Here is a 228311-nt window from a genome sequence, read left to right as displayed (position 1 = left end):
ACCTCGCAGATCAGGTCGGGGACCTGGCCCCGGGGGCGCTGGCCCTTCAACCAGCGGGCGACCGCGGTGTGTTCGTAGCGCAGGCTGAGCCCGCGGGCCCGCCCGGCCAGGTTCACATGGGCGGCGAGGCCCGAGTGCGAGATGCCCGCCTCGTCGAGTATCGCGTCGAGCAGTGTGTTGGGCTGCATGGTGCCCTCCGGTGGCTCAGAGCGGAAAGCGTAGACCAGCGGGCGGGAAGTTTCGCCGGTGCGGGGGGAGTTGGCCGGGGTCGGTCCGCCCGCTCCCGGGCCGGTCCCGGCGGGGAGTCGGGGGCCCGGTCCGCGAAGGCCCGCCGCGCCGCGCACACGGGGTGTGAACGCAGTGCCCGCTCCTGCTCGGAACGTGCCCTGTCGCAGACTGTTTCACGCCGCTTGACTGAAATCCCTCGTAAGAGGCCGGAAAGGCCACCGGCTCTCCCGCATCCGAACGGTGGCCACCGCCGCGCCGTCCGCCCCGCCGAGGCCCGCCCGAACATCCCGGCCGGGCGGGCGGCGCCCTTCCGCCTTTGCGAGCACGGACCCCCGAGAGCACGAAGGGGCGCGCCTTCCCGGCGCGCCCCTTCGTGTGCTGCCTCGCTGCGTGTGCCGCCTCGCCGCGTGTGCCGCCCGGTGGCTCAGGCGCCGCGCAGCACCGCCCCGGTGCGCTCGCCCGCCAGCGCGACGGCCGCCTCGCGTGCGGTCGAGGCCTCCTCCACGGTCAGCGTGCGGTCCGGGGCCCGGAAGCGCAGCGCGTACGCCAGGGACTTCTTGCCCGCGCCGATCTGCTCCCCGGTGAAGACGTCGAACAGCCGGATGGACTCCAGGAGTTCGCCCGCGCCCTCGCGCAGCACCCGCTCCACGTCCCCGGCCGGTACCGAGTCGTCCACCACGAGCGCCACGTCCTGGGTCGCCACCGGGAAGGTGGAGATCCGCGGACCGGGCACCACGGGCTCACCCGCGGCCTCCACCCGGTCCAGGTCGATCTCCATGGCGCTGGTACGGGCGGGCAGGCCGAGGGCCTTGACCACCCGGGGGTGCAGCTCGCCCGCGTGCCCGACGAGGTGCTCGGTGCCGTCGACGACGACCGCGAGCTCCGCGCAGCGACCGGGGTGCCAGGGCCCGTAGGCGCCCTGGCGGACCAGGAGTTCGGCACCCGCCTCGCGGGCCACGGTACGGGCGGCCTCGACGGCGTCGGCCCAGTCGGCCGGGCGGCCCCTGCCCCACCAGCCGGACTGCTCGCGGGCGCCCGCGAGGACCACGGCGGCGCGGCGGGGCTGCTCGGGCAGCGCGGCACCGAGCGCGGCGATCTCCTCCTCGGTGGGGCGCCGGTCCACCGGCAGCCGGGCGGCGAGCCGCCGCTCCTCGCGCGCCAGGAAGACCAGGCCGGTCTCGAAGAGCGCGAGGTCGTGGCTGCCGCGGCCGTCGTTGCGGCGGAGCGCGCCGAGCAGCCCGGGCAGCAGGGTGGTGCGCAGCGCCGGTTCCTCGTCGGAGAGCGGGTTGACCAGCTTGACCAGCCGCCGGTGCGGATCGTCGGCGGCCAGGCCGAGCTGGTCCAGCGCGTGCTCGGACAGGAAGGGGTAGTTGAGCACCTCGACATAGCCCGCCCCGGCGAGGGCCCGGCCGATGCGGCGGTGCAGCCGCTGCCGCCCGGTGAGCCCGCGGCCCGCGGGGGGCTTGGGCAGCGTGGAGGGCAGGTTCTCGTACCCCTCCAGGCGGATGACCTCTTCGGCGAGGTCGTTCGGGTCGGTCAGATCGGGGCGCCAGGACGGCACGGTGACGGTCAGCTCGTCCCCTCCCGCGACGTCGCAGCCGATCTCCTGGAGCCGCCGTACGACGGTCTCGCGGCCGTAGGCCACGCCCGCGACCCGGTCCGGGTGGTCGGCCGGGATGGTGACGGTGCGGGGCTCGCCGGGGGCGACGACCTCGGTGACGCCCGCCTCGGCGGTGCCGCCCGCGAGCAGCACCAGCAGGTCGACGGTGCGCTGCGCGGCGGCGGCCGCGGCGAGCGGGTCCACGCCCCGCTCGAAGCGGCGGGAGGCCTCCGAGCCGAGCTTGTGGCGGCGGGCGGTGCGGGCGATGGAGAGCGCGTCGAAGTGCGCGGCCTCGATCACCACGTCCGTGGTGCCGCCGATCCGGCCCGTCTCCGGGTCGGGTACGGCGTCGGCGATCTCGGTGTTGGCGCCGCCCATCACCCCGGCGAGGCCGATCGGACCGCGGTCGTCGGTGATGACCAGGTCCTGGGCGTCGAGCACCCGGGCCGCCCCGTCCAGGGTGGTGAACTTCTCGCCCTGCTCGGCCCGGCGCACCCCGATGGTGCCCTCGATGCGCGCGCGGTCGTAGGCGTGCAGGGGCTGGCCCAGCTCCAGCATCACGTAGTTGGTGACGTCGACGGCGAGCGAGATCGGCCGCATCCCGGCCTTCTGCAGCCTGCGCTGGAGCCAGATCGGAGAGCGGGCCTCGGGGTCGAGTCCGGTGACGGTGCGCGCGGTGAAGCGGTCGCAGCCCTGCGGGTCGTCGATCCGGACCGGGTAGCCGTGGGTGTTGGGCGCCGGTACGTCGAGCAGCGCCGGGTCGCGCAGCGGCAGCCCGTAGGCGGTGGCGGTCTCGCGGGCGACGCCGCGCAGCGAGAGGCAGTAGCCGCGGTCGGGGGTGACCGCGATGTCCAGCACCTCGTCGACGAGTTCGAGCAGCTCGACCGCGTCGGTGCCCGGCTCGTACTCGGGCGGCAGCACGACGATGCCGCCCGAGTTGTCCTCGCCCATGCCCAGCTCGCCGCTGGAGCAGATCATGCCGCGGGAGACCTTGCCGTAGGTCTTGCGCTCGGAGATCGCGAAGCCGCCGGGCAGCACCGCGCCGGGGAGGACCACGACAACCTTGTCGCCGACGGCGAAGTTGCGGGCGCCGCAGACGATCTCCTGCGGCTCGCCGGTGCCGTTGGCCTCGCCGACGTCGACGGTGCAGAAGCGGATGGGCTTCTTGAACTCGGTCAGCTCCTCGATGGTCAGCACCGTGCCGACCACCAGCGGACCCGCCAGACCGGCGCCGAGCCGCTCCACGGTCTCCACTTCGAGACCGGCCGAAATGAGCTTGGCCTGTACGTCGCGCCCGGTGGCCGTCTCCGGCAGGTCGACGTACTCCCGCAGCCAAGAAAGCGGGACCCGCATCAGATCTCCATCCCGAACGGCCGGGTGAACCGGACGTCGCCCTCGAACATGTCACGCATGTCTTCGACGTTGTGGCGGAACATCAGCATCCGCTCGATGCCGAAGCCGAACGCGAAGCCGCTGTACTTCTCCGGGTCCACCCCGCAGGCCACCAGCACCCGCGGGTTGACCATCCCGCAGCCGCCCAGCTCGATCCAGCCCTCGCTGGAGCAGGTGCGGCAGGGGCGGTCCGGATCGCCCACCGAGGCGCCCTTGCAGACGTAGCAGAGCATGTCCATCTCGGCGGACGGCTCGGTGAAGGGGAAGTAGTTGGGGCGCAGCCGGGTCTTCATGTCCGGGCCGAAGAGCGACTGGACCATGTGGTCCAGGGTGCCCTTGAGGTCGGCCATGGTCAGGCCCTCGTCCACGGCGAGCAGTTCGATCTGGTGGAAGACCGGGGAGTGCGTCGCGTCCAGCTCGTCGGTGCGGTAGACCCGGCCGGGGCAGACGATGTAGACCGGCGCCTCGCGCTCCAGGAGGGCGCGCGCCTGCACCGGGGAGGTGTGGGTGCGCAGGACGACCCCGGACTCGTCGCCCTCGGTGGGCTTGCCCTCGGGGGTGGTGCCCTCGACGAAGAAGGTGTCCTGCATCTGCCGGGCCGGGTGGTCGGGCAGGAAGTTCAGGGCGTCGAAGTTGAACCACTCGGCCTCGGCCTCGGGCCCCTCCGCGACCTCGTAGCCCATCGCGACGAAGACGTCCGCGACGCGCTCCATGAAGGTCGTCAGCGGATGGCGGGCGCCCGCGGGCTCGCGGTCGTAGGGCAGCGTGACGTCCACCGCCTCCTCCACGAGGACGCGGGCGTCGCGCTCCTCCTCCAGGGCGCTCTGGCGGGCGGCGAGCGCCTTGTTGACGGCGCCGCGGGCCTGGCCCACGCGCTTGCCCGCCTCGGCCTTGGCCTGCGGCGGCAGGGCGCCGATCTCGCGGTTGGCCAGCGCGAGGGGGGAGCCGCCGCCGGTGTGGGCGACCTTCGCCTCCTGGAGGGCGTCGAGGTCGCCGGCGGCCTCGAAGGCGGCGAGCGCCTCGTCCCGCATGCGCTCGATCTGTTCCGGTTTCAGTGCCTCGACCTCGACAGGGTCGTACGACTTGTTCGGTGCCGACATCTCTTCCCGTGCTTCCGGTTGGGTGGCGGTGGTCCCCGTCGCGGACTCGTCTGCGGATACGTGCGATGAGCGGCCGATACCGCGCTCACAAGGACGCAAAGGTGCCAAAGGCCGAGTCTAGCGGGGTGGAGCGGGGCGAAGGCGCCCGTGGTGGCTAGGCGAGATACGCCGGGGCCGCCACGGGCAGGGTAAATCGGAACTGGGCACCGCCCCCGGGGCCCCGCTCGACGGTGATGGTCCCGCCGTGCGCCTCGACGATGCCCTTGACGATGTAGAGCCCGAGACCGGTGCCGCCCCGTTTGCTGCCCCGCCAGAAGCGGGTGAAGACGCGGCCCATCGACTCCTCGGGGATGCCGGGGCCTTCGTCGCTCACGGTGACGGCCGTTCCTTCCTCGGCGCCGTCCGCGGACGGGGACGGCTGGGCGGGGTTGTCCAGGCGCGCGGGCGCCACCTCGATGGTGACGGTTCCCTCGCCGTGGCGCACCGCGTTTTCCAGCAGGTTGCTCAGCACCTGGTCGATCTTGTCGGGGTCGGCCCACAGGGCGGGCAGCGGCTGCTCCACCCGTACCAGGAAGCGGTCCGGGAGCCGGCCCGCGGCGACATGCGCCTGGATGTGCCGGCCGACGGCGGCCCCGATGTCGACGGGCTGGCGGCGCACCTCCAGGCGCCCGGAGTCGATCCGGGAGATGTCGAGCAGCTCGGTGATCAGCCGGGTGACGCGGTTGGCGTCGGCGTCCACGGTCTCCAGCATGAGCCGCTTCTGGTCGTCGGTGAACCGCTCCCACTTGGCGAGCAGGGTGGCCGTGAACCCCTTCACGGAGGTGAGCGGGGAGCGCAGTTCGTGGGCGACGGTGGCGATGAGCTCGGCGTGGCTGCGTTCGGTGCGGCGGCGGGCCTCGGTGTCCCGCAGGGCCACCACCACCTTGCGCACCGGCCCGGTCGGGCGGCTGCGGACATAGCGTGCCGAGACCAGGACCTCCCGCCCGCCGGGCAGCAGCAGATTGCGCTCCGGCTGCGCTACGCGCGTGGAGAGGCCGCCGTACGGATCGGTCAGCTGCCACCAGCGGCGGCCCTTCAGGTCCTCCAGGGGCAGCACGGTCTCCAGCGGGGCGCCGAGCGCCTGCGCGGGGGAGGTGGCGGTGATCCGGGCGGCGGCGGCGTTGAAGCAGACCACCCGGCCGTCCGCGTCGGCGACGACGAGTCCGTCCGGGAGTTCGTCGGGGTCGAGCCCCGGTGCCTCCGGTGCCGCGGGCGCCCGGTCCGCGGGGCAGGCCGCCGGTGGGGCCTCGTCCGCCGCGGGGACGGCGGCCCGGCGCGGCCCGGGTGTCCTCGGTCCGCCAGCGGCGAGACTCATGCGCCTACCCCGCCCTTCGCCCTCGTTCGGTCCTCGGGCGGGTCACCTTACCCAATGGAGGTCGCTCAGCGGCATCCGCCGGGTGCGCGCTGTGCACGGGCGGAGGCGTACAGGCAGACCGCGGCGGCCGTCGCGAGGTTCAGGCTCTCGGCGCGGCCGTGGATCGGGACGCGCACCACGGCGTCCGCGAGGGCCCGGGTCTCCTCGGGCAGGCCCCAGGCCTCGTTGCCGAAGACCCAGGCGGTCGGCCCGCCCATGGCGCCCTGGTCCAGCTCGGCGTCCAGGTCCTCCTCCCCCGCCCCGTCCGCGGCCAGGATCCGCACCCCGGCCTCCCGCAGCCCCGCCACGGCCCGCTCCACCGGGACCCCGACGGCGACCGGCAGATGGAAGAGCGAACCGACCGAGGCCCGTACGCACTTGGGGTTGTACAGGTCCACCGAGGCGTCGGTCAGCACCACCGCCTCGGCCCCGGCGGCGTCCGCGCAGCGCAGCACGGTGCCGGCGTTCCCGGGGTCGCGTACGTGGGCGAGGACGGCGACCAGGCGCGGCCGGGCGGCGAGCACCTCCTCGAAGCGGGTGTCGAGGAAGCGGCAGAGGCCGACGACGCCCTGCGGGGTGACCGTGTCGGACATCTCCGCGACCACCTCGCCGGAGGCGGTCAGGACCGGGATCCCGGCCGCCCGGCAGGCGTCGAGGATGTCCGCGTGCCGCTCGGCGGCCTCAGGCGTGACGTAGACCTCGACGAGGTGCGCGAGGGCTTCCCGTACGGCCTGCGGGCCCTCGGCGAGGAAGCGCCGCTCCTTGCCGCGGAAGCTGCGCTTGGCGAGGCGGCGGGCGGCGACCACGCGCGGGGAGCGCAGGGACGTCAGCTCGGGGAGTGCGGCCATCAGGTGGGGGCTGCCTTCGTGTCGGTCGCGTCAGGGGTGGTGCGCCTCCCGGGGCCGGGACGCGCGCGGACCCGCAGGCCAGGGGGCCTGCGGGTCCGGCGTGGGCGGTGGTGTGCGCCCGGGTGTCAGGCGGCCTTCGGCGCGTTGACGTCGCTCGGCAGCGCCTTCTGCGCGACCTCGACGAGCGCCGCGAAGGCGTTCTGGTCGTTGACCGCGAGCTCGGCGAGGATCTTGCGGTCGACCTCGACGTTGGCGGCCTTCAGACCCTGGATGAAGCGGTTGTAGGTCATGCCGTTGGCGCGGGCCGCGGCGTTGATCCGCTGGATCCACAGCTGGCGGAAGTCGCCCTTGCGCTTCTTGCGGTCGTTGTAGTTGTAGACGAGGGAGTGGGTGACCTGCTCCTTCGCCTTGCGGTACAGGCGCGAACGCTGACCGCGGTAGCCGCTGGCCTGCTCGAGGATTGCCCGGCGCTTCTTGTGGGCGTTCACTGCCCGCTTGACGCGTGCCACTTGTTGACTCCTTGTAGCGGGGCCGCGGTCATGGTCACGCGGCCCGGTTTCGAATAGGTCCCGGTCCAGTCGTCAGGCCCCCGAGCGGGGGCCTGAGGTCACTTGCCGAGAAGCTTCTTGATCTTCGCGGCGTCGCCCGGGGCCATTTCGGCGTTGCCGGTGAGGCGACGCGTCACGCGGGACGACTTGTGCTCAAGCAGGTGGCGCTTGCCGGCGCGCTCGCGGAGCACCTTGCCGGAGCCGGTGATCTTGAAGCGCTTCTTGGAACCGCTGTGCGTCTTGTTCTTCGGCATAGCGCCGTTCTCTCCTCGTCATTGGCGCCCCCTGCCGGTCCGGCGTTCAGCGGACCGGCGCGACGGGAGCGTCAGCTGTTTCGGTGTCGTCCGGGACCGCGCCCCGGATCAGGCCTCGACGTGCTCTTCGGCAGGTTCCTCGGCGGACTGCTCCGCGGGCTGCTCGGCCGTACGGGCCTGGCCCTGGCGCTCGGCCTTGCGGGCGGCCTGGGCCTCCCGGGCCTCGGCCATGGCCTCGGTCTTCTTCTTGTGCGGGCCGAGAACCATGATCATGTTGCGGCCGTCCTGCTTCGGATTCGACTCCACGAAGCCGAGGTCCTGGACGTCGTCCGCGAGGCGCTGCAGCAGCCGGTAGCCGAGCTCCGGCCGGGACTGCTCGCGACCACGGAACATGATCGTGATCTTGACCTTGTCACCCTGCTTGAGGAACCGGACGACGTGACCCTTTTTGGTGTCGTAATCGTGCGGGTCGATCTTCGGCCGGAGCTTCATCTCCTTGATGACCGTGTGCGCCTGGTTCTTGCGCGCCTCACGGGCCTTCATGGCCGACTCGTACTTGAACTTGCCGTAGTCCATGAGCTTGCAGACGGGCGGACGGGCGTTCGCCGCCACCTCGACCAGGTCGAGGTCGTACTCCTGGGCAAGCTCCAGGGCCTTGGCAAGCGGAACGATCCCGACCTGCTCGCCGCTGGGACCGACAAGACGCACTTCGGGAACGCGAATCCGGTCGTTGATGCGGGGCTCGGCGCTGATGGATCCTCCTCGGTAGCACCACGCGACGGTCTGGCGGACAGCCGCGCAAGTCTGTAGTTCGTGAGACCTAACCGCGCCGGTGCATGAAAAATGCCCCGGACGATCACAGACGGGGCTCCTGTACTACCGGAACACCGCCGCGGATCGCGGGGCTATCGGACGGAGAACACCCCAGGGGCGCTTTCCGTCTGACCGGTGACCCGCCGCCCGGAGGGCGAGAGGGTGGGAGTGCGGAGCCTCCACTTGTGGGCCGGACACGTGGGTGTCCAGCCGGTCGTCACACAAGGTTAGCAGCTTTCGGGAGTACCGCCAAAGCGGCGGAGGCCCGCCTCCTTCCGCGGCAGCCGCCCTCCCCCGGGTCGACGGCGGCGCTCCCGCGCGGGCCCTGCGACCGGGCTGCCTCGCGGGTCCCGCCGCCGGGCTCCGCCGCGGGCCGGCCGCGCCCCGGACCCGAACTATCGTGTCCGGCATGAGCGACGCCAGCCAGGACCATCCGGCCGCCGAGGGCAGCGCCCCGGGCGCCCCCGACTTCGACACCATGACCCGCGACATCGCGGACGTCCCCGCGGTCGAGGTGATCACCACCGTCGCGGTGCATCTGCTGAGCGCCGCCGCGGTCAACCTGGGCCTCGCCGAGGGCGGCGAGGCCCACAAGGACCTGGACGAGGCCCGCAAGCTGATCCACTCCCTGGCCGGTCTCCTGGACGCGAGCGCCACCGAGATCAGCTCCTTCCACGCCGCCCCGCTGCGCGACGGGCTCAAATCCCTCCAACTCGCCTTCCGCGAGGCCTCCGCGGTCCCGGACGAGCCCGGCCGAGGCCCCGGCGAGAAGTACACCGGCGCCGTCTTCGGCTGAACCGCGGATCCACGCGGGTAGGCGGGCGTCCGTGCGCGGACCAGTTGCGTCTCTCCGTACGCGGACTGTGCGTACGGATCTATGCACGCTTCTCTGTGCACGCGTCCGTACGCGGACGCGCAGGTACGCACGCATCACGCGCAGCAGGTATGCACGTATCAGGTACGCACGCGTCAGGGGCGTACGTACAGGGGCTCGCCCGGAGGTGTCGCCTCGGGCGGCAGCAGGGCGAGGTCGAGGCCGCGGACCAGCCGGGCGCGCAGCGTCTCCTCGGCGGCCAGGCGGGCGGCGACCGAGCGGAGGGCCGCCGCCGGGTCCGCGCCGCCGTCCAGGACCAGGGCGAGGGTGCCGTCCGCCTGGCCCGCGCCGAGGTGGGCCCGCAGCACCGCGGGCTCCGCGGCGACCGCGCCCCGTACCGCCTCGGCCACCGCGGGGTCGGCCAGCGGATCGGTGCTGGTGCGGCCCTCGGCCAGGGCGAGCAGTGCCGCCCCGGTGAGCGGGTAGGCCACCGGGCCCGCCACATCGAGCAGGACGGTGTCGGCCTTCTCGTGGGCGGCGGCCTGGAGCGCCTGGTGCAGCGGTACGGCGACGGGGCGTGCCGCCGGGTCCCAGCGGGCGAGGGTCTCGGTGGAGGTGAAGGCGGGCAGGGCGGTGCGCGCCCCCGCCTTCAGGGTGGGCACCGCCATGTCGCTGGTCTTCTCGTGGCGCAGCCCCCGCTCGTCGGTCTCCACCTCGCCGAGCACCGCGACGACGGGCACGAGCAGGCGGGCCCCCGCGAGGGCGCTCAGCACCTGCCCCTCGGCCGCGGGGTCGGCCGACCAGGCCGCGAGGGCGGCGGCCAGCCGGGGGTCGGCGGTGCCGTCGTCGTCGCCGAAGGCGGAGTCGGGGATGTTCTTGTTCGCCACAGCCGAGGAGCCTACCGAGCGCGGCGGCCCGGCCGGGGCGGCGGGGGCCCGCGGGGCTCCGGGAGGCCGGGGCTCCGGAGGGAGCCGGGACTTCGGAGGGGGCCGGGGGCTCAGCGCGGACCGAAGGCCGAGCCCGGACCGGAGACCCAGCCCGGACCGGAGACCCAGCCCGGACCGGAGACCGAGCCCGAGCCGGAAGCTCAGCACTCGCTTCGGGCACTCGCTCCGGGCACTCGCTCCGGGGGCCGGTGCTCAGCGTGGGCCGGGGCGCCGTCCGCGCCACAGGTACACGGCGGCACCGACCAGGAGCACCCCGGAGCCCGCGGCCAGCGGGCCCGCCCACCGGGCGATGGGATGGGTGGCGGGGCCGCCGTCGGGGCCGGGGCCGAAGTGCGACTTCGCGTACCCCTTGGCGGACATGGCCGCCGGCTCCGCCTTGCCGCCCTCGCGCAGCGCGGCCACCGGGTCGAGGAAGCCGAAGCCGCGGGAGTCGTCGTGGCCGCCCTCGGGGGCCGGGTCGGCGGTGCGTTCCAGGAGGCGCTTGACCTGGGCGGGGTTCAGGTCCGGGTGGGCGGCGCGGACCAGCGCGACCGCGGCGGAGACGAAGGCCGAGGCGGCGCTGGTGCCCCAGCCCCGGTAGTACTTGTGGTCCGGGTCGGCCATCACGATCTCGTCGCCGGGCGCGCTGACGGTGGCGTACCAGCGGCGGGTGGAGAACTTCGAGCGGTTGCCGTAGCGGTCGACGGCGGTGGCCACGATCACCCCGGGATAGGCCGCCGGGTACGAGATGTGGTCGCCCTTCTCGCCGCCGTTGCCCGCGGAGGCGACCAGGACGGCGCCCTTCTTCAGCGCGTACTGCACCGCCGCGTCCTCGCCCGCGTCCGGGTGGGCGGAGGCCGAGTCGTCGCCGAGCGAGAGGTTGATGACGTCGGCGCCCTGGTCGGCGGCCCAGCGGATGCCCTGGGCGAGGGCGCTGCCCCGGCTCTGGCGGGCCTTGCGGCGGGCCGGGTCGCCTTCCTCCAGGATCACCCGTACCGGCAGGATCTTGGCCGCGGGGGCGAGCCCGAGGACGCCGTCGCCGCGGTCGGTGCCGTGGCCGTGCCCGGCGATGATGCTCGCCATGGCGGTGCCGTGCCGGGCCCAGGCGCGGTCGCCGCGGCCCGCGCCGAAGCCGACGATGTCCTTGCCGGGCAGGACGTTGCCCTTGAGGTCGGGGTGTTCGGCGTCGACTCCGGTGTCGAGGACGGCGACGGTGATCCCGGCGCCCTTGCCGCTGCGCCAGGCCTCCTCGGCGTCCAGGGCCTCCAGGCCCCACTGGCGGGCGCGTACGGAGTCGGCGTGGGCGGCGGCCGGTGGCAGCAGGGCGAGCAGGGCGGCCGTCAACAGGGCTGCCCCGGCGCGGTACTTGGCGGTGCTCATCAGTCCTTCTCCGGTCCGGAACCGGCCTCGGTCCGCAGGCTGCGCTCCAGGCGGTCGGCGAGCCCCTTCGCGTCGTGGCCGAGACCGGCCTGGGCGGGTGTCGTCTCGGCGCCCTCGGCGACCGCCTCGGCCGCGGACTGCGGGGCGAAGACCTTGCGCCCGTCGGCGAATCCGGAGACCGCGTACACCACCACCGGCGCGTCGGTCAGCACCGACACCGTCCACGAGGCGCGCTGCGCGCTGCCGAACTCCCCCGCCACGGTGCCCTCGACCGGGTAGGTGCGGGGCATCAGATCGGCCCGCCGCCCGAGCCCCTCCTCGGTGAACCGGCCGCGCAGCGCCCGCATCGCCTCGGCGTCGCCCTTGGTGAACAGCAGCCCCACGGTGGTGACTTGGCTGCGGGTGGCATCGGTGTACGTGGCGCGCAGCAGCCGCAGGCAGCCGACCGGGGCCAGCGCCTTGGCGAGCAGCGGGTCGAAGGCCTCCGCGCAGCCGGAGTCCGGGGCCACCCCGATCCGGGTCCAGGTCCGGTCGGCGCCGCCCGGCCCGGCGCCGCCGCCCTTGACCGTGGTGGGGAACAGCTCGTCCACCGGCAGGTTGTGCCACAGCCCGGCGGCGTCCTCGTACCGCTGCGCCGCCGTGACCGCGCCGTCCTCCCCGCTGAGCGCGATGCCCGCGGCGCCGCCGCCGATCAGCCCGATGCCGAGCACCAGGCAGCCGAGGGCGGCCGCGAGGCGCGGCACCCGGCCCTCCCGGACCAGCCGCAGCCGCGCGGTCGGCTCGTCCGCCGGGGGGAAGGGGTACGTCTCCGCAGGCGCGAAGCTCACGAAGGGCCGCCCGGCACCGGGGCCCGGCGTCAGATCGACGGCACCGGTGGAGCGCAGGGCCGCCTTGCCCCGGGGGGAGACGGCAGGCGGGACGGGCGGAGGCGGGGGGATCGAAGCCGCCGGAGGGGTCGAGGGCGCGGGCCGGGCGGGAGGCGTCGAAGCCGCCGGGGGCGTCGCGGGGGCGGGCGGGGCGGCAGGCGTCGAAGCCGCCGGGGGCGTGGGCGGGGCCGGGGGGGGCACAGGCGGGAAGGTCCCTGTCTCCGTACGGGGTGAGCGGGGTGAGGGGATCGCGGCAGGAGGCGGGCTCTGCCGGGGCGGGGCCGGGACCGGGGCGGTCGGGTACGGGGCGGTCGGGTACGGGGGCGTGGCGAGCGGGGCGCCGGTGCCCACGGTGGGCGGGGTCTCCGGCGGGGCCGGGAGGGGCGGGCGCGGGGGCGGGCCCGGGAGTGCGTCCGACGAGGCCGATGATGTCGGCGGGGCCGGAGGGTCCGGTGAGACCGGCGGAGCCGATGAGGTCGGCGGGACCGGCGGGGCCGGCGGGGCCGGAGGCCGCGACAGCTGTGACAGCTGCGGCTGCGGCTGCGGCTGCGGCTGCGGCTGCGGCTGCGGCTGGTCAACGTCCGTGCCAGGGGCGGGAGTTGAGCCGGACCCCTCCGAAGTGGCAGGAGCGGGCGGAGTGTCGGGGAAGCGCGCGGAGGCCACCGGAGGCGGCGGGGCCGGTATCGCGCCCGTGTCGGAGGGGGTGAGCCGGGGGAAGACCCGCGACCCACCGCGGGCGCCCGACTCGTCAGCGGGACCGGAGGACGCGGAGGAACCGGCAGCGGAACCGGAAGGCGCGGAGGCACCGGCAGCATCCGCCGCCTCAGCCGCGCCCGAGCCCCGCCGCTCCGCCGCACCCGGAGGCTCGGTCGACTCCGGCTGCCGCGTACCCGAAGACCTCTCCGCCCCCGGCGAGATGCCCGTCCGCGACAAGGCGCCCGTACCGGACGCACTCTCCCTACGCGGCGAGGTCCCCGTACCCGAGGACGTGCCCGCACCCGAGGACGTCCCCGTACCCGAAGATGCCTCCGTACCCGACGAGGCATCCGCACCCGACGAACTCTCCGCGGCCACCGCGTCCCCGCCCGGCGAAGGCGTCGGTGGGCCGGGATCCGGAGGGGGTGCGGCCTGGGGTGGCGACGCGGGGGCCTGTCGTGCGTCGGTGTTCATGCGTCCGCACCCCCTCCACGACTGCACCGCCCGGCGCTTCGCCTGCCGCTCACTGTCACCACGCGGAGACGGCCGAGACGCACCGGCCGGTTCCGTCACGCCCTTGTGCGGAGGCCGTCACTCCACGCGTGCGCGTCACTCTACGGGCTGAACGCGGCGTACCGTCAGTCAGTCCCCGGCTACCGGGGGATTGGCCCGTATCATCCCCCTACCCTGCGATAATCCGATCTGACAGGCTGCCAGCATGACTGCCCGCTCCACCGACCGAGCCCGCTACGACCGTGCCACCGCCCACCTCGACGCCCCGCTCGCCCTGGTGGATCTGGAGGCCTTCGACGCCAACGCGGCGGACCTCGTCCGCCGGGCGGCCGGGAAACCGATCCGGGTCGCGAGCAAGTCCGTCCGCTGCCGGGCGCTGCTCGAACGGGCCCTGGCGCAGGAGGGCTTCGCGGGGGTCATGTCGTTCACCCTGGCCGAGTCGCTGTGGCTGGCCCGCTCCGGTGTCGAGGACGTACTGCTCGCCTACCCGACCGCCGACCGCGCGGGCCTGGCCGAACTCGCCGCCGACCCGAAGCTCGCCGCCGCGGTGACCCTCATGGTCGACGATCCCGCCCAGCTGGACTTCCTCGACGGGGCCCGGGCCGGTGGCCGCGAGGAGATCCGGATCTGCCTCGAACTCGACACCTCCTACCGCCTGTTGGGCGGCCGGGTCCGGATAGGCGCCCGCCGCTCCCCGCTCCACTCCCCCGCCGCACTCGCCGAACTGGCCCGCGCCGTGGACCGGCGCCCCGGCTTCCGGCTGGCCGGGGTGATGGGCTACGAGGGCCACGTGGCCGGTGTCGGCGACACGGTGCGCGGGAAGCCGCTGCGCTCACGCGCCGTACGGGCCATGCAGGCGGCGGCCCGGCGGGAACTGGCGGTGCGGCGGGCGGCCGCCGTGCGGGCGGTGCGCGCGGTGGTGCCGGAGCTGGAATTCGTCAACGGCGGCGGCACCGGCAGCGTGCAGCACACCGCCGCCGAGGAGGCGGTGACCGAGGTGACCGCCGGTTCCGGACTGTACGTACCGCGGCTCTTCGACGACTACTCCTCCTTCCGCGGCAGGCCGGCCGCCCTGTTCGCGCAGCCCGTGGTGCGCAGGCCGGGGCCCGGTGTGATCACGGTGCTCGGCGGCGGCTACCCGGCCTCGGGCGCGGCGGGCACCGACCGGCTGCCGGAGCCCTGGCTGCCGGAGGGGCTGCGCTACGACCCGATGGAGGGCGCGGGCGAGGTGCAGACCCCGCTGCTCGGCACCGCCGCCGACGACCTCCTCCTCGGCGACAAGGTGTGGTTCCGGCACGCGAAGGCCGGGGAGCTGTGCGAGCGCTTCGAGAGCCTGCACCTGGTGGAGGGCGAGCGGATCACCGCCACCGTCCCGACCTACCGCGGCGAGGGCCGCACCTTCCTCTGACCCCGGGGAGGCCGTCTCCTTCTGAGCCTGGGGAGCCGCCGTCTCCTTCGTCGAGTCGGCGACAGCGTGGAGGCGCTCTGTCGCCGGCGGGCTTCCCGTCTTGGCCACCGCCTCGCATGCCTCGGCCGGTGACGCCGAGGCTCGCGCTCTCGGGCCCCCGTCGCAGGACTCCACCAGCCGCACAGGGATTCAGCGCCCGAGCAGTCGGACGCCCAACTCCCAGAAGCGCCGGGCGGAGTGCGGATCGACGGAGTGCGACGCGGCGTCGGCCGATGGCAGCGTCTCGTCCGGTGGGATCGGGAAGGGGGGGAAGAGCCGTGCCGTCAGGGCGCGTCGGCCGCGGAGACGGCGTCCGCCCGGTCCCCCTTGGATGCGATCCGGCCGAAGGCGTCGGAGCCCGTGGTCAGCGCGTGCTGCGCCTTCCGCCAGGCGTCGTCGCCGGGGTCGAAGGCGGTACGCAGGTAGGCGGCGGTCAGCTCGGCGACCGCGGCGACCCGGTCGGGGCTCTCGTCCGTCGTCTCGGCGCCGTCGTGCCCGGCGATCCCGCCGAGCAGGTGCTCGCCGCCGAAGACGGTGAGCAGGGTCTTGGGACCGGGGCCAGGCGGTAGGGATCGGCGTGCCAGTCCGGGCCGGTGGTCGTCCAGTGCGGGGAGTCGTCCTTGTCACAGGCGACAACCAGCGCCGAGGTGGTCATCGTGGTGAGGTCGAGGGTGCGGAAGAGCGGCACCCGCGCGGACATGAAGCCGTCGAAGGCGTCACCGCCCCGGCCGATCGCGGCGAGCAGCACGCCCTGGGTGATCCGTGGTTCGAGGCAGGTCACCGCCTCCCCGGTGTCGGGATCGGTGACCGTGGCCCCCAGCAGGAGTTCGGCGGTGAACCCGCCCAGCGAGTGCCCGGCCACGGCGACCTTGCCGCGGTCCAGGCGGCCGGCCAGCTGCGGCACGGCACCTTCGATCTCGTCGAGCCGGTCGAGGACGAGACTCATGTCCTCGGCTCGGGAGCGCCAGAACAGCGGGGCGTCGGGATGGCCGGCGACCTGGCGGCTCAGCCTCGGGGCGCTGAGGTGGTGGGGCTGGATGACGACGAAGCCGCGGGCCGCCCAGACCTTGGCAAGCGGCAGATAGCCGTCGAGCGAAGCCAGGCCGTACGCATTGCCGTGACCGTGCGAGAACAAGACGATCGGCAGGTCGGTGCCGCTCATCGGCGCGGAGACGCGGACCTCGAGGTCCATGGGGCGCCCGGGTGCGGACAGCGCCACCGGGCTGACCGACAGCACCGGCGGGACTCTCGGATGCAGGTAGGTGTCGGCGGTGGAAGTCCACTCGGTCATGGCACACGTTCCCTTCGGAGATCGCCGCGCACGGACCGGCTCGGGGCACGACAGCAGCGGGGGCGTCCGCATCGGCTAGGCTGGGACCGAAACGGAACCTTGCTCCATTTACAATACGGAGCATTGTTCCGGATATCAAGCGGAGCATTGTTCCGCCTCGGCGGCGAACGGAAGGACGGTGCGGTGTCTGCTGCGGACAAGCCCCTCCCGGAGGCGGCTCGGAGCACCCGGGCCGATGCGGTACGCAGTCGGCAGAAGCTGCTCGCGGCCGCCGGGGAGGTGTTCGTGGACTCCGGCGTCGACGCGCCCGTCCGGGAGATCGCGGCCCGAGCGGGCGTCGGCATGGGGACCCTCTACCGCCACTTCCCCACCCGGGCGGATCTCGTGGTCGCCGTCTTCCGCCACCAGGTCGAGGAGTGCGCCGACGCGGGCCCGCGGCTGCTCGCGGACACCGACTCGCCGTCGGCGGCACTGCGCCAGTGGATCGACCTCTTCGTCGACTTCCTGGTCACCAAGCACGGGCTGGCTCATTCGATGCAGCCCGACAGCAGCGGCTTCGGCGCGCTGCACGGGTTCTTTCTGGAGCGTCTGCTGCCCGTGGCCGAGGAGCTGCTCGACGCCGCGGTGCGGGCAGGAGAGATCCGTACCGGGATCGAGCCCTACGAGCTCATGCGCGGCATCGGCAACCTCTGCATCGCGCCCGACCACGACCCCCGCTACGACCCGCGCCGCCTGATCGATCTGCTCCTGCTCGGCCTCCAGCAACCGAAGACACCCTGAGCCGCCCCGAGTTCGCCGACTTCTCCTCCCGATCAGCCACCGGCGGGACGTCCTCCACACACGGTCGACCGGGCCGCGGCGACCGTGCTCCCGCCGTCAGCCCAGGTCGGACATGTCGAGTACGAAGCGGTAGCGGACATCGTTGCGCCGGAGACGGTCGAGGGCCTCGTTCACCTGCGCCGAAGGGAGCAGTTCGATGTCGGCGGTGATGCCGTGCTCGGCGCAGAATTCCAGCATGGCGGCGGTCGCCGGTCTGCCGCCGCTGCCTGCGGAACTGAGCTTCTTGCGTCCCAGGAGCAGGTCGGTGGCCTCCACGGCGACAGGGCCGAGGTACCCGAGGAGGCTGAGCGTTCCGTCCAGGGCGACCAGACGCAGGTACGGGGCGAGATCGTGCGGGGAGGAAATGGTGTCGACGACGATGTCGAACCGGTCTCGGGCGTCGGCCATCCGCTCCGGGTCCGTGGAGACGATGAGGCCCTGAGCGCCGAGTCGGCGAGCGTCGTCGGCCTTGTCCGGTGAGCGGCTGATCACCGAGGTCTCGGCACCGAGCGCCGCGGCGATCTTGACCGCGAGGTGGCCCAGACCGCCGAGTCCCGCTACGGCGACGCGCGTTCCCGGCCCCGCGCCGAGCGCTCGCAGCGGCTCCCAGACGGTGATCCCCGCACAGAGCAGCGGAGCCGCGGCGGCCGGATCCAGCCGCGCGGGAAGGGGGTAGGCGAAACGGTCGCGGACGACGTACTCGCGGGAGTAGCCCCCCAGGGTGGCCGAGCCGTCGTGCCGGTCGGTACCGGCGTAGGTCAGGGTCGGGAAGGCATGGCAGAAGTTCTCCTGACCGGCCCCGCACATGGCGCACTCGCCGCAGGAATCGACGATGTTGCCCACCGCGACCGGGTCACCGGCGGCGAACCCGGTGACCGCGGATCCGGTCTCGGTCACCACTCCGGTGAACTCGTGCCCGGGCACCAGGGGCTGGGCTCCTTCGACGTCCCGGGCGCTGACGGCGTGCAGATCGGAGTGGCAGACGCCGCAGTAGTCCACCCGGACCGCGAGGTCATCGGGCCGCAGGTCGCGCCGTTTCAACGGTGTCCGTCGCAGCGTCTTCGACGGACCCTCCACCTGCCAGCCGACCGTGTTCCTCATGCCGTCTCCTTTCAGACAGAACGGTCTGTCTGTTTCAGCGTACGGCCCTCCGGGCCACCAAACAAACCAACTGTTCTGTTCAGTATCGTGAGGGCATGGCCGATCAACCCCTGACCTCGCGCGGAGCCGCCACGTACCAGCGCATCCTCGGTGCGGCGACCCAGGAGTTCGCCGAGTACGGGATCGCCGGAGCGCGTGTCGAGCGGATCGTGGCCGCGGCACGTACCAACAAGGCGCAGCTCTACGCCTACTTCGGCAGCAAGGAAGGGCTCTTCGACGCCATCTTCTTCAGCTCGCTGGAGCGGATCGTGAATGTCGTCCCGATCGACGCCACCGACCTCGCGGACTGGGCCGTACGCCTCTACGACGAGTATCTCCGCCGCCCCGACCTCATCCGGCTGGCCACCTGGGCCCGCCTGGAGCGCCGCCCGGCCGGCCACCTGGTGGACCGGCCCGACCGCCCCGACGATCACAAACTGCGCGCCATCGCGGAGGCCCAGGCCGCAGGACTGGTACGGCAGGGAGACCCGTTCGACGTCATGGCCATGGTGATCGCCATGTCGATGGCCTGGTCACCGGTCAGCAACGTGTACGCGGCGACCGCGCAGGAACCCCCCGAAGCACACGAGCAGCGTCGCGCACTGCTCCGCGAGAGCGTCCGCCGCGCCATGACCGCCGATCAGCAGAGCATCTGATCGAGCGGCACGCCGCACATCATCGGCCCCCAGCCACGGCACGGAGCTCGGCCTTCCTGACACCGACACCGACGCCGCAACCGACGCCGACACCAGCACCAGCACCAGCACCAGCACCAGCACCGAGAGGGCAGGGGCACCGTCGGTGAGCGACGTCGTCATGACCGGCGGAGCCCGGTCGACGACAGCCGTAGCGGCATCGGTCAGCCCAGCGATGCAGTCGCCGTACGCAGCTCCTCCAGGGCCGTCAGCGCATAGGGCGCGAGCCCCCCGGCGTCGTCCTCGTGGCTCTCGGACCACCGGGCATAGCCTCGCTTGAAGGCGAGGACTCCCAGCTCGGCCGCGAGATGTGCGGTCGGGTCGGGGACGCCGCGGGCGGCGAGCGCGGCCGTCATGGCAGCCGCGAGACCCACGCTCTTGAGGGCGTCGCGCTCCTGAAGTTCGGTGCTGGCCGCCACCGCCGCCCTCAGGCGGGGGGCGAGTTCGCGGTTCGTCGGCCCCATGGCGCTCGACGCGTGCTCGAGGCCGACCGCCACCGCCTGGAGTGGGGTGGCGTCCGCCGGAGCCTCGGTGATGCCCTCGGCGAGCAGCCTGCTGAGCGTCTCCTGACCGGCGGCCAGGAGCTCGCGCTTGTCGGAGAAGTGCCGGAAGAAGGTGCTCTTGGTGACTCCCGCGCGCTCGGCGATCTGCGCCACCGTGGTGGCGTCGTATCCCTGCTCGGTGAACAGGTCGACGGCCGCGACGACGAGTCGCTGGGTCGCTCCTGGTTGCCATCTGGCCATGGGGCCCAGGATAGGTGACGGGACTGTTGTCCCGTCACCCTGTAGTGTCAGTGATGGGACAACAGTCCCATCACTGACAGGGAGCGCTCATGCATGTCTTCCTCACGGGCGGTACCGGCACCATCGGCTCCGCCGTCGTCGCCGAACTGCTCGGCCACGGCCACACCGTTCTCGCGCTGGCGCGCTCGGACGACTCCGCGCGGGCCCTTGAGGGGGCTGGCGCCGAGGTGCTGCGCGGGAATCTGGCGGACCTCGGCGTCCTGCGGGCCGGAGCCGGGCGGTCCGACGGCGTGATCAGTCTGGCGTTCGGACGGGACTACAGCAGTCCGGAGTCGCTCGCGCGGTCCGTCGCCGAGGAGAGCGCCGCCGTCGCCGCGCTGGGGCAGGAACTCATCGGAAGCGACCGCCCGATCGTCGCGGTCTCCGGAACACCCTGGGTGCCGGGGCGCGCTTCCACCGAGGCCGATCCGCTGCCGACCGACGGGCCGGTGGGCGGTCGGAGCCGTGCGGTCACGGCGCTGCTGGATCTCGCCTCCCGCGGTCTGCGCAGCTCGGCTGTCCGCATGCCGCGCACCGTCCACGACCAGGGCCGGGGCGGATTCGCGGGCCTGCTGACCGATCAGGCGCGGCGCACCGGTGTGGCGGGCTACCCCGCCGACGGCACCCAGCGCTGGCCGGCCGTGCACGCACGCGACGCGGCAGCCCTGTTCCGCCTGGCCCTGGAGTCGGCCCCCGCCGGGACGGCCTGGCACGCGGTCGCCGACGAGGGCACCGCGGTGCGGGACATCGCGACGGTGATCGGCCGGCGGCTGGGCCTGCCGGTCGAGGAGGTTCCGCAGGAGAACTTCGGCCCGTTCGGCCCGATCTTCGCCATGGACCAGCCCTCCTCCAGCGAGCACACCCGCGAGGCCCTGGGGTGGCGGCCGACCCACGCCGGCCTCCTGGAGGACCTGGAGAACCTTCAGCCCTGACGCACCGGTTCGCGGGCTGCTCCGGCCGGTGCGGCCGCGGTTCCGGCGGGAAGTCAGGCGTCGTCGAGGGAGGCGGACCGGTCCCGCAGGGCTGTCACCATCGCCTGTGCCCGGGCAGAAGGGCGCGGCCCGGTCACGACGACCGTCGCGCGGCCCGGCCAGTGGCTGTCGGCGACGGCCACGGCCCGTACGCCCGTCGGCAGGACCGGCAGAGCCAGGTCGGGGATCACGGTGAGGCCCAGACCGGCGGCGACCAGGCCGAGGCGGGTCGACCAGCCGCGCGCCGTGTGGGCGATGTGCGGGTCCGGCAGGGTCGGCCAGGCCCCGAACTGCGGCTCGCCCGCGGCGCCGTCTCCGGCGATCCAGTGTTCGTGGGCCAGTTCCGCGACGGTGACGTGGTCCTGGCCGGTGAACCGGTGGCTCTCCGGGACCGCCACCAGAAGATCGCCCTGGAGGGCCGCGGCCTGCCGTAGTCCGCTCAGGTCGTAGTCCGGCAGCCCGTGGCCGACCCCGATGACCGCCACGTCCAGCCGGCCCGCCCGGAGCCGCCGCAGCAGGGCGGGCGTCGAGGCCTCCTCCAGGACGACCGCGAGACCCGGATGGCCGGAGACCAGCTGTGCCATCGCTCTCGGGACCAAGGCCATGGCCGCGGTGGGGTAGGCGCCGATCGCCAGGCGCCCCGCGAGCCGGTCGCGCAGGCTGGCGAGTTCCCCCTCGGTCGCCGCCAGGTCGGCGAGGACCGCCGTCGCGCGCCGGACGAGTACCTGGCCCGCCGGGGTGAGCTCCACGCCTCGGGGCCTGCGGTCGAAGAGCGGCCCTCCGGCCGCCGCTTCCATGGCGGCGACCTGACGGGAGACGGCCGACTGCGTGTAGCCGAGCGTCTCGGCGGCCCGCGTGAACGATCCCATGGCGGCGACCTGCTGGACGACGCGGAGGCCGGCGAGGGTGAACTCAGCCATGGTCGGGGAAACTACCATGCGTTCTGCGCATGCGGATCATGCGGAACCATCGTTGGACCGCATGGCTGCGGCGGGGGCAGGCTGGCGGTATGACACAGCGATTCACGCGCGGCGAACTCGTGGCGCGACTGGTCCGGGCCGGTGAGCTGGAGGTGTCGGGCGAGGATCCGGCCGAGGCCGCGGCGTATTTCGACAGGGAGAGGTTCCGCTTTCACGGGCCGGACGGATTCGAGGCCGACTTCGCCGGACTCACCGCCTACTTCGCGTCGGTGCGCGAGGCCTTCGACGACCGGTCGATCCGGCGCGGCATCGTGGTGGCCGAAGGCGACCACATGGCCTGCCAGACGTGGATCGAGGGCACCTTCGTCCGCGAGTTCGTCCGGTCTCCGGTCGGCCCGCTGCCGCCCAACGGCCGACGCGTCGTATTCGATCTGCTCAACATCTTCCGCTTCGACGGGCAGGGGCGCCTCGTCGAAGAGTGGGTACGCACCGACAACCGCGCTCTCCTGCGGCAGTTGGAGACCGTCTCCTAGGAGGTCAGGAAGAGCGGTCGCCGACTCGCCGCCCGGGACGGCCTCTTGGAGCAGGCGAGCCCCAGCACGGCGAGGCCGGGCGACCCGTGGTGCCGCCGCCCGGACCGCCGCGGGCGCCTACTCCCCGGGGTCGACGGAGCTGCCGACGCCGCCGTCCCCGGACTCCTCGCCGAGCCCGCGGATCCCCTCGACGAACTTGTCGATGTCGCCGACCGGGGGCGCGTCCTTGCCCGCGTCCACCACGATCCGTACCAGGACCATCGACTGGGAGCCGGTGCTGGAGGGGAAGGCCACCGACTGCACGTAACCGCCGGGCCCGGCACCGGTCTTCACCTTCCAGCGGACCAGATAGCCCTCGCGCCCGGCCACGGTGACCCGCTCCGACTTGACCTGCTTGTGCGAGGTGATGCCGTCGAAGGGCTCGCGATCGAGGGCGTCGGTGCCGTAGGCCTTCTCGGCGGCGTCGGAGATGTCCTTGGTGGCGAGGGCCTTCGCGGAGGTCTCGCTGCTGCCGGTCGCGGTACGGCTGCTGACCGTGCCGTGGTGGCAGAATCCGGCGTCGCCCGGGCAGTCGTAGGTGTGCGGGGTGGTGACCAGGACGGTGACATCGCTGGCGTAGTCGTCGGGCTTCTCCCAGCCGTCGAGTACGGGCACGCTGATGCCGTTGAGCTGGTCGCTCGCCCGGGAGGGGTCGGGGTCCTCGGACTCCTGCGACCCGCTCGGCGAGGGGGACGGCGTGGGCGTCGGCGAGGCGGAGGCGGTGGCCGTCGGGCCCGGGTCCGGCTCGGGGTCCCCGTCGTCCTCGCCGAGCAGCAGGGCACCGGCGGCGATCGCGGCGACCAGGACCACTCCGGCCACGGTCAGGGCGATGACCTTGCTGCGGCTGCCGTTGGTGTCGGTGCGCTGGGCCATCGCGGCCGTGGGGTAGTCGCCCTGCGCGGGGCCGAAGCCGCCCTGGGCCGGGCCGAAGCCGCCGGGTGCGGTCTCCGGCGCGGGGGTGCGCCGGTGCTCGGTCCATGTGGTGCCGTCCCACCAGCGCTCTGCGCCCGGTGCGTCGGGATCCGGATACCAGCCGGGCGGGGTCGACATGCTCATGGCGGCACTGTAGAACGCCCGGTCAGCGGTCGTACACGCGCCCCCGGCGGGTTCCGGCCGGGGGCGCCCCTCGCGGGCGCGGGACCTCAGGCCGGGCGGAGCGGCGCCCCCAGCCGGGCGGCGAGGACCGCGGGCGCCTCGGCGAGCGAGGGCCCGTACCAGGTGAGGTGGCGCCCGCTGACCAGGGCCGCGGGCACCGGGAAGGACTCGGGCCCGTCCTCGGCGGTGAAGCGGTACGGCTCGTCCGGCAGCACCACCAGATCGGCCCCGCCGGAGGTCAACTCCCCCAGCGGCACCCGGGGGTAGCGCTCCTCGTGCCCGGCGTAGAGGTTGCGCACGCCGAGGCGGGCAAGCAGGTCCCCGGCGAAGGTGTCGCGGCCGAGCACCATCCAGGGCCGCCGCCAGACGGGGACCACGGCCGTACGCCCGGGCTCCTGGACGGGCGGCGCGGCCCAGGCCTCCTCGGCCTCGTCGAGCCAGCGGGGGCGGGCCGGGACGCCGCAGGCGGTGAGCACCCGGGCCAGCTCGCGGAAGGCCTGGGGCAGGGTGCGGATCTCGGTGAGGAGGACCTCGATGCCCGCGGCCCGCAGCTCCGCCAGGTCCGGGGCGCGGTTCTCCTCCTCGTTGGCGAGCACCAGCTCGGGGGCGAGCGCGAGGATCTCCCCGACGCGCGGATTCTTGGTGCCGCCGATCCGCGGGACGTCGAGCCCGGCCGGATGCGTGCACCAGTCGGTCGCGGCGGCCAGGGCACCCGGGGCGCTCACCGCGAGCGTCTCGGTCAGCGAGGGCACGAGCGAGACGACTCGGGGACGCGGCATCGGTGCGCTCCTTCGGACGGCGGCCGGGATGCCGAGCCTAGGGGGTGCCCGAGGCTCAGGCGGGCGGGGCCGGGGCCTCCGCGGGACCGCGGGCCGGGACGGGTGCGTCGGTGGCCGGATCCGGACGGTCCCGTACGGGGATCCGGGCGGCCGCGGAGGGAAATCCGGGGGCTGCGGAGGGGGAGCCGGGCGGCCCGGTGGGCGGAGCCGGGCGGGGCGGGCGCGTCGGAGCCGGGTCCGGGGGCCGCCGCGTTGCAGGCTGTCGCCATGCAGCCGGGGATCTTCAACCGCATGCTCGGGCTCTTCCTGGGCGGCGAGCACCGCTCCTTGCACCTCAAGGCCGCCGGGACCGCGACGCTCTTGCTGCTGGTCACGGTCTTCGTCTCCTCCTGGGCGGTGGTCGCCGCCGAGGAGGGCGCGTCCGGCGCCAACATCACCGACTATCCCAAGGCGCTGTGGTGGGCGGTGGAGACGGCGACCACCGTGGGCTACGGCGACCTCTACCCGGTCACCCTGTGGGGCCGGATCGTCGCCCTGGTGGTGATGGGCGTCGGCATCACCACCTTCGGGATGGTGACCGCGGCGCTGGCGACCTGGTTCGTCGGACACGAGCAGCGCCGAGGCCGCATGCTGCACAAGGCGGAGCACGAGGCGCGGCAACTCGCCCAGGACGCCGCCGAGGACGCACAGGACACGGTGCGCTCCCTGCACCGGCGCTTCGACCGGCTGGAGGAGGCGCTCGCCGGGGGTCAGGGCGGTCAGGGCGGCGGGGGTCCGCAGGACGGGTGAGCGGTACTTCGCGGGGGCGAGCCGTACTACGGGGGCGTAGAGGCGGACCCGCACGGCGGCGGGATACGGAGGCCGCACAGCGGCGGGAGGCGAAGGCCGGACGGCGGCGTGCGGAGCCGAGCGGGGCGGGACACGGATGCGGGCGGGCGCGGCCCGGACCTCACGCACCCCGGCGGGCGGAGACCGCCTCAGCCCCGCCCGCGCTCCTCGATCGCGTCGATGTGCCCGGCCACCGCGACCACCAGGACCCGGGTGTCCGGCACGGTGGCCCGCCAGCGGTGGCGGACGCCGCCGGTCAGGTAGAGGGTGTCGCCGCGCACCAGGCGGTAGGCGCGGCCCTCGGCCTCCACCTCGACGGCGCCGTCCGCGACATAGAGCAACTCGTCGTTGCGGTGCTGGAATTCGCGGCGGCCGTCGTGGTCGCCGGTGAACTCCAGGGCGTGCAGCTGGTGGCGGCCGCGGACCAGGGCGCGGACCCGGGATCCGGTCGCCGGTTCCGGTTCGGCCTCGGCGCGCAGCAGATCGACCTCGCGGGCCGGGTCGGCGGCGTCGAGGAGTTCCACGGCGGTGGTGCCCAGCGCGTCGGCGACCTTCTGCAAGGACTGGGCGCTCGGGCGGGCCCGGTCGTTCTCGACCTGGCTGAGGAAGGGCACGGACAGCCCGCTGCGCTCGGCGACGGTGGCCAGGGTGAGGTGCAGCGAACGGCGGCGCCTGCGGACGGCCGCTCCCACCCGGCGGTTCTCCTTGTCGTCCATCGCCCCCACTCCCTCCCGTGCCTCGCCCCGCGGCCGTGCTGCGAACGGGCCGCGATCCGGTGTGTCTCTCTGCACCTTACGCACCCTCCGCAAGCGGAACCCGGGCTCCGTCCTCTTGGCGTGCACACAGTCTCGTGAAATCCGGGCCGGGGCGATGGTTTTCCCCGATTTCCGCCCGACCGGTACCGATCGGCCGCCAAGCTGTGTCCCTACGGCACCCTGACGGGCCGCCCGGCGACGGCCGGTACGCGCCCGCTCACGCCGGAGGGCGGGCCCCGCCACGCAGCGGTGCCCGCCCTTCACCCGGGGTGTTCCGGTCCCCGCCTCGCGGCGGGACCGGCCCCGCACTACATCGGCGCCATCCTGTCGACGATGCCCGGGTGCTCCTTCATCCAGGCGGCGACGGCCTCCTCTTCCTTGCCCTTGCCGCGGTCCTTGATCTCGTTCTCCAGACCGGCGAGTTCCTTCTCGCTCATCTTGAAGTTCTTGATCCACTTGGTGAGCCGCGGGTACTGCTCGGGGAACTTCTTGCTGGAGATGGTCCGGATCGTATTGCCCGTACCGAAGTGCCCCTCGGGGTCGGCCAGCTTGGTCAGCTTGTACTCGTTGTAGGCCCAGTGCGGGGTCCACAGCACGACCGCGACCGGCTCCTTCTTGGCGTAGGCGCGCTTCAGCTCGGTGAGCATGCCGGGCGTGGAGCCGTCCACGACCTCGTACTCCTTGTCCAGGCCGTAGCCGGGCAGCACCTTCTGCTTGAGCAGGTTCATCTCGCCGGTGCCCGGCTCGATGCCGATGATCTTGCCCTTGAAGGTGTCGCCCTTGCCCTTGAGGTCGGCGAGCGACTTCACGTCCTTGACGTACGAGGGCACCGCCACCTCCAGCGAGGTGGGCGAGTACCAGCTGCCGAGATCCTTGAGGTTCTCCTTGTTCTTGTCCCAGTACGACTTCTGCGCGTACGGCAGCCAGCCGTCGAACTGGAGGTCCAGATCACCCCGCGCCAGCGCCGTGTAGACCGGGCCGACGGCGAACTGCTTGAGGTTCATCCGGTAGCCGCGCTCCGCGAGGACGGCCTTCCACAGGTAGGTGACGGCGATGTCCTCCTCCCACGGGAACCAGCCGACGTTCAGGGCGCGGGCGGCCTCGCCCTTGCCCTTCTGGGCGACGGGGGCCCACTTGTCGACGAGCGAGGGGTTCTTCTTCAGCCAGCCGCGGACGGCCTCCTGCTCCTTGCCCTTGCCCGCCTTCTGGATCTCGGCCTCCAGGCCGGTGAGCTGCTTCTCGCTCATCCTGAAGTCCTTGAGCCACTTGGCCACCTGCGGGTTCTCCGAGCCGAAGCCCTTGCGGGAGAGCGAGTGGATGCCGTCGCCCTTGCCCCAGGCGCCCTTGGTGTCCTTCAGCTTCTTCAGCTTGTAGTCGCTGTAGGCCCAGTGCGGGGACCAGAGGGTGACCGCGACCGGCTCCTTCTTGGCGTAGGCGCGCTTCAGCTCGGTGAGCATGGCGGGCGTGGAGCCGTCGACGACCTCGTACTCCTTGTCCAGGCCGTACTCCTTGAGGACCTTCTTCTTCAGCAGGCCCATCTCGCCCGCGCTGGGCTCGATGCCGATGATCTTGCCCTTGAAGGTGCTGCCCTTGCCCTTGAGGTCGTCGAGGGTGTCGACGCCCTTGACGTAGGAGGGCACCGAGAGCTCCAGCGAGGTCGGGCTGTACCAGCTGCCCATGTCCTCCAGCTGCTTGCCGTACTTCTTCCAGAACTCGGCGTGGGTGACCGGCAGCCAGGAGTCGGTCTGGAAGTCGACCTGGCCCTGGGCCAGGCCGGTGTACAGCGGACCGGCGGCGAATTCGGTGGTCTTCACCTTGTAGCCGCGCTGTTCGAGCAGCTCCTTCCACAGGTACGTGGAGGCGATGCCCTCGTCCCAGGGGATGTAGCCGATGTTCAGCTCCTTGCCCTGGCCGACGTTGGTCGAGGCCTCGACGCTGTCGGAGTCGCTCTTGCCGAAGACGCCCATGCCGCCCGCGACGAGCGCGAGGACGACGACGCCGACGACCGCGACCGCGGGGCGCGGGCGGTAGTCCCAGAACTTCAGGCCGCCGGTGGTGCGGGCCTTCTGGGCGGCGCGGCGGCCGAGCGGGGAGAGCTGGGTGCCGAGGGCGCTGGTGAGGCGGTCCAGGTAGATGGCGATGATGACGATGCCGAGACCGGCCTCGAAGCCGAGTCCGACGTCGAGGTTGCCGATCGCCTCGTTGACCGCGCCGCCGAGCCCGCCGGTGCCGACCATGCCCGCGATGACCACCATCGACAGGCCCAGCATGATCACCTGGTTGACGCCCGCCATGATCGTGGGCAGCGCCAGCGGCAGCTGCACCCGCAGCAGGGTGTTGCGCGGCGAGGTGCCGAAGGCCTCGGCGGCCTCGACGAGTTCCTTGTCGACCTGGCGGATGCCGAGTTCGGTCATCCGCACCCCGGGCGGCAGGGCGAAGATCAGGGTGGCGACGATGCCCGCCGGGACGCCGAGGCCCACGAAGAGCATGGCCGGGATCAGGTAGACCATGGCCGGCATGGTCTGCATCAGGTCCAGGACGGGCCGTACGACCGCGCTGACCGTGTTCGAGCGGGCGGCCCAGATCCCGAGCGGTACCGAGATCAGCAGCGCGATGATCGTCGCGACCAGGACGAGTGAGAGGGTGCCCATCGCGTCCTCCCACAGTTCGAGGGAGTCGATGAGCAGGAAGCCCGCGAAGGCGAGCACGCCGCCGGTCAGTCCGCGCAGCCAGAAGGCGAGGACCGCGAGGATGCCCGCGAGCAGCATCGGCTCGGGCGCGGTGAGCACCCCGTCGATGGCGTCGTACATCCCGCTGGAGACCGACTTCACGAAGTCGAAGAGCCAGGCCATGTGGTCGACGAGCCAGTCGACCCCGCTGTCGACCCAGTCGCCGAGAGGAATCCTAGGCACCCGCGCTCACCTTGCCCGTCTCGCTGCCGTCCTTGCCGATCGCCACCGGGGGCGCCGCGCCGGCGGGCTCCTCCGCGGGCGGCATCGGGTCCCCGAGCACGGCGAGCAGCCGCTGCCGGGTGACCACACCCGTCAGCCGGCCCTCGGCGTCGGTGACGGCGACCGGGGTCTCACTGCCCGCACAGGGGGTGAACAGCTCCAGTACGGGGGTGTGCTCGCGCACCGTGGCGGGGGCCGCGGCGAGGACGTCCTCGGCGGTCCGCAGCTCCTTGCCGCCCGCGGTCCTGGTCCCGAAGGCCTCCTCGGGGTCGGCCATCACCGCGCCCGCGGTGAGCACCCGGGAGCGGTCGACGTCCTGGGTGAAGGCGGCGACATAGTCGTTGGCGGGGGTGACAAGGATGTCTTCCGCGGTGCCGGTCTGCACGATGCGGCCGTCGCGCATGACCGCGATCTGGTCGCCGAGGCGCATCGCCTCGTTGAGGTCGTGGGTGATGAAGACGATGGTCTTCTTCAGCCGCCGCTGGAGTTCCAGGAGCTGGTCCTGCATGTCCCGCCGGATCAGCGGGTCGAGCGCGCTGAAGGACTCGTCCATGAGCAGCAGGTCGGCGTCGGTGGCCAGCGCCCGGGCCAGGCCCACGCGCTGCTGCATGCCGCCGGACAGCTCGTCGGGCCAGGACTTCTCCCAGCCCTTGAGCCCGGCCAGCTCCAGGGCCTCGGTGGCCCGCCGCTCGCGCTCGGAGCGCGCCACGCCCTGGACCTCCAGGCCGTAGGCGGCGTTCTCCAGGACGCTGCGGTGCGGGAAGAGCGCGAAGTGCTGGAAGACCATGCTGATCCGGGTGGCCCGTACGCGGCGCAGCTCCCGGGCGCCGAGCGCGGTCAGGTTCTGCCCGTCGAAGAGGACCTGGCCCGAGGTCGGTTCGAGCAGCCCGTTCAGCATCCGCAGCAGCGTGGACTTGCCGGAGCCGGAGAGGCCCATGACCACGAATATCTGCCCGGGTTCGACGGTGAAGGACGCGTCGATGACGGCGGCGGTGGTCCCCTCGGCCCGCAGTTCCCCGCGGTCCGCACCGCCCTTCAGTTTCTCCACCGCGTCAGCGGCTCGTCTGCCGAACACCTTGTACAGATGCTCTGCTTGCAGTCTGGACACATGCACCTCTCGGGTCGAGCGAAGCGGGCCCGCGCCTCCCCCGTCGCAGGCCGGGGCGTGGAACGGGGTCTGCCCGCATCAGCCGGCCGCAACTGGGCGGGGCCGGTCCACACCGCGTGCGCGCCTGCCCCGGTTTACACGCGTCAAACCAGCCAGTGCCGCAGGTCACAGCTTCCCCTTCTGGCTTGATTCGCACCAATCGCGAGGTACGGACGCGGAGCGTGACGGCGCTGTCGGTGGGGTGCGGCATGATGCCCGGGTGACTCAGCGACGGCTCATGCTCCTCGACACCGCCTCCCTCTACTTCCGCGCGTACTTCGGCATGCCCGAGTCGGTGCGGGCGCCCGACGGCACCCCGGTGAACGCCGTGCGCGGGCTGCTCGACTTCATCGACCGCCTGGTGCGCGACCACCGCCCCGACGCGCTGGTGGCCTGCATGGACGCCGACTGGCGACCCGAGTGGCGGGTCGAGCTGATCCCCTCGTACAAGGCGCACCGGGTCGCCGAGGAGCACGCCGCGGGACCGGACGAGGAGGAGGTGCCGGACACCCTCGCCCCCCAGGTCCCGGTGATCGAGGCGGTGCTCGACGCTCTCGGCATCGCGCGGATCGGCGTCGCGGGGTACGAGGCGGACGATGTGATCGGCACCCTGGCCACCCGGGCGAAGGGCCCGGTGGACATCGTCACCGGCGACCGCGACCTCTACCAGCTGGTCGACGACGCCCGGGGCGTGCGGGTGCTCTACCCGCTCAAGGGCGTCGGCTCGCTCCAGCTCACCGACGAGTCCTGGCTGCGCGAGAAGTACGGCGTGGACGGCGGCGGGTACGCGGATCTGGCGCTGCTGCGCGGCGACCCGAGCGACGGCCTGCCGGGCGTGCCGGGCATCGGCGAGAAGACCGCCGCCAAGCTGCTCGCCGAGTTCGGCGACCTGGCCGGGATCCTCGCGGCCGTCGGCGACCGCACCGCCAAGCTCACCCCGACCCAGCGCAGGCGCCTCGACGAGTCGCGGCCCTATCTCGCGGTCGCCCCGAAGGTCGTCCGGGTGGCCACCGACGTCCCGGTGCCGGACCACGACCCGGCCCTGCCCGCGGGACCGCGCGACGCCGCCGCCCTGGGCGAGCTGGCCGCGCGCTGGAATCTCGGCGGCTCCCTGGAGCGCCTGCTCACCACGCTCGGGGGCGCCTGAGTACCCGAAGCGCCCCGGGCCGGAGCGGCGAGGAACCGACCCAGGAGCCGACCAGGAGACCGTTCACCGGAAGCTGCTAACTTAGGACACCCTAAGTACGAATGCCGAGCAGTTGACGGGGAGTCCTCCATGGCCAAGCGTTCCGCACCCCAGGTCCATCTCGCCGAGGTGGTCCGCACCGAACGGCTCACCCCGCACATGCAGCGCGTGGTGCTCGGCGGCGAGGGCCTCGCGCAGTTCGAGGCCGGGGACTGCACGGACCACTACGTCAAGATCCTCTTCCCGGCCGCCGGGGTCAGCTACCCCGAGCCCTTCGACATCCAGCGGATCCGCGCCGAGCTGCCCCGGGACCAGTGGCCGGTGACCCGTACCTACACGGTGCGCGCCTGGGAGCCGGAGAGCCGCGAGCTGACCGTCGACTTCGTGGTGCACGGCGCGGAGGGCCTGGCCGGTCCCTGGGCCGCCGCGGCCCGGCCCGGCGACCGCGTCCGGCTGCTCGGCCCCGGCGGCGGCTACGCCCCGGACCCGGCGGCCGACTGGCATCTGCTCGCCGGTGACGAGAGCGCCCTGCCCGCCGTCGCGGCCGCCCTGGAGGCGCTGCCCGCGGGCGCCGACGCCCGGGTGTTCGTCGAGGTCGCCGGGCCCGAGGAGGAGCAGAAGATCACCACCGACGCGGAGATCGTCTGGCTGCACCGGGGCGGGCGGCCGGTCGGCGCCGCGCTGGTGGAGGCGGTCCGCGCCCTGGAGTTCCCCGCCGGGAAGGTGCACGCCTTCGTCCACGGCGAGGCGGGCTTCGTCAAGGAGCTGCGCCGCCTGCTCCGCGTCGAGCGGGCGATCCCCCGCGAGCAGCTCTCGATCTCCGGTTACTGGCGCCTCGGCCACAACGAGGACGGCTGGCAGGCCTCCAAGCGCGACTGGAACGCGGAGGTCGAGGCCGAGCAGGAGAGCGGCAGCGGGGCGGCCTGAGCGGAGGGGCGGCCTGAGCGGACCGGACCTAGGGGCGGGCGGGGCGGACGCGGATCCCGGGACCGGGAGCCGGGCTGTCGGAGGCCGGGCCCAGGCGCCCGGAGGGTGGCGGCCGGACCCGGGCGTCCAGGGACCGCCCCCGCCTGCTCCCGCCCCCGTACGCTGGACCGTGATGAGACGCAGACCGCATGTCCCCGGCTGCCCGCTCCCCCAGCGTGAGGGAGTGGATCCGGTACGGCTCCGGCTGCCGGGCGAGGGCCCCTGGGCCACCGTCCGGGACCACCTGGCCGAGCGCCTCGCCCCGGGGGCCGCGGTCGTCGACGCCATGCTGGACCGGGGTGAATTCGTCCTCGCGGACGGCGCCGCCGTGACCCCGGCGACCCCGTACGAACCGGGGCTGTTCGTCTGGTTCCACCGGGAGCTGGCGCCCGAGGAGCCGGTGCCCTTCGGGATCGAGGTGGTCTACCGGGACGCGCACATCCTGGTCGCCGACAAGCCGCACTTCCTCGCCACCACCCCGCGCGGCTCGCACATCACCGACACCGCGCTGGCCCGGCTGCGCCGCGAACTGGACCTGCCGCAGCTCGGCGCCGCCCACCGGCTGGACCGGCTCACCGCCGGTCTGGTCCTGTTCACCCTGCGTCCCGAGGAGCGCGGCCGGTACCAGACCCTCTTCCGGGACCGCCGGATCCACAAGGAGTACGAGGGGGTGGCGCCGTACCGGCCCGAGCTGGCGCTGCCGCGCACCGTGCAGAGCCGGATCGAGAAGGAGCCCGGGCGGCTCACCGCCGAGGAGGTGCCCGGCGAGCCCAACGCCGTGAGCCACATCGAACTCCTCGCGCACCGCGCCGGGCTAGGCCGCTACCGCCTGCTCCCCACCACCGGCCGCACCCACCAGCTCCGGGTGCACATGAACGCCCTCGGCATCCCCCTCCTCGGCGACCCCCTCTACCCCGAGGTGGCCCCGGCCGACGCCCCGGAGGACCTGGACAGCCCCCTCCAACTCCTCGCCCGCACCCTGGAGTTCACCGACCCGGTGACCGGCCGCCGGCACCGTTTCGACAGCCGCCGCCGGCTCTCGGCCTGGCCCGCCGCGGAGTAAGGGACGGCCGACGGTGGGACGGCGGACGGTACGGAGCAGCCGTACTGAGCGGCGCCCCCGCGCCGAGCCGCCCCGCCCGACGGAACCGCCCGGGCCCGCCCCGCGCCGTGAACCGCTCCCCCGCCCCGGTCGTACGGCGGATACTGGACGTATGAGCATCCCGGACACCGGAATCGCGGAGCTGCGGCAGCGGCTCGGCCGGAGCCTGTTCGCGCGGGTGGCCGGGCCCGAGGGCGAGCAGCACCGCGCCCGTATCCACGACACCCCGGGGCCGCGCTGGTTCGCCCCGGAGCGGCCCATCCGCACCGTGCACGCCGACGCCGCGATGTACACCGGCGGCCTGAGCGCACTGCTGCTGCAGTCCCTGCATCCGCGGGCCATGGCCGCCGTCGCGGCGCACTCCGGCTACCGCGGGGACCCCTGGGGCCGCCTCCAGCGGACCAGCTACTTCCTCGCGGTCACCACCTACGGCACCGCCGAGGACGCCAAGGACGCGGTGGACCGGGTGCGTTCCGTCCACGAGCGGGTGCGCGGGGTGACCGCGGGCGGCCTCGACTACCACGCCGGGGACCCGCACCTCCTGGAGTGGGTGCACACCGCCGAGGCCTACTGCTTCCTCCGCGCCCACCGGCTCTTCGGGGCCACGCCGCTCTCGGACGCCGACTACGACGCGTACGTGGCCGACACCGCCGAGGTGGCCGCCGCCCTCGGCGCGCTCGACCCGCCCCGGGACGTGGCCGCGCTGCGCGCCCGGCTGAAGGCCTACCGCCCCGAGCTGCGCGCGACCCCCGAGGCCCGGGAGGCCGCCCGCTTCCTGCTGCTGCGGCCCCCGCTCCCCTTCGCGGTACGCGGCCCGTACGCGATCCTCGCCGCGAACGCGGTGGCGCTCCTGCCGTCCTGGGCCCGGGCCATGCTCTGGCTGCCGCGGCTGCCCCTGGTCGAGACGGCGGGCGTACGTCCCGCGGGCCGGATCCTGACCCGCGCCATCCGCTGGGCCAGCAGCCCGCCGTCCGAGGACTGAACGGCCGGGCGGATCAGCGCACTTGACCCGCCCGGCCGCGCTCATGTCCTGCCTGAGCGCCCCGCCTCGACATCCAACTCCTCAGCCGCGCAAGCCTCTTGACCCGACCGGCAGGCAACTCTCCGCCCGCTCACCGCCCTTGGCCCCGCCACCACCGCAGCAGGCGCCGGCCGAGGCCGCCGCGCCGCTCGCTCTGGGCGTGGCGGGCGGCGCCGGGGGCGGTCGCCGGTGCGGGGGCGGCCGGTTCTGACGCGGGCGCCGAGGCAGGCGCGGGCCCCGAGGCGGGCGCGGGCGCCGAAGTCGCGGCCGTCGCGGGCGAGTTCGCCGTCAGGGAGGAGACCTCCCAGTTCCCGCGCGGCGCCGGTACGGTGACGGCCTGCCCGGCGGGTTCCTGCGGAGGCCGGGGCGCGAACTGCACCGGCAGCTCCACCAGATGCCGCGAGAGCACCGAGGAGCGCCAGCGCAACTCGCTCTCGGGCACGGCGAGTTCGACATCCGGCAGCCGCATGAACAGGGCGTCCACCCCGGTGTCGGCGATGGCGCGGCCGAGATCCTGGCCGGGGCACTCGTGCGGCCCGCCGCTGAAGGCCAGGTGCGCCCGGTTGCCCTGCATGGGGGCCTCGGGGTCGGGGCGCACCGCCGGGTCGACATTGCCCGGGGCGATGCCGAGGATGAGTCCGTCGCCCGCCCGGATGTGCTTGCCGCCCAACTCGGTGTCCTGGGTGGCGAAGTAGCCGATCATGGCGCTGAACGGAGGCTCGTCCCAGAGCGACTGCTCGACCGCCTCCGGCACCGTCATCTGGCCGCCGTTGAGCTGGGCGCGGAAGCGCGGGTCGGTGAGCACCATGCGCAGCACGTTGGCGATGAGGTTGGCGGTGGCCTCGTAGGAGGCGATGAGGACCAGGCGCAGGTGCTGGGCCACCTCCTCGTCGGAGAGCCGGGACTCGTGGGTGATCAGGGCGCTGGTGAAGTCCTCGACCGGCCGCTCCCGGCGGCGGCGCACCAGCCGGGTGAGCGCGGCCATCACGTAGGCGTTGCTGGCGATGGCGGTCTCGGTGCCCTGGATCATGTCGCGGGCGGCCTGCACCATCCGCTCGTCGTACTCCTCGGGCATGCCGATGACCTGGCACATCACCATCATCGGCAGGTGCTCGGCGAAGCGGGAGACGAGGTCGGCGCGGCCGTCCTCGCAGAACTCGTTGACCAGGCGCTGGCTGAAGCGGTTGATGTGGCGGCGCACCCCGCGGTGGTCGATGGTGGCCATCGCGCCGGTCACCGCGCCGCGGAGCCTGCGGTGCTCGGCGCCCTCGACGAAGCTGCACATCGGCTGCCAGGTGAAGACCGGGGCGAGCGGGTGGTCGGGGCCCGCGGAGCCGTCCTGGACGGCGCGCCAGTGGCGTGAATCGCGGGTGAAGTGCGAGGAGTTGCGCACCATCTGGAGGTTCTCGCCGTGTCCGAGGACCGCCCAGATCGGCAGGTCGTCGTGGAGCAGGGCGGGGGCGACCGCGCCGTGCTCGGCGCGCATCCGCTCGTAGACGGCGGCCAGGTCCTCCGCCTCGGGTCCGTACAGGCGGTGCGCGCCGCCGGGTCCGCGGCCGTGCGCGGGGCAGCCCGGCGGGGGCGCGAGGGCGGTGTCGTCGGTGCCGGGTCGGTAGGGCGAAGGGGTCGTCACGGTGTCGCTCCGAGGTTCCGGTTCCGGGTGAGGGCGTACGTACGGTGGGGTGGTCTGATCGGTCAAGTGGCGTGCGCGGTGGGCGAGTTCGGAGGCGGCCGGGTCCGCGGGCGACCGTGTTCAGGACGGCGCGGTGCTCAGGGAGTGCAGGAAGCGCATCAGGCTGAGCAGGACGTCCCGGCTGGAGGCGCGGCGGCGGGCGTCGCAGTGCAGGATCGGGATCTCCTCGGGCAGGTCGAGGGCGGCGCGGAGTTCGGCCACCGGGTAACGGGGCGCGTCCGGGAAGGAGTTGACGGCCACCACGAAGGGCACCCCGCGTTCCTCCAGGCGCCCGATGACGTCGAAGCTCACCTCCAGGCGCCGGGTGTCCACCAGGACGACGGCCCCGAGTGCGCCCTCGAAGAGGCCGTTCCACAGGAACCAGAAGCGCTCCTGCCCGGGGGTGCCGAAGAGGTAGAGGACCAGCTGCTCGGTGATGCTGATCCGCCCGAAGTCCATGGCGACGGTGGTGGCGGTCTTCGTCGGGGAGCCGTAGTCGTCGTCGATGCCGATCCCGGCCTGGGTCATCGTCTCCTCGGTGGTCAGCGGTCTGATCTCACTGACCGAGCCGACCATCGTGGTCTTGCCGACCCCGAAGCCGCCGACGATCACGACCTTCACCGCGGAGGTGGCCGTCGCCGGGAGCACGTCCTCGCGGCGGGGACCGGCGAGGGTGTCAGAGCTGTTGAAGTCCATGCATCACCGCTTCGAGAAGGGTCCGGTCCGGGAGCGCCGAGCGGACGACCGGGGCACGCGCCTCGACGAGCCGGGCCGCGAGCAGCTCGGTCAGCAGTACGGTCACCACGCTGAACGGCAGGTTCAGATAGGCGGAGAGTTCGGCCACCGACAGCGGGGTGGCGCACATCCGCAGCAGGGCGGCCTGTTCGGGCGGCGCGGTGGGCGGCGCCTCGCCCCGCGCCACGATCAGGGTGACCAGGTCGAGGGCGGCCCGCTCGGCCGCCTCGGCACCCCCGGTCAGGACGTACAGGCGCTCCGGGTTGGCGGCCGACCCGGTCAGCGGGGCCCGCCGTTCGCGCCGCGCACCGGTCATACGGGCTGCCCGTCGCGGCGGGGCGGGCTGGTCAGATGGGCGCCGATGCGGACCACCAGGTCGCGCATCCGGTTGCCGATCAGCCCGGCGTCGACGGTCTCCTCGGCGAGTACGGCGAGGTAGGCGCCGGCGCCCGCGGCCATCAGGTAGAAGAAGCCGCCGCTGACCTCGATGATGACCATCCGCATCCGGCCGTCGCTCTCGGGGATCTCGGTGGCCACGGCCGCGGCCAGGCTCTGGAGTCCCGCGCAGGCGGCCGCGATCCGGTCGGCGGCGTCCGGATCGCCCCCGTACTGGGCGATCCGCAGCCCGTCGGCGGAGAGCACCACGATCTGGCGGGTCTGGGGGACGCCGTCGGCGAGTTCCTTGAGCATCCAGTCGAAGTTGGCGCGCTGATGGATCACTGGTGGTTTCCCTCCTCCTCGGACGCCGGGTGGCGGCGTCCCTCGGCGCTGGTCTCGTCCGAGCCGCTCGCGCCGGTCATGAACGCCTCGATCCACAGGCCCGGTTCGGGTTCGCCGCCGCCTCGCACCTCGCGGGCGGGCGCGGCCTGGGCGCGTTCCGCGAGGCGCCGGGTGTAGGAGGAGCGGACCCGGCTGCGGCGCTGCGGGAGGCCGTTCGGGGTCCACTCCTCGATCGGGGGCGGGTCGAAGGACTCGGCGACCACGGCGGGGACCAGCGGCGGCGAGGCGACCGGCCCGGTCGGCTGCCGGTGCCGCTTGGCCGGGCGGGCGGGCTCCTCGATGAGCCGCCCCTCCTCGTTGACCCGGGGCACCGCGGCGGCGCCGATGCCGTGCGCGAGCGCGGGTGCCGGGGCGGTGGTGAGCATCTCGCGGGGCACGACCAGCACGGCGCGTACGCCGCCGTAGGCGGACTGCCGCAGCGAGACCTGCATCCCGTACATCTGCGCGAGCCGCCCGACCACGGCCATGCCGAGGCGAGGGGTCTCGCCGAGGTCGTTGAGGTCGATGCCCACCTGGGCCTGGGCCAGCATCCGCTCGGCGCGGGCCCGGGCCTCCTCGCTGAGGCTGACGCCGCCGTCCTCGATCTCGATGGCGATACCGGTCTGCACCTCGACGGCGGTGACATGCACCCGGGTCTGCGGCGGCGAGTAGCGGGTGGCGTTGTCGAGGAGTTCCGCGCAGGCGTGGATGAGCGGCTCGACGGAGGTGCCGAGGACGGCGACGTCCACGAGGGAGTGCAGATCGACGCGCTGGTAGTCGAGGATCCGGGACATCGCCCCGCGCAGCACGCTGAACAGCGGTACGGGGCCGGGCCATTGGCGGCCGGGCCGGGCGCCGCCGAGCACCGTGACGGAGTCGGCGAGGCGGCCGATCAGGGCGGTGCCGTGGTCGATGCGCAGCAGGTCGTCGAAGACCTCGGGGTTGCGGCCGTGGTCCTCCTCCATCTCGCGCAGTTCGGCGGCCTGGCGGTGGACGATCGCCTGCACCCGGCGGGCGATGTTGACGAAGGCGAGCTGCGCGGACTCGCGCATCGCCCGCTCGTTGTCCACGATCTCCAGGACATCGCGCAGCAGCGCCCGGCCGGCCATCGGCAGATCGCGGTGGACCGGGTCGGCGTCCACCAGCGCCTGCACCACCTCGGCGGGCGACTCGCCCCGGCCGAGCCGCAGCAGCGCCTCGGGCAGCAGATCGCGCCCGAGGCGGACGCTCTGCTCCTCGTGGGCGTCGGTGCGGCGCTTGAGGAAGGCGATCTGGTGGGCGTGCCGGGCGCGCAGCCTCCGTGCCGTACGGAAGCCGCGTACCGCCTGTGCCGCGACGGCGAGGACGAGGAGCAGGCACACCGCCCCGCACACCGCGACGGCCGGCCGCGCTCCTTCGTCCACCAGGGCCGCCGCGGCTCCGGCCACCGCGGCCATCAGCACGGCGGGCAGCAGCAGTACGCGCGCATAGGGGACTTCGCGGCCGGTGGGGGGCGGTTCAACACTCACCATGTCTGCCCTCTGAAGACTTCTGGACGGGGGACCTAGGTCGTCGCGCGCCGCCGGGAGCAGCCGGATCCGGGCACACAGAAGGTGCATAGGGAACCAAGGCCCGAATACGTCTCAACTCGGTGCGCTGCGGGCGAGCTTAGCCCCGCCGCAGCCACCGCATGTCATCTTCCGCAAGGCCCTGAAATCGCCCGCCAGGAGTCCTAGACTCGGCTCCATTTGCACGCAGCGAAGTCGCCCGCTCGCAGAAGGTGATCACGTACGGGCGCGTGGATGGCGCGTGGACACGGAGGCCGGAAGGCGCATCCGGAATGCCGCGGCCCGGTGCGCGCCCGGTCACCGGGAGCGGGGCACCCGGCCCCTGACCAGTCAGTTCGACACCGCTTCGAACGGGTAGCGTTTCACAGAGGCACAAAGGGCAAGGCGCTGTACATGACAACACTTTCGCGCAACGCCTCGACCGCCAGCAGAGTCATCGCGCTCGCCGCGGACGTCCTCGCCTTCATCATCGGGCTGTGGATCGTGCTCTACCTGCTGGACGCCAACCCGGGCAACGACCTGGTGCAGGTCACCCATGACGCGGCCCGCTGGCTCGCCACCTGGTCCCACGACCTGTTCACCTTCGACAAGGAATGGGCCCGCGTGGTCTGCGGCTACGGTCTGGCCGCCGTCGTCTACCTCTTCGTCGGCCACGCGATCGCGGGCCGCCTGCGCAAGCACTGAGCCCCGGCCGGTCCGGCGCCGCCCTCGGGCGGCGCCCCGCGCCGACGGCACCGGCTCCGAGGGGCTAGCCCACCGAGGAGTACGCCACCACTCCGCGCAGCACCGCCTCGACCGCGCGCCGGGCGTTCTTGGCGACCGTCGACTGCTCGGCGGGCGCGGCGGCGGCGATCTGGCCGAGCACGTCGATGACCTGCTTGCACCAGCGCACGAAGTCGCCCGCGGGCATCTCCGCCTCGCGCAGCACCTCGTCGAGCCCCTTGCCGGAGGCCCACATGTACACCGCCCAGGCGAAGCCGAGGTCGGGCTCGCGCTGCCCGACGCCCTCGGTCTGGCTGATCCGGAACTCCTCCTCGACCGCGTCGAGCCGGCCCCAGATCCGCACCATCTCCCCGAGCGCGGCCTTCGCCTTCCCGGACGGCACCTTCGGCGCGACCGCGTCGTCCCCGATCCGCGACTCGTACACCAAGGCCGAGACGCAGGCGGCGAGTTCGGCGGGGCCGAGGCCCTCCCAGACCCCGTCCCGCAGGCATTCGCTGGCGAGCAGGTCGAGTTCGCCGTAGAGGCGGGCGAGGCGCCTGCCGTGCTCGGTGACCTCGTTCCCCCGGAGGTAGTCGAGCTCGGTCAGCAGGGCGACGATCCGGTCGAAGGTGCGGGCGATGGTGTTGGTGCGGCCCTCGATACGGCGCTCCAGCTGGCCGGTGTCGCGCAGCAGCCGGTGGTAGCGCTCGGCCCAGCGGGCGTGGTCCTCGCGCTCGCCGCAGCCGTGGCAGGGGTGCGCCCTCAGCTCCGCCCGCAGCCGGGCGATCTCCTGGTCGTCGGCGGCCGCCGCGCGCTGCTTGCGGTGCCGCTCCGGGGCGATGTGCCCGGCCTTGGTCCGCAGCGCCGAGGCGAGATCGCGCCGGGACTGCGGGCTGCGCGGGTTGAAGGACTTGGGGATGCGCATCCGCTCCAGCGGCTCCACCGGCACCGGGAAGTCCATCGAGGCCAGCCGCTTGACCTGGCGCTCGGCGGTCAGCACCAGCGGGCGCGGCCCGTCGTGCTGCTCGAAGCCCCGGTGGCCGTTGGAGCGGCCGGCGGCGAGGCCCGGGTCGAGCACCAGGGCGAGCCCGGCGAACTTGCCGGTGGGCACGTGGATCACATCGCCCGGCTTCAGCTTCTCCAGCGCCGAGGCGGCCGCGGCGCGGCGCTGCAGGGCGCCCTGCCTGGCCAGTTCGTTCTCCCGGTCCTTGAGCCGGCGGCGCAGCGCCGCGTACTCCTCGAAGTCGCCGAGGTGGCAGGTCATCGAGGCCTTGTAGCCCTCCAACCCCTCCTCGTTGCGCTGCACTTGGCGGGAGATGCCGACCACCGCGCGGTCCGCCTGGAACTGCGCGAAGGAGGTCTCCAGGAGCTCCCGCGAGCGGTGCCGCCCGAACTGCTGGACCAGATTGACGGCCATGTTGTACGAGGGCCGGAAGCTGGACCGCAGGGGATACGTACGGGTACCGGCGAGTCCGGCGAGGTGCTCGGGGCTCATCCCGCGGTGCCAGAGCACGACGGCATGGCCCTCGATGTCGATGCCGCGGCGGCCCGCGCGCCCGGTCAACTGGGTGTACTCGCCGGGGGTGATGTCGGCGTGCTGCTCGCCGTTCCACTTGACGAGCTTCTCCAGGACCACGGACCTGGCGGGCATGTTGATGCCGAGCGCGAGGGTCTCGGTGGCGAAGACCGCCTTGACGAGACCGCGGACGAACAGCTCCTCCACGACCTCCTTGAAGGTGGGCAGCATGCCCGCGTGGTGGGCGGCGATCCCGCGCTCCAGGCCCTCCAGCCACTCGTAGTAGCCGAGGACGTGCAGGTCCTCGCGGGGGATGGACTCGGTGCGCTTCTCCACGATCTCGCGGACGGTGGCGCGCCCCTCCTCGTCGTTGAGCCGCAGCCCCGCGTACAGGCACTGCTGCACCGCGGACTCGCAGCCGGCCCGGCTGAAGATGAAGGTGATGGCGGGCAACAGGCCCTCGGCGTCGAGGCGTTCGATGACCTCGGGGCGGCCCGGTGTCCAGATCCGGGTGCGCTGGCGGCGCTCGCGCTCCCGGTCGGCCTCGCGCATCGCCCGGCCGCGGCGGCGGTCCTTGCCGAAGGCGGGGCGGCTGGCGTCCATCCTCGCCATCCGCGTCAGATCCGGGTTGACCGCTCTCTTGCGGCCCTCGCCCTCCTCGAAGAGGTCGTACATCCGCCTCCCGGCCAGGACGTGCTGGAAGAGCGGGACCGGGCGGTGCTCGGAGACGATCACCTCGGTACGGCCGCGGACGGTGTCCAGCCAGTCACCGAACTCCTCGGCGTTGGAGACCGTCGCCGAGAGGGAGACCAGGGTGACCGACTCCGGCAGGTGGATGATCACTTCCTCCCAGACGGCGCCGCGGAAGCGGTCCGAGAGGTAGTGCACCTCGTCCATGACCACATAGCCGAGGCCGAGCAGGGCCTGGGAGCCCGCGTAGAGCATGTTCCGCAGCACCTCGGTGGTCATCACGACCACCGGCGCATCGGAGTTGACGCTGTTGTCGCCGGTGAGCAGGCCGACCTTGTCGGCGCCGTAGCGCGCGGCGAGGTCGCTGTACTTCTGGTTGGAGAGCGCCTTGATCGGCGTGGTGTAGAAGCACTTCTTGCCCTGGCCGAGTGCCAGGTGGACGGCGAACTCGCCGACGATCGTCTTGCCGGAGCCGGTGGGCGCGGCGACCAGCACCCCCATGCCCTCTTCGAGCGCCTGGCAGGCCTCGGTCTGGAAGGGGTCGAGCCCGAAGTCGTACATCTCGCGGAAGGAGGCGAGTGCGGTCGCCTGCTCTGCGGCACGCCTGCGCGCTGCCGCATATCGCTCGGCCGGTGAGAGATCCTCTGTCATCGTGCTTTCGAGACTACCGGCCACCTCTGACAGTGCACGATCTTTATGAGGATCGTCCTACCGGCCCCGCTCAGAGCCCGAGGAACCGCACCGCCCCCGGCACGCACTCGGCGGTGAGCGGCAGCGCCCCCACCGGGTCGCCGTCCGCGTACGCGGTGACCCCCGGCGCCGCCAGTTCGACCCGGGCGGCCCGGTGCACGGTGACCGAGGGGTGGTCGAGGTGGGTGCCCTTGTAGACCCGGGGGAAGACCCGCAGCAGATCGGTGCGGCTCGCCTCGCCGACGACGGTGACCTGGAAGAGCCCGTCCCGCATGTCGGCCCCGGCGCAGATCCGCATCCCGCCGCCGTAGGAGGGCCCGTTGCCCACCGCGACGAGGGTCGCCTCGATCTCCCGCACCTCTCCCCCGTCGAGCCGTATCCGGTACGGGATCGGCCGGAAGGCGGCCAGCTCGGCCAGGATGGCGAGGTCGTACTTGAACCGGCCGAGCGGCAGCCGGATCCGGTTGCCGCGGTCGTTCACCCGGGAGTCGAAGCCGGAGGCGAGCACGGTCCCGAACCAGGTGCCGGGGCCTGCGGCCGCACTGCCGGGGCCCGCGCCCGCGGTGCCGGGGGCCGCGCTGCCGGGGTCCGCGGCGTCGGGGCCTTCGGCGCCGGGGCCGGTGCCGCCCGTCCCCGGGGTCCCGGTGCCGCCCATCCCCGGGGTCCCGGTGGCGACCCGGCCGAGGTCCACCGGGGTCGCCCGCAGCGGCTCCGAGGCGGGCACCGCGAGGACCCGGGTGAGCTCCAGGGCGGCGGCCCGGGGATCCCGCAGCGGAAGTCCGAGCGAGCGGGCCAGGTCGTTGCCGGTGCCGACGGCGACCAGGCCGAGCGGCACCTCGGTACCGCCCACCACCTGGAGGGCGAGCCCCGCCATGCCGTCACCGCCCACGGCGATCAGCGCGTCGGTGCCCTCGGCGACGGCCGCCCGCGCCTTCCCCACGGCCTCGGCCGCGTCTCTGCCGACGACCGTGCGGACCCGGTGGCCCGCCGTCCGCAGCAGATCGGCCACCGGTCGGGCGGCCCGGGCGCCGCGGCCGCGGCCGGCGGTGGGATTGACGAAGAGGATGATCTCGCGGGTCACGGCTGGACGATATAAACCGCCGCCCGCCAGGGCAACAGCTCCGGCAGAGCCCGCGGACTCCGTTGCCGCGGGCCGCCGCTGACGCTCCGTCGACTCAGCGGTGGCGGACGGCCCGGGACCCGCTCAGGTCACGTCCCGGGGACAACCTGGAGTCCAGTCCCCGGGGCCGCTCAAGGCCCTGTCCCCCTGTCCCCCAGGACGGCTCAGGTCACGTCGTCGTAGCCGTTGACCCGGTGCGGGTCCGAACCGGCCTGCTCCGGCAGGGCGGGCGCGGAGGCCACCGCCTCCACCTCCTCGATCTCCTCCGGGGAGTCGAGTTCCGAGGCCTCGTCCTCGGAGGGGCCGAGCGCGGCGATACGGGCCTTGCGGCGGTCGTTGACCAGGGAGAACCCGGCGGCGACGAAGTACAGGAAGCAGATCGGCCCGGCCAGCGCCAGCATGGTCAGCGGGTCGGTGCTGGGCGTGACGAGCGCGGAGAACACGGTGATGCCCATGATCATGCCGCGCCACCAGCCGATCATCCGGCGGCCGGTGATCATGCCGGTGAGGTTGAGCATCACGAGCAGCAGCGGCAGCTCGAAGGAGAGCCCGAAGACGATCACCATGCGGGTGATCAGGTCGAGCAGTTCGTCCAGGGGCAGCTGGTTGTCGAGGTTCTCCGGCGAGAGGTCGAGGAGCACCGTCGCCATGGTGGGCAGCGTGAGGTAGGCGAAGAGGGCGCCGCCGAGGAAGAGCGGGAAGCCCGCGGCGACGAAGGCCAGGGCGTACTTCTTCTCGTGGCGGTGCAGCCCGGGGGCGATGAAGGCCCACAGCTGGTAGAGCCAGATCGGCGAGGCGAGCACCACACCGGCCGTCAGGGAGACCTTGAGCGCCAGGGTGAAGGGCGTCAGGAGTCCGTTGAGGACGATCCGGGCACAGGTGCCGCTGTCCTGCTTCGCGAGCTCGGAGAAGCTGGCCTCGCAGCCGACGGCGTCGAGGATCGGTTCGGTGAAGAACTCGATCATGTCCTTGTAGAAGAAGGCAGCGACCACCGTGACCACGACGATCGCCAGGACGGCCTTCGCGAGCCGGTTGCGGAGCTCACGAAGATGATCGCCGAGAGACATCCGTCCCTCGGGATCCTTCTCCTTCTTGCGGGCAGACTTGAGCAACCCACGTCCTCATCTCGTACCGCGAGCCGGTCGGTTCCGGCCCTGAGTCAGCGCTTGGTGGTGTCCGTCGGCTCACTGACGGGACGCGAGCTGTTGACGTCGCCGGGAGCGGCCTGGATGGTGCGCTGCTGCTCCGAGACGGGCGGGTCGGCCGGGGCCTGGTCCTGGTCCTTCCCACCGTCGTTCTTCATCGCCTTGGCCTCGCTCTTGAGGATCCGGGCGGACTTGCCCAGCGAGCGCGCCATGTCCGGGAGCTTCTTCGCGCCGAACAGCAGGATGATGACGACAAGAATGAGAATGATCTCGGGAGCGCCGAGCTTTCCAGAAAACATGTCTACCTTCTCACCGAGGCGGCGTGGGCGATGCTGCCCGTCGACCGGATGCGTCCCGGCCACCGTGCTGTCCGAGATCGTAACGCTCAGGGGTGAACGTGCGGCAATACCTGCGCGTACTCCCGGTCACGGCCCGCGCCCCATTCCTCGGGCCGTGCGCAAAAGCGTACCTGGCGGGTGGCCGGGCCCGACAGACACGATCTGTTCAAGCCGGTCGCCGGTGCCGGACCGGGGGCTCAGCGCAGATCCGTGGGCAGGCTCTCGCCGTGCGCGCGGGCCGCGGTCATCGCGGCCCGCTCCAGTTCCTCGGATGCCCGGCCGATCTCCTCGGTGGCCCGCGCCACCTGCTGCCCGAGCCGCTGCGCCTCCGTGAAGACCCGGACCGCCAGTACACCGAGGACCGCGATCCCGGCGAAGCCGAGTCCGATCGCGAGCATTGCCCAGAACATGCTGCGAGCCTAGAGGAGGGTGCCCGAAGTCCCGGCATCCGCCCGGCGGAAGCGGGCTCCGGGCCCGGGCACCCGTCAGGTCTTCGGCTGGAGCCGCAGGGTGCTGACCCCGCCGCCGCTGAGCAGTTCGACGATGCGCTCCCCGGCGGGCTTGCGGACGGCCGAGCCGCACTCGGGGCAGGTGAAGGAGTAGAAGGTGGTCCGGCTGGACCCGCCGACGGCCAGCCGCAGCGCACCCGCCGGAAGCTCGAAGCGCGCCCGGCAGTCGGGGCAGCCGGCCCGGAACTGCACGGGCTCGCCCGCTCCGGGGGCGGCGGTGACGGACTCCTCGGCGGGCCCGGTGCTCTCCCGGGCGGCGGAGGGTGCCGGCTCGCGGGCGACGGAGAGCGCCGGGGCGCCGCCGTCCGGCCCGCCGGTGGGGCCCGGTCCGCCCGGCTCCCGGCCGCTCACAGCCGCTCCCGGTCCGCGTCGAGCCCGTCGTAGGCGGCGAGGGCCCGGCGGGCGGCGTCCCGGGCGCTGTCGGCCAGTTCCCGGGGCGCGACGATCCGGCCGTCCTGGCCGAGGCGCAGGGCGAGGCGGCGCAGCGAGCCCGGGTCGGGGGCGCGCAGGCTGATCCGCAGCCCGCCGTCGGGCAGTTCCTCGGCGCTGTCGTGCGGGTAGTACTCGGCGACCCAGCGGCCGCCGGGGCCCACCTCGACCACCACCTCCGGGTCCTCGGCGGCGGGCTGCACCAGGCCCTCGGAGAGGTCGCGCAGCTCCACCTCGGGCGGCTCGGAGGGCTCGTCGAGGACCTTGATCTCGGCCACCCGGTCGAGGCGGAAGGTCCGCCGCGCCTCGGAGCGGCGGCACCAGGCCTCCACGTAGGTGTGCCCGATGCTGACCAGGCGGATCGGGTCGATCTCGCGGTCGGAGAGCTCGTCGCGGGCGGGCGAGTAGTAGCGGATCCACAGCCGCCGCCGCTCGGAGATGGCCCGGTCCACATCGGCGAAGACGCCGCCCTCGGACTCGAAGGTCACCGAGAGCCGGGCGCTGGCCCCGGCCGCCTCCCCGGCCGCGGCCTCCAGCTTCGCGGTGGCCCGCAGCAGGGCGCCGCGGTCGCTCTCGCGCAGCCCGGGCAGGGTGGCCACGGCGCGCGCGGCGACCAGGAGCGCGGTCGCCTCGTCGGCGGCCAGGCGCAGCGGCTCGGCCACGTCGTCGACGTTGTGCCACCAGATGTGCTCGCCGTCGGTGTCGATGTCGAGCAGATCGCCGCCGCGGAAGCTGGTCCCGCACATGGGCAGTACGTCGAGGTCGCTGATCAGCTCGTCCTCGCTGACGCCGAAGGCGCGGGCCACGTCGGCCACCCGGGCCCCCGGGCGCTCCTTGAGGTAGGTCACCAGGGAGAGCATCCGGCGGGTCTGGTCGATGGCGTTCGCGTGGTGGGCGATACGCGCGGGTCCGGCAGTCACTTCGCTCCCCCTCAGCCCTTGGCCACGGCGCGCAGCCGGTCCACCACATCGGCCCGCAGCTCCGCGGGACCGAGCACCACCACGTCCGGCCCGAACTCCACCAGCCAGGCGTCCAGACCGCGGCCGTACGGGATCTCCAACTCGTCCCAGCCGTCGCCGAGTTCGCGCACCGACAGGGCCCTGGCCCGCAGCGGGTAGCCGGAGCCGGTGCGCAGCCGGATCCTGGCGGTGCCCTCGCCGCCCTCCCCGGCCCAGCTCGCGACGGTCTCGCGCACCGTGACCACATCGGGCACCTGCGCGGTGAACCGGCCCGCCCTGCTGCGCACCTTGCCGGTGATCCGGGAGAGCCGGAAGACCCGCTCGGCGCCGCGGTCCCGGTCGAATCCGGCCAGATACCAGTGGCCGCGCCAGCACTCCAGGGCCCAGGGCTCGACCTGGCGGGGCTCGGGGCGCACCGCGTTGGACTTGCGGTAGTCGAAGGCGACCGGCCTGCGGTCGCGGCAGGCCAGCATCAGCGGTTCGAAGGCGCTCTCGTGCACGGGGATCCGGGGTTCGAGGGCGCCGTGGGTGGACTCGGGTCCGGTCTCCTCGGGGAGGCCCGCGGCGCGCAGCTTCTGCAGGGCGCCGCTCGCGGCACCGGCGAGGCGCGCCTGCTGCCAGACCTTGGCGGCGAGGCCGAGGGCCGCCGCCTCCTCGGGGTCGAAGGCGACGGGCGGCAGGCGGTTGCTGTCCCGGCGGGCCAGATAGCCGACGTCGCCGTCGAGGTTCTCCACCGTCTCGATGACCAGGCCGAGTTCGCGCAGATCGTCCTTGTCCCGCTCGAACATCCGGTTGAAGGACTCCTCGGAACTGGCGGAACCCCGCTGGAAGGCCTCGACGTAGGCCTCGATGGAGTCACGCAGCTCGCGCTTGCTCAGCGCCCGGCGTGTGCCGAGGAGGCACAGCGCGAGGTTCATGAGCCGCTCGGCCTTGGCAATGGCCATCTACGCCCTTCCTCACGGTCCTTCGGCTCCGACCGTATCGCTCCGGTGTTGATCGGCAAAAGCCGAGGGCCCCTGCCCTCGGGCACGGGTCCTCGGCTCTGCGGCTGCCCGGGTCCGCCGGTCAGGCGGGCCCCGGGGCCGGGATCTCTCAGACGGCGACCAGGTCGCAGACGAAGATCAGGGTCTCGCCCGGCTTGATGCGGCCGCCACCGGCGCCGCGGTCACCGTAGGCGAGGTGGGCCGGGATGGTCAGCTGGCGGCGGCCGCCGACCTTCATGCCCTGCACTCCCTGGTCCCAGCCGCTGATGACCTGGCCCGCGCCCAGCTGGAACTGGAGCGGGGTACCGCGGTTCCAGCTGGCGTCGAACTCCTCGCCGCTGGAGAAGGCCACGCCCACGTAGTGGACGGAGACGGTGTCCCCCGCCTTGGCCTCGGGGCCGTCGCCGACCGTGATGTCCTTGATCTCGAGGTCGGCCGGGGGCTCGCCGCCCGGGAAGTCGACCTCGGGCTTGTCGATGCTCACGTCACTTGCTCCTGTTGGTGCGGATGACAACCGGGACAGTCTCGCATCCCGGGACTCACATCTTGGCCAGGATGTCCACGCAGAAGACCATCGTGGAGTCCTTCTTGATGGGGCTGCCCTGCGGCGGCTTGTCCCCGTAACCCAGCTTCGGCGGGACGACGACCAGGACCCGGCTGCCGACCTTCTTGCCGGTGAGCCCCTGCGCCCAGCCCTTGACGACCTGGTTGAGGCCGAACTGGGTGAGCTGCTTGCGGCCGTACGAGGAGTCGAACTCCTTGCCGTTGTCCCAGAGGACGCCCTTGTACTGGACGAGGACGGTGTCGGTGGCCTTCAGCTCCTCGCCGTCGCCCTCGATGACGTACTGGTCGATCAGCTTGGTCGGCGCCTTGGCCTTCGGCACCTCGATGGTGGGGGCCTTGCCGTCGGTGTTGGTGGAGACCTTGGGCACGTCGATGTTGTCCTGCGCGACCTTCTTGCCCTTGGCGGAGCTCTTGGCGTTGAAGGTGTCCACGACGTCCACGACGAAGACGAGGGTGCTGTCGCCCTTGATACCGGCCTTCGGGTTGCCCTGCTTGCCGTATCCCAGCTCCGGCGGGATGGCCAGCTCGACCCGGCTGCCGACCTTCTTGCCGACCAGGCTCTGGTCCCAGCCGGGGATGACCTGGCCGACGCCGATCTGGAAGATGGCGGGCGCGCCGCGGTCGAAGGAGTTGTCGAAGACCTTCGCGCTGTCCCAGATCTGGCCCAGGTAGTCGGCCTGGAGGTAGTCGCCCTTGGCCACCTCGGTGCCCTTGCCGGGGATGAGGGTCTTGACCGCGAGGTCGGAGCTGGGCTTGCCGGGGCCCTTGGCCACGGTCGGCTTGTCGCGGAACTTCTTGCCGCCGGTGACCGCGGGCAGCGGGCCGTCCACGATCTTCGCCTTCGGCGGCGAGGAGGGCGAGGGGGACGAACTGCTGCTGGGCTTCTTGCTCTTGTCGGACTTGTCGTCGCCGCACCCGGCGACTGTCAGCAGTCCGGCCGGGACGGCGAGGAGTAGGGAGCGTCGGCGCACGGTGGGGGCCTCGTATCGATCGATCTTGTGGTGGGCGTGCGCGCCACCTTACTGACGAAAGCAGCGTCTTGGGCCCGGGAGAGCCCGGATGTCCCGGCCCGCTCCCGTACGGGGGCCCGCCGTGCTGCACGGCAGAGGCGACGCGAGGCGTCGTACGCACACAACGTACGACGCCTCGCGTGACGTTCCCGGCCCGCCCTCACCGGATGGGGTGAACTCACATGCCCGCGATGAGCTTTTCCACCCTGTCGTCGACCGAACGGAAGGGGTCCTTGCACAGCACGGTGCGCTGCGCCTGGTCGTTGAGCTTCAGGTGGACCCAGTCGACCGTGAAGTCCCGGCGCTGCTCCTGCGCCCGGCGGATGAAGTCGCCGCGCAGCCGGGCCCGAGTGGTCTGCGGGGGCACCGACTTGCCCTCGAAGATCTTCAAGTCGCTGCAGATACGAGTGGCCTGGCCCTTCTTCTCCAGGAGGTAGTAGAGGCCGCGGCGGCGGTGGATGTCGTGGTAGGCGAGGTCTATCTGCGCGACCCGCGGGTGCGACATGGTCATGTTGTGCTTCTCGCGGTACCGCTCGATGAGCTTGTACTTCATGACCCAGTCGATCTCGGTGCCGATGCGGTCGAGGTCCTCCTGCTCGATCGCGTCGAGGGTGCGCTCCCAGAGTTCGAGGACCTGCGCCACGGTGCCGGTGCGGATGCCGCGCCGGTCGACGAAGTCGGCGGCCTTCTCGAAGTACTCGCGCTGTATCTCCAGGGCGGAGGCCTCGCGGCCGCTCGCCAGGCGCACCTTGCGGCGCCCGGTGGTGTCGTGGCTGACCTCGCGGATGGCCCGGATCGGGTTCTCCAGGGTGAGGTCGCGCATGACGGTGCCCGCCTCGATCATGCGCAGCACGAGGTCGGTGGCGCCGACCTTCAGGAGCATGGTCGTCTCGGACATGTTGGAGTCGCCCACGATGACGTGGAGCCTGCGGTAGCGCTCGGCGTCCGCGTGCGGCTCGTCGCGGGTGTTGATGATCGGACGGGAGCGGGTCGTCGCGGAGCTGACGCCCTCCCAGATGTGCTCGGCCCGCTGGCTCACGCAGTACACCGCACCGCGCGGCGTCTGCAGCACCTTGCCCGCGCCGCAGATGAGCTGACGCGTCACCAGGAACGGAATGAGGATGTCCGCGAGCCGCGAGAACTCACCGTGCCGCGCGACGAGATAGTTCTCGTGGCAGCCGTAGGAGTTTCCCGCCGAGTCTGTGTTGTTCTTGAAGAGATAGACGTCGCCCGCGATTCCCTCCTCGTGCAGGCGGCGTTCGGCATCGACCAGCAGGCCTTCCAGAATGCGCTCGCCGGCCTTGTCGTGGGTGACGAGTTCCGTCACGTTGTCGCATTCGGGAGTTGCGTATTCCGGGTGCGATCCCACGTCGAGGTAGAGGCGGGCGCCGTTGCGCAGAAAGACATTGCTGCTGCGGCCCCATGACACGACACGGCGGAAGAGGTACCGCGCCACCTCGTCAGGAGACAGGCGGCGCTGTCCCCTAAACGTGCATGTGACGCCGTACTCGTTCTCCAGCCCGAAAATGCGGCGGTCCATGACTGAACATTACGCCTGATGGCGTGTACTGAAACCGGGTTCGGCGGCACCGTTTCGATCATTTTCCGAACCGCGGGCCACCAGGGCACTCTTCGAGGGCGCCGCGAGCACCCGCGCGGTGGCCGCCACGACCAGCAGGGCCAGGGCGCCGACGATCGCCGGGACCGCGAATCCCGGGCGGATCCCGCCCCATTCGACCACCGGCCCGGCGGCGGCGGTGCCCACCGCGGTGCCCACCGTGAAGGTGGTCACCAGCCAGGAGAAGGCCTCGGTGACGGTGCCGCGCGGGGCGTGCCGGTCGACCAGGACGAAGGCGCAGGCGATGCACGGCGCGAGGAAGACGCCCGCGAGCACCGAGAGCAGGGTCATCGCCACCGGGCCCGGGGTCAGCACCAGGGGGAGGTAGCAGACTGTGAGAAGGGCGACCAGGACGGCCAGTCGCCGGTGCGGCTCCCCGCTCCACTGCCGCGCGCCGTAGACCGATCCGCCGATCAGGGCGCCGAAGCCGATGCCCGCCATGATCCAGCCGTAGACGGAGTCGCCGCCGTTCTCGTCGGCGTAGGCGACCCCGGCGACCGCGATGGAGCCGAGCGCCATGCCCACGAAGAGCAGGGCGCCGAGCAGCGCGAGCAGCCCCGGTGAGCGCAGCGCGCCCAGCCAGTGGGCCTCGCGGGGCGCGCTGCGCCAGCGCCGGGAGGGCTCGGAGACGACCACCGAGAGCGCCCCGAGCACCCCGATGAGGCTGAGCAGCAGCAGGGCGCCCTGGGCCGACCAGAGCGAGACGAAGAGGGTGATGAGCAAGGGGCCCACGGTGAACATGACTTCCTGCGCCACGGCGTCCATCGCGTAGGCGGTGTGCACCTGTTCCTCGCGGTCCAGGACGTCGGACCACAGGGCGCGCAGTCCGCCTTCGAGGGGCGGGGTGAGCAGTCCGGCCAGGGCCACCGTCGGATAGGCGGCGCCGAGGGCCGAGGGCCCGGTGAAGGCGAAGGCGGACATGGCGAGCGCCGAGGCGAGCGCGGCGGGCAGTTGCACCCGGGGCTGCCCGTACAGGTCGACGAGGCGGCCGAGGAGGGGCTGCCCGACCGCGTTGGCCACCCCGTACACCGCGGCCAGCGCCCCGGCGAGGCTGTAGCTGCCGCCCTCCGCGCGGAGGAAGAGCACGATCGCGATCGCGGCCGTGGCATTGGGCAGCCGTCCGACCAGGGTGCCCGTGAGCAGCCTGGCCGCATGCCGTGCCCTGAGGATCTCCAGATACCCCGCCGCCATCCCCGGCCCTCTCCCCCACCCTCACGGCGGATGATCAGTAATACGTATAACGTCGCCACCCATACGTACCATGAGGCCCACCCGGAGTCCACTCGGCCGACCGCCCCGCGCACCGCCGGGCGGGCGTGCCGGGCCCGTCCGGGAGCACCGGCCCGACACCCGACGCACGACGGAGGCACCCGTGAGGCACGCCGCACCGGAGGGGGGAGCCGGCCGTCCCGCCGCCGCCCGACCCACCAGCCGGGACGTCGCCCGCGCCGCCGGGGTCTCGCAGGCCGCCGTCTCGCTGGTGCTCGGCGAGAAGTGGCGCGGGCGGGTGTCCGAGGCCACCGCCGACCGGGTCCGGGAGAGCGCCCGGACGCTCGGCTACCGGCCCAACCTCGCCGCCCGCAACCTCCGCCTCGGCCGCACCCGCACCGCGCTGCTCGTCGTCCCCGCGCTCACCAACGAGTTCTTCGCCCGGGTCTACACCGGCGCCGCGGAGGTCGCCGCCGACCACGGCTTCGGCGTCGTCCTGTACCCCTCCCCCGGCGGCGTCGGCCCGGCCCGGGACCCCTTCGACTCCGCCCGCGCCCTCCTGGACGGCGTGATCGCCTCCTCGATGGCCGCCGAGGCGCTGGCCGCCATCCGCGGCGACGAGCTGCCGCTGGTGATGCTCGACAGCGACCCCGCCGACAGCCGGGGCGCCGCCCTGGTCAACCTCGGCATCGCGGAGGGCATGCGCCAGGTCGCGGACCATCTGCTCGCGCTCGGGCACCGCCGCTTCCTGCATCTGGCCGCGGACATCGACAGCTGGACCTTCCGGGTACGCGCCCGGATGCTCGCCGAGCGGCTCGCCGAGGCGGGCGCCGAGCTGCGCACCGCGCCCACCCCGCTCTCCGTCGCGGGCGCCCGGGAGGCCACCGGGTCCGCGCTGGGCGCCCCGGGCTCCCCGCCCACGGCGCTGGTCTGCGACGACGACCTGCTCGCGGCCGGGGCGCTGAAGGCCGCCCGGCGGCTCGGGCTGCGGGTCCCCGAGGACCTGTCGGTGACGGGCTTCGACGACGTCATGCTCGCGGGCGCGGTGGACCCCGAGCTGACCACCGTGCATCTGCCCGCCGAGGAGTTCGGCCGCCAGGGCATGCGCACCCTGCTCACCGTCCTCGACGGCGAACGCCCCGCGCCGCTCACCCTCCCGGCCCGCCTGGTGGTACGGGGCTCCACCGCACCGCCCGGAGCGCGCGGGGACTGACCGGACGGCGCGCTCCGGGTCGTACGAGCCGGCTGACGGGCGCGGGGACGCCGCATGCCCCGGCCTGCGCGGCCGGGGCATGCGGATGCGTACTGCTGCGGGGCGGCGGGCTACTTCCCGGAGTCCCCGTCCTTGCCCTCGCCCTTGCCGCCGTCCTCGTCCTCCTCCTCGGAGGCGGCCGAGGAGTCGCCGCCGAGCAGCCGGACCAGCTGGCCGCCGACGATCCGCTTGAACTTCCGCTGCTGGGGCCGGGTCCGGTCCAGCACCGCGACCTCCAGGCGCTCGGCGGGGATCTCCCGCTCGCCGCCGTTGGTATCCCGGGAGAGCGCCTGCACGGCGAGCCGCAGCGCCTCGGCGAGCGTCATGCCGTCCCGGTGCTGCTGGTCCAGATAGGTGCTGATCTGCTCGGAGTTCCCGCCGACCGCGACCGAGCCGTGCTCGTCCACGATCGAGCCGTCGTGCGGCAGCCGGTAGATCTGGTCGCCCTCGGGGCTCTCCCCCACCTCGGCGACCACCAGCTCCACCTCGTACGGCTTCTCGGCCGCGCTGGAGAAGATGGTGCCCAGCGTCTGGGCGTAGACGTTGGCGAGGCCGCGGGCGGTCACGTCGTCGCGGTCGTAGGTGTACCCGCGCAGGTCGGCGTAGCGGACACCGCCGATGCGGAGGTTCTCGTACTCGTTGTACTTGCCGGCGGCCGCGAAGCCGATCCGGTCGTAGATCTCGCTGAACTTGTGCAGCGCACGGGACGGGTTCTCACCGACGAAGACAATGCCGTCGGCGTACTGCAGCACGACCAGGCTGCGACCGCGTGCGATGCCCTTGCGGGCGTACTCCGCCCGGTCGGCCATGGCCTGCTGGGGTGAGACATAGAACGGCGTCGACACCGGCTGTCCGTCCCTTTCTGTCAGTGGAGCTGGGGAGTCGGGGGATCAGTGACCGCGGCGCGTCACAGCAGTTCCGCGCGCGGGCCGTCCGGCTGCTCCTGGCGCCGCTCCACGATCGAGCGGGCGACCGCGGAGGACTCCTCCTCGGTGAGCTTTCGGAAACCGTCCTCGGTGATCACGGTGACGATCGGGAAGATCCGCCGGGGCAGATCGGGGCCGCCGGTCGCCGAGTCGTCGTCGGCAGCGTCGTAGAGCGCCTGGACGACCAGGGTGACGGCCTGGTCCTCGGTGAGGTCCTCGCGGAAGAGCTTCTTCATGGCGCCGCGGGCGAAGACCGATCCGGAGCCGGTGGCCGCGAAGCCCCGCTCCTCGGAACGGCCACCGGTCACGTCGTAGGAGAAGATCCGGCCCTTGCCGCGGTCGACGTCGAAGCCCGCGAAGAGCGGCACCACGGCGAGGCCCTGCATGGCCATGCCGAGGTTGGAGCGGATCATGGTGGAGAGCCGGTTGGCCTTGCCCTCCAGGGAGAGCTGGGCGCCCTCGACCTTCTCGAAGTGCTCCAGCTCCAGCTGGAAGAGCTTCACCATCTCCACGGCCAGGCCCGCGGTGCCGGCGATGCCGACCGCGGAGTACTCGTCCGCCGGGAAGACCTTCTCGATGTCGCGCTGGGCGATCACATTGCCCATGGTGGCCCTGCGGTCACCGGCGAGGACGACCCCGCCGGGGAAGCTCGCGGCCACGATGGTGGTGCCGTGCGGGGCCTCGAGGGCGCCCTGTACGGGCGGCAGCTGCCGGTTGCCCGGCAGGACCTCCGGCTGGTGCTCGGTCAGGAAGTCCATGAAGGAGGAGGACCCAGGCGTCAGGAAGGCAGCCGGCAGACGCCCGGTGCTTCGGGGATTGGCTTCCACACGATTCCTTCCAAGTAGGCGACAGCCCGGCTCACATGCTGGGACGCGGTTCCCAACTCGCCGATGGCCGAATTGCAGTTGAGTACGCCCCGACCCTACCCGCGTTGAGGCGGTGATCCACATGTTCGGCCGAAGGACTCTTCTCGCGCTGCGGGACTCTTCCCGCGGCGGGCGGGCCGTCCCGCGGACCGCGGGCACGCTGCTCAGGGGGCGGGCCCGCCGCGGCACCGGTCGCGGCGGCCGCCTCGGCCCCGCGCCGGTGCCGCGAGGGCACCGTCCTGCCGGGTGGGTGTCACGGCGTACCGGACACCGGTCCGCTCCGGTCGGCGGTCCGCGCCGTCCGGAGCCGGGCGGGCCCTACTGGCCGCCCTTCTGCACGAACGACCGCACGAAGTCCTCGGCGTTCTCCTCCAGGACGTCGTCGATCTCGTCCAGGACCGAGTCCACATCGTCGCTCAGCTTCTCCTGGCGCTCCTTGAGGTCCTCGGAGCCCTGTGCGTCCTGAGTCTGCTCCTCGACGTCCTCGGTGGGACGCGTGGCCTTCTGCTGTCCGCCGCCGGTGTCCTTGGTCGCCATAAACCTCACCCCGCTCGGTTCGACGTACTGCGCGCTGCGCAGTCGTACAAGATCAGACCCTACAAGCAGGGACTGACATCGGCCCCGCTGTTCCTACAACGTCCGGGGGCCATCCCGATGATTCCCGGGAGCCGCACCTTTCAGACCGGATCCGGGCCACCGGATCACCTGCCGGACAGCACCCGGACCAGCTCCTCCGCCGTGCGGCAGCGGTCCAGGAGCTCCTTGACGTGGTCCCGGGTGCCGCGCAGCGGTTCCAGGGTGGGCACGCGCTGCAAGGAGTCGTGACCCGGCAGGTCGAAGATGACCGAGTCCCAGGAGGCCGCGGCCACGTCGTCCGCGTACTGCTCCAGGCAGCGGCCGCGGAAGTAGGCCCTGGTGTCCTCCGGCGGCTGGCTCTCGGCGCGCTCGACCCGGCCCTCGTCCAGCAGCCGCTTGATCTTGCCGCGCTCCACCAGGCGGTTGTAGAGGCCCTTGTCGGGGCGCACGTCGGCGTACTGGAGGTCGATCAGATGCAGCCGGGCCGCGTCCCAGTCGAGGCCGTCGCGGCGCCGGTAGCCCTCCATCAGCTCGCGCTTGGCGACCCAGTCGAGCTCCCCGGACAGGCTCATCGGGTCGCTCTCCAGGCGGCCGAGCACGTCCTCCCAGCGGGCCAGGACGTCCTTGGTCTGCTCGTCCGCGTCCGCGCCCCAGCGCTCCTCCACGTACTTCCTGGCCAGCTCGTAGTACTCCATCTGGAGCTGGACCGCGGTGAGTGTCCGGCCGCTGCGGAGCGTGACCAGATGGCTCAGGGAGGGGTCGTGGGAGACCTGGTGCAGGGTGCGTACGGGCTGGTCCACGGCGAGGTCCACGGCGATGAAGCCGTCCTCGATCATGGACAGGACCAGCGCGGTGGTGCCGAGCTTGAGGTAGGTCGAGATCTCGGAGAGGTTGGCGTCCCCGATGATCACGTGCAGCCTGCGGTACTTCTCCGCGTCGGCGTGCGGCTCGTCGCGGGTGTTGATGATGGGCCGCTTCAGCGTGGTCTCCAGGCCGACCTCGACCTCGAAGTAGTCGGCGCGCTGGCTGAGCTGGAAGCCGTGCTCGTGGCCGTCCTGGCCGAGGCCCACGCGTCCGGCGCCGGTGACGACCTGGCGGGAGACGAAGAAGGGCGTCAGATGGCGCACGATGTCCGAGAAGGCGGTCTCCCGCTTCATCAGGTAGTTCTCGTGGGTGCCGTAGGAGGCGCCCTTGTTGTCGGTGTTGTTCTTGTACAGATGGATGGGCTGGGCGCCCGGGAGCGCCCCGGCCCGCTCCGCGGCCTCGGCCATGATGCGCTCGCCCGCCTTGTCCCAGAGGACGGCGTCGAGCGGGTTGGTGACCTCGGGCGCGCTGTACTCGGGGTGGGCGTGGTCGACGTAGAGCCGGGCACCGTTGGTCAGGATCACATTGGCGAGGCCGATGTCCTCGTCGGTGAGCTGACTGGAGTCCGCCGCCTCCCTGGCGAGGTCGAAGCCTCGCGCGTCGCGCAGCGGGTTCTCCTCCTCGAAGTCCCAGCGGGCCCGCCTGGCCCGGTGCATCGCCGCCGCGTAGGCGTTGACGATCTGGGACGAGGTGAGCATGGCATTGGCGTTGGGGTGACCGGGGACGGAGATCCCGTACTCCGTCTCGATGCCCATTACTCGCCGTACGGTCATGCGGCCCTCCTTGCCCGGCGGCGCTCCCGTGCGGGAACGACGCTCATGTACCGCTCCTGCTGTGCGGTGCCCGACCCCGCACCGCGCGGCTCAGCGGTACCGTCGAGCCTAGAACGCCATTGCCCCGGTGGGGAGATCATTTGCGTCATTGCTTCTCCTCGGCCAGCCGGAATTCGCCGTACCCGGATCCGGGGAGAAAAACAGGCGGCTGCGGATGCCCCACCGCGGGGCATCCGCAGCCGACCCGTCTTTTACAGGTACTGACCGGTGTTCGCCACCGTGTCGATGGAACGTCCCGTGTCCGCGCCCTGCTTTCCGGTGACGAGCGTACGGATGTAGACGATCCGCTCGCCCTTCTTTCCGGAGATCCGGGCCCAGTCGTCGGGGTTGGTGGTGTTCGGCAGGTCCTCGTTCTCCTTGAACTCGTCCACGCAGGCCTGCAGGAGATGGGCGACCCGCAGACCCTTCTGGTTCTGTTCCAGGAAGGCCTTGATCGCCATCTTCTTGGCCCGGCCGACGATGTTCTCGATCATGGCGCCGGAATTGAAGTCCTTGAAGTACAGGACTTCCTTGTCGCCATTGGCGTACGTGACTTCGAGGAAGCGGTTCTCCTCGGACTCGGCGTACATCGCCTCGACCGTGGACTGGATCATCGCGTCCACCGTGGCGGCCTTGTCGGTGCCGTGCTCCGCGAGGTCGTCCGCGTGCAGCGGGAGCCGCTCGGTGAGGTACTTGCCGAAGATGTCCTTGGCCGCCTCGGCGTCGGGCCGCTCGATCTTGATCTTCACGTCGAGGCGCCCGGGGCGCAGGATCGCCGGGTCGATCATGTCCTCGCGGTTGGAGGCGCCGATGACGATGACGTTCTCCAGGCCCTCGACACCGTCGATCTCCGCGAGCAGCTGCGGGACGATGGTGTTCTCGACGTCGGAGCTGACGCCGGAGCCGCGGGTGCGGAAGAGGGATTCCATCTCGTCGAAGAAGACGATGACGGGGGTGCCCTCGCTGGCCTTCTCACGGGCCCGCTGGAAGACCAGGCGGATGTGCCGCTCGGTCTCGCCGACGTACTTGTTGAGCAGCTCCGGGCCCTTGATATTGAGGAAGTAGCTCTTCCCGGCGGGCTGCCCGGTGACCTCGGCGACCTTCTTGGCAAGGGAGTTGGCGACCGCCTTGGCGATCAGCGTCTTTCCGCAGCCGGGAGGGCCGTAGAGCAGGACGCCCTTGGGCGGGCGCAGCTCGTGCTCCTTGAAGAGGTCCGGGTACAGGTACGGGAGCTCCACGGCGTCGCGGATGCTCTCGATCTGGCCGCCGAGGCCGCCGATCTTGTCGTAGCTGATGTCGGGGACCTCTTCGAGGACGAGCTCCTCGACCTCGCTCTTGGGCACGACCTCGTAGACATAGCCCGAGCGGGGTTCGAGGAGGAGCGCGTCACCGGGGCGGATGGTGACGTCCTCGGCGAGCAGCGGCTCGGCGAGCCGGACCACCCGCTCCTCGTCGGTGTGCCCGAGGACGAGGGCGCGCTCGCCGTCCTCCAGGATCTCCTTGAGCGTGACGATGTCGCCGACCCGCTCGAACTCCATGGCCTCGACCACGTTGAGCGCTTCGTTGAGCATCAGCTCCTGGCCGCGCCGCAGCTCGTCCAGGGGCACGCTCGGGCTGACGTTCACCCGGAGCTTGCGGCCCCCGGTGAAGATGTCGGCGGTACCGTCCTCGTTCGCCAAGAGGAAGACACCGAAACCGGCGGGCGGCTGTGCGAGCCGGTCGACCTCTTCCTTGAGGGCCACGATCTGGTCGCGGGCCTCACGGAGCGTATTGGCGAGCCGTTCGTTCTGGGTGGAAACACCGGCCAGATTGTTCTGCAGCTCGACGATCCGCTCTTCGAGAATCCTCGTGTGCCGCGGAGAGTCGGCGAGCTTGCGTCGCAGGACGGCGATTTCCTGCTCGAGATAGGCAATCTGACCGGAAGGGTCCTCGGACCCTCGTCCCGGGCGGATGCCGCGGTTGATGTCGTCGTCGTGGGCTGCCACGGTCCTCACCTCCTCCAAGGGGAGCTGGACGCTTCCAGACCCTACCTGGGTGGGTGCCGATTGAAACCCCTAGATCACAAAGACCGACGGGGTGTGTCCGATCTTCACCCTTGCGCTCTCCCTCACGCCAGGGGAATACCCACCTGAGGGCCGCGGAAAGCGGGCGGTTGTATCGTCGAAGCGTTCAACACCCGTCGGAGCCGGCCCGACTTGCCCCTTTTTCCGGGCCGCCCGGCACCGCGAACGGCAGGGAGACAGACCGTGCAGGACCAAGGCGGTGCGCCCGCACCAGGCGGCGCCGACCTCGAAGTGTGGATCGACCAGGACCTGTGCACGGGCGACGGGATCTGCGCGGAGTACGCGCCCGAGGTCTTCGAGCTGGACATCGACGGTCTCGCCTACGTCAAGGGCGCGGACGAGGAGCTGCTGCAGGCCCCGGGGGCCGCAACACCCGTACCGCTGACCCTCCTCAGGGATGTCAGCGACTCCGCCAAGGAGTGTCCGGGCGACTGCATCCACGTACGCCGGGTTTCGGACAAGGTGGAGGTCTACGGGCCCGACGCGGAGTGATTCCGCGACCGCTCCGGGTGAGGAAAAGGCCGGGCCCGGGATGCCGTCGACGGCGTCCCGGGCCCCTTTTCTCGTGCTCGTCTTCTCGCCAGATTCTCGCCACGGACGGTGACCGGCCGTGGCGTGCCTCACACGGTGCGGGCCTGGTCCCCGGTGCTGCGCGCGAAGGCGCCGTCCTGCCAGTGCCAGCTCGCCTTCTGCTTCTGGTCGGGGCAGCAACTGGGCACCTCGGGCGAGGAGTAGCCGAGGAGGGTGGCCGCGACGCGTCCGTCACGGACGGTCAAGTCGGTGGCGTTCTTGCGGTCCTTGGGGTCGAGCAGGGTCGCCACCACGCGCGGCTTCCCGCCCTCCCCGGAGGGCTGCGTCAGCACGTAGACCCCGTCCGGCGGGCTGCCCGAACCGGCGTCGCAGCGCACCGCGGCCACCGTCTCCGGTCTGCCGTCGCCGTCCAGGTCCCCACTGGCCCGCTGCTGCACCTTCGCCGCCACCGGACCGCAGTCCAGCGGGAAGCGCACTCCGTCCGGATCCGGTGCGGCGACCGGCGCGCTGCGCGCGGTGCCGCCCTTGTCCGGCTGGGCGGCCGTGGCGTGATCGGGCTGGAGGAAGGAGGACCCGGCGAGCACGGCGGCCACGGCCGCGGCGGTGGCCACCCAGTGGATGGGCCGGGTGGTGGCGTGCGCGAGTTCCGGGACGGCGGATTGCTGCACTAGGAGCGTCTCCTGTGGGCTGTACCGGCTGGGGGATGGCCAGCATCGTGCCATACGTCACACTCGGCCGGAACGCCGGGGGCGCATTCTTCGGCGCGCACCGCGCGCGAAGGGGCGCGCACGCCAATGCGCGGGCCCCGTGCCCGAGTTCACCGGAGCGGCGGGAACTCGGGCACGGGGCCCGGGAGTTGCAGGGGCAGGGCGGTCAGCGCGGGGTGCCGCCGTCGGCGTTGGGACCGGCGTAGTCCTCGCCGTAGGCGCCCTTGGCCGGCCGCCTGCGGCGCATCGGCGGCTCCACGCCGTCGGCGAGCCGCCGGGCGGTGAGCAGGAAGCCGGTGTGGCCGATCATCCGGTGATCGGGGCGCACGGCGAGTCCTTCGATGTGCCAGTTGCGGATCATGGACTCCCAGGCGGTCGGCTCGTTGAAGCAGCCGATCTCGCGCAGGGATTCGACGGTACGGGCGAGCTGGGTGGTGGTGGCGACGTAGCAGCAGACGATCCCGCCGGGGACGAGCGCCTTGGAGACGACGTCCAGGCACTCCCAGGGGGCGAGCATGTCCAGGATGACCCGGTCGACCTCGCTGTCGGAGAGGTTGTCCTGGAGGTCGCCGACGGTGAGCTGCCAGGCCGGGTGCGGACCGCCGAAGTAGCGCTCGACGTTCTGCTGGGCGATCTCCGCGAAGTCCGCGCGCCGCTCGTAGCTGTGCAGCATCCCGTGGTCGCCGATGGCGCGCAGCAGGAAGCTGCTCAGCGAGCCGGAGCCGACCCCCGCCTCCACGACGCGGGCGCCGGGGAAGATGTCCGCGAAGGCCAGGATCTGCCCCGCGTCCTTGGGGTAGACCACGGCGGCACCGCGGGGCATGGACAGGACGTAGTCGGGGAGCAGGGGGCGCAGCGCCAGATAGGCGACGTTCCCCGTGGTGCGGACGACGCTGCCCTCGGGAGCACCGATCAACTCGTCGTGCGGGAAGGAACCCTTGTGGGTGTGGAAATTCTTCCCGGCTTCGAGCGTGAAGGTGTAGTGGCGTCCCTTGGGATCGGTCAGCTGTACCTGGTCCCCGACCTTGAAGGGCCCGCGACGGCGGGCGGCACCGGTCGGTTCGGACATGGGGACCAGCCTACCTTTCGGCCGGCGGGCCCCCGACCAGGTGTACGGGCGGTGACCCGCGCGGACCCCGGGCGGGCGCCCTGGGCGGGACCCGGCGGCGGGGCTCGCTGGGCGCCGGTGCTCAGTTCGGGCGGGCCATCGCCTTGACGAAGGCGCGCTCCACATCGGCGGCGGAGAGCACCCCGTAGATCTCACCGGACTCCTCGACCACCAGGTACTCCGAGGCCGGAGTGGCGCGCAGCACGTCGAGCAGCTCCTCGCCGGACAGCTCGGCGGAGACCAGCATGCCCGGGCTCAGCTCCTGGGAGAGGCTGCCCGCGGCGACCCAGGGGCGCCGGTGCTGCGGCACCCCGACGATGGCGGCCTCCCTCACCAGGGCGCGGGGTTCGCCGTCCGGGTCGACCACCACCAGGGCGCGTGCCCCGGCCTCGTTGGCGCGGCGCAGCGACTCCGAGAGCGGGGTGTCGTACGCGACCGGGACGGCGCGCCGGGTCAGGGTGCGGGCGCGGAGTTCGGGCAGGTGCTCGCGCAGCCGGGCCATGCGCAGGCTGTTCCCGGCGCCGGTCCAGATGATCCCGGCGAGGATCGCGGCGAGCAGGGCGTCGGTGAGGGTGTCCCAGCCGCCGAACTCCTGGGCGTCGTCGCCGAGCGCGCCGGACTGGGTGAGCAGCGGCAGCCCGACCAGTACGGACAGGGCGAGGCCGCGGCCGACCCAGGCCGCGGCGACGGTACCGCTCATCGGCTTGCCGGTGATCTTCCAGACCACGGCGCGCAGCATCCGGCCGCCGTCCAGCGGCAGTCCGGGCAGCAGGTTGAAGGCGGCGACGAGGAGGTTGGAGATCATCAGCCCGGCGAGCAGGACCCCGGGGACCGTGCCCGGCTCGACGGCGAGCATGCCGAGGTAGAAGACCCCGGCGAGCACCAGGGAGAGCAGCGGTCCGACGAAGGCGAGGATGAACTCCCGGCCGGGGGTCTCCGACTCCTTCTCGATCTCCGAGACGCCGCCGAAGAACTGGAGCTGGATCCGGCGCACCGGCAGCTCGAAGCGGAGCGCGGCGACGGTGTGGGCCAGCTCGTGGACGAGCACCGAGGCGTAGAAGGCGACGGCGAAGAAGAGCGAGACCAGGTAGCGGGCGCCGCCGAGTTCGGGCAGCACGCGTTCGAGCTGCTCGCCGAAGACCCAGGTGATGAGCACGGCGACCAGGAACCAGCTGGGGGCCACATAGACCGGGACGCCGAAGGGACGGCCCATCAGGATGCCGCCGCCGGGCTCGGGTCGGCGGGACGGCGGCTTGGCCCCCCGCGGATTGCCCCGGGCGCGGCCGCGGTCGTGGTCGTCCTGCGGGGCGGACCCGAAGGGCGCGGGGGCCGAGGAGGACGGCGGCGCGGGCTCGGGGGGCGGGGCCGATGCGGGCGGCGGGGGTGCGCCGCCGTCGCCGCTTCGGGGGGTGTCACGGTCGCCTTGGCGGGTGCCGCCGTCGCCCTTCTCCGCCGGGTCCTCGGCAGGCGGGGGTGCCGGGGCCTCCGCGGGCCGTGGTGCGCGGTCCTCCGCGGGCGGGGTCGCCGGGCCCTCGGCAGGCGGCGGTTCCGGGCCCTTGGCGGGCGGGGTGACCGGACCCTCCGCACGCGGCGGTTCCGGGCCCTCGGCGGGTGGTGGTCTGTCCTGTCCGTCCGCTTCGGGAGACGCGGAGCCGGTGTCGGCGCCGTCCGAACCCGTCGGCCGGTCGCGGTGGTCGTCCGCGCCGTGGCCGCCGGGGTGCGGCTGCCCGCTCTCGTCCACGCTGTCCCCTCGTCGAAGCAACTCTTCGTACTCTTCGTCCGGAAGCCACCCTCGCTCCCGATCATGCAGGGCGAGAGGGGCTGCCGTCGATGGTATGCGTCCGCTGTCGGTGCGGGGCCTTAGGGTCTGGCGCATGGAAACCAGTGCCGAGGGGACGGCCGCACGGGTGGCGACCGCTGTGCCCGCCGCGCCCGCCTCCCTTTCGCCCTCCCGCGCGAGCGACTTCATGCAGTGCCCGCTGCTGTACCGCTTCCGGGTGATCGACCGGCTTCCGGAGAAGCCGAGCGAGGCGGCGACCCGGGGCACGCTCGTGCACGCCGTCCTGGAGCGGCTGTTCGACGCCCCGGCCGTGGACCGCACCGCGCCGCGCGCCAGATCGCTGGTGCCCGGCCAGTGGGACCGGCTGCGGGAGTCCAAGCCGGAGCTGGTGGAGCTCTTCGCGGGGGACGAGGACGGCGCCCGGCTCACCCGCTGGCTCGGCGAGGCGGAGCAGCTGGTGGAGCGCTGGTTCACCCTGGAGGACCCGACGCGTCTGGAGCCCGCCGAGCGGGAGCTGTTCGTGGAGGCGGAGCTGGAGTCGGGGCTGCGGCTGCGCGGCATCATCGACCGGGTCGACGTCGCGCCCACCGGCGAGGTGCGCATCGTCGACTACAAGACCGGCAAGGCGCCCCGCCCCCAGTACGCGGAGGGCGCGCTCTTCCAGATGAAGTTCTACGCGCTGGTGGTCTGGCGGCTGAAGAAGGTGGTGCCCCGGCGGCTCCAGCTGGTCTACCTCGGCAGCGGGGACGTCCTCACCTACGACCCGGTCCCCGCCGACCTCGAACGCGTGGAGCGCAAGCTGCACGCGCTGTGGGAGGCGATCCGCGAGGCCACCGAGACGGGCGACTGGCGGCCGCGGCCCACCAAGCTGTGCGGCTGGTGCGACCACCAGGCGCACTGCCCGGAGTTCGGGGGCACTCCCCCGCCGTATCCGCTGCCGGTGAGGGCGGCCGCGGCGGACGGCACCGTACAGGGCAGAATGGCCCAGGGCCTTCCGTCGGATCCCGCCTGATCCGAGTGGACGGCCCCTGGGCTAGCAAGAGGGAGACTCACGTGGCCATCCGTGTCCTACTGGTCGACGACCAGCCGCTGCTGCGCACCGGTTTCCGGATGATCCTGGAGGCCGAACAGGACATCGCGGTCGTCGGCGAGGCGGGCGACGGACTCCAGGCGCTCGACCAGGTCCGCGCCCTGCAGCCCGATGTCGTCCTGATGGACATCCGGATGCCCCGTATGGACGGCGTGGAGGCCACCCGCCAGATCACCGGGCCCGGCCGCGACGGACCGGCGAAGGTCCTGGTGCTCACCACCTTCGACCTCGACGAGTACGTGGTGGAGGCGCTGCGCGCCGGGGCCAGCGGCTTCCTGCTCAAGGACGCCCCGGCGGGCGAACTCGTCCAGGCCATCCGGGTGGTGGCGGACGGCGAGGCGATGCTCGCGCCCAGCATCACGCGCCGCCTCCTGGACAAGTACGCGGGCCACCTCCCCTCCGGCGACGAGCCGGTGCCGGACGCCCTCAACACGCTCACCGAGCGCGAGGTCGAGGTGCTGAAGCTGGTGGCGCGCGGGCTGTCCAACGCGGAGATCGCCGCGGACCTCTTCGTCAGCGAGACCACCGTGAAGACCCATGTGGGCCATGTGCTCACCAAGCTGGGCCTGCGCGACCGGGTGCAGGCCGCGGTGTACGCGTACGAGAGCGGGCTGGTGCGCCCCGGGGCCCAGTAGGCGTCCCGCCCGCGGGCGGGACGAGGCGGAGAACGAGGCGGAGAACGAGGCGGCGGGCCCGCGGCACCGGAGTGCCGCGGGCCCGCCGTCGTTCACGGATGCCGCCGGGGCCTCAGTCGCTGACGCCCCGGCTCAGCTCCCACAGCTGGAGCACGGAGGAGGAGTTCAGCGCCCACTCCACGCCCTGGATGTCGTCGCGGGCGGCCACGTACTGCTTGCCCTGCCACAGCGGGAGCACCGGGACGTCCTCGGCGACGATGTCCTGGATCTCCTCCAGGCTCTCGGCGGCGCCGAGCCGGTCGGCCTCGCGGCGGGAGGCGGGGATCAGCTCCTCGCGGATCCGGCTGTCGGCGTAGGAGGAGCCGAGGAAGTTGTCCTTGTCGAGGAAGGGCGCGAGGAAGTTGTCGGCGTCGGGGAAGTCGGGGAACCAGCCGAGTCCGTAGACCGCGTACTCGCCCCCCAGCTGCTCGGGGCGGTACTTGCTCCACTCGGTGCCCTCGATGCGCGCGCGGAAGAGGCCGCTGTCGTTGAGCTGGTCGCGCAGCAGCGCGAACTCCTTCTTCATCGCCGGGCCGTAGTGGTCGGTGGTGTAGTGCAGGGTGAGCTTGACCGGGGTGGAGATGCCCGCCTTCTTCAGTGTGGCGCGGGCCTGGGAGTCGCTCGGCCTGCCGTAGGTGTTGAAGAAGGAGTTGGCGTGCCCGGTGATGTTGGTGGGCACCAGGGAGTACAGCGGCTCCGCGGTGGCGCCGTAGACCTTGGCGGCCAGCGCGCCGCGGTCGACGAGCTGGGCCATCGCCTTGCGGACGGCCTTCTCGCGGACCGAGGGCGCCTCGGTGTTGAAGCCGAGGTAGCGGATCTCCAGGCCGGGCAGCTCCACCAGGTTGATGTGCCGCCCGGTGGCGGTGGACAGCTCGCGGATCTGCTCCGGTGACATGGTGCGCGTCATCAGGTCGATGTCGCCCTTGTCGAGGGCCCTGCCCATGGCGTCGGCACCGGCGAAGGAGCGCAGCTCCACCTTGTCGTTCTTCGGCTTCAACTGGCCCTGGTAGTGCGGATTGCGGGTGAAGACGGCCTTGACGAGCGCGCCGCCCTCGGTCTCCGCCTTCATCCGGTACGGGCCCGATCCGCTGATCTCGAAGCCGTCGCGCAGCCGCCCGGCCCGGTAGTCCGCCGGGTTGACGATGCCCGCGGCGGGGGTGGCGAGCTTGTACGGGAAGGTGGCGTCGGCGGTGTTGAGGTGGAAGACCACCGTGTCCGCGCCGCGGGTCTCGATGGTGTCGATGCTCGACAGGAGGGCGACCGGGCCGCTCTCGCTCTTGATGGCGCGGACCCGGTCGAGCGAGAACTTCACGTCCTTCGCGGTGACGGGGGTGCCGTCGGAGAACTTCAGGTCCTCGCGCAGGGTGCACTCGTAGCGCTCGTTGCCGGTGTCGGTGAAGCGGCACCGGCGGGCGGCCTCGGGCTCCGGCTCCCCGTCGCCGCGGGGCACCGCGGTGAGGGTCTGCACGGTCTGCCGCAGGACGTTCCAGGTGCCGGCGTCGTAGGCGAAGGCCGGGTCGAACGGGGCGGGGGCGTCCTTCGAGGTGGTGAACCGGTCGGTGGTGCCCACGACGATGGCCCCGCCGTCCCCGCCGCCGCCACCGGAGCCCCCGCAGGCTGCGAGCGCGAAGGCCAGCAGGCCGACGACGGCCGGCAGCACCAAGGTCTTACGGTTCATGCGCGAAGTTCTCCCGGACTGGGTTCCCGGACTCCGGGCGCGGCGGGGGTGGGCCGCGTGGTGTACGGGGGTTGAGGCGTGGTTCTCACGGCCTGACACTAACCCCCGTATCCGAGCGCCTCGGGCGTCAGCGGGCGAGAGCGCGGTTACGCAGCGAAACCGTACGCGGACTGTGCGAAACCCCGACACGGGCCGCTTTCGAACACGGGCTGACGAATCGGGGCACAAGAGGCGCGGCGGTGCCCGGATCCGCCCGCTCGGAGCGGGACGGGGCCCGCCGCGGTCAGTCCGCTGGTGGCGGATTTCACACGATCCGTCCGGGCGGAAAACAGCCGCTTCCGGCCATTTCCCACCCGGCGCCGCGGGGCCGCGCGCACCGGTCCGGCGGCGGCACCGCCCCGGGTCTGATCAGCCCTTCACCAGGCTGCGCAGGAAGCGCAGGTCGACCTTCTCCAGGGAGGGGACCACGGTGCGCCCGGGCGCCGGGGAGATCGGCGCGACGGAGGGCACGGCGACGACGGTGCAGCCCGCGGCCTCGGCGGCGGCGACTCCGGTGGCGGTGTCCTCGATCACCGCGCATCTGACCGGATCCGCGCCGAGGCCCGCCGCGGCGAGCAGATACGGGTCGGGGTGCGGCTTGGTCCGCTCGACCTCGTCGCCCGCCACGGTGAGGGCGAAGTGCCCGGCGCCGAGCGAGGTCAGCACCCGGTCGATGATCCGCCGGTGGGAGGCGGAGACCAGGGCGGTGGGCACCCCGTTCGCGGTCAGCTCGGCGAGCAGCCGCTCGGCGCCCGGCATCAGCGGCAGGGTCCGGCCGATGCGCTCCTCGAAGCCGTCGTTGAGCAGGACGACCAGCTCGTCCAGGGAGACCTCGGCGCCGGTGGCCTCGATCAGGAAGCCCGCGCTGCGGCTCATCGGGCCGCCGACCACGACATCGCGCCATGCCTCGTCGAGGCGGTGGCCGAGCCGGGCGAAGACCTCCACCTCGGCCTCCCACCAGAAGCCCTCGGTGTCCACCAGGGTGCCGTCCATGTCGAGCAGGACGGCTTCGAGCACGGAGCTCTCCGCCTGCTGGGTACCGAGCGCCGGGACCGTACTGGTCATCTGGCCGCTCACCGCCTTCCGTGGGGGACGGGCAGGCCGGTCGCCCCCAACCGCGGGCGACCGGCCTGTACTGGACCGACCAGTGTACGGCGGACCGGGCCCGCCCGCCCTGTGCGGCGGCGCACACCTCGGGTCTTTCGCGTACGGCGGGCCGGACCCGGTGGTCAGCGGGCGTTGAAGTACTTGGCCTCGGGGTGGTGGATGACCAGGGCGTCGGTGGACTGCTCGGGGTGGAGCTGGAACTCCTCGGACAGCTCGACGCCGATCCGCTCCGGCTCCAGGAGCTCGGCGATCTTCGCGCGGTCCTCCAGGTCGGGGCAGGCGCCGTAGCCGAGCGAGAAGCGGGCCCCGCGGTACTTCAGCGCGAACATGTCCTCCATGGCCTCCGGGTCCTCCCCCGCGAAGCCGAGCTCGGAGCGGACCCGGGCGTGCCAGTACTCGGCCAGCGCCTCCGCCAACTGCACGGAGAGGCCGTGGAGTTCGAGGTAGTCCCGGTAGGCGTTGGCGGCGAACAGCTCGGCGGTGGACTCGCCGATCCGGGAGCCGACGGTGACCACCTGGAGCCCGATGACATCCGTCTCGCCGCTCTCCTCCGGGCGGAAGAAGTCGGCGAGGCAGAGCCGGCGGCCGCGGCGCTGGCGCGGGAAGGTGAAGCGGGTCCGCTCGGCGCCGTCCTCACCGAGGATGATCAGGTCGTCGCCCTTGGACACACAGGGGAAGTAGCCGTAGACGACGGCGGCCTCCAGGAGGTTCTCCCGCTGGAGCTTGTCCAGCCAGCCGCGCAGCCGGGGGCGGCCCTCGCTCTCCACCAGTTCCTCGTAGCTCGGCCCCTCGCCGGTGCGGGCCTGCTTCAGCCCCCACTGCCCCTTGAAGAGGGCGCCCTCGTCCAGCCAGGAGGCGTAGTCGGCGAGCTGGATGCCCTTGACCACGCGGGTGCCCCGGAAGGGCGGGGCGGGCACCGGGTTGTCGGTGGCCACGTCGGAGCGGACGGTGCCCTCCTCGGGGCGCTCCTCGACCACGGTGGCCGCGGCGGCCCGGACGCGGCGCTGCTTCAGCTCGGGCAGCTGGGCGCCCGGCACTCCCCGCTTGACCGCGATCAGGGCGTCCATCAGGCGCAGGCCCTCGAAGGCGTCCCGGGCGTAGCGGACCTCGCCCTGGTAGATCTCGTGCAGGTCCTGCTCGACGTAGGCGCGGGTGAGGGCGGCGCCGCCGAGGATCACCGGGAAGTCGGCGGCCATGCCGCGCTGGTTCAGCTCCTCCAGGTTCTCCTTCATGATCACCGTGGACTTCACCAGGAGCCCGGACATGCCGATGACATCGGCGCTGTGCTCCTCGGCGGCGTCCAGGATGGCGGCGACCGGCTGCTTGATGCCGAGGTTGACGACGTTGTAGCCGTTGTTGGACAGGATGATGTCCACCAGGTTCTTGCCGATGTCGTGGACGTCGCCGCGCACCGTGGCGAGCACGATGGTGCCCTTGCCCTGGGAGTCGGACTTCTCCATGTGCGGCTCCAGGTGGGCCACCGCGCTCTTCATGACCTCGGCGGACTGGAGCACGAAGGGCAGCTGCATCTGCCCGGAGCCGAAGAGCTCGCCGACGACCTTCATGCCGTTCAGGAGGGTCTCGTTGACGATGTCCAGGGCGGGCCGGGTCTCCAGCGCCTCGTCGAGGTCGGCCTCCAGGCCGTTGCGCTCGCCGTCGATGATCCGCCGCTCCAGGCGCTCGCCGAGCGGGAGCGCCGCGAGTTCCTCGGCCTTGCCCGCCTTCATCGACTTGGTGTCGACGCCCTCGAAGAGTTCGAGCAGCCGCTGCAGCGGGTCGTAGCCCTCCGCGCGGCGGTCGTAGATCAGGTCCCGGGCGACCTGGACCTGCTCCTCCTCCAGGCGGGCGATCGGCAGGATCTTGCTGGCGTGCACGATCGCCGAGTCGAGCCCGGCCTTCACGCACTCGTCCAGGAAGACCGAGTTGAGGACGATACGGGCGGCCGGGTTCAGGCCGAAGGAGATGTTGGACAGGCCCAGCGTGGTCTGCACGTCCGGATGGCGGCGCTTGAGCTCGCGGATGGCCTCGATGGTGTGGACGCCGTCCTTGCGGGACTCCTCCTGGCCGGTGCAGATGGTGAAGGTCAGGGTGTCGATGAGGATGTCCGACTCGTGGATGCCCCAGTTGCCGGTCAGGTCCTCGATGATCCGCTCGGCGATGGCGACCTTGTGCTCGACCGTACGGGCCTGGCCCTCCTCGTCGATGGTCAGCGCCATCAGCGCGGCGCCGTGCTCCCGGGCAAGCGCGGTGACCTTGGCGAACCGGGACTCGGGGCCGTCCCCGTCCTCGTAGTTGACCGAGTTGATCACCGCGCGGCCGCCGAGCTTCTCCAGTCCGGCCCTGATCACCTCGATCTCGGTGGAGTCGAGCACGATCGGCAGGGTGGAGGCGGTGGCGAAGCGCCCGGCGAGTTCGGCCATGTCCGCGGCGCCGTCCCGGCCCACGTAGTCGACGCACAGATCGAGCATGTGCGCCCCCTCGCGGATCTGGTCGCGCGCCATCTCCACGCAGTCGTCCCAGCGGCCCTCCAGCATGGCCGTACGGAACTTCTTGGAGCCGTTGGCGTTGGTCCGCTCGCCGATGGCGAGGTAGGCGGTGTCCTGGCGGAAGGGCACCGTCTGGTAGAGCGAGGCGGCGCCGGGCTCCGGGCGGGGCGTCCGCTCGGCGGGCACCTCGCCGCGCACCCGCTCGACCACCTGGCGCAGATGCTCGGGCGTGGTGCCGCAGCAGCCGCCGACCAGGGAGAGCCCGTACTCCTGGACGAAGGTCTCCTGGGCGTCCGCCAGCTCCGGCGCGGTCAGCGGGTAGTGCGCGCCGTCCTTGCCGAGCACGGGCAGGCCGGCGTTGGGCATGCAGGCCAGCGGGATCCGGGAGTGGCGGGCGAGGTAGCGCAGGTGCTCGCTCATCTCGGCCGGTCCGGTGGCGCAGTTCAGGCCGATCATGTCGATGCCGAGCGGTTCCAGGGCGGTCAGCGCGGCGCCGATCTCCGAGCCGAGCAGCATGGTGCCGGTGGTCTCGACGGTGACCGAGCAGATCAGCGGCAGGTCGGTGCCGGTGGCCTCCAGGGCGCGCCGGGCGCCGAGGATGGCGGCCTTGGTCTGCAAAAGGTCCTGGGTGGTCTCCACCAGGAGCGCGTCCGCGCCGCCCGCGATCATGCCCTCGGCGTTCTGCTGGTAGGCGTCGCGCAGCGTGGTGTACGGGGCGTGGCCGAGGGTCGGCAGCTTGGTGCCCGGGCCCATCGAGCCGAGGACCCAGCGCTGCTGCCCGGTGGAGAGGGTGAACTCGTCGGCGACCTCGCGGGCGATGCGCACCCCCGCCTCGGAGAGCTCGTAGACCCGCTCCGGGATGTCGTACTCGCCGAGCGCCGCGTGGTTGGCGCCGAAGGTGTTGGTCTCCACGCAGTCGACGCCCACCGCGAAGTACTCCTCGTGCACCGTGCGCACGATGTCGGGGCGGGTGATGTTCAGGATCTCGTTGCAGCCCTCGAGGTTCTGGAAGTCGTCCAGGCTGGGGTCCTGCGCCTGCAGCATGGTGCCCATCGCGCCGTCGGCGACCACCACCCGGGTGGCGAGGGCCTCGCGGAAGGCGGCGATACGGGTACGGCTGTCGGCGAGGTCGGGGGTCGGCAACGAGGCCATGAGAATGCTCCCTGGGATGCGACGGCTGTCGGCTTTGCGGCTTCCCTGCGGAAGGCGCACCGGGCCAGCCTAACCGTGCCCGGGCCCGGCCGTCAGGGCGTCCAGCACGCGGACGCCCGTGCCACAGTCCGGACCCCGGTGCCGAAGGGGCCCGTCAGGGGCGTGTTCCGCCTCCCGCGGCGGGGCGCGGCGGTCCGGCCGTGCCGCGGATCGCGGGGCGGCGGACCCGCGGCACGCGGTGTGGCGTGTATTGGCGGCAGGTCGGTAAAGACCGATAGTGTTCAGCATTGCCGAACACCACGGCCTTGCACCCTACTTGCCGACCTCCTTCGCTGCCGCCCCCGGGCGCAGCGCCCCGGGTGGCTCGCCGAGCCGCCGCCCCCTGCCCGTCCTCACCGGCCCCGCCGCTCTCGCCCAGGCCGTTCGAAGGGAGCCCCGCGCATGGCACGCAACATCCAGTCCCTGGAACGCGCGGCCGCGGTACTGCGCCTGCTCGCGGGCGGCGAGCGCAGGCTGGGCCTCTCCGACATCGCCACCGCCCTGGGCCTGGCGAAGGGCACCGCCCACGGCATCCTGCGCACCCTCCAGCAGGAGGGCTTCGTCGAGCAGGACCCCGCCTCCGGGCGCTACCAGCTCGGGGCGGAGCTGCTGCGCCTCGGCAACAGCTACCTCGACGTGCACGAGCTGCGCGCCCGCGCCCTGGTGTGGACCGACGACCTGGCCCGGGCCAGCGGCGAGAGCGCCTACCTCGGGGTACTGCACCAGCAGGGCGTACTGATCGTGCACCACGTCTTCCGGCCCGACGACAGCCGCCAGGTCCTGGAGGTCGGCGCGATGCAGCCGCTGCACTCCACCGCCCTCGGCAAGGTGCTCGCCGCCTACGACCCGGTGGCCCACAGCGAGCTGGTCGAGTCCGAGCGGGGCAGCTTCACCGTGCACACGGTGACCGGCCTCGGCCGCATCGAGACCACCCTCGACCTGATCCGGGCCCGCGGCTACGCCACCGACATCGAGGAGACCTGGGAGGGCGTCGCCTCGGTCGCCGCCCCCATCCACGACCGCCGCCGGATGCCGGTGGGCGCCGTCGGGGTGACCGGGGCCGTCGAGCGGGTCTGCAAGGAGTCCGAGCCGCTGCCCGGCCTGATCGCCTCGGTGCGCGACTGCGCCCGCGCCGTCTCCCGGGATCTGGGCGCCAGCCGCTTCTGAGCCGGTGCGCGCGCCTCCGGGCGGGGCGCCTGCCCAGCGGGGCGCACCGGCGCCGCCCAGGGCCTTCCCGTACCCCCTCCCGGCGGGCCCGAGCGGCCTCCTCTCCCCGGCCCCGAGCGGCCTGCCGAGCCCGGCTCGCGGGCACTCCGAGGGCCCCTCCCGGTCCGCCCGACATGCGGATGGCGGCCGGAGCGCGGACGATCGATAACGATCGGAAATCCAAGTCAATCCGATAGCCGCACCGTCTTGACGAGTTGGTGACCCCGCCGCGAGACTCGCGCCCACCGGTCGGCATTGTCGAACACCTTGCGGCAATACGCGCTAGGGTGTGACAAGGCCACGGGCCGGTACGCCCTCACCCGAGGGCACGAACCACCGGTGGGACCCGGGGTTCGCCTTCCCCTGGACGAAGGACAAAGGAGTCGCGGGTGTCCAGCTCCGACATCTTCACCGGCGAGGTCATCGGGACCGCCGTACTCATCCTGCTCGGCGCCGGCGTCTGCGCCGCCGTCACGCTCAAGCGCTCGAAGGCACAGAACGCGGGCTGGCTCGCCATCACCTTCGGGTGGGGCTTCGCGGTGCTCACCGGCGCCTACATATCGGCCGGTGTCTCCGGCGCCCACCTCAACCCCGCGGTCACCCTCGGTCTCGCCATCCAGGGCGGCACCGAGTGGTCCGACGTACCGCTCTACCTGGCCTCGCAGCTGCTCGGCGCGATGATCGGCGCCGCCCTGGTCTGGGTCGCCTACTACGGGCAGTTCCGCGCCCACCTCTCGGACCCCGAGATCGTCAACACCCCGGGCCCCGAGGGCATGGTCGACGAGCGCCTCGAACCCCAGGCCGGCCCCGTGCTCGGCATCTTCTCCACCGGTCCGGAGATCCGGCACGCGGTGCAGAACCTCCTCACCGAGATCATCGCGACCGTGGTCCTGGTCCTGGCCATCCTCACCCAGGGCCTCAACGACGAGGGCAAGGGCCTCGGCGTCCTCGGCGTCCTCATCACCGCCCTCGTGGTGGTCGGCATCGGCCTCTCGCTCGGCGGCCCGACCGGGTACGCCATCAACCCGGTCCGCGACCTCGGCCCGCGCATCGTGCACGCCCTGGTCCCCATGGCCAACAAGGGCGGCTCGGACTGGGGCTACGCCTGGATCCCGGTCGTCGGCCCGCTCATCGGCGGCGCCCTGGCGGGCGGACTCTACGAGCTCGCCTTCGCCTGATCCCGCCCCGCGACCGCACCACGACCCGAGGAGCACACCGTGACCGACCAGACCGCCAGCAACTCGCACGGCACCGGCCCCTTCATCGCGGCCATCGACCAGGGCACGACGTCGAGCCGCTGCATCGTCTTCGACCGCGACGGGCGCATCGTCTCCGTCGACCAGAAAGAACACGAGCAGATCCTCCCCAAGCCGGGCTGGGTCGAACACAACGCGGCCGAGATCTGGACCAATGTCCAGGAAGTCGTGGCCGGAGCGATCCAGAAGGCCGGGATCGGCCGGGACGACATCAAGGCGATCGGCATCACCAACCAGCGCGAGACGACGCTGCTCTGGGACAAGAACACCGGTGAGCCGGTGCACAACGCCCTCGTCTGGCAGGACACCCGCACCGACGCCCTGTGCAAGGAACTCGGCCGCAACGTCGGCCAGGACCGCTTCCGCCGCGAGACCGGGCTGCCGCTCGCGAGCTACTTCGCGGGACCGAAGATCCGCTGGCTGCTCGACAACGTCGAGGGGCTGCGCGAGCGCGCCGAGGCCGGGGACATCCTCTTCGGCACCATGGACTCCTGGGTCATCTGGAACCTCACCGGCGGCGCCCAGGGCGGCGTGCACGTCACCGACGTCACCAACGCCTCGCGCACCATGCTGATGAACCTCCACACCATGAAGTGGGACGACAAGATCCTCACCTCGATGGAGGTCCCGGCCGCGGTCCTGCCCGAGATCCGCTCCTCCGCCGAGGTCTACGGCGAGGTCACCGGCGGCCCGCTCGGCGAGCTGCTCGGCGGGGTGCCGGTCGCCTCCGCGCTCGGCGACCAGCAGGCGGCCCTCTTCGGCCAGACCTGTTTCGCCGAGGGCGAGGCCAAGTCCACGTACGGCACCGGCACCTTCATGCTGATCAACACCGGCGGGAAGGCGATCAACTCCTACTCGGGGCTGCTGACCACGGTCGGCTACCAGATCGGCGACAAGAAGCCGGTGTACGCCCTGGAGGGCTCCATCGCGGTCACCGGCTCCCTGGTGCAGTGGATGCGCGACCAGATGGGCCTGATCAACTCGGCCGCCGAGATCGAGACGCTCGCCTCCTCCGTCGAGGACAACGGCGGCGCCTACTTCGTCCCGGCCTTCTCCGGCCTCTTCGCCCCGTACTGGCGCTCGGACGCCCGCGGGGTGATCGCCGGACTGACCCGGTACGTCACCAAGGCGCACATCGCGCGCGCCGTGCTCGAGGCCACCGCCTGGCAGACCCGCGAGATCTCCGACGCCATGACCAAGGACTCCGGCGTCGAGCTGACCACGCTCAAGGTCGACGGCGGCATGACCTCCAACAACCTGCTGATGCAGACCCTCTCGGACGTCCTGGACGCGCCCGTGGTGCGCCCGATGGTCGCCGAGACCACCTGCCTCGGAGCGGCCTACGCCGCCGGCCTCGCCGTCGGCTTCTGGCCGGACACCGAGGCGCTGCGCGCCAACTGGCGCCGCGCCGCCGAGTGGACCCCCCGCATGGACGCGGAGACCCGCGAGCGCGAGTACAAGAGCTGGCTCAAGGCCGTGGAGCGGACCATGGGCTGGCTCGACGACGAGAGCTGACCGCAGGTCGGCAACTCTCAGTAGCACTAGAGGAGTTGGACACATGACCACCCTGCAGAGCGTTCCCGCACCCGGAACGCGCCCGACTGCGGGTTCCCGGCCGGAACGGGCCGAGACCCGGGAGCGCCTGTCCGCGGCGACCTTCGACCTCCTGGTGATCGGCGGCGGCATCCTGGGCATCTCCACCGCCTGGCACGCCGCACAGTCGGGTCTGCGGGTGGCCCTGGTGGACGCCGGCGACTTCGCCGGCGCCACCTCGTCCGCCTCCTCCAAACTGCTCCACGGCGGTCTGCGCTACCTGCAGACCGGCGCGGTCCGGCTGGTCGCCGAGAACCACTTCGAGCGGCGGGCCGTCTCCCGCCAGGTCGCCCCGCACCTGGCCAACCCGCTCACCTTCTACCTGCCCGTCTACAAGGGCGGCCCGCACGGCGCCGCCAAGCTCGGCGCCGGCGTCTTCGCCTACTCCGCGCTCTCCGCCTTCGGCGACGGCGTCGGCCACCTGCTGAGCCCCGCCAAGGCCCAGCAGGACGTCCCCGAGCTGCGCACCGAGGGCCTCAAAGCCGTGGCGGTCTACGGCGACGACCAGATGAACGACGCGCGGATGGCCCTGATGACGGTGCGCGCCGCGGCCGAGGCAGGCACCGTCGTCCTCAACCACGCCGAGGTCACCGGGCTGCGCTTCACCCGCGGCCGGGTCAGCGGCGCCGAGCTGCGGGACCGCGTGGACGGCGCCGAGTTCGGGGTGCAGGCGCGCCTGGTGCTCAACGCCACCGGCCCCTGGGTGGACCACCTGCGCCGGATGGAGAACCCGGACGCGGCCCCCTCGATCCGGCTCTCCAAGGGCGCGCACCTGGTCCTCAAGCGGACCGCCCCCTGGCGCGCCGCGCTCGCCACCCCGATCGACAAGTACCGCATCACCTTCGCCCTGCCCTGGGAGGACATGCTCCTGCTCGGCACCACCGACGAGGAGTTCGAGGGCGACCCCGGCGAGGTGGCGGTGACCGAGAGCGACATCGACCAGATACTCGACGAGGCCGCCTTCTCGGTCCGCGACAACCAGCTCAAGCGCGAGCTGATGACGTACGCCTTCGCCGGACTGCGGGTGCTGCCCGGCGGGCCCGGCGACACCTCCAAGGCCAAGCGGGAGACGGTGGTCACCGAGGGTCCCGGCGGCATGCTCTCGGTGGCGGGCGGCAAGTGGACCACCTTCCGGCACATCGGCCGCACCGTGATGAACAAGCTCGCCACGCTGCCGGGGCGGCCGCTCGGCGAGGACATGGAACCGCAGTCCCAGCTGCCCAAGCGGCTGCCGCTGCCGGGCATCGCCAACCCGCGCGCCGTCACCCACCGGCTGCTCGTGGACGGCCCCGCCCCGGGCCCGCGGATGGCCGCCGACACCGCCAAGCACCTGGCCACCCACTACGGTTCGCTGGCCCTGGACATCGCGCGCCTGGCCGAGGAGCGCCCCGAACTGGCCGAGCGCATCCACCCGGACGCCCCGGAGATCTGGGCCCAGGTCGCCTACGCCCGCGACCACGAGTGGGCCGAGACCGCGGAGGACGTCCTGCGCCGCCGCACCACCCTGACCATCCGCGGCCTCGACACCGAGGACATCCGCGGCAAGGTGGAGAACCTGCTGCGCCGCTGAGCGGCAGGCTCTCGGCAACAGGGCCCGAGGGGCGGTCACTTCGGTGGCCGCCCCTCGGGCCTTTCCTCCGGCTCGGCTCCTTCTTCCGGCTCGGGCCCTTCCTCCGGATCGGGTCTCTCTCCCGGGTCGGGCCTTCCTGCCGGGCCGGGCTCGCGATCCGGGGGAAGTCCCTGGCGGTGTGTCCGGCAGCCGGACCCCGCCATACGCCGTACATCCGCCCGCAACGGACCGGAGTGAGGGTGGAGGCGTCCCGTCCGCCGCCCCGGGCGGGGGCCGCCCGGCGGAAGGAAACCCGGTGAAGTTCCAGCTGCTCTCGCTCGTCAGCCACGCCCCGCACCCCCTGACCGGCGAACTCCCCTCCCCCGCCGACCGCCTGGCCGAGGTGGTGGCGCTCGGCGAGGAGGCCGAGCGGCTCGGCTTCGAGGCCTTCGCGGTCGGCGAGCGGCACGCCGGGCCCTTCCTCTCCTCCAGCCCCACCGTCGTACTCGGCGCGCTCGCCGCGCGCACCACCCGCATCCGCCTGCTGACCGGCGTCACGGTGCTCGCCGTCCTCGACCCGGTCCGGGTCGCCGAGGACTACGCCACCCTGGACCAGCTCTCCCGCGGCCGGATAGAACTCGTCGTCGGCAAGGGCGCGGAGGCGGGCCACTTCGCGCTCTTCGGGCTCGACGAGGAGCGCCAGTGGGACCTCCAGCGCGAGAAGTACGAACTCCTGCGCAGGCTCTGGCGCGAGGAAGGCGTCGACTGGACCGGCGAGTTCCGGCCACCGCTGAAGGGGGCGACCACCTTGCCGCGGCCCTTCGGGGATCCGCCGCGGATCTGGCACGGCTCGGCGACCAGCCTGCACTCCACCGAACTGGCCGCCCGGTACGGCGACCCGCTCTTCACCGCCAACGCGATCCAGCCCCGGGCGGCCTACGCCAAGCTCATCGCCCACTACCGGGAGCGCTTCGCGGAGTACGGCCACGACCCGGCGCGGGCCCGGGTCGCCGCGGGCTCCGGCGGACTGCTGATCGCGGACAGCTCGCAGCAGGCCGTCTCCCGCTACAAGGAGCTGTACGAGGCGAGCGTGCGGCGGACCTTCAAGCCCGAACTCGCCGGGAAGGCGGGCTACAACACCCCGTACCGCACCATCGAGGAGGCCGTCGAAGAAGGACCGCAGCTCATCGGCTCGCCGCAGCAGATCATCGACAAGATCCTCGGCTACCACGCCCTCTACGGGCACGACCTCCAGTCGGTCACCGTGGACGGCTTCGGCCTCGGCGGGCCGGAGCAGCGGGAGACCCTGCGGCGCTTCGCCGAGGAGATCGCGCCGGTGGTGCGGCGGGAGGCCCCGAGCACCCTGTGGGAGTGAGCGCCGGGCGCCCGGCGCGCGTGCCCGGGTGCCCGCCCCCTGTCCACCCGGAGCTGCGGAGCGAGTGCCGCGGAGCCCGTAAGGTTGGGGCGTACACGAGGGCACGTCGGAAGGAGGCGCTGGGTGATCGAGCTCGAGGGGGTTCCCGAGCTGGTCGACCCGGTCATGGTGGCCGCGTTCGAGGGCTGGAACGATGCCGGTGACGCTGCCTCCACCGCGGTCGCGCATCTGGAGAAGGAGTTCAAGGGCGAGGTCTTCGCGGCGCTGGACGCCGAGGACTACTACGACTTCCAGGTCAACCGCCCCACGGTCTTCCTGGAGAACGGCGCCCGCAAGATCACCTGGCCGACGACCCGTCTGTCCGTGGTCCGCGTCGGCGGCGACAAGCCCCGTGACCTGGTCCTGGTGCGCGGCATCGAACCGTCCATGCGCTGGCGTTCGTTCTGCAACGAACTCCTCGGCTTCGCCCATGAGTTGGGCGTGGAGCTGGTGGTCGTCCTCGGCGCGCTGCTCGGCGACACCCCGCACACCCGGCCGGTGCCGGTCAGCGGGGTCACCTCCGACACCGACCTGGCCCGCACCATGAACCTGGAGGAGACCCGCTACGAGGGCCCCACCGGGATCGTCGGCATCCTCCAGGAGGCCTGCACGCACGCCGGGGTCCCGGCCGTGAGCCTGTGGGCGGCGGTCCCGCACTACGTCTCCCAGCCGCCGAACCCGAAGGCGACCCTGGCGCTCCTGAACCGCCTGGAGGACCTGATCGACCTGCGGATCCCGCTGGGCGAACTGGCCGAGGACGCCCGCGCCTGGCAGCTCGGCGTCGACCAGCTGGCGGCCGAGGACAGCGAGGTCGCCGAGTACGTGCAGTCGCTGGAGGAGGCCCGGGACACCGCGGAGCTGCCGGAGGCCTCCGGGGAGGCCATCGCCCGCGAGTTCGAGCGCTATCTGCGCCGCAGGGACGGCGGCCCCGCGGCGGGCGGCCACGCCACCGAGAGCGGCGAGACCTCCCCGTATCTGCGGGACACCGGCCCGAGCGGTCGGGCCAAGCCGCCGCGCTCGCCGAAGCCGTCCGCGGAGGACGAGGGCGGGTCCGGGCCGGGTTCCGGGTCCGGCGGGTCCGGTTCGGGCTCGGGCTCGGAGGAGCCGCCGGAGGACTGAGCCCCCGAGAGGGCCGAGTCGAGACGAGGACACGGCGGCGGGCCGGTGGATGCCACCGGCCCGCCGCCGCTCCGTGCGCGCAATCCCTTATGCGCAGTGGAACTTGGCCGCCGCCCAGTCGCCGTGGTCGCCGGTCTTCTTCTTGTCGGTGTCGGTGACCTTCAGGTGGACGTGCCGGGCGCCGGTCACGTCCAGGTCGACCGGGACGGTGTCCGAGGTCCCGGTGAGCTTCGGCGAGGTCCACAGCACCTTGCCGTCGGCCTCCACGGAGAAGGCCACCTCGCCGTAGTCCTTGATCTCGTCGTCGATGCCCACGTCCGCGGTGAAGCGGGAGCACCGGCCGCCGAGGTGGACCTCGATGTCGGAGTTCGCGTGGGTGCCGATCCCCTTCTCGTAGCTCTTGCCCGCGAGGCTGAGGGGCCTGCCGTCACCGGCCGCGGACTCGCCGTTGCTCTGGTCGCGCTCGGCGGGCCCGTAACCGTTGGTGTCGTTCAGCCAGTCCAGGTCGCCGGCCCAGGTGTCGCCCTTCGGCGGCTTCGGCACCGCGGCGACCCCGAAGGCGCCCAAGACCGCGCGGTCCTCGCCGGCGGCCGTGTAGCGGGCGCGGACCTTGAGGGTGCGCTCGCCGGACTCGGCGTCGGCGGGCGGGGTGACCTTCACGTCCACCTTGGCGGTGGTGCCCGCGGGGATCCGCCGGAGGTCCTTCAGGGGCTCGGCCCGCCAGCCCTCCGGGAGGTCGAGGGCGAGCCGCACCCCGGTGGCGTCCCGGGTACCCGCCGTCACGCCGAAGCGGACGGTGGAGGCGGTGCCCACCGGGATCTCCTGGCCGGAGGGGGCGCTGACCCCCGCACCGGCGCCCGGCACCTTGCCGCCGACCGCGCTGGTGTCCTCGGCGTGCAGGGTGAAGGGGCGGCCGGTGGAGCGCGGCGCGGTCTTGACGTGGATCACCCCGGCCCGGTCGTCCCGGTCGTAGTACCAGCCCTCCTCGGCCTTCTCGTACGCCGCCGCGGAACCGAGGTCGCGCAGCCGGTGCCCGCCGATCCGCACCGCGCTCGGCGCGTCACCGGTGTGCAGGCTGAAGGAGTACGGCCGCTGCTCCGCCTTGCCGTCGAAGGAGCCCTCGGCGGCGCCCACGTCGAGGCGGATGTCGCCGCCGCCCTGCCGCGGGGCGCGCACCTCGACCCGCTGGGTGGAGGACTTGCCGTCCCGGTGCTCGCGGGTGACGCCGTCGTCCTCGTAGAGCGTGAAGGAGGACCTGCCCTGCGGGTAGACGTCCCAGGCGACCTGGTCCTCCGGGTCGCGGTCCTTGTAGGACCTGATGCCGGGCCACATCGGCACCGTCGCACCGGCCTTGACGAACATCGGCAGGGTGTCGAGCGGGGCGTTGTAGCCGTTCAGCGTGGTCGGGCCCTCATAGGTCCGGCCGGTCCAGTAGTCGGTCCAGGTGCCCTTCGGCAGATAGATCCCGTCGCGTACGTCGGTGTCCTCGTAGACCGGGGCGACGAGCAGGTCCTCACCGGTCAGGAACTCGTACTTGGCGGCGTCGGTCGCGGCCTTCGGGTCCTCGGGGTATTCGAGGGCGAGCGGGCGGACCGCGCCCACGCCGGTCTCGGTGGCCTCATGGGCGTAGGAGTACAGATACGGCAGCAGCGACTCGTGCAGCTTCTGGTACTTGCGGTTGATGGCGGTGTAGGGCTCCCCGTGGACATAGGGCTGCTTGTCGCTGGGCGCCCAGCCGTCCATGGTCATCGTCATCGGCAGCAGCGACTTCCACTGCAGATCGCGGACGTACGTCTTGGGGCTGCCGCCGAAGATCCCGTCCACGTCGCCGGTGGTGTAGGCGAGCCCGGACATGGTGGCGCCCGCGTAGGTCGGGATCTGGAAGCGGATGTTCTCCCAGCTGCCGGACTGGTCGCCGGACCACTGCACCCCGCAGCGCTGGGCACCGGCCCAGGCCTCGGGTGCCCAGGTGAAGCCGCGGGCGTCGCTGTTGTCCTCGATGCCCCGGTAGGCGTCCTTGCAGCCGTCGAGGGCGAACTTGTAGCCGTCGCCGACCCAGGCCACGTCCAGCTTGGCGACCCGCTGGCCCGCCTTGACCTGGTCGGCGAGCTTGTCGAGGCCGTCCTCGGTCCACATGCCGAGTTCCGCCTTGCGCTCCTTCATGCCCGTGCCGGTCTCGGCGAGGTTCTCGTAGCCGCAGCCGTAGCCGTCGTTGACCAGCATCCAGCCGAGCGGGAGGTCGTTCTCCAGGTACTTGTCGGCGACCTTCAGCGAGTCCAGGGTGTGCCGCTCGCCCCGGTTGGCGTTGTGCAGGTAGCAGTCCGAGTCGCCGATCTCCAGGCCGTAGAGGGGCGGCAGGAAGGGCTTCCCGGTGAGCTGGGTGTAGTCGCCGATGACGTCCTTGGCGGTGTCGCCCGCGAAGTAGTAGGCGTCGAAGCGCTTCTCCTTCGCGGCGGCGGTGACCGGCTCGTCGAAGGTGTACGTGTTCGGCGCGTAGGTGTTGCGGAAGACGCCGTACCCGGCCGAGGAGAGGTAGAAGGGCACCGAGTTGGGGTGCCCGCCGTCGTCCCAGTTGTAGTCGACACCGACCTCGACCCGCTGCCCCCGGTGCGAGGTGTTGCCGCGGCCGTTCTGCATCCCGGCGCCGTAGAACTGCTCCTCCGCCCCGCGGTCGAGGGTCTGGGTGGTGCTGTCCTTGGTCCAGGTGAGGCCCTTGGTCTCCTCCCAGACCTTGCTGCCGTCGGCGCGGTACAGCGCGAAGCGCAGCGGGGACTTGTAGGCCCGCAAGGTGACCGCGCCGGTGCTCAGCTCGTAGCGGTCGCCCTTCTCCTTCCACCGGGTCGCCGGGGGCTTGCCCTGCGGCTGCACGATGTCCTTGCCGGTCGGGTCGGTGAAGGTGCCGTCCGGGGCGAGTTCGATCCGGAAGGTCTCCTTGTCGACGAAGCTGACGCGGGCCTTCGCCGCGCCCGCCGACAGCTGGTAGACGGAGCCCTTCGCCGCGAAGCCCGTCACCTTGCCGACGGTCGTGCCCTCCTCGGCCGCGGGGTCCTCGGCCTGGGCCGAACCCGCCGTTCCCACAAATGTCGCGAGAAGTCCCGCGAGGGCTCCCGCAAGGGCCACTCTCTTGCGTATTCGTGATTGCATGTTGAGCTTTTAGCGCAGATTCGAGCAGCGAGGCAAGGGTTCCGGGTAAAGGAAGGCCCCCGAACTTCGCGGGGAAGTCCGGGGGCCTGTGCGGAATATGAGGTTTTGTCCGGCACTGGGCCGACTCCGGGAGCGCCGCTTCCCGAGCCCCGGGGTCGACGCTCCCCGTGCCCGGGAGGCGTGCCCGGGAGGCGTCGTGCCCTAGAGGGCCACTCCGAGGAGCGCGTCCACGGCGCGGGAGACCACTCCGGGCGCCCCTTCGTCGGTGCCGCCGCTCTCCGCCTGGCGGGCGGCCCAGCGGTCCACCGCGGCGAGCGCGGCCGGGGCGTCGAGGTCCTCGGCGAGGGCCGCGCGCACCTCCTCGACCAAGGGCTCCGCCTCGGGTCCGTCGGGCCGGGAGACGGCGGCGCGCCAGCGGGCGAGCCGGTCCACCGCCTCGTCGAGCACGGCGTCCGTCCACTCCCAGTCGGCGCGGTAGTGGTGGGCGAGGAGCGCGAGCCGGATGGCGGCCGGGTCGACGCCCGCGCGGCGCAGCGCGGAGACGAAGACCAGGTTGCCCTTCGACTTGGACATCTTCTGCCCGTCGAGGGCGACCATGCCCGCGTGCACATAGGCCTTGGCGAAGGGGAACTCCCCGGTCAGCGCCTGGGCGTGGGAGGCGCCCATCTCGTGGTGCGGGAAGGCGAGGTCGCTGCCGCCGCCCTGGATGTCGAAGCCCATGCCGAGGTGGTCGAGCGCGATGGCCACGCACTCGATGTGCCAGCCGGGTCTGCCCGCGCCGAGGGAGCCGCCGTCCCAGCGGGGCTCGCCCTCCCGGGCCGCCATCCACAGCATCGGGTCGAGCGGGTTCTTCTTGCCCGGGCGGTCCGGGTCCCCGCCGCGCTCCGCGGAGAGCAGCCGCATCGCCGCGGCGTCCAGGCCGGAGACCTGCCCGAAGTGCGGGTCGGCCTCGACGGAGAAGTAGACGTCGCCCTCCAGCTCGTAGGCGGCGCCCAGGTCCCGCAGGCGCTCCACCTGGGGCACGATGCCCGGGATGGCCTCGACGGCGCCGATGTACTGCCGCGGGGGCAGCATCCTCAGGGCCGTCATGTCCTCGCGGAAGAGGGCGGTCTCCTTCTCGGCGAGCCCGGCCCAGTCGATCCCGTCCCGCTCGGCGCGCTCCAGGAGGGGATCGTCGATGTCCGTGACGTTCTGCACGTAGTGGACCTGCCGCTTGGTGTCGAGCCACACGCGCTGCACGAGGTCGAACGCGTTGTAGGTCGCCGCGTGACCCAGGTGGGTCGCGTCGTACGGGGTGATGCCGCAGACGTAGATACGGGCGACGGGACCGGGGTCGAGGGTGACGAGGCCGCCGGTCGCGGTGTCGTGGATCCGGAGGTCGCGGCCCGTGCCGGGCAGGGCGGGGACCTCAGAAGCGGGCCAGGCATACATGCCTTGAGCCTAACCGGACACATGTTCCGGGTACGAACCGGACGCCCGCGGATGGCCTGTTGGGCACCCTTGCCCGGAACGCCCCGATGTGCTGGGACACTCGACCGGACCGCGCGCGGCGGGTACCGGCGCGCGCCCGGCCAGGTGCCGGGACCACCCCGATCCGCCCCGGTCAGCGCGGAGCCGCCCGGCGTGCAGCTCAGATCGGCGGCCAGGGGATCGCGGGCCACTCCCCGCTCGGCTCCGGATGGCGCCCGGTGGTGAGCAGCACGGAGATCCGGCCACGCAGCGCCGCCACCTCGGCGCCGGTCAGCAGCTCGGAGAGCCGCGCGGCCAGCGGCTGCCCCTCGGCGAGCCGCTTCTCCAGGGCGCCGAGGGCGGTGCGCGCCTCCTCGGTGAGCGGCTCGCCGGCCCAGCCCCAGAGCAGGGTGCGCAGCTTGTCGTCCACATGGAAGGTGACGCCGTGGTCGATCCCGTAGAGCCGCTCACCGGCGCCGGGCAGCAGATGGCCGCCCTTGCGGTCGGAGTTGTTGATCACCGCGTCGAAGACGGCGAGGCGGCGCAGGCGCGCGTCGTCGGCGTGCACGAGCAGGGCCGTGCGCCCCGCGCCGACCTCGGCGAAGCCGATCGCCTTCCAGCCCTCGGCGGGCTCCTCGGCGTCCACGAGGGCGAGCAGCTCGGCCTCCGGCACCGCCTCCACCCACAGCTGGCACATCCCCCGCCCGTGCGGCCCCTCGCGCAGCACCGTCGGCGGCACAAGGCCCCAGCCGAGCGCCTCGGAGATCTCGTAGGCGGCGACCTCGCGCTCGGCGAGGGTGCCGTCGGGGAAGTCCCACAGCGGCCGCTCCCCCGCCACCGGCTTGTAGACGCAGGCGAGGCTCTCGCCCTCGTACGTCACCTCGCACCGGAGGACGGCGTTGGAGGCCTCGGGGATCCGGCCGCGCACCACCAGCTCGCCCCGGCGGAGCAGCTCGGCGGCGCTCACTCCCCGCGCCGGTATCCGTTCTGGCGCGGACATACGTGTCCCTCCGGGTCGAGCGGCAGGCTGCACAGCGGGCAGGGCGGGCGTCCGGCGTTCACCACGTCGAGGGCGCGCTTGGCGAAGGCGCGGGCCTGGGTGCCGGTGAGGCGGACCCGGAGCATCGGCGGGCCGTTCTCGTCGTCCTGGAGGAGCGCCTCCTCGGCCTCGGCGAGGTCGTCCTCGCTCTCGGCCTCCAGCTCGACCAGGGCCTGCGCCTCGACGACCATGCGCTGCTCGTCGCCGTCCCAGGCGAGCGCCATGGTGCCGACCCGGAACTCCTCCTCGACCGGGGCGTCCAGCGGCGCGGTGTCGGAGATCTCGGCGGGGGCGACGGCGGGCACCGAGGCGCTGCCGCCACTGCGCCGCACCACCTCGTCGAGCAGCTCGTCCATCCGCTCGGCGAGCGCGGCGACCTGCGTCTTCTCCAGGGCGACGCTGGTCACCCGGCCCCCGGCCGAGGCTTGCAGGAAGAAGGAGCGGCGCCCGGGCAGCCCGACCGTACCGGCGACAAATCGCTCCGGCGGGTCGTACAGGAACACCTGACGGGACACGAACTGTCTCCCAGCGAATCGGCGGCAAGGTTTACGGCGACCGGATCACCCTACTGCGGCGGACGATCACGGTGCGCCCGCACCGCCCCCGACGGTGGCGTCACCGCCCGCTTCCCGGTCCGCGGACTCCTCGCGCGGGACGAGGGAGGCGAAGTCGCCGGTGTCGCCGAGGCGGAGCAGGAAGGGCCGGGTGCGGGTGTAGCGGATCACGGTCACCGAGCAGGGCTCGACGGAGATCCGCTGGAAGAGGTCGAGGTGCAGCCCGAGCGCGTCCGCCACGAGGGACTTGATGATGTCGCCGTGCGAGCACATCAGATACGTGGCCTCGGCGCCGTGCTCCGCCTCGATCCGCGCGTTCCACTCCCGTACCGCCTCGCCCGCGCGGCTCGCCATGGCGCGCATCGACTCGCCGCCGGGGAAGGCCGCGGCCGAGGGGTGCTGCTGGACGATCTCCATCAGGGGCTCGCCGACCAGCTCGGAGAGCTTGCGTCCGGACCAGTCGCCGTAGTGGCACTCGCCGATGCGCTCCTCCTCGTGCAGGGCGAGGCCCGGGCGCTCGGCGAGCAGCGGCGCGAGGGTCTCCTGGCAGCGCTGGAGCGGGCTCGCCACGGCGGCGGCGAGCGGGATCCCGGCCAGCCGGGCGGGCAGCGAGGCGGCCTGGGCGGCGCCGCGTTCGTCGAGGGCCACACCCGGGGTCCAGCCGGCCAGCAAGCCCGCGGTGTTGGCGGTGGATCGTCCATGGCGGACAAGCAGCAGCGTCGGCATGCGGGCCAGGGTAGGCGAGGAAGTACGGGGGGTGGGGTGCGGGCCCCATCCGGCCCGGGGAGAATGCGGCTGATGATTGTCGACTGCGCCATCTACCGCGACGGGCGGCGGACCGAGGAGCCCTCGGACCTGCCCCGGGCTCTGCGTACCGCACGCGCCGGTGACCAGGCCTTTGTGTGGATCGGTCTGCTGGAGCCGACCGAGGAGGAGTTCGCGCAGGTCACCCGCGAGTTCGGGCTGCATCCACTGGCCGTCGAGGACTCCCTGAAGGCGCACCAGCGCCCGAAGCTGGAGGTCTACGACGACTCGCTGTTCGTGGTCCTCAAGCCGGTGACCTACGAGCCGGACAGCGACACCGTCTCCTCCGGCGAGCTGATGATCTTCATCGGCGACTCCTTCGTGGTCACGGTGCGGCACGGCAGGGACACCACCCTCGCCGACGTACGCAAGCGGCTTGAGGCCGAGCGCGAGACCCTGCGGCACGGACCGACGGCGGTGCTCTACGCGGTCTCCGACGCGGTGGTCGACCACTATCTGGAGGTCGCCACCGAGCTGCAGAACGACCTGGAGGAGCTGGAGACGGAGGTCTTCTCGCCCACCGGCGGCGGGCGCGAGACGGCCTCGCGGATCTATCTCTTCAAGCGCCAGATCCAGGAGTTCCGGCGGGCGACGGGACCGCTGCTGCCCCCGCTGACCCGGCTCGCCGGACTCGGCCCCGCCGGCTCCGCGCTGCCCTTCCTCGACGAATCCGCGCAGCCCTTCTTCCGCGACGTCAACGACCACCTGACCCGCGTCAACGACTCCACGGAGACCCTGGACCGGCTCGTCTCCGACGTCCTGTCGGCGCACCTGGCGCAGATGAGCGTCCGGCAGAACGACGACATGCGCAAGATCTCCGCCTGGGCCGCGATGGCGGCCGTCCCGACGATGATCGCCGGGATCTACGGAATGAACTTCGACCACATGCCCGAACTGCGCTGGACCTGGTCGTACCCGGCCGTCGTCCTGGTGATGGCGGTCCTGGAGGTCGGCCTGTACCGCCTGTTCAAGCGCCGCGGCTGGATGTGAGCCGGGGCGCCGCGGTCCAGGCGGTCAGATCCGCCGCCCGGTCCGCTTCAGGCGAACTCGGGTGCGGGGGCGGGCGGTCCGCCGAGGGCGTCGCGGCGCTCGGGCATGGCCAGCGAGACCATCCGCCGCCAGCCCGCGAGGCGCTCCCAGGCGTAGACCGCGTGGACGCCCGCGGCGAGCAGGGCCGCCTTGGGCCGCGACCAGCCGAGCACGCGGCCCATGTGCGCCATCACCGCGAGGCCGACCTCCCGGTAGACGCGGATCTCGGCGAGCGCGCACTCGCGCAGCGCCGCCTGGATGGCGCGGCCGTGCCCGGCCGCCGCGAACCGCAGCAACTCCTCGTGGCAGTACGCGAGATGGCTGTCCTCGTCCGCGGAGATCATCCGCACCGCGCGGCCGACCTCGGGATGGTCGCCGAAGTGGGTGAGCAGCAGCTGCATCTGCTCCGAGGCCCGCTGCTCGGTGACCCTGCTGTGCGCGAGGTAGGTGACGAGGTCCTCCACCGTCAGCGGCTCCTCGCGCCGCAGCTGCGCGTGCGGCAGCCCGATGCCCTGCTTCTCCAGGAGCATCGTGTAGTCGGTCTCGGGCGGCACCTCCACGGGCGCCACCCCGCGCTTCTTCATCAACGCCCGGAAGATACGGCCGTGCTTGTCCTCGTCGGCCCCGTGCCGGGCGATCTTCGGCGCGAGCGCCCGCTGCTCCTCGGGGACCAGTGCGGCGATCCGGCCGTTCTCCCAGCCGCCCTGCTCCTCACCGCTGGCCGCGACGGAGCAGAACAGCCGGAAGGACTCGTCGTTGTCGAAGATCTCCTCGAACAGGCTCTTGACCGAAAGCATCTGCCTTGCCACCTCCGTGCGACGTCCCGCAGGAGACGAGTACACGGCCGCGCCGACGGCCCGGCAACGCGACAGTCGCACAACTGGGCCGAACGGATGAGAAGCAGGGCGTAACCGGGTGGGATCCGAGCCGTTGAGCAACGCGACGGCCGTGGCGGGGAGACCCCCGAGCCCCCACCACGGCCGCGGCGCCTCCGCGAGGCCGACTCTCAGGCGAGACCGGCGAGTTCGAGCGCCTCGACACCGGCCCGCAGCGAGGCGAGCCGCTCCTCGCGCGAGAAGCCCGCGGGGGCGAGCGTCAGCGTGGTGACCCCGGCCTCGGCGTAGGCCGCCATCCCCTCCGCGATCCGCGGCACGGAGCCGAGCAGCGTGGTCGAGTCGATCAGCTCGTGCGGGATCGCGGCGGCGGCGCCCTCCTTGTCCCCGGCGAGGTACTTGTCCTGGATCTCCGCCGCGGCCTGCTCGTATCCCATGCGCTGGGCGAGCTGGTTGTAGAAGTTCTGCTTGCGGCTGCCCATCCCGCCGACGTACAGCGCGGTGTAGGGCCGGAAGGCGTCGGCGAGGGTGGGCACGTCCTTGTCCTCGCCGAGCGAGAGCGGCACGGTCGGCACCACGTCGAAGCCCTCCAGGGTCTTGCCCGCCTTCTCGCGGCCGGCCCGCAGATGCCGCAGCGCGGTCTCCTCCAGGTGCGCGGCCGCCGGGAAGATGAGCAGCGCGCCGTCCGCGATCTCGCCGGTCTGCTCCAGGTTCTTCGGGCCGATCGCGGCGATGTAGAGCGGGATGCGCTCGCGCTCGGGGTGGACGGTGAGCTTGAGCGGCTTGCCGGGGCCGCCGGGCAGCGGCAGGGTCCAGTGCTCGCCCTCGTAGGACAGCCGCTCGCGGCTCATCGCCTTGCGGACGATCTCCACGTACTCCCGGGTCCGGGCCAGCGGCCGGTCGAACTTCACGCCGTACCAGCCCTCCGAGACCTGCGGCCCGGAGACGCCGAGGCCGAGGCGGAAGCGGCCGCCGGAGAGGGAGTCGAGGGTGGCGGCGGTCATCGCCGTCATGGCGGGCTGCCGGGCGGGGATCTGGAAGATCGCGGAGCCGACGTCGATCCGCTCGGTCTGCGCCGCCACCCAGGACAGCACGGTCGCGCCGTCCGAGCCGTAGGCCTCGGCGGCCCAGCAGACGTCGTAGCCGAGCCGGTCGGCCTCCTTGGCGACGGCGAGGTTGTCCGCGTCCATTCCGGCGCCCCAGTAGCCGAGGTTGATGCCGAGCTTCATAGCCATCCGCCGTCCCCTTACTGATCAGTAATGTCCCTGTGCCGCCGACCCTAGCGCCCGGCGCGCGCTTGCGTCAGGCCCCGCCGGGCGCGCGTTGTCCACAGGCGCCCCACGAGCCCGCGCGCGGCCAGTAATCTCAGCGCCCATGGAACAGAGGCATCTCGGCCGCACAGGCCTGCGCGTCTCGCGCATCGGACTCGGCACCCTGACCTGGGGCCGGGACACCGACGAGAACGACGCGGCGGACCTGCTCAAGGTCTTCTGGGAGGCGGGCGGCACCCTCGTCGACACCGCCGATGTGTACGGCGACGGCGAGTCGGAGTACCTGCTCGGCAGACTGGTGGACAGCCTCGTCCCCAGACGCGACCTCGTCCTCGCCACCAAGGCGGGCAGCGTGCCCGACCCGGAGCGCCGCTTCGACGGCTCCCGCGGCCATCTGCTCGACGCCCTCGACGCCTCCCTCACCCGCCTCGGCACGGACTACGTGGACCTCTGGCAGATCCACGCCTTCGACCCCTGGACCCCGCTGGAGGAGACCCTCGGGGCGCTCGACCTGGCGGTGAGCAGCGGCCGCGCCCGGTACGCGGGGGTGTCCAACTTCTGCGGCTGGCAGCTCGCCAAGGCCGCCACCTGGCAGCTCGCCGCCCCCGGGACCCGCACCCGGCTCGCCAGTACGCAGATGGAGTACTCCCTGCTCCAGCGCGGCGTCGAACGCGAGGTGCTGCCCGCCGCCCTGGACCTCGGCGTGGGCCTGCTGCCCTCCTCGCCCCTGGGCCGCGGGGTGCTCACGGGCAAGTACCGGCACTCCACCCCGGCCGACTCGCGCGGCGGTTCGGAGCACCTGGCGCCCTTCGTCGCGCCGTACCTGGACGAGACCGCGAACCGGATCGTGGAAGCGGTCGCGACCGCCGCCGACGGCCTCGCCGCCACCCCGCTGCAGGTCGCCCTCGCCTGGGTGCGCGACCGCCCCGGCGTCAGCGCGCCGATCGTCGGGGCACGCAACGCGCAGCAGCTCAGCGCCGCGCTGTCAGTGGAGGCGCTTAGTCTTCCCGGAGAGATCTGCCAGGCGCTGGACGACGTCTCCGCGCCCGTGCACCGCTATCCCGACCAGGACTGGAGCACGCTGTGAACGCCGAACCCGCACTCGCCCGGGACACCGAGCCGGGACCGCCGGAGGATCCCGCGACCGACGCGGCGGATACGGAGGCGGTGGCGGCGGACGCGGGGGGCTCAGAGGACCCGGCGGACTCGGGCGGCTCGGGTGACTCGGCGGCTGGCCGGGATTCCGAAGCGGCGGGGGACGGAGAGACCGCCGCGGACGAGACGGCAGGAACGGGCGCAGGAGCCGCCGAGGACGGGGCGACCGAGGCCGAGGAACCGGCCGCCCGGACCGAGGGATCCACCCCCGCCCCGGAGGAACCGGCCTCAGGCACGGAGGAACCGGCCTCAGGCACGGAGGAACCGGCCTCGGGCACGGAGGAATCCGCCTCCGGCACGGAGGCATCCACCCCCGGTGCCGAACTGTCCGAAGCCGAGGCCGAGTTGCAGGCACAGCGGGAGCTGCGGGCGAGGATCGAACGGCGCAAGGCGGAGAAGCAGAGCGCCCCGGAGGCGGGCACCAAGCTCAGCGGCAAGGCGGCGGACCTGCTGGCCGCGGTGCGGGCGGTGGAGAGCGGGGAGCGGCCCGCGGAATCGGTCTTCGCCGAGCCCGCGGCGCCCCGGCGCGCGGCCGCCCCGCCGTCCCCCGGCCCCCGCACCCGCCCGGCGCCCCGGACCCCCGAGGGCCCCGCGCCGGAGGCCGTCGAGGCCGTGGCCGCCGTACTGGGCGAGGGCGGCGCCCCCGCCACACTGGCCGCGCCCACCGCGGTGACCCTCGGCCCCGAGGCCCCGGAGCTGCTGCGCGCCGACCCCTGGCAGCTGCTGCAAGTACCGGGTGTCCGCCCGGACCACGCCGACGGATTCGCCCGCGCCCTGCTCGGCGGGGATGCGTCGCCCGCCGACGAGCGCCGCGGCCGGGCGCTCACCACCTGGCTGCTCGCCCAGGCCGCCGCGGCGGGGCATACGGCCCTGGAGGCGCCCCAGCTGACCGAGGCGCTGGCCCGGCAGTCCGTCCCCGACCCGGAGGCGGCGGTGCAGAGCGCGATCGCCGAGGGCGACATCCTGGTCTTCCAGGACGCCCTCGACGAGGGGCCGTCCGGCTCCCCCGGGCCCGCCGGGGGTTCCGCTTCGACCGCCGGGGGTGCCGCCTCGCCCGCCGAGGCGCCCGAAGGCGAACAGGGGCCTCCCGTACGGGTGTTGCTGGGCCTGGAACGCCACGCCCTCGCGGAGGAGAGCCTCGCCGACGGGGTGGCACGGCTCGCCGCCTCCCCCGCCGAAGGGCCCGCGGCCGGGTCCTGGGAGGACGCCGCCGCCCGGCTGGGCGGTTCGGCCGCCGAGCTGGTGCGGGCGGTGGCCGGTCACTGCCTGGTCCTGCACACCGGCGGCGAGACGGCCCGCCGGGAGCCCGCGGCCCTCCTCGCCCTGGCCCGCGCGAGCGGCCTGCGCGTCTGCGCGGCGGCCCACACCCCGTACGGGGCACGCCAGTTCGCCGCCCTGCTGGACCGGGCCGAGTCAGGCGGCGCGGCGGCGGAGAGCGGTACGGGGAGCGGTTCCGCCGACTCCGCCGAGGTGGTCACCACCGTCTCCGCGCTGCTGCGGGGCGCCGCGGGCCCCGCACGGGACGCCGAGGGCGCGCTCGCCGTGGACCTCCTGGTGGTCCTGGACGCTCCCCAACTCGACGTGGAGACCGCCGCCTCGCTGGTCGAGGCGCTGCCCGACGGTGCCCGGCTGGTGCTCTCGGGCGACCCGGCCGTGCTCTGGTCCGCGGGCCCGGGGCGGGTCTTCGCGGATCTGCTCGCGGCGCGCCGCTGCCCGCACATCGCGTCCCGCACCCCCGACCCCGGGCCGCTGGGCGAGCTGACCTCGGGCATCGGTGCCGGGGAGCTGCTCCAGGTCGAGGCGCCGGACAAGGAGGTCGTGATCGTGCCGGTGCGCGAACCGGCCGAGGCCGTGCACCGCACCGTGCAGCTGGTCGCCGACTCGGTACCGCGCGCCTTCGCGGTCCCGGCCGGGGAGACCCAGGTGATCACCGTGGGACACGGCGGCCCCGCGGGCACCCAGGCCCTCAACGCGGCGCTCAAGGAACGCCTCAACCCGGGTCCTGGCCGGTTCGGCGGCTTCGACCCGGGCGACCGCGTGGTGCACACCCCCGCGCCGGGCCTCGCCGTACCGGGAGTCGTCGCCGGGGCCGAGGCCGAGGGGCTGCGCCTGGACTGCGAGGGCGGCACGGTCGTGGTGCCGAAGGACCGGGTGGGTCCCGAAGTGGTGCGCCACGGCTGGGCGATCACCGCGCACCAGGCGGTCGGCAGGCGCTGGCCGACGGTGGTCGTGGTGCTGCCGGGCGACGCGGGGGGCGCCCTCACCCGCTCCTGGGTCTACACCGCCTTCGGGCGCGGGGAACGCCACCTCTCCGTGGTGCACGGAGTGGAGGCGGCGCTGCCCCGCGCGGTGGCGGAACGCCCCGTGAAACCGCGGACCAGCCGCCTGGAGACCCTGCTGCGCGCCCCCCAGGAGGCACCGGCCCCGCCAAGCTCCCCGGGCGAACCGGCCTCCTAGCCGCGCACGCCCCCTTCGTCCTCCCCGTCATCCTCGTCCTCTCCGTCGTCCTCCTCGTCCTCGTCGAAGACGGCGCTGACGTCGAAGCGGAAGGCCACATCCGCGGGGTCGACCTCGTCGAAGGGGGCCGCGAGCCACTCCCCCGGGTCGGCGGGCCGGGCGGAGGTCGTGACCCAGAGGGTGGAGTCGCCCTCCTCCAGGCCGAACTCCTTGTGGCGGGAGGCGATTTCGTCCGGGTCGAACTCCCCGAACACGATGCCGAGCGAGCCCTGCAGCGTCTCGGCACCGGCGTCCGAGGGCTCGCCCCGGCCGCGCTCGACGGCCTCGATCCGCTGTGCCTGTGCCTTCAGCCGCTGGGGTTCCGTCACGGTGTAGTCGCGTCGGATCAGCACGCTGAGCGCGTTCGGCGCCTCGGGCCCGGCATAGGGCGGCAGTCCGTCCGGGCCGCCGGGGATCTCGAAGGGGGTGACCTCGTCGTAGCGGTCGTAGAGGAGTTCGTCGTACTCCTCCGCCGCCGCGGCCAGCTCGTTGAACGCTTCGTAGACGGCCGGGTCGTCCTCACCCGACCGGCGCTCGACGGCCGCCAGGTGGCGGTCGAGCGCGGCCTTGACCGCCTCGGCGGCGGCGCGTACCTCGGCAGCGGTGGGCTGCGCAGCATCAGACATAGGGCAGACGCTATCCGTACCGGGGGCTTGCCCGCACAATAGATGGCGATGCCGGAATACGAATTTGTCGATGTGTACGTGCCGCGCGGGGTCTCCCGCAAAGAGGCGACACGTCTGCTCACCGACCACGCCGAGTACGGGCACTGGGAGTTGGACCGTCTGAGTCTGCGCACCGACGGCAGCCGCCGGGTGCGCCTGAAGCGACGGATCATCCGTCAGGTGCGCGCCACCTGGTGACACTCCGCGGGCCCCACAACCGCACAGTGACGCCGGAACGGGCCCCGTGAGCACACGGGGCCCGTTCCGGTTCCGCCCTGCCGTCAGGTGAGATGCCTCACCCTCGCGGGGTTCAGGCGGCCACGCGCGAGCGGCGGTAGAGCACGGCACCGCCGAGGACGGCACCGGCGGCCAGCGCGGCGGCCGCACCCACCGGCACCGAGCTGCCGGTGTGGGCCAGCTGCGGCTGCTGGGGCTCCGCCTGCGGGGCGGGCGCGTTCGGCTCGTCCGGCTGCTCGGCGGGCGGCTGCTCGTGCTTGACCGGCGGCTTCTCCGGCTTGACCGGGGGCTTGACCGGCTCGGTGTTGTTGGCGCAGTCGTTGCCCACGGCCGGGTTCAGCAGGCCGGCGACATTGATGCTGTTGCCGCAGGCGTTGACCGGGATGTCGATCGGGGCCTGGATCTGGTTGCCCGAGAGGACGCCCGGCGAGCCGGTGGCCTCGCCGTCCGCATGCGCACCGCCGCTGTGGCTCCCGGAGGTGCTCTCCTCGCCGTGCGAGGCGCCCTTCCCGGAGGTCCCCGAGGTCTTCGCCGACCCGGCGTCCCGCGCCGAGGACTTCCCGTGGTCGCCGCCCCCGTTGACGCAGGTGTTGCCCGCGGCCGGGTTGAGCAGACCGACGACGTCGATGGTGTTGCCGCAGACGTTCACGGGTACGTTCACCGGCACCTGGACGGTGTTCCCGGACGCCACTCCGGGCGAGTCCGAAGCACCGCCGCTCGCGTGGGAGTCGGCGTGTGCGTAGCCGCCGGCCACGGCGATGACGCCGGTTGCCGCGGCCACGGTGAGCAGGCCTTTGCGCGTGACCTGTCGCATAGGTTTTCCCTCTTGTACTTTCCGGCAGACGCACACGCACCGATTGCGTGGCGTGGAATTCCCGGCGGTCCCGGAGCGCATGGCACGCACTCCGGGACCGCGGGTCAGACCCTCAAGGGGTGAGGCACAACGTCACTTGTTGACGCAGACGTTGCCGACCGCGGGGTTCAGCAGACCGATCACGTCGATCGTGTTGCCGCAGAGGTTCACCGGGATGTGGACGGGCACCTGTACGACGTTGCCCGAGATGACGCCCGGCGAGTGCACGGCAGCGCCCTGAGCGCCGGAACTGGCAGAGGCGACACCCGCACCGGCAAGCGCGAGTCCACCGGTGGCAGCCGCGACAGCGACGACCTTCTTGATCATTATTCCTCCTCGTTGGCAATGCGATCCCAGACCGCGGATCACACCACCAGTAACGAGAACGGAGTAACGCGGGTACGAGCCGACACCCCCATTCACTCTTTCCGGTAAACGGGACCGGTCAACTGGCCGCCGGAATACGCCAGTCGGAGTGTCGTTTCAACTGCCTTTTCCCGCGGCGGATCGGCCGTGGCGGAGTGAGAGGACAACTCCGCGTCGACGGCGGCGCGTTGACGCCGCCGTCCCGTCGGGGGCCGCGGAGATAGTCAGCTGGCGTCGAGAAAACGGTCGAGGACCCGTACGCCGAACTTCAGGGACTCGGTGGGCACCCGCTCGTCCACGCCGTGGAACATGCCCGCGAAGTCCAGCTCCGGCGGCAGCTTCAGCGGCGCGAAGCCGAAGCCGCGGATGCCGAGGTCGTCGAAGGACTTGGCGTCCGTACCGGCGGAGAGCATGTACGGCACCGCCCGGGCGATCGGGTCCTCGGCCACCAGCGCGGTCTGCATGGCGTCGACCAGGGCGCCGTCGAAGGTGGTCTCCAGGGCCTTGTCGGCGTGCACGTCCTCGCGCTTGACCCGCGGGCCGAGGATCCGGTCCAGGTCGGCCAGGAACTCCTCCTCGTACCCCGGCAGGAAGCGCCCGTCGACGTGGGCGGTCGCCTGGCCGGGGATGACGTTCACCTTGTAACCGGCGCCCAGCTGCGTCGGGTTGGCGGTGTTCTGCAGGGAGGCGCCGATCAGCTTGGCGATGCCGCCGAGCTTCGCGAGCGTGTCGTCCATGTCCTCCGGGTCGAGCTCGGTGCCGAGCGCGTCGGAGAGTTCGTCCAGGAAGTGCCGCAGCGTCTTGGTGACCCGTACCGGGAACTTGTGCCGCCCCAGTCGGCCCACGGCCTCGGACAGCTCGGTGATCGCGTTGTCCTTGTGGATCATCGAACCGTGACCGGCGGTGCCGTCCACGGTCAGCTTCATCCAGTGCATGCCCTTCTGCGCCGTCTCGACCAGGTAGAGCCGCAGCTGCTCGTTCACGGTGAAGGAGAAGCCGCCGACCTCGCTGATGGCCTCGGTGACGCCCTCGAAGAGATGCGGGTGGTTGTCGACCAGGAAGCGCGCGCCGTACGTACCGCCCGCCTCCTCATCGGCGAGGAAGGCGAGCACCACGTCGCGCGGGGGCTTGCGGCCGGTGCGCAGCCGCTCGCGGACCACCGCGAGGGTCATCGCGTCCATGTCCTTCATGTCCACGGCACCCCGGCCCCAGACGCAGCCGTCCGCGATCTCGCCCGCGAAGGGGTCGTGCGTCCAGTCCGCGGCGTTCGCCGGTACGACGTCGGTGTGCCCGTGGATCAGCAGACCCGGCCGCGAGCGGTCCTCGCCCTCGATACGCGCGACAACGGAGGTGCGGCCCGGATGCGACTCGAAGATCTGCGGCTCGACGCCCACTTCGGCGAGCTTCTCCGCCACGTACTCGGCGGCCTTGCGCTCCCCCGGGCCCGAGTGGTCGCCGTAGTTGCTGGTGTCGATCCGGATGAGGTCGCGACAGAGGTCGACGACCTCGTCCTGTGCGGTCACGCCGGCTCCTGCCGTCCTTGACTCGCTCACGCTGCTTCCTCCCGATGTGGCGTCACTGGTGGTCTCCCCTCATCCTCCCCCGTCGCCGCCCCGCACCCAAGACGGGGCACCGCCCGTCATCCGGCGTTCACACCCGGCACACGGGTGATCAGGCACCCCTCGATGTTTGCTATGGTTTTCCACGTCGCCGCGGGAGACCGCGGAGGCCACCGAGTCCGGGTGGCGGAATGGCAGACGCGCTAGCTTGAGGTGCTAGTGCCCTTTATCGGGCGTGGGGGTTCAAGTCCCCCCTCGGACACCAGCAAGAACAGCCCCTGAAATGGGGCTTTCTTCATTTCCGGGGCACGCCCCGACGGGGCGACGCGCCCCGACTCCCCCCGTCCCCCGCCCCCTTCACCCCACCCCGCGCCCCTTGCTCACCGCCCCGCCCCCACCCGATCCGGGTCCGCCTCCCTGCGTCCCAGCATCAGGGCCGTGTACAGGAGCAGTGCCGATCCCAGGCCGATCGCCCAGCCGTAGTCGGCGAGGGGGCGCAGGAAGGGGATCAGGCCGTCTTCGGGGAAGGGGCCCTTGCCGGGGGCGGAGTGGGAGCCGCCGACGGCGAGGAGGCTGCCGGTGAGGAAGGCGGCGACCGCGCGCCAGTTCCAGCCGGAGCGGTACCAGTAGCGGCCCTCGGCGCGGTAGAGGTCGGCGACGTCCAGGCGGGTGCGGCGGATGATCCAGTAGTCGGCGATGAGGATTCCGGCGACCGTGCCGAGCAGGCCGCCGACGACGCCGAGCCAGGTGAAGATGTACAGCTCGGGGGTGGAGGTCAGCTTCCAGGGCATGATCAGGACGCCGACCAGGCCGGTGAGCAGGGCGCCGGTGCGGAAGGAGATGCGCCGGGGTGCGAGGTTGGCCAGGTCGTACGCCGGGGAGACCACGTTGGCGGCGATGTTGACCGAGATCGTCGCGATGAAGACGGTGACCACCGCGAAGAGCAGGCCGAAGACGTTGTCGGTCTTGCCGGCCAGTTCCACCGGGTCCCAGACGGCGGCCCCGTAGACCTGCTGGGAACCGGCCGTCACCAGGACCGACATCAGCGCGAAGGCGGTCATCGTGGTGGGCAGGCCGAGGGTCTGGCCCCAGACCTGGGCGCGCTGGCCCTTGCCGAAGCGGGTGAAGTCGGGGATGTTCAGCGAGAGCGTCGACCAGAAGCCGATCATGCCCATCAGGCCCGGGAAGAAGACCGGCCAGAAGTCCGCTCCCCAGCCGAGCTCGGAGGGCTCGTGCAGCAGCGGTCCGAAGCCGCCCGCCTTGTTCGCGATCCAGACCAGCAGGACCACCGCGCCGACCAGGACGAAGGGCGCGGCCCAGTTCTCGAAGCGGCGCAGGGTCTCCATCCCCCGGTAGATGATGGCCATTTCGAGCACCCAGAAGACCAGGAAGCAGACCCACAGCGTCCAGGGGTAGCCGCCGATCTGCGCGGCGCCGGTCCAGCCGCCGAAGATGTTGCCGACCAGGATGAAGATGCCCTGCCCGCCGATCCAGGTCTGGATGCCGAACCAGCAGCAGGCCACCGCGGCCCGTACCAGGGCGGGCAGGTTGGCGCCGCGCATGCCGAAGCTGGCGCGGGCCAGTACGGGGAAGGGGATGCCGTGCTTCGGCCCGGCGTGGCCGGTGAGCAGCATCGGCAGCAGCACGATGACATTGGCGAGGGCGATGGTGAAGACGGCCTGCTTCCAGTCCATGCCGAGGGCGACGAGTCCGGAGGCGAGCGTCCAGGAGGGGATGTTGTGCGCCATCCCGATCCACAGGGCGGCGAAGTTGTACGTGGTCCAGTGCCGGTCCGCCTGCGGGACCGGCAGCAGGTCCTCGTTGCTGAAGCGGGAGTCCCCGGCCGGGGCGGGACCGGTGGAGCGGGGCGGGACGGTGGAGGTCATGGCGGCCTTTCGCTGGGGACTGCGGGGGAGGCCTCTGCTCCCCGCACCTCCGGACCGGGTCCCGGGGCCGCGCTGCCCCGGGGCCGGGGGTCAGAGCCCGGAGAGGGCGGGGATGACGGACTTCCCGTAGGCGTCGACGGTGCTCTCCTTGGCGTCGTGCATCGCGTAGACGGCGAACTGGTCGACGCCCGCGGACCGCAGTGTCCGCAGCTTCTCGATATGGGCCTCGACCGGGCCGAGCAGGCAGAACCGGTCGACGATCTCGTCGGGGACGAAGGCGGTGTCCGGGTTCCCGCTGCGGCCGTGGTGGCTGTAGTCGTAGCCCTGGCGCTCCTTGATGTACGCGGTCAGGGCCTCGGGCACCAGTCCGGAGTGCTCCCCGTAGCGGCTGACCAGGTCGGCCACGTGGTTGCCGACCATGCCGCCGAACCAGCGGCACTGCTCGCGGGCGTGGTCGAGGTCCTCGCCCACGTAGGCGGGGGCGGCGACGCAGATGGTCAGGGCGTCGGGGTCGCGGCCCGCGTCCGCGGCGGCCTGGCGGACCGCCTTGACCATCCACTCGGTGAGGAAGGGGTCCGCGAGCTGGAGGATGAAGCCGTCGGCCCGCTGCCCGGCGAGCGCGAGCGCCTTCGGACCGTACGCGGCCATCCAGACCGGGAGTCGGCCGCCGTCCACCCAGGGGATCCGGACCGGGTTGCCGTCGACGACCGCCTCGCGGCCCTCGGCGAGGTCGCGGATGGCGTCGATGGACTCGCCGAGGCGGGCCAGGGTGTTCGGGCGGCGTCCGGCGACCCGCATCGCGGAGTCGCCGCGGCCGATTCCGCAGACGGTGCGGTTGCCGTACATGTCGTTGAGGGTGGCGAAGGTGGAGGCGGTCACCTCCCAGGTGCGGGTCCCGGGGTTGGTGACCATCGGGCCGACGGTCAGGTGCTCGGTCTCGGCGAGGATGCGGCTGTAGATGACGAAGGGCTCCTGCCAGAGCACCGCCGAGTCGAAGGTCCAGCCGTAGCGGAAACCGGCGTCCTCCGCGCGGCGCATCAGCTCCACGACCGCGGAGGCGGGCGGGTCGGTCTGCAGGACGAGTCCGAAGTCCATGGGCACTGCTCCTTGCTGACGGTCGGGGGCGGGGTCAGCCCAGGTACTGGCAGGTGGCCCGGGGTACGTAGGTGCCGTGACCGGCGCGGCCGGTGAACTCCCGCTGGTCCAGGACGACTTCGCCGCGGGACAGGACGGTCTCCACCCGCCCCCGGATGCGGCGGCCCTCGTAGGCCGAGTAGTCGACGTCCATGTGGTGGGTCTCGGCGGAGAGGGTCTGCTCGGCGGCCGGGTCGTAGACGACCACGTCGGCGTCGGCGCCCGGGGCGATGGTGCCCTTCTTCGGGTAGAGGCCGAACATCCGGGCCGGGGCGGCGCAGGCGATGTCGATCCAGCGGCGGCGGGAGATGTGCCCGTCCACCACGGCCTGGTGGAGGAGGTCCATGCGGTTCTCCACCCCGGGCATGCCGTTGGGGATCTTGGAGAAGTCGCCGCGGCCCAGCTCCTTCTGGCCGGTGAAGCAGAAGGGGCAGTGGTCGGTGGAGACGACCTGGAGCTCGTCGGTGCGCAGGCCCTTCCAGAGCGCGGCCTGGTGCTCGCGGGGGCGCAGCGGGGTGGAGCAGACGTACTTGGCGCCCTCGAAGTCGGGCCGGTCGAGGTCGTCGGTGGACAGGAAGAGGTACTGCGGACAGGTCTCGCCGAAGACGGGCAGGCCCTTGTGCCGGGCGGCGGCCAGCTCCGCGACCGCCTCCTCGGCGGAGACGTGCACCACGTACAGCGGGGCCCCGGCGACCCGGGCCAGCTGGATGGCGCGGTGGGTGGCCTCGGCTTCGAGGAGGGTCTTGCGGACCTCGCCGTGGACGCGGGGGTCGGTGCGGCCCTCGGCGAGTGCCTGCTCGACGAGGACGTCGATGGCGATGCCGTTCTCCGCGTGCATCATGATCAGCCCGCCGTTGGCCGCGGCACGCTGCATGGCCCGCAGGATCTGCCCGTCGTCGCTGTAGAAGACGCCCGGGTAGGCCATGAACTGCTTGAAGGAGGTGACGCCCTCGTCGACGAGCAGGTCCATCTCCTTGAGCGAGGACTCGTTGACGTCGGAGAGGATCATGTGGAAGGCGTAGTCGATCGCGCAGTTGCCCTCGGCCTTGGCGTGCCAGGCGTCGAGTCCCTCGCGCAGGGCCTTGCCGCGCGACTGGATGGCGAAGTCGACGATGGTGGTGGTGCCGCCCCAGGCGGCGGCCCGGGTGCCGGTCTCGAAGGTGTCGGCGGCGTAGGTGCCGCCGAAGGGCATCTCCATATGGGTGTGCGCGTCGACCCCGCCCGGCAGGACGTACTTCCCGCGCGCGTCGATCGTCCGCTCGACCGCCCAACTCCCGGACGCCGAGGGCGCGTCGGAGGCGGCGAGGGCGACGATACGGCCGTCCTCGATCAGGACGTCGGCGTAGGTCTCCTCGGCTGCGGTGACGACGAGACCGCCGCGGATCGCGGTGCGGGTCATGCTCCCCACTCCTTACCTGGGCTTACCCGGGCCGTTGGCCTGCGGGTGCGGTGCGGGCCGCGGGGCGGCGGACGTACCGGTGGACGGGTGACGGGTGACGCGACTACAGGGTGGAAGTTCCGGTGGGCCGGCGGACCGGCGGCCGGGGGCGGGAACGGCGGACCGGCGCGCGGGAGGCCGAGGCCGCCGCGCGCTGGTCCACCGGTGGATCCGCCGCTGGAGGGGCCGGGGTCAGCCGCCCCCGGTGGCGGTGCGCAGGGCCTCGCCGAGGATCCGGCCGCCCTCCTCGGCCTCGGCGACGGTGAGGCTGAGCGGGGGTGCGACCCGCAGCACGCTGCTGTGGTGGCCGCCGCCCTTGCCGACGAGCAGTCCGCCCTCGCGGGCCGCTTCGAGCACCGCGGCGGCGAGCGCGGGCGCGGGCCCGCCGGTCGCCGGGTCGGTCAGCTCGATGCCGATCATCAGGCCCCGGCCGCGTACCTCCCGTACCTCGGCGATCCCGGCCGCCGCCGCCCGCAGCCGCTCGATGAGCAGTCCGCCGACGCGGCGGGCGTTGCCCTGGAGGTCGTGTTCCAGGAGGTAGGAGAGGTTGGCGAGGCCCGCGGCCATGGTGACCGGGCTGCCGCCGAAGGTGGAGAGGGAGTTGGCGCCGAGGCTGTTCATCACCTCGGCGCGGGCGACCACGCCGCCGATGGACATGCCGTTGCCGATGCCCTTGGCGAAGGTGAGGATGTCCGGCGGGCCGTTCTCCTGGTGCGCCTGCCAGCCCCAGAAGTGCTCGCCGGTACGGCCCCAGCCGGTCTGCACCTCGTCGCTGATCCACAGGATGCCGTGCCGGTCGAGGACCTCGCGGAAGGCGGCGAAGAGCCCGTCGGGGCCGGAGGTGAAGCCGCCGACGCCCTGCACCGGCTCCGCGATGAGGGCGGCGACCCCGCTCTGCGCCTGGCCGAGCAGGTCCTCCAGGTCGGCGACGCAGGCGGCGGTGAACTCCGCGTCGCTCAGCTCGGCGAACGGCCCGGTGGAGCGGACCCCGCCGTGCACCCAGAGGGTCTGCAGCGGGGACAGGCTCGTCGGCGACCAGGCGGTGTTGCCGGTGATGCCGACGGCGGAGAAGGACCGGCCGTGGTAGCTGTTGCGCATCGCCAGGATCTGGTTGGAGCGCCGGTGGGTGGTGGCGAGCATCAGCGCGGTGTCGTTGGCCTCGGTGCCGGAGGCGGTGAAGAAGACCCGCGCGTCCGGGATGCCGGACAACCGGGCGACGCGCTCGGCGAGTTCGATCATCGGCCGGTTGAGGTAGAGGGTGGAGCTGTGCAGGATCCGGCCGGCCTGCTCGCTCACCGCCTTGGTGACCTCGGGCAGCGCGTGCGCGGTCATGGTGGTGAGGATGCCGCCGAAGAAGTCGAGGTAGCGGTTGCCCTCGGCGTCCCAGACGTGGCGGCCCTCGCCGTGGGTGATCTCGATCGGCCGGTCGTAGTAGAGCGCCAGCCAGTCGGGCAGGACCGCGCGGTGGCGCGCGTGCAGCTCCTCCGGGCGCCCGCTCACGGCTTGACCAGCCCCTGGTAGGCGTCGGGCCGTCGGTCCCGGTAGAAGGCCCACTGCTGGCGGACCTCGTCGATCAGGCCGAAGTCCAGGTCGCGTACGAGGAGTTCCTCCTGCTTGTCGTCGGCGACCTCGCCGACGAACTGGCCCCGGGGGTCGACGAAGTAGCTGGTGCCGTAGAAGTCGTTGTCGCCGTACTCCTCGACGCCGACCCGGTTGATGGCGGCGACGAAGTACTCGTTGGCGACGGCGGCGGCGGGCTGCTCCAGCTGCCACAGGTAGGCGGAGAGGCCGCGCGAGGTGGCCGAGGGGTTGTAGACCAACTGGGCCCCGGCGAGGCCGAGTTCGCGCCAGCCCTCGGGGAAGTGGCGGTCGTAGCAGATGTAGACGCCGATCCTGCCGACGGCGGTGTCGAACACCGGCCAGCCGAGGTTGCCCGGCTTGAAGTAGTACTTCTCCCAGAAGCCCTTGACCTGGGGGATGTGGTGCTTGCGGTACTTGCCGAGGTAGCTGCCGTCGGCGTCGATCACCGCGGCGGTGTTGTAGTAGAAGCCGGACTGCTCGACCTCGTAGACCGGGACCACCAGGACCATGCCGGTCTCCCGGGCCAGCTCCTGCATCCGGGTCACCGTCGGACCGTCCGGTACGGCCTCGGCCCACCGGTAGTGCTCGGCCTCCTGCACCTGGCAGAAGTAGGGGGCGTTGAACACCTCCTGGAAGCCGAGCACTTGCGCGCCCTGCTCCGCCGCCTGCCTCGCGTACGCCTCGTGCTTCGCGATCATCGATTCGGTGTCGCCGGTCCAAGTGGACTGGACGAGCGCCGCCCTGACGACCTTTCCCATGAACAGCTCCTTCAGGAGTCCGCTGCTGCTGTCTACGCACGTAGATCCGGGCCGTGGGGAAAGAACGTAGAAGCCCTCGCACCACTTAGGCAATACCGCCACCGTTACCCGACGAAGACGATCACATTTCCGGGGCGCCCGGCAGGAGGCGCGCACGCCGGGGTGCACACTCCCGGCACCCCTCCCGACCGGGCAGAATGGCCCCATGCCCCGCCGTTCCGCACGCCCGCAGTCCGCCCCCGTCTGCCCCTGCGGCACCGGCGCCGCGTACGCCGCCTGCTGCGGCCGCTACCACGCGGGGAAGGAGTCCGCGCCCACCGCCGAGGCCCTGATGCGCTCGCGCTACGCCGCCTTCGCGCGCCGCGAGGAGGCCTATCTGCTGCGCACCTGGCATCCGCGCACCCGCCCCGGGCAGCTCGGGCTCGATGCCCGCACCCGCTGGCTGGGCCTGGAGATCCTGGCGACCGAGGGCGGCTCCGCCTTCCACCGCACCGGCACCGTCGCCTTCCGCGCCGCCTATGAGGACGCGGCGGGCAGGCAGTCGCTCACCGAGCACAGCCGCTTCGAGCGGTACGAGGGCGCCTGGGTGTACGTGGACGGGGACCACGACTGAACTCCCCGCATACGCAAGGGAGTTGACGGAAAGGCTCAGGGGGCCAGGACGTCCAGTTCGTGCAGGGCGCCGACGGTGATCTCCCGGGTCAGCTCCTCGGCGCGGCGGGCGTCGCCCTCGCGCACCGCCTCGGCGACCCGCACATGCAGGGTGACGGCCTCCGGATCGGGATCCTCGAACATGACCTGGTGCTGGGTACGGCCGGTGAGCACCTCCGCCACCACATCCCCGAGGCGGGCGAACATCTCGTTGCCGGAGGCGGTGAGGATCACCCGGTGGAAGGCGACGTCGTGGACGAGGTACCCCTCCAGCTGGTGGCCGCGGGAGGTGGCGACCATGCCGAGCGCGCACTCGGTCAGCTCGGCGCACTGCTCGGGGCTGGCGTTGCGCGCGGCGAGCCCGGCGGCCACCGGCTCGACCGCCGAGCGCAGCACGGTCAGCGAGCGCAGCTGCCGCGCGCGGTCCCGGCCGGCCAGCCGCCAGCGGATGACCTGGGGGTCGTAGACGTTCCACTCGGCGGTGGGCCGTACGGTCACGCCGACCCGGCGCCGGGACTCCACCAGGTGCATGGACTCCAGGACGCGGACGGCCTCGCGCATGACCGAGCGGGAGACCTCGAAGGACTGGGCCAGCTCGTCGGTGCGCAGCACACTTCCGGGTGGGTAGTCGCCGGCCGTGATGGCGGGCCCGAGCGCCTGGAGTACCCGCGCGTGCAGCCCTCTGGCCGGTGTTGTCATGGCGTCAGCCTACGAGGCGCCCACCCGGAATAAAAAGTCAGATGTTTGTGTCACAGACTCTTGAATTCGTCATACCTAATGGGTTTCAGTGTCGTGTCACATGGATGTCGAAGAGGACGGCGAGGCCCGATGAGCACCCCCCAGGTAGTCGTCGTGATGGGCGTGTCAGGTACCGGCAAGACCACCATCGGCCCGCTGCTCGCCGCCCGGCTCGGTGTCCCCTACGCCGAGGGCGACGACTTCCATCCGCCCGCCAACATCGCCAAGATGTCCGCGGGCACCCCGCTCACCGACGAGGACCGCTGGCCCTGGCTCGACGCCATCGGCGCCTGGGCGCACCGGCGGGCCGGACTCGGCGGGGTGGTCAGCAGTTCGGCGCTCAAGCGCAGCTACCGCGACCGCCTGCGCGCCGCCGCCCCCGGCGTCGTCTTCGTCCACCTCACCGGCGCCCGGGAACTCATCGAGTCCCGGATGTCGCACCGTACCGGGCACTTCATGCCCACCGCGCTGCTCGACTCCCAGTTCGCCACGCTCCAGCCGCTCCAGCCGGACGAGCCGGGCGTGGCCGTGGAGGTCTCCGGCAGCCCCGCCCAGATCACCGAGCGGGCCGTGACCGCGCTGCACGGTTACGCGGGCAGCCGCCCGGCCCCCTCGGCCTAGGCCCGTATCCCTCAACTCCCGCTCCCCGAACGGCCGGACCGGTGTTCCGGCCGGCCCCCTCTCCCCCCGTCCCCCATCCTCCAAGGAAGATCGCCGTGACCCGTCTCAGCGTCGAGATGCTGGCAGCGGACGCCCCCGAGCCCATCACTTCGGCGGGCCATGCCCAGCTGGGGATAGCCGTGCTCGCCGGCATCGCCGTCATCGTCCTGCTCATCACCAAGTTCAAGCTGCACGCCTTCCTGGCGCTGACCATCGGCTCGCTGGCCCTCGGGGCCTTCGCCGGGGCCCCGCTCGACAAGGCGATCACCAGCTTCACCAACGGCCTCGGCTCGACCGTGGCGGGTGTCGGGGTGCTCATCGCCCTCGGCGCGATCCTCGGCAAGCTGCTCGCCGACTCCGGGGGCGCCGACCAGATCGTGGACACCATCCTCGCCAAGGCGAGCGGGCGCGCCATGCCCTGGGCGATGGTGCTCATCGCCTCGGTGATCGGGCTGCCGCTCTTCTTCGAGGTCGGCATCGTGCTGCTGATCCCGGTCGTGCTCATGGTGGCCCGGCGCGGCAACTACTCCCTGATGCGGATCGGCATCCCCGCGCTCGCCGGGCTCTCCGTGATGCACGGCCTGGTGCCCCCGCACCCCGGGCCGCTGGTCGCCATCGACGCGGTGCACGCCAACCTCGGGGTGACCCTGGCCCTCGGCGTCCTCGTCGCGATCCCGACGGTGATCATCGCGGGGCCGGTCTTCTCCCGCTTCGCCGCGCGCTGGGTGGACGTGCCGCCGCCGGAGAAGATGATCCCGCAGCGCGCCTCGGACGACCTGGAGCGGCGCCCCGGCTTCGGCGCCACGCTGGCCACCGTGCTGCTGCCCGTGGTCCTGATGCTCTCCAAGGCCGTGGTGGACATCGTGGTCGACGACCCCGAGGCCACCGTGCAGCGGGTCTTCGACGTGGTCGGCTCGCCGCTGATCGCGCTGCTCGCCGCGGTGCTGGTGGGCATGTTCACGCTGGGGCGGGCGGCCGGGTTCACCCGGGACCGGCTCTCCACGACGGTGGAGAAGTCGCTCGTACCGATCGCCGGGATCCTGCTGATCGTGGGCGCGGGCGGCGGCTTCAAGCAGACGCTGATCGACTCGGGCGTCGGCGAGATGATCCTGGAGATCTCGAAGGACTGGTCGATCCCGGCGCTGCTGCTCGCCTGGCTGATCGCCGTGGCGATCAGGCTCGCGACCGGTTCGGCGACGGTGGCGACCATCTCGGCCGCCGGTCTCGTCGCCCCGCTCGCGGCCGACATGTCGACCGCGCACACCGCGCTGCTCGTGCTGGCGATCGGCGCCGGATCCCTGTTCTTCTCGCATGTGAACGACGCGGGATTCTGGCTGGTGAAGGAGTACTTCGGGCTCAGTGTCGGGCAGACGATCAAGACCTGGTCGGTGATGGAGACCATCATCTCGGTGGTCGCCGGAGGCCTGGTGCTGCTGCTCTCGCTGATCCTGTAGCGCCTCGCCGCTCCTCCGGCGCACCGGCGCCGCGCCGCGGAGCGCCCCGAGGGCACCGCTCTGGTCGTCCACACCCGTGCGCCCGTGGACGCCGTGGCCGCCGGACTCAGCGGCCGACCACGCGAGGCGCCCGGCCGGGACATCCCAGCCGGGCGCCTCGCCGGGCTCCTGGAGACAGCGGTCGGTCACCGTGCCGCGACGACCGCCGGAGTGCGCCTCTCGGCGGTGCGAGGTGCCACGCGGGTGGGCGTCACCCCCAACAAGCTGACGCGGTATAGCCCGCGTAGTTGTCGTTGTAGACGTAGAACCAACCGTTGCCGTTCGATGTCCCGCAAGCGGTGTACCGGCCGCCCAGGATGACGCTGTTCACACCGCAGGCCCATGTCTGCCCCTTCAGGGCAGTGGTCACCAGGGCGGCACCGGTGCTGGTACTGGTGCGGATGGCCACGTTCTCCGATGCCGTCGCCTTGCCGTCGTCACAGGCGGTGTTGGACCTGAGCTGGGGCGGGCCGTCCGCCGCACCGGCGACTCCCGGCAGGGCAAGGCCGATGACGGCGGCGACCGCCAGCGTGACGGTCAGCCTCGATCGCATGATCTTTCCCATGGCGCCCCCTTTGATCCGCACTTATGCAGTGGACACCGATAAGTAGCGCCCGGGCTCCGTACCCCGTCAAGCGTCCGGTAGGAGGTTGACCTGTTTCCACCGGGAGCCTCAGCGCGGCGAGGCCGCCGCCTTCTCCAGCTGGAAGGCCTCGTTGCCCAGCCCGATACGGGCGTGTGCCTCGGGGCGCCGGGCCTTGAGGACGAGTCCGTGGACGACGCCGGTCAGCGCGGCGAGCAGGATCACCCCGGGCAGCACCCAGCTGAGCGGCGAACCGGGGCCCGCGCCGACCAGGACGTCGAAGTCCTTGACCGTGTAGACCGCGATGACGAGCAGGGCGACGACGGCGAGGCCGGAGGCGAGCAGCCGCCAGGCCTGGGCGGCGGCCGCCCCGCGCCGCGCGAAGAAGACGATCACCGCGAGGCTGGCGGCGGCCATCAGCACGATGACGCCGAGGGCGCCGACATTGCCCATCCAGGTGAACAGGTGCAGCACGGGCGCCGTCGGGTCCCCGGTCGGCTTGTCGTCGGTGAGGGCGAAGACGCCGACCACGACGAGCGAGACAGCGCTCTGCAGCAGGGCGCCGGTGCCGGGGGCCCCGCTGGCGCTGCTGGTCCGGCTGAAGACGGCGGGCAGCAGCCCCTCGCGGCCCATCGCGAAGGCGTAGCGGGCGACGACGTTGTGGAAGCTCAGCATCGCGGCGAACATGCCGGTGACGAAGAGGACATGGACCACGTCGGTGAAGGTGCCGCCGAGGCGCTCCTCGGTGAGGAAGAAGAGCAGTCCCGCGCTCTGCTCCCGGGAGGCGGAGACGATCCCCGCGGGCCCGGCCGCGACGGTCAGCGCCCAGCAGGTCAGCGCGAAGAAGACGGCCACGAAGCCGACCGCGAGGAACATCACCCGGGCCACCACCACCTGGGGGCGGCTGGTCTCCTCCGCGTAGACCGGCGCCTGCTCGAAGCCGAGGAAGGCCGCGACGCAGAAGCACAGGGCGGTGCCGACCCCGGCGCCGGTGAGGGTGTCCGGGTTGAAGGCGTGCAGGGACAGTCCCTCCTTGCCCGGGTCGGCGACCGCCGCGATGTCGAAGACGACGACCAGGACGACCTCGATGAGCAGCAGGACGCCGAGCACCTTGGCGTTGACGTCGATCTTCAGCAGGGCGAGCGCGCCGACCACCAGGACGGCGAGCAGCGAGGGGATCCACCAGGCGACCTCGGCGTCGAGGTAGGTGTGGCAGAGGCTGGAGACCTCGTAGCCGAAGATGCCGTAGATGCCGACCTGCAGGGCGCTGTAGGCGACCAGGGCGACCACCGCGGCCCCGGCGCCGACGGTGCCGCCGAGTCCGCGGGAGATGTACGCGTAGAAGGCGCCCGCGTTGTGCACATGGCGGCTCATCTCGGCGTAGCCGAAGGAGAACAGGGCGAGGACCAGGCCGAGGAGGACGAAGAGCAGCGGCTGCCCGACGATCCCCATCACCCCGAAGGTCGTGGGCATGACACCCGCGACCACCATGAGCGGGGCGGTGGCGGCGAGCACCGAGAGCAGCAGCCCCACCGTGCCCAGGCGGCCCGCGCGCAGCGCGCGTTCCTCGCCCCGGAAGGTGCTGATGGATCCGGCGGCGCCTGACGCGGCTCTCGCCTGGCTCGACTGCGAACTGCCCGTCGTCATGGCGGGGTCGTCCTTTCCGGGGGAGGGGGTGTGCGGTGCCTGGGAACCGTGCGGTGGCGGCTCAGGCCGAGCCGAGCGCGGCGTCGCGCGCGGCCCGGAAGGCGTCGAAGGGGTCGCGGTCCGGATACGACCACGGGTGCGGGGTCGCGTGCGGGCCGATCCGGTGGAAGAGCGCGGCGGCCTCGGCCGCGCGGCCCTCGCAGAACTTCGCGTGGGCGAGGAAGTTGAGGTCGACGCGGTTGCGCGGGTGCTGGTCGCGGCCGTACTGCAGCCACCAGTCGAAGGCGGACTTCATCACCTGGCGGGCGCGGCGCCCCACCCAGTGGCCCGCGGCGACCGGGTCGGCCGGTTCGCTGCCCGCGGCGGCGAGCACCCGGTAGCGCTCGGCGTGCGCGACCACCGGGAGCAGCGCCAACGGCGAGTCCACCGGCGCCTGTTCGGCGGCCCAGGCGGCGAAGTCGTAGACCTCGTGCAGCGGGTCCTGACCGGCGTCGGGCCGCCGCTCGGCGAGCCGGGCGACCATCAGATGGTGCGCGTGGTGGTGTTCGGGATGGCGGTGGCGGACCTCGTCGAAGAGCCGGACCACGTCCTCCTCGCGCCCCAGGCTGCGCTCCAGGATCAGCAGGCCGAGCCAGGGCGTCGGGTCCTCGGGCACGAGCAGCGCGACCCGGCGGCAGGCCTCCCGGGCGGCGTCCGGCTTCGCCTTGCGGTGCAGCGCGCGGAAGACGGTGGCGACGGACTCCAGGACCCGGGCGTCGGTGGACTCCGGCTCGACCAGCTGCCAGTCGCGGGCCCAGGCGACCGTGCTCGGCTCCTGCGCGAGCGCGGTGAGCCGGTGGCCCCTGCGGTCCCAGTCCTCACCGGTCTCGGCGAGCAGGGCGCGTACGGCGCTCCAGCGGCCCTGCGCCAAGGAGACGCGGGCGGCGGCGAGTTCGGTGTCGTCCAGTGCGGCGTCGAAGACGTGCGCGGCCTTCTTGCGGCCACGTCCGAGGGGAGGCGGGGGTGGGGACACCGCGGGACTTCCTCCACGACGCGGCTCGGCTGGCGAATGATCTCGGACAGCAAAGCGGCCCCCGCCGCTCCGCGTCAAGGGCGGAGGGGGAGAGTGCGCACCCCCCGGCGAGGGGCGCGGGCGCCGCTCCCGGGCGCCCCCGGACGCCGCCCCGCAGGCCCGCCGGAGCACCCCGGGCGGTGCCCGCTCCGCCCCCGGCACACCCCCTCACCTGCAACTCACCGAGGGTGGCGGCCCGTTCACTCATCCCGTTCACCGGGGGCCCGACCGCACCCGCCCACCGCACCTTTCGGCCACCACTCCCCCGATCCGGCCAAGCCCACAGTGGCGTGAATCATGGCGGCCGATTCTCCGCGATACCGGTACGGAGGGGAGGTCCCGGGCGGCGGCCCACACCTCACGGAGCGGCACCGCCCCCACACGGGAGGGAGAAGTTGCGCACGAATTGGACGCGTTTCGGCCGCGGCGGGCTATCGTCGGCCCTGCCCGCCCGCTTCCGCGGAACCGTGTCGAGTAGGTGCGTCAGGTGTCGGTTCTGGTCCTCGTCCTCGCCGTCGGCGCGGCCTGCTGCCTGGGCACCGGATTCGTCCTCCAGCAGCAGGCCGCCCAGCAGGCGCCGCTGAAGGACTTCATGTCCTGGCGGCTGCTGCTCGACCTGGTGCGCGTGCCGCGCTGGATCGGCGGCATCGCCTTCATGGTCTGCGGGATGGTGATGGGCGCGGTGGCGCTCGGCCGGGGCCAGGTCACCCTCGTCGAACCGCTCCTCGCCACCAACCTCCTCTTCGCCCTCCTCCTCTCCCGGCACATGACCGGGCAGCCGCTCGGCCGCCAGGGCTGGGCCGGGCTCGCCCTGCTCGCGGGCGGCGTCACCGCCTTCATCCTCGCCGGGGAACCGGAGGGCTCCGACCAGGTGGCGGGCCCGCTGCGGCACTGGCTGATCTTCGGCATCGTCACCGGCATCGCCCTGCTCCTCGCCGCCGCGGCCCGCCACCGCCAACTGGCCGCGGGCCCGGTGCTGCTCGGCATCGCGGCGGGCCTGCTCTACGGGGTGCAGGACGCCCTGACCCGGGTGAGCGGGCTGCGCCTGAGCGAGGGCGGCTGGCCGCAGCTGCTCGCCAGCTGGCAGCCGTACGCGGTGGTCGTGATCGGGGTGACCGGGCTGCTGCTTGTGCAGAGCGCCTTCGAGACCGCGCCGCTGCGCCGGTCGCTGCCCGCGCTGACCGCCGCCCAGCCGCTGGCCGGGATCGTCTGCGGGGTGGGCTTCCTCGGCGACCGGGTGCGCACCGACACCGGCGCGCTCGCCTGGGAGGCGGCCGGGCTCGCCGCGGTGGTCACCGGGATCGTGCTGCTCGGTCTGCACCCGGCGATGCCGCCCGGCTCGGGCGGCAGCTCCGACGAGCGGCTGCGGGACCTCCAGCCGCACTGAGGGCCCGCGCCCGCGGAGCGGGGGCGCGGGCCCCGGGGCCGGACGGCGCGCCCCCTGCTTGGATGGAGGCATGAACCCCGCTGAGGAGATCCTCGACATCGTCGACGCCCGGGACCGGGTCCTCGGGCAGGCGCCCCGCGGCGAGGTCTACGCCCGCCGCCTGCGCCACCGCTGCGTCTTCGTCCTCGCCACCGCCCCGGACGGCCGGGTCTTCGTCCACCGCAGGGCCGCGACCAAGATGACCTTCGCCGGGTACTACGACATGTTCGTGGGCGGGGTCGTCGGCACCGGCGAGTCCTACGAGCAGGCCGCCCTGCGCGAGGCCGAGGAGGAACTCGGCGTCAGCGGACTGCCGCAGCCCGCGCCGGCCCTGAAGTTCCTCTACGAGGCCCCGGAGGACACCGCGGACACCGCGCGGGGCGGCGGGGAAACGGGCGAGGCGGGGCCCTTCGGCTGGTGGTCCTGGGTGTACCAGGTGCCGCTCACGCTGCCGGTGCGCCCGCAGGCCGAGGAGATCGACTGGCACGGCTTCCTCACCGAGGAGGAGATCGACGCCCGGCTCGGCGACCGCGACTGGACCCCGGACAGCCTCGCCGCCTACGCCCTGCTGAAGTCCTGGCGGGCGAAGGAGCGCGGCTAGGGTGCGCGCGGTGCGGCGGACGGTACGGCTGTGGCTGGCGCCCGGGCGCCTCGCCGAGGAGGGCGACACCCCGGACTACCGCTTCTCGCTGGCCAATGAGCGCACCTTCCTCGCCTGGCTGCGCACCGCGCTCGCGCTGATCGGCGGCGGCTTCGCGGTGGACCAGTTCCTGCCCGATCTGCGCTGGGGCCTCCGGGTCGGCCTCGCCCTCGCCCTGCTGCTCGCGGGGGCGCTGAGCGCGCTGCGCTCGGTCAGCCACTTCGTACGCTGCGAGCGGGCGATGCGGCGCGGCGAGGATCTGCCGCTGTCCCGCTTCCCCGCGCTGCTGAGCCTCGCGATCGCGGTGGTCGCGCTGGCCATGGTGGTGGTCGTCCTCACCGGACGGCAGTCGTGAGCGGCCCGGCGGCGAACGGCCGGGACCCGGGGCTCCAGCCCGAGCGCACCCGGCTGGCCTGGCGGCGCACCACGCTGGCCGCCACCGTCGCCGTGGTCCTCGCCCTCAAGTCCGCGCTGACGGACGGCGCCGGACCGCCGGCCCTGCTCGGCTGCGCCCTGTGCCTGGGCGCCTGGCTGGGCTTCCTCGGCGTCGCCCACCGCCGGATCACCGCCCTCGCCTCGCGGACGGGGAGCCCGGTACCGCTGGCCCCGCGCCTCGCCGCCGCGGCCGCCGGGTGGACGGTGGCCCTCGCCCTGTGCGGGGCGGCGGTACTGCGCTGACGCCCGCCGGGGCCCCGGCGGCTCACCCCTCGGGTCACCTCGCCCAGGGTGTGTCCGAGCCCAGGGCCTCTCCGGCAGGGCGCATCCGCAGGGCGTCGGAGGGTCCCTAGTCCGCCCCGCCCAGATCGGCCTCGCCCCAGTCCACGGTGACCACGAGCTTGCCGCGGGTGTGGCCCTCCTGGCTGCGGCGGTGTGCCTCGGCCGTCCGCGCCAGCGGGAAGGTCTCGGCCACCCGCACCGAGAGCACCCCGTCCTCCACGAACTCGCCGAGCCGCCGCAGGTCCTCGGCGTCCGGCCGGACGAAGACGTACCGCCCGCCGAGGTCGACCACCTCCGGGTCCGCGATGGAGACCAGCCGTCCCTCGGCGGGCAGCAGGGCCTCGGAGCGGCGCAGGGTGGCGCCGCCCACCGTGTCGAAGACCGCGTCCACGCCGTCGCCGGTCAGCTCGCGCACCTGCTCGCCGAGGTCCTCGGCGTAGTCCACCGGCTCGGCGCCCAACTCGCGCAGCCAGTCGTGGTTGGCCGGGGAGGCGGTGCCGATGACCCGGGCGCCGAGGTGCAGGGCGAGCTGGACCGCGGCCGAGCCGACGCCGCCCGCCGCCGCGTGCACGAGCAGCACCTCGCCCTCGCGGATGCGCAGCGCCCTGGTGAGGACCTGGTAGGCGGTGAGCCCGGTCAGCGGCAGACCCGCGGCCTGTGTGAAGCTCATGTTGCGGGGCTTGCGGGCCAGGGTGCGGACCGGGGCGGCCACGTACTCGGCGCAGGTGCCGCGGGAGAGCATGTCCTCGCGTACGTAGCCGACGACCTCGTCGCCGACCGCGAACTCGGTGACGGAGACGCCGGGCTGGACCACCACGCCGGAGACGTCCCAGCCGGGGATCACCGGGAAGACGGCGTCCAGGAGGCGGTCGAGCCCGCCCTCGCGGCACTTCCAGTCCACCGGGTTGACGCCCGCCGCGCACACCCGCACGAGCACCGAGTCCGGGCCCACCTTCGGGTCCTCGCACTCGCCGTACTCCAGGACCTCGGGTCCGCCGAAACTGCGGTAGCTGATCGCCCTCATGGTGCCCCCTGTTGGTGCGGGCCGGTGGGGTGGACCTCTGCCGAGGCTGCCACAGATGCTGCCGCCCGGCATCACGGGCGGGGCGGCACCGGGCGGGGCGGCACCGGGCGGGCGCCGGTCAGGGCCGCAGGGCGCGCAGCAGCAGGTCCGCGAGGTGGCCGGCGACCTGCTCGGCGGTGAGCGGGCCGCCGGGCCGGTACCAGGTGGAGAGGTGGTGCACCGAGCCGAAGTGGTAGTCGACCACCAGGTCGGCGGGGGTGGCCGAGGAGAAGACCCCGGTGCGCTGGCCCTCCTCGACCAGGGCCCGGAAGCGCTCGTGGTAGCGGCGGCGCTCGGCGCGTACCTGCTTGTGCTTCTCGGGGCTGAGGTGGTGCATGGAGCGGAAGAAGATGGCCGCGTCGTCGAGGTTCTCGATGGTGGTGACCACGACATCGGCCGCCGCCTCGCGCAGCCGCCGCTCGATCGGGGCGTCGGCCCCGGCGTAGGCGTTCAGCCGCTCCTGCTGGAGCCGGAGCACCCGGGCGTAGACCTCGTGCAGCAGGTCCTCCTTGGAGCCGAAGTAGTGGTAGAGCGCGCCCTTGGTGACGCCCGCCGCCTCGACGATCTCCTGTACGGAGGTGCGGTCGTAGCCCTGTTCGGCGAAGAGGCGGGTGGCGGCGGCAAGGAGTCGCTGGGGTACGGGGGCCGCCGCCCCCTCCGTCGCTCTGTCCACTGCCGCCACCCCGTCCTTCTGCTCTGCCTGCTCAGCCGTCCTGCGCGCGCGAACGCAGTTCCCGTCGGAGGATCTTCCCACTAGTCGTCTTGGGCAGATCCCGGAGGATCTCCACTTGCCGCGGGTATTTGAAGGCGGCGAGCCGCTCGGCGCAGTACGCGGACAGCTCCTCGGGCCCGGCCTCGGCTCCCGGGCGCAGGCTGACGTAGGCGCGCACGGTCTCGCCCCGGTAGCCGTCGGGCGCCCCGACCACCGCGGCCTCCCGGACGGCGGGGTGGGTGTAGAGGACGTCCTCGACCTCGCGCGGCCAGACCTTGAAGCCGGAGGTGTTGATCATGTCCTTCTTGCGGTCCACGACGTAGAGCCAGCCCTCGGCGTCCATGAAGCCGATGTCCCCGGTGCGCAGTTCGCCGTCCGGGAAGGTCTCGGCGGTCGCCTCGGGGCGGCCCCAGTAGCCGGGCACCACCTGCGGTCCGCGCACCGCGATCTCGCCCTGCTCCCCGAGCGGCACCTCCCGGCCCTCCGGGTCCAGCACGCGCACCACGGTGTCCGGCCCCGGCACCCCGACCGCGAGGGTCCCCGAGACCGGGTCGACGGGTGCGCGCAGTCCGGGCGGTACGTGGGCGCAGGGCGCGCTGCACTCGGTGAGCCCGTAGCCGTTGTGGAGGTAGGGGCCGAAGGCGGCCTCGAAGCGTTCGACCAGGGCGGGCGGCAGCGGGGCGCCGCCGCTGGAGACGGAGGCGAAGGAGGCGAAGTGCTCCCGGCTCGCCGCGGGGTGCGCGGCGAGGGCCATGAAGGCGGTGGCCGGGCCGACCGTGTAGGCGGGCCGGTGCTCGGCGAAGGCGTCCAGGACCACCCCGGCCTCGAAGCGGTAGGCGAGGGCGAGGGTGCCGCCGCTGTTCAGGCAGGCGCAGAGCTGGGCGACCATGCCGGTGATGTGGAAGAGCGGGGCGAGCGCGAAGTAGCGGGGGCCCTCCGGCAGGGCGAGGCCGACCCGCTGCCGCTCGGCGTTGTAGAGCAGGTTGCCGTGGGTGTTGGCGGCGCCCTTGGGGGTGCCGCTGGTGCCGGAGGTGTAGCTGATCAGCGCGGTGTCCGCGGGCCGGGGCGGGGCGGTGCCCGGGGCGGGCAGCCCGGCGCGGGCGGTCTCGGTGAGGTCCTCGGCGTCCTCCGGCACCGGCAGCCGGTCGAAGCCGAGGACGCGCGGGTCGTCGCGGCTCTGCAGGTCGCGCTCGCAGGCGGTGAGGACGATCCGTACCGGGGAGTCGGCCGCGGTCGCGCGCAGGAAGGACTCCCAGGCGCGGTCGGAGCAGACCAGGGCGGTGGCGCCGGAGTCCCGCAGGGCGTGGCCGACCTCGGCGGACTTGTACATCGGGTTGAGCGGGACCACCGCGGCGCCCGCCTTCCAGGCGCCGAGCACGGCGAGCACGTACTGCGGGGAGTTCTGCAGATGTACGGCCAGGCGCTCGCCGGGGGCCAGTCCGCGGGCGGCGAGCCGGGCGGCCACCGAGTCGGTGAAGGCGTCCAGTTCGCGGTAGCTCAGGCGGCCGTCGAAGTAGGCGAGGGCGGTGCGCTCCGGGTGGGCCGCGGCGCCCTCGCGCAGGGCGTGCACCAGGGAGTCGCGGGGGTGGACGGGGGCGCGCTGGGCCGGGTTCAGGACCCCGAGCCAGGGCATGGCCGCGTACGGGGAAGAGGTCATCAGCGCTTCGCCTCCCACTGCCGCTGGAGCTTGTTCATGCCGCCGAGCCAGCGGTCCGGCTCGGCGGCCCTGGCCCGGTAGAACTCCGCGACCTCGGGGTGCGGCAGGATCAGGAACCGCTCCTCGGCCATGCCCGCGAACAGGGCCTCGGCGACGTCCTCCGGCTCGATCGCGGTGGGCGCGAGGACCAGCTCCCCGGCCCCGCCCGCCGCGGTGAGCATGTCGGTGCGCACCCCCTGCGGGCAGATGGCGTGCACCTTGACGCCGCGGTGCCGGTAGGTCAGCGAGAGCCATTCGGCGAAGGCGTAGGCGCCGTGCTTGGAGACGCTGTACGGGGCGGCGCCGATCATGGTGAGCAGTCCGGCCGCGGAGACGGTGGAGACGAAGCGGCCGCCGCCGCGGGCGAGCCAGCCGGGCAGCAGCTGCCGGGCGGCCCGTACATGCGCCATCACATTGACGTCCCAGGCCGCCGCCCAGATCTCCTCCTCGGCGTCCTCTGCGCCCGGTGAGGGGAGCCCGGCGTTGGCGCAGTAGACGTCGATCCCGCCGCCGAGCGCCCGGGCGGCCTCCGGGACGACGGCCGAGGCGTCGCCCGGCACGGCGAGCCCGCCGATCTCCCGGGCCACGGCGGCGGCCCGTTCCGCGTCCAGGTCGTTGACGGCGACCCGCGCCCCGGCGGCGGCGAACCGGCGGGCGAGCGCGGCCCCGATCCCTCCTCCGGCGCCGGTCACCACCACCTTGGCGTCCTCGAATGCGTCCACGGGATCGCGCGCGGAATCGGTCACGGGATGGTCTCCTTCGACTCGGCTCTGGGCGCATACTAAGCAGTCGGTCAGGTCGGGTGGAAGGGTTGTGGAAGCACGGACTCCGCTCCTGGTGGCGCCTGGTTCGTTCCGCGCAGGGGCGGGCCGCGCTAGCGTGCGTGGCCGCACATCCCAGCGAGCGAGAGCGCACGGAGGTCACCCATGAACGTGTCCAGAAGGGGCCTGCTGGCCGCGAGCACCACGGCGGCCGGCGCCCTGGCCCTCGGCGGCCCGGCCGCGGCGGCCGGTGCGGCCGGGACCGGACCGGCGGGCGGCCGGCTGCGCACCGGCTTCGAACGGCTGGCCGCCGACGGCTACGCGCTGCTCGACGGCGACCGGGTCGGCGTGGTCACCAACCCGACCGGGGTCACCGGCGGCCGGGCCCACTCCCACGGCGAGCGGGTCCCGGTCCGGCACATCGTGGACGTGATGCACGCCGACGAACGCGTGGACCTGCGCGCGGTCTTCGGGCCCGAGCACGGCTTCCGGGGCACCGCGCAGGCGGGCGGTTCGGAGGGGCGCTACGACGACCCGGCCACCGGGCTGCCGGTCTACGACACGTACCAGAAGAGCGGGCAGGCACTCGCCGAGATCTTCACCGCCTCCGGGGTCGACACCGTCGTCTTCGACATCCAGGACGCGGGCGCCCGCTTCTACACCTACATCTGGACCCTCTACGACTGCATGGAGGCCGCCCAGCTGGCAGGCAAGCGCTTCGTCGTCCTGGACCGGCCCAACCCGGTGACCGGCCGGGCCGCCCTCGGGCCGGTGCTGCACGAGGAGTTCGCGAGCTTCGTCGGGCGCAAGCCGATCGCGCAGGCGCACGGGATGACGGTGACCGAGCTGGCACGGCTCTACAACGGCGAGTTCCTGAAGACGCCGGTGCCGCTGGAGACCGTCACCATGACCGGCTGGCGCCGCGGCGACTTCTACGAGGCCTCCGGTCTGCCCTGGGTGCCGCCGAGCCCCAATATGCCGACGCCCGACACCGCCCTGGTGTACTCCGGCACCTGCCTCTTCGAGGGCACCAACCTCTCCGAGGGCCGGGGCACCACGCGGCCCTTCGAACTCCTCGGCGCGGAGGGCGTCGACCGCCGCTGGGCCGAGGCCGTCAACGCCCTGGAGCTGCCCGGCGTCGGCTTCCGGGAGGCCTACTTCGCGCCGGTCTTCTCGAAGTTCGAGGGCAAGACGGTGGGCGGCGTCCAGCTGCACGTCCACGATCGCGAACGCTTCGACCCGGTGCGCACCGGCATCGCGCTGCTGGTCACCGCGAAGCAGAGCTGGAGCGGTTTCGCCTGGCGCGAGGACAACTGGATCGACAAGCTCACCGGCAGCACCCAGGTCCGTACGATGATCGACGCGGGGGCGGACACCGACGCGGTTGTGGACGCCTGGCAGCGGGAGCTCTCCACCTTCCGACGCATCCGTGCACAGTACCTCCACTACCGCTGAAACCGGCCGCCGCGAGGCCCGAGCGTTGGGGCGTCCGCGCAGGTCAGCAGGGGTGAACGGGCCGCCGCCCGGTCGTCTTCGGACGGCCGGGCGGCGGCCTTCTCATCGGATTCTCATCGCCGGCGGCCGATTGCCGGGATCCGGGAGGCCTGCTCGCACGTCTACGGGTAGACGTCCGTACGACGACGCCTGGTACGTGTGACGGAGGTACAGCGAGATGGCAGGATTCAGAAGCCTCGCAAGACAGGTACGCGACTCCCGCAACGACCTTGCCCTGCGCAGGTATTCACTGCGCAAATGCCTGGAGCGCTTCGCCCCCTACGGGCACCGCGCCACCTGGGACCACCTGTGCTCCCGGGCCGGTTTCGCCCCCGAGGACCGCTCCCCCGACCCCCGCCAGCTCCTCTTCGCCCTCGACGAGCTGGAGGCCGCCCGTGCGGTCTGGCTCGCCTACGAGGACGACTTCGCCGAGCGCCGCAGGCGCGAGAAGCACGAGGGACTGCGCAGCCCCGGCAGCATCGACGACTGGCACCGGTTGACCTGGGGCGGCTTCGGCGTCGCCTGGTGCGACGACCCCGAGCTGCACCCCGGCGAACCGCTCGCGGTGGTGCTCGGCCGCCTCATCGACGCCCTGGAGCGCAGCCCCGGCACCGCCTGCCCGGTCTGCGCGGGCCGCGAACTGGGCTGGAAGAACGACCTGGCCCACGAGCCCTCCTCGGCCCCGGTGTGCACCGACTGCGGAATCGTCGTCCCGCGCCCGGTCCTCACCGAGGCGGCCCTCGACCGGGCCTGGCGGGCCAGGGAACTCGTCACGGCCTGAGACCTCCGGGCCCGGGCCGCCACCCGGGCCCCCGGCCGCTCCCGGTCCAGGTCTCGGCAACGACCCAGGGCTCGACAAGGGCCCAGGGCTCGACAAGGGCCCAGGGCTCGACAAGGGCCCAGGGCTCGACAAGGGCCCAGGGCTCAGCAGCAGCCCCCGAGTGGCTGCCCGCCACCGGCGGGACCCGGCTCCTGTGCGCGGGTCCCCCGGGCCAGCTCCGTGCGGGGCGCGTCCGCGCGGCCGCGCTCCCCGCCGGACCTGTCCTCGCGGGCCTTCTCGCCGAACAGGACCGAACCGGTGATGCGCTCGCCGGTCACATCGTCCGGGTTGGAGAGCGCGCAGTTCTCCAGGGACAGGCAGCCGCAGCCGATGCAGTCGGTGAGGTAGTCCCGCAGGCGGCTCAACTGCGCGATACGCGCGTCGAGTTCGGAGCGCCAGGACTCGGAGAGGCGTGCCCAGTCGTCGCGGTTCGGGGTGCGCTCCTCGGGCAGCTCCGAGAGGGCCTCGCGGATCGTGGCCAGCGGGATGCCCACCCGCTGGGCCGCCCGTACGAAGGCCACCCGGCGCAGCGCGTCACGCTGGTAGCGGCGCTGGTTGCCCGAGGTGCGGGTGCTGTGGATCAGCCCCTTGGACTCGTAGAAGTGCAGTGCCGAGACGGCGGCGCCGCTGCGCGCGGAGAGCTGGCCGACGGAGAGTTCGTGGATCTTCTCAGGAATCTTGGGCACTCTGCCCAGCCTACTCACCGCCGGTGCGGCCCGGACGGGCCCGGATCGCGTTGACATCCGGCCCCCGGCCACGCAAGCTGAGCAAGCGCTTGTACATCGATTGTGGGAGGCCCAGGGACATGGCAGAGCCGAGGATCTTCACTTCCGCCGAGGAGCTCACGGCGGCGGTGGGCGAGCAGCTCGGGTACAGCGACTGGCTGGAGGTCGACCAGAAGCGGATCGACCTCTTCGCCGAGGCGACGGGCGATCACCAGTGGATCCACGTGGACCCCGAGAAGGCGGCCGCGGGCCCCTTCGGCACGACCATCGCGCACGGCTATCTGACGCTGTCCCTGCTGCCCCTCTTCGTCCCGCAGCTGCTGCGGGTCGAGGGCGCCAAGATGGGCGTCAACTACGGCTCCAACAAGGTGCGTTACCCCTCCCCGGTGCCGGTCGGCTCCCGGCTGCGGGCGACCGGCGCGCTCACCGAGGTGACCGAGGCCGGCGGGGGCGTGCAGGTGACCGCCCGCGTCACGGTGGAGCGCGAGGGCGGCGAGAAGCCCGCCTGCGTCGCCGAGGCGGTCTCGCGCTACTACTTCTGACGCCGGGGCCCCTCCCCGAGGCCGCGTACCGAACGCACGCGCGCCGCTGCCCGTTTCCCGGGTTGCGGCGCGCGGGCGTTCCTGCGTGTGCGGGCGTTGCGGCGTGTCCGGGCGTACGTGGTGTGCGGGCTTGCGTCGTGCGGGCGGCGGCCTCGGGGCGAGGCCCCGCCGAGGTCCGGCGCCGAAAGACTCGGCTTACCTCGATTGACGCCCCCCGGCGCGCGTTGGTCAGATCATGCCCCCACCGACTGCGGCACCCCGCAGGCCCGTGTGGCGGCACTTCTCCTTCGCACCCGCTCTCCCCTCCGGGCCGTCCGGCCGGGAGGCCATGACGAGACCGCGCGCCCTCCCCCGGCTCGCGCGCCCGTATCCCGCACCCGGAGGTCCAGTTGACCGAGCACCGTCCCCACCGCAGAAGCTTCCTGAAGGCGGCCGGCGGCCTCTCCGCCGCCATGGCGCTCGGCGGCGGGAGCGTCCTCGCCGCCGCGTCCACCGCCCACGCCGTCGGCGACGGCTTCGGACTGCGCATCGTGGACCGCAACGAGGGCGACCCGCGCATGTGGTACTACCGCTTCGCGACCGACGCGATCGCCTGGGACCCCGGCGTCAACGTCCTGCTGCCCGACGGCTACCACACCAGCGGGCGCCGCTACCCCGTCCTCTACCTCTTCCACGGCGGCGGCACCGACCAGGACTTCATCACCTTCGACCGGGCGGGCGTCCGCGCCTGGACCGCCGGGAAGCCGATCATCGTCGTGATGCCCGACGGCGGGCACGCGGGCTGGTACTCCAACCCGGTCAGCTCCCACACCGGCCCCCGCAACTGGGAGACCTTCCACCTCAACCAGGTGCTGCCCTGGGTGGACGCCAACTTCCGTACGTACGCCGAGTACGACGGCCGCGCCGTGGCCGGCTTCTCGATGGGCGGCTTCGGCGCGCTGAAGTACGCCGCCAAGTACTACGGCCACTTCGCCTCGGTGAGCGCCCACTCCGGTCCGGCCAGCATGCGCCGTGACGCCGGGCTCGTCACCCACTGGGCCAACGTCTCCTCCGCCGCCCTCGACCTGGGCGGCGGGACGGTCTACGGGGCGCCGCTGTGGGACGAGGCGAGGGTCAACGCCGACAACCCGGTGCAGAACGTCGAGCGCTACCGCAACAAGCGGGTCTTCCTGGTGGCCGGCACCAGCCCCGACCCGGTCAACTGGTTCGACACCGCCAACGAGACCCAAGTGCTCGCGGGCCAGCGGGAGTTCCGGGGCCTGCTCGGCAACGCGGGCATCCCGCACGAGTGGCACGAGGAGCCCGGCGGCCACATCATCCGGGACTACATGTTCCGGCGCGACCTCGACGGCATCATCGCCCGCCTCCGCAAGGCGTAGCCGCACAGGCGTAGCCGCACAGAGGGGCGGCGCGGGTGCCCGCGCCGCCCCTTCGCGCGTCGGCCCGCCGGGCCAGCCGACGGGACCTCGCGGCCGGTCCGGGCCGGGTCTAGCCTTCGGCGGGCTTCGCGCCGACCATGCGCAGCACCAGGTCCGCGTAGAGGGTGCCGACCTCGTCGGGGGTGCGGCGGCCCGCGGCGTTGAACCAGCGGGCGACGTCGATGCAGAGCGAGAGCACGGCGAGCGTGGTGCCGGGGATGTCCGGGACGTCGAACTCCCCTGCCGCCACCCCGTCGTCGAGGATGACGCGCACCTGGGCGTCGGCCTGCCTGCGCAGCGTCACGATCTCGGCGCGGCTCTCCGCGCCGAGCGCGTCCAGCTCGTACTGCACCACGCGCGCGGTGGTGTGCTGACCGGCGTGCCAGCGGACGAAGGAGCGTACGGCGCAGGCGAGCCGTTCGGCCGCGCTGCCCTCGCCCTCGGCGGCCGTCCGCAGGATCTCCACCGCCTTCTCGTGGCCGATCCGGCTGATCCGGTAGAGCAGCTCTTCCTTGGTCTTGTAGTGGATGTAGAGGGCGGCGGGGCTCATCCCGGCGCGGCCCGCGATGTCCCGCGTCGTGGTCGCGTGGTACCCGCGCTCGGCGAAGGCGTCCACCGCCGCGATGAGCAGCCGGCGCGCCGCCTCCGGGGCCACTTCCCCCCAGGGCCGGGCCTCACCCGCGCTGTCGTCCTTGGCCGCCGCCATCCGATGCTCCTTCCGCCGTCGCGGGGAACACCCTACCTGCTGGTGAGCAAGCGCTTAGAGCTTTCGGATCCCGCGCGCGGCCGGGACCGTGCGCGGGCGCCCCGCGGACCGCGTGCCACCGCGTGCCCAGGGGCCGCGCGCCCGGGGCAGGACGCTCCCGGGAGCACGCGGCCCGGGCTCAGAGCTTCTCGAAGGGGTCGTGCTGACTGAGCAGCTTGTCCACCCGCGCCTGGTCGACCCGGCTGACCAGCTGCCCCGCCTCCTGCCGGTCCCGGATGACCTTCGCCAGGGTGAAGCAGGAGGTCACCAGGAAGAGCACCGCGATGGTGAGGAATCCGCGGACCCAGGCGTTCGCCTCCAGGCGGTAGATGCCGATGGCGGTGGCGGTCAGGGCGACCGAGAACGAGGCGACGGCCTGGCCGTAGAAGGCCGCCGTGCTCTGCTGCTTGACCTGTGTCTCACTCATGGGGAGAGCCTCGCGCGGCACGGCGCCGGTCGCATCCGTACGGGTACTCAGCCGCGCGGGCCCGGCGTACTCAGGACCGCCGGGGGCGAACTCCCCGTCCGCATCCGGGTGTTGGCGGCTCAGAAGGCGCTGACGCCGGTGAGCGCCCGACCGATGACGAGTTTCTGGATCTGGCTGGTGCCCTCGTAGAGGGTCATCACCCGGGCGTCGCGCAGGAGTTTGCCGACCGGGTACTCGTCGATGTAGCCGTAGCCGCCGAAGACCTGGAGGGCGTTGTTGGCGGCCCGTACCGCGGCCTCCGAGGCGAAGAGCTTGGCGGTGGAGGACTCGGTGGCGAAGGGGCGGCCGCGGTCGATGAGGTCCGCGACGCGCCAGGTGAGCAGGCGGGCCGCGTCCACGTCCACCGCGATGTCGCTGAGCAGCTCCTGCACCAGCTGGTGGTGGGCGATCGGCTTGCCGAACTGCTCGCGCTCGCCCGCGTATCCGACCGCCGCGTCCAGGGCCGCCTGCGCGATGCCCACACAGCCCGCGGCCACCGACATCCGCCCCTTGGCCAGCGCCGACATGGCCACCGAGAAGCCCTTGCCCTCGGGCGCCAGCATCGCCGAGGCGGGCACCCGTACGTTCTCGAAGTGCAGCTCCGCGGTGGCCTGGCCGCGCAGTCCGAGCTTGCCGTGCACGGTGCGGCGGCTCAGGCCGGGGGTGTCGGTGGGCACCAGGAAGGCGGAGACGCCCTTGTGGCCCGGGGCGCCGCCGGTGCGGGCGAAGAGCAGGACGACATCGGCCCAGGTGCCGTTGGTGATGAACATCTTGGTGCCGTCGATCAGATAGTCGCCGCCGTCGCGGACCGCGCGGGTGGTGAGGTTGCCCGCGTCGGAGCCGGTGCCGGGCTCGGTCAGGCCGAAGCAGCCGACGTACGCGCCGGAGGTGAGCCCGGGCAGCCAGCGCTGCTTCTGCTCCTCGCTCCCCCAGTGCGCGATCGTCTTGGCGACCAGGCCGAGCGAGACGGAGACGATGCCGCGCACCGAGGAGTCGCCGCGCCCCAGCTCCTCGGTGACCAGGCAGTACGCGAGGTGGTCGCCGCCGCTGCCGCCGTACCGCTCGTCGACGGTCAGGCCGAGGAAGCCGACCTCGCCCAGCTTCTTCACCAGGGAGCGGTCGACGCTCTCGGCGCGGTCCCAGTCGACGACATGCGGCGTGATCTCGCGGGCGACGAAGTCCTCGGCCAACCGCCGTACGGCCGACTGCTCCTCGCTGAGCTCCAGGTTCACGGGTGCTCCCGTCGGAAATTAGCACTGCTAGTTTTTGGCTGGCAGCCCTACTATGTGCCGCATGGCCCGACCACGCAAGCCCCTCCTCAGCGCCGACCGGATCGTCGCCGCCGCACTCGTCCTGGTGGACGAGGAGGGGCTCGGCGCGGTCTCCACCCGGCGGCTCGCCGCCGAACTCGGGGTGAGCGGGCCCTCGCTCTACAACCACTTCCGCACCAAGGACCAGATCCTGGAGGCGGTGGCCGACGCGGTCAGCGCCCAGGTCGACCTGTCGATGTTCGAGGACGGCCGGGACTGGCGCCGCGCCCTGCACGACTGGGCCGTCTCCTACCGCGAGGCGCTCACCGCCCACCCGCACCTGGTGCCCGTACTGGCGCAGGGCCCCGGGCGGCGCCCGGCCGGTCTGCGCCTGGCCGACGCGGTCTTCGGCGCGATGGTGGCGGCCGGGTGGCCGCCCGCGCAGGCGACCTCGATCGGCGCGCTGATGCGGTACTTCGTGCTCGGCTCCGCGCTCGGCTCCTTCGCGGGCGGCTTCGTGGACGACGTCAGCGCCTACGACCCCGCCGACTACCCGCACCTCGGCCAGGCCCACCTGCTCGCCGAGCGCCAGGAGCAGATCGACGCCCGCGCCTTCGAGACCGGCCTCAGCGCCCTGCTCGACGGACTCGCCCTCCAGCACGCCCGGTTGACCGGCGCCGGCACCCCCTCCTGAACCCCGCGCCGCGCACGCGGCGGCCCCGCACGCGCGAGGGGCGCCCGCCGTGCGCGGACGCCCCCTGAGCCACTGCCGGGCGGCCGTCCCGCCGCCCCGGTGGCCTCACCAGCCGACGGCGACCGCCAGCCACTGCGGGTCGTTGTGCGAGACGAAGGAGGACTGCCCCGCGAAGTCGTCGTACGGGAAGCCGTACGAGAGCCTGTCGATGGAGTGGTCGTGCCAGAACTTCGCGTAGTAGTTCGCCGGGGCCTCCTTGTAGTAGAGGTCCGGGGAGGACCACTGGTCCTCGGGGAGCTGCGCCACATGGCGGTTGAGCGCGGAGCACTTGCCGGCCTCGTTGGCCAGCACGCCCGCGCAGCCGAAGATGTCGGAGGTGGGCGCGTTGATCCCGACCGAACTGGCGTAACCGCTCATGTAGTCGGCGTACTTGCCGCCCTCCCGGAAGTCGGGGACGCTGCCGGGCGAGGGGATGCGGTACGGCTTCTCCACCTCGCTGAGGGAGGCGAACTCGGCGGGCACGGCGTCCTTGAACTTCTGCCAGGTGGCCTCCCGGTCCTCCTGGAAGGTCTCGTAGTCCTCGCCGACCTGCACGTCGTAGCCGTCCTCGGCGTGCAGCCGCATGGCCAGCTTCAGGGCGAAGGCGTCCACGCGCGTGGTGTTGCCGTTGAAAACGTTGTCACCGACGGTGAACTCGATGAAGTCGGCGTACTTGCTGTCCGGTGAACCGAGGTGGAAGTACATCCGCCCGGCGGAGTTGGCCGCCATGTCCAGGGTGTCCTGCTCGGCGATGGAGTGCGTTTCGTTGTTGAACGTCCAGTAGACCTCGTTGTCCGGGTACTTGCCGTTGGTCCGGTTGAGGATCTTGACCGTCAGGACGTTCTGCGCGGGCGGGATGCTGCCGGTGTCCCCCCAGAAGGAGTCCGGCGGCTGGCCGTCGGCGCGGACGGCGGGGTGGTGGTCGGGCGCCTCGCTCGCGCCGGCGGGGGCGCCGCCGGCGAAGGCGCAGAGGGCTGCCAGCGCGGTGACCAGGAGTGCAGGACCGCGGCGGCGCGCCGTCGGACGAAGGGTGGGGGGCATGGTTCCTCCCTGACTCGGGTGGCGGGCACGGCAGGCGGGCGCCTGCGAGGCCATGGCGGGACCTGCGCCCCGTCCCGGTCGGCTCCGGGGGCGGGACGGGGGGCGGGGGCCCGCTCAGAGAGTCCGCCCATGGCATGCCCGTGTCAAGATGATGGATTCAAGACATGAACGGTGATCAAGGGAGAGCCCGGTCGGTGAGTTCGTTACCTCGACACGGGCGCCGCCGCCGTCCGCCCGCCGCCCCGGCGCGGGTCCCCCGAGGCGCCGTCGCCTGCCAGGCGTTCGTCAGCCGCCGCGGCGGCCGGTTTCCGCTCCCCGGGCAGGCGGAGCCGAGCCTTCACCAGGACAACACATTCGGGTTCTCGACTGGCCCCCGGGACACCGGCAAACTGACATGCTCACGCCTATCAGCCCGCCGTCCCCCACCAGGACTGATGAAGAGGACATCTGTGAACGGCAATCCGCCCTCCCGGTTCATCCCCTCCCGTCGCGCGAGGCGCCTGACCCTCTCCGGCCTCGGCGCCGCCCTCGTACTCGTCGTCGCCTTCCCGACGGCCGCCTTCGCCGACCCGCCCGGCTCGCTCCCCACCAGCGCCGGGGAGCGGGAGAAGACCTACCAGCCCGCCTACGACTACGACACCGACGGCTGCTACGCCACCCCGGCCATCGGCCCCGACGGCACCATCGCCCCGGGCCTGGCCCTCGGCGGTGACGTCAACGGCAACTGCCGGGACGCCTCGGACCTGGACAACACCAACACCTACTCGCGCGAGAAGTGCAACAACGGCTGGTGCGCGATCGCCTACGCCAGCTACTTCGAGAAGGACCAGGCCGCCCTCGGCCCGGGCAGCGCCGGGCACCGGCACGACTGGGAGCACGTGGTCGTGTGGGTCAAGGACGGGGAGTCCGAGGCGCAGTACGTCTCGACCTCCAACCACGGCGGCTTCACCGTCCACAACCGGGCCGACCTGCCCTTCGAGGGCACCCACCCGAAGGTCGTGTACCACAAGGACGGCATCCTGACCCACTACTTCCGCGCGGCCAACGGCAACGACGAGCCGCCGGAGAACCACAAGGGCAGCTGGCAGTACCCGGCCCTGGTCGGCTGGGACGGCTACCCCGCGGGGCTGCGCGACCGCCTGGTCCAGGCCGACTTCGGCAGCGCCACCCTCGGCATCAAGGACGACACCTTCGCCTCGCACCTGGCCTCGGCCAAGCCCGCGGACATCCCCTTCGACCCCAACGCCTGAGCGGGGGGCGCCCGTCGGGGCGCCCCCGCCCGGGTTCAGGTCACGGGAAGACGACCAGCGCCCGGCCGCCCTTGCCCGCCACCATGCGGTCGAAGGCGGCCGGGATGTCCGCGAGGCCGATCCGCTCGGTCACCAGGAGGCCCAGGTCGAAGGCGCCGCCGCGGATGTGCGCGGCGATCTCCGGCAGGTCCGTCGCCGGGTCGGAGTTTCCGTAGACGCAGCCGCTGAGGGTGCGGCCGTAGTGGAAGATCTCCAGGGCGTTGAAGCTGACCTGCTGGTCCTTGCCGCCGATGCCGACCACGGTGGTGCGGCCACCGCGCCGGGTGGACTCCCAGGCGGTGCGGATGGTGACCGCGCGGCCCACGCACTCCACCGCGACATCGACGCCCTGGCCCCCGGTCAGCGCGCGGATCTCCTTGGCGGTGGCCTCGGAGGCGAGCACGAACTCGGTGGCGCCCGAGGCCCTGGCCAGCTCCTCCTTCTCCGGCGAGACGTCCACGGCGACGATGGTGGCGGCCCCGGCGATCCGCGCCGACTGGAGGGTGGCGAGGCCCACTCCCCCGACGCCGAAGACGGCCACCGTCTCGCCCGGCTGCACCCGCGCCGAGTGGTGGACGGCCCCGTACCCGGTGAGGACCGCGCAGCCGAGCAGGGCGGCCTCGGCGAGCGGGACGCCCTTCGGCGCGGGCAGCAGGCACTTCTCCGCGACCACGCTCTCCTCGGCGAAGGCGGCGACGTTCAGGCCCGGGTACAGCTCACCGCCGTCCGCCCGGTGCGCGTAGACGCTGCGGGCGCCGGTCAGCGCCTCGGCGCAGAGCCAGACCTCGCCGAGCGAGCAGGCATGGCAACTGCCGCAGGACGGGGCCCAGTTGAGGACGACCTCGTCGCCCGGGGCCACGCTGGTCACCCCCTCGCCGACCTCCAGGACGGTTCCGGCGCCCTCGTGGCCGAGCACGGCGGGCACCGGCACCCGCATGGTGCCGTTGCTCAGCGAGAGGTCGGAGTGGCAGACCCCGGCGGCGGCGAGCCGCAGCCGCACCTGGCCGGGTCCGGGGGCGGGCAGGGCGATCTCGGCGAGCTCCAGGGGGGAGCCGACGGCGGGCAGTACGGCGGCGCGGACCACGTTCACAACTCCTGACGAAGGCACAGCGGTTCGGGACCGGGAACAGTAGCGGCCCCGGGTGTCACGGCGGCCCGGAACGCGGAACTCCGGCGGCGGGCTCGGGGCTCAGGGCTCAGGGCTCAGGGCTCAGGGCTCAGGGCTCAGGGCTCAGGTGACGGGGCTCGGGTTCGGGGCGCGGCGCCCCGGGCCCTGCGTCCGGGCCCGGGGACTGCGGTTCAGAACTGGAGCGACTTGGTCTGCAGGTACTCGCTGAGTCCGTGGCCGCCGAGTTCGCGGCCGACGCCGGACTGCTTGTAACCGCCGAAGGGGGCGAGGATGTTGAAGCGGCCGCCGTTGATGTCGACCTGGCCGGTCTCCAGGCGCCGCGCGAAGGCGGCGGCCTCCTCCTGGTCCGCCGCCCAGACCGCCCCGGCGAGGCCGTAGACGGTGCCGTTGGCGATGCGTACCGCCTCGTCCTCGTCGCGGTACTTCAGGATGCTGAGGACCGGGCCGAAGATCTCCTCCTGGGCGATGGTCATCTCGGGGGTCACCTCGGCGAAGACCGTGGGGCTCACCCAGTAGCCCTGCTCGCGGGGCGCCTCGGGGCCGCCGGTGACCAGGCGGGCGCCCTCCGCGATGCCCTTCTCGATGTAGCCGCGCACCCGCTGGTGCTGCTTGGCGTTGACCACCGGGCCGATGCGGTCGCCGTACTTGTCCGCGGCCTTCGCGGCGAGGGCCACGGCCTGCTCGTACTGGTCCTCGTGGACGAGCATCCGGGTCCAGGCGCTGCACGTCTGGCCGGTGTTGGACATGACGTTGGCGACGCCGACGTTGACCGCCTTGGCGAGGTCGGCGCTCGGCAGGATGACATTGGCGGACTTGCCGCCGAGTTCGAGGGCGACCCGCTTGACGGCGCCGCCCGCGGTGGCGCCGATCTGCCGCCCGACCGCGGTCGATCCGGTGAAGGAGACCAGGTCCACGCCCTCGTGCTCGGCCAGCGCCTGCCCCGCGACCGGGCCGAGCCCGGTGACCAGGTTGAAGACGCCCGCCGGCACCCCGGCCTCGTGCACCGCCTCGGTGAAGAGCTGGGCGGTCAGCGGGGTGTCCTCGGCGGGCTTGAGGACCACGGTGCAGCCCGCGGCGAGGGCGGGGGCGACCTTGGCCACGATCTGGTGCAGCGGGTAGTTCCAGGGGGTGATCGCGCCGACCACGCCCACCGGTTCGAGCAGCACGGTCGAGTTGCCGACCTTCTCCTCGAAGGCGTACCCGGCCGCGAGTTCGGCGTACGAGCCCGCCACCGCGACCGGCATCCCGGTGTGCACCGACTGCGAGAAGGCGAGCGGGGCGCCCAGCTCGGCGGTGACGGTCTCGGCGATCTCGTCCTTGCGGGCGGCGAGCGCGTCGCGCAGGGCGGCCAGGCGGGCGGCCCGCTCCGCGGGCGGGGTGGCGGCCCAGGCCGGGAAGGCGGCCCGGGCCGCGCGTACCGCGGTGTCGATGTCCTCGGCGGTCCCGGCCGGGACCGTGGCGATCACCTGCTCGTCGGCCGGGTTCACGACGCTGAGCGACTCGGTTCCGGCGGCCGGCCGCCAGTCCCCGTCGATGTACATCCCGTCGTGCGCCTTCATCAGTACCTCCCGGGCAGTGGACTCGTCCGCGCCCCAAACTAGCGGCGTTAGTTTTGGGGCGCCAGAGCGAGCCGTCCACCACTGCGGAGCTTCTGTGCCGAGGAGCGGAGCGGACGGAGCCGGGAAGGGCTCAGCAGAACCAGCCGTCCTGCACCCAGCCCTTGCGGTTGACGTCTCCGTAGGCGAATCCGTAGACCCAGCTGCCCTGCTTGCTCTCGACCAGGAAGGTCTGGCCCTGGTGCAGGGTGCCCATCCAGGCGCCCACCGGCTGGGTGCGGACGAAGAGGTCGGTGGCGCAGACGGTCTCCCGCTCGCCGATGGTGCCGTTGGCCGCCTGGGCGGAGGTGGCGGAGCCGAGCAGCAGCGCGGCCGCGCCGAGCACGGCGGCGATCGCACCCGCGCGGGCACGCGGGCGCCGGGTCAGGATGTTCGGGGACATGGGGTCTCCTGGGGTCGAAGAGGGCGAGCGACGAGAGAGGGGGATGCGGCGGGAGGGTGCCGCGGGGCGGGCTACCAGGAGCCGTAGCCGCCGAGGCACTCCACGCGCACATAGCCCCAGTCGTTGGGGCCGAAGTCGAAGGTGGCGGCCCAGCCGTTGTAGACGGGGTGGGCGCCGCGGGTGTGGCCGACCTTGTCGCCCTGCGGGAGGGTCCGCTTGAGGCCGGTGGGGCCGCCGGCGCTGTCGTAGTTGGCGTAGAAGCTCGCCGAGGCGCAGGTGATCACCGCGTGGTCCGGGGTGACCGGGTCGGCGATCGCCGCGGACTGCTGGAGCGCGAAGACCGCGGAGGCTCCCGCGAGTACGGCGAAGGTCTTGCGGATCTTGGTCATCTGGGGGCAACTTCCGCTGGGACGACAGGGGTTGACGCGCGTAGCGAGGCTGAACCCCTGCATATTGGCATGCACACAACACCGCGACAATGGGGCGGTCGGAGGCAGTGGAACGGGGTTCAGCGCACCCGCTCCCGCGCGGCGCCGAGGGCCGGATTCCCCCCGGTGTCCCGCTGCGGCGCCTCGCCCCGCAGGCCCAGTCCCGCGGCGAGTACGAGCAGGCCGCCGAGCAGCACGAACGGGGCCGCGGCGCCCGCCGTGCCCGCGAGGAGGCCGGCCGCGGCCGGGGCGGCGACCTGCCCGAGGCGGTTGCCGGTCAGCCGCAGGGCCAGGGCGGTGGAGCGGGCCCCGGCGGGCGCCGCCCTGACCACCGTGGTCATGGACAGCGGCTGGCCCACGCCGAGGCAGAAGCCGAGGACCGCGAGGAGCACCGCGAGCGCCCAGACCGGCAGCGGCAGGGCGACGGCGGCGCAGAGCAGCCCGGCCGCGAGGCAGGTCGCGGTGAGCAGCGCCCGGCGGCCGCACCACCGCAGCATCGGGCTCATCACCAGGCGGCAGGCGATGGTGGCGCCCGCCCGCAGGCTGAGCAGCACGCCGACCACTGCGGGGGCGATGCCGCGCTCCTCGCCGACCACCGGCAGATAGGCGGTCAGGATGTCGGTCGCGGAGAGCACGGCCAGGCTGATGAACATGCCCGCGGGCACGCCCCGGGCGCGCAGGATCCGCGCCACCGGCGGCCGTTCGGCGCGGGGGCCGGGGGCGGGGCCGGGCTCGCGGTGCTCGATGCGCCAGGTCCACAGCAGGGCGAAGGCGCCGCCCGCGGCGGCGAGCAGCAGGGCGAGCGCGCTGGTGTGGGACCGGTCGCCGCCGATGACGGCACCGGCGGCGACCGGGCCCGCGAGCTGCCCGAGCGAGGCGCCGATGGTGAAGTGGCCGAAGTTGCGGTCCTGCTGCTCGGGCGGCGACTGCCGGGCGACGATCGACTGCGCCCCGATCACGAAGGCGAGGTGTCCGAGGCCCATCACCCCGCTCCACAGGGCCATCGCGCCGAGCGAGCCCGCGGTGCCGCTCAGCGCGCAGCCGCCCGAGATCAGCAGCACGCCGAGCGGCAGCAGCGGGGCGCAGCGGCCCCGGTCGGTACGGCGGCCGAGCGGCACCGCGGCGAAGAGCGGCAGCAGGGCGTAGACGCCCGCGATCACCCCGACGGCGCGCTCGTCGGCGCCGAGGGCGAGGGCCCGGTAGGAGACCGCGGGCCGGGCCATCGAGACGGCGCCCTGCGCGAAGCCGAAGGCGAGGACGAGGCGCAGCAGCCAGGCCCGGTTCGTACCGGCGCTCGCGCGGGGTGCGTACGGCATGGCTCAGCGGGGCCCGGCGGCTCAGAGGATGCCGAAGAGGAGCCCGGCGCCGAGCACCACGAGGGAGGTGAAGGCGGCCCACTTGACGGTGAAGCGGGTGTGGTCGCCGAACTCGACCTTGGCCATGCCGACCAGGACGTAGACCGCGGGGACCAGCGGGCTGGACATGTGCAGGGGCTGGCCGACGATCGAGGCGCGGGCGATCTCCAGGTTGGTCACGCCGTGCGCGGAGCCCGCCTCGGCGAGGACCGGCAGGACGCCGAAGTAGAAGCCGTCGTTGGACATGAAGTAGGTGAGCGGCAGGCTCAGTACACCGGTGACCAGGGCCATGTGCGGGCCCATCGACTCGGGGATCACCCCGACCAGCCACTCGGCCATGTGGTCGACCATGCCGGTGCCCTGGAGCACCCCGGTGAAGACGGCGGCGGCGAAGACCATCCCGGAGACGTTGAGGACGTTCTCCGCGTGCGCCCCGATCCGGGCCTTCTGCTCGTCCATCCGCGGGAAGTTGACGGTGAGCGCGAGGGCGGCGCCGAGCAGGAAGAGCACCGGGATCGGCAGCCACTCCATGATCATGGCGGTGAGCAGCAGCACGGTCAGGGCGGCGTTGAACCAGTACAGCTTCGGGCGCAGGGTCTCGCGGTCCGGGTCGAGGCCGCGCAGTCCGTCGTTCTCCTCCCCGGCGGGGGCCGCGTGGTCGCCGGTGCCGCCGGTTCCCCGCCCGGAGGCGGTGCCGCCGGCTGTCTTGGCTGCGGCGCCCGCGCCGACGAGCACCTGCTCGTCCTCGGCGGCGGTCTCCTTCTCGTTCTCCTCGTCCTCACCGGGTGCCGTGAGGATCCCGAGCCGCCTGCGCTCGCGCATGCCGAGGACGTAGGAGAGGACGAGGACGGCGAGCAGGCCGACGGCGAGCGCCGGGATCATCGGGACGAAGACATCGGCGGCGTCGACCTTGAGCGCGGTGGCGGCGCGGGCCGTCGGGCCGCCCCAGGGCAGGGTGTTCATGACGCCGTTGGCGGTGGCGGCGACGCCGGTCATCACGACGAGGCTCATGCCGAGGCGCTTGTAGAGCGGGTACATCGCCGAGACGGTGATCATGAAGGTGGTGGAGCCGTCGCCGTCCAGCGAGACCACCGCGGCGAGCAGGGCGGTGCCGATCACGATGCGCAGCGGATCGGCCTTGCAGAAGCGCAGGATGCCGCGGACGATCGGGTCGAACAGCCCGACGTCGATCATCACGCCGAAGTAGACGATCGCGAACATCAGCATCGCCGCGGTGGGGGCGAGGGTGCCCACGCCTTCGAGGACGTAGTCCCCGAGATGGGCGCCCTTCCCGACGAAGACGCAGAAGAGTGCCGGGATGAGCACGAGCGCCGCGATCGGCGACATCTTCTTCATCATGATCAGGACCAGGAAGGTCGCGATCATGGCGAAGCCGAGGATGGTCAGCATGGGTGGACACCTAACGTTCGCCCTTGAACTCCCCACAGGGCCGGGGGTGCGGATGACGTTAGGTGGCCACTTTGCTGTCATCAAGGCGTAACACTGCGAGCAATAAGAGCAAAACCCCAGCTCAGCCGGGGGTCATCCGTGAGCGCTCGGTACGGCCGCGCTGAGCTGCACCGGAACCGCGTTGAGCACCGCGGTGCCCGAGAGCGGGTCGAGGAGGGTGCCGTCGAGCAGCTGGTTGACGTTGACGCCGGGGTCGGCGGCGGCCACTCGCAGCCGGGTGCCGGGCCGGTCGTGGCCCCAGCCGTGCGGCAGGCTCACCACCCCGGTGCGCACCGTGTCGGTCAGCTCCGCGGGGACCACCACGGCTCCGCCGCCGCCCTCGACGCGTACGGGGGTGCCGTCCTGCACGCCGAGGCGGGCCGCGTCCTCGGGGTGGAGGTGCAGGGTGCAGCGGTTGGAACCGCCGGTCAGCGCGGGCACGTTGTGCAGCCAGCTGTTGTTGGAGCGCAGATGGCGGCGGCCGACCAGGAGCAGCTGGTCCGGGCTCGCGTCGAGGGCGGCGCTCAGCCGCGGCAGGTCCCCGGCGATCGGCTCCGGGAGGAGTTCGATGCGCCCGGAGCGGGTCTTCAGCGGTCCGGGCAGCCGGGGTTGCAGCGGCCCGAGGTCGATGCCGTGCGGGTGGGCGAGGACCTTGGTGAGGCTGAGGCCCTCGGGGTCGGCGCCGAAGCCCTCGCCGTACGGGCCGAGGCGCAGCATCATGTCGAGCCGCCGCTCGGCGCCGTCCTCGCCGGTGAGCTGGGCGGTGAGTTCGGCGACCTCGCGTCCGTGCACCGGTGAGCGGGGGTCGGCGACGGCCTTGCCGAGGGTCTGGGCGATCACCAGGGCGTCCACGGCGCCGGGGTCGGTGCGCTCCCGGCCCCGCTCGGTCTCGCTCCAGTAGGTGCCGCCCGCCGCGAGGACGAGCCGGGCGAGGATCTCCGACTCGTCGGGGCGCCCCTCGGGCCGGGGCAGGGCGGGGCGGCTGTAGCGGACCTGGTTGCGTACCGCGAAGCCGTTGAAGGCGTAGTCGAAGTGGGCGCTCTGCGAGGGCGGCGGCGGGGGCAGCACCACGTCCGCGTGCCGGGAGGTCTCGTTGAGGTAGGGGTCGACGCTGACCATGAAGGAGAGCGAGGCGAGCGCCGCGTCGAGGCGGTTGCCGTCGGGCGCGGAGAGCACCGGGTTGGCGGCGACGGTGAGCAGCACCCGGATCGGGGTGCCGCCGGGCGCCGGGCCGTCCGCGCCCCGCTCACCGGCGGTGCCCTCGTCGAAGGTGTCGATCTCCTCCGCGAGGGCGGCGAGCGGGAGTTCGCCCTTGGCCTCGGGGTGGCGGGAGACCCGGCTGTGCCAGCGGCCGAGGTCGAAGCCGCGGCCGGGACCGGCGGGGCGGTGGGCGGCGCGGTCGGTGGCGGAGAGCGGGAAGAGGGCGCCGCCGGGGCGGTCGAGGTTGCCGGTGAGGATGTTCAGTACGTCCACCAGCCAGCTGGTGAGGGTGCCGTGGGCGACGGTGCTGCTGCCGATGCGGCCGTAGACCGCGGCGGTGGGGGCGGCGGCGAGTTCGCGGGCGAGGGCGCGCACCGTCTCGGCCGGGACGTCGCAGGGGCCTGCGACCTTCTCCGGGGTGAACTCCCGTACCGCTTCGGCGAGTTCGTCGAGGCCCTCGACCAGGTCCGTCAGGGCGCCGAGGCGGACCAGCTTCTCCTCGAAGAGGACCTGGGTCATCGCGGCGAGCAGCAGGGCGTCGGTACCGGGCCGGAGGGCGAGGTGGCGGTCGGCGAGGCGGGCGGTGCGGGTGCGGCGCGGGTCGACGACGGTGAGGGTGCCGCCGCGGGCGCGCAGGGCGCGCAGCCGGCCGGGGAAGTCGGGCGCGGTGCACAGGCTGCCGTTGGACTCCATCGGGTTGGCGCCGAGCAGCAGCAGGTGGTCCGTGCGGTCGAGGTCGGGGACCGGGATGGCGAAGGCGTCGCCGAAGAGCAGCCCGCTGGAGACGTGTTTGGGCATCTGGTCGACGGTGCTGGCGGTGAAGAGCCCGCGGGTGCCGGTCACCGTGCTGAGCAGCGGCGGGTAGAGGGCACCGGCGACGGTGTGCACGTTCGGGTTGCCGAGGACGATGCCGAGGGCGGCGGGGCCGTGCTCCTCGATCAGCGGGCGCAGCCGCGCCGCGACCGCGTCGAAGGCCTCCTCCCAACTCACCTCGCGCAGCTCGCCGTCCTTGCGGAGCAGCGGGGCGCTCAGCCGGTCGGGGTCGGCGTCGGCCTGCGGGAGGGCGGCGCCCTTGGGGCAGATGAAGCCCTTGCTGAACACGTCCTCGGCGTCGCCCCGGGCGCCGGTGAGGCGGCCGTCCTGGACGGTGAGGCGGAGCCCGCAGGTCGCCTCGCACAGCGGGCAGACACGGAGGACGGTACGTGGTGCGGACATGAGCGCTCCCGGCGGCGGTGGCTTCCCTGGCACACGGACCCCCCAGAGCATACCGACCGGTAGGCACGGCGCCAGAGGGCCCGCGGGCCGGAGCACGGCGGGCCCCGGGGTCAGTCCAGGCGCTTGGCCAGATAGGCCTGGAGCAGTTCCCGCATCTCGGCGATGATCCGCGGGTCGCCCTCGGGGCTCACCCGGAAGGCCAACTGCACCAGGGCGTCGGCCGATTCGACGGCGACCAGGAAGGTGCGGTGCAGGTCCTCGTCGGGGCGGCGGCCGAGGTGGGTGGCGAGCAGTTCGGAGAGCTGGCCCGCGAGCAGGTGGTTGGGGCGGCCCTTCGGGGAGCCGACCGGGATCTGGTTGCCGAAGTCGACGTAGCTGAAGCCGGGCATCGTCCGCTTCATGTCCAGGTACTCGTCGAGCACCGCGTCCATCACGCCGCGCCAGTCCCCCGGCGCCATGGCGGCGAGGCGGCGGGTGATGCGCGCGCTGTAGTCGGCGAGGTTGCGTTCGGCGAGGGCCTCGACCATGGCGCGTTTGTTGCCGAAGAAGCGGTACACGGAGCCGATCGGCACAGCGGCCCGCACGGCGACGGCCCGGGTGCTCAGGTCTTCGTAGCCGGCCTCGTCGAGCAGATCGGCGCAGGCGTCGAGGATCCGGCTGAGCCGTTCGGCGCTGCGCTGCTGGACGGGTGCACGGCGGAGTGAGGTGGAGTGCTGCACGCACTTCATGATGCCCTGCCGCGCGGTCCGGTAATACGAACAGCCCTTCCCCTAAGGGGTCGCGTATCGCGTGAAAAGGGGCCGATGCGGCACCGCGGCCGGAAATCGATACCCGCGGTCACCGGATCTCCCCGAAGCGGCGGCGGTTCCCCCTTGCGGGACGGCGAGCGGAATCCTACGGTGTCCCATAGGAATCATGGACGAGGGAGCGACGATGAGCGGGGACGCACGCAAGACCGCCGCGGCACTGGAGTACCTCACGGGCTTCGGCAACGAGCACAGCAGCGAGGCGGTGCCCGGCGCCCTGCCGCTGGGCCGCAACTCGCCGCAGCGCGCACCGCTCGGCCTCTACGCGGAGCAGCTGAGCGGCACCGCCTTCACCGAGCCGCGGGCCCGCAACCGCCGCTCCTGGCTCTACCGGATCAGCCCCTCCGCGGCCCACCCCGCCTTCGTCCGCGGGGAGAACGCGGCCGTGCGCACCGCCCCCTTCACCGAGCAGGTCCCCGACCCCAACCGGCTGCGCTGGAACCCGCTGCCCGCCCCCGCGCCCGGCACCGATTTCCTGGCCGGACTGTGGACCCTCGGCGGGAACGGCGACGCCCTCCAGCGCACCGGCATGGCCGTGCACCTCTACCACGCGAACGCCGCCATGGAGCGGGTGTTCAGCGACGCGGACGGCGAACTCCTGATCGTCCCCGAGCGCGGCGGGCTGCTGCTGCGCACCGAACTCGGCCTGCTCGCCGCCGAACCGGGCCAGGTGGCGCTGATCCCGCGCGGCGTCCGCTTCCGGGTGGAGCTGCTCGACGACAGCGCCCGCGGCTATGTCTGCGAGAACTACGGCGCCCCCTTCCAGCTGCCCGACCTCGGCCCGATCGGCGCCAACGGCCTCGCCAACGCCCGCGACTTCCAGGCCCCCGTCGCCGCCTACGAGGACGTCGAGGGCCCCGTCGAGGTGGTCAACAAGTACGGCGGCAACCTCTGGCACGCCACCTACGCCCACTCCCCGCTGGACGTCGTCGCCTGGCACGGCAACCTCACGCCGTACGTCTACGATCTGCACCGCTTCAATGTCATCGGCTCGATCAGCTACGACCACCCGGACCCCTCGATCTTCACGGTGCTCACCTCGCCCTCGGACACCCCGGGCCTCGCGGGCGTGGACTTCGTGGTCTTCGCCCCGCGCTGGCTGGTCGGCGAGGACACCTTCCGGCCGCCGTACTTCCACCGCAATGTGATGAGCGAGTACATGGGCCTCGTCGAGGGCGCCTACGACGCCAAGCAGGCCGGGGAGGGCGGCTTCGCCCCCGGCTGCGGCTCGCTGCACAACATGATGTCCGCGCACGGCCCGGACCGGGAGACCTTCGAGAAGGCGAGCGCCGCCGAGCTGCGGCCGCAGCGCATGGACGACGGCCTCGCCTTCATGTTCGAGACCCGCTGGCCGGTCCTCACCACCGGGCAGGCGGCACAAGCCGGACACCGGCAACCGGGCTACGACGCCGTATGGCAAGGTCTGGAGCGGCACTTCACACAGGGATAGCGATTTGGGAGAGGCCGTGACCGCTTTCGCCCCGGATTCGATCGTCCTCAACCGCAAGCTGCCCCTGTGGTACCAGGTCTCGCAGTCCCTGCGCGCCTCGATACTGGGCCGCCCCGCCGACGCCCCGCTGCGGCTGCCCACCGAGGAGCAGCTCGCGGGGCACTACGGGGTCAGCGTGCTCACCATGCGGCAGGCGCTGAAGGAGCTGGAGGACGAGGGCCTCATCAGCCGCCACCGCAGACGCGGCACCTTCATCGAACCGAGCGCCCTGCGCGGCGCCCCGGTACGCCTGCTCGGCTCGGTCGACGCGATCGTGGCCCAGCAGTCGGGCATGAGCACCGAGTTGCTCTCCCACGGCACGGGCCCGGTGCCCGGCGCCCTCGCCGAGCACTTCCCCGGCGCGGCGGAGGTGGCCACGTACCACCGGCTGCGGCGGGACGAGGAGACCGGGGAGCCGACCAACCACGCGGTCAACCACGTACGGGCCGAACTGGCCGCGCGGATCGACCTCGCGGACCTGGAGCGGCGGCCGATGACCAAGGTGCTCCGGGACCTCGACGGGGTGCACATCAGCCGGATCACCGACACCGTCGAGGCGCGGCTCGCGGACCCGGAGACCGCGCGGCTGCTCGAAGTGCCGCTGCTCAGCCCGATCCTGCACTACACCGGCATCAGCTACGACGCCGAGGGGGCGGTCCTGGACGTGGCCGTCATCCGCTACCGCGGCGACCGCTTCTCCTTCACCGTCACCCTGGACGCGCACTGAGACGAGCGCCCGAGGGCCCCTGACGGCGAGGAGCCGCGAGGGTGCTCGCGCGCCGTGGCGCCCGGCGCACCGGCCCTGCGGCCCCACCCCCGCCTTCTCTCCACGCCCAACCGGCTGCCTCACCGCCGCACACCCGGAAATCTATGCTCGCCGAGGTAGACATTGAGCAGTGGTGTGGCTATGGTTCTTCTCGTAGTCGAGAGAGACAAGAGAGCCCGGCAGACACGGACTACCGGGAGGCGGCGCTTCTCCAGGCCGTCGGCAGTACGCATCACCAGCAGTACGCGGCGGACGCGGCCGAGCAGTACGCAGGACGCCGCCCCCGCCCGACAAGCAGTTGATCACCGAGGAAGAAACGGAGGAACCAGGCACCATCAGGATCGCCCGGGCGGTATGACGAGCCCGGGTACCGCAGGACATCGAAAGTGAGGTGGTCTACGGTCACGCAACCGCGATCCCCGCAGCTCCGGCAGCTTCCAGGCCGGATACGCGGAAACAGAAGGCCGGCGCAGCATCGAGGCCGGCAGATGGTGTAGTAGCTCCTTCGGGGCCCTGGTGCCAGATGGCACCAGGGCCCCTCGACGCGTCCACAGAGAGGTGCAATGACCGCAGAGGATTCGTTCGGCAGGCTCGACGACGACGACTATCCCGCGTACACGATGGGCCGGGCCGCGGAGATGCTCGGCACCAGCCAGGGCTTTCTCCGGGCCATCGGCGAAGCCCGCCTGATCACCCCGCTCCGCTCCGAGGGCGGGCACCGGCGCTACTCCCGGTACCAGCTCCGCATCGCCGCCCGCGCGCGTGAACTCGTCGATCAGGGCACCCCCATCGAGGCCGCCTGCCGCATCATCATCCTGGAGGACCAACTCGAAGAGGCCCAGCGCCTCAACGCCGCGTACCGGGCGGGCGGAGCGGCGGATCCGCCGCCCAGGGGCCGGGAGCCGGACGGAGATGCCGGGTCCTGAGAGGCGGCATCGCCCGAAAGGCACCGTGCGCGCCCGCATTCCGCGCTTCCGTCGAGGCGGAATCTGTGACCGCTGGATGAGGGTTTGCCACACGGCGCGGGGACATTGCCGCCGGGCCGGACCGGGGCGGGTATTCCGCGCGGCGGCGGGCCGAAACGGCGTGCTACTGTCGATCCCGGTTGTCCTCGCGGTTTTCGAACCCCCAGCAGCTCCGAGCGGCCTCTGCGCCGCATACGGGAGCGCTTGATACTTCCGGTCACTTCCGGGTCGTTTCCGGGTCATTTCCGGTCAGGGCGTCATCGCGGCAACACGGTATCCGCACCTGCGGATCCCTGCGTACTGCCCCAAGGAGATACGACATGGCTTCCGGCACCGTGAAATGGTTCAACGCGGCCAAGGGCTTCGGCTTCATCGAGCAGGAAGGCGGCGGTCCCGACGTGTTCGCCCACTTCTCGCAGATCGCCGCCGAGGGCTTCCGCGAACTGGTCGAAGGCCAGCAGGTCACCTTCGACATCGCCCAGGGCCAGAAGGGCCCCACCGCCGAGAACATCGTCCCCGCCTGAACACCCGACGCGCACTCCGCCGCCGGGGCCCGCATCCGCCGGGATGCGGACCCCGGCCGCGGGCATTTCCCGCACACGGTCCCGCCCGCGGCGGCGACCGCCGCCCGGGGACCCCGGCAGGGACGCGGAGAATTTCCGCTCCGCGCCCCGCCGGTGCCCCGTTTTCCCGGTCCGCCCGATGCCCTGCCTTTTCCGCTTTTCCGGCACGGATCTCCCGCGGACAGATGTCCTTTTCCATTCCCTCCGGCTCGTCCTTGCGATTCCCGCGCCATTCCCGGCTGCCGGAATTCCTTGATACGTGCCGTATCAAGGAAGGTTCTCGATGAACCCCACACGTACGAACAACCGCTCCGCACGCAGCCGCCGCCGCTCCGGCGGTGCCGCCTACGGCGCCGGTACGGTCCCCGCTCCCCGGTTCGGCCGCTCCGGCGCCCCGAGCAGGTCGGGCAACCCCGGCCGGTCCGGGAACGCGGGCGGCTCCGGCGGACGCGGCCGACGGCCCGCCGCGGTCCAGGAGTTCGCCCTGCCGGAGACGGTCACTCCGCCGCTGCCCGCCGTCGAGTCCTTCACGGACCTCGACCTGCCCGCCGAGCTGCTGGCCGCGCTCACCAGCCAGGGCCTGTCGGTGCCGTTCCCGATCCAGGGCGCGACGCTGCCGAACTCCCTGGCGGGCCGCGACGTCCTCGGCCGCGGCCGGACCGGTTCCGGCAAGACGCTGGCCCTCGGGCTTCCGCTGCTCGCCCGGACCGCCGGAGGGCGCGCCGAGACCCGCCGGCCGCTTGCCCTGATCCTGGTCCCCACCCGGGAGCTCGCCCAGCAGGTCACCGACGCCCTCACCCCGTACGCCCGGGCCGTCAGGCTGCGGCTGGCCACCGTGGTCGGCGGGATGCCGATCCGCAAGCAGGCCAACGCGCTGCGCGACGGCGCCGAGGTCGTGGTCGCCACCCCCGGACGCCTCAAGGACCTCATCGACCGCGGTGACTGCCGCCTCGACCGGGTCGCCATCACCGTCCTCGACGAGGCCGACCAGATGGCCGACATGGGCTTCATGCCGCAGGTCACCGCCCTCCTCGACCAGGTGGGCGCCGAGGGCCAGCGGATGCTGTTCTCGGCCACCCTGGACCGCAACGTCGACCGCCTGGTCCGCCGCTACCTCAGCGACCCGGTCGTCCACTCCGTCGACCCGTCCCAGGGCGCGGTGGTCACGATGGAGCACCACGTCCTGCATGTGCAGGGCGCCGACAAGCACCGGGTCACCACGGAGATCGCCGCACGCGAGGGCCGGGTGATCATGTTCGTGGACACCAAGCGCGCCGCGGACCGCCTCGCCAAGGACCTCCTCGGCAACGGCGTACGGGCCGCCGCCCTGCACGGCGGGAAGTCCCAGCCGCAACGCACCCGTACCCTCGCCCAGTTCAAGACCGGGCACGTCACCGCCCTGGTGGCGACGAACGTGGCGGCCCGCGGCATCCACATCGACAACCTCGACCTCGTCGTCAACGTGGACCTGCCGAGCGACCACAAGGACTACCTGCACCGCGGCGGGCGCACCGCCCGCGCGGGCGAGTCCGGCCGCGTCGTCACCCTGGTCACCCCCGAGCAGCGGCGCGAGATGAGCCGGCTGCTGGCCGCCGCGGGCATCAGCCCCCAGACCGCCCAGGTCCGCCCCGGCGACGAGGCCCTGCACCGGGTCACCGGCGCCCGGACCCCCTCCGGTGTGCCCGTCGTCCTCGCCGAGCCGGCGCCTGCGGCCCAACCGCGCAAGCGCGGCGCCTCCTCCCGCGGCCGCCGCGGTCCGGGCGCCCGGCGCGGCAACGGGGGCGGGCGCCAGTCCGCCCTCGGCAAGGCCGCCTGAGCCTGAGCGGCACCCGCACTCCGTACCGCTCCACGTCGAACCGGGCAGCGCTCCGGGCGTTCTCGCCCCTGCCCGGTTCGACCGGGAGCTTCGCAGCAGCCCCTTCCCTTCTTTCCCCGTGTGAGGCCCTTGTGCGCTGTGTCATCGCCCGCTTCCCGTTCGATCTCACCCCGAGCGGCGTGCTGGAATCCATGAAGGGCGTCGAGCCCGAGCAGATCACCGGCGAGTCGGTGACCCTCGGCGGCCGCGTCTACCCCGTCAAGCAGGTCGGCCAGGTCGTCACGCGCCAGGACCCCCGCGATTTCACCGCCGGCGAGGTCGTCCGGGCCATGACCCGGCTCGGCTTCCCCTGCCACGGGCTGCCCCGTGCCGCCGCGCCCGCACCGGCCCTCAGCCCGCTCCAGCGGGCGTCCGCGCTGCTCGGCAGCGGATGAGCCTCTGAACGCGCTGCGGGCCCCGCCGATGTCGGCGGGGCCCGCGGCCCGGCACCCGGACCGCGCCGGACCGCGGGGGCTTGAGGGGTCCTACTCGGTGCGGTAGGCCTCCAGTTCACCGATCGAGGTGAAGGTGCGGGTGCCGCCCGGGGCGCCGATGATCCGTACGCCGTCTCCGGCGACGGGGGCGAAGCTCAGCTCGTAGGTGCGGTGCGGGCCCGCCGAGGAGTTGTAGGGGTAGGCCGGGGCGGTGCTCAGCTGGGAGACGTCCTTCCAGACGCCCTTCTGGCGCACCTGCACCCGCAGGTCCCGGGCGAACCAGCCACCGTCGGGGAACATCGCCCCCGTGGTGTAGGCGACCTTGTCGAGCGTGTACTGCCGGGGCCAGGTGTAGCCCCACCAGCTCTCGGCCTTGGCCTCGTCGTTCCAGTCGTCCTCGGACTCGGTGCGGTTGCCGTTGTGGTAGAAGCCGCTGTTGCCGAAGTGCGCGACCCGCTCGGTGGGCACGGTGCCCGGCTCGCGGGCCAGGTTGCGGGCCGCGTCCGGCGGGTTGTCCGGCGCCGAGGAGGTGGCGGGCGCCAGCTTCAGCTGCCGCAGGGAGTAGGTGTACGACCAGTGGTCGCCCGCGGGCACTCCGCCGCCGCAGGGGCAGACATTGGACTGGAGCCACATCGAACGGCCGTCCGCGCTCAGGTACTTGGAGGGGATGGTCGTCGCGTAGCCGCCGTGCTTGGCGTGCGTCCACGGATAGCCGCCGAAGTCCTTGGCGTCGAAGCGGCGCCAAGGGCCCCAGGGTGTCGGCGACTCGTAGAACTCGAAGGTGTACTCGGTCCACGAGGTGTACAGATAGCGGCCGAGCGGCTTGTTGTAGACGACTCCGCCCTGGCTGATCACGCTCATGTTCTTCGCGCGGCCCGGAGTGTAGACGTCCGGGTAGACCCGCCGGTCGTCCTCGATGACGGCCTTGCGCCGGGCGATGTCGGCGCTCCACACCGGCTTGCCCGTGCTGTCGCTGCCCGCGGCGAACTCCCAGGCCGCCCGGTTCATGATCTCCGCGCGCGGCACCCGGGCCAGGAAGACCTGGGTGGGGTCGGGGACCGAGTCGTCGAAGGAGTCGCGCCAGTTGTGGTCGAGTCCGTAGGCGTAGACATAGCCGTCGGGCGCGTTGCCGTAGGCCTTGCCGTAGTCGAGGAACATCACCGTGGTGAACAGGCCGTCCGGGAACATCGGCTTGGACCTGTCCCACTGCCAGGTGCGGCCGTGGTCGGTGGACTTGGCGACGGTGGCGGCGGGCGCGTCGTTGAAGTCGAAGGCGAGGTCCTGCACGGCGAGGTAGAGGTCCCCGCCGACGCAGGCCATCCCGGTGGGCTTACGGGTGTGCTCCGCGTTCCAGACCTGGCCCACGGCGTCGCCCTGGGAGAGGCTGGTGCCGCGCAGGCTGCCCGGCATGCCCTCGATCCGGGCCACCCCGATGTCGCTCATCGGGGCGCCGAAGCCGACCCCGTCGCCGTAGGCGGTGTAGACGTGGTCGTCGTCGGACCAGCAATTGGGCCACAGATCACCGTGGTTGACGTTGTCGCCGACCGCGGGGGCGCCGACCGTGGCGCCCGGGGCGACGTCCACGGTGGCGAAGAAGTCGCCGACCGGAGGGGAGACGGCGGGCCGGGCCGAGGCACCGGAGCCGCGGGCCGGGGCGTCGCTGCCGCTCGCCAGGGGCGCCGCGGTGGCGGCGAGGCCCAGGGCGAGCGCGGCTGAGGCGAGCGTCCTGGAGAAGGTCCGCCGTCGGCGGGGTCGTACCACTGCGGGCATGAGCAGCTCCCGTGGCCGGGTCGTGGGGATGAGCGTGCGCGGTCCGATGGAGCGGTGAGCAGAGCGCGGCGCCGAGCGCGGAACCGAGCGCGGCGCGGGGCGGTAATCGATTTCAGCGGCACCGTAGACGTGCCGCCGGGGCCGGTCAAGCCCCGGCGGCAGAACGCCTGTTGACGGGCGGGAGCGGGACGCTCGACGGCACCGGGAGCGGGCTGCGGGGCCGGGGCCCCGCGGTCAGGCCCCGGGACCGGCCGTGCTCTCCCGCGCCTGCAGCTCGGTGCGCAGCACCACCGTCTGCAAGGGCCGCTCCCCGCCGCTGATCCGCTCCTGGAGCAGGGTGGCCGCGGTGAACCCCAGGTCGTACGAGGGCAGCCGGACGGTGCTCAGACTGGGCCTGACCAGCGGGGCCCAGGGGATCTCGCCGAAGGAGAGCACCCCGAAGCCGGGCGCCGCGAGCCCGGCCTCGGCCAGCGCCTGGAGCGCACCCACCGCCATCAGGTTGTTGGCGGCGAAGACGGCGTCCGGCGGCTCGGGCAGGGCGAGCAGTTCGCGCATCGCGCGGTGGCCGCCCTCGACCCGGAAGTCGGCGTAGCGGATGTGCTCCTCGCGCAGCGCCTCGGCGGCCCGGGTCTCGGTGGGGTTCTCGCGGACGAAGTCCCGTACCGCGGTGCGGTATCCGGCGAGCCGCTCCTCCGAGGTGGAGGCGCCCTCGGGCCCGGTGAGGCAGGCCAGGCGCCGGTAGCCGCGTTCGAAGAGGTGCCAGGTGGCCTCCTCCGCGCCGTGCGCGTTGTCGACCAGGACCACGTCCACGGTGGAACCGCGCGGGCGCCGGTCCACCGCGACCACCGGCATCTTGCGCGATTCGAGGGCCGAGAGGTCGGTACGCGAGCGGGAGGCGGCGGCCACGATCACCCCGGCCATCTGCTCGGCGAGCGCGATCTCCAGGTACCGGCGCTCCTTGTCCACGTCCTCGTCGGTGTTGCAGAGCACCACCGAGAGGTTGGTCTGCTGCGCGGCGTCCTCGACCCCGCGGGCCATGGCGGTGAAGAAGGGGTTCTCGATGTCGGGGATGAGCAGGCCGATCACGCTGGCGCGCTGGGTGCGCAGCGAGCGCGCCACCCGGTTGGGCGCGAAGCCCAGCTCGGTGGCGGCGGCCCGGACCCGTTCCGCGCGTTCGGCGGTGACCCGGCCGCCGTTGAAGACCCGGGACACGGTCGCCGGGGAGACCCCGGCCGCGCGTGCCACGTCGTGGATGGTTGTCGCCACTGCTGCTCCCGCCCTCTGTGCCCCGGGGCGGGTGTCGGCACGCGGACCGGCTTCTTTGCCGCTCCGCGTCGCACCCCTTGACACCCCGGTGAGGCGAACCCTACGTTCGCGTGAAATGGATTTCAAGTGATCCACCCGTCCGGGCATTCCGGACTCGTTCCTGCTCAACTCCCCCTTGTCTCCCCCGTGTTGGCAAGGTTCTGGCAGGGATAAGCAAGAAATCGTTTTCAGACCTGGAGCCGCGTGTGTGGACCCCGTACGGCATGGACGCCCTCTCCCTGCGCAGCAGCGCGGTGAGCCGCTCGATCAGCGCGGAGAACCCGACCGGCGCCAAGGGCGGCGGGGGCCGGGCGACCGAGGGCACCGGCGCGAAGGCGGCGAGCCTGCTCGGGCGCGGCTGGAAGATCTCCCCCAGCATCGACATCGCCCCCGGTGAGACGGCCGAGCTGGCCGACATCGCGGGCCCGGGCACCATCCGCCACCTGTGGTGCACCACCGCCCCGCACCGCGCCTGGCGCGGCACCCTGCTGCGGATGTACTGGGAGGGCGCCGAGGACCCGGCCGTCGAGGTGCCGCTCGGCGACTTCTTCGGCCAGGGCTGGAACCAGTACGCCCAGCTCTCCTCCGCGATGGTGGCCGCCAATCCGAACGGCGGCTTCAACTCCTACTGGCCGATGCCCTTCCGGGACTCGGCGCGGATCACCCTGGAGAACCTCTCCGCAGAGACGGTCACCCTCTACTACCAGGTCGACTACGAACTGGGCGAGGTCCCGGCGCAGGCCGGCTATCTGCACGCCCGCTGGCGGCGCAGCAACCCGGTCCCCCGCGGCGAGGTGCACACCCTGCTCGACGGGGTCAGGGGCCAGGGCCACTACGCCGGTACCTACCTCGCCTGGGGCGTCAACAGCCCCGGCTGGTGGGGCGAGGGCGAGGTGAAGTTCTACCTGGACGGGGACGAGGAGTTCCCCACGATCTGCGGCACCGGCACCGAGGACTACTTCGGCGGCGCCTGGAACTTCGACGTCCCCGAGCAGGGCTACACCGCGTACACCACGCCCTTCCTCGGCCTGCACCAGATCCTGCGGCCCGACGGGCTCTACGCCAGCCAGCAGCGGTTCGGGATGTATCGGTGGCATGTGCCCGACCCGGTGCGCTTCGCCGAGGACCTGCGGGTCACGGTGCAGAGCCTCGGCATCGGCCCCGGGCACGACAACGGCCTGCCGCACCGCTACCGGCACACCAGCGACGACCTGGCCAGCACCGCCTTCTTCTATCTGGACGCCCCGGACTCCCCCGCTTCGCGGCCGCCCTCCCCCGGTCGCCTGGACCTCGAAGTCGACTGACCCGCGGGCGCGTTCGACTCCGGGGTCGAGGCGGCCGGTCCACGGGCCCGCCGCTCACCCCGCGCCCCGCCCCCGTACCCGATCCCCGCACGCGACCCGACACGAGGACAGGAGCACCGCTCATGCTCCAGCACGGCAAGGACGCCGCTCCCCCACCGCCCACCCGCCGCCGGTTCCTGACCGGCATGGCCGGTGCGGCGGGGGCCCTGGCCGCCCCGGCGGCGCTCACCGGCTGCGGCTCGGCGGGCTCCGGCGGCGGCGAGCTGGTCTTCTGGAACTTCTACGGCCCCCAGCACGGCCCCGACCCGGCGGCCAACCGGCAGAGCGAGTGGTTCACCAAACTGGTCGCCGACTGGAACGCCCGCGAGCGCGTGAAGGTCAGGCTCCAGTACCTGCCGACCTCCGCCTACCTCAACGGCTCCAAGGTGCCGACCGCCTTCGCGACCGGCGCAGGCCCGGACATCTTCCTGTGCAGCCCCGGCGACTTCCTGCGCTACTACAACGGCGGCGTCCTGGAGGAGCTGACCCCGTACCTGGACAAGGGCGTGGTCGAGGACTACGGCTCCACGCTCACCAGCCGCATGGTCGAGGACAAGGTCTACGCGCTGCCGATGGAGAACGAGCCGCTCGCGATGTTCTACGACGTGGGCGCCTGGGAGAAGGCGGGCCTGTCCGAGGGAGACATCCCGAAGACCTGGGACCAACTGCTGGACGTCGGCGACAAGTTGCGCCGCCGCGGCCGGGCCGGACTGGTCTTCGAGACCCAGCCGGGCTACTTCCAGAACTTCACCTGGTACCCCTGGATGTGGCAGGGCGGCGGCGACGTCCTCGACCGCGAGGGCGCCCCCGCCTTCGACTCCCGCGCCACCCGCCAGGCCCTCCAGCTCTGGCAGGACGCGGTACGCCACGGCATCGCCCCGCGCACCAACCCGGCCGCGGGCGACCTGGTCGCCGGCTTCCGCTCCGGTCAGGCCGCCCTGTGGCAGAACGGCATCTGGCAGGTGGCGGGCTTCAAGGCGGCGGCGCCGAAGTACCGCTACGGGGTCTTCAAGCTGCCGGTGCCCGCGGGCGGCAAGTACGTCACCGCGCTCGGCGGCTGGTCCTTCTGCGCCAACGCCCGGGGCCGCGACCCCGAGGCCGCCGCCCGCTTCTGCGCCTGGGCGCTCGGCAGCATGCGCGAGGACTGCGTCGCGCGGATGACCGAGTGGTGCACCGTCGCCAAGTCCGATGTGGCGCCGCGTACCTCGGCGCTCGAACTGGGCGCGCGCAAGGGCGGCTACGACGCCGCGGCGATGCGCGCCTTCAAGGACGAGATCTTCCCCGGCGGCCGCGCCGAGCCCCGCTATCCGCCGGTCGTCTACAAGGCGATCTCCGACGCCGTCCAGGGCAGCATGCTCGCCGGCCGCTCCGTGTCCTCGCAGGCCGAGCGCGCCGCCGAGTCGATCGCCGCCTACACCAAGAGCTACCAGGGGGCGAGTTTGATATGACCAGCCTCGGCACCGTGCCCGACACCGCCGCCCGGCGCCCGGCCCGCGCCGCGCGCGAGCGCCGGCGGCTCAGCCGCAAGCACCGCGAGTGGCTCGCCGCCGCGCTCTTCCTCGCCCCGGACTGCATCGGGCTGCTGCTCTTCGTCGGCATCCCCATGCTGCTCTCGATCTTCCTCGGCTTCTTCCAGGTCAGCGGCTTCGGCAGCTACCGCTGGGTCGGCCTCGGCAACTACGAGCGGATGATGTCCGATCCGCTGTTCTGGGACGCGATGCGGATCACCGCGATCTACGTCGTCGTCCTGGTGCCGGTGCTCTTCGCGGTGAGCCTCGGCCTCGGCCTCCTGGTCAAGCAGAAGCTGCCCGCCGTCGGCGCCTTCCGTACCGCGCTCTTCCTGCCGTACGTGATCAGCCTCGTGGTGGTCGGGCTGCTGTGGAAGTTCCTCCTGGACGACCAGGTGGGCGCCGTCAGCGGGGCCATCGAGGACGCCGGGCTCGGCCACCACTCCTGGCTCGGCGAGCCCTCCCTCGCGCTCGCCTCGCTGATCGCGGTGACCGTCTGGGTGATGATGGGCTACTACATGGTCATCTTCCTGGCCGGCCTCCAGGAGATCCCGCAGGAGTACTACGAGGCCGCGAAGATCGACGGCGCCGGGCCCTGGCGGACCTTCCGCAGCATCACCTGGCCGCTGCTGCGCCCCACCAGCTTCTTCGTCCTGCTGATGTCCACGGTGGCCGCGCTGACCGGCGGGCTCGACCTGATCTTCGTCCTGACCTCGGGCGGACCCGCCAACGGCACCTCGCTGGCGATCTTCTACATCTACCAGCAGGCCTTCATCTTCGGCGAGTACGGCTATGCCTCGGCGCTCGGCTCCTTCCTGGTGCTGATCATGGTCCTGGTCTCGGCCGTGGTCTTCCGGGTCACCCGCGGCGGGAGGTTCGACGATGGCGAATGAGACCCTGACCGGCTCGTCCGAGAGCCGCAGCGACTCCCCGCGCGCCGTGCGCGCCCGGCGCGGCATCGGCCGCGGGCGCTCCGCCCGGGCCGGTCTGACCCTGCTCGCGCTGATCCTCGCCGTGGCCTCCGTGCTGCCGGTGCTCTACATGGTCTCGGCCTCCTTCAAGACCCGGGACACGGTCACCGACGGGAAGCTGCTCCCGAGCGAGTTCACCTTCGACAACTACCGCTACGTCTTCACCGAGGTGCCCTTCACCCGGTACCTGCTCAACAGCTTCCTGATCTCCGCGGTGATCACCGTGGTGGCGCTGCTCTTCCACTCGATGGCCGCCTACGCGCTGGCCCGGCTGCGCTTCCCGGGCCGGGAGAAGCTGTTCGCGCTGATCTTCTCCACCCTGCTCGTCACCGCCCCGGTGGTGCTGATCCCGCTCTTCCTGGTGGCCAGGGAGCTGAACCTGCTCGACAGCTACGCGGGCCTGATCATCCCGGCGATCTTCAACGCCTTCGGCATCTTCCTGCTGCGGCAGTTCTACCTGGGGCTGCCGCGCGAGCTGGAGGAGGCCGCGATCGTCGACGGCTGCGGGCACTGGCGGGTGTACTGGTCGATCGTGCTGCCGATGTCCCGGCCGATCCTCTCGGCGCTCGCGGTCTTCTTCTTCCTGGCCAACTGGAACGCCTTCGTCTGGCCGCTGGTGGCCACCAACGACCCGGATCTGACCGTGGTCCAGCTCGGCATCTCCACCCTGCAGAACCAGTACACCTCGAACTGGAACTACATCCTCGCGGCGGCCACCGTCGCGGCCCTGCCGATGCTCGCGCTCTTCTTCGCCTTCCAGCGGCAGATCGTCGAGTCCATCAAGACGTCCGGCATCAAATGACCCTCCGGCGGCGGGCGCCCGGCCCCGGCAGCCGCGCCCCGCCCCCCGCGCCCGCCGCACCCGACCACCCCGCACATCCGCCGCACCCCCACCCCACGGAGGCACCTTCATGGCACGCATCGGTCTGCTCTCGCTCTCGGACGGGCGCGACTTCGTCCACCGCGACGTCACCGAGCACATCGCCCGCGCCGCCCGCGAACTCGCCGCCATGCTCACCGAGGCCGGGCACGAGGTGGTCCTCGCCCCCGAGCAGGTCAGCAGCAACACCCTCGCCACCAGCCAGGCCCGCTGGCTCAGCGACCAGCACCTCGACCTCACGATCTTCCACCACTCGGTGTGGACCTTCCCGCACTTCACCATGCTCGCCGCCGAGGCCACCCGGGGCCCGCTGCTGATGGTCGCCAACATCGACCCGCAGTTCCCCGGCATGGTCGGACTGCTCGCGGGCGGCGGCGGCCTGGACCAGATAGGCCGGGTGCACAGCCGCGCCTGGGGCGACCTGAGCGAACCGGCCGTACGCGAGCGGATCCTCGCCGAGGTCCGGGCGGCCACCGCGGTCCAGCGGCTGCGCGGCTCCACCTTCGGGCGGATCGGCGGGCGCCCGATGGGCATGTACACCGCGGTCGCCAACACCGACCAGTGGATGCGGCAGTTCGGGGTGGACGTCGAGGAGATCGACCAGTGGGAGATCGTCCGGCGCAGTGAGAACGCCTCGCAGACCCGGGTCACCGCCGCCCGCGAGTGGCTGGAGAAGCACGCCGCGGGCGTGCACTACGACGGCAAGCAGCTCACCCCCGAGCTCCTGGAGCGCCAGATCCGCTCGTACTACGCGATGCGGGAGCTGATCGAGGAGTGGAACCTCGACTTCTCCGGCATCAAGGGCCAGCCGGAGCTGACCACCCACTTCTGCACCATGGACGTCGCCGAGGCCTTCCTCAACGACCCCTACGACTGGGAGGGCCCCAAGGAGACCCATGTCACCGCCACCGAGGCCGACATGGACGGAGCGCTGAGCATGCAGCTGCTCAAGCTGCTCTCCGGCGACCCGGTGCTCTTCGCGGACGTGAGGCACTACCACGCCGACCGGGACGTCTGGGACCTGTGCAACTCGGGCCAGCACGCCACCTGGTACGCCGCCCGCTCCGAGGACCCCGCCGAGAACCTCTCCCAGGTCCACTTCCACCCGGAGGTCTTCTACTTCCCCGCGGGCGGCGCCAGCGTCCAGCACCTGGCCGCGCCCGGCGACCTGACCTTCGCCCGGCTCACCCGCGACAGCGGCGAGTACCGGATGCACGTCATGCGGGGCTCCTTCGAGACCTACGACGAAGCGACCAACGACCGGATGATGCGCGCCTCCACCTTCGAGTGGCCGCACGCCTTCGCCCGCCTGGACGCCCCCGCCGACGACTTCCTCGGCCGCTTCGGCTCCAACCACATCCACGCGGTGCCCGGTGACTACGTGGCCGAACTGCGTTCCGTATGCCGCCAGTTGGGGATCCGCTTCGACGGCTTCGGCTCGGCGGCCTGAGCCGGGCGAAGGGCAGGAACCACGGAGGAAGGACATGACCTCATCGGCACCGCCCCTGCTCGCCATGCGGGGCATCGCCAAGTCGTTCCCCGGCGTACGCGCGCTCAGCGGCGTCGACCTCACCGTGCACGCCGGTGAGGTCGTCGCCCTGCTCGGCGAGAACGGCGCCGGCAAGTCGACGCTGATGAACATCCTGGCCGGGGTCCACGCGGACTACGAGGGCAGCATCCTGCGCGACGGCGAGCCGGTCTCGCTGCACTCCCCGCGGGACGCCGCCCAGCACGGCATCGCGATGATCCACCAGGAGCTCAACCTGGTGCCCGAACTCTCCGTCGCGGAGAACGTCTTCCTCGGCCGGGAGCCCACCACCGCCCGCGGCACCGTCCGGCGCCGCGAGATGGAGGAGCGCACCACCCGGCTGCTCGCCGGACTCGGCCTGGACCTGCCGCCCCGCCGGGCCCTCAAGCACTGCCAGATCGCCGAGCGCCAGCTGATCGAGGTGGCCAAGGCGCTGAGCCTGGACGTGCGGATCCTGGTGATGGACGAGCCGACCTCGGCCCTCGCCGACGCCGAGGTGCGCCGACTGCACGCCGTGATCCGCGGACTGACCGCGCGCGGCGTCGGCGTCGTCTACATCTCGCACCGCCTGGAGGAACTCGCGGAGATCGCCGACTCGGTGACCGTGCTCCGCGACGGGGTGTGCACCGGGCGCCGCGCGATGGCCGAGACCAGCCGCGCCGAACTGGTCCGCCTGATGGTCGGCCGCCCCCTGGACGAGCTGTACCCGCGCCGCCCCGGGCAGGCCCCGGCCGCTCCCCCGCGCCTGAGCGTACGGGGCCTGCGGCTGCCCTCGGTGGGCGGCGGCCCCGCGCTGCACGGCATCGACCTGACCGTCGCGCCCGGCGAGATCGTCGGGCTCGCGGGACTGATGGGCGCCGGGCGCACCGAGGTGCTCCAGTCCCTCTTCGGGCACTACGGGGCCCGGGCGAGCGGCGAGTTCACCCTGGACGGCCGGGCCTACCGGCCGCGCAGCCCCGGTCAGGCCATCCGCCGGGGCCTCGCCCTGGTCGCGGAGGACCGCAAGGCGCAGAGCCTGGTCCTCGGCAACACGGTCCGCTTCAACGCCTCGCTCGCCGCGCTCGGCAGATTCGGCACCCCCTGGCGGACGGTGCGGCGGCGGCGCGAGGCGGCGGCGGTGCGCGGGCAGCTGGACGCGCTCGCGGTGCGCACCCCGGGCATGGAGGTCCCGGCCGGGCAGCTCTCCGGGGGCAACCAGCAGAAGGTCGTGCTCGCCAAGTGCCTGCTCACCGAGCCCGGGCTGCTCCTGATGGACGAGCCGACCCGGGGCATCGACATCGGCGCCAAGGCGCAGATCCACACCCTGATGGACAGGCTCGCCCAGCAGGGCACGGCGATCCTCGCGGTCTCCTCCGAACTGCCGGAGCTGATCGGCATGTGCGACCGGATCCTGGTGCTCTGCGAGGGACGGCTGACCGGCGAGTTCCACCGCGACCCCGCCCGGGGCCCGGTGGCCGACGAGGAGTCCCTGCTCACCGCGGCGATGGCCCGCCGGACGGTGGCCGACGCCCCGAAGACGGCGGTGGTGGACCCCGGCGCGGGACCCGCCGTGCCCGCGCCCCGCGCCGGGGGACCGACATCCCGGGCCGGCGGCACCGGGGACCCCGGCGGCAGCCCCGGGGAAGCGAACGAGGACGAGGAGAGCGGCGCATGACGAGCACCCTCGACACCGCCGAGGCGGCCGAGGCGAAGGCACCCGGGAGGCTGCGGCGGCTGCTGCCGCTCTTCGGCTCCCTGCAGAGCTACATCGGCCTGGTGCTGATCTTCGTGGCCGGGGTCGCCACCAAGGGCGATGTCTTCCTCAACCAGACCAACCTCACCAACGCGGTCGGCAACTTCTCCTCCCGCGGCATCCTCGCGGTCGGCGTCACCCTGGTCATCATCACCGCGGGCATCGACCTCTCGGTGGGCTCCCTGATGGGCTTCGCCTCGATGGCCGCGGCGATGATGCTCTTCCACCACGACATGCCGGTCTGGCAGATCGTGCCGCTGTGCATGCTGATCGGCGCCGCCTTCGGCTTCGTCAACGGCGCGGGCACCTCCTGGCTGCGCATCCAGTCCTTCGTGATGACGCTGGCCATGCTCTCCATCGCCCGCGGCCTGGACCGGCAGATGTCCGACAACGCCTCGGTGGGCACCACCGTCGCGGGCCCGGACGGCAAGCTCACCGAGAACTCGGCCTCCTTCCAGGGCCTCGGCACCCCCGGGCACAACGTCCTGGTCGGCGTCCTCGGCCCGGACGGGATCTACTTCCCCGTCCTCGCCTTCGTCCTGGTCTGCGTCGTCTTCCATCTGCTGCTCTCCCGGACCCGCTTCGGGCGGCATGTGTACGCGGTCGGCGGCAACCCGACCGCGGCCCGGCTCTCCGGCATCAACGTCACCTTCGTGGTGATCGCCGTGTTCACCCTCTCCGGCATGCTCGCCGGTTTCGCCGGGCCCATCGACGCGGCGTACAGCGCCTCGGCGGACCCGATGGCGGGCAACGGCTACGAACTCGACGCGATCGCCGCGGCCGTGATCGGCGGGGCGAGCCTCGCCGGCGGCAAGGGCACCATCGCCGGCACCTTCGTCGGCGCGCTCATCCTCACCCTGCTCGACAACGTCCTCGGCCTCAACGCCGTCAGCGACAACTGGCAACTGGTCATCAAGGGCTCGATCGTCGTGTTCGCCGTGGTCCTGCAACGCCCGGACCTGCTGCGCGGCGCGGGCCGCCGTCTCGGCCGCCGCTTCGGCAAGACGCCACCCAGCGAGGAGAAAACCGCATGAAACGCACCGCTACCTCCGTACTGGCCGCCCTGTGCGCCGCGGCCCTCGCCGGCGGCTGCGCCTCCAAGACGGACACCGCCGACGGCGGCGACTCCGGCAAGGACGGCGGGCAGTTCGTCATCGGCTACTCGCAGTCCAACAACGCGGAGCCCTACCGCCAGCAGCTCAACAAGCAGCTCAAGCACTTCGTGGCCCGGCACAAGAACCTCAAGCTGCTTCCCATCACGGACGCGCGGCAGGACAACGCCACCCAGGTCAGCCAGGTGCAGAGCTTCATCCAGCAGAAGGTGGACCTGCTCATCGTCTCGCCGAACGAGCCCGCCCCGCTGACCCCGCCGGTGGAGCAGGCCTGCAAGGCGGGCATCGACGTGCTGGTCCTGGACCGTACGGTCAACACCGACTGCTACACCTCCTTCATCGGCGGCGACAACTACGCGATCGGCAGGAAGGCGGGCGAGGCCGCCGTCAAGGCGCTGCCGGACGGCGGCAACGTCGCCGAGCTGCGCGGGGTGCTCTCCGCCCAGCCGCAGATCGACCGCGACAAGGGCTTCCGGGACGCGGTCGAGGGCCACGGCATCAAGATCGTCGAGGCCCGCGAGGCCAAGTGGACCCGGCCCAACGCCATCAAGGTGATGAACCAGTGGCTGGCCCGCGGTACCGACATCGACCTGGTCTACGCGCACAACGACGACATGGCGATCGGCGCGCACGGCGCGGCCTCCGGCGCGGGCAAGGCGAAGCGCATCAAGTTCCTCGGCATCGACGGCCTCGCCATCCCGGACGGCGGCATCCGCGCCGTCCAGCAGGGCCGCCTGCTGTCCACCTTCGTCTACCCGACCGGCGCCGAGGAGGCCGCCGAGGCCGCCTACGCCCTCTCCCAGGGCAAGAAGCCGAAGAAGAAGCAGACCCTGCCGACCGTGGAGGTCACCAAGGCCAACGCGGCGAAGATCTACGAGGAGTACGACGTCAGCGGCGGCTGACCACCGCGCGCCGTACCCGTACGCCCGCACCCGCCCGTCACGGCGTGCCCCGGCCCCGGCCGGGGCACGCCCCCGACCCCAGGACCGCCATGACCTCCTCCGCCGCCCCGAGCGGGCTGCTCCTCGGCATCGACATCGGCACCTCCTCCGCCAAGGGCGTCCTCGCCCGCCCCGACGGCACCCTGCTCGCCTCCGCCCAGCGCGAGCACACCACCTCCTCGCCGCGCCCCGGCTGGTTCGAGCACGACGCCGAGGACATCTGGTGGGCCGATCTGCGCGCCCTGGCCCGGGAGTTGCTGGCCCAGCTGCCCGCGGGCGAGCGGCTCGCCGGGGTCGGCGTCAGCGGCATCGGCCCCTGCCTGCTCCCGGCGGACGCGGCGGGCACCCCGGTCCGGCCCGCGATCCTGTACGGGGTGGACACCCGGGCCGGCGCCCAGATCGCCGCGCAGAACGCGCACTACGGCGCCGAGGAGATCATCCGCCGCTGCGGCGCCCCGCTGACCAGCCAGGCGGTGGGCCCCAAGTTCGCCTGGCTGCGCGAGCGGGAGCCGGCGGCCTGGGCCCGTACCCGCCGCTGGTTCATGGCCAGTTCGTACCTCACGCACCGGCTCACCGGCGCCTACGTACTGGACCACCACTCGGCCAGCCAGTCGGTGCCGCTGTACGACCCGCGGGCGGGCGCCTGGATCCCCGAGTGGTGCGAGGAGATCGCGCCGGGCCTGGAGTGGCCCCGCCTGGTGTGGCCCGCCGAGACCGTCGGCGAGGTCACCGCCGAGGCCGAGGCGGCGACCGGCATCCCCGCCGGGACGCCCGTGGTGGCGGGCACCGTGGACGCCTGGGCGGAGGCCGCGGCGGCGGGCGTACGGGACCCGGGGGACGTGATGCTGATGTACGGCACCACCATGTTCCTGGTCAACGTGGTCGGCGAACCGGTGGGCGACGCCCGGCTCTGGGGCACCGCCGGGGCCTTCCCCGGCACCCACTGCCTGGCCGCGGGCATGGCCACCTCCGGGGCGGTCACCGGCTGGCTGCGCGAGCTGACCGGCGCCTCCTACCCGGAGCTGACCGAGGAGGCCGACCGGCTGCCGCCCGGCGCCGAGGGCCTGCTGATGCTGCCGTACTTCGCCGGGGAGCGCACCCCGCTCTTCGACCCGGACGCCCGGGGCCTGATCCACGGGCTGACCCTGCGGCACGGCCGGGGCCACCTCTACCGGGCCGCCCTGGAGGCCACCGCCTTCGGGGTCCGGCACAACCTGGAGACCATGGTGGAGGCGGGCGGCTCACCGAAGCGCCTGGTCGCGGTCGGCGGCGGCGCCCGCGGGCTGTGGACCCGGATCGTCTCCGATGTCACCGGGCGCCCCCAGCAGGTGCCCCGGCACACCATCGGGGCCGCCCACGGGGACGCCCTGTTCGCGGCGCTCGGCACCGGTCTCGTCTCGGCCGCGGACCTCGGCGGCTGGAACCCGGTGGCCTCCGTGGTGGAGCCCGATCCGGCCACCGGGGAGGTCTACGAGGAGCTGTACGGCCTCTACCGCGAGCTGTATCCGGCCACCAGGGAAGCCGCCCATGTCCTCGCCGCCCGCCAGCACAAGGACGCCTGAGGGGCGGGTGATCCGCCCCCGGTCCCGTCCCCCGAAGGGCGCCGCCGTCGTACGATGCCGGGCGTGACCGACGACGACGCGCCGCTGCTCGCGGACCTCCTGCCGTGGTCCGTCGCCGCCCCGCGCCTCGGCCGGGCCTGGCCGCTGGCGCCCGACGCGGCCTCGCTGAAGGCCCGTTGGGAGGCCTTCGGCAAGGCGGAGGGCGCCGAGCGCGAGCGGCTGCTCGGCCCCACCCGCTCCCGCACCCTGCACACCGCGGTGGCCCAGCTCCCCGGCCGCCGCACCGGCACCGACCGCCTGGCCGGTGAACTCGGGCCCTGCCCCGAGCCGGTACGCGTCCTGCACGCCCCCTTCGACGAGCAGTGGCTGATACCCGACCACCGGCTGATCGACGCGGCCCGCCCCGAGCTGTGGCGGGTCGCCGACGCCCGGCAGATCTTCCTGGTGGAGCAGCCCTTCACCCCCGGCGACGGGAGCCCCCCGCTCCTCGCCACCTCGCTGCTCCCGGGCGCCGTCCTCCCGCCGGACGGGCAGCCGCACACCGTACGGCCGGGCAGGATCAGGCCGCTCTTCCGGCGCCCGGGCGGTCAAGAGCCCAATCTGGCACCGGGGTTGGGCACCTTCCTGGACGCCCGTCTCGGTCTGTCCACCGCCCCCGAGGACCTGCTCGCCTGGATCCTCGCCGTCGCCCGGGGCGGGCCGAAGGGCCCCCGGGTGCCGCTGCCGACCGGCCCGGAGGTCTGGACCCGCGGCGTGGAACTGGGCCGGCACCTGCTCTGGCTGATGCGGCGCGGCCCCGGTGAGCGGCCCCGGATGCCGGGCGGCAGGCGGCCCTACGTGCGCGCCCCGCTGCCCGCGCGGCCCCCGGCCCCGGAGTACGACCCCGAGGAGGAGACCCTCCTGGTCGGCACCGGCCGCGTCTCCCCCGTACCGGCCGGGGCCTGGGAGTTCCGGGTCGGCCAGGTCCGGGTCCTGGAGGCCTGGTTCGCCCGCCGCGCGGCGGCCGGGGAGCCCGGGAGCCTCGCCGCGCTCGCTCCCGCCGCCTGGCCGCAGTCCCGCACCTCCGAGCTGCTCGAACTCCTCACCGTGCTCGCCCTCCTCGCCGAACTGCGCCCGCAACAGGCGGAGTTGGCCGCCGCACTGGCCGGTGCTCCCGGCCGGGCGGAGCTGAGTGCGGCGGGCGTGCTGCCGCCGCCGCCCGCCGCGCGGCGCCCCGCCTCCGTACTCGACCACCAGGAGGAGGGCCCGGGCGGGCAGTTCGCGCTGCTGTGAGGCGGGGCGGCCGGGGCGCTCCCCGACCGGCGGCCGGTGCGGGCCCGGGCGCGCGGCGCGTGACGGACGCCTCGGTGACAAGCCCGCCCGCCGGGGACATGATCGCTCGCATGGAGCCCCCCACCACCCCGCCCTCCCCTGATGTGCAGCCGCTGCCGCTGGACGGCCTCACCGTCGTCGCCGTGGAGCAGGCCGTCGCCGCCCCCTTCGCCACCCGGCAGCTCGCCGACCTCGGCGCCCGGGTCATCAAGGTGGAGCGCCCCGGCGGCGGCGACTTCGCCCGCCACTACGACACCGCCGCCGCGGGACTGGCCTCGCACTTCGTCTGGTGCAACCGCGGCAAGGAGTCGATCGCCCTGGACCTCAAGGACCCGCGCGGACGGGACGTGCTCGGCCGCCTGCTCGCCACCGCGGACGTCTTCGTGCAGAACCTCGCCCAGGGCGCGGCGGCCCGCCTCGGCCTGGACGCGGCCACCCTGTGCGCCGCCGACCCCCGGCTGATCGCGGTGGACATCTCGGGCTACGGCACCGGCGGCCCGTACGCGGACCGGCGGGCCTACGACATGCTCGTCCAGTGCGAGGCGGGCCTGGTCTCGGTGACCGGCACCCCCGAGCAGCCGGTGAAGTCCGGGATCCCGGCGGCCGACATCGCGGCCGGGATGTACGCCTTCTCCGGGGTGCTCGCGGCCCTGGTGCGGCGCGGGACGACCGGGCGCGGCGGCCCGGTGGAGGTGTCGATGCTGGAGGCGCTCGCGGAGTGGATGGGCCATCCGCTGCACCACACGATCCACGGCGGCACGGCACCGGTACGGACCGGCCTCGCCCATACGGTGATCGCCCCGTACGACGCCTATCCCACCGCGGACGGCGGCCGGGTGCTGCTCTCGGTGCAGAACGACCGGGAGTGGCGCAGGCTCGCCGCCCAGGTGCTCGGCAGTCCGGAACTCGCCGAGGACCCCGATTTCGCCACCAACGCGGCGCGGGTGGTCCACCGGGAACGTACCGACGCCGCCGTCGCGCGGGCCCTCGGGGAACTCACCGCCGAGGAGGCGCTGCGGCGGCTGGACGCGGCGGGGATCGCCTGTGCGCGGCTGCGCGGGATGACCGGCCTGGCCGCGCATCCGCAGCTGGCCGCGCGGGACCGCTGGCGGGAGATCGGCTCTCCGGCCGGTCCGCTGCGGGCCCTGCTGCCGCCCCTCACGCTGCCCGGCGGGGAGGAGGCGCGGATGGGGGCGGTGCCCGGGCTCGGCGAGCACACCGAGGCGCTGCTGCGCTCCGTGGGGATGACGGAAGCGGAGATCACGCAGCTGCGCCAGGACGGTGTGGCCGCCTGAGCGGTGACCGGTGTGCGGTAGGGGCTCAGCGCCCCCCGAGCAGCGTGCGGCGCAGCCGCCGCAGCGGCGCGAAGAGGGAGACCTTCCGCACCCGGGCACGGCGGCCCGTGGGGGTGTGCTCCTGCGTCTGCTCGCGGGTGGTCAGCTCGCGCATCAGCAGCGTGGCCTCCGCGGCCTCGCGCTGCGGGACCACGGGTCCGCCCATCACGGCGAAATGCCGGTCGAGCCGCGACTTGGTCGCGCTGCTCCCGCAGTTGATGGCAGGCACTCGCGCCCTGTTTCGTACAGTTATCTGTTCCATGTCACTCCCCACCCGTACGACGGCACCCGGCCCGGGCAGCTCAACACTATCGTCCCCACGGGACGCACGTGTATCCCGATACCCGTATTCACCTTTCCCACAAGGGTGTTGACGATCACTCTCCGAATCCGGCCCTCCTCTTGAGCATGCCCGAAAGCCCCCGGGTCAGCCATGACTCCCGGCAGCGGAAGGGGCCGGTGACGGGGCGTGAGGACGGGGGCGGTGGGCCCGGAGGCGGGGGTCCGGCGTGTCGAGGGGTGGACCCGGCCCCGTACGCGGCAGGTCCGGGCACCCCGAAGGAGGCCCGGACCTGCCGACCGCTGTGGCACACCCCGTCAGGAAGCGCTCTCCAGCGCGGGGAGGTAGCCGCCCGACTGACCGGCGGCCGTCGGGTGGTACGAGTTGGTGACGTCCGGCAGGCTGACGCTGTGCAGCCAGGCGTCGCCGGAGCAGATCTCGTGACCGGTGAAGTTGCCGACGACGCTCGCGAAGCTGAAGCCGTGGGCGGAGGCGCGGGCCGAGGTGACCTGGTTCAGGAGGTCGGAGGCGCCGTTGACCGCGGAGCGCTCCTCGTCCGTCAGACCCGCCACGCAGCTTCCGTCGATCTTGTAGAAGCGCGGGTAACCGAGCACGACCACATGGGCGTTGGGGGCGCGCGAGGAGATCTGGTCGTAGACCTGGTCGAGCTTGGCGGGCAGCTCGTTCTCGACGAAGGAGCGGGCCGTGTTGATCCGGCTGATGCAGTTGTCCTCGCCCGGCAGGACGCAGTTGATCATCACGTCCGAGAAGCCGGCGTCGTTGCCGCCGATGGAGATGGTGACGGTGCCGGTGCTGGCGCTGAGCGGGCCGAGCTGGTTGGCGAGCACATCGCCGGTGACGGCGCCGGAGCAGGCCGTGAAGTCGAACGAGGAAGGCGAGTGGGCGTTGGCCCACAGCTGCGGGTAGGCGTTCGCGCTGCGCTTGCAGCCGCTGCTGTCGTAGTCACCCGCGCCCACTCCGGAGGAGTAGGAGTCGCCGAGGGCCACATAGCCGTCGGCGGCGGCCTGGTCCGCGCTCGCCGCGCTCGCCCCGGTGAGCGCGGCGGCCCCGGCCAGGGTGAGGGCCGAGACATAGGCCGCGAGTCTCTTCAGTTTCATCTGCTACCTCCGTGGGGGGATCTCTGCGCAACTGTGTTAGCACGCGGGGAAGTTGACTGGAAGTGTCCATGTCAATCTTTTCCTCGACACGCCACCCGCGCCCTTCTCCGGTTCCGCACACACCCGTACAGACAGGACCTGACGGACCCTCGGCCGCGCCGCGGACTACTCGCGTAGACCAGGCGCCGCGCGCCTTCCCGGGGATGTCCGGGAAGAGGTCGGTCGGGTGCCTGTCTCATGCCCCGCCGGTACGCGGTCCACGCGCGTCGACCGCCTCGAACCCGTGTTTCCGTGCGGGGAGTTGACGCCCCTGCCGGGGCACAGCGGAGTTTTCCCGCACAGAAGGGACAGCGGGCGGGGGCACGGAAACCGGGTGCACCGGGCAGAGCGGTGACGGATCATGGCGGCATGCCCGCGAACCCAGAGGAAGCCCTGCCGATCCGGCTCAACGTCGATGACAGCGACTCCCCTTCGGATGTCGTAGACGCCCTGTTCCTCGGTCGCTTCGCCACCGGTGAGCAGCCGTACTCGCACAGCGTGAACATCGAACGCGTACGCACCGGCGCCACCCTGCTGCCGCCGGGGGCGCGGGTGCTGCGCGCGGCCCGCGACGACGACCGCAGCGCCGTGCTCGCCGAGGGCGAGGGCTGGACCCTGCTGGTCTCGCGCTGGAGCCGGGGCGCCGATGTCACCGTCACCGCCACCAGCGCCGAACTCGCCGAGCAGACCGTCTCCGCGGCCACCGAGGGCGCCCAGGACGAGCCGGAGCCGCAGCCCGAGGACGTCACCATGGGCTTCTGGTACGTCTCCCCGCGCCGCGGACCGCACCGGACGACCCGTCAGATCTCCGCGGGGACCTGGCCGGAGGTCCGGCAGAACTACACCGCGCCGGTGGCCGACGCCATGGACGGGCTGATGAAGACCACCCCGGAGGACATCACCGGGCGGCTGCTCCTGCTGCACGGACCGCCCGGCACCGGCAAGACCTCCGCGCTGCGCACCCTCGCCCGCTCCTGGCGCGACTGGTGCCAGGTCGACTGCGTACTCGACCCGGAGCGGCTGTTCAGCGATGTCGGCTACCTGATGGACATCGCGATCGGCGAGGACGAGGGCGCCGCGAAGAGCCGCTGGCGGCTGCTGCTCCTGGAGGACTGCGACGAGCTGATCCGCGGCGAGGCCAAGCACACCGCGGGCCAGGCGCTCTCCCGGCTGCTCAACCTCACCGACGGGCTGCTCGGCCAGGGCCGCAACGTCCTGGTGGGCGTCACCACCAACGAGGACCTGGAGCGGCTGCACCCCGCCGTGGTGCGCCCGGGCCGCTGCCTCGCCCGGATCGAGGTCGGTCCGCTCACCCGCGCCGAGTCGCTGGGCTGGCTGGGCGAGGAGGCCGCGGGCCACGAGAGCGCCCTCGGCCGCGAGGGCGCCACCCTCGCCGAGCTGTACGCGCTGCGCCGGGGCACCTCCCCCGCCTCGGTGCCGGACCAGCGGCCGGGGGCGGACGCGGGGCTGTACCTCTGAGCCGCCGATGAACCTTCTGCGCGGTGGAACCTCTGCGCGGTTGCAGCTCCGAGCGGTTGAAGCTCTGGGCGGTCTCGCGGGCCGCCGGGATCCGGGATCAGTGGGCCGCCGGGATCAGCCGGTCAGCGGGCGGGCGGTGCGGTCCCGCGGGAGCCGTGCGCTCCCGCGGGAGGAGTTCAGTCCGCGGCGCCGTAGGCCGCGCGCAGGGCCTGGTGGGCGGCGCGCAGGGCCTCGTCCTCGGTCAGGCCGAGCCGTCTGGCCTGGGCGGCGAAGGACTGCGCGGCCTCGGCCGCCCTGCGGTCCGCGGCCTCGCCCGCGGCGGCGATGAAGGTGCCGTTGCGGCCGCGGGTCTCGATCACCCCGTCGCTCTCCAGGGCGCGGTAGGCCTTGGCCACCGTATTGGCGGCGAGGCCGAGTTCCTGGGCGAGGCCGCGCACGGTGGGCAGCCGGTGGCCCACCGGCAGCCGCCCGGTCCTGGCCTGCTCGGAGATCTGCGCGCGCAGCTGCTCGTAGGGGGCGGTGCCCGCGTCGTCGTCGATGCTCAAACCGGTCTTCGAGGTCACCGGGCGATTGTCCCGCACCGGGGCGCGCGCGGGCGCCCGGGACCGGCGGGCGGCCGGGGAACTGGGCGCGGAATCGGGCGCGGAATATAGGGAGGCGCCTCGGGTCGTGCCGCGCGTAGCGTGCGCCGCATGGATGTGATCGTTCGCCCGCTGCGCCCCGGGGACCCCGCGGATACCGAGGCCTTCGTCCGGGTGCGCCGCCGCGCCCTGCCCTTCATGGTGATGACCGCCGACTCCCTCGCCTTCGACCTGGCGCACGCCCCCGCGCAGAAGCGGTTCCGGCCGCTGGTCGCCGAGGAGGACGGCGAGGTCGTCGGCACCGCGCAGGTCGGTATCGCGCACGAGAGCGCGGAACCGGGGCAGGGCTTCGCCAATCTCTACGTACAGCCGGACCGGGAGGGGCGCGGCGCGGGCTCGCTGCTGCTCGCCGCCGCGGAGGAGCATCTGGCGCGCTCCGGGGCGCGCGAGGTCTGGTCCTGGGTCTACGACGAGCCCCGCAACCGGGAGTTCGCCCTCCGGCACGGCTACACCGCCAAGCGCTCCGCGCACTTCCTGCGCCTGGACCTGGTACGGGACGCGCTGCCGCCGCGCCTCGACCCCCCGGCCGGGGTGGAGTTGCGGCCCGCCTCCTCCTTCGCGGCCGACCCGCGCCCGGTCTTCGCCCTGGACGCGGAGACCACGGCCGACGAGCCGAGCGATGTCGGCGCGGTCCTCACGGACTACGAGGGGTGGCTCGCCGACACCTGGAACCACCCGCTGACCGATCTGGAACTGACCACCGTCGCCGTGGTGGACGGGCGCCCGGTCGCCTTCAGCCTGGCCGAGACGGACCGGGAGACGCGCTACTCCTCCGGCATGACCGGCACCGCGCGCGCCCACCGCGGCCGGGGCCTGGCCAAGCTGGTGAAGAACGACTCGCTGCACCGCGCCCGGGAGGCCGGGATCCGGGAGGCCTTCACCGGCAACGACACGGACAACGGCCCGATGCTCGCCGTCAACACCTGGTTCGGCTACCGGGTGTGCGGGACGGAGGTGCGCCATGTCCGGGCACTCGGCTGAACTCCCCGGGACGGTACGGGTGGTCCTGGTCAAGGCGGGCCGGACGAAGATCCGCTACCCGGCGCGGCTGCTGAGCGACGACGGGGAGCGGGTGACGGTCCGCGCCCCCTGGGCGGGCGAGGGCACCCGGGACTTCGGCTTCGTCCGCTTCGAGCCGGGGGACGTCTTCACCGAGCACTACTGGCGGCACCGGTGGTACGCCGTCAAGGAGGTGCGCGCCGCCGACGGCAGCCTCAAGGGCTGGTACTGCGACATCACCCGGCCCGCGGTGCTCGGCGGCGGCGATCTCACGGTGGAGGACCTGGACCTCGATCTGTGGCGCTCGGCGGACGGGCGGCAGGTGCTGCGCCTGGACGAGGACGAGTTCGCCGAGAGCGGTCTCGCGGCGCGCGATCCGCAGGCGGCGGCTCAGGCCCTGGCCGCCCTGGACGCCCTCGAACTCCTCGCCCGGCAGGGCGACTTCGAGGCCCTGCTCGCGGACTGAGACCGCTTCCCGGCCCCTCGAACCGGTCGTGATGCGCGGTTTGTTCCGCTTTGTGATTGCAGTTTGCCATCGGGGCGCCTTCTCATGGTCATCACGTGCTTCGGATGGGTATGCCTCCCCACAGCGTGACAGTCGCCACTGACAACGCGCCGTTGATGAGGAACGCTCCCGGCACGGGTCCACCTCGGTACTCAGGTACGGGACCCGGTGGGCACCAAGGAGGCAGTCATGCGCCGTGTGACCGTACAGCGCCCCGTCGTCAAGCAGCCCTCCCGCCGCGTACGCGAGGAGGCCGAGGAGAAGACCGCGCACCGGACGGAGGTCCGCAAGGACATCCGCCGGACGTGGTGGCCCGAGGACTGAGCACCCGGAGCCTTCCGGGACCCGGCACCTTCCGGAGGGCACCTTCCGGGACAGAGGATGTCCCGCCCGGCGGACCGGGCGGGACATCTGTTCAGGTGGGACATCTGGTCAGGTGGGACTTCTGGTCAGGCGGGATGCCCGCTCAGGAGAAGCAGGTGGTGGGCGTGGCGTGCGCCGGGTCGAGGGCGTTGGCCACCTCATGGAAGACGATCTTGTCCGTGGTGCCCGCGAGCACATGCTCGGAGAGGTCCGCGGCGCAGAGGTCCTGCAGCCGGACATTGCGTACGCCGGGGCCGTCCAGGAACTGGGTCCGCCAGGGCGTGACCACCTCGTCGTACTGCGTCGCGATCACCGTGTACTGCACGCCGGGCACGGTGTCCCCGCCCGCGTTGAGCTTCTGCATCAGGGGCGAGCCGACGACCTGGTCGGTGAGGGCCGGGGTGTGCTCGTTGAGCAGGTTCTCGATGCCCGGGAAGTAGGGCAGCAGCTTGGTGAAGCCGCTGAGGGTGGTGCCGTGGTTGCTCGGCGCGATGCCGACCAGCGCGTTGACCTTGTCCGCGCCGCCGAGGAACTTCAGGTAGTAGCGGGGCATCATGCCGCCCTGCGAGTGCCCCACCAGGTCGACCTCGCCCGCCCCGGTGGCGGAGCGGACCTTGTCGACGAAGGTGCCGAGCTGCGCGGCCGACTTGTCGACGGGACCGAGCCCCTTGAAGACCGGGACCCCGGGCAGTTCCCCGTAGTTCAGGGAGAAGACGCAGTAGCCCCGGTCGACCAGGTACGGGGCGAGGACCAGCCAGTTGTCGACGGAGTTGGCGAAGGTCCCGTGCACCAGGACCACCGGGCGCGGATGCGCGGCGGAGGGCTTGCAGGAGTAGTCGTTCCAGCCGGAGCTGACGGCCGCGGTCCGCTCGGGTGCGGTCGCGGCGGCCGCGGGTGCGGCGGTGAAGGCGGCGGCGAGCAGGAGGCCCGCGGCGAGTGAGCGGCGCAGGCGCTTCCAGGGCAGCGTCACGTGATCTCCTTGCGGCTCGGTGAAAAGGGAGAGGGGGTTCCGCCTGTGATCCGGATCACGAGGTGCCGTGCTCATGCCAAATTACGCGCCAGTAGCCCCGGATTGAAGCTCCGCGTCAGCAGAAATTGCCGGGCCGGTACGCCTGCCCCGCCCGCCCGGGCCGGGGCGAGGGCCCGGCACCTCCGATCAGGTGGCGGCGGAGCCCACCGCCCGCGACACGGCACCGGACCGGCCGCCGAAGGCGCCAGACTGCGCGGGCCCGGCCTTCACCCACCCCAGGAGCCCGCCATGGACCACCCCTCCCCCGGCTCGCCCGCCGACCGCGTCCATCCCGCCGTCTGCGCCCACACCCACCTCTTCCCCGGGGGCAGCTGCCGACTGCGGGAACTCCCCGACCCCGAGGGCTTCGCCGCCGCTCCCCGGCCCCTCGGCCTGGCCCTGCACTTCTCCGACGGAGTCGTCGTCGCGGACGCGGAGCTGCTGGTCGCCGAGGACGGGGACACCGTCCTCACGGTCCCCGCGTACACCACGGGAGCGGGCACCCCCGTCTCCGAACGCCTGTGGCCGGTACGGAAGTTGCTGCCGGACGGCGGGGAGGTGGAGGTACGGGTCGGCGCGCCCGCCCAGCTCTGAGGAGGCACCCGTGCGGTGAGCCGCACCGCGGGGGCGCCGCCCGGGCGGTGGACCGCGCGGCGGCGCCCCCGCCGGTCTTCCGGCGGGCGCGGGGCGTTCACGCGGTGGTCGCGGTGTGAAAGCCCCGTGGTTTTCCGGGGTTTTTCCGGTACTCCCTGGCGCGTGTGTCGTGCACAAGACAATGCTGATCAGCCGAGTGTGCTCACGTGCATCCCCCACCACAGGAGTCACCTTGCTCATCCACGCTCTGCCCAGAGCAGCCCTCGCGCTGACCGCCCTGGGCGCCCTGGCGGTCCTGCCCGGCGGCTCGGCCGCGGCCCAGCAGGAGGCGGCCGCGCCGGCCGCCACCGGCCGCGCCCCCGAGCCGGTGCCGCGCACCGCGGAGGAGATGCTGCGGCCCGTCGCGCCGCCCCCGGCAAGCACCCTGGACACCGGGGCGGGCGCCGCGGGCCCCGGGGCCACCTCCATCTCCGACGGCGACGGCCTGGAACTCGGGCACCGCAGCCGCCCGGTCGCCCCGGGCGTCACCATGGACGCGTACGACCGTCTGGAGTCCGACAAGTGGCTGCGGGTGCACTCGCTCTCGGTGGACCTCGGCGGCGGCACCAAGGTGGACTACCTGGACTCCGGCAAGGTCGCCGGGCGCAAGACCCTCTCCGAGCTGGCCGCCGGGCACGACCCCGGCAAGGGCCGCCGTACCGTCGCCGCGATCAACGGTGACTTCTTCGACCTCAACGGCACCCAGGCACCGGCCGGTTCGGGCCTGCGCGGCGGAAAGTTCGTCAAATCGCCCGCGGAGAAGAACAACCGGGTCGTGGGGGTGGGCCCCGCCGACGCGGGCCGGATCCTGGAGCTGTACTTCGACGGCACCCTCACCCTCCCCGACGGGAAGCACGCGCTCGGCGCGCTCAACACCGCCGATGTGCCCGCGGGCGGCATCGGCGCGTACAACTCCCAGTGGGGCGAGGCCGACCGGAAGCTGACCGTGGACGGCGGCGAGCGCGCCACCGAGGTCAGTGTGGTGGACGGCAAGGTCACCGCGGTGGGCGACAAGCCCGGCAAGGGCGCGATACCCGAGGGCACCACGGTGCTGCTCGGCAGCGACGCCGGGGCGGACACCCTGGCGGGCCTGAAGGTGGGCGACAAGGTCTCCCTGGAGTACAGCCCCCGTACCGACAAGGGCGAGGTCCCCGGCACCGCGATCGGCGGCCGGGAGCTGCTCGTCGTGGACGGCGAGCCGGTCGACCACGAGGGCGGCGGCAACAACGCCAACGCCGCGCGCACCGCCGTCGGCTTCTCCGAGGACGGCAGCAAGATGACGGTGCTGACCGTCGACGGCTGGCAGACCGACAGCGTGGGTGTCACCCTCACCGAGCTGGGCCTGATGATGAAGCGCGCCGGTGTCCACAACGCGCTCAACCTCGACGGCGGCGGCTCCACCGCGCTGCTCGCCCGCACCCCGGGCAGCGACGAGATCCCGCTGCAGAACAGCCCCTCGGACGGCCGGGAGCGCGATGTGCCCAACGGCCTCGCCTTCACCGCCCCCGAGGGCAGCGGCAAGGTCGAGGACTACTGGGTCGAGACGGCCATGAAGGCCACCGACGCGGCCACCGTCGACCAGGTCAAGGGCGGCCACCCCGAGCGCGTCTTCCCCGGCCTGACCCGCGAACTCACCGCCAGCGCCTACGACGAGACCTACGGGCCCGCGGACGCCACCCCGAAGTGGACCAGTTCGGACACGGAGGTCGGCGAGGTCGACACGAAGGGCGTGTTCACCGCCGGGCACGGCGGCACCGCGAAGGTCACCGCGGCCAGCGGCAGCGCCTCCGGCGACGTCGAACTGACCGTGCTCGACAAGCTCGACCGGATCCAGCCGAGCACCCGCCGGGTCGGCATCGGCAGCGCCGAGGAGAGCGGCCACTTCGGGCTCGTCGGCCTGGACGCGCACGGCGGCAGCGCCCCGATCGAACCCGCGGACGCCACCCTCGACTACGACCACGACCTCTTCTCGATCACCCCGGACGACCGGGGCGGCTTCACCGTCAAGGCCAAGGACGGCTCCGAGGAGCAGCTCTCCGGGCAGGTCACCGCCGAGGTGGGCGGCAAGAGCACCGTGCTCGCGGTCACCGTCGGCCTCACCGAGCAGCAGGAGGCCGACTTCGACGACGCCGAGTCCTGGAAGTTCAGCCAGGCCCGCGCCGACGGCTCGCTCAAGCCGACCCCGGAGGGCCACGACGGCACCGGCCTGGAGATGACCTACGACTTCACCAAGTCGAACGCCACCCGCGCCGCGTACGCCACCCCGCCCAAGACGATCCCGGTGGCGGGCCAGCCGCAGTCCTTCGGCCTGTGGATCAAGGGCGACGGCAAGGGCACCTGGCCGACCCTGCACCTCAAGGACGCGGCGGGCGCCGACCAGTTGCTGCGCGGCCCCTTCGTCGACTGGACCGGCTGGAAGAAGATCGAGTTCAAGGTCCCGGCCGGGACGAACTACCCGGTCAGCGTGCACCGCTTCTACGTCGCCGAGACCATCGCCTCCCGGCAGTACGCGGGCAAGGTCACCTTCGACGACCTGACCGCCGAGGTCCCGCCGGACGTGGACCTGCCCGCGCAGCCGGTCTCGAAGGACCCGCTCATCTCCACGGCGGCGGGCGCGGACGGCCGCGACTGGCGGTTCGCCGTGATGTCCGACGCGCAGTTCGTGGCCAAGGACCCGGACAGCCCGGTGGTCGCCCAGGCCCGCCGCACCCTGAAGGAGATCAAGGCCGCCCGGCCCGACTTCCTGGTGGTCAACGGCGACCTGGTGGACGAGGGTTCACCCGAGGACCTCGCCTTCGCCCACAAGATCCTCGACGAGGAACTGGGCGAGGACCTGCCCTGGTACTACGTACCGGGCAACCACGAGGTCATGGGCGGCAAGATCGACAACTTCACCGAGGAATTCGGCGCCCCGCAGCGGACCTTCGACCACAAGGGCACCCGCTTCATCACCCTCGACACCTCCAGCCTGACCCTGCGCGGCGGCGGCTACGAGCAGATCAAGGAGCTGCGCGGCCAGTTGGACAAGGCGGCCAAGGACCCGGACATCGGCTCGGTGATGGTCGTCGAGCACGTGCCGCCGCGCGATCCCACCCCGCAGCAGGGCAGCCAGCTCAACAGCCGCAAGGAGGCCGCGATGCTGGAGAACTGGCTCACCGGCTTCCGCCTCAGCACCGGCAAGGGCGCGGGCTTCATCGGCTCCCATGTCGGCACCTTCCACGCCTCGCACGTCGACGGGGTGCCCTACCTGGTCAACGGCAACTCCGGCAAGGCACCCGCCACCGCACCCGACCGGGGCGGCTTCACCGGCTGGTCGATGGTCGGCGTCGACCCGGTGCCGGCCGGGCAGCAGGAGGACACCCGGAACCGGCCGTGGGCGGGCGGACCCGACTGGCTGTCCGTGCAGACCCGCGCCCACGTGGACGGGCTCGCCCTGAGCGCCCCGGACCAACTGCCCGCGGGCAAGGCCGAGTCGGTGACCGCCACGGTGACCCAGGGCGAGGGCGAGGAGGCGCGCGAGGTGCCGGTCGGCTTCCCGCTGAGCGCCGACTGGTCGGGCTCCGCGAAGCTGTACGTCGGCGACCCGGACGACGCCGGCCCCGCTGACGTCGCGGCGTACGACCCCGCGACCGGCAAGCTCACCGGCCTGCGTCCCGGCAAGGCCACCGTGCAGGTCACGGTCAACGGCACCGCCGAGGAGGCCTCCTTCACGGTGAGCTGAACCGCCGCCCGGGTGCGGTGCCCACCGGTCCTCCGGCGGCACCGCACCCGGGCGGGACGGTGTGCGCTTCCCCGCGCCGAGTGGCCGGTTGAACGGGCGGTCTGCCTGGTCAACCGGCCCTCTCGGTCGGTGGGTCGGGAGTGCCCCGTCGCCGCTTCGAGTGCGGCTTCGGGTCCGGTTCCGCCAGGGTGCCCGGCATGACCGCCCGGGGGCCGAACTTCGCGCGGGCCCGGTCGGCGACCTCCTCGATCCGGCGGAGCTTGTCGTCCACCGGGTCGAAGCTGAGCTGGCGGGAGGCGCTCTCGGCGGGGCCGAGTCCCTCGGCGCGCAGCAGGATCCCGCGCACCCTGGCCCGCTGGAGGCCGAGCGACTCGTACATCCGGTACGCGGCGGCGCTCAGCACCGCCGAGTGCGCTCCGGCCTCGGGCAGCCGCCTGCTGCGGGTCAGCCCGGCGTGGCCGGTGCGTCCGACGCAGCGCACGGTCAGGCTCAGGGTGCGGCACACCTGGTGCTCGGCGCGCAGCCCCGCGCCGAGTTCACCGGCCGCGGCGAGCAGGGCGCGCCGGTGCAGGAAGGGGTCCAACTCGTCGCGGTCGAAGCGGCGTTCGGCGGTCAGCGAGCGGGCGGCGGCATCCGGCACCACCCGGCTGCGGTCGGTGCCCCTGGCCCGCTCGCGCAGCTCCCGGCCGGCCCGGGCGCCGAGCAGCCGCTGGAGGGCGGGCAGCGGGGCGGCGGCGACCCGGCCGAGGGTGTCGAGCCCGTAGGAGTCGAGCGTACGGACGGTCGCCCGGCCCACCCCGGGCAGCGCGGCCACCGGCCTGCCGGAGAGGAACTCCCCCACCCCGTCCGCCTCCTCGGGCACCACCCGGGGCCTGCCGGGCTCCGCCTCGGCCGCGGCCATCCGGGCCGGTACCGGGGTGGGCCCGGCCCCGACCACGCAGTCCACCCCGTGCCGGGCGAGCGCGCGGACCCGGATCACCTCGGCGAGCTGGACGGCGTCCCGGCCGAAGTACCGCTCGGCCCCGCGCAGGTCCGCGAGCGCCCCGTCCGGCGGCAGCGCCTGCACCAGCGGAGTGAACTCGCCGAGCAGCGCGAGCAGTTGGGACATCGCCCCGTCCTGCCCCGGGGCGAGTCCGAAGCGTACGCAGAGCACGGTCATCCCGCGCTCCCGGGGCTCTGGTGCCAGAGCTTGCGCGGGGGCCCGTTCCCCTCACCCGCCGGGCGCAGGTCGGCCCAGGGGTGCATCTCGTAGCCGGTGGACATCCGGATGCGACGGCCTCCCGTACCGTCCGCGCCGACCTGGCCGTCTTCTACCTCGCCGTTTCCGACCTCGCCGTTTCCGACCTCGCCGTCTCCGGTCTCGCTGCCTCCGGTCTCGCTGCCTCCGGTCTCGCTGCCTCTGGCCTCGCCGTCTCCAGCTCCGCCGTCTCCGGCATCGGAGTCTCCGGATCCGGCGGTGGCCGCGCCCGCGCCGGTGGCCGTGCGGTCCGTGGCCGCGCGCTCCATGGCCGTGCGGTCCGCGCCCGGCCCAGCGGGGCCCGGCCTCGCGCGGTCCGCGCCCGGCCCGGCCGGGCGTGACCCAGCCATGCCCGGCCCCGGGGGTTCGGCGGCGAGGCGGCGGGCCACCGCGTCCAGGCCGCCGGTGGTGCGGAGTTCGGACAGGTCGGCGAGGTTCCAGGCGGCCTCGCCGACCACGCTAAGGCTGCGCGGTCCGCGCCGCTGCACCACCCCGCGCACCAGGAGCAGCCAGGAGTGGAAGACCGTATGGGCGCAGGCGGCGTGGGCGTCGTCGAAGAAGGCGAGGTCGACCAGGCCGGTGCCGTCGTCGAGGGTGGTGAAGATGACCCGCTTCCCGGAGCGGATCGGCGGGGTCTGGGTCGCCGCCTTGGCGCCCGCGACCAGGACCGTCTCCCCGTGCCTGGCCGCCCGCAGCCTGCGCGCGGAACGCACCCCGAGTTCGGTGAGGAACTCCGTGTGGTCGCCCATCAGATGGCGGGAGGCGTCCATGCCGAGGACGCCGAGTTCGGCGCTGAGGCGCTCGGCGTCCCCGAGGTCGGGCAGGCCCGCGGGCGCGGTGCCGCGGCCTCCGGCGAGCGGGAGCTGCTCCCCGTAGGAGCCGCGGGCGCCGCGGTGGAGTTCGCTCAGATGCAGTTGCAGGTCGCGGCGGTTGGCGCCGAAGGCGTCGAGGGCGCCGACCTGGGCGAGCCGCTGGGCGACCGGTTTCCCGGGCCGGCCGCGCTCCCAGAAGTCGAGGAGCGAGGAGTAGGGCTGGGCCCGCTCGATACGGGCGGCCTCGGCCTCGCCGATGCCGTGCACATCGCCGAGCGCGAGCCGGATCCCCCAGCGCGGGGCCGCCCGCCGCCCCGCCGCCCGCTCCTCGAACCGCCCTTTCTCGGACACCAGTTCGATACGGTGGGCGACCGCCGAGCGGTTCACGTCCAGCGGCAGCACCGGCACCCCGCGCCGCCGCGCGTCCGCGAGCAGCAGCCGCTTCGGGTACATCCCCGGGTCGTGGGTGAGCAGTCCCGCGTAGAAGGCGGCCGGGTGATGGGCCTTCAGCCAGGCGGACTGGTAGGTCGGCACCGCGAAGGCGACCGCGTGGGCCTTGCAGAATCCGTAGCTGCCGAAGGCCTCGATGATCTCCCAGGTACGGGCGACGGTCGCGGCGTCGTACCCGCGCCCGGTCGCGTGCTGGGCGAACCAGACGCGGATCCGGCCCTGCGACTCCGGGTCGGAGAGCCCGCGCCGGACCCGGTCCGCCTCGCCCCGGCCGCAGCCGGTCATGATGTCGACGATCCGGATGATCTGCTCGTGGAAGACCACCACCCCGTAGGTCTCGCGCAGCGGTTCCTCCAGGTCGGGGTGCGGGTAGCGGACGGGCGCGCGGCCGTGCCTGGCCTCGATGAAGGGGCGCACCATGTCGGCGGCGACCGGGCCCGGCCGGAAGAGCGAGATGTCGACGACCAGGTCCTGGAAGTCCGCGGGCTGCAGCCTGCCGACCAGGTCGCGCTGGCCCGGCGACTCGATCTGGAAGCAGCCGAGCGTCTCGGTGGACCGGATGAGCCGGTACGTCAGCGGGTCGCCCTCGGGCACCGCGTCCAGGTCGACGCGCTCCCCGCTCGCCCGCTCCACCTCGGCGACCGCGTGCGCCATCGCCGACTGCATGCGTACGCCGAGCACATCGAGCTTGAGCAGGCCGAGGTCCTCCACGTCCTCCTTGTCGAACTGCGACATCGGCAGCTGCTCCCCGCTGGTCGGCACCACGGGGGTGCGGGCGTGCAGCGAGGCGTCCGAGAGCAGGACCCCGCAGGGGTGCATGGCGACGCCGCGGGGCAGCGCGTCCAGCGCCTCGACCAGTTCCCACAGCCGCCGCCTGCCGCCCTGCTGCCTCATCTCCTCGGCGAGCGGGCGCAGTTCGGGCAGCTCCCGCATCGCGCTGCGGGCGTCGCGGGCGCGGATGTGCGGGAAGGCCTTGGCGATGCGGTCGATGTCGGCGGGGTCCAGGGAGAGGGCGGCGCCCACGTCGCGGATCGCGTGGCGGACCCGGTAGGTCTCGGGCATCGCGACGGTGGCGACCCGTTCGGCGCCGAAGCGGGCGAGGATCGCACGGTAGGCCTCCAGGCGGCGGGCGGACTCCACGTCGATGTCGATATCGGGCAGGACGAAGCGGCGGGTGGAGAGGAAACGTTCCATCAGGAGGTCGTGGGCGAGCGGGTCGGCGTGCGCGATCCCCAGCAGGTGGTTGATCAGGGAACCGGCGCCCGAGCCGCGGGCGGCGACCCGGATGCCGAGGCCCCGGATGTCGTCCACGACCTGGGCGACGGTCAGGAAGTAGGAGGCGAAGCCGTGGTGGGCGATGATGTCCAGCTCGTGGTGCATCCGCTCCCAGTAGCCGCGGGCGCCGGGCCCCCGGTCGTAGCCGCGCAGCAGCATCCCGGCGGCGGCCCGGGAGGCGAGGGCGCGCTGGGCGGTGCGGCCCGCGGCGCCCACCAGATGAGGTTCGGGGAAGCGTACGGAGCCCATGCCGAGGTCGTCCTCGGGGTCGACCCGGCAGGCGGCCGCGGTGTCCCGGGTCTGTTCGAGCAGGCGGTGGGCGGTGTCGCGGCGGTAGCCCGCGGCCTCCACGACCCGCTCGGCGGCCTGCCGCATCGCCCCGGCGTCCTTGAGCCAGCGCTCCCCGCTGTCCAGTTCGCCGCGGGCGTCCACGGGCACCAGGCGGCGCGCGGCGTCCAGGACGTCGGCCACCGGTCCCGCCCCGGGGTCGGCGTAGCGCACGTCGTTGCTCAGCACCGGGCGCACCCGCTGCTCGGCCGCGAAGCCGACGGTACGGGCGGCCAGGCGCAGCGAACCGGGTCCGGTGCCCTCGCGGCCGTGCCAGACCGCTTCGAGGCGCAGGTCCTCGCCGAAGAGTTCCCGCCAGGGCGCGAGCAGCCGGGCCGCGCGGTCCGGGCGGCCCGCGGCCAGCGCCCGGCCGACGTCGGAGGCGGGGCCGAGCAGCACCGTGAGGCCCTCGGCGGGCAGCGCGGCGCGGCTGAGCAGCGGCTCGCCCTCGGCGGTGTGCGCGGCGGAGACCAGCCGGCAGAGCGAGGCCCAGCCGAGGGCTCCCTCCCGGGCGAGGAAGGTGACCCGGGGCGAGGACTCGTCGACGAAGGCGCCGCCGCGTACCGGTGCCCGCCGGACACCCGAGGCGTCCCGTCCGGGGCGCTGGGTTTCGGCCACCGCTAGCTCCACCCCGAAGAGCGGGCGGATCCCTTCCCGCGCGCAGGCCTTGGCGAAGCGGACCGCTCCGGCGAGGGTGTTCCGGTCGGTCAGCGCGAGGGCGTCCATGCCCCGCTCGGCGGCGCGGGCGGCCAGCCGTTCCGGATGCGAGGCCCCGTACCGCAGGGAGTATCCGGAGGCGGCATGCAGATGCGTGAAGCCCGGCACACGCACCTCCCAACCGTCCGGTTTCCTGCCTCCCCGGTCTCCACCATAGACCACTCTTCGAACGTACGTACGAGAGGCGGGGCGGCCCGGACCACCGGGAACCGGCCAGGCGCCATCGGCCCCGGAATCACGGGGCTCCGGTCCTTTCCGGCCACTGCGGGAGGAGGGGTCCCGGTCGCTCCGGGGTCCGGCTCCGGACGCTGCGGGACCCCGGGTCCGGCGTCCCCGGAACCCCGGTTCCGGACGCTGCGGAACCCCGGTCCCGGTCACCGCGGGGCCTGCCCGGGCTGACACCCGGGCGGGCACGGCGGAGGCCGGCCCGGCGGAGAACCGGGCCGGCCTCGGCCGGTCGGGAAAGGGCTCCGGCCCGCCCGGGCGAGCGGGCGGGCCGGAGAGTGGTGCGTGTGGTGCGCTGTGCGGTGGTGCGTGTGGTGCGGTGGGTCAGCCGATCTCGGCGCCGAACTCGGAGAGCGCCTCGGGCACCGGCTGGAAGAAGGTCTCGCCGCCGGCGGAGCAGTCGCCGCTGCCGCCGGAGGTGAGGCCGAGCGCCTGGTCACCGGCGAAGAGCGAGCCGCCGGAGTCGCCGGGCTCGGCGCAGACGTCGGTCTGGATGAGGCCCTCGACGGTGCCCTCGGCGTAGTTCACCGTGGCGTTCAGGCCGGTGACGGTGCCGTCGTGGACCTGGGTGGTCGAGCCGCTGCGGGTCACCTGCTGGCCCTCGGTCGCCTCGGAGGCGCCCGCGATGGCCTGGGTGCTGCCGTTGTAGAGGTCCACCTCGCTGGGGTGCGCGGTGTCGCCCGTGTACTTCACCAGGCCGAAGTCGTTGCCCGGGAAGCTGGAGCCGGCGTTCTCACCGATGACCGGGCCGCCCTGCGACTCGGACCAGCTGGTGATGGCCTCGGTGCAGTGACCCGCGGTGAGGAAGTGCGGCTCACCGCCGACGGTGACGTTGAAGCCGAGCGAGCAGCGGCCGCCGCCGCCCCAGATCGCGTCGCCACCGGCGATCAGCGACTTGAACTCGCCCTTGCTGTGCTTGAGCTGGACCTTGCTGCCGAGCTGGTCGACGACCTTGTTCAGCTTGGCGAGTTCGGCGCCCTTGACCGTGCGGTCGGCGGTGACGACGACCTTGTTGGCGGAGTTGTCGACCGACCAGGCGGTGCCCGGGATGCTCGCCTTGTCCTTGAGCGTGGCGCGGGCGCCCTTCAGCTCGGCGAGGGAGTGGTCGACGACCTTGGCCTTGGCCCCGGCCGACTCGACCGCGGAGGCCGCGTCCTGGTTCAGGACGTTGACGACCAGGTGCTTGCTCTGGGCGTCGTAGTACGAGCCCGCGGCATCGCTGCCGAGGTCCTTGGTGAGGGAGGAAGCGAGCTTTCCGGCCGCCGTCGCGGAGAGCGATTCGGCGGAGACATCCGTGCTGGCGTTCGCGGACTGGAAGGAGATTCCCGCGACGACCAGGGCGGCGACACTCGCGCCGGTCACGGCGATACGCCGGGTGGAAATGCGTCGGTGCTTCACGTACGTCCTCCTGTGGGGGGACGACTCCGGGGGCACGTGGGGTTTGCCCGGAGCCGGAAGGCTGATGGCACGGAGCCCGACGGAAAGCCAGTAATGCGTCGCGTCCATGCCAACGGTTGGCCCCACTATCCCCACGGAGAAGCGAACCGGACAAGGTCGACTTCACGTCGCGTCGAGGAGCACGGCCACCGCTCTCCGGGCAGGCGAAGACACCTGGTCAGAGCAGGACCGTCCCTTTCGCAAAGGCGGATTGCGAGGTTCCGGCCGCTTCCTCTCCAGGTGTAGACCTGTCTTGTTCTCGCCCTTTCTTGAGGCTGATCGACCCCCTGACAACGTCGGACTCCGACCCCGGAGGCGCGCGAAAAAACCGATGCGGCACAATGCGCGCCACCCTCGCCTCCCGCCCCTGTCCCCCGCTGTACGACATCAGTCGAAACGGCGCCCGGGGACGGGCGGCGGGCCCCCGCGTCCGAGGACGACGGGAGCCCGCCTCACAGGAGGGACCGTGGTGCGCGCGATCCGGCGGCGGACGCCGGCGCGGCTCAGTAGACGCTGACCCCGTAGGCGCTCAGCGCCTCGGTGACCGGCTGGAAGAAGGTCGTTCCGCCGGAGGAGCAGTTGCCGCTGCCGCCCGAGGTCAGACCGTAGGCGGTGCTGCCGCCGTAGAGCGGGCCGCCGGAGTCGCCGGGCTCGGCGCAGACCGTGGTCTGGATGAGGCCCGAGACCACGTCGCCGCCGCCGTAGTTGACGGTGGCGTTCAGGGCGGTGACCCGTCCGCTGTGGGTGCCGGTGGTGGAGCCGGTCCGGGTGACGGTGGTGCCCACGGAGGGGGTGGCGGCACGCGTGATGTCCACGCCGCCGGCCGTACCGGGCTTGGCGATCGAGGTGTTGGTGTACCGGACGAGACCGTAGTCGTTGCCCGGGAAGCTGGAGCCGGCGGTGGAGCCGAGCACCGTGCTGTGCCCGGAGTTGGACCACCAGGTGCCCGCGCCGTCGGTGCAGTGGCCGGCGGTCACGAAGAAGGAGGCCCCGGAGCTGTCCCGGACGTTGAAGCCCAGGGAGCACCGCCAGCTGCTCGCGTAGATGGCGTCGCCGCCCGCGATCAGCTTGTTGAACGTACCGGGGGTGTGCTTGATCTCCAGGGCACCGGCCTTGGCTCCGGCATCCTTCTTGAGCTGGGCGATCTCCGCCTTGGAGACGGTGCTGTCGACGGTGACGACCAGCTTGTTCGTCTTGGCGTCGACAGCCCAGGAGGTGCCCGCGACATCGGACTTGAGGACCGAGTCGGCCGCCTGGCTGAGCTGGGTGGCGCTGTACGTGGTCGTCTCGCCGGCGTGTGCCGCGGGCACGGCGAGGGCCGCCGCGGCCACCAGGCCGGACGAGAGGGCGATCAGGCGGGTGGGTCTCGCCACGCCGCTGCTGCGGGGGGTGGTGCGCATCAACCTCACTGCTGGTTCCTCCCAGGGAACTCGGGGGCCCGCGTGGGGCCGGGGCCCGTGAGACGCGGTCGGCGCCCGGCCGCCCGGACCCCGGGCCGCCGTGCACCTGACAAGCGCTGCTCGGAGTATTCGGTCGGCGATTGAGCGGCACAAGGGTGGCTTTCAGCCGTACCGCTCGCCCGGTGCCCGCCGAAGCGGAATCCGGCGGAGGCGCGCGCGGGCACCCGGCGCGGTGACCGCCGCGCCGGGTGTTTCCCCCGGGTGAACTCCCGGCGCGCTCAGCCGGAGGGCAGCAGCCGCAGCTCGCCCGCCTCGACGGGCACGTCGAGGGTGTTGCCGGGCGGCGGGAAGGGGCACAGGAAAGCGTCGGCGAAGGCGCAGGACGGCAGCCGGGCCCGGTTGAAGTCGACCACGGCGGCGCCGTCCGGCCCGGGCGCCGCCGTGTCCAGGAAGCGGAAGCGGTAGCTGCCGCGCCCGCTGGTGGCATCGGCGAACACGGCCCACAGCGAGCCGTCCCCGAGGACCGCGACCTGCACGGTCCGCCGCTGTCCTGCCAGTTCGAAGGCCAGCTCGCCGCCGAGCCCGAGCCCCCGCTCCCGCCCGTCCGCATGCGCCACCCGCACCGTGCGGCCGGTGCCGTACGGGGTGAACCGCCCCGGCACCGCGAGGTCCGGGTCGAAGGCGCCGGTGGCGATCCCCCGGAAGGCGGCCCTGGCCGGGCTCGCCGGGTCGAAGTCGCGTACCGCCCAGGCGCCTTCGCGCTCCAGGACGACCAGCCGGCGGCGCCCGAGGGCGACCCGGGCCGCGGCCGGCGGACCGCTGTCGGGGCCGAGCCGCAGCTCTCCGGCGAAGGGCGCTTCGTCGACGATCAGTCCGTCCCCGGCGGCCGCCCTGAGCACCGGCGCCCCGCCCTCCGGCGGGAGGATCCACTCCCCGGGGATGGCCGGAAGTCGACCGTCCGGATAGTCGGAGAGCCAATGTGTGCTACGCAGCGCCGTCAGCCCGTAGGGCGCCGAGACCTCGGCGGTCCGCTCCGCGCGCCACCGCTCCCACTCCTGCCGTTGCCGTTCCTGCCGTTCCCGTTCCTGCCGTTCCCGCTGGTCCCCGGGTGCCGTCCCGGTGGTGCCGTGCTGCGCCTGTGCCATGTCCCCTCCCGCCTCGCTCTCCTGTGGCTCCCGGGCCCGGGGCCGCACGCCCCGGCCCGCTCACACCCCCTGCGGCGGTGCCGGTTCGCCCAGGCCGAGGTGGGCGCGCAGGGTGCTGCCCTCGTACCGGGTGCGGAAGACGCCGCGTTCCTGGAGGAGCGGCACCACCTTGTCCACGAACTCGTCCAGGCCGCCGGGGGTGACATGCGGGACGAGGATGAAGCCGTCCGCGGCCTCGGCGGCGACGAACTCCGCCATCTCCGCGGCCACCGCCGCCGGGGTCCCGACGAAGGACTGCCGCGCGGTCGTCTCGATCACCGTCTGCCGGGCCGAGAGCCCCTTCTCCTCGGCGAGCGCCCGCCACTTGGCCGCCGTCGCGCGGGGATCCGCGAGCCGCACCCGGCCCTGCGCGAGCGAGCTCTCCGGCTCGGGGTCGAAGTCGGGCAGCGGGCCGTCCGGGTCGAGGGCGGACAGGTCCACGCCCCAGACCTGTTCGAGGGCGAGGATCGCGTTCTGCGGGGAGACCTGGAGCCTGCGGATCACCGCGGCCCGCTCCTGCGCCTCGGCATCGGTGTCGCCGAGGACGACGGTGACCCCGGGCATGATCTTCAGGTCCTCGGGGCGGCGGCCGTGCGCGGCGAGCCGTCCCTTCACCTCGGCGTAGAAGGCGCGGCCCGCCTCCAGGGTGCCGTGCCGGGTGAAGACGATGTCGGCCGAGGCCGCCGCGAAGTCCCGCCCCTCGGCGGAGTCACCGGCCTGGATCACCACCGGGTGCCCCTGCGGCGCCCGGGGCACCGTGAACCGCCCCGCGATGTCGAACTGCCTGCCCCGGTGCGCGAAGGGCCGCTGCTCCCCCTCGGGGGTCCAGGAGTCCCAGAGTTCGCGTGCTGTGGCGAGGAACTCGGCGGCGCGGGTGTAGCGGTCGGCGTGGTCGAGGTAGCCGCCGCGCCGGAAGTTCGCCCCGGTGAAGGCGTCGGAGGAGGTGACCACGTTCCAGGCGGCGCGGCCCCCGCTGACGTGGTCCAGGGTGGCGAGCCTGCGGGCGAGTTCGTAGGGCTCGTTGAAGGTGGCGTTGACGGTGCCGGCGAGGCCGAGGTGCGCGGTGACGCCCGCGAGGGCGCTGAGCACGGTCAGCGCCTCGGGCCTGCCGACCACGTCGAGGTCGTGGATGCGGCCCTTGTGCTCGCGCAGCCGCAGCCCCTCGGCGAGGAAGAAGAAGTCGAAGAGGCCGCGCTCCGCGGTCCGTGCGAGGTGCTCGAAGGAGGAGAAGTCGATCTGCGAGCCGAGGAAGGGGTGCCGGGCCGGGCCGCCGCCGGGGCGCCGGACCCCCGGCTTCGCCGTGCCGTTCTCGGCGGCGAGGACGTCCTCGGGGCGGCCGAAGGGATCGGCGCTCCATACGGTGGTGTTGTTGACGCCCGGGAAGTGGGCGGCCAGATGGATCTGCCGGGGCGGCCTGCCCCGGTCGGCGGCTGTGCTCATGACTGCTCCCCCGTGAGGGCGTACTGGTTGGCCGGGCGGGGCAGCCGCAGGTGCTCCCTGAGCGTGCTGCCCGGGTAGAAGGTGCGGAACAGGCCGCGGTGCTGGAGCAGGGCGACGGTGCCGTTGACCAGCCGTTCCAGGTCGCCGCGCGGTTCGGCGGGCCGCAGGTGGAAGCCGTCCACGGCGCCCGACTCGTGCCAGGCGGCGAGGAGTTCGGCGAGGCCGACCGGGCCGCCCCGGTAGAGCGGGCCCTCGGCGGTCCCCCGCGGCCCGCCGCCGCCGTGCCCCGGGGACGCGGCCCCCTCGCCGCCCGCGAGGTCGACGGTGAGCGAGGCGAGCACCCGCAGCTCGTCCGGGTCGCGGCCCGCCGCCCGGGCCTGTTCGTGCAGCGCGGCGCGTGCCTCGGCGGCCTGCCCGGGCGAGGTGGCCGCGATGAGGGCGACATCCGCGTACCGGGCCGCCGTCCGGCGGGCGTGCGCCGAGGCCGCCTCGACGACGGTGACCGGGTGGCCCTGCGGCGGGCGCGGCACGATCGAGGGGCCCTTCACCGAGAAGGTGTCCCCCTGGTAGTCGGCGTAGTGCAGCTTCTCGCGGTCGATGAAGCGGCCGGTGGCCGTGTCCCGGATCTCCGCGTCGTCCTCCCAGCTGTCCCACAACCGCCGGGAGGCCTCCACCACTTGGCCCGCCTCGTGCCAGAGCCGCTCCTCGGGCGCCGAGTGCCGCCGTCCGAAGAGGCGGGCCTCGCCCTCGGTGGTGGACACCTCGGCCCGCCAGCCGGCCCGGCCGCGGCTGACCCAGTCCAGGGTCGCCACCTGCGCCTGTACGTGGAAGGGCTCGGTGTGGGTGGTGGTGAGGGTGGGGACCAGGCCGATCCGGCTGGTGGCGGGGGCAACCGAGGCGAGGACGCCGAGTGCGTCGAGGCCGGGCCGCAGGAAGGAGTCGTCCAGGGTGACGAAGTCGAGGCCGCCGGACTCGGCGAGCCGGGCCGACTCGGTGTACCGGGCGGGGCGGTTTACGTCCGGCTGGTCGAGGGCGGCGGCGAGGTGGAGCCGGCCGCGGCCGGTGGGTGCGGTCATGAGGGGTCGCCTTTCACGGACAGGGCCCGGCGCGGACCGCGGTTCACAGGACTTTGGAGAGGAAGGCACGGGTGCGCTCGTGCCGCGGGCGGTCGAGGACCTCGGCGGGGGTGCCGCGTTCGACGATGCGGCCCTCGTCCATGAAGACCACCGTGTCGGCGACCTCGCGGGCGAAGCCGATCTCATGGGTGACCACGATCATCGTGGTGCCCTGCTCGGCCAGGTCCCGGATGACGTCCAGGACCTCGCCGACGAGTTCGGGGTCGAGGGCGGAGGTGGGTTCGTCGAAGAGCAGCAGCTTGGGTTCGAGGGCGAGCGCGCGGGCGATGGCCACCCGCTGCTGCTGGCCGCCGGACAGCTGCCGCGGATAGGCCCGCCGCTTGTCCGCGAGGCCCACCCGCTCCAGGAGCCGGTCGGCGCGGGCGACGGCCTCGGCCCGGGACAGGCCGAGCGCCGAGACCGGGGCCTCGGTGAGGTTGTCCAGGACGGTCAGGTGCGGGAAGAGGTGGAAGTTCTGGAAGACGAAGCCGATTTGGGTACGCTGCCGCAGGATCTCGCGCTCGCGCAGCTCGTAGAGCCTGTCGCCGACCCGCCGGTAGCCGATCAGGCCGCCGTCGACGCTGATCTGCCCGCGGTCCACCTTCTCCAGGTGGTTGAGGGTGCGCAGCAGCGTGGACTTGCCGGAGCCGGAGGGCCCGAGCACCACGGTCACCTCCCCCGGGTACACGTCGAGGTCGATTCCGCGCAGCACCTCATGGCTGCCGAAGCGCTTGTGCACGGCCCGGACCTCGACCATGGGCGCCCGGCCCGTGTCCTCCGGGGGCGCGGCGGCGCCGGTGGTCTTGGTCAGGGCGGGTGTGCCGGTGGTCTCGGTCATCGGATCCTCTGCGATTCGGGAAGGCGGCGGGGGCGGAAGTCGCCCTGGGGGCGGGCCCGTTCAGGCCGCGGCGCGGGCGGCGGGCTCGCGCAGCAGACACAGCAGCGCGCGGGCCGCGGCGTCGTTCTGCCGGAAGGCGGGGCTGTTGGTACGGGGCCGGGTGAACGCCCCCGAGCTGCGGGCGTCGGTGTGCGGGCCGAGCGCGAAGCGGCGCGGATGGGTGCCGCCGCCGGTCCGGCGCAGCCGCCCGTCGGCGGGGTCGACGGCGAGCAGTCCCTCGGGGCTCGCCACCGCGTCCTCGGCGTACAGCGCCCGCAGCAGCAGGTCGCGGGTGCGCCCGAGATGCGGTTCCGGCAGCCGGGCCTCGACCAGGGCGCGGGCGTCCAGATGGGCGCCGGGCACCGAGCTGCTGCGCGCCCGGAAGACGCCGTCCTCGCGGGCCACGGTGAGCCCGGCGCCGAGGAACCGTACGATCCCGGCGCGCGAGAGGGCGAGCAGCTGGCGCAGCCGGGGTCCGGGAGGGCCGGAGGCGAGGTAGCTGAAGAAGCCGTGCCAGTCGGTGCCGGTGTCGCCGAGCCGGGCCAACTGCCCGTAGACGGAGAGCAGTCCGAGGAAGACCGCGAGGTCGGGGCTGTGCGCGGGGTCGTGGCTCCGGTCCAGGTCGGCGGCGACGTACCCGCGCAGTGCGGACTGGAGGCCGTCGAAGGAGTCGTGGCGCACCCCGCGCAGCGGCCGGTCGCGGGCGGCGAGGTCGAGCCGGTCGGCGGGGTCGACGCCCGCCCGGTCGAGGAGGTCGCGCAGCTCGCGTCCCGGCGGGCGGCCGGGGTCGGCGGGCGTCGGGAAGTCCTCGGGGGCGAGGGCCGCGTACCGCTTCTCGAACGCGGCCCAGTCCAGGCCGGTGCGCTCCGGGTGGGCGGTGAACAGCCGGTGGTAGTGGGCGAAGCCGAGTTCCTTGGCGATCAGCGGCCAGACCTCGCGGCGGAAGTCGAAGCCGCCGGGCCGCGCCCGCAGCTCCTCGACCTGCTCGGGGCCGAGGAAGCGGGGCAGCGGCGGGTTCGCGCCCGTCCAGGGGTAGCCGATCTTGGAGTGGTAGGGCACCCCGCGCCGGGAGCCGACGTGCAGCACCGGTTCCCGGCCGGAGGGTACGTAGCGCAGGCCGCCCGGCGCCCCTGGCTCCTCCTCATAGCTGCCGCCGCGGCCCTCGGTCAGCAGGACCATCAGGTCGACGAAGGCGAGGCCGAAGCCGCGGACCAGGACCGGTTCGCCGGGTGCGAGCGCGGAGAGGTCGCTGTCCGCGGTGAAGTCGGGCGGCAGGTGCAGCAGCCGGTGCCGCTCGGCGTAGGCGGTCAACTCCCGCTGCTCCGCGTCGGGTTCGGCGTCGAGGTGGCCGAGGGTGAGCACCACCGCCTCGGCTTCGAGGGGCTCGGCGCGGCCCTCCAGGTGGATCTGCTGCACACCGCCGGGGCCTTCGCTCAGCCGGACGGCCCGGGCCCGATGGTGCCGGACGGTGAAGTCGCCGGGCAGTGCGGCGAGGGTGTGCTCGTAGACCCAGCGCAGATAGCCGCCCTGGATCTGCCGCCCGGGGAAGGTCTGGCCGGGCAGCCCCGACCAGGTGTCGAGGGCGGGGCCCGGGCGCACCGGCCCCTCGGTCTCCACCGTCTCGTCGGTGAACATGGTGACGTCCTCGGCCATCGAGTTCATCCACAGCAGCGGCGACTGCGCCTCGCGCCAGATCCGCCCGCCGCCCGGCGGATAGGGGTCGACGAGGTGGATGTCGAGCCCGTCCCCCGCGTACAGCGCCGGGGCGTTGGCGGCGATCCGCTCCAGTACGCCGGTCCCCCGCGGACCGGCGCCGACGATCACCAGTCGGGGCCTCATCGCGCACGCCCCGAGCCGCGCGCATAGTGCCGCTCCACGTAGAACTGGCCCGCGCTGAGCACCGAGGTGACCACCACGTACCAGAGGGTCGCGACCAGGAGCAGCGGGATGACCTGGTAGGTGCGGTGGTAGACGAGCTGGACCGAGTAGAGCAGGTCCTGTACGGCGATGACGCTGACGATGGAGGTGCCCTTGAGGGTGCCGATCAGCATGTTCCCGGCCGGGGGCACGATGGCGCGCATCGCCTGCGGCAGCACGATGCGCCGCCAGCGCCGCAGCCGCCCGAGCCCGAGCGCCTGCGCGGCCTCGATCTGGCCGGCGTCGACGGAGAGGATCCCGCCGCGGACCACCTCCGCGGCGTACGCGGCCTCGTGCAGGGTGAGTCCGATGATCGCGATGGTGACCGGGCCGAGCAGGTCGACCGTCTTGACCCCGAAGAGCTGCGGGTAGAGCGCGCCGATGTTGAACCAGAAGAGCAGCTGGACCAGGATCGGCATCGAGCGGAACAGCCAGACGTACCCCCAACTCACCGCCCGCAGCACCGGGTTGGTGGAGAGCCGCATCGCGGCGAGCAGGGTGCCGAGGGCGAAGCCGAGCGCCATCACCACGGCCGTGAGCCACAGCGAGAGCCAGAGCCCGCGCAGCACCGAGGCCGAGGTGAAGTAGTCGCCGACGACGTCCCACTGGAAGGCGTCGTTGCGGACCACCGAGTTGAGGGCGAGCCCGAGGAGGGCCAGGACCACCAGGGCGGCGGCCCACTGCCCGTAGCGGCGCTGGGGGACGATCCGGGGCGGTCCGCCCGGGGAGGCGGTGGGGCCTCCCGCCGCGGGGACCTTGGGATGGGCGAGGGTGTCGGAGGACATGCGAAGGCTCCGTGATGCTCGTCTCGAACACGGTGGTGCCTTCACACGGGCGGCCCGTGGGCGCGCCTTACGGCCGAGCCCCTCAGCAGGGCCGAGTGATGAGAGTACGGCGCCGCGACGCGCCGCTGTCAAGGCTGTCCATACTGTGAGCAGGGCGCCGAGGGGCAGTTGACGCACCCGGGGATGCCTGCTCCACTTGTGCCATGCATCCGCAGCAGTGGCTGGTCACGCGCTCCCACATCGACTTCGGTCGCGTGTGGTCCGCGTCGTGTTGACGCTCCGCTGAGCCGACCCCCTGCGCTGCCCGCATCTTCTTCGGTGCCCGGGCCGGTCTCCCTCTTCTGATCCCGGTACGCCCCGCGGCGCCCGGCCCACCGGTACGCCGGCCCCGGCACCCGGGGCCCGACCGCCCCACCCCGCCTTCACACGGCACCGAGCACCCCTCCCCTCGCTCTCCCCTTCTGCTTTGCGGCAGTCCTCTTTCCTGATCCCTCCTTCGTCCTCTGCCTTCACCTGTCCTTGGTTTGTCGATCCCGCCTGCCCTGGCGGCACACCGCGGCGGCCTCCGACGACCGCCGCGGCACTTCGCCGTATCTGGAGACCCTGAGAAATGAACGCCTCCCCGCGCCGCACCCGGCGCCACACCACCGTGTTCGCCCTGATCACCGCGAGCGCCCTCGCCCTGACGGCCTGCGGCGGCGGCTCCGACGACGCGGGCCCCGGAGGCGAGGGGAGGGGCGCGGTGCCGACCGAGGACGTGGTCTCCGGCGTCAAGAAGGACGCGGCGGCGGCCCGGCTGCTGCCCGCGGAGGTGCGCGAGCGGGGTTCGCTGCGCCTGGCCACCAATGTCGGCGGCAGCCCGCCCGGCAACTCCTACCTGGAGGACGGCAAGACCATCACCGGCCTGGACGCCGATATCGCCACGGCCACCGCCAAGGTGCTCGGCCTGCGGCTCAGGACGGAGGCGGCCGGCTTCGAGGCGATCCTGCCCGCCCTCAGCAGCGGCAAGTACGACGTGGGCACGGGCAACTTCGGGGTGACCGAGGCCCGCCGCAAGACCATCGACTTCGTGACGTACATCAACGACGGCCAGGGCTTCGCGGTCCGCGAGGACAGCGACCTCAAGAAGGTCACCGACCTGAAGCAGCTGTGCGGACTCGACATCGGGACCAGCGCGGGCACCACCTTCGAGGCCACCCTGGAGGAGAACAAGCACATCTGCGCCGAGTCCGGGAAGAAGCCGTACGCGGTCAAGACGTACGCGGAGCAGGGCGCCCTGTGGCCCTCGCTCCAGCAGGGCAGGACCGATGTGCTGATGAGCACCATCAACGGGCTGCGCTACGGGGTCGCCCAGCAGGAGGGGCTGAAGTTCCTCGGCGAGTTCCACCGGCTGGACGTCGGCTTCGCCTTCAAGAAGGGCACCCCGCTCGCCCCCGCCTTCCAGGCCGCGGTCAACCGGCTGATCGAGGACGGCACCTACGCCCGGATCCTGAAGAAGTGGGGCACCGAGAAGTCCGCCCTGCCCGCCTCGAAGATCTCCCCGCCCGAGATCAAGGACTGACCCCGGCGCGGAACCGGCCGCCGGAGCGGTCCCCCGGCGAGGGCTCCGGCGGCCGGGTCGTTCCCCGCTCAGGTACGCGGGCCGCCCTCCGCAGGCCCGCGCGGCTCAGCAACTGCAGTCGCAGCACTCACAGCATTCGCAGCAGTCACAGCAGCCGTCGCAGCCCCCGCAGTCGCAGTTCCCGCACCAGCCGTCGCGCTGCTGCCGGGACCAGGGGCCCTCGTACTGATCGGCGCAGCAGACCTGGCAGGTGCAGAAGAGGCCGAGCGCCACGGCACAGCCGGCGAGCAGCCCCCGCGGCCGCCGCGGCGGACGCCCGCCGCCGCCACCTCCGCCGTCCTCGGGGCCGCCGGGACCAGCCGGGCCACCGGGACCGCCCGGCGCGGGGGTGGTGTACGGGCCGGGCTGGGCATAGGGGTTGCCGGTCCCCGGGCCGGGCTGGGGGTAGGGAGGGCCCACCTGCGGGCCGGGCTGGGCGTACGGGTTCCCGGGCACGGGCGCCCCCGGGTACGGCGCGCCCTGCGGAGGGCCGAAGGCTCCCCGGGCGGGCGCGTGGCCGCAACTCGCGGTGCCGAAGGCCCGGTCCACCGACCTGGACAGTTCGTGCACGAGCAGCAGATGGGCCAGCTTGGCGTCGGTGAACTCGGCCTCGCGCAGGGCGAGGCGGATCCCGTGCAGGGCGTCGTCGGCGAGGCGGCGGGCCTCGGAGCGCGGGGTGCCGGTGGCGGTCAGCGGGTTCCAGGCCCCGGCGGCGGCGTCGGCCGACTGGTCCTCCACCGCGTCGAGCAGGTGCGCGAGGCGGCCGAAGAGGCGGCCCGCCTCGGCGAGCGGCTCCGCGTTCCCCGGCCGTCCCGCGAGCACGGCGGTGTGCGCGAAGGCCGCCGCGGTCGCCGTCTCGGTGGGCTCGGTGACGGTGAGCAGCGGCGTCCCGGGCCCGGCCAGGGCCTCGATGCCGGGCTGCCGGTCCACCGCGTCGAGCAGTACGGCGGTGTCGAAGCCCACGGCGGAGCCGCCGCGGTGCCCGGCGCGGTTCCAGCCCGCGGCGACCCGGCGGGCGGCCACCGCGAGGGGGCGGCGGGCCAACAGGCCGTCCCCGTCGGTGAGATGGTCCTGCATCTTGGCGGAGGCGAGCACCAGGGAGACCGCGGCGGCCAGCCGGGCGCCCTCTCCGGTGGCGACCGAGGCGGTGCGCATCCCGCGCAGCGGGCAGGGGCCCGCGGTGCGCCTGCCGTCCGCGGCCCGGGGCGACTGGGCCTCCGTCAGTACGGAGATGAGCAGTCCGTCGTAGTTGGTGACCACCCGCGCGAACTGCCCGTGGTCACCGCGCAGGGCGAGGCACAGTCCGCACAGGTGCGCCATCCACTGGCTTTTGAGTCCCTCGGTCAGGCGGTGTGCACAGGGCCTGACTATTCCGAACACGACGGTCCCCCACGGTCGTACGATCTTGGCGGCGAGCATCGTATCGAGCAGGCATTCACCCGTACGCGCCGCCCATCACCCGTACGCCGTGAAGAATCATATTTCACTCACCGTCAGCATCCGTACGATGCAAGGGCCTTGGGATTCCGCGCGCCCGAGGGGCGCGTGTGCACCAGTCACGTCACGAAATGCCCGCACGGCTGTTATCTCCTTGGCATGAGATCCGCATCATGGACCACGATGGGGAAAAGAACACAGAAGACCGCTGTGAGAGGAGGCGTCCATGGGATCGGTGCGCAAGGCGAGTGCCTGGCTGGGCCTCGTCGACGACAACGCCGACGAGCGTTACTACGACGGATACGAAGACGACTCGGCCGAGGGGCCCGAGCGCGGCGATGCCTGGGTGACCGACCCGCGGGTGCGGGTGGCGGCGGACTCGGCCGAGGACCGGGGCCACCGGATCGGCACGGTCACCCCGGACGGCTTCCGTGACGCGCGCCGGATCGGCGAGCTCTTCCGGGACGGCGTCCCGGTCATCATGAACCTCACGGCCATGGAGCCCGCCGACGCCAAGCGCGTGGTCGACTTCGCCGCGGGCCTGACCTTCGGCCTGCACGGTTCGATCGAGCGGGTCGCCAACCGGGTCTTCCTGCTGACGCCCGCCCACACCCAGATCGTCAGCGGCCAGGCCTCCGGCCGCTCCTCCGACGGCTTCTTCAACCAGAGCTGAGCAAGGCCCTCACCCCGGCGCCGCGGTCACCGTCCTCCGGTCACCGGAAGGCGTCGAGCCCGGTGAGGGCCTTGCCGAGCACGAGCTGGTGCATCTCGACGGTCCCCTCGTAGGTGAGCACCGATTCCAGGTTCGTGGCGTGCCGCATCACCGGATATTCCAGTGAGATGCCGTTGGCGCCGAGGATCGTGCGGGAGGTCCGGCAGATTTCGATGGCTTCGCGGACATTGTTGAGCTTGCCGAAGCTGACCTGCTCCGGGCGCAGCCGCCCGGCGTCCATCCGGCGGCCCAGATGGTGGGCGAGCAGAATTCCCTTGTGCAGTTCGACCGCCATGTCGGCGAGCTTCGCCTGGGTCAGCTGGAATCCGCCGATCGGCCGGTCGAACTGCTCCCGCGTCTTGGAGTAGGCGACCGCGGACTCGAACGAGGAACGGGCGGCGCCCATCGCGCCCCAGACGATTCCGTAGCGCGCGTGGCTCAGGCAGCTGAGCGGTCCGCGCAGCCCGGCGCCCTCGGGCAGCACCGCCTCCTCGGGCAACCGCACCTCGTCCAGGACCAGTTCGCTGGTGACCGAGGCGCGCAGCGACCACTTGTGCTTGATCTCGGGGGCGGAGAACCCCGGTGCCTCGGTCGGTACGACGAAGCCGCGGATGCCCTCGTCGGTCTGCGCCCAGACGACGGCCACCTGCGCGACCGAGCCGTTGGTGATCCACATCTTCCGGCCGCTGAGCACCCAGTCGCCGCCCTCGCGCTTGGCGTGGGTGCGCATCGAGGCGGGGTCCGAGCCGTGGTCGGGCTCGGTCAGGCCGAAGCAGCCGATGATCTCGCCCGCGGCCATCCCGGGCAGCCACCGCTGCTTCTGCTCCTCGGAACCGAAGCGGTGGATCGCGTACATGGCGAGCGAGCCCTGTACGGAGACCAGCGAGCGCAGGCCCGAGTCGGCCGCCTCCAGCTCCAGGCAAGCGAGGCCGTACTGCACCGCGCTGGCGCCCGCGCAGCCGTAGCCCTCGAGGGACATGCCGAGGGCGCCGAGCGAGCCGAGCTCCTTGGCCAGCTCGCGGATGCCGGGCAGTTCGCCGCGCTCGTACCACTCGGCGATGTGCGGCAGGACCCGGTCGGCAGCCCAGGAGCGGACCGAGTCGCGGATCGCGAGGTCCTCCGGGCTCAGCAGGTCGTCGATGCCGAGCGGGTCGGCGGGGTCGAAGGGCGGCAGCTTCGAGGGTGCGGGCATGGCGGTCGGCCTCCGGCGCGGAAAACTAGCAGTGGTAGTCAGCGTGCGGGGCCGACGTTACGGCGCACCGGGCGGCGCGTCCAGGACAGGGCGCCCGGGGCGGCCCGTCCGGGCAGGGTGCCGCGTGCTCAGCGCAGCGGCTCGGCGGCCACCGGCGCGCGCTCGCGGGCGGACTGCGCGGGCAGCGAGAGCGCGGGCTGCTGCCCGGCCGGGGCGACGGGCGGCTGCTCCGCACACTCCGCGAGGTGCTCCGGCGAGCAGTCCATCAGCTTGGGCAGGCGCAGGGCGGCCACCGCGCCGAGCAGCAGCAGGGCGGCGCTGACCAGGAGCGAGACATGCAGTCCGGTGAGGAAGGAGTCGCGGGCGGCGGCGCGCAGGGCGGCTCCGGCAGGGCCGCCGAGCCGGTCGGCGACCTCGTAGGCCTCGCCCAGGGAGTGGCTCGCCTGGGCGGAGGCGCCGGAGGGCACGCCCTCCACCCGGTCGAGGCCGGGCGAGTACGCGGCGTTCATCACGCTGCCGAGCAGGGCGATGCCGATGCCCGCGCCGAGCTGGTAGGAGGTCTCGCCGATGGCCGCGGCGGCGCCCGCCTGCGCCTTCGGGGCCTCGCTCAGCATGGACTCGTAGGCACCGAAGAGGGTGACCTCCAGGCCGAAGCCGAGCAGGACGAAGCCGACGAGCATGAGGCCGGGGTCGTCCTCGCCGCCCATCGCGGTGAGGACCACCACCGCCGCGGCGGTGAGGCAGAAGCCGGCGCAGACCATCCGGCGGGGCCCGAAGCGGTGCAGCAGCCGGGATCCGGCGAGACCGGCGGCCATCGCGGCGACGGTGAGCGGGAGCAGCCGGAGCCCGGTCTCCAGCGGGGTGAGGCCGAGGACGAGCTGCAGGTACTGCGCGGCGATGAGTTCGAGGCCGACCAGGGCCAGCATCGCGAGCACGATGCAGCCGACCGCGGTGGAGAAGGCGGGCCGGGCGAACATCCTGAGGTCCACGAGCGGATGGGCCCGCCTGCGCTGGCGCCGTACGAAGGCCACCAGGAGGCCCGCCCCGGCGAGCAGCGGCAGCAGGGTCAGCGGGCCGAGCGGGTCCTCGCCGCCGCCCGCGCGTTTGACCCCGAGCACCATGCCGAAGAGTCCGGCGGCGGCCATCAGCGCCCCGAGGACGTCCCAGGGGCCCGAGGGGTCGCCCTTGGACTCGGGCAGCAGCATCCGGCCGACCGGGATGCTCACCAGCATCAGCGGGATGTTGATGAGGAAGACCGAGCCCCACCAGAAGTGCTCGATCAGGAAGCCGCCGAGCAGCGGGCCGACCGCGGCGCCCACCGCGGCGACCGCGCTCCAGATGCCGATCGCCAGCGCCCGCTCCCGCCGGTCGGGGAAGACCTCGCGGAGCAGCGAGAGGGTCGCGGGCATGATCATCGCGCCGCCGACACCGAGCAGGGCCCGGGCCAGTATCAGCACGTCCGGGGTGCGGGCGAGGGCCGCGAGCGCGGAGGCGAGCCCGAAGAGCGCGTAGCCGAGGAGCAGCACCCGGCGCCGCCCGATGCGGTCGCCGAGGGTGCCGAAGAGGATCAGCAGCGAGGCGCAGACCAGCGGGTAGACGTCGACGATCCACAGGAGTTCGACCGAGCCGGGCTTGAGGTCCTCGCTCACCGCGGGGACGGCCACGTGCAGCACGGTGGCGTCCACGGCGACCAGGAGCAGGCTCACGCAGAGCACCACGAGGACGAGCCAGCGGTTGGCACCGCCCGCCGGGCGGTGCCGGGCGGCGGCCGCGAGGCGGGACGCGGCCGTGGTCGTCCCGGACATGTACTACCTCCCAGAGGGTCCTCGACGGGGCGGGGGTGCCGGGGAGCCGCACCTCCGCGGCACGGGCGCCCGGGCGGTACTGCCTTCCCGCGGCTGGCCTCGGCGAAAGCGAGTGAGTCGACAGAGTACGCGAGAGATCCGGACAGCCGAGTGGCGGACCTCTCACCGGCCGCGGGCCTCCCGGCGGTGTGGCTCCCCCGGCGGGGCCTGCTCACGGGCCTCTCCCGCCCGGCGGGGCGGGCCTCGGGGCACCGGCCGGAACCCGCCGGGCCCGCTCGCCCGCCCGGCCGGTGGCCGCGGGGAAAACTCACGCAAATACACTGGTGAACGCCGGGAGTACGGGCCCCGAAAAGTTGTTCCGTAAATTCGCGGGAAAATCGTGGGCGGTAGCCCGGGAAATCGGGGAAACCCTGCCGAATTACCTCGCCCGTGAGAGCAATGCCACATCACATGGTCATCACAAACCCCTCGGTTCGAGGAGAAGATCAGCTCACTCCCTGTAGCTTCGATTGGGTGCGCACCGAACGAAACCTCACCCGTCTCGGCCGGGTCTTCGCCCGGCTGGACCGTGAGCCGGAACGGCCGGCCCACATCGACGTACCGTCGATGAGCCGCCACAGGGTCGTGTTCTTCGCCGCGACGCTGGTGTTCTACGCGGCCATCGTCGCCGCGGTGGTGACGACGACCTGGCTGGTCCGCCTGGACTGGCAGGTCATGTTCTTCCGTCCGTACCAGCAGTGGCCCGAGATCCACGCCTTCCTGGACTACTACGTCGTCCTCGGCCAGCGCGGCCCGACCGCGGTGATGGTGGCGGCCTGGCTGGGCTGGCGCTCCTGGCGGCAGCACACACTGCGGCCGATGCTCGCGCTCGGCGCCTCGCTGCTGCTGCTCAACATCACCGTCGGCGCCGCCAAGCTCGGCATGGGCCGGCTCGGTCCGCACTACGCCACGGTGATCGGCTCCAACGAGATGTGGCGGGAGGGCGACATATTCCCCTCGGGGCACACCGCGAACGCGGTCGTGACCTGGGGAATCCTCGCCTACCTCGCCTCCACCCCGCGGGCCAGGCGCTGGCTGTCGGCGCTCTCGGCGGTGGTGGCCCTCGGCGTCGGTCTGACCACCGTCTACCTCGGTACGCACTGGCTGAGCGATGTCGTCCTCGGCTGGGCCGCGGGCCTGCTGATCCTCCTCGCGCTGCCCTGGTGCGAGCCGCTGATCGCCTCGGTCGAGGCCTGGCTGTTCCGGCTCCGGGACCGCCTGCGGGACCGCGGGGCCGCCGCCCCGGTGCCGGTCGCCCCGGTGCCCGCCCTGGTCCCCGCCGAGGCGAAGGACAGCGACATGGCGGCCCGGGAGGCCGCCCGGGCGCCGCGCGCCACCGGCCACGCCCCCGGCACCTTCCACACGAGCCGTTCGGAGCGATCGCCGGGCGCCCCGGCGGGCAGCAGACGCCCCCCGCAACCGGACCGGCTGCCGCGCACCAACCCCTCGGCCCGGCCCGTCGCGGGCGGCTGAGCGCTCCGGACGGGCGCGCGCGGGTCACCCCGGCGCGGCCCGGCCGTACGCGAGCACGGCGAAGGCCCCGGCTCCTCCTGCGAGCCGGGGCCTTCGCCCTGTCGTACCGGCCGGTTCCTCTCCGGTCCGGACCGCCGTCCTGCCTGCTGCCTGTCCCGCCGCGGGGGCTCAGCCCTTCCAGGAGCGGCGTACGACGCCGTCCGCGACCTCGAAGTTCAGCCGTCCCGCGAGGTACTCCATGGTGATCATCGCGCCGGGCGGTACCGCGCGCACGGTGGACCAGCCGCGGGCCCGTGCCTGGTCCTCGGCGGCCTGGGCGCTGAGTCCCACGTAGGTCTCGGGCTCGTCCTGCGGCTCTTGGGGCGGGGTCGGAATGCGTGCCATGCGGCCCACCGTAGGCGGCGGGGGCGGGAGGCGGTAGTCCCGGCCGGGCGCGGGGTGCGCCCAGCACGGACACCCAGCGTCACCGTCGCTCTCCCGTCACACTTGTGTCACAGCTGATCAACACGGGGATCGGCGATTGCCGCTTCGTACTGCCGAGCGGTTACCCGTTTGGACGGCACCCGTCCGGGTCAATTCACGGCCGCTCAGCCCGGTCGCAAAAATAACCCCCGGGAATTACGTGCACTCTTGAAAACGCGTCACTTGTTTTCCCCCGGAGAATTACGGACCACGGGCGCGCTGTCATGGAACCTTCACGTCTTTCCCACAGGATCCGCGCCCGGTCCGGTGCGGGCGGACACCGACAGGCGGCGAGCGAAACCCATGGTCTCCCCCACGGACACCCGTATCGAGGCACAGCCCGCACTCCCGCCCGCCCCCGCGCGGGGCCGCGGCCGGATCCTCGTCGACTGGCTGACCACCACGGACCACAAGAAGATCGGGCACCTGTACCTGATCACCTCCTTCTGCTTCTTCCTCGCCGCCGGGCTGATGGCCCTGCTGATGCGCGCGGAACTGGCCCGCCCGGGCCTCCAGGCGCTCTCCAACGAGCAGTTCAACCAGCTCTTCACCCTGCACGGGACGATCATGCTGCTGCTGTTCGCGACCCCCACCTTCGCCGGGTTCGCCAACGAGATCATGCCCCTGCAGATCGGCGCCCCCGATGTGGCCTTCCCCCGCCTGAACATGCTCTCGTACTGGCTCTTCCTCTTCGGCGGCCTGATGGTGATCGGCTCCCTGCTCACCCCGGACGGGGCCGCGGACTTCGGCTGGTTCGCCTACGCCCCGCTCAACAGCGGTGAGCACACCCCGGGCGTGGGTGCCGATCTGTGGATCATGGGGCTGGCGCTCTCGGGCTTCGGCACGATCCTCGGCGCGGTGAACTTCCTGACCACCATCATCGGGATGCGCGCCCCGGGGATGACCATGTTCCGGATGCCGATCTTCACCTGGAACGTGCTCTTCACCTCGATCCTGGTGCTGATGGCCTTCCCGGTGCTCGCCGCCGCGCTGCTCGCCCTGGAGGCCGACCGCCGGTTCGGCGCCCAGGTCTTCGCCCCGGCGAACGGCGGCGCGCTGCTGTGGCAGCACCTGTTCTGGTTCTTCGGGCACCCGGAGGTCTACATCATCGCGCTGCCGTTCTTCGGCATCATCACGGAGATCATCCCGGTCTTCGCCCGCAAGCCGATCTTCGGCTACGCGACCCTGGTGGCCGCCACCATGACCATCACCGGGCTGTCCGTGGTCGTCTGGGCGCACCACATGTTCGCCACCGGCGCGGTGCTCCTGCCGTACTTCTCGCTGCTGTCCTTCCTGATCGCGGTGCCGACCGGCGTGAAGTTCTTCAACTGGTCCGGCACCATGCTGCGCGGCTCGCTCTCCTTCGAGACCCCGATGCTCTGGGCGACCGGCTTCCTGGTCTCCTTCCTCTTCGGCGGCCTGACCGGCGTGATCCTCGCCTCGCCGCCGCTCGACTTCCACGTCACCGACACGTACTTCGTCGTCGCCCACTTCCACTACGTGGTCTTCGGCACCGTCGTCTTCGCGACCTTCGGCGGATTCCACTTCTGGTGGCCCAAGTTCACCGGCAAGCTGCTCGACGAGCGGCTCGGGAAGATCCACTTCTGGACGCTCTTCACCGGCTTCCACACCACCTTCCTGGTGCAGCACTGGCTGGGCGCCGAGGGCATGCCCCGCCGGTACGCCGACTACCTGGCCGCCGACGGCTTCACCGCGCTCAACACCCTCTCCACCATCGGCGCCTTCCTGCTCGGCCTGTCCACGCTGCCCTTCCTCTACAACGTCTGGCGTACGGCGAAGTACGGCGAGAAGGTCACCGTCGACGACCCCTGGGGGTACGGGCGTTCGCTGGAGTGGGCCACCGCCTGCCCGCCGCCGCGGCACAACTTCGTCACCCTGCCCCGGATCCGCTCGGAGTCCCCGGCCTTCGACCTGCACCATCCCCGCTACGCGTATCCGGCCGTGAAGGACCACCCCCACGCGCCAGTGAGTCAGACAGACGGTCCCGGAGCACCCGGCACTCCTCGATGAGCGCGGTGGGCTCCAGCACCTCGAAGGCGAAGCCGAGCAGCAGGACATGCAGGAGCAGGACGTCCGTCCGGTGGGCCCCGGTGCGCAGCAGGCAGCTGGTCGCGCTCTCCGCCTCCAGGACCCCGTCCGAGGGCGAGACCCGGGCGGCCGCCTCCGCCAGCGGTACGAAGAGCCGCACCACCGCCCGGACCGCGTACACCCCGGTGGAGACGCCGCGGGAGACATAGGCCGCCAGGTCCTCGGCCGGCGGCGGGCGGGGCACGAAGCGCGGGCCGTGCGGCGGGCGGAGGGTGAGCCGGTCCACCCGGAAGGTGCGCCAGTCCTCGCGGTCCAGGTCCCAGGCGACCAGGTACCAGAGCCGTTCGGTGCAGACCAGGCGGTGCGGTTCGGCCCGGCGCCGGGTCTCGGTGCCGCCGTGGTCGCGGTAGCCGAAGCGCAGCGTCACGAAGTCCCGGCAGGCGTGGGCGAGTTCGGTGAGCAGGCCCGGGTCGGCGGCGGCCGCTCCCGGGCCGCGGAGCAGGGGGACGGTGTACGCGGTGAGCGCGCCGACCCGGCGGCGCAGCCGGTCCGGGAGCACCTGCTCCAGCTTGGCGAGGGCGCGTACCGAGGTCTCGCCGATGCCCTCGACGCCGTGCCCGGCGGCCGTCCGCAGCCCCACCGCGACGGCCACCGCCTCCTCGTCGTCGAGCAGCAGCGGGGGCAGTTCGGCGCCGGCACCGAGCTGGTAGCCGCCGCCGGTGCCGGGGCTGGCGTTGACCGGGTAGCCGAGTTCGCGCAGCCGGTCCACGTCCCGGCGCACGGTGCGCGCGCTCACCCCGAGCCGGTCCGCCAGCGCCGTGCCGGACCACTCGCGGTGGGCTTGCAGCAGGGACAGCAGGCGCAGCAGTCGGGCCGAGGTCTCCAGCATGGCGCCGAGTCTGCCAGGCCTTGCGGACAGGCCGCGTCCGCAAGGCCGGTCGTACGGCGGCCTCGGTCGGGTGCGGTTCCGGGGTCGGGTGCCGTTCCGGGGTCGGGTGCGGTTCCGGTCGGGTGCGGGCGGGGCCCTCGCGGTCGCGGCCGTACGCGATCCCGGTCGGGCCGCGCCTCGGGCACTCGGCCCGCTCGGGCCCGGTCCCCCCGGGAACGCTTCAGCCCGGTCACCCGGGAACGCGCCCCCTCAGACCCGGTCCACCGCCAGCGAGAGGTTGTTGTCGACGGTGTAGTACGGCCGGGCCGTCAGCTCGCCGCCCGCGGTCGGGACCGTGGTGGGCGGATAGGTGAACACCGCCTTGCGGTCGGCGATGTCGTCGAGCAGCCGGGCGAGGCGGGCTCGCGGTCCCGGTTCGCCCTCGGGCAGCAGCCACAGGTCCCAGACGCCGGGCCCGGCCGCCTCGGTCAGCTGCGCGTAGTCCACGCAGAGGGTGAAGGCGCCGGCGGTGCCGGTGAGTTGGGCGCGTACCACCGGCTTGTCGCGGTGGCGGCCGCGGAGTTCGGCGTGCCCGCCGGGGGTCAGCCGGGCGCCGATCAGCCGCCCGTGCACGGTCAGGCGCTCCTCGGTCGGCAGGATCTCCCCCGCCTCGGCGTGCGGGGCCCGCCACCAGCTGCGCACCGTCAGATTGCCGTGCTTGGTCGCGTACGGGATGCGCACCGCGACATGGCCGAGGGCGCCGCCGGGGACCCGGTCGACCAGCGAGCGCAGGTCGAGCAGGCGGGGCGTGAGGCGCAGCGGCTCCTCCCCGGTCACCTGGGCGAAGGCGTCCCAGCGGCCCTCGGCGAGGGAGACCCCGCTCGGCAGCGCCGCCCGCAGATGGCCGCCCGCGGACGGGGCCAGCGGCAGCCGCACCTCCTCGGCGGTCTCGGCGGTCTCCTCGCCGGTGCGCCGCCTGAGCAGCAGGTGCGCGGTGCCGGGCGTGCCCGGGTCCTCGACGTCGAAGGTGAGTCCGCCCGCCGAGTCGGCGACGCAGTCGGCGTGCAGCAGCTGCGGCGCCGCGTCCTCGCGCCGGTCGTCCGGGGAGGCCGGAAGCAGGGTGGTCATGCGGTGCGCCCCTTCAGGATGGCGGTACGGCCGGCGTCGCCGAGGGCGTAGACGCTGCCGAGCAGCGCTCCCCTGGTGCGGTGCAGGGAGCCCCGCATCCGGCCGCCGCCGCGGCGGGTCAGGTCGGTCAGCAGGGACTCGAAGCGCTCGCCGACCTGCGAGGGGTCGAAGCGCTCGGAGTCCCGCAGGGCGGCCGCGGCCATCCCCCTGCGCAGCTCGTCGTCGTTGATGAGTTCGAGCAGGCCGGAGGCGATGGACTTGGCGCTGCCGGTCTTCACCAGGCGCCCGTCGACCCCGTCGTCGATGATCTCGCCGGGCCCGTGCGGGCAGTCGGTGGCGACCACCGGCAGCCCGCAGCGCATGGCCTCGACGATGGTCATCCCGAAGGACTCCAGGCTGGAGGTGACCGCCGCGATGGAGCCCTTGGCCCACTCGGGCTCGATCGGGTTGGCCCGGCCCATCAGATAGACGTGGTTGTAGAGGCCGAGCCGGTCGATCAGCCCGCGCAGCTTGTCCTGCTGCTTGCCCGAGCCGTAGATCCGCAGCCGCCAGTCGGGCCGCGAGGCGCGCACGATGTCGAAGGCCTTGATCAGCAGGTCGTAGCGCTTGACCGGCGCGAGCCTGCCCGCCGCGACGACCCACTTGCCGGAGCCGTCGGCGGGCTGCACGCTCGGCGCGGGCACCGAGTTGGGCACCGCCTCGATCCGCACCCCGGGCAGCCGCATCTTGTTCCGGTAGGCCCGCGCGTCCGCCTCGGTCGTCGTGGTCAGCGCGTCCAGGCGGGGGTACACGGCGCGCAGCTGCCTGCGCAGGGAGGGCGTGTGGCTGTCGAGGGTCAGGTGCTCCTGACCGATGCGCACCGGTCCCGGCCGGGTCTCGCGCGCCAGGTGCACATTGAGCCCGGGCCGGGTGCCGATGACGACATCGGCCTCGACGCCCTTGAGGTACGCGGCGATACGCCGGTCGGTCAGCCGGCTGTACTGCGCGTACCTCCCCTCGGCGTTCGGGAAGACCGAGGCGGGGCGCAGGTAGTCGGGTGCGTCCCCCTCGTAGTGCGGGCTCTCCTTGCGGATGTCGACGAGATGACGGACCTTCACGCGTGGGTCATGGCTGAAGGTCGGCTGCTCGCGGTGCCGGAAGACCGAGACGATCTCGACCTCGTGGTGCTCGGCAAGCGCGTCGGCGAGGTTGTAGGTGGTCCGGATGGTCCCGCCGATTCCGTACGCGTTGTGGAGGAGAAAGGAGATGTGCATACGGCCCCGTATCGCATTGTTTGCCTGCGGATGACCCAGCTCATCCGCCTACCGGAAGGTTAGACCCGGGTGTTCGCCCGATGGTTGGGCATCATCATGGTCTTGTTCCAAGAACGTTTCCCGATTGAGAGGTGGTTTCGGGAACTCATCTGTATCCGTGCAGGTGGGGAGCGGGATACGGCCTCGCCGGGGAATCCGCCGAACGGTGCATACACGTGTTGACGCGTGCCCTGGAGCACCGCAGGCCAGGACTTGCCGGACCGCTTTGTCGCACATGCGTGCCCCGAGGGACCCGGCGGCCCGGGGACCGTGACCCGGACGGCGGATTCCCCGTTGTCCTGGATTGAGCCGGGAGTTGCCCGGCGGCCGCACGAACCGATACCGAGGAGCCCCCCGTGCCGCGCATGCTCGACCTCAGCGACGACGTACGTGCCGAGATCGGCGACGAGGAAGCCGACAGGCTGCTCGCCGGCGACAACACCCCCGGGGGCTACGACTGCACCTCCTGCCGCACCCCCGGCGACTCGGAGCAGGAGCACACCAGCACGGTCCTGTTCGTCGGCGAGGAGACCGCGGTCCTCGCCTTCGCCCACGCCACCTGCCTGCCCTCCCAGGTGGTGCGGGTAACCGAGGACCAACTCCAGGGCGCGGTGCGCTCGCTGACCGAGGGCGAGGCCTCCGCCGCGGACGCCCCGCAGCCCGCCGTGCTCGGCGTGACCAGCGGACTCGTGCTCCTGGAGGACGAGTTGCACCCGGCGCTCGTGGTCGAGCCGACCGGCGCGGTGGCCCGGCCCGGCAGCACGGCCGGGGTGGACGAGTTCCTCTCCCTGCTGCTCGAACACGGCTTCCAGCCGCTGCCCCGCCTGGACGCCGTACCGCGGGTGCTGCACGGCTGGTCGGTGCTTGTCGCCACCGGTCAGCTGCACGCGGTCCTGCAGCCGGGCGCCTCCGGCGGGGCGCCGGTCGCCTGGTGGCAGGCGCACCGCCCGCTCCAGGTGACCGACAGCTGGCGCACCGCCGCCGCCAAGCTCCAGCAGGTGCTCGTCTTCGCCGCCCCGGCCGGTTCCATCGGCCGCCAGCCCCGCGAGGACCTGCTGCGGAACGCCCTGGACCGGGCGGCGGCGGGCGGCCTCCTCGCGGGCGCCGCGATGCCGCTCTCCGGCACCTGAGCGGGGCGGCGGGCGCCCGGGCGCACCCGATTCCCGGACCGTCGGGGCGAATTGGGCGCGCCGCCCGCATCCGAGAGCCCGGTGGGTCGTTGGCTCATACGTGCACGCCTACGACCCCAACCGCCGCCCGCTGAGCCCGATCCCCTCGATGCGCCCCGCGCACGACCTCGGGGCAGCCGTCTCCCCCACCCCGATCTACGACGCGCTCTACGCGGAGTACCGCAGGGCCTTCAAGGCGCTTCCGGGTGACCGGACGGGCGAGGAACACCTGACCTTCCGCGGTTTCGGCGCGGACCTCACGGACCTGTGGGCGGGGCGGCACGATCCGCTGCCGGGGGTCACCCACCACTCGGGCACCTACCAACTGCCGGAACCGGGCCGCCGCAAGGGCCGCCACCGCACCCCGCCGCCCGCCTGGCAGCCGGTCGGGCGGCTGCCGGGCGCCGGGGACCGGGTGCCCGCCGCGCTCCCGCCGGGTCCGCGCCGGGAGCGCTGAACCGGCGCCCGGCACACGAGGAGACCCGGCACATGAGGAGGGCCGCCCCGGCTGATCCGGGGCGGCCCTCCTCATGCCGCCTACTCGTCCCGCCCTGCGCGGCGGCTACTTCTTGCGGCCGCGCTTCTCGCGTACCCGTACCGAGATGTGGATCGGGGTGCCCTCGAAGCCGAACTCCTCGCGGAGCCTGCGCTCCACGTAGCGCCGGTAGCCGTGCTCGATGAAGCCGGAGGCGAAGAGCACGAAGCGGGGCGGCTTGGTGCCGGCCTGGGTGCCGAAGAGGATCCGGGGCTGCTTGCCGCCGCGCACCGGGTGCGGGTGGGAGGCGACGAGTTCGCCGAGGAAGGCGTTGAGGCGGCCGGTGGGCACCCGGGTCTCCCAGCCCGCGAGCGCGGTCTCGATCGCCGGGACCAGCTTCTCCATGTGGCGGCCGGTGCGCGCCGAGATGTTGACCCGGGGCGCCCAGGCGACCTGGGCCAGCTCGGTCTCGATCTCGCGCTCCAGGTAGTAGCGGCGCTCCTCGTCGAGGGTGTCCCACTTGTTGTACGCGAGGACCAGTGCCCGCCCGGCCTCCACCGCCATCGTCACGATGCGCTGGTCCTGGATGCTGATGGTGTCGGCGGCGTCGATCAGGACGACGGCCACCTCCGCCTTCTCCACCGCGGCGGCGGTGCGCAGCGAGGCGTAGTAGTCGGCGCCCTGCTGCAGGTGGACCCGCTTGCGGATACCGGCGGTGTCCACGAACTTCCAGGTCCTGCCGCCGAGTTCGATCATCTCGTCGACCGGGTCGCGGGTGGTGCCGGCGAGTTCGTTGACGACGACGCGCTCCTCGTCGGCCACCTGGTTCAGCAGGGAGGACTTGCCGACGTTGGGGCGGCCGATGAGGGCCACCCGGCGGGGGCCGCCGACCGCCGTGCCGAAGCGCTGCGCGGGCGCCTCGGGCAGCGCCTCCAGTACGGCGTCGAGCATGTCGCCGGTGCCGCGGCCGTGCAGGGCGGAGACCGGGTGGGGCTCGCCCAGGCCGAGCGACCAGAGCGCGGTGGCGTCGGCCTCGCCGCTCGGGCCGTCCACCTTGTTGGCCGCGAGCACCACGGGCTTGCCCGCCTTGCGCAGCAGGCGGACCACGGCGGTGTCGGTGTCGGTGGCGCCCACCGTGGAGTCGACCACGAAGACCACGGCGTCGGCGGCCTCGATGGCGTACTCGGCCTGGGCGGCGACGGAGGCGTCGATGCCGAGGACGTCCTGCTCCCAGCCGCCGGTGTCGACGACCTTGAAGCGGCGGCCCGCCCACTCGGCCTCGTAGGTCACGCGGTCGCGGGTGACGCCGGGCTTGTCCTCGACGACGGCCTCCCGGCGGCCGATGAAGCGGTTCACCAGGGTCGACTTGCCGACATTGGGGCGGCCGACGACGGCGAGCACCGGCAGCGGGCCGTGACCGGCCTCCTCGATGGCGCCCTCGACGTCCTCGGCGTCGAAGCCCTCCTCGGCGGCCAGCTCCATGAACGCCGCGTACTCGCTCTCGCCGAGTTCGCCGTGGTCGTGCTCCGCGGCCTCGAAGGCCGCCGAAGGCTCGGCGTCCCCGGGCTGGATGGGGTCGTTCATGAAGTGCGTACCTCGTTCATCGTGGTGATCGTGGCCCACCGGCGCGGGCGGCCCACTGCTCAAGTGTCACTCAGCGCCCGGTCAGCCGCCTGGCGTTCTCCAGGTGGGCGGCGAGCCGCTCCTGGATCCGCACGGTGGCCTCGTCGAGCGCCTTGCGGGTGCGCCGCCCGCGGGCCGTACCGGGACCCCCCGAGGCCTCCTGCGCCTCGAAGGGTTCGCCGAAGACCAGGTCGATCCTGCTGCGCAGCGGCGGCCAGGCCGGTATCAGGCGGCTGCGCCCCTCGGCGCTGCCGAGCACCGCCACCGGCACGATGGGCGCCCCGCTGCGCACCGCGAAGTAGGCGAGTCCGGCCCGCAGCGAGCTGAAGTCGCCCTCGCCGCGGGTGCCTTCGGGGAAGATGCCGAGCACGCCGCCGTTGTCCAGGACGCCCAGGGCGCGCGTGATCGCGGCGCGGTCCACCGAGTCGCGGTCGACGGAGAGCTGCCCGATGGCGTCGAGGAAGCTGCCGAGCGGGCCGCCGAACATCTCCTTCTTGATCAGGAAGTGCACGGGGCGCGGGGAGGCGCCGAGCAGCATCGGCCCGTCCACGAAGTGCGAGTGGTTGACGGCGAAGATCAGCGGACCGCGGGCCGGGACCTTCCAGGCGCCGAGCACCCGCGGACGGTAGAAGCCGTGCACGAGCGGGACGCCGATGCGTCTGCCGAGTTCGGCGCTCCGCTCGGTGGGCGCCGGTGCGGGAGCGCTCACTTCGCGGCCCGCTTCTCCTCGACGAGGGTGACGACGCACTCGATGACCTGCTGGAGGGTGAGCTCGGTGGTGTCCACCTCGACGGCGTCGTCGGCCTTGGCGAGCGGCGAGGTCTTGCGGCTGGAGTCGGCGGTGTCCCGCTTGATCAGCGCCTCGCGGGTGGCCTGGACGTCCGAGCCCTTCAGCTCACCGCTGCGGCGGGCGGCGCGCGCCTCCGGCGAGGCGGTCAGGAAGATCTTGAGGTCGGCGCCCGGCAGCACGGTGGTGCCGATGTCGCGGCCCTCGACCACGATGCCCCCGGCGGCGGAGGCGGCGATGGAGCGCTGCAGCCCGGTGATCCGGGTGCGCACCTCGGGCACCGCGCTGACGGCGCTGACCTTGGAGGTCACCTCGGGGGTGCGGATGGCCTGCGCCACGTCCCTGCCGTCCACCGTGATGGCGGGGGCGGCCGGGTCGGTGCCGGAGACGATCTCGGGCTTGGCCGCGGCGGCGGCGATGGCGGCCGGGTCCCCGACGTCGATGCCGTTCTCCACCATCCAGCAGGTGATCGCCCGGTACTGGGCGCCGGTGTCCAGGTAGCTGAGGCCGAGCTGGGCGGCGACGGCCTTCGAGGTGCTCGACTTGCCGGTGCCGGAGGGGCCGTCGATGGCGACGATGACGGCCGGGGTGGTCTCGGCGGCGGTTTCCACGGCGAAGGACACCTTCCTGGTACGGGGTGAGGGCGCGAGCGGGGCGCGAATGTGCCCCGCACAAGGTTACTGGCTCCGCGAAGGCCCGGTTCACGGCCGTCGGACGCGGACCCCACACCGTACCTTCCGGGGGCGCGGGGGGTGTCGGCAGCTTCCGGTACGCGGGATCCGCCGGCCGCCTGCTGCCCCGGCCCACCGGAGCACGCGCCCGCCGCGAGGCCGGGGCACGGACGGGACGGGGCACGGACGACCGCGGCTGGGACGACCGCGACTGCCCCGCCCGCCCGGCGCCCCCTCAGGTGCGCAGCGCCCAGCCCTGCTCGCCGAGAGCCCGGGTGAGCACCGGCACCGCGCCCGGCTCCACCATCAGCTGGACGAAACCGGCCTGCTGCCCGGTGGCGTGCTCGATGCGGACGTCCTCGACGTTGACCCCGGCGCGGCCCGCGTCCGCGAAGATCCGGGCGAGCTGCCCCGGCTGGTCGTCGATGAGCACCGAGACGCTCTCGTACGTCCGCGGGGCCGCGCCGTGCTTGCCGGGGACCCGGACCTGCCCGGCGTTCCCGCGGCGCAGGACCGCCTCGATGCCCGAGGCGCCCTGGGTGCGCTTGTCCTCGTCGGAGGAGTGCAGGGCGCGCAGCGCGGCCACCGTCTCGCCGAGGTCCTCGGCGACCTCGGCGAGCACGTCCGCGACCGGGCCGGGATTGGCGGAGAGGATGTCGATCCACATCCGGGGCTCGGAGGCGGCGATCCGGGTCACATCGCGGATGCCCTGGCCGCACAGCCGGACCGCGGCCTCCTCGGCCTCCTCCAGGCGGGCGGCGACCAGGCTCGACATCAGATGCGGCATGTGCGAGACCAGGGCGACGGCGCGGTCGTGCGCCTCCGCGTCCATGACCACCGGGACCGCACGGCACAGGGCGACGAGTTCGAGGGCGAGGTTGAGGACCTCGGTGCCGGTCTCCGGGGTGGGCGTGAGCACCCAGGGCCGCCCCTCGAAGAGGTCGGGGACGGCGGCGAGCGGTCCCGACCGCTCCCGGCCGGACATCGGGTGGGTGCCCAGGTACGCCGAGAGGTCGAGCCCGCGGGCCCGCAGTTCGCGCAGCGGCCCGCCCTTGACGCTGGCCACGTCGAGGTAGCCGCGGGCGAGGCCGCGCTCCATGGCGTCCGCGAGGGTGCCCGCGACCCGGGCGGGCGGCACCGCCACCAGGGCGAGGTCGACCGGGCCCTCGGGGGGCGTGTCGGTCCCGGCGCCGAGGGAGGCGGCGGTGCGTACCGCCTCGGGGTCGTGGTCGGCCAGGTGCACCCGCACCCCGCGGGAGGCGAGGACCAGGGCGGCCGAGGTGCCGATGAGTCCGGTGCCGATGACGAGCGCGCTTCTCACTGGGCGATGTCCTTGCGGAGGGAGGCGGCGGCCCCGAGGTAGACGTGGGTGATCTCGGCGCGCGGGCGGTCGGACTCGATGTGCGCGAGCAGGCGGACGACCCGGGGCATGGCGCCCTCGATGTCGAGTTCCTGGGCGCAGATCAGCGGGACGTCGGTGATGCCGAGCTTGCGGGCGGCGGCGGCCGGGAAGTCGCTGTGCAGATCGGGGGTGGCGGTGAACCAGATGCTGATCAGGTCCTCGGTGCCGAGGCCGTTGCGGGCCAGGACCGCGGTGAGGAGTTCGCTGACCTGCTCGTCCATGTGCTCGGCGGTGTCCCGCTCCAGCTGGACGGCGCCCCTGACCGCTCGTACCGCCACCCTGTCGCTCCTTGCCTGGTCGTGCTCGTGCTGCCGTGCCCGCCGCGGGCGTCCTCCGGGCGGCCGACGCCGCTTGCGGCGTACGCGCCCAGGGTAGTCAGCCCGGGCGGGGGCGGCGCACCGAGCCCGCCCTTGGAGACCGCGGCCGGAGCCCGGCCCGGGCCGTGCGGCGGGCCCCCGGCCGGGGGCCGAAAAGCCGTGGTGGGCGGGGGCGCCCGCTCGTAGTCTCGGCGCATGTCCGAAGCCGCAGCGGGCGCTGTCCTGCCCGATCCGCCCGGCCCCGCCGCCCTGGTGGAGCGCCACACCGTGTACGCCTGTGTCATGGGCTCGCGCGCCTTCGGCCTGGCCACCGAGGGCAGCGACACCGATCTGCGGGGCGTCTTCGCGGCCCCCGCCCCGCTGTTCTGGCGGTTCGAGAAGCCGCCGGGGCATGTGGAGGGCCCCGCACCGGAGCAGTTCTCCTGGGAGATCGAGCGGTTCTGCTCGCTCGCCCTGCGCGCCAACCCGAACATCCTGGAGTGCCTGCACTCCCCGCTGGTCACGCACCTCGACGACACCGGCCGCGAACTCCTCGCCCTGCGCGGGGCCTTCCTGTCCCGCCGGGTGCACGAGACCTTCGTCGGCTACGCCCGGGGCCAGCACAAGAAGCTCGAAGCCGATGTCCGCCGCCACGGCGCACCGCGCTGGAAGCACGCCATGCATCTGCTGCGGCTCCTGATGAGCTGCCGCGATCTGCTGCGCACCGGGCGGCTGGTCGTCGAGGTGGGCGAGCAGCGCGAGCCGCTGCTCGCGGTGAAGCGGGGCGAGCTGTCCTGGACCGAAGCCGAGAAGTGGATGCACCGCCTCACCGCGGAGGCCGAGCAGGCGGCGACCCGCACCCCGCTGCCCGCGCAGCCCGACACCCGCCGGGTGGAGGACTTCCTCGTGGGGGTGCGGCGGCGGTCGGTGGCCTGACCGCCGCCCTCGCTCACCGGGCCGGTGCCCGCCCGGAGTCGTGAGCATCCACCGCTCAGGCGTCCCAGAGCGCCCCGAGCGTCACCAAGCGGCTTTCGTACTCGATGCGGTCGGCCCATTCGCTGGGCCAGGTGCCGGTGCCGTGGTGGGCCCCGGCGAAGGCGCCGGTCAGGGCGGCGAGCGAGTCGGAGTCGCCGGAGGTGCAGGCGGCCCGGCGCAGGGCGGTGACCGGTTCGTCGGCGAACTGCAGGAAGCAGAGCAGCGAGGTGGCGAGCGCCTCCTCGGCGATCCAGCCCGCGCCGGTGGCCTGGCAGGGGTCGGTCTCCGGGGAGACGGATCCGAGTGCCGAGCGCAGCCGCTCCAGGGCGTCCAGGCACTCGTCCCAGCCGCGCCGGATGAACTCCTCGGCCGAGGCCGCGCGGCTCCGGGTCCACAGGTCGCCGAGCCAGTGCTCGTGGTAGGTCTCCCGGTTGTCCAGGGCGTACGAGCGCAACTGGCCGACCAGCTCGGCGGGTTCGCTGCCCTCGGCGAGCAGGCGTATCGCGTGGGCGGTCAGGTCGGAGGCGGCGAGCGCGGTGGGGTGGCCGTGGGTGAGGGCGGCCTGCAACTGGGCGCCGCCCGCGCGCTGTTCGTCGCCGAGGCGCGGGACGAGGCCGAGCGGGGCGACCCGCATATTGGCGCCGCAGCCCTTGGAGTCGATGCGGCCGGCGTCCTGCCAGGGGCGCCCGGGGTCGGCGAGGAGCTCGCAGGCGCGCAGGCAGGTGGCGCCGGGGGCGCGGTCGTTCTCCGGCGAGACGGACCAGTCGACGAAGGCCGCCCGTACCGCCTCGGTCATCTGCGGGGCGTCCAGCGGGCCGCGGTCCATCGTCTCGCGCAGGGCGTCGCCGAGGGCCAGGGTCATCTGGGTGTCGTCGGTGACCCGGGCGGGGTCCGGCAGGTCCAGCTCCCGCCAGGGGCCGTGCGCGGCGAGGATCGCGGGCAGGTCCTGGAACTCGGTGGGTGCGCCGAGCGCGTCCCCGAGGGCGAGTCCGAGCAGCGAACCGGTGGCGGCGGCGAGCACGGGAGGCTGGGTCATCAGGGGCGTCCTTCGGGTCGCAGGAGCGGCGGGTGCAGGGCAGTGGCCGGGCCCGCGCGGTAGAGGGCGGCGGGTTTGCCGCGGCCCCCGGTGAGGCGGGCGGCGCCCGGGACCGGCTCGACGAAGCCGGGGGTGGCGAGCACCTTGCGGCGGAAGTTGGGCCGGTCCAGGCGGGTGTCCCAGACCGTCTCGTAGACCTGCTGGAGCTCCCCGAGAGTGAACCGCGGCGGGCAGAACTCCGTTGCCAGGCAGGTGTATTCGAGCTTGGCGCCGATGCGCAGCCGGGCGTCGGCGAGGATCTCGGCGTGGTCGAAGGCGAGCGGTCCCGCGGCGGCGGGGGCCACCCAGTCGGCGCGGGCCGCGTCTCCCCCGCCGCGCGGCTCGGGCAGGTCCGGTACGAGCGCGGTGTAGGCGACCGAGACCACCCGCATCCGCGGATCGCGGTCGGGTGCGCTGTAGGTGGCCAGCTGCTCCAGGTGCACCGCGTCGGCCAGTGGCCCGGCGAGCCCGGTCTCCTCGGCGAGTTCGCGGCGGGCGGCGGACTCCGCGGACTCCGCGGGCAGGACGAAGCCGCCGGGCAGGGCGCGGTGCCCCGCCCAGGGTTCCTGCCCGCGTTCGACGAGCAGCACCTGGAGCAGGCCCTCGCGGACGGTGAACACCGCCAGATCGACCGCCACCGCGAAGGGTTCGAAGGCGTACTTGTCGTAGCCCTCGGGCTTGTCGTGCTCCTCGGGCTTCTCGTGCTCCCCCGGCTTGTCGTCGGGCTTCTCCGGCCTGTCGTCGTGCCCCTCCCGGCGTGCGGCCCGTACGCGGCCGGTGCCCGCGGGGCTCACCGGCCCTCCCCCGCACCGGCGCCCGTCAGATCGGGCAGCGGATCGCCGAACTCCCAGCCCGCCGCGAGCAGGGCGTCCACCGCGCCGACGGCCGTCCGCAACCGCTCCTCGCGGGAGCCGCGCAGGTGCACGAACGGCCGCCCGGTGCGCAGGAGTTCGGCCTGGAAGCGCCCGGTCATCCAGGGGCGCAGCTCCTCGCCGTCGCGCAGTCCGTCGTCCTCGAAGGGCACCGACGCGTGGTCGGTGAGCAGCCACAGATCGTGCCGTACGCGGTCGGCGATCTCCTCGGTACGGGGGCTGCGGCCGCCGAGGTAGCGCTCGTGCCAGAGCGTGGTCGCGAAGGAGTCGGTGTCGCAGAAGAGCACCGGTCCGCCCGCGCAGGCGGCCTCCTCCTCCAGGGCGTTCTGCCGCTCGGCGATGAGCGGGAACTCCGCCGCGGTGAACTCCGCGTCCTCCCACCGCGCTTCAGGCCACCGGTCGCGCAGCGCGGCCAGCTTGCGCTCGCTGTACCGGCGCCCGTACTCGGGCACCCAGCGCGTCCGGGCCCAGACCCCGCCGCGCGCCCGGTAGTGGGCGGCGAGCGCGCGGGCCAGGGTGGTCGTCCCGGTCGACTCGGCGCCGAGCACGACCACCCGCCGGGTCAGCGCGGCCCGTACCGGCGGGGCGAGGTGGTGCCACTGGGCCACCGGGTCGGCGCGCACCGCGGTGCCGGAGACCGGGAAGGCCTCCCGGGCCGGGTCGACGGACTCGTGGACCGCCCCGAACCGCCGGGCCAGCTCCGCCCCGTACTCCTCGGAGGTGAACACCGCGTCCACCTTCTCCGGCACGCCCCGGCGGAAGACGGCCAGGTGCGCGTCCCAGATCTGCGGGTCGGCGAGGTTCATCGGGATGTCGTCGACGACCCCGACGACCCGGCAGTCCGGGTGCACCTCCCGCATCCACCGGACCCGGTCGGCCAGCGGCAGCGTCTCCACCGAGGCGGCGCAGACCAGCACGGTCAGCCGCTCGCAGCGGGCGCGGGCGGTGCGCACCAGATGGTGGTGCCCGGCGTGCGGCGGATAGAACTTGCCGAGGACCAGGCCGTGCCGAGGGCGGCTCATGCCGCCGCCCCGGCCGGAAGCGGGCGCCCGGTCTCCAGCTCGGCGCGCCAGTTGCGCAGTCCGAGCAGGCACAGGGCGAGGAAACCGGCGTAGAGCAGGGAGGTGAGGTACAGCTCCTTGTACGCGTACAGCGGGATGTACACCAGGTCCGCGGCGATCCACAGCCACCAGGACTCCAGCCGCTTGCGGCACTGCCCGTAGGTCGCCATCAGGGAGAGCGCCGTGGTCAGCGCGTCCCAGAAGGGGACCGTCGAGTCCGTCTGCCGGTCGAGCAGCACCATCAGACCGAGGGTGCCCACCACCCCTGCCGCGCCCAGCCACAGCCATTCAGCGCGGCTGGTACGGCTGACCGCGAGGCCGCCGGGACCGGGACCACCCCCGTGGGCCCAGGTCCACCAGCCGTACGCGGCAAGGGTGATGAAGACCAGCTGGAGGGCGGCGTCCGCGTACAGGCCCGAGTCGGTGAACAGCAGGATGAACAGCAGGTTGTTGGCGATGCCGATCGGCCAGTTCGCCATCCGCTGGCGCGCGACGAGCCAGACGCACAGCGCCCCGCTGCCGAAGCCGAGCACCTCGGTCCAGCTGACCGGGGTGTCGAGCACGGTGAACAGGGTCGTCCGCAGGGGATCGAGCAGGTCCGCGAGACTCACTCCCGCCTCCTTAATGGTCAGTACGACTATAAAGAGGGGGAGGTGGGGGCGCAAGGGTTTTCGGGTGGGGTGGCCGGGCGTGGCACGGGCCCAAGAGGCTCTGCCGTACGGGGAGTTGGCGGAGGCCTGGGGAGCTGGCGGAGCCTGTGGAGTCGGCGGAGGTGTGCGGAGTCGGCGGAACTCTGCGGATGATCTGCCGGGACGGCAGACGGCGGCGGCCGGTCCCCGTCACCGGGACCGGCCGCCGCCGCACACGCGTCGTCACCGGGCGGGCCCGGCGCGTTCGTACGAGAGGTCCTGCTCCGTACGGAGCCTCCCCGGGCCTACAGCTCCACCTCGCGCATCAGCATGCCGACCTCCGTGTTGGAGAGCCTGCGCAGCCAGCCGGACTTCTGGTCGCCCAGGGTGATCGGGCCGAAGGAGGTCCGCACCAGCCTCTCGACCGGGAAGCCCGCCTCGGCGAGCATGCGGCGCACGATGTGCTTGCGGCCCTCGTGCAGGGTGACCTCGACCAGGTAGTTGCGCCCGGTCTGCTCGACCACCCGGAAGTGGTCGGCGCGGGCGTAGCCGTCCTCCAGCTGGATGCCGTCCTTGAGCATCTTGCCGAGGTCGCGCGGGATGGGCCCGTAGATGGCGGCGAGATAGGTCTTCTTCACGCCGTACTTGGGGTGGGTCAGCCGGTGCGCCAGCTCGCCGTGGTTGGTGAGCAGGATGACACCCTCGGTCTCGGTGTCGAGCCGGCCGACGTGGAAGAGCCGCGTCTCCCGGTTGGTGACGTAGTCGCCGAGGCACTGCCGCCCCTCGGGGTCCTCCATGGTGGAGACGACCCCGGCGGGCTTGTTCAGCGAGAAGAACTGGTACGACTGCGTGGCGACGGTCAGGCCGTCCACCTTGATCTCGTCGTTCTCGGGGTCCACCCGCAGGCCCTGCTCGATCACGATGCTGCCGTTGACCTCGACCCTGGCCTGCTCGATCAGCTCCTCGCAGGCGCGCCGGGAGCCGTAGCCCGCGCGCGCGAGGACCTTCTGCAGCCGCTCGCCCTCCTGCTCGGCGCCGGGGAAGGTCTTCGGGGGTTTGACCTCCTTCTTGCCCGCGTACCGCTCGCGGTTGCGCTCCTCGGAGCGGGCCTCGTACTCCCGGGAGCGGGCCGGTGCGCTGCGGCCGCCGCGCTGCTGCTGCGACTGCTTCGGCCCGCCCTTGGCGCCGCCCCGGGCCGTGGCGCCGCGGCCCTTCTTCGCGCCCTCGCCGGAGGGCCCGCCGGAACCGCCCGCGTCGTAGCGGCGCTCCTCGGGGCGGGGCCGCCCGGTGCGCTTCTGCTTGTCGTCGCGCGAATTCCCTGCCCCTCGGTAGTTACCGCGCCCGCTGTCCTTGCCGCTGCTTCGCATCAAAGTTCCGTCTTGTCGTATGCGTCCTCGGAATCCGGAGCGTCCGGATCGAACGACGGCACGCCTTCCTGCGTCTCGGCCTCGATCGCCTCCGCCTCGGGGAGGAAGGGCGCGAGCTCCGGGAGTTCGTCCAGGCCGCGCAGGCCCATCCGCTCCAGGAAGTAGTTCGTCGTCGTGTACAGGATCGCACCTGTTTCGGGTTCCGCGCCCGCCTCCCCGATCAGCCCGCGCTGGAGGAGGGTCCGCATCACGCCGTCGCAGTTGACCCCGCGGACCGCCGAGACCCGCGAACGGCTCACCGGCTGCCGGTAGGCGACCACGGCGAGTGTCTCCAGGGCGGCCTGGGTCAGCCGCGCCTGCTGCCCGTCCAGGGCGAAGCCCTCCACGGCCGCCGCGTACTGCGGGCGGCTGTAGAACCGCCAGCCCCCGGCCACCAGGCGCAGCTCGAAGCCGCGGCCCTGCACGGTGTACTCGTCGGCCAGCTCGCGCAGCGCGTCCGCGACCTTGCGCCGCGGCCGCTGGAGCAGCTTGGCCAGGTGCTCCTCGGTCGCCGGTTCGTCGACCACCATGAGCACCGCCTCCAGGGCGGGCTTCAGCTCCAGCTCGGCGACGGACCCCGGGTCCCCGGCCACGGCGCTCGCCTCGGTGCCGGTCTGCTCGGTCATACGGTCTCCTCGGCGGGGGCGGAGTCGGGGGCAGGGGCGGCGGCGGGTGCGGGTGCGGGCGCTGGGAGGGGGGCCGGGCCGGGGGCGGCGGGCGCGGGTGCGGGGTCCGCGGCGGAGTCGGGATCGACGGCGGGCGCCGGACCGGCGGCCGGCTCGGGCCCGGGCTCGGGCGCCGCGGCGGTGTCCGTGCGGCGGGCCTGGGCCGGGGCGCTCTCCTGGTCGAACTCGTCGGTCACCAGCGGCTGTTCGCCCGCCTGCCCGGTCCAGCGGACGAGGAGGTCCCCGAGCGCCTCCTCCTGCTCCAGGGTGACCGCCTTCTCCCGGTACAGCTCCAGGAGCGCGAGGAAGCGGGCCACCACGGTGAGGGTGTCCCCGGCGTCCTCGATCAGCTCCCGGAAGCTCGCCTGTCCGGCCGCCCGGAGCCGCGCCACCACCACCTCGGCCTGCTCGCGGACGCTCACCAGCGGGGCGTGGATGTGGTCGACGTACACCTGCGGCTTCGGCCTCGGCTGCATCGCCTTCACGGCCAGCTTGGCGAAGCCCTCCGCGCCGATGCTGATGACGACCTCGGGCAGCAGCTCCGCGTGGTGCGGCTCCAGGCCGACGGTACGGGGACGCCGCAGCGCCTCGTCCTCCAGGCGCCCGGCGAAGATGTCGGCGATCTGCTTGTAGGCGCGGTACTGGAGCAGCCGCGCGAAGAGCAGGTCCCGCGCTTCGAGCAGCGCGAGATCCGCCTCGTCCTCCACCTCGGCGGCCGGGAGCAGCCGCGCCGCCTTGAGGTCGAGCAGGGTGGCCGCGACCACCAGGAACTCGGTGGTCTGGTCGAGGTCCCAGTCGGGCCCCATGGCCCGGATGTGCGCCATGAACTCGTCGGTGACCTTGGACAGCGCCACCTCGGTCACATCGAGCTTGTGCTTGGAGATCAGCTGGAGCAGGAGGTCGAAGGGCCCCTCGAAGTTGGCGAGCCGCACCTTGAAGCGGCCGTCGTCGGGGGTGGGGCCGGGGGTGGGGTCGGAGCTGTCGTCGTGAGGGGGCTCGTCAGCGGGGGGCGCGGGTTCCCGGGGTCCGTCTACCGGGACCTCGTCAGCCGGGATCTCGTCGGCCGGGACCGCGTCAGCCGGGCGCTCGCCTTCCGGGGTCCCGCCTTCCGGGGTCCCGCCTTCCGGGGTCCCGCCTTCCGGGGTCCCGCCTTCGGGGGCGCCGCCTTCGGGGGCGCCGCCTTCGGGGATCTCGTCAGCCGGAGGCCCGTCTTGCTGGTCGGGTTCCTCGGCGGGCTCCGGCACCCTCTCCACCGGCTGAGGCTCCGACGCCGACTCCGTCCCCGGCGGCTGAGGCTCCGTCCCCGGCGGCAGGGGCGCCGGTGCCGCCCCCGGCCCCCGGCCCAGGGCGCGGCGGCGGCCGCGCGGGGACGGGGCGGGATCGTCGGTGGTCGGCATGGTGGTCCAGTGGGGCGGGGGCTTCGGGCGGGCAGGCTATCGTTCCCCGCCCCGGTTCAGGGGGACCCCCGGCAGGGCTCGCGAGCCCGCGTCCGGAAGGCTCAGCGCCCGCGCAGGCGCCGGACGAGGATGCTGGCCTCGCCGCGCGACTCCAGGTCCGCGAGCACCACGGCGACCGCCTCGCGGACGATGCGGCCGCGGTCGACCGCGAGTCCGTGCTCGCCGCGCAGCACGAGCCGGGCGTGCTCCAGGTCCATCAGCTCCTCGGCGGAGACATAGACCGTGATCTTCTCGTCGTGGCGCTCCCGGCCGCTCGGCCTGCGGGCCGCCGCGCGACCGCCCTGGCGGCGGCGTCCGCCGGAGCCCGACTCGCCCTCCTCGGCGCCCTTGTCCTGCTTGCGGCGCCCGGGGCGGGCCTCGCCCTCCTCGGTGTGCGAGGCCTCACGGCTCGCGGCGCCGGTCTGGCCGCCCTCGGCGGTGGCGTGTTCGGCGCTGCCGCCCTCGGCGCGCGCGGAGTCGGACGGGTGGTCGCCGGAGGCCGCGGAGTCGCTCTCACCGGCCGGGGCGGGCACCCGTGCCTCGCCGCCCGCCTGGCGCTTGGGGGCGGAGGCCTGCAGGGCCGTTCCCCCGGTGGTACGGAACAGCTCGTCGGCCCCGGGCAGACTCACTCGGCGTGACACCGGGCGAGCACCTCCCTGGCGAGCTGGCGATAGGCGGCGGCACCGACGGAGTTGGAGGCGTACGTGGTGATGGGCTCACCGGCGACCGTGGTCTCCGGGAAGCGGACCGTACGGCCGATCACCGTGTGGTAGACGTGATCGTCGAAGGCCTCGACGACCCGGGCGAGGACCTCGCGGCTGTGCACGGTGCGCGAGTCGTACATCGTCGCCAGGATGCCGTCGAGCTCCAGGTCCGGGTTGAGCCGCTCCTGGACCTTCTCGATGGTCTCGGTCAGCAGGGCCACCCCGCGCAGCGCGAAGAACTCGCACTCCAGCGGCACGATCACCTTGTGCGCGGCGGTCAGGGCGTTGACCGTGAGCAGGCCGAGCGAGGGCTGGCAGTCGATCACGATGTAGTCGTAGTCCGCCATCAGCGGCTTGAGCGCGCGCTGGAGCGTGGACTCGCGGGCCACCTCGGAGACCAGCTGGACCTCGGCGGCCGAGAGGTCGATATTGCTCGGCAGCAGGTCCATGTTGGGCACGGCGGTCTTGAGGAGCACCTCGTCCGCCGCCATGTTCCGCTCCATGAGCAGGTTGTAGACGGTGAGGTCGAGCTCCATCGGGTTCACGCCGAGCCCGACCGAGAGCGCGCCCTGCGGGTCGAAGTCGACGAGCAGCACCCGGCGCCCGTACTCGGCGAGGGCGGCACCCAGGTTGATGGTCGACGTGGTCTTGCCGACGCCGCCCTTCTGGTTGCACATCGCGATGATCTTGGCGGGACCGTGGTCGGTCAGCGGCCCCGGGATCGGGAAGTACGGCAGCGGCCGCCCCGTCGGGCCGATCCGCTCCCGGCGCTGGCGCGCGGCGTCCGGCGCGAGGGTGGCGGCGTACTCGGGGTCGGGTTCGTACTCCGCGTCGGGATCGTAGAAGTGACCCTCGGGCAGCTCTTCGTAGTCTGCGGGGTGGCGAGTGACCGATGGGGTGTCCCCGCTGCGGTCCGGGACCATGCCGTTCACGTGAGGGCCATCCATGCTCTGGTGTGCTGGGGTCGGGATCTGGCGGTCGGCGGAGGCGTGGACAGCTACGGAGCCGACACCTTCGGGCCTCGCGGGATTCTGGTCCCGCGTCGGCATTCCTGGTTGACCACCCCCGGGAGCAAATGTCGACTCATTCACAAGTCGTTTTACCTCCTTGGCGACCAGGAAACTTCTAGATAGGTCAGCGTGGCACCATGCCGACGATTGGCGACTCTATGGCGTGTCACCACCTCGCAGCAACACAATCCACCGGACCCGGCAGCTTGTGTCGGGAGCCCAACACCCTTCTGTCAAGGGCACATGGCCTCCGCGGGCGATATTTTCCCGGTGTGCGAATCGGGTAAAGGCGTACGTTCGAGGCGAGTTGAGCGCGCCCGTAGCGAACAACGCAGAACGGGGTGCACAGTGACGCGACACACAGCCACACGCCTACGGCCGGACCCGTCGAGCGAGGTCCGGCCGTAAGCGTGAGCGGTGCGAACGGAGTTGACGGATCAGCCGAGCAGCGCGGCGAGTTCGACGTGCTCCATGCCGTGGGCCTCGGCCACCTCGCGGTAGACGACCTTGCCCTCATGGGTGTTGAGGCCCTTGGCCAGCGCGGGATCGCGGCGCAGCGCCTCGACCCAGCCGCGGTCGGCGAGCTCCACGACGTACGGGAGCGTGGCGTTGGTCAGCGCGTAGGTCGAGGTGTTGGGCACCGCGCCGGGCATGTTGGCGACGCAGTAGAAGACCGCGTCGTGCACCGGGAAGGTCGGCTCGGCGTGCGTGGTCGGCCGGGAGTCCTCGAAGCAGCCGCCCTGGTCGATGGCAATGTCGACAAGCACACTTCCGGGCTTCATCCGGGAGACCAGCTCGTTGGTGACCAGCTTGGGCGCCTTGGCCCCGGGGATCAGCACGGCGCCGATCACGAGGTCGGCCTCCAGGCAGGCGCGCTCCAGCTCGAAGGCGTTGGAGACCACGGTCTGGATCTTCGTGCCGAAGATGCGGTCCGCCTCGCGCAGCTTGTTGATGTCGCGGTCGAGCAGGGTGACGTGGAAGCCCATGCCGATGGCGATCTGCGCGGCGTTCCAGCCGGAGACACCGCCGCCGATGACCACGGCGCGACCGGCCGCCACACCCGGCACGCCGCCGGGCAGCACACCGCGCCCGCCCACCGGGCTCATCAGGTGGTACGCGCCGACCTGCGGGGCGAGCCGGCCGGCCACCTCGGACATCGGGGCGAGCAGCGGCAGCGCCCGGCTGGGGAGTTCGACGGTCTCGTAGGCGATCGCGGTGGTGCCGGAGTCGATCAGGGCGTCCGTGCACTCCTTGGACGCGGCGAGGTGGAGGTAGGTGAAGAGCGTCTGGCCCTTGCGCAGGCGGTGGTACTCCTCCGCTATCGGCTCCTTGACCTTCAGGAGCAGGTCGGCGGCGGCCCAGACCTCGTCCGCGGTGTCCAGGATGCGGGCGCCCGCCGAGACGAACTCGGCGTCCGTGATCGAGGAGCCGACTCCTGCCTCGCGCTCGATGACGACCTCATGGCCGTGGCGCACGAGCTCGTGCACGCCCGCCGGAGTGATGGCGACACGGAACTCGTTGTTCTTGACCTCGCGGGGGATACCGACCTTCACGTCGATCACGGTCCTTGGCTCGGGGGGTTTCAAGTGGGGGATTCCCTACACAAACCCGGATGCTGTGGATGACACGGGAATACACCGCATACACCGCGAAGACCCGCGGCGAACCCAGTCTAATGAAGGATTTCCCCGTGTCTAGCCTTCCAAAGCATCAATCTTCATCGAGTGCACCATGTGTTTCATAGGCGGAAGGTCCGCTTCCCCTAGGACCCCGTATTCCCGGCGGTCCCCGCCCGCTCCCCCGCCTCTGTGGCGCCCGTCACCTGCGAAGACCTGCCGTCCGGGATGCCGTCCACGTCCGCGGCGGGAGCCGCCTCCAACGGGGCGGGCCGCGCCGCGGGGGTCCGCACGGGGCTCTCGGCGGCGCTCTCGGCGGCGGCCTTCTTGGCCGGCTTCCTCGGCCGGGGCTTCGCCGTCTCGCTCTTCGGCTCGCCGAGGACGGCCTCCTCGGCGCCGGGGGCCGTCTTCTTCGCCGCGGCCTTCTTGGCGGCCGTCTTCTTCGCGGTGGCCTTCTTCGCCGTCGCCTTCTTCGCGGCGGCCTTCTTGACCACGGTCTTCTTCGCGGGGGCCTTCTTCGCGGGCGCCTTCTCCGCGGCACCGGCCGAGGCCGCACTCTTCCGCGGCTTGCGCGGCGGCTTGGCGGCGGCCGCCTTCACCTTGGTCTTCGCCGGGGCCTCGACGAGCTCTGCGGGCTCCACGGACTCCGTCGCCTCCACGGGAGCCTCGGCCGGTACGGGCTGCGGCTCGGGGGCGGGCTGCGGCTCGGGGGCGGGCTGAAGTTCGGGGGCGAGCTGAGGCTCGGGAACAGGCTGCGGTTCGGGGAGGGGCTGCGGCTCCGGCTCCTCGACTGGGTCCGGTTCCTTTACGGGCTCCGCTACGGGCTCCGGCTCCGCCTCGATGACGGGCTCGGGCGCCTTGATGAGTTCCAGCTCCGGTTCCGTGGCGGACGCCGGTTGCGGTTCCGTCACCGGCTGCGGATCCGTCACCCGCTGCGGCTCGGCCTCGGCTTCCACGACGGGCTGCGGCTCCCTGACCGGTTCCGGCTCCGGCTCCGGCTCGGGCTCGGGCTCCGGCTCCGGCTCCGGCTCCGGCTCCGGCTCAGTGAGGGACTCAGGCCCGGGTTCCAGGACCGGCTGAAGCTGGGGCTCCGGCTCAGGTTCCGAAACCGCCTCCGGCTCCCGCTCCTCGACTGCCTCCAACTCCGGCTCCTCGACCACCTCCGGCTCCGTCACCGCCACCGGCTCCGCGACCACCACGGCCGCCTCCGGCTCCCGCTCCGTCACCGCCCCCGCCCCATCGGCCACCGAGCCCCCCTCCCCCTCCACCAACCGCTCCGCCGCCTTGCGGTGCAGCCGGGCGGCAGCGGGATCGCCGAGGCGTTCCAGGGCGTCGGCGAGGCGGTGGCGGAGGGAGGATTCGAGGTCGGTGTCGCGGGTCTGGCGGGCCCACTGGACCGCCTCGTGCCAGGTGCGCAGCGACTCCGGGTGGCGGCCCGCGTACTCCTGGACGCGGGCCAGCTCGCCCAGCGCCCCGGCCTGCGCCGCCGCGTCCCCCGCCCTGCGGTACCCCGCGACCGCCGCCCGCCAGCTGCGCTGGGCCTCGGGGTACTGGCCCGCGCAGGCGAGCACGCCGCCGATGCGCCCGTACAGGACGGCGGCCTCGGCGCGTTCGTCCCGGGCCTGGCGCTGGGAGAGGGCGCGCCCGTACCAGTCGGCGGCGCGCTCCCAGTCGCCCAGGGTCTCGTGCACCGCGCCGAGGGACTCCATGGCCCGGGCGGTGGCGTACGCGTCCCGGGCGACCCGTCCCGCGTCCAGGGCGGCCCGGTAGCGGTCGAGGGCGGCCTCGGTGCGCCCCGAGCGCGCATCGAGGTCCGCCAGGTTCAGCAGGGCGGCGGCACGCTCCGCGGGCAGCGCGCGGCGCTCGGCGATCTCCAGGGCGTACCCGTGCAGGGCGTACAGCCCGGCGGCCTCCGCCTCGGCGTCGCGGTGCGCGAGCAGGGCCCGTACGAGAGCGGAGATCAATCGCCGTGCCAGGGTGTCGAGTCGGCCGTCGGCCACCGCCATCCGCACCGCGGCGAACAGGGCGGGTTCGCGCGCCGAGAGCCACCGGGCGGCGGCCGCCTCGGAGGGGAAGCGCTGGGCGCTCGGCATCCTCGCGAGCAGCAGGCGCCCCTGGCTGCCCTCGGGTTCGGTGACCGCCCGGCAGGCCTGGAGCAGGCGTACGGTCCGCTCCAGGAGCCGGGCGCGGGCGAGTTCGCGCTCCGCGGGCCGGTCCTGGGCGGCGCCGAGACGGCTGAGGTGCGGCACCAGGCAGCCCGGGATCTCGTACTGCGGCGGCGTGCCGGGCAGCCGCCGCAGCAGTCCGGTCGCGGCGAAGTCGGTGAGGGCCTCCTCGGCCTCCGGCACCGAGCAGCCCGCGAGGGCGGAGGCGGTGTGCGGGTCGAGGAGCCCGGCGGGCGCGAGGCACAGGGCGCGCAGGGCGCGGGCGGCGTGCGGGGGCAGGCTCTCGTAGACGTACCGGAAGACCCGGGCGAGGGCGGTGCCCTCGGTGACCTCGCCGTGCAGTCGCCGGGCGAGGTCGAGCACGGCGGCCCTCGGGCGGACGGCGAGCCAGCCGCCGGCCAGGGCGAGGGCGCCGGGCTGGCCCGCGCACTCCTCGACCAGGGATTCGGCGGCCCGCGGGTCCACGGTGATCCGCACCCGGCCGGTGAAGCGGGCCAGGTACTCCAGGGCGGACTTGGTGTCCAGCCCGCCGAGGGCGCAGGGCCGTACGTTGGGGATGCCGGTGAGCGGGCCCTCGGCGACCACGACGGCCAGGCAGTGGGGGGCGTCCGGGAGCAGCGCGTCGACCTGTTCGGCGCTGCGCGCGTCGTCGAGCAGGAGCACGGCCCGGCGGTCGGCGAGCGCGCCGCGCAGCGCCTCGGTGAGTTCGTCCTCCTCGGCCCCGGGCCCGGCCGGGGCGCCCAGCTCCGCCAGGAGCTGCTGGGCGAGGCGGGCGACGGGGACGGGGGTGCCGTCGGGTTCGGCGAGTCGGGCGGTGAGGAGTCCGTCGGGGTAACTGTCCGCGACGCGTGCGGCGAGTTCGCGGGCGAGCGCGGTGCGCCCGGAGCCGGGCTTGCCCGCGATGAGCAGGACCCGGGCCCGGGGCGCCTTGCGGCCCGCGATGGTGTCCAGTCCCGCGCGCGCGATGTCGCTGTGGAGTTCCTTCAACTCCCGTGTGCGGCCCAGGAAGTGAGCATCCGTCAACTCGTCCTCGGGGTGCGGCTCCCGGTCCGTACCGGGCACCCGCAGTCCGCTGCCGTCCACCGCCCATTCCGTCACCGGGCCACGCTCCCGTCGCCTTGCCGACCGAGTGCCCGCCGTATCGGGAACGGGCACCCGCCGAGCCTAGTTCACTCTCTGCGACGAACTGCGGAGAGCAGGGCGGCGGCTTCCCTCGTTCGGATCAGCCGATGGTCACACGGAGAACGGGCGGGCGGGCCACGGCGCTTCGGCCGGGCGCAGCGCCCCGGGGCCCTCGCCGCCGAGCACGGCGTGCAGCGAAAGCACCCCGAGGGCAAGGCAGTTGTTCTGGAGTTCGCCCGCGAGCACCCCTCGTACCAGAGCGGGCAGCGGCACCATGGCCAACTCCATGTCGGCCTCCTCCTCGGCGACTTCGAAGCGCTCGCCCTCGGCCTCGGACAGCTCCCGGGCCAGGAAGACGCGTACCGCCTCGTCGGAGCCGCCGGGCGTGGTGAAGACGTCCGTGAGCACCCGCCAGTCCTCGGCCTTGAGGTGCGCTTCCTCGTAGAGCTCGCGCTGCGCCGCGTGCAGCGGGTTCTCGCCCGGTACGTCGAGCAGCCCGGCCGGCAGCTCCCAGAGCTTGTGCCGTACGGGGTGGCGGTACTGGCGCAGGACGAGGACGCGCTGCTCGGTGTCGAGGGCGAGCACGGCGACCGAGCCGGGGTGCACCTGGTAGTCGCGGCGGGCGGCCGAACCGTCCGGCATGACCACCTCGTCGGTGCGCACCGCGGTCTTCTTGCCCGTGAAGGGGGTCGTGCTCGCCCTGACCTCCCACTCCTCGGGGCTGTCCTTGATCGCCATGCCGAAGCCTCCCACGCGCCGCAAACGAAGAACCGGGGTACGCGCCCTCGCGAGCGCGTACCCCGGCAACGCTATCCCGGCGGGGGCGGCTCAGCCGTCCGTGCCGGGGGCGAGCTCCTGCCGGCGGGCGACGGCCGCCTTCACCAGGCCCGCGAAGAGCGGGTGCGGGCGGGTCGGGCGGGAGCGCAGCTCCGGGTGGGCCTGGGTGGCCACCAGGTACGGGTGCACCTCGCGCGGGTACTCGACGTACTCGACGAGCTTGCCGTCCGGGGAGGTGCCGGAGAACTGGAGCCCGGCCTTCTTCTCCAGCTCGGCGCGGTAGGCGTTGTTGACCTCGTAGCGGTGGCGGTGGCGCTCCTCGACGTACTCCTTGCCGTCGTAGACCTCGCGCACGATCGAGTCCTCGGCGAGCTTGGCCGGGTACATGCCGAGCCGCATGGTGCCGCCCATGTCGCCCTCGCCGGCGACGATGTCGAGCTGCTCGGCCATGGTGGAGATCACCGGGTGGCCGGTCCCCGCGTCGAACTCGGTGGAGTTGGCGTCCGGGATGTCCGCGATGTTGCGCGCGGCCTCGATGACGATGCACTGCAGGCCGAGGCAGATGCCGAGCAGCGGGATCCGGTTCTCCCGGGCGTAGCGGATCGCGCCGACCTTGCCGCTGACGCCGCGGTCGCCGAAGCCGCCCGGGACGCAGACCGCGTCCACGCCCGCGAGCTGGGCCTCGGCCCCGGCGGGGGTCTTGCAGTCGTCGGAGGTGACCCACTTGATCTTCACCCGGGCCCGGTTGGCGAACCCGCCCGCGCGCAGGGCCTCGGTGATGGAGAGATAGGCGTCGGGGAGGTCGATGTACTTGCCGACCAGGGCGATGGAGACCTCGTGGTCGGGGTTGTGCACCCGGTCGAGCAGGTCGTCCCAGACCGTCCAGTCCACGTCCCGGAAGGGCAGGTCGAGCTTGCGGACGACATAGGCGTCCAGGCCCTCGGTGTGCAGCACCTTCGGGATGTCGTAGATGGACTTGGCGTCGATGGCGGCGACCACGGCGGCCTCGTCGACATCGCACATCAGGGAGATCTTGCGCTTGATCGAGGTCGGAACGTGACGGTCCGCTCGGAGCACGATCGCATCCGGCTGAATACCGATGTTCCGCAGCGCGGCGACCGAGTGCTGGGTCGGCTTGGTCTTCAGTTCGCCGGAGGGGCCGATGTAGGGGAGCAGGGAGATGTGCACCACGAAGACGTTGTCGCGGCCGACCTCGTGGCGGACTTGGCGGACCGTCTCCAGGAAGGGCAGCGACTCGATGTCGCCGACGGTGCCGCCGACCTCGGTGATGACCACGTCGACGTCCTCGGTGGCCATCCGGCGGATGCGGTGCTTGATCTCGTTGGTGATGTGCGGGATGACCTGCACGGTGTCGCCGAGGTACTCGCCGCGGCGCTCCTTGGCGATCACCGTCGAGTAGACCTGACCGGTGGTGACGTTGGCGCTGCCGTCGAGGTCGACGTCGAGGAAGCGCTCGTAGTGGCCGATGTCCAGGTCGGTCTCGGCGCCGTCGTTGGTGACGAACACCTCACCGTGCTGGAAGGGGTTCATCGTGCCGGGGTCGACATTGAGGTACGGGTCCAGCTTCTGCATGGTGACCCGCAGGCCGCGCGCCTTGAGCAGCGCGCCCAGGCTGGAGGCCGTGAGCCCCTTGCCGAGGGACGAGGCGACACCCCCGGTGACGAAGATGTGCTTGGTCGTCGAATTCGAGGATCGGGGCGGCATGGCCAAGAGGGGGCTCCCGTGGTCGCGGTCTGAGGTGCTGAGCGGGCCCGGAACGTTCTTCGGGTGGCGCCGCTGCGGTCGGGGGCCAGGCCCACCGGTCCACGGGCTACCAGGGTAACAGCGACCAGAGGAGACTGCTTCCGGCCACGCTCCGCGCACGGAATGCGGCACACGTCACCTCTCGCCCACCCGTTCGGCGCAGCCGGGTTGCCGAAGACGGTGCACGGATCACCCGGTGCGGACGTATCCTGCTCGGACACTCGCCGACGAGCGCCGTATCCGGGCACGTGGCATGCCCCGGACCAGGGGCGTCGGAGTGACCGAGGGAACGACGACGCCACGAGCCGCGTCTTTTCCGACAAGAGCTCGTCGCAGACGATTCACACAGAATCCTTGACCCGCATTGCAAGGCCCCCGAGCGGGCACCGTGGCCGTTTGACTGGAGATGTACGTGGCCGGGCGCATCGAGGACTACGCACTTATCGGAGACATGCAGACCGCCGCGCTGGTCTGCCGGGACGGCACGATCGACTGGTTGTGCCTGCCCCGCTTCGACTCCCACGCCGTCTTCGCCGGGCTGCTCGGCACCGAAGAACACGGCTTCTGGAGACTGGGGCCGGCGGCCGGGTCCGAGGACCCGCCGCCCGCGGTCCGCCGCAGCTACCGCGGGGATTCGCTGATCCTGGAATCCGAGTGGGACACCCCCCGCGGCACGGTCAGAGTGACCGATTTCATGCCGCCCCGCGACGGCGCACCCCAGCTGGTGCGGATCGTGGAGGGCGTCACCGGCCGGGTGCCGATGCGCTCCGCGCTGCGGATGCGCTTCTCCTACGGCCGGATCGTGCCCTGGGTGCACAAGGTCGACGGGCGCACCGTGGCGGTGGCCGGACCCGACTCGGTCTGGCTGGACGCCGAGGCGGAGACCTACGGCAAGGACCTGACGACCTACGCCGACTTCACGGTCTCCCCCGGTGAGCGCGTCGCCTTCACCATCTCCTGGCAGCCCTCGCATCGGAATCCCCCGGCGCTGCCCGAGCCCGAGCAGTCGCTGGAGGCCACCGAGGAGTTCTGGCGGGAGTGGGTCGAGCAGTGCACGTACCACGGCCCCTACCGGGAGGCCGTGATCCGTTCGCTGATCACGCTGAAGGCGCTGACCTACGCGCCCACCGGCGGCATCGTCGCCGCGCCCACCACCTCGCTGCCGGAGGAGATCGGCGGTCTGCGCAACTGGGACTACCGCTACACCTGGCTGCGCGACGCGGCGATCACGCTGTCCTCGCTGCTGCGCACCGGCTACCGCGACGAGGCCCGCGCCTGGCGCGAGTGGCTGCTGCGCGCGGTGGCCGGCGACCCGGAGAGCCTGCAGATCATGTACGGCATCGCCGGGGAGCGGGAGCTGGGCGAGGCCGAGCTGGACTGGCTGCCCGGCTACGAGGGCTCCGCCCCGGTGCGCGTCGGCAACGGCGCCGCCCACCAGCTCCAGCTGGACGTCTACGGCGAGGTCACCGAGGCCCTGCACCTGGCCCATATGACGGGCCTGGCGCGCAACGACCACGCCTCGCTGCTCCAGCTGAAGCTGATCCGGCACCTGGAGGACCACTGGTACGAGCCGGACGAGGGCATCTGGGAGGTGCGCGGCCCGCGCCGCCACTTCGTGCACTCCAAGGTGATGGCCTGGGTCGCCGTCGACCGCACCATCAAGCTGATCGAGTCCGGCGACGCGGACGGCCCCCTGGAGAAGTGGCGCGAGCTGCGCGACGACATCCACCGGGACGTCTGCGAGAAGGGCTACGACCAGGAGCGCAACACCTTCACCCAGTCCTACGGCTCGAAGGAGCTCGACGCCTCGCTGCTGCTCATCCCGCAGATGGGCTTCCTGCCGCCGGACGACAAGCGCGTCATCGGCACCATCGAGGCGATCCAGCGCGAACTGTCCACCCCGGACGGCTTCATCATGCGCTACCCGACCTCCGGTGAGGACGAGGGTGTGGACGGGCTCTCCGGCGACGAGGGGGCCTTCCTGGCCTGCTCCTTCTGGATGGCGGACGACCTGGCGATGATCGGCCGGGTCGACGAGGCCCGCAAGCTCTTCGAGAAGCTGCTCGCGCTCCGCAACGACCTCGGCCTGCTCGCCGAGGAGTGGGACCCGGTCCTCCAGCGCCAAGTGGGCAACTTCCCGCAGGCGTTCAGCCATGTCCCGCTGATCGACACCGCCCTGCGGCTCACCGCCTCGGGGGCGTACGGGGGCTGAGGCCCGCCCCGGCACCGACGCAGCACCCTCCGGCCCGCGGCCCCAGCCGCGGGCCGGAGTGCGTCACCCGGTCAACTCGTCGTAGACGCCGAGGACTTGGGCGGCGGCCTCGTCCTCGGAGGGCCAACTGCGGGTCAGCGCACGGGAGGCGACCCGGAGCCGCTGCCTGCGGTACGGGTCATCGAGCAGCGCGGTGACCGCGCGGGCCAGGGCCTCGGCGTCCCCGTGCGGCACCAACTCGGCGGCCCCGCCGACGAGTTCGGTCATCATCCCGACCTCGGCGGCGACCAGCGGCACCCCCGCGAGCAGGGCCTCCTGGGCGAGTACGGAGCGCGCCTCCCGGCTGCCGGGCACCAGGACGAGGTCCGCGGCGCCGAGCAGTTCCGGTACGTCGGTGCGGCGGCCGAGCAGGCGTACCGGCAGGTCCTCGCGGCGGATGCGGCGCTGGAGTTGGGAGCGCAGCGGCCCCTCCCCCGCGATCAGCACCAGCGGCTGCGGTTCGAGGCCGCGCCAGGCGCGGGCCGCGTCGAGCAGGGTCCGGTAGCCGCGGCCCGCGTGCAGGGCGCCCACGGCGAGCAGCAACGGGCGTCCCACGGCGCCGAGTTCGGCCCGGGTCTTGTCGGGGTCGGCGGTGCTGCGCCCCGCCGTGTCCCCCTCGTGGGGCGGGCGCGCGCCCGGGTGGGCGAGGACGGCGAGCCGGGCGTCGCGGGCGCCCAAGGCCCGGGCCCGGCCGACGAGTTCGGGGGTGGCGCCGAGGACCACCGAGGCCGCCCTGGCCACCCGGCGCTCCACCAACTCCCGTACCCGCGGCCGGGAGCCGTCCCACGAGCCGCCGCTGTACCAGGTCACCACGAGGGGCACCGGGCGTCCGCTCAG

At 72.9% G+C, this 228311-nt stretch carries 194 protein-coding genes, 1 tRNA gene and 3 pseudogenes (2 of these 198 running past the window's edge); 71 read left to right on the top strand and 127 right to left on the bottom strand.

Annotation, left to right across the window (positions count from 1 at the left end):
• The 8 genes from MID12_RS28400 to infC all read right to left on the bottom strand — a co-directional run.
• On the bottom strand, window positions 1-188 hold the 5' end (the start) of the coding sequence (locus tag MID12_RS28400) for a hypothetical protein (protein WP_040254995.1). It extends 1153 nt beyond the left edge of the window; only the first 188 of its 1341 coding nucleotides appear in the window; it begins with the start codon at window positions 186-188; its stop codon lies off the left edge, out of view.
• A 464-nt stretch (window positions 189-652) separates the two neighbouring features.
• The gene (gene pheT, locus MID12_RS28395; protein ID WP_040254994.1) at window positions 653-3181 is read right to left on the bottom strand and encodes a phenylalanine--tRNA ligase subunit beta; all 2529 of its coding nucleotides are present in this window, start codon (window positions 3179-3181) and stop codon (window positions 653-655) included.
• Entirely contained in the window at window positions 3181-4320 is a 1140-nt protein-coding gene (pheS, locus tag MID12_RS28390; RefSeq protein WP_040254993.1) for a phenylalanine--tRNA ligase subunit alpha, read from the bottom strand. The genes pheT and pheS overlap by 1 nt, the downstream gene beginning before the upstream one ends.
• A gap of 154 nt (window positions 4321-4474) precedes the next feature.
• Window positions 4475-5674, bottom strand: a complete 1200-nt coding sequence (locus tag MID12_RS28385) for an ATP-binding protein (RefSeq protein WP_040254992.1) — start codon at window positions 5672-5674, stop codon at window positions 4475-4477.
• Window positions 5675-5739: 65 nt separating this feature from the next.
• A complete protein-coding gene (locus tag MID12_RS28380; RefSeq protein WP_263171754.1) occupies window positions 5740-6561 on the bottom strand; it encodes a TrmH family RNA methyltransferase in 822 nt (273 codons plus the stop codon).
• A gap of 125 nt (window positions 6562-6686) precedes the next feature.
• A complete protein-coding gene (gene rplT, locus MID12_RS28375; RefSeq protein WP_040254990.1) occupies window positions 6687-7070 on the bottom strand; it encodes a 50S ribosomal protein L20 in 384 nt (127 codons plus the stop codon).
• A 98-nt stretch (window positions 7071-7168) separates the two neighbouring features.
• Window positions 7169-7363 carry a 50S ribosomal protein L35 gene (gene rpmI, locus MID12_RS28370; RefSeq protein WP_040254989.1) on the bottom strand — a complete coding sequence of 65 codons (195 nt, stop codon included), beginning with the start codon at window positions 7361-7363 and terminating at the stop codon, window positions 7169-7171.
• Window positions 7364-7471: 108 nt separating this feature from the next.
• Entirely contained in the window at window positions 7472-8116 is a 645-nt protein-coding gene (gene infC, locus MID12_RS28365) for a translation initiation factor IF-3 (RefSeq protein ID WP_078845282.1), read from the bottom strand.
• A gap of 469 nt (window positions 8117-8585) precedes the next feature.
• Between infC and MID12_RS28360 the strand changes: the two genes are divergently transcribed.
• Window positions 8586-8972, top strand: a complete 387-nt coding sequence (locus MID12_RS28360; protein ID WP_040258444.1) for a DUF1844 domain-containing protein — start codon at window positions 8586-8588, stop codon at window positions 8970-8972.
• A gap of 173 nt (window positions 8973-9145) precedes the next feature.
• Here MID12_RS28360 and MID12_RS28355 read toward each other — a convergent pair whose 3' ends face one another.
• From MID12_RS28355 to MID12_RS28345, 3 genes are all read right to left on the bottom strand, one after another.
• Window positions 9146-9877: an SseB family protein gene (locus tag MID12_RS28355; protein ID WP_040254987.1), complete on the bottom strand. Its 732-nt coding sequence runs from the start codon at window positions 9875-9877 to the stop codon at window positions 9146-9148.
• A gap of 252 nt (window positions 9878-10129) precedes the next feature.
• Window positions 10130-11296 carry a type VII secretion-associated serine protease mycosin gene (gene mycP / locus MID12_RS28350; RefSeq protein WP_040254986.1) on the bottom strand — a complete coding sequence of 389 codons (1167 nt, stop codon included), beginning with the start codon at window positions 11294-11296 and terminating at the stop codon, window positions 10130-10132.
• Window positions 11296-12123: a hypothetical protein gene (locus tag MID12_RS28345; RefSeq protein ID WP_263171749.1), complete on the bottom strand. Its 828-nt coding sequence runs from the start codon at window positions 12121-12123 to the stop codon at window positions 11296-11298. The genes mycP and MID12_RS28345 overlap by 1 nt, the downstream gene beginning before the upstream one ends.
• Before the next feature lie 1453 nt (window positions 12124-13576).
• On the opposite strand from MID12_RS28345, the gene MID12_RS28340 reads away from it, so the two are divergent.
• Window positions 13577-14779 (top strand): amino acid deaminase/aldolase, encoded by a 1203-nt coding sequence (locus MID12_RS28340; RefSeq protein ID WP_263171747.1) that lies wholly within the window; start codon window positions 13577-13579, stop codon window positions 14777-14779.
• 323 nt (window positions 14780-15102) lie between these two features.
• Here MID12_RS28340 and MID12_RS28335 read toward each other — a convergent pair.
• Window positions 15103-16109: pseudogene (locus MID12_RS28335) on the bottom strand (alpha/beta hydrolase family protein).
• Window positions 16110-16292: 183 nt separating this feature from the next.
• Between MID12_RS28335 and MID12_RS28330 the strand changes: the two are divergent.
• On the top strand, window positions 16293-16889 hold the full coding sequence (locus tag MID12_RS28330; RefSeq protein WP_263171746.1) for a TetR/AcrR family transcriptional regulator: 597 nt from the start codon (window positions 16293-16295) through the stop codon (window positions 16887-16889).
• A gap of 96 nt (window positions 16890-16985) precedes the next feature.
• Here the strand turns inward: MID12_RS28330 and MID12_RS28325 are convergent, their stop codons facing one another.
• Complete coding sequence (locus MID12_RS28325; RefSeq protein WP_263171745.1) at window positions 16986-18029, bottom strand: NAD(P)-dependent alcohol dehydrogenase; 1044 nt, start codon at window positions 18027-18029, stop codon at window positions 16986-16988.
• A gap of 95 nt (window positions 18030-18124) precedes the next feature.
• On the opposite strand from MID12_RS28325, the gene MID12_RS28320 reads away from it, so the two are divergent.
• Entirely contained in the window at window positions 18125-18724 is a 600-nt protein-coding gene (locus tag MID12_RS28320) for a TetR family transcriptional regulator (protein WP_040254982.1), read from the top strand.
• A gap of 203 nt (window positions 18725-18927) precedes the next feature.
• Here the strand turns inward: MID12_RS28320 and MID12_RS28315 are convergent, their stop codons facing one another.
• On the bottom strand, window positions 18928-19506 hold the full coding sequence (locus MID12_RS28315) for a TetR/AcrR family transcriptional regulator (protein WP_263171743.1): 579 nt from the start codon (window positions 19504-19506) through the stop codon (window positions 18928-18930).
• A gap of 89 nt (window positions 19507-19595) precedes the next feature.
• Between MID12_RS28315 and MID12_RS28310 the strand changes: the two genes are divergently transcribed.
• Window positions 19596-20477, top strand: a complete 882-nt coding sequence (locus MID12_RS28310; protein WP_263171742.1) for an SDR family oxidoreductase — start codon at window positions 19596-19598, stop codon at window positions 20475-20477.
• Window positions 20478-20530: 53 nt separating this feature from the next.
• Here the strand turns inward: MID12_RS28310 and MID12_RS28305 are convergent, their stop codons facing one another.
• The gene (locus tag MID12_RS28305; RefSeq protein WP_263171740.1) at window positions 20531-21436 is read right to left on the bottom strand and encodes a LysR family transcriptional regulator; all 906 of its coding nucleotides are present in this window, start codon (window positions 21434-21436) and stop codon (window positions 20531-20533) included.
• An 89-nt stretch (window positions 21437-21525) separates the two neighbouring features.
• Here MID12_RS28305 and MID12_RS28300 point away from each other — a divergent pair, with 89 nt between their 5' ends.
• On the top strand, window positions 21526-21969 hold the full coding sequence (locus MID12_RS28300; RefSeq protein WP_040254978.1) for an ester cyclase: 444 nt from the start codon (window positions 21526-21528) through the stop codon (window positions 21967-21969).
• A 117-nt stretch (window positions 21970-22086) separates the two neighbouring features.
• On the opposite strand, the gene MID12_RS28295 is transcribed toward MID12_RS28300, so the two are convergent.
• Together MID12_RS28295 and MID12_RS28290 are read right to left on the bottom strand one after the other, a co-directional pair.
• The gene (locus MID12_RS28295; protein ID WP_263171738.1) at window positions 22087-23064 is read right to left on the bottom strand and encodes a DUF2510 domain-containing protein; all 978 of its coding nucleotides are present in this window, start codon (window positions 23062-23064) and stop codon (window positions 22087-22089) included.
• 86 nt (window positions 23065-23150) lie between these two features.
• The gene (locus MID12_RS28290) at window positions 23151-23882 is read right to left on the bottom strand and encodes a helical backbone metal receptor (RefSeq protein WP_040254976.1); all 732 of its coding nucleotides are present in this window, start codon (window positions 23880-23882) and stop codon (window positions 23151-23153) included.
• A gap of 267 nt (window positions 23883-24149) precedes the next feature.
• Here MID12_RS28290 and MID12_RS28285 point away from each other — a divergent pair, with 267 nt between their 5' ends.
• Entirely contained in the window at window positions 24150-24671 is a 522-nt protein-coding gene (locus MID12_RS28285; RefSeq protein ID WP_040254975.1) for a potassium channel family protein, read from the top strand.
• 188 nt (window positions 24672-24859) lie between these two features.
• Here the strand turns inward: MID12_RS28285 and MID12_RS28280 are convergent, their stop codons facing one another.
• From MID12_RS28280 to MID12_RS28270, 3 genes are all read right to left on the bottom strand, one after another.
• The gene (locus MID12_RS28280; protein WP_263171736.1) at window positions 24860-25426 is read right to left on the bottom strand and encodes a helix-turn-helix domain-containing protein; all 567 of its coding nucleotides are present in this window, start codon (window positions 25424-25426) and stop codon (window positions 24860-24862) included.
• A gap of 347 nt (window positions 25427-25773) precedes the next feature.
• Window positions 25774-28377, bottom strand: coding sequence for an ABC transporter permease/substrate binding protein (locus MID12_RS28275; RefSeq protein WP_263171734.1), 2604 nt, complete (start codon window positions 28375-28377; stop codon window positions 25774-25776).
• Window positions 28370-29524, bottom strand: a complete 1155-nt coding sequence (locus MID12_RS28270) for a glycine betaine/L-proline ABC transporter ATP-binding protein (protein ID WP_052482669.1) — start codon at window positions 29522-29524, stop codon at window positions 28370-28372. The genes MID12_RS28275 and MID12_RS28270 overlap by 8 nt, the downstream gene beginning before the upstream one ends.
• 277 nt (window positions 29525-29801) lie before the next feature.
• Between MID12_RS28270 and MID12_RS28265 the strand changes: the two genes are divergently transcribed.
• The 4 genes from MID12_RS28265 (at window position 29802) to MID12_RS28250 (ending at window position 33799) form a co-directional block, all read left to right on the top strand.
• The gene (locus MID12_RS28265) at window positions 29802-30710 is read left to right on the top strand and encodes a 5'-3' exonuclease (protein WP_040254972.1); all 909 of its coding nucleotides are present in this window, start codon (window positions 29802-29804) and stop codon (window positions 30708-30710) included.
• 129 nt (window positions 30711-30839) lie between these two features.
• The gene (locus MID12_RS28260) at window positions 30840-31676 is read left to right on the top strand and encodes a siderophore-interacting protein (RefSeq protein ID WP_263171732.1); all 837 of its coding nucleotides are present in this window, start codon (window positions 30840-30842) and stop codon (window positions 31674-31676) included.
• Between the two features lie 172 nt (window positions 31677-31848).
• Window positions 31849-32778, top strand: a complete 930-nt coding sequence (locus tag MID12_RS28255; protein WP_263171729.1) for a pseudouridine synthase — start codon at window positions 31849-31851, stop codon at window positions 32776-32778.
• Between the two features lie 151 nt (window positions 32779-32929).
• Window positions 32930-33799: an oxygenase MpaB family protein gene (locus tag MID12_RS28250; protein WP_263171725.1), complete on the top strand. Its 870-nt coding sequence runs from the start codon at window positions 32930-32932 to the stop codon at window positions 33797-33799.
• Window positions 33800-33929: 130 nt separating this feature from the next.
• On the opposite strand, the gene MID12_RS28245 is transcribed toward MID12_RS28250, so the two are convergent.
• The 5 genes from MID12_RS28245 to MID12_RS28225 form a co-directional block, all read right to left on the bottom strand.
• Window positions 33930-35471: a cytochrome P450 gene (locus MID12_RS28245; protein ID WP_263171722.1), complete on the bottom strand. Its 1542-nt coding sequence runs from the start codon at window positions 35469-35471 to the stop codon at window positions 33930-33932.
• 120 nt (window positions 35472-35591) lie between these two features.
• Window positions 35592-36206, bottom strand: coding sequence for a GTP-binding protein (locus MID12_RS28240; protein WP_040254967.1), 615 nt, complete (start codon window positions 36204-36206; stop codon window positions 35592-35594).
• On the bottom strand, window positions 36187-36561 hold the full coding sequence (locus tag MID12_RS28235; RefSeq protein WP_040254966.1) for a DUF742 domain-containing protein: 375 nt from the start codon (window positions 36559-36561) through the stop codon (window positions 36187-36189). The genes MID12_RS28240 and MID12_RS28235 overlap by 20 nt, the downstream gene beginning before the upstream one ends.
• The gene (locus MID12_RS28230; RefSeq protein WP_040254965.1) at window positions 36558-36965 is read right to left on the bottom strand and encodes a roadblock/LC7 domain-containing protein; all 408 of its coding nucleotides are present in this window, start codon (window positions 36963-36965) and stop codon (window positions 36558-36560) included. The genes MID12_RS28235 and MID12_RS28230 overlap by 4 nt, the downstream gene beginning before the upstream one ends.
• Window positions 36962-38515, bottom strand: a complete 1554-nt coding sequence (locus MID12_RS28225) for a sensor histidine kinase (RefSeq protein WP_263171715.1) — start codon at window positions 38513-38515, stop codon at window positions 36962-36964. Before MID12_RS28225 ends, MID12_RS28230 begins: the two co-directional genes overlap by 4 nt.
• Before the next feature lie 429 nt (window positions 38516-38944).
• Here MID12_RS28225 and MID12_RS28220 point away from each other — a divergent pair, with 429 nt between their 5' ends.
• Entirely contained in the window at window positions 38945-39235 is a 291-nt protein-coding gene (locus MID12_RS28220) for a hypothetical protein (RefSeq protein ID WP_040254963.1), read from the top strand.
• A 64-nt stretch (window positions 39236-39299) separates the two neighbouring features.
• Here MID12_RS28220 and MID12_RS28215 read toward each other — a convergent pair whose 3' ends face one another.
• The 12 genes from MID12_RS28215 to MID12_RS28160 form a co-directional block, all read right to left on the bottom strand.
• On the bottom strand, window positions 39300-42110 hold the full coding sequence (locus MID12_RS28215; protein ID WP_052482668.1) for a DEAD/DEAH box helicase: 2811 nt from the start codon (window positions 42108-42110) through the stop codon (window positions 39300-39302).
• 70 nt (window positions 42111-42180) lie between these two features.
• Window positions 42181-43230, bottom strand: a complete 1050-nt coding sequence (locus MID12_RS28210) for a diacylglycerol kinase family protein (RefSeq protein ID WP_263171709.1) — start codon at window positions 43228-43230, stop codon at window positions 42181-42183.
• Window positions 43231-43433: 203 nt separating this feature from the next.
• Window positions 43434-44381 carry a twin-arginine translocase subunit TatC gene (gene tatC / locus MID12_RS28205; protein WP_040254960.1) on the bottom strand — a complete coding sequence of 316 codons (948 nt, stop codon included), beginning with the start codon at window positions 44379-44381 and terminating at the stop codon, window positions 43434-43436.
• 47 nt (window positions 44382-44428) lie between these two features.
• Complete coding sequence (gene tatA / locus MID12_RS28200) at window positions 44429-44713, bottom strand: Sec-independent protein translocase subunit TatA (RefSeq protein WP_040254959.1); 285 nt, start codon at window positions 44711-44713, stop codon at window positions 44429-44431.
• 236 nt (window positions 44714-44949) lie between these two features.
• Window positions 44950-45162, bottom strand: a complete 213-nt coding sequence (locus tag MID12_RS28195; protein WP_040254958.1) for a hypothetical protein — start codon at window positions 45160-45162, stop codon at window positions 44950-44952.
• A 75-nt stretch (window positions 45163-45237) separates the two neighbouring features.
• Window positions 45238-45612 (bottom strand): hypothetical protein, encoded by a 375-nt coding sequence (locus MID12_RS32340; RefSeq protein WP_317633410.1) that lies wholly within the window; start codon window positions 45610-45612, stop codon window positions 45238-45240.
• Window positions 45609-46550, bottom strand: a complete 942-nt coding sequence (locus MID12_RS28185) for a helix-turn-helix transcriptional regulator (protein WP_052483260.1) — start codon at window positions 46548-46550, stop codon at window positions 45609-45611. Before MID12_RS28185 ends, MID12_RS32340 begins: the two co-directional genes overlap by 4 nt.
• A 71-nt stretch (window positions 46551-46621) precedes the next feature.
• Window positions 46622-47593 carry a helix-turn-helix transcriptional regulator gene (locus MID12_RS28180; protein ID WP_040254956.1) on the bottom strand — a complete coding sequence of 324 codons (972 nt, stop codon included), beginning with the start codon at window positions 47591-47593 and terminating at the stop codon, window positions 46622-46624.
• A 148-nt stretch (window positions 47594-47741) separates the two neighbouring features.
• Complete coding sequence (locus MID12_RS28175) at window positions 47742-48116, bottom strand: FKBP-type peptidyl-prolyl cis-trans isomerase (RefSeq protein WP_040254955.1); 375 nt, start codon at window positions 48114-48116, stop codon at window positions 47742-47744.
• 55 nt (window positions 48117-48171) lie between these two features.
• Window positions 48172-49167: an FKBP-type peptidyl-prolyl cis-trans isomerase gene (locus MID12_RS28170; protein ID WP_040254954.1), complete on the bottom strand. Its 996-nt coding sequence runs from the start codon at window positions 49165-49167 to the stop codon at window positions 48172-48174.
• 217 nt (window positions 49168-49384) lie between these two features.
• Window positions 49385-50746 (bottom strand): Pup--protein ligase, encoded by a 1362-nt coding sequence (gene pafA / locus MID12_RS28165; RefSeq protein ID WP_040254953.1) that lies wholly within the window; start codon window positions 50744-50746, stop codon window positions 49385-49387.
• A gap of 9 nt (window positions 50747-50755) precedes the next feature.
• Window positions 50756-52015, bottom strand: a complete 1260-nt coding sequence (locus tag MID12_RS28160) for an MFS transporter (protein ID WP_040254952.1) — start codon at window positions 52013-52015, stop codon at window positions 50756-50758.
• A 181-nt stretch (window positions 52016-52196) separates the two neighbouring features.
• On the opposite strand from MID12_RS28160, the gene MID12_RS28155 reads away from it, so the two are divergent.
• The gene (locus MID12_RS28155; RefSeq protein ID WP_263171693.1) at window positions 52197-53246 is read left to right on the top strand and encodes a LacI family DNA-binding transcriptional regulator; all 1050 of its coding nucleotides are present in this window, start codon (window positions 52197-52199) and stop codon (window positions 53244-53246) included.
• A gap of 110 nt (window positions 53247-53356) precedes the next feature.
• Here MID12_RS28155 and prcA read toward each other — a convergent pair whose 3' ends face one another.
• The 5 genes from prcA to arc all read right to left on the bottom strand — a co-directional run bounded on the left by prcA (window position 53357) and on the right by arc (window position 59314).
• Window positions 53357-54130 carry a proteasome subunit alpha gene (gene prcA, locus MID12_RS28150; RefSeq protein ID WP_040254951.1) on the bottom strand — a complete coding sequence of 258 codons (774 nt, stop codon included), beginning with the start codon at window positions 54128-54130 and terminating at the stop codon, window positions 53357-53359.
• Between the two features lie 62 nt (window positions 54131-54192).
• Window positions 54193-55038: a proteasome subunit beta gene (gene prcB, locus MID12_RS28145; protein ID WP_040254950.1), complete on the bottom strand. Its 846-nt coding sequence runs from the start codon at window positions 55036-55038 to the stop codon at window positions 54193-54195.
• Window positions 55039-55395: 357 nt separating this feature from the next.
• Window positions 55396-55614 (bottom strand): ubiquitin-like protein Pup, encoded by a 219-nt coding sequence (locus tag MID12_RS28140; protein ID WP_040254949.1) that lies wholly within the window; start codon window positions 55612-55614, stop codon window positions 55396-55398.
• A 164-nt stretch (window positions 55615-55778) separates the two neighbouring features.
• Window positions 55779-57290: a depupylase/deamidase Dop gene (gene dop / locus MID12_RS28135; protein ID WP_078845281.1), complete on the bottom strand. Its 1512-nt coding sequence runs from the start codon at window positions 57288-57290 to the stop codon at window positions 55779-55781.
• Between the two features lie 251 nt (window positions 57291-57541).
• Window positions 57542-59314 carry a proteasome ATPase gene (arc, locus tag MID12_RS28130; protein ID WP_040254947.1) on the bottom strand — a complete coding sequence of 591 codons (1773 nt, stop codon included), beginning with the start codon at window positions 59312-59314 and terminating at the stop codon, window positions 57542-57544.
• Window positions 59315-59575: 261 nt separating this feature from the next.
• On the opposite strand from arc, the gene MID12_RS28125 reads away from it, so the two are divergent.
• Window positions 59576-59884, top strand: a complete 309-nt coding sequence (locus MID12_RS28125; RefSeq protein WP_040254946.1) for a ferredoxin — start codon at window positions 59576-59578, stop codon at window positions 59882-59884.
• A 128-nt stretch (window positions 59885-60012) separates the two neighbouring features.
• On the opposite strand, the gene MID12_RS28120 is transcribed toward MID12_RS28125, so the two are convergent.
• The 3 genes from MID12_RS28120 to MID12_RS28110 all read right to left on the bottom strand — a co-directional run bounded on the left by MID12_RS28120 (window position 60013) and on the right by MID12_RS28110 (window position 63479).
• Window positions 60013-60591, bottom strand: a complete 579-nt coding sequence (locus MID12_RS28120; RefSeq protein ID WP_040254945.1) for a hypothetical protein — start codon at window positions 60589-60591, stop codon at window positions 60013-60015.
• A gap of 205 nt (window positions 60592-60796) precedes the next feature.
• Window positions 60797-61699 (bottom strand): tRNA (adenine-N1)-methyltransferase, encoded by a 903-nt coding sequence (locus MID12_RS28115; protein WP_040254944.1) that lies wholly within the window; start codon window positions 61697-61699, stop codon window positions 60797-60799.
• 121 nt (window positions 61700-61820) lie between these two features.
• Window positions 61821-63479, bottom strand: coding sequence for a site-2 protease family protein (locus MID12_RS28110; RefSeq protein ID WP_263171685.1), 1659 nt, complete (start codon window positions 63477-63479; stop codon window positions 61821-61823).
• 133 nt (window positions 63480-63612) lie between these two features.
• Between MID12_RS28110 and MID12_RS28105 the strand changes: the two genes are divergently transcribed.
• Window positions 63613-64530 carry a RecB family exonuclease gene (locus MID12_RS28105; RefSeq protein WP_263171682.1) on the top strand — a complete coding sequence of 306 codons (918 nt, stop codon included), beginning with the start codon at window positions 63613-63615 and terminating at the stop codon, window positions 64528-64530.
• A 41-nt stretch (window positions 64531-64571) separates the two neighbouring features.
• The gene (locus MID12_RS28100; RefSeq protein WP_263171679.1) at window positions 64572-65243 is read left to right on the top strand and encodes a response regulator; all 672 of its coding nucleotides are present in this window, start codon (window positions 64572-64574) and stop codon (window positions 65241-65243) included.
• Window positions 65244-65355: 112 nt separating this feature from the next.
• On the opposite strand, the gene MID12_RS28095 is transcribed toward MID12_RS28100, so the two are convergent.
• The 3 genes from MID12_RS28095 to metH all read right to left on the bottom strand — a co-directional run bounded on the left by MID12_RS28095 (window position 65356) and on the right by metH (window position 71744).
• Window positions 65356-66960 (bottom strand): ABC transporter substrate-binding protein, encoded by a 1605-nt coding sequence (locus MID12_RS28095; RefSeq protein ID WP_263171676.1) that lies wholly within the window; start codon window positions 66958-66960, stop codon window positions 65356-65358.
• A 408-nt stretch (window positions 66961-67368) separates the two neighbouring features.
• Entirely contained in the window at window positions 67369-68064 is a 696-nt protein-coding gene (locus MID12_RS28090) for an HAD family hydrolase (RefSeq protein ID WP_263171673.1), read from the bottom strand.
• Between the two features lie 164 nt (window positions 68065-68228).
• On the bottom strand, window positions 68229-71744 hold the full coding sequence (gene metH, locus MID12_RS28085) for a methionine synthase (RefSeq protein WP_040254941.1): 3516 nt from the start codon (window positions 71742-71744) through the stop codon (window positions 68229-68231).
• A gap of 441 nt (window positions 71745-72185) precedes the next feature.
• On the opposite strand from metH, the gene MID12_RS28080 reads away from it, so the two are divergent.
• From MID12_RS28080 to MID12_RS28055, 6 genes are all read left to right on the top strand, one after another.
• Window positions 72186-72950 (top strand): IclR family transcriptional regulator, encoded by a 765-nt coding sequence (locus MID12_RS28080; protein WP_040254940.1) that lies wholly within the window; start codon window positions 72186-72188, stop codon window positions 72948-72950.
• Between the two features lie 428 nt (window positions 72951-73378).
• Entirely contained in the window at window positions 73379-74167 is a 789-nt protein-coding gene (locus tag MID12_RS28075) for an MIP/aquaporin family protein (RefSeq protein ID WP_040254939.1), read from the top strand.
• A gap of 39 nt (window positions 74168-74206) precedes the next feature.
• A complete protein-coding gene (gene glpK / locus MID12_RS28070; protein WP_040254938.1) occupies window positions 74207-75760 on the top strand; it encodes a glycerol kinase GlpK in 1554 nt (517 codons plus the stop codon).
• A gap of 43 nt (window positions 75761-75803) precedes the next feature.
• Window positions 75804-77408 carry a glycerol-3-phosphate dehydrogenase/oxidase gene (locus MID12_RS28065; protein WP_040254937.1) on the top strand — a complete coding sequence of 535 codons (1605 nt, stop codon included), beginning with the start codon at window positions 75804-75806 and terminating at the stop codon, window positions 77406-77408.
• 295 nt (window positions 77409-77703) lie between these two features.
• A complete protein-coding gene (locus MID12_RS28060) occupies window positions 77704-78762 on the top strand; it encodes an LLM class flavin-dependent oxidoreductase (protein WP_263171668.1) in 1059 nt (352 codons plus the stop codon).
• A 123-nt stretch (window positions 78763-78885) separates the two neighbouring features.
• Window positions 78886-79920: a PAC2 family protein gene (locus tag MID12_RS28055; protein ID WP_052482665.1), complete on the top strand. Its 1035-nt coding sequence runs from the start codon at window positions 78886-78888 to the stop codon at window positions 79918-79920.
• An 87-nt stretch (window positions 79921-80007) separates the two neighbouring features.
• Here MID12_RS28055 and MID12_RS28050 read toward each other — a convergent pair whose 3' ends face one another.
• The 5 genes from MID12_RS28050 to MID12_RS28030 all read right to left on the bottom strand — a co-directional run bounded on the left by MID12_RS28050 (window position 80008) and on the right by MID12_RS28030 (window position 86832).
• A complete protein-coding gene (locus tag MID12_RS28050; protein ID WP_263171665.1) occupies window positions 80008-83064 on the bottom strand; it encodes an NPCBM/NEW2 domain-containing protein in 3057 nt (1018 codons plus the stop codon).
• A 201-nt stretch (window positions 83065-83265) separates the two neighbouring features.
• On the bottom strand, window positions 83266-84495 hold the full coding sequence (gene mshC / locus MID12_RS28045; RefSeq protein WP_263171662.1) for a cysteine--1-D-myo-inosityl 2-amino-2-deoxy-alpha-D-glucopyranoside ligase: 1230 nt from the start codon (window positions 84493-84495) through the stop codon (window positions 83266-83268).
• Between the two features lie 199 nt (window positions 84496-84694).
• The gene (locus MID12_RS28040; RefSeq protein ID WP_052482664.1) at window positions 84695-85513 is read right to left on the bottom strand and encodes an SCO1664 family protein; all 819 of its coding nucleotides are present in this window, start codon (window positions 85511-85513) and stop codon (window positions 84695-84697) included.
• Window positions 85477-86067: a DUF3090 domain-containing protein gene (locus tag MID12_RS28035; protein WP_040254932.1), complete on the bottom strand. Its 591-nt coding sequence runs from the start codon at window positions 86065-86067 to the stop codon at window positions 85477-85479. Before MID12_RS28035 ends, MID12_RS28040 begins: the two co-directional genes overlap by 37 nt.
• A 66-nt stretch (window positions 86068-86133) precedes the next feature.
• On the bottom strand, window positions 86134-86832 hold the full coding sequence (locus MID12_RS28030) for a histidine phosphatase family protein (protein ID WP_040254931.1): 699 nt from the start codon (window positions 86830-86832) through the stop codon (window positions 86134-86136).
• A 72-nt stretch (window positions 86833-86904) separates the two neighbouring features.
• Here MID12_RS28030 and corA point away from each other — a divergent pair, with 72 nt between their 5' ends.
• A complete protein-coding gene (gene corA, locus MID12_RS28025) occupies window positions 86905-87900 on the top strand; it encodes a magnesium/cobalt transporter CorA (RefSeq protein WP_040258434.1) in 996 nt (331 codons plus the stop codon).
• Window positions 87901-87947: 47 nt separating this feature from the next.
• On the opposite strand, the gene MID12_RS28020 is transcribed toward corA, so the two are convergent.
• Both MID12_RS28020 and MID12_RS28015 read right to left on the bottom strand, forming a co-directional pair.
• On the bottom strand, window positions 87948-88736 hold the full coding sequence (locus MID12_RS28020) for a hypothetical protein (RefSeq protein ID WP_040254930.1): 789 nt from the start codon (window positions 88734-88736) through the stop codon (window positions 87948-87950).
• Between the two features lie 209 nt (window positions 88737-88945).
• Entirely contained in the window at window positions 88946-90001 is a 1056-nt protein-coding gene (locus MID12_RS28015; RefSeq protein ID WP_040254929.1) for an LLM class F420-dependent oxidoreductase, read from the bottom strand.
• A gap of 145 nt (window positions 90002-90146) precedes the next feature.
• On the opposite strand from MID12_RS28015, the gene MID12_RS28010 reads away from it, so the two are divergent.
• Together MID12_RS28010 and MID12_RS28005 are read left to right on the top strand one after the other, a co-directional pair.
• Complete coding sequence (locus tag MID12_RS28010) at window positions 90147-91130, top strand: aldo/keto reductase (protein ID WP_040254928.1); 984 nt, start codon at window positions 90147-90149, stop codon at window positions 91128-91130.
• The gene (locus MID12_RS28005) at window positions 91127-93655 is read left to right on the top strand and encodes a helix-hairpin-helix domain-containing protein (RefSeq protein WP_263171647.1); all 2529 of its coding nucleotides are present in this window, start codon (window positions 91127-91129) and stop codon (window positions 93653-93655) included. The genes MID12_RS28010 and MID12_RS28005 overlap by 4 nt, the downstream gene beginning before the upstream one ends.
• On the opposite strand, the gene MID12_RS28000 is transcribed toward MID12_RS28005, so the two are convergent.
• Window positions 93652-94320: a hypothetical protein gene (locus MID12_RS28000; protein WP_263171645.1), complete on the bottom strand. Its 669-nt coding sequence runs from the start codon at window positions 94318-94320 to the stop codon at window positions 93652-93654. The two genes, MID12_RS28005 and MID12_RS28000, sit on opposite strands and share 4 nt — an antisense overlap.
• Window positions 94321-94368: 48 nt before the next feature.
• On the opposite strand from MID12_RS28000, the gene MID12_RS27995 reads away from it, so the two are divergent.
• On the top strand, window positions 94369-94557 hold the full coding sequence (locus MID12_RS27995; protein WP_040258433.1) for a DUF5703 family protein: 189 nt from the start codon (window positions 94369-94371) through the stop codon (window positions 94555-94557).
• Window positions 94558-94669: 112 nt separating this feature from the next.
• On the opposite strand, the gene MID12_RS32335 is transcribed toward MID12_RS27995, so the two are convergent.
• The 3 genes from MID12_RS32335 to MID12_RS27975 all read right to left on the bottom strand — a co-directional run bounded on the left by MID12_RS32335 (window position 94670) and on the right by MID12_RS27975 (window position 97368).
• Window positions 94670-95410, bottom strand: coding sequence for a chaplin (locus tag MID12_RS32335; protein WP_317633409.1), 741 nt, complete (start codon window positions 95408-95410; stop codon window positions 94670-94672).
• A gap of 132 nt (window positions 95411-95542) precedes the next feature.
• Window positions 95543-95776: a chaplin gene (locus MID12_RS27980; RefSeq protein ID WP_040254923.1), complete on the bottom strand. Its 234-nt coding sequence runs from the start codon at window positions 95774-95776 to the stop codon at window positions 95543-95545.
• A gap of 263 nt (window positions 95777-96039) precedes the next feature.
• Entirely contained in the window at window positions 96040-97368 is a 1329-nt protein-coding gene (locus MID12_RS27975) for a M20/M25/M40 family metallo-hydrolase (RefSeq protein WP_040254921.1), read from the bottom strand.
• 183 nt (window positions 97369-97551) lie between these two features.
• On the opposite strand from MID12_RS27975, the gene MID12_RS27970 reads away from it, so the two are divergent.
• A tRNA-Leu gene (locus MID12_RS27970) sits at window positions 97552-97639 on the top strand.
• 115 nt (window positions 97640-97754) lie between these two features.
• Here the strand turns inward: MID12_RS27970 and MID12_RS27965 are convergent.
• From MID12_RS27965 to MID12_RS27945, 5 genes are all read right to left on the bottom strand, one after another.
• Complete coding sequence (locus tag MID12_RS27965; protein WP_263171607.1) at window positions 97755-99260, bottom strand: NCS1 family nucleobase:cation symporter-1; 1506 nt, start codon at window positions 99258-99260, stop codon at window positions 97755-97757.
• A gap of 90 nt (window positions 99261-99350) precedes the next feature.
• On the bottom strand, window positions 99351-100355 hold the full coding sequence (locus MID12_RS27960) for a TIGR03842 family LLM class F420-dependent oxidoreductase (RefSeq protein ID WP_040254915.1): 1005 nt from the start codon (window positions 100353-100355) through the stop codon (window positions 99351-99353).
• A gap of 34 nt (window positions 100356-100389) precedes the next feature.
• On the bottom strand, window positions 100390-101793 hold the full coding sequence (gene hydA, locus MID12_RS27955; RefSeq protein ID WP_040254913.1) for a dihydropyrimidinase: 1404 nt from the start codon (window positions 101791-101793) through the stop codon (window positions 100390-100392).
• Between the two features lie 231 nt (window positions 101794-102024).
• On the bottom strand, window positions 102025-103332 hold the full coding sequence (locus MID12_RS27950; RefSeq protein WP_107071406.1) for an aspartate aminotransferase family protein: 1308 nt from the start codon (window positions 103330-103332) through the stop codon (window positions 102025-102027).
• The gene (locus MID12_RS27945; RefSeq protein WP_040254912.1) at window positions 103329-104171 is read right to left on the bottom strand and encodes a nitrilase-related carbon-nitrogen hydrolase; all 843 of its coding nucleotides are present in this window, start codon (window positions 104169-104171) and stop codon (window positions 103329-103331) included. The genes MID12_RS27950 and MID12_RS27945 overlap by 4 nt, the downstream gene beginning before the upstream one ends.
• 205 nt (window positions 104172-104376) lie before the next feature.
• Here MID12_RS27945 and MID12_RS27940 point away from each other — a divergent pair, with 205 nt between their 5' ends.
• The gene (locus MID12_RS27940; RefSeq protein ID WP_040254911.1) at window positions 104377-104784 is read left to right on the top strand and encodes a YchJ family protein; all 408 of its coding nucleotides are present in this window, start codon (window positions 104377-104379) and stop codon (window positions 104782-104784) included.
• Window positions 104785-104819: 35 nt separating this feature from the next.
• Here MID12_RS27940 and MID12_RS27935 read toward each other — a convergent pair whose 3' ends face one another.
• Window positions 104820-105521, bottom strand: coding sequence for a FadR/GntR family transcriptional regulator (locus tag MID12_RS27935; RefSeq protein WP_040254910.1), 702 nt, complete (start codon window positions 105519-105521; stop codon window positions 104820-104822).
• A 129-nt stretch (window positions 105522-105650) separates the two neighbouring features.
• Here MID12_RS27935 and MID12_RS27930 point away from each other — a divergent pair, with 129 nt between their 5' ends.
• A complete protein-coding gene (locus MID12_RS27930) occupies window positions 105651-106181 on the top strand; it encodes a gluconokinase (protein WP_040254909.1) in 531 nt (176 codons plus the stop codon).
• Window positions 106182-106276: 95 nt separating this feature from the next.
• Complete coding sequence (locus tag MID12_RS27925; RefSeq protein WP_263171598.1) at window positions 106277-107674, top strand: GntP family permease; 1398 nt, start codon at window positions 106277-106279, stop codon at window positions 107672-107674.
• Between the two features lie 250 nt (window positions 107675-107924).
• Here MID12_RS27925 and MID12_RS27920 read toward each other — a convergent pair whose 3' ends face one another.
• From MID12_RS27920 to MID12_RS27910, 3 genes are all read right to left on the bottom strand, one after another.
• Window positions 107925-108278, bottom strand: a complete 354-nt coding sequence (locus tag MID12_RS27920; RefSeq protein WP_263171596.1) for a hypothetical protein — start codon at window positions 108276-108278, stop codon at window positions 107925-107927.
• Between the two features lie 108 nt (window positions 108279-108386).
• Window positions 108387-109943, bottom strand: a complete 1557-nt coding sequence (locus MID12_RS27915) for an APC family permease (protein ID WP_040254905.1) — start codon at window positions 109941-109943, stop codon at window positions 108387-108389.
• Between the two features lie 61 nt (window positions 109944-110004).
• Complete coding sequence (locus tag MID12_RS27910; RefSeq protein WP_040254903.1) at window positions 110005-110955, bottom strand: hypothetical protein; 951 nt, start codon at window positions 110953-110955, stop codon at window positions 110005-110007.
• A 526-nt stretch (window positions 110956-111481) separates the two neighbouring features.
• Between MID12_RS27910 and MID12_RS27905 the strand changes: the two genes are divergently transcribed.
• The 4 genes from MID12_RS27905 (at window position 111482) to MID12_RS27890 (ending at window position 113738) form a co-directional block, all read left to right on the top strand.
• Window positions 111482-112381 carry a DMT family transporter gene (locus tag MID12_RS27905; protein WP_263171591.1) on the top strand — a complete coding sequence of 300 codons (900 nt, stop codon included), beginning with the start codon at window positions 111482-111484 and terminating at the stop codon, window positions 112379-112381.
• Window positions 112382-112451: 70 nt separating this feature from the next.
• Window positions 112452-113021 carry an NUDIX domain-containing protein gene (locus MID12_RS27900; protein WP_263171588.1) on the top strand — a complete coding sequence of 190 codons (570 nt, stop codon included), beginning with the start codon at window positions 112452-112454 and terminating at the stop codon, window positions 113019-113021.
• Between the two features lies 1 nt (window position 113022).
• A complete protein-coding gene (locus MID12_RS27895) occupies window positions 113023-113415 on the top strand; it encodes a YidH family protein (protein WP_040254900.1) in 393 nt (130 codons plus the stop codon).
• Window positions 113412-113738 carry a DUF202 domain-containing protein gene (locus MID12_RS27890; RefSeq protein WP_263171584.1) on the top strand — a complete coding sequence of 109 codons (327 nt, stop codon included), beginning with the start codon at window positions 113412-113414 and terminating at the stop codon, window positions 113736-113738. Before MID12_RS27895 ends, MID12_RS27890 begins: the two co-directional genes overlap by 4 nt.
• 106 nt (window positions 113739-113844) lie before the next feature.
• Here the strand turns inward: MID12_RS27890 and MID12_RS27885 are convergent, their stop codons facing one another.
• The 4 genes from MID12_RS27885 to MID12_RS27870 all read right to left on the bottom strand — a co-directional run bounded on the left by MID12_RS27885 (window position 113845) and on the right by MID12_RS27870 (window position 117970).
• Window positions 113845-114801, bottom strand: coding sequence for an NADP-dependent oxidoreductase (locus tag MID12_RS27885; RefSeq protein ID WP_040254896.1), 957 nt, complete (start codon window positions 114799-114801; stop codon window positions 113845-113847).
• A gap of 118 nt (window positions 114802-114919) precedes the next feature.
• Window positions 114920-115513: a TetR/AcrR family transcriptional regulator gene (locus MID12_RS27880; protein WP_040254895.1), complete on the bottom strand. Its 594-nt coding sequence runs from the start codon at window positions 115511-115513 to the stop codon at window positions 114920-114922.
• 31 nt (window positions 115514-115544) lie between these two features.
• Window positions 115545-117209, bottom strand: a complete 1665-nt coding sequence (locus MID12_RS27875; RefSeq protein WP_040254894.1) for an AMP-binding protein — start codon at window positions 117207-117209, stop codon at window positions 115545-115547.
• Window positions 117209-117970, bottom strand: coding sequence for an SDR family NAD(P)-dependent oxidoreductase (locus tag MID12_RS27870; protein WP_263173501.1), 762 nt, complete (start codon window positions 117968-117970; stop codon window positions 117209-117211). The genes MID12_RS27875 and MID12_RS27870 overlap by 1 nt, the downstream gene beginning before the upstream one ends.
• Before the next feature lie 204 nt (window positions 117971-118174).
• On the opposite strand from MID12_RS27870, the gene MID12_RS27865 reads away from it, so the two are divergent.
• Both MID12_RS27865 and MID12_RS27860 read left to right on the top strand, forming a co-directional pair.
• The gene (locus MID12_RS27865; RefSeq protein ID WP_263171579.1) at window positions 118175-119464 is read left to right on the top strand and encodes a DUF1343 domain-containing protein; all 1290 of its coding nucleotides are present in this window, start codon (window positions 118175-118177) and stop codon (window positions 119462-119464) included.
• A 217-nt stretch (window positions 119465-119681) separates the two neighbouring features.
• A complete protein-coding gene (locus tag MID12_RS27860; RefSeq protein ID WP_040254891.1) occupies window positions 119682-120284 on the top strand; it encodes a hypothetical protein in 603 nt (200 codons plus the stop codon).
• A gap of 143 nt (window positions 120285-120427) precedes the next feature.
• Here MID12_RS27860 and soxR read toward each other — a convergent pair whose 3' ends face one another.
• Window positions 120428-121009 carry a redox-sensitive transcriptional activator SoxR gene (gene soxR, locus MID12_RS27855; RefSeq protein WP_078845278.1) on the bottom strand — a complete coding sequence of 194 codons (582 nt, stop codon included), beginning with the start codon at window positions 121007-121009 and terminating at the stop codon, window positions 120428-120430.
• A 119-nt stretch (window positions 121010-121128) separates the two neighbouring features.
• On the opposite strand from soxR, the gene MID12_RS27850 reads away from it, so the two are divergent.
• Both MID12_RS27850 and MID12_RS27845 read left to right on the top strand, forming a co-directional pair.
• Window positions 121129-121590 carry a MaoC family dehydratase gene (locus MID12_RS27850; protein WP_040254890.1) on the top strand — a complete coding sequence of 154 codons (462 nt, stop codon included), beginning with the start codon at window positions 121129-121131 and terminating at the stop codon, window positions 121588-121590.
• A 389-nt stretch (window positions 121591-121979) separates the two neighbouring features.
• The gene (locus MID12_RS27845; protein ID WP_040254889.1) at window positions 121980-122969 is read left to right on the top strand and encodes an alpha/beta hydrolase-fold protein; all 990 of its coding nucleotides are present in this window, start codon (window positions 121980-121982) and stop codon (window positions 122967-122969) included.
• Between the two features lie 109 nt (window positions 122970-123078).
• Here MID12_RS27845 and MID12_RS27840 read toward each other — a convergent pair whose 3' ends face one another.
• The 3 genes from MID12_RS27840 to MID12_RS27830 all read right to left on the bottom strand — a co-directional run bounded on the left by MID12_RS27840 (window position 123079) and on the right by MID12_RS27830 (window position 125451).
• The gene (locus MID12_RS27840) at window positions 123079-123714 is read right to left on the bottom strand and encodes a TetR/AcrR family transcriptional regulator (RefSeq protein ID WP_263171574.1); all 636 of its coding nucleotides are present in this window, start codon (window positions 123712-123714) and stop codon (window positions 123079-123081) included.
• Between the two features lie 178 nt (window positions 123715-123892).
• Complete coding sequence (locus MID12_RS27835) at window positions 123893-124180, bottom strand: YiaA/YiaB family inner membrane protein (RefSeq protein WP_040254886.1); 288 nt, start codon at window positions 124178-124180, stop codon at window positions 123893-123895.
• Between the two features lie 119 nt (window positions 124181-124299).
• Window positions 124300-125451 carry an acyl-CoA dehydrogenase family protein gene (locus MID12_RS27830; protein ID WP_168541094.1) on the bottom strand — a complete coding sequence of 384 codons (1152 nt, stop codon included), beginning with the start codon at window positions 125449-125451 and terminating at the stop codon, window positions 124300-124302.
• Between the two features lie 61 nt (window positions 125452-125512).
• Here MID12_RS27830 and MID12_RS27825 point away from each other — a divergent pair, with 61 nt between their 5' ends.
• Complete coding sequence (locus tag MID12_RS27825) at window positions 125513-126163, top strand: TetR/AcrR family transcriptional regulator (protein ID WP_040258427.1); 651 nt, start codon at window positions 125513-125515, stop codon at window positions 126161-126163.
• 105 nt (window positions 126164-126268) lie between these two features.
• On the opposite strand, the gene MID12_RS27820 is transcribed toward MID12_RS27825, so the two are convergent.
• Window positions 126269-127243, bottom strand: coding sequence for a glycoside hydrolase family 64 protein (locus MID12_RS27820; RefSeq protein ID WP_078845277.1), 975 nt, complete (start codon window positions 127241-127243; stop codon window positions 126269-126271).
• Window positions 127244-127677: 434 nt separating this feature from the next.
• Between MID12_RS27820 and MID12_RS27815 the strand changes: the two genes are divergently transcribed.
• Window positions 127678-128493: an NPP1 family protein gene (locus MID12_RS27815; RefSeq protein WP_263171570.1), complete on the top strand. Its 816-nt coding sequence runs from the start codon at window positions 127678-127680 to the stop codon at window positions 128491-128493.
• Between the two features lie 40 nt (window positions 128494-128533).
• On the opposite strand, the gene MID12_RS27810 is transcribed toward MID12_RS27815, so the two are convergent.
• From MID12_RS27810 to MID12_RS27775, 8 genes are all read right to left on the bottom strand, one after another.
• Window positions 128534-129616: a zinc-binding dehydrogenase gene (locus MID12_RS27810; protein WP_263173499.1), complete on the bottom strand. Its 1083-nt coding sequence runs from the start codon at window positions 129614-129616 to the stop codon at window positions 128534-128536.
• A gap of 215 nt (window positions 129617-129831) precedes the next feature.
• On the bottom strand, window positions 129832-131220 hold the full coding sequence (locus MID12_RS27805) for an aldehyde dehydrogenase family protein (RefSeq protein ID WP_040254883.1): 1389 nt from the start codon (window positions 131218-131220) through the stop codon (window positions 129832-129834).
• A gap of 130 nt (window positions 131221-131350) precedes the next feature.
• Window positions 131351-131659, bottom strand: coding sequence for a hypothetical protein (locus MID12_RS27800; protein ID WP_052482661.1), 309 nt, complete (start codon window positions 131657-131659; stop codon window positions 131351-131353).
• Window positions 131660-131730: 71 nt separating this feature from the next.
• A complete protein-coding gene (locus MID12_RS27795; RefSeq protein ID WP_040254881.1) occupies window positions 131731-132048 on the bottom strand; it encodes a hypothetical protein in 318 nt (105 codons plus the stop codon).
• 119 nt (window positions 132049-132167) lie between these two features.
• Complete coding sequence (locus MID12_RS27790) at window positions 132168-133403, bottom strand: MFS transporter (RefSeq protein WP_263171567.1); 1236 nt, start codon at window positions 133401-133403, stop codon at window positions 132168-132170.
• Between the two features lie 21 nt (window positions 133404-133424).
• Complete coding sequence (locus MID12_RS27785) at window positions 133425-134852, bottom strand: CitMHS family transporter (RefSeq protein ID WP_263171565.1); 1428 nt, start codon at window positions 134850-134852, stop codon at window positions 133425-133427.
• 132 nt (window positions 134853-134984) lie between these two features.
• Complete coding sequence (locus tag MID12_RS27780; RefSeq protein WP_263171564.1) at window positions 134985-137306, bottom strand: molybdopterin-dependent oxidoreductase; 2322 nt, start codon at window positions 137304-137306, stop codon at window positions 134985-134987.
• A 110-nt stretch (window positions 137307-137416) separates the two neighbouring features.
• Window positions 137417-138034, bottom strand: coding sequence for a TetR/AcrR family transcriptional regulator (locus MID12_RS27775; RefSeq protein ID WP_040254876.1), 618 nt, complete (start codon window positions 138032-138034; stop codon window positions 137417-137419).
• Between the two features lie 205 nt (window positions 138035-138239).
• Here MID12_RS27775 and hmgA point away from each other — a divergent pair, with 205 nt between their 5' ends.
• The 6 genes from hmgA (at window position 138240) to MID12_RS27745 (ending at window position 144145) form a co-directional block, all read left to right on the top strand.
• On the top strand, window positions 138240-139562 hold the full coding sequence (gene hmgA, locus MID12_RS27770; RefSeq protein WP_040254874.1) for a homogentisate 1,2-dioxygenase: 1323 nt from the start codon (window positions 138240-138242) through the stop codon (window positions 139560-139562).
• A gap of 16 nt (window positions 139563-139578) precedes the next feature.
• Entirely contained in the window at window positions 139579-140328 is a 750-nt protein-coding gene (locus MID12_RS27765) for a GntR family transcriptional regulator (protein WP_040254873.1), read from the top strand.
• Window positions 140329-140930: 602 nt separating this feature from the next.
• The gene (locus tag MID12_RS27760; RefSeq protein WP_052482660.1) at window positions 140931-141293 is read left to right on the top strand and encodes a MerR family transcriptional regulator; all 363 of its coding nucleotides are present in this window, start codon (window positions 140931-140933) and stop codon (window positions 141291-141293) included.
• A gap of 359 nt (window positions 141294-141652) precedes the next feature.
• The gene (locus tag MID12_RS27755) at window positions 141653-141856 is read left to right on the top strand and encodes a cold-shock protein (RefSeq protein WP_040254871.1); all 204 of its coding nucleotides are present in this window, start codon (window positions 141653-141655) and stop codon (window positions 141854-141856) included.
• 322 nt (window positions 141857-142178) lie between these two features.
• Window positions 142179-143711, top strand: a complete 1533-nt coding sequence (locus MID12_RS27750) for a DEAD/DEAH box helicase (protein ID WP_040254870.1) — start codon at window positions 142179-142181, stop codon at window positions 143709-143711.
• Between the two features lie 131 nt (window positions 143712-143842).
• Window positions 143843-144145 carry an SCO5918 family protein gene (locus MID12_RS27745; protein WP_040254868.1) on the top strand — a complete coding sequence of 101 codons (303 nt, stop codon included), beginning with the start codon at window positions 143843-143845 and terminating at the stop codon, window positions 144143-144145.
• Between the two features lie 90 nt (window positions 144146-144235).
• Here MID12_RS27745 and MID12_RS27740 read toward each other — a convergent pair whose 3' ends face one another.
• Both MID12_RS27740 and MID12_RS27735 read right to left on the bottom strand, forming a co-directional pair.
• Complete coding sequence (locus tag MID12_RS27740) at window positions 144236-145954, bottom strand: DUF4185 domain-containing protein (protein WP_263171554.1); 1719 nt, start codon at window positions 145952-145954, stop codon at window positions 144236-144238.
• Between the two features lie 234 nt (window positions 145955-146188).
• A complete protein-coding gene (locus MID12_RS27735) occupies window positions 146189-147220 on the bottom strand; it encodes a LacI family DNA-binding transcriptional regulator (RefSeq protein WP_040254866.1) in 1032 nt (343 codons plus the stop codon).
• A 263-nt stretch (window positions 147221-147483) separates the two neighbouring features.
• Between MID12_RS27735 and MID12_RS27730 the strand changes: the two genes are divergently transcribed.
• From MID12_RS27730 to MID12_RS27680, 11 genes are all read left to right on the top strand, one after another.
• Window positions 147484-148563 (top strand): glycoside hydrolase family 172 protein, encoded by a 1080-nt coding sequence (locus tag MID12_RS27730; protein WP_040258421.1) that lies wholly within the window; start codon window positions 147484-147486, stop codon window positions 148561-148563.
• 122 nt (window positions 148564-148685) lie between these two features.
• Window positions 148686-150050, top strand: a complete 1365-nt coding sequence (locus MID12_RS27725) for an ABC transporter substrate-binding protein (RefSeq protein WP_263171547.1) — start codon at window positions 148686-148688, stop codon at window positions 150048-150050.
• Entirely contained in the window at window positions 150047-151003 is a 957-nt protein-coding gene (locus tag MID12_RS27720; RefSeq protein ID WP_040254863.1) for a carbohydrate ABC transporter permease, read from the top strand. Before MID12_RS27725 ends, MID12_RS27720 begins: the two co-directional genes overlap by 4 nt.
• On the top strand, window positions 150993-151883 hold the full coding sequence (locus MID12_RS27715) for a carbohydrate ABC transporter permease (RefSeq protein ID WP_263171544.1): 891 nt from the start codon (window positions 150993-150995) through the stop codon (window positions 151881-151883). Before MID12_RS27720 ends, MID12_RS27715 begins: the two co-directional genes overlap by 11 nt.
• A gap of 109 nt (window positions 151884-151992) precedes the next feature.
• On the top strand, window positions 151993-153411 hold the full coding sequence (locus MID12_RS27710) for an L-fucose/L-arabinose isomerase family protein (RefSeq protein ID WP_040254860.1): 1419 nt from the start codon (window positions 151993-151995) through the stop codon (window positions 153409-153411).
• A gap of 34 nt (window positions 153412-153445) precedes the next feature.
• Window positions 153446-155143 carry a sugar ABC transporter ATP-binding protein gene (locus MID12_RS27705; RefSeq protein WP_263171540.1) on the top strand — a complete coding sequence of 566 codons (1698 nt, stop codon included), beginning with the start codon at window positions 153446-153448 and terminating at the stop codon, window positions 155141-155143.
• Window positions 155140-156255, top strand: coding sequence for an ABC transporter permease (locus MID12_RS27700; protein ID WP_078845274.1), 1116 nt, complete (start codon window positions 155140-155142; stop codon window positions 156253-156255). The genes MID12_RS27705 and MID12_RS27700 overlap by 4 nt, the downstream gene beginning before the upstream one ends.
• Window positions 156252-157235, top strand: coding sequence for a substrate-binding domain-containing protein (locus MID12_RS27695; protein WP_263171538.1), 984 nt, complete (start codon window positions 156252-156254; stop codon window positions 157233-157235). The genes MID12_RS27700 and MID12_RS27695 overlap by 4 nt, the downstream gene beginning before the upstream one ends.
• A gap of 89 nt (window positions 157236-157324) precedes the next feature.
• Window positions 157325-158836: an FGGY-family carbohydrate kinase gene (locus MID12_RS27690; protein WP_040254857.1), complete on the top strand. Its 1512-nt coding sequence runs from the start codon at window positions 157325-157327 to the stop codon at window positions 158834-158836.
• Between the two features lie 54 nt (window positions 158837-158890).
• Window positions 158891-160108, top strand: coding sequence for a type ISP restriction/modification enzyme (locus MID12_RS27685; protein WP_263171535.1), 1218 nt, complete (start codon window positions 158891-158893; stop codon window positions 160106-160108).
• 110 nt (window positions 160109-160218) lie between these two features.
• Entirely contained in the window at window positions 160219-161442 is a 1224-nt protein-coding gene (locus tag MID12_RS27680) for a CaiB/BaiF CoA transferase family protein (protein ID WP_263171532.1), read from the top strand.
• 25 nt (window positions 161443-161467) lie between these two features.
• Here the strand turns inward: MID12_RS27680 and MID12_RS27675 are convergent, their stop codons facing one another.
• Window positions 161468-161743, bottom strand: coding sequence for a hypothetical protein (locus MID12_RS27675; protein WP_040254854.1), 276 nt, complete (start codon window positions 161741-161743; stop codon window positions 161468-161470).
• A gap of 335 nt (window positions 161744-162078) precedes the next feature.
• Window positions 162079-162879 (bottom strand): SGNH/GDSL hydrolase family protein, encoded by an 801-nt coding sequence (locus MID12_RS27670; protein WP_040254853.1) that lies wholly within the window; start codon window positions 162877-162879, stop codon window positions 162079-162081.
• 408 nt (window positions 162880-163287) lie between these two features.
• Between MID12_RS27670 and MID12_RS27665 the strand changes: the two genes are divergently transcribed.
• A complete protein-coding gene (locus MID12_RS27665; protein WP_263171528.1) occupies window positions 163288-164397 on the top strand; it encodes a DUF5925 domain-containing protein in 1110 nt (369 codons plus the stop codon).
• A 176-nt stretch (window positions 164398-164573) separates the two neighbouring features.
• On the opposite strand, the gene MID12_RS27660 is transcribed toward MID12_RS27665, so the two are convergent.
• Entirely contained in the window at window positions 164574-164960 is a 387-nt protein-coding gene (locus MID12_RS27660; RefSeq protein ID WP_040254850.1) for a GntR family transcriptional regulator, read from the bottom strand.
• A 129-nt stretch (window positions 164961-165089) separates the two neighbouring features.
• Here MID12_RS27660 and MID12_RS27655 point away from each other — a divergent pair, with 129 nt between their 5' ends.
• The 3 genes from MID12_RS27655 to MID12_RS27645 all read left to right on the top strand — a co-directional run bounded on the left by MID12_RS27655 (window position 165090) and on the right by MID12_RS27645 (window position 166866).
• The gene (locus MID12_RS27655; RefSeq protein ID WP_263171525.1) at window positions 165090-166019 is read left to right on the top strand and encodes a GNAT family N-acetyltransferase; all 930 of its coding nucleotides are present in this window, start codon (window positions 165090-165092) and stop codon (window positions 166017-166019) included.
• Entirely contained in the window at window positions 166000-166503 is a 504-nt protein-coding gene (locus MID12_RS27650; RefSeq protein WP_040254849.1) for a DUF402 domain-containing protein, read from the top strand. Before MID12_RS27655 ends, MID12_RS27650 begins: the two co-directional genes overlap by 20 nt.
• 228 nt (window positions 166504-166731) lie before the next feature.
• Window positions 166732-166866 (top strand): hypothetical protein, encoded by a 135-nt coding sequence (locus MID12_RS27645; RefSeq protein ID WP_257786954.1) that lies wholly within the window; start codon window positions 166732-166734, stop codon window positions 166864-166866.
• 142 nt (window positions 166867-167008) lie between these two features.
• On the opposite strand, the gene MID12_RS27640 is transcribed toward MID12_RS27645, so the two are convergent.
• A complete protein-coding gene (locus MID12_RS27640) occupies window positions 167009-167869 on the bottom strand; it encodes an esterase/lipase family protein (RefSeq protein WP_040258416.1) in 861 nt (286 codons plus the stop codon).
• Between the two features lie 294 nt (window positions 167870-168163).
• On the opposite strand from MID12_RS27640, the gene MID12_RS27635 reads away from it, so the two are divergent.
• A complete protein-coding gene (locus MID12_RS27635) occupies window positions 168164-168508 on the top strand; it encodes a hypothetical protein (RefSeq protein ID WP_040254847.1) in 345 nt (114 codons plus the stop codon).
• A 238-nt stretch (window positions 168509-168746) separates the two neighbouring features.
• Window positions 168747-172268, top strand: coding sequence for a phosphodiester glycosidase family protein (locus MID12_RS27630; RefSeq protein WP_411577079.1), 3522 nt, complete (start codon window positions 168747-168749; stop codon window positions 172266-172268).
• A 109-nt stretch (window positions 172269-172377) separates the two neighbouring features.
• Here the strand turns inward: MID12_RS27630 and MID12_RS27625 are convergent, their stop codons facing one another.
• From MID12_RS27625 to MID12_RS27580, 10 genes are all read right to left on the bottom strand, one after another.
• The gene (locus MID12_RS27625; RefSeq protein WP_263171521.1) at window positions 172378-173427 is read right to left on the bottom strand and encodes a DNA polymerase thumb domain-containing protein; all 1050 of its coding nucleotides are present in this window, start codon (window positions 173425-173427) and stop codon (window positions 172378-172380) included.
• Complete coding sequence (locus tag MID12_RS27620) at window positions 173424-177194, bottom strand: DNA polymerase III subunit alpha (RefSeq protein WP_263171519.1); 3771 nt, start codon at window positions 177192-177194, stop codon at window positions 173424-173426. Before MID12_RS27620 ends, MID12_RS27625 begins: the two co-directional genes overlap by 4 nt.
• A 441-nt stretch (window positions 177195-177635) precedes the next feature.
• Complete coding sequence (locus tag MID12_RS27615) at window positions 177636-178709, bottom strand: S1 family peptidase (RefSeq protein ID WP_040254845.1); 1074 nt, start codon at window positions 178707-178709, stop codon at window positions 177636-177638.
• 542 nt (window positions 178710-179251) lie between these two features.
• A complete protein-coding gene (locus MID12_RS27610) occupies window positions 179252-180157 on the bottom strand; it encodes a S1 family peptidase (protein ID WP_040254842.1) in 906 nt (301 codons plus the stop codon).
• Window positions 180158-180426: 269 nt separating this feature from the next.
• Window positions 180427-181293 carry a DUF1684 domain-containing protein gene (locus MID12_RS27605; protein ID WP_263171514.1) on the bottom strand — a complete coding sequence of 289 codons (867 nt, stop codon included), beginning with the start codon at window positions 181291-181293 and terminating at the stop codon, window positions 180427-180429.
• 60 nt (window positions 181294-181353) lie between these two features.
• Entirely contained in the window at window positions 181354-182772 is a 1419-nt protein-coding gene (locus tag MID12_RS27600) for an NtaA/DmoA family FMN-dependent monooxygenase (RefSeq protein WP_263171512.1), read from the bottom strand.
• Window positions 182769-183848: an LLM class flavin-dependent oxidoreductase gene (locus MID12_RS27595; RefSeq protein ID WP_263171509.1), complete on the bottom strand. Its 1080-nt coding sequence runs from the start codon at window positions 183846-183848 to the stop codon at window positions 182769-182771. Before MID12_RS27595 ends, MID12_RS27600 begins: the two co-directional genes overlap by 4 nt.
• A 43-nt stretch (window positions 183849-183891) precedes the next feature.
• Window positions 183892-184644: an amino acid ABC transporter ATP-binding protein gene (locus MID12_RS27590; protein ID WP_040258412.1), complete on the bottom strand. Its 753-nt coding sequence runs from the start codon at window positions 184642-184644 to the stop codon at window positions 183892-183894.
• Window positions 184645-184785: 141 nt separating this feature from the next.
• Window positions 184786-186603, bottom strand: a complete 1818-nt coding sequence (locus tag MID12_RS27585; RefSeq protein ID WP_263171508.1) for an FAD/NAD(P)-binding protein — start codon at window positions 186601-186603, stop codon at window positions 184786-184788.
• On the bottom strand, window positions 186600-187466 hold the full coding sequence (locus MID12_RS27580) for an amino acid ABC transporter permease (protein ID WP_263171506.1): 867 nt from the start codon (window positions 187464-187466) through the stop codon (window positions 186600-186602). Before MID12_RS27580 ends, MID12_RS27585 begins: the two co-directional genes overlap by 4 nt.
• A 610-nt stretch (window positions 187467-188076) precedes the next feature.
• Between MID12_RS27580 and MID12_RS27575 the strand changes: the two genes are divergently transcribed.
• A complete protein-coding gene (locus MID12_RS27575) occupies window positions 188077-189027 on the top strand; it encodes an ABC transporter substrate-binding protein (protein ID WP_263171503.1) in 951 nt (316 codons plus the stop codon).
• A 105-nt stretch (window positions 189028-189132) separates the two neighbouring features.
• Here MID12_RS27575 and MID12_RS27570 read toward each other — a convergent pair whose 3' ends face one another.
• Complete coding sequence (locus MID12_RS27570) at window positions 189133-190446, bottom strand: DUF5685 family protein (protein ID WP_263171501.1); 1314 nt, start codon at window positions 190444-190446, stop codon at window positions 189133-189135.
• A gap of 283 nt (window positions 190447-190729) precedes the next feature.
• On the opposite strand from MID12_RS27570, the gene MID12_RS27565 reads away from it, so the two are divergent.
• Window positions 190730-191176, top strand: coding sequence for a cell division protein SepF (locus tag MID12_RS27565; protein ID WP_040254834.1), 447 nt, complete (start codon window positions 190730-190732; stop codon window positions 191174-191176).
• A 40-nt stretch (window positions 191177-191216) separates the two neighbouring features.
• Here the strand turns inward: MID12_RS27565 and MID12_RS27560 are convergent, their stop codons facing one another.
• Complete coding sequence (locus MID12_RS27560) at window positions 191217-192407, bottom strand: acyl-CoA dehydrogenase family protein (RefSeq protein ID WP_263171497.1); 1191 nt, start codon at window positions 192405-192407, stop codon at window positions 191217-191219.
• A gap of 128 nt (window positions 192408-192535) precedes the next feature.
• Entirely contained in the window at window positions 192536-194212 is a 1677-nt protein-coding gene (locus tag MID12_RS27555; RefSeq protein ID WP_263171495.1) for an MFS transporter, read from the bottom strand.
• Between the two features lie 513 nt (window positions 194213-194725).
• Between MID12_RS27555 and MID12_RS27550 the strand changes: the two genes are divergently transcribed.
• On the top strand, window positions 194726-195724 hold the full coding sequence (locus MID12_RS27550) for a phosphatase PAP2 family protein (protein ID WP_040254830.1): 999 nt from the start codon (window positions 194726-194728) through the stop codon (window positions 195722-195724).
• Window positions 195725-195892: 168 nt separating this feature from the next.
• Here the strand turns inward: MID12_RS27550 and MID12_RS27545 are convergent, their stop codons facing one another.
• Entirely contained in the window at window positions 195893-196108 is a 216-nt protein-coding gene (locus tag MID12_RS27545; protein ID WP_040254828.1) for an I78 family peptidase inhibitor, read from the bottom strand.
• A gap of 381 nt (window positions 196109-196489) precedes the next feature.
• Between MID12_RS27545 and ctaD the strand changes: the two are divergent.
• Window positions 196490-198163: pseudogene (gene ctaD / locus MID12_RS27540) on the top strand (cytochrome c oxidase subunit I); the annotation flags it as partial.
• On the opposite strand, the gene MID12_RS27535 reads toward ctaD, so the two are convergent.
• The 3 genes from MID12_RS27535 to MID12_RS27525 form a co-directional block, all read right to left on the bottom strand.
• Window positions 198078-199124: a YafY family protein gene (locus MID12_RS27535; protein ID WP_317633408.1), complete on the bottom strand. Its 1047-nt coding sequence runs from the start codon at window positions 199122-199124 to the stop codon at window positions 198078-198080. The pseudogene ctaD and the gene MID12_RS27535 overlap by 86 nt on opposite strands.
• Window positions 199125-199373: 249 nt before the next feature.
• Window positions 199374-200231: a hypothetical protein gene (locus MID12_RS27530; RefSeq protein ID WP_263171487.1), complete on the bottom strand. Its 858-nt coding sequence runs from the start codon at window positions 200229-200231 to the stop codon at window positions 199374-199376.
• A complete protein-coding gene (locus MID12_RS27525) occupies window positions 200228-201484 on the bottom strand; it encodes a glycosyltransferase family 4 protein (protein WP_040254825.1) in 1257 nt (418 codons plus the stop codon). The genes MID12_RS27530 and MID12_RS27525 overlap by 4 nt, the downstream gene beginning before the upstream one ends.
• A gap of 395 nt (window positions 201485-201879) precedes the next feature.
• Here MID12_RS27525 and MID12_RS27520 point away from each other — a divergent pair, with 395 nt between their 5' ends.
• The gene (locus tag MID12_RS27520) at window positions 201880-202653 is read left to right on the top strand and encodes a hypothetical protein (RefSeq protein WP_040254823.1); all 774 of its coding nucleotides are present in this window, start codon (window positions 201880-201882) and stop codon (window positions 202651-202653) included.
• Between the two features lie 100 nt (window positions 202654-202753).
• On the top strand, window positions 202754-203149 hold the full coding sequence (locus MID12_RS27515; protein ID WP_040254821.1) for a hypothetical protein: 396 nt from the start codon (window positions 202754-202756) through the stop codon (window positions 203147-203149).
• A 105-nt stretch (window positions 203150-203254) separates the two neighbouring features.
• On the opposite strand, the gene der is transcribed toward MID12_RS27515, so the two are convergent.
• The 5 genes from der to aroH all read right to left on the bottom strand — a co-directional run bounded on the left by der (window position 203255) and on the right by aroH (window position 207928).
• Window positions 203255-204751 (bottom strand): ribosome biogenesis GTPase Der, encoded by a 1497-nt coding sequence (der, locus tag MID12_RS27510; RefSeq protein WP_263171483.1) that lies wholly within the window; start codon window positions 204749-204751, stop codon window positions 203255-203257.
• A 70-nt stretch (window positions 204752-204821) separates the two neighbouring features.
• Window positions 204822-205538 (bottom strand): lysophospholipid acyltransferase family protein, encoded by a 717-nt coding sequence (locus MID12_RS27505; protein WP_263171480.1) that lies wholly within the window; start codon window positions 205536-205538, stop codon window positions 204822-204824.
• Window positions 205496-206188, bottom strand: a complete 693-nt coding sequence (cmk, locus tag MID12_RS27500) for a (d)CMP kinase (RefSeq protein WP_040258407.1) — start codon at window positions 206186-206188, stop codon at window positions 205496-205498. Before cmk ends, MID12_RS27505 begins: the two co-directional genes overlap by 43 nt.
• 295 nt (window positions 206189-206483) lie before the next feature.
• Window positions 206484-207569: a prephenate dehydrogenase gene (locus MID12_RS27495; RefSeq protein WP_263171475.1), complete on the bottom strand. Its 1086-nt coding sequence runs from the start codon at window positions 207567-207569 to the stop codon at window positions 206484-206486.
• Window positions 207566-207928, bottom strand: a complete 363-nt coding sequence (aroH, locus tag MID12_RS27490; RefSeq protein ID WP_040254815.1) for a chorismate mutase — start codon at window positions 207926-207928, stop codon at window positions 207566-207568. The genes MID12_RS27495 and aroH overlap by 4 nt, the downstream gene beginning before the upstream one ends.
• 234 nt (window positions 207929-208162) lie before the next feature.
• On the opposite strand from aroH, the gene MID12_RS27485 reads away from it, so the two are divergent.
• Window positions 208163-208882: a nucleotidyltransferase domain-containing protein gene (locus tag MID12_RS27485; protein ID WP_263171471.1), complete on the top strand. Its 720-nt coding sequence runs from the start codon at window positions 208163-208165 to the stop codon at window positions 208880-208882.
• A gap of 55 nt (window positions 208883-208937) precedes the next feature.
• Here MID12_RS27485 and MID12_RS27480 read toward each other — a convergent pair whose 3' ends face one another.
• From MID12_RS27480 to MID12_RS27420, 13 genes and pseudogenes are all read right to left on the bottom strand, one after another.
• On the bottom strand, window positions 208938-209957 hold the full coding sequence (locus tag MID12_RS27480) for an ADP-ribosylglycohydrolase family protein (RefSeq protein WP_263171468.1): 1020 nt from the start codon (window positions 209955-209957) through the stop codon (window positions 208938-208940).
• A complete protein-coding gene (locus MID12_RS27475) occupies window positions 209957-210634 on the bottom strand; it encodes an NUDIX hydrolase (protein ID WP_052483257.1) in 678 nt (225 codons plus the stop codon). The genes MID12_RS27480 and MID12_RS27475 overlap by 1 nt, the downstream gene beginning before the upstream one ends.
• Window positions 210635-210786: 152 nt before the next feature.
• A complete protein-coding gene (locus MID12_RS27470; protein WP_263171465.1) occupies window positions 210787-211890 on the bottom strand; it encodes an AAA family ATPase in 1104 nt (367 codons plus the stop codon).
• Window positions 211887-212540, bottom strand: a complete 654-nt coding sequence (pnuC, locus tag MID12_RS27465; protein ID WP_263171463.1) for a nicotinamide riboside transporter PnuC — start codon at window positions 212538-212540, stop codon at window positions 211887-211889. Before pnuC ends, MID12_RS27470 begins: the two co-directional genes overlap by 4 nt.
• A gap of 323 nt (window positions 212541-212863) precedes the next feature.
• On the bottom strand, window positions 212864-213925 hold the full coding sequence (locus tag MID12_RS27460; protein ID WP_040254807.1) for a pseudouridine synthase: 1062 nt from the start codon (window positions 213923-213925) through the stop codon (window positions 212864-212866).
• Window positions 213925-214590, bottom strand: coding sequence for an SMC-Scp complex subunit ScpB (gene scpB, locus MID12_RS27455; RefSeq protein ID WP_040254804.1), 666 nt, complete (start codon window positions 214588-214590; stop codon window positions 213925-213927). Before scpB ends, MID12_RS27460 begins: the two co-directional genes overlap by 1 nt.
• The gene (locus MID12_RS27450) at window positions 214587-216026 is read right to left on the bottom strand and encodes a segregation and condensation protein A (RefSeq protein WP_263171460.1); all 1440 of its coding nucleotides are present in this window, start codon (window positions 216024-216026) and stop codon (window positions 214587-214589) included. The genes scpB and MID12_RS27450 overlap by 4 nt, the downstream gene beginning before the upstream one ends.
• 101 nt (window positions 216027-216127) lie before the next feature.
• Window positions 216128-216706, bottom strand: a complete 579-nt coding sequence (locus MID12_RS27445) for a hypothetical protein (RefSeq protein ID WP_263171457.1) — start codon at window positions 216704-216706, stop codon at window positions 216128-216130.
• Window positions 216691-217818, bottom strand: a complete 1128-nt coding sequence (locus MID12_RS27440) for a ParA family protein (protein ID WP_078845264.1) — start codon at window positions 217816-217818, stop codon at window positions 216691-216693. Before MID12_RS27440 ends, MID12_RS27445 begins: the two co-directional genes overlap by 16 nt.
• A gap of 398 nt (window positions 217819-218216) precedes the next feature.
• The gene (gene ald, locus MID12_RS27435) at window positions 218217-219341 is read right to left on the bottom strand and encodes an alanine dehydrogenase (protein ID WP_040254801.1); all 1125 of its coding nucleotides are present in this window, start codon (window positions 219339-219341) and stop codon (window positions 218217-218219) included.
• 1271 nt (window positions 219342-220612) lie between these two features.
• A pseudogene (locus tag MID12_RS27430) lies at window positions 220613-222658 on the bottom strand (tetratricopeptide repeat protein); the annotation flags it as partial.
• A 135-nt stretch (window positions 222659-222793) separates the two neighbouring features.
• Entirely contained in the window at window positions 222794-223420 is a 627-nt protein-coding gene (locus MID12_RS27425; protein WP_040254799.1) for an NUDIX domain-containing protein, read from the bottom strand.
• 90 nt (window positions 223421-223510) lie between these two features.
• A complete protein-coding gene (locus MID12_RS27420; RefSeq protein WP_263171451.1) occupies window positions 223511-225184 on the bottom strand; it encodes a CTP synthase in 1674 nt (557 codons plus the stop codon).
• Between the two features lie 445 nt (window positions 225185-225629).
• Here MID12_RS27420 and MID12_RS27415 point away from each other — a divergent pair, with 445 nt between their 5' ends.
• Window positions 225630-227435 carry a glycoside hydrolase family 15 protein gene (locus MID12_RS27415; protein WP_040254795.1) on the top strand — a complete coding sequence of 602 codons (1806 nt, stop codon included), beginning with the start codon at window positions 225630-225632 and terminating at the stop codon, window positions 227433-227435.
• A gap of 63 nt (window positions 227436-227498) precedes the next feature.
• Here the strand turns inward: MID12_RS27415 and MID12_RS27410 are convergent, their stop codons facing one another.
• Window positions 227499-228311: the 3' portion of a glycosyltransferase family 4 protein gene (locus MID12_RS27410; protein WP_263171449.1), read on the bottom strand. Its footprint extends 309 nt past the window's final position; the window shows 813 of its 1122 coding nt (coding positions 310-1122); its start codon lies beyond the right edge, outside the window — the gene reads right to left on this strand; the stop codon is at window positions 227499-227501.

It is taken from the genome of Streptomyces sp. SCSIO ZS0520 (genome assembly GCF_025643355.1).
Classification (GTDB): domain Bacteria; phylum Actinomycetota; class Actinomycetes; order Streptomycetales; family Streptomycetaceae; genus Streptomyces; species Streptomyces physcomitrii.
This window is presented reverse-complemented; position numbering and strand designations above follow the sequence as displayed.

Bases quoted from the DNA above. Each gene is read 5' to 3' on its own strand.
- pheT (WP_040254994.1), bottom strand. From the start codon at position 3,181: ATGCGGGTCCCGCTTTCTTGGCTGCGGGAGTACGTCGACCTGCCGGAG.
- pheS (WP_040254993.1), bottom strand. From the start codon at position 4,320: ATGTCGGCACCGAACAAGTCGTACGACCCTGTCGAGGTCGAGGCACTG.
- MID12_RS28385 (WP_040254992.1), bottom strand. From the start codon at position 5,674: ATGAGTCTCGCCGCTGGCGGACCGAGGACACCCGGGCCGCGCCGGGCC.
- MID12_RS28380 (WP_263171754.1), bottom strand. From the start codon at position 6,561: ATGGCCGCACTCCCCGAGCTGACGTCCCTGCGCTCCCCGCGCGTGGTC.
- rpmI (WP_040254989.1), bottom strand. From the start codon at position 7,363: ATGCCGAAGAACAAGACGCACAGCGGTTCCAAGAAGCGCTTCAAGATC.
- MID12_RS28360 (WP_040258444.1), top strand. From the start codon at position 8,586: ATGAGCGACGCCAGCCAGGACCATCCGGCCGCCGAGGGCAGCGCCCCG.
- mycP (WP_040254986.1), bottom strand. From the start codon at position 11,296: ATGAGCACCGCCAAGTACCGCGCCGGGGCAGCCCTGTTGACGGCCGCC.
- MID12_RS28340 (WP_263171747.1), top strand. From the start codon at position 13,577: ATGACTGCCCGCTCCACCGACCGAGCCCGCTACGACCGTGCCACCGCC.
- MID12_RS28325 (WP_263171745.1), bottom strand. From the start codon at position 18,029: ATGAGGAACACGGTCGGCTGGCAGGTGGAGGGTCCGTCGAAGACGCTG.
- MID12_RS28320 (WP_040254982.1), top strand. From the start codon at position 18,125: ATGGCCGATCAACCCCTGACCTCGCGCGGAGCCGCCACGTACCAGCGC.
- MID12_RS28315 (WP_263171743.1), bottom strand. From the start codon at position 19,506: ATGGCCAGATGGCAACCAGGAGCGACCCAGCGACTCGTCGTCGCGGCC.
- MID12_RS28310 (WP_263171742.1), top strand. From the start codon at position 19,596: ATGCATGTCTTCCTCACGGGCGGTACCGGCACCATCGGCTCCGCCGTC.
- MID12_RS28305 (WP_263171740.1), bottom strand. From the start codon at position 21,436: ATGGCTGAGTTCACCCTCGCCGGCCTCCGCGTCGTCCAGCAGGTCGCC.
- MID12_RS28300 (WP_040254978.1), top strand. From the start codon at position 21,526: ATGACACAGCGATTCACGCGCGGCGAACTCGTGGCGCGACTGGTCCGG.
- MID12_RS28295 (WP_263171738.1), bottom strand. From the start codon at position 23,064: ATGAGCATGTCGACCCCGCCCGGCTGGTATCCGGATCCCGACGCACCG.
- MID12_RS28290 (WP_040254976.1), bottom strand. From the start codon at position 23,882: ATGCCGCGTCCCCGAGTCGTCTCGCTCGTGCCCTCGCTGACCGAGACG.
- MID12_RS28285 (WP_040254975.1), top strand. From the start codon at position 24,150: ATGCAGCCGGGGATCTTCAACCGCATGCTCGGGCTCTTCCTGGGCGGC.
- MID12_RS28280 (WP_263171736.1), bottom strand. From the start codon at position 25,426: ATGGACGACAAGGAGAACCGCCGGGTGGGAGCGGCCGTCCGCAGGCGC.
- MID12_RS28265 (WP_040254972.1), top strand. From the start codon at position 29,802: ATGCTCCTCGACACCGCCTCCCTCTACTTCCGCGCGTACTTCGGCATG.
- MID12_RS28260 (WP_263171732.1), top strand. From the start codon at position 30,840: ATGGCCAAGCGTTCCGCACCCCAGGTCCATCTCGCCGAGGTGGTCCGC.
- MID12_RS28255 (WP_263171729.1), top strand. From the start codon at position 31,849: ATGAGACGCAGACCGCATGTCCCCGGCTGCCCGCTCCCCCAGCGTGAG.
- MID12_RS28250 (WP_263171725.1), top strand. From the start codon at position 32,930: ATGAGCATCCCGGACACCGGAATCGCGGAGCTGCGGCAGCGGCTCGGC.
- MID12_RS28240 (WP_040254967.1), bottom strand. From the start codon at position 36,206: ATGGACTTCAACAGCTCTGACACCCTCGCCGGTCCCCGCCGCGAGGAC.
- MID12_RS28235 (WP_040254966.1), bottom strand. From the start codon at position 36,561: ATGACCGGTGCGCGGCGCGAACGGCGGGCCCCGCTGACCGGGTCGGCC.
- MID12_RS28225 (WP_263171715.1), bottom strand. From the start codon at position 38,515: ATGGTGAGTGTTGAACCGCCCCCCACCGGCCGCGAAGTCCCCTATGCG.
- MID12_RS28220 (WP_040254963.1), top strand. From the start codon at position 38,945: ATGACAACACTTTCGCGCAACGCCTCGACCGCCAGCAGAGTCATCGCG.
- MID12_RS28215 (WP_052482668.1), bottom strand. From the start codon at position 42,110: ATGACAGAGGATCTCTCACCGGCCGAGCGATATGCGGCAGCGCGCAGG.
- tatA (WP_040254959.1), bottom strand. From the start codon at position 44,713: ATGTTTTCTGGAAAGCTCGGCGCTCCCGAGATCATTCTCATTCTTGTC.
- MID12_RS28195 (WP_040254958.1), bottom strand. From the start codon at position 45,162: ATGTTCTGGGCAATGCTCGCGATCGGACTCGGCTTCGCCGGGATCGCG.
- MID12_RS28185 (WP_052483260.1), bottom strand. From the start codon at position 46,550: ATGCTCTCCCTGGTGACCTACCTCAAGGAGCGCCCGGGGGCCCGGGTG.
- MID12_RS28180 (WP_040254956.1), bottom strand. From the start codon at position 47,593: ATGGCCATTGCCAAGGCCGAGCGGCTCATGAACCTCGCGCTGTGCCTC.
- pafA (WP_040254953.1), bottom strand. From the start codon at position 50,746: ATGGACCGCCGCATTTTCGGGCTGGAGAACGAGTACGGCGTCACATGC.
- MID12_RS28160 (WP_040254952.1), bottom strand. From the start codon at position 52,015: ATGGCGGCGGGGTATCTGGAGATCCTCAGGGCACGGCATGCGGCCAGG.
- MID12_RS28140 (WP_040254949.1), bottom strand. From the start codon at position 55,614: ATGGCGACCAAGGACACCGGCGGCGGACAGCAGAAGGCCACGCGTCCC.
- dop (WP_078845281.1), bottom strand. From the start codon at position 57,290: ATGACCGTACGGCGAGTAATGGGCATCGAGACGGAGTACGGGATCTCC.
- MID12_RS28115 (WP_040254944.1), bottom strand. From the start codon at position 61,699: ATGTCCGAACCGACCGGTGCCGCCCGCCGTCGCGGGCCCTTCAAGGTC.
- MID12_RS28105 (WP_263171682.1), top strand. From the start codon at position 63,613: ATGGAAACCAGTGCCGAGGGGACGGCCGCACGGGTGGCGACCGCTGTG.
- MID12_RS28095 (WP_263171676.1), bottom strand. From the start codon at position 66,960: ATGAACCGTAAGACCTTGGTGCTGCCGGCCGTCGTCGGCCTGCTGGCC.
- MID12_RS28090 (WP_263171673.1), bottom strand. From the start codon at position 68,064: ATGACCAGTACGGTCCCGGCGCTCGGTACCCAGCAGGCGGAGAGCTCC.
- metH (WP_040254941.1), bottom strand. From the start codon at position 71,744: ATGGCCTCGTTGCCGACCCCCGACCTCGCCGACAGCCGTACCCGTATC.
- MID12_RS28080 (WP_040254940.1), top strand. From the start codon at position 72,186: ATGGCACGCAACATCCAGTCCCTGGAACGCGCGGCCGCGGTACTGCGC.
- MID12_RS28065 (WP_040254937.1), top strand. From the start codon at position 75,804: ATGACCACCCTGCAGAGCGTTCCCGCACCCGGAACGCGCCCGACTGCG.
- MID12_RS28050 (WP_263171665.1), bottom strand. From the start codon at position 83,064: ATGCAATCACGAATACGCAAGAGAGTGGCCCTTGCGGGAGCCCTCGCG.
- mshC (WP_263171662.1), bottom strand. From the start codon at position 84,495: ATGTATGCCTGGCCCGCTTCTGAGGTCCCCGCCCTGCCCGGCACGGGC.
- MID12_RS28040 (WP_052482664.1), bottom strand. From the start codon at position 85,513: ATGTCCGCGCCAGAACGGATACCGGCGCGGGGAGTGAGCGCCGCCGAG.
- MID12_RS28030 (WP_040254931.1), bottom strand. From the start codon at position 86,832: ATGCCGACGCTGCTGCTTGTCCGCCATGGACGATCCACCGCCAACACC.
- corA (WP_040258434.1), top strand. From the start codon at position 86,905: ATGATTGTCGACTGCGCCATCTACCGCGACGGGCGGCGGACCGAGGAG.
- MID12_RS28020 (WP_040254930.1), bottom strand. From the start codon at position 88,736: ATGCTTTCGGTCAAGAGCCTGTTCGAGGAGATCTTCGACAACGACGAG.
- MID12_RS28015 (WP_040254929.1), bottom strand. From the start codon at position 90,001: ATGAAGCTCGGCATCAACCTCGGCTACTGGGGCGCCGGAATGGACGCG.
- MID12_RS28010 (WP_040254928.1), top strand. From the start codon at position 90,147: ATGGAACAGAGGCATCTCGGCCGCACAGGCCTGCGCGTCTCGCGCATC.
- MID12_RS28000 (WP_263171645.1), bottom strand. From the start codon at position 94,320: ATGTCTGATGCTGCGCAGCCCACCGCTGCCGAGGTACGCGCCGCCGCC.
- MID12_RS27995 (WP_040258433.1), top strand. From the start codon at position 94,369: ATGCCGGAATACGAATTTGTCGATGTGTACGTGCCGCGCGGGGTCTCC.
- MID12_RS32335 (WP_317633409.1), bottom strand. From the start codon at position 95,410: ATGCGACAGGTCACGCGCAAAGGCCTGCTCACCGTGGCCGCGGCAACC.
- MID12_RS27980 (WP_040254923.1), bottom strand. From the start codon at position 95,776: ATGATCAAGAAGGTCGTCGCTGTCGCGGCTGCCACCGGTGGACTCGCG.
- MID12_RS27965 (WP_263171607.1), bottom strand. From the start codon at position 99,260: ATGACCTCCACCGTCCCGCCCCGCTCCACCGGTCCCGCCCCGGCCGGG.
- MID12_RS27960 (WP_040254915.1), bottom strand. From the start codon at position 100,355: ATGGACTTCGGACTCGTCCTGCAGACCGACCCGCCCGCCTCCGCGGTC.
- hydA (WP_040254913.1), bottom strand. From the start codon at position 101,793: ATGACCCGCACCGCGATCCGCGGCGGTCTCGTCGTCACCGCAGCCGAG.
- MID12_RS27945 (WP_040254912.1), bottom strand. From the start codon at position 104,171: ATGGGAAAGGTCGTCAGGGCGGCGCTCGTCCAGTCCACTTGGACCGGC.
- MID12_RS27940 (WP_040254911.1), top strand. From the start codon at position 104,377: ATGCCCCGCCGTTCCGCACGCCCGCAGTCCGCCCCCGTCTGCCCCTGC.
- MID12_RS27935 (WP_040254910.1), bottom strand. From the start codon at position 105,521: ATGACAACACCGGCCAGAGGGCTGCACGCGCGGGTACTCCAGGCGCTC.
- MID12_RS27930 (WP_040254909.1), top strand. From the start codon at position 105,651: ATGAGCACCCCCCAGGTAGTCGTCGTGATGGGCGTGTCAGGTACCGGC.
- MID12_RS27920 (WP_263171596.1), bottom strand. From the start codon at position 108,278: ATGGGAAAGATCATGCGATCGAGGCTGACCGTCACGCTGGCGGTCGCC.
- MID12_RS27915 (WP_040254905.1), bottom strand. From the start codon at position 109,943: ATGACGACGGGCAGTTCGCAGTCGAGCCAGGCGAGAGCCGCGTCAGGC.
- MID12_RS27900 (WP_263171588.1), top strand. From the start codon at position 112,452: ATGAACCCCGCTGAGGAGATCCTCGACATCGTCGACGCCCGGGACCGG.
- MID12_RS27885 (WP_040254896.1), bottom strand. From the start codon at position 114,801: ATGAGGGCGATCAGCTACCGCAGTTTCGGCGGACCCGAGGTCCTGGAG.
- MID12_RS27875 (WP_040254894.1), bottom strand. From the start codon at position 117,209: ATGACCTCTTCCCCGTACGCGGCCATGCCCTGGCTCGGGGTCCTGAAC.
- MID12_RS27865 (WP_263171579.1), top strand. From the start codon at position 118,175: ATGAACGTGTCCAGAAGGGGCCTGCTGGCCGCGAGCACCACGGCGGCC.
- MID12_RS27860 (WP_040254891.1), top strand. From the start codon at position 119,682: ATGGCAGGATTCAGAAGCCTCGCAAGACAGGTACGCGACTCCCGCAAC.
- MID12_RS27850 (WP_040254890.1), top strand. From the start codon at position 121,129: ATGGCAGAGCCGAGGATCTTCACTTCCGCCGAGGAGCTCACGGCGGCG.
- MID12_RS27840 (WP_263171574.1), bottom strand. From the start codon at position 123,714: ATGGCGGCGGCCAAGGACGACAGCGCGGGTGAGGCCCGGCCCTGGGGG.
- MID12_RS27835 (WP_040254886.1), bottom strand. From the start codon at position 124,180: ATGAGTGAGACACAGGTCAAGCAGCAGAGCACGGCGGCCTTCTACGGC.
- MID12_RS27825 (WP_040258427.1), top strand. From the start codon at position 125,513: ATGGCCCGACCACGCAAGCCCCTCCTCAGCGCCGACCGGATCGTCGCC.
- MID12_RS27820 (WP_078845277.1), bottom strand. From the start codon at position 127,243: ATGCCCCCCACCCTTCGTCCGACGGCGCGCCGCCGCGGTCCTGCACTC.
- MID12_RS27815 (WP_263171570.1), top strand. From the start codon at position 127,678: ATGAAGAGGACATCTGTGAACGGCAATCCGCCCTCCCGGTTCATCCCC.
- MID12_RS27805 (WP_040254883.1), bottom strand. From the start codon at position 131,220: ATGAAGGCGCACGACGGGATGTACATCGACGGGGACTGGCGGCCGGCC.
- MID12_RS27800 (WP_052482661.1), bottom strand. From the start codon at position 131,659: ATGTCCCCGAACATCCTGACCCGGCGCCCGCGTGCCCGCGCGGGTGCG.
- MID12_RS27795 (WP_040254881.1), bottom strand. From the start codon at position 132,048: ATGACCAAGATCCGCAAGACCTTCGCCGTACTCGCGGGAGCCTCCGCG.
- MID12_RS27790 (WP_263171567.1), bottom strand. From the start codon at position 133,403: ATGCCGTACGCACCCCGCGCGAGCGCCGGTACGAACCGGGCCTGGCTG.
- MID12_RS27785 (WP_263171565.1), bottom strand. From the start codon at position 134,852: ATGCTGACCATCCTCGGCTTCGCCATGATCGCGACCTTCCTGGTCCTG.
- MID12_RS27780 (WP_263171564.1), bottom strand. From the start codon at position 137,306: ATGTCCGCACCACGTACCGTCCTCCGTGTCTGCCCGCTGTGCGAGGCG.
- MID12_RS27775 (WP_040254876.1), bottom strand. From the start codon at position 138,034: ATGAAGTGCGTGCAGCACTCCACCTCACTCCGCCGTGCACCCGTCCAG.
- hmgA (WP_040254874.1), top strand. From the start codon at position 138,240: ATGAGCGGGGACGCACGCAAGACCGCCGCGGCACTGGAGTACCTCACG.
- MID12_RS27760 (WP_052482660.1), top strand. From the start codon at position 140,931: ATGACCGCAGAGGATTCGTTCGGCAGGCTCGACGACGACGACTATCCC.
- MID12_RS27755 (WP_040254871.1), top strand. From the start codon at position 141,653: ATGGCTTCCGGCACCGTGAAATGGTTCAACGCGGCCAAGGGCTTCGGC.
- MID12_RS27750 (WP_040254870.1), top strand. From the start codon at position 142,179: ATGAACCCCACACGTACGAACAACCGCTCCGCACGCAGCCGCCGCCGC.
- MID12_RS27740 (WP_263171554.1), bottom strand. From the start codon at position 145,954: ATGCCCGCAGTGGTACGACCCCGCCGACGGCGGACCTTCTCCAGGACG.
- MID12_RS27730 (WP_040258421.1), top strand. From the start codon at position 147,484: ATGGACGCCCTCTCCCTGCGCAGCAGCGCGGTGAGCCGCTCGATCAGC.
- MID12_RS27725 (WP_263171547.1), top strand. From the start codon at position 148,686: ATGCTCCAGCACGGCAAGGACGCCGCTCCCCCACCGCCCACCCGCCGC.
- MID12_RS27720 (WP_040254863.1), top strand. From the start codon at position 150,047: ATGACCAGCCTCGGCACCGTGCCCGACACCGCCGCCCGGCGCCCGGCC.
- MID12_RS27715 (WP_263171544.1), top strand. From the start codon at position 150,993: ATGGCGAATGAGACCCTGACCGGCTCGTCCGAGAGCCGCAGCGACTCC.
- MID12_RS27710 (WP_040254860.1), top strand. From the start codon at position 151,993: ATGGCACGCATCGGTCTGCTCTCGCTCTCGGACGGGCGCGACTTCGTC.
- MID12_RS27705 (WP_263171540.1), top strand. From the start codon at position 153,446: ATGACCTCATCGGCACCGCCCCTGCTCGCCATGCGGGGCATCGCCAAG.
- MID12_RS27700 (WP_078845274.1), top strand. From the start codon at position 155,140: ATGACGAGCACCCTCGACACCGCCGAGGCGGCCGAGGCGAAGGCACCC.
- MID12_RS27695 (WP_263171538.1), top strand. From the start codon at position 156,252: ATGAAACGCACCGCTACCTCCGTACTGGCCGCCCTGTGCGCCGCGGCC.
- MID12_RS27690 (WP_040254857.1), top strand. From the start codon at position 157,325: ATGACCTCCTCCGCCGCCCCGAGCGGGCTGCTCCTCGGCATCGACATC.
- MID12_RS27685 (WP_263171535.1), top strand. From the start codon at position 158,891: ATGCCGGGCGTGACCGACGACGACGCGCCGCTGCTCGCGGACCTCCTG.
- MID12_RS27680 (WP_263171532.1), top strand. From the start codon at position 160,219: ATGGAGCCCCCCACCACCCCGCCCTCCCCTGATGTGCAGCCGCTGCCG.
- MID12_RS27675 (WP_040254854.1), bottom strand. From the start codon at position 161,743: ATGGAACAGATAACTGTACGAAACAGGGCGCGAGTGCCTGCCATCAAC.
- MID12_RS27670 (WP_040254853.1), bottom strand. From the start codon at position 162,879: ATGAAACTGAAGAGACTCGCGGCCTATGTCTCGGCCCTCACCCTGGCC.
- MID12_RS27665 (WP_263171528.1), top strand. From the start codon at position 163,288: ATGCCCGCGAACCCAGAGGAAGCCCTGCCGATCCGGCTCAACGTCGAT.
- MID12_RS27655 (WP_263171525.1), top strand. From the start codon at position 165,090: ATGGATGTGATCGTTCGCCCGCTGCGCCCCGGGGACCCCGCGGATACC.
- MID12_RS27650 (WP_040254849.1), top strand. From the start codon at position 166,000: ATGTCCGGGCACTCGGCTGAACTCCCCGGGACGGTACGGGTGGTCCTG.
- MID12_RS27645 (WP_257786954.1), top strand. From the start codon at position 166,732: ATGCGCCGTGTGACCGTACAGCGCCCCGTCGTCAAGCAGCCCTCCCGC.
- MID12_RS27635 (WP_040254847.1), top strand. From the start codon at position 168,164: ATGGACCACCCCTCCCCCGGCTCGCCCGCCGACCGCGTCCATCCCGCC.
- MID12_RS27625 (WP_263171521.1), bottom strand. From the start codon at position 173,427: ATGACCGTGCTCTGCGTACGCTTCGGACTCGCCCCGGGGCAGGACGGG.
- MID12_RS27605 (WP_263171514.1), bottom strand. From the start codon at position 181,293: ATGGCACAGGCGCAGCACGGCACCACCGGGACGGCACCCGGGGACCAG.
- MID12_RS27600 (WP_263171512.1), bottom strand. From the start codon at position 182,772: ATGAGCACAGCCGCCGACCGGGGCAGGCCGCCCCGGCAGATCCATCTG.
- MID12_RS27595 (WP_263171509.1), bottom strand. From the start codon at position 183,848: ATGACCGCACCCACCGGCCGCGGCCGGCTCCACCTCGCCGCCGCCCTC.
- MID12_RS27590 (WP_040258412.1), bottom strand. From the start codon at position 184,644: ATGGTCGAGGTCCGGGCCGTGCACAAGCGCTTCGGCAGCCATGAGGTG.
- MID12_RS27585 (WP_263171508.1), bottom strand. From the start codon at position 186,603: ATGAGGCCCCGACTGGTGATCGTCGGCGCCGGTCCGCGGGGGACCGGC.
- MID12_RS27580 (WP_263171506.1), bottom strand. From the start codon at position 187,466: ATGTCCTCCGACACCCTCGCCCATCCCAAGGTCCCCGCGGCGGGAGGC.
- MID12_RS27575 (WP_263171503.1), top strand. From the start codon at position 188,077: ATGAACGCCTCCCCGCGCCGCACCCGGCGCCACACCACCGTGTTCGCC.
- MID12_RS27565 (WP_040254834.1), top strand. From the start codon at position 190,730: ATGGGATCGGTGCGCAAGGCGAGTGCCTGGCTGGGCCTCGTCGACGAC.
- MID12_RS27560 (WP_263171497.1), bottom strand. From the start codon at position 192,407: ATGCCCGCACCCTCGAAGCTGCCGCCCTTCGACCCCGCCGACCCGCTC.
- MID12_RS27555 (WP_263171495.1), bottom strand. From the start codon at position 194,212: ATGTCCGGGACGACCACGGCCGCGTCCCGCCTCGCGGCCGCCGCCCGG.
- MID12_RS27545 (WP_040254828.1), bottom strand. From the start codon at position 196,108: ATGGCACGCATTCCGACCCCGCCCCAAGAGCCGCAGGACGAGCCCGAG.
- MID12_RS27535 (WP_317633408.1), bottom strand. From the start codon at position 199,124: ATGCTGGAGACCTCGGCCCGACTGCTGCGCCTGCTGTCCCTGCTGCAA.
- MID12_RS27530 (WP_263171487.1), bottom strand. From the start codon at position 200,231: ATGACCACCCTGCTTCCGGCCTCCCCGGACGACCGGCGCGAGGACGCG.
- MID12_RS27525 (WP_040254825.1), bottom strand. From the start codon at position 201,484: ATGCACATCTCCTTTCTCCTCCACAACGCGTACGGAATCGGCGGGACC.
- der (WP_263171483.1), bottom strand. From the start codon at position 204,751: ATGAACGACCCCATCCAGCCCGGGGACGCCGAGCCTTCGGCGGCCTTC.
- MID12_RS27485 (WP_263171471.1), top strand. From the start codon at position 208,163: ATGTCCGAAGCCGCAGCGGGCGCTGTCCTGCCCGATCCGCCCGGCCCC.
- MID12_RS27480 (WP_263171468.1), bottom strand. From the start codon at position 209,957: ATGACCCAGCCTCCCGTGCTCGCCGCCGCCACCGGTTCGCTGCTCGGA.
- MID12_RS27470 (WP_263171465.1), bottom strand. From the start codon at position 211,890: ATGAGCCGCCCTCGGCACGGCCTGGTCCTCGGCAAGTTCTATCCGCCG.
- MID12_RS27460 (WP_040254807.1), bottom strand. From the start codon at position 213,925: ATGCGAAGCAGCGGCAAGGACAGCGGGCGCGGTAACTACCGAGGGGCA.
- scpB (WP_040254804.1), bottom strand. From the start codon at position 214,590: ATGACCGAGCAGACCGGCACCGAGGCGAGCGCCGTGGCCGGGGACCCG.
- MID12_RS27450 (WP_263171460.1), bottom strand. From the start codon at position 216,026: ATGCCGACCACCGACGATCCCGCCCCGTCCCCGCGCGGCCGCCGCCGC.
- MID12_RS27440 (WP_078845264.1), bottom strand. From the start codon at position 217,818: ATGCCGACGCGGGACCAGAATCCCGCGAGGCCCGAAGGTGTCGGCTCC.
- MID12_RS27425 (WP_040254799.1), bottom strand. From the start codon at position 223,420: ATGGCGATCAAGGACAGCCCCGAGGAGTGGGAGGTCAGGGCGAGCACG.
- MID12_RS27420 (WP_263171451.1), bottom strand. From the start codon at position 225,184: ATGCCGCCCCGATCCTCGAATTCGACGACCAAGCACATCTTCGTCACC.
- MID12_RS27415 (WP_040254795.1), top strand. From the start codon at position 225,630: ATGTACGTGGCCGGGCGCATCGAGGACTACGCACTTATCGGAGACATG.